Annotated in this window: 200 protein-coding genes and 1 other RNA gene (2 of these 201 cut by a window edge); 120 read left to right on the plus strand and 81 right to left on the minus strand. The window is 64.7% G+C overall.

Features of this window, described 5'->3' with window-relative positions; genetic code table 11:
* Positions 1–173, plus strand: the final stretch of a protein-coding gene (gene accD / locus ACI0FO_RS02520) for an acetyl-CoA carboxylase, carboxyltransferase subunit beta (RefSeq protein ID WP_105555115.1). 703 nt of this gene lie to the left of the window's left edge; 173 of the gene's 876 nt are visible here — the last part of the coding sequence; the start codon falls outside the window, past its left edge; its stop codon occupies positions 171–173.
* A 260-nt stretch (positions 174–433) separates the two neighbouring features.
* Positions 434–982, plus strand: coding sequence for an acyloxyacyl hydrolase (locus tag ACI0FO_RS02525; RefSeq protein ID WP_416023887.1), 549 nt, complete (start codon positions 434–436; stop codon positions 980–982).
* A gap of 141 nt (positions 983–1,123) precedes the next feature.
* Here ACI0FO_RS02525 and ACI0FO_RS02530 read toward each other — a convergent pair whose 3' ends face one another.
* Positions 1,124–4,270 (minus strand): Rne/Rng family ribonuclease, encoded by a 3,147-nt coding sequence (locus ACI0FO_RS02530; protein WP_416023889.1) that lies wholly within the window; start codon positions 4,268–4,270, stop codon positions 1,124–1,126.
* Between the two features lie 525 nt (positions 4,271–4,795).
* Between ACI0FO_RS02530 and ACI0FO_RS02535 the strand changes: the two genes are divergently transcribed.
* From ACI0FO_RS02535 to msrQ, 4 genes are all read left to right on the plus strand, one after another.
* Positions 4,796–5,758 (plus strand): RluA family pseudouridine synthase, encoded by a 963-nt coding sequence (locus ACI0FO_RS02535; RefSeq protein WP_416023890.1) that lies wholly within the window; start codon positions 4,796–4,798, stop codon positions 5,756–5,758.
* 2 nt (positions 5,759–5,760) lie between these two features.
* Complete coding sequence (locus ACI0FO_RS02540; protein WP_416023892.1) at positions 5,761–6,426, plus strand: HAD family hydrolase; 666 nt, start codon at positions 5,761–5,763, stop codon at positions 6,424–6,426.
* A 158-nt stretch (positions 6,427–6,584) separates the two neighbouring features.
* Positions 6,585–7,547, plus strand: a complete 963-nt coding sequence (msrP, locus tag ACI0FO_RS02545; protein WP_416023894.1) for a protein-methionine-sulfoxide reductase catalytic subunit MsrP — start codon at positions 6,585–6,587, stop codon at positions 7,545–7,547.
* Between the two features lie 9 nt (positions 7,548–7,556).
* Entirely contained in the window at positions 7,557–8,207 is a 651-nt protein-coding gene (gene msrQ, locus ACI0FO_RS02550; protein ID WP_416023896.1) for a protein-methionine-sulfoxide reductase heme-binding subunit MsrQ, read from the plus strand.
* 66 nt (positions 8,208–8,273) lie between these two features.
* Here msrQ and ACI0FO_RS02555 read toward each other — a convergent pair whose 3' ends face one another.
* From ACI0FO_RS02555 to ACI0FO_RS02565, 3 genes are read right to left on the minus strand one after another with little or no spacing between them, the layout of a single operon-like run.
* On the minus strand, positions 8,274–9,059 hold the full coding sequence (locus ACI0FO_RS02555; protein WP_416023898.1) for an N-acetylmuramoyl-L-alanine amidase: 786 nt from the start codon (positions 9,057–9,059) through the stop codon (positions 8,274–8,276).
* A 5-nt stretch (positions 9,060–9,064) separates the two neighbouring features.
* A complete protein-coding gene (locus tag ACI0FO_RS02560) occupies positions 9,065–9,775 on the minus strand; it encodes an SAM-dependent methyltransferase (RefSeq protein ID WP_416023899.1) in 711 nt (236 codons plus the stop codon).
* Entirely contained in the window at positions 9,772–10,374 is a 603-nt protein-coding gene (locus ACI0FO_RS02565) for a Maf-like protein (protein ID WP_416023900.1), read from the minus strand. Before ACI0FO_RS02565 ends, ACI0FO_RS02560 begins: the two co-directional genes overlap by 4 nt.
* Positions 10,375–10,591: 217 nt before the next feature.
* Here ACI0FO_RS02565 and ACI0FO_RS02570 point away from each other — a divergent pair, with 217 nt between their 5' ends.
* From ACI0FO_RS02570 to ACI0FO_RS02655, 18 genes are all read left to right on the plus strand, one after another.
* Positions 10,592–11,188, plus strand: coding sequence for a YceD family protein (locus ACI0FO_RS02570; RefSeq protein ID WP_416023901.1), 597 nt, complete (start codon positions 10,592–10,594; stop codon positions 11,186–11,188).
* Between the two features lie 52 nt (positions 11,189–11,240).
* Positions 11,241–11,423, plus strand: coding sequence for a 50S ribosomal protein L32 (rpmF, locus tag ACI0FO_RS02575; RefSeq protein WP_006218037.1), 183 nt, complete (start codon positions 11,241–11,243; stop codon positions 11,421–11,423).
* 59 nt (positions 11,424–11,482) lie between these two features.
* Positions 11,483–12,550 carry a phosphate acyltransferase PlsX gene (plsX, locus tag ACI0FO_RS02580; RefSeq protein WP_416023904.1) on the plus strand — a complete coding sequence of 356 codons (1,068 nt, stop codon included), beginning with the start codon at positions 11,483–11,485 and terminating at the stop codon, positions 12,548–12,550.
* Positions 12,550–13,536 (plus strand): beta-ketoacyl-ACP synthase III, encoded by a 987-nt coding sequence (locus tag ACI0FO_RS02585; RefSeq protein WP_416023905.1) that lies wholly within the window; start codon positions 12,550–12,552, stop codon positions 13,534–13,536. The genes plsX and ACI0FO_RS02585 overlap by 1 nt, the downstream gene beginning before the upstream one ends.
* A 90-nt stretch (positions 13,537–13,626) precedes the next feature.
* The gene (gene fabD / locus ACI0FO_RS02590) at positions 13,627–14,562 is read left to right on the plus strand and encodes an ACP S-malonyltransferase (protein WP_416023907.1); all 936 of its coding nucleotides are present in this window, start codon (positions 13,627–13,629) and stop codon (positions 14,560–14,562) included.
* 4 nt (positions 14,563–14,566) lie between these two features.
* Entirely contained in the window at positions 14,567–15,316 is a 750-nt protein-coding gene (fabG, locus tag ACI0FO_RS02595; RefSeq protein ID WP_006223826.1) for a 3-oxoacyl-ACP reductase FabG, read from the plus strand.
* A 214-nt stretch (positions 15,317–15,530) separates the two neighbouring features.
* Entirely contained in the window at positions 15,531–15,770 is a 240-nt protein-coding gene (gene acpP, locus ACI0FO_RS02600) for an acyl carrier protein (protein WP_003813816.1), read from the plus strand.
* Positions 15,771–15,955: 185 nt separating this feature from the next.
* The gene (gene fabF / locus ACI0FO_RS02605; RefSeq protein ID WP_416023909.1) at positions 15,956–17,185 is read left to right on the plus strand and encodes a beta-ketoacyl-ACP synthase II; all 1,230 of its coding nucleotides are present in this window, start codon (positions 15,956–15,958) and stop codon (positions 17,183–17,185) included.
* A 492-nt stretch (positions 17,186–17,677) separates the two neighbouring features.
* A complete protein-coding gene (gene rpoE, locus ACI0FO_RS02610) occupies positions 17,678–18,277 on the plus strand; it encodes an RNA polymerase sigma factor RpoE (protein WP_416023910.1) in 600 nt (199 codons plus the stop codon).
* A gap of 12 nt (positions 18,278–18,289) precedes the next feature.
* Positions 18,290–18,796: a sigma-E factor negative regulatory protein gene (locus ACI0FO_RS02615; RefSeq protein WP_416023912.1), complete on the plus strand. Its 507-nt coding sequence runs from the start codon at positions 18,290–18,292 to the stop codon at positions 18,794–18,796.
* Positions 18,796–19,875: a MucB/RseB C-terminal domain-containing protein gene (locus ACI0FO_RS02620; protein ID WP_416023914.1), complete on the plus strand. Its 1,080-nt coding sequence runs from the start codon at positions 18,796–18,798 to the stop codon at positions 19,873–19,875. The genes ACI0FO_RS02615 and ACI0FO_RS02620 overlap by 1 nt, the downstream gene beginning before the upstream one ends.
* A gap of 41 nt (positions 19,876–19,916) precedes the next feature.
* Positions 19,917–21,398, plus strand: coding sequence for a DegQ family serine endoprotease (locus ACI0FO_RS02625; protein WP_416023915.1), 1,482 nt, complete (start codon positions 19,917–19,919; stop codon positions 21,396–21,398).
* Between the two features lie 230 nt (positions 21,399–21,628).
* Positions 21,629–23,422 (plus strand): translation elongation factor 4, encoded by a 1,794-nt coding sequence (gene lepA, locus ACI0FO_RS02630; protein WP_057284786.1) that lies wholly within the window; start codon positions 21,629–21,631, stop codon positions 23,420–23,422.
* 23 nt (positions 23,423–23,445) lie between these two features.
* Positions 23,446–24,330: a signal peptidase I gene (gene lepB, locus ACI0FO_RS02635; protein ID WP_416023917.1), complete on the plus strand. Its 885-nt coding sequence runs from the start codon at positions 23,446–23,448 to the stop codon at positions 24,328–24,330.
* A gap of 2 nt (positions 24,331–24,332) precedes the next feature.
* Positions 24,333–25,094, plus strand: a complete 762-nt coding sequence (gene rnc / locus ACI0FO_RS02640) for a ribonuclease III (protein ID WP_105555094.1) — start codon at positions 24,333–24,335, stop codon at positions 25,092–25,094.
* Positions 25,091–25,981: a GTPase Era gene (gene era / locus ACI0FO_RS02645; RefSeq protein ID WP_105555093.1), complete on the plus strand. Its 891-nt coding sequence runs from the start codon at positions 25,091–25,093 to the stop codon at positions 25,979–25,981. Before rnc ends, era begins: the two co-directional genes overlap by 4 nt.
* Positions 25,974–26,561: a DNA repair protein RecO gene (gene recO, locus ACI0FO_RS02650; protein ID WP_310032924.1), complete on the plus strand. Its 588-nt coding sequence runs from the start codon at positions 25,974–25,976 to the stop codon at positions 26,559–26,561. The genes era and recO overlap by 8 nt, the downstream gene beginning before the upstream one ends.
* A gap of 18 nt (positions 26,562–26,579) precedes the next feature.
* Positions 26,580–27,488: a LysR family transcriptional regulator gene (locus ACI0FO_RS02655; protein WP_416023921.1), complete on the plus strand. Its 909-nt coding sequence runs from the start codon at positions 26,580–26,582 to the stop codon at positions 27,486–27,488.
* Positions 27,489–27,511: 23 nt separating this feature from the next.
* On the opposite strand, the gene ACI0FO_RS02660 is transcribed toward ACI0FO_RS02655, so the two are convergent.
* The 9 genes from ACI0FO_RS02660 to ACI0FO_RS02700 form a co-directional block, all read right to left on the minus strand.
* On the minus strand, positions 27,512–28,612 hold the full coding sequence (locus ACI0FO_RS02660; RefSeq protein ID WP_416023922.1) for a pyridoxal-phosphate dependent enzyme: 1,101 nt from the start codon (positions 28,610–28,612) through the stop codon (positions 27,512–27,514).
* Between the two features lie 3 nt (positions 28,613–28,615).
* Positions 28,616–29,596, minus strand: a complete 981-nt coding sequence (locus tag ACI0FO_RS02665; protein WP_416023924.1) for a succinylglutamate desuccinylase/aspartoacylase family protein — start codon at positions 29,594–29,596, stop codon at positions 28,616–28,618.
* A 31-nt stretch (positions 29,597–29,627) separates the two neighbouring features.
* Positions 29,628–30,584: a Bug family tripartite tricarboxylate transporter substrate binding protein gene (locus tag ACI0FO_RS02670; protein ID WP_416023925.1), complete on the minus strand. Its 957-nt coding sequence runs from the start codon at positions 30,582–30,584 to the stop codon at positions 29,628–29,630.
* A 90-nt stretch (positions 30,585–30,674) separates the two neighbouring features.
* The gene (locus tag ACI0FO_RS02675) at positions 30,675–31,964 is read right to left on the minus strand and encodes an NTP/NDP exchange transporter (RefSeq protein ID WP_416023927.1); all 1,290 of its coding nucleotides are present in this window, start codon (positions 31,962–31,964) and stop codon (positions 30,675–30,677) included.
* Between the two features lie 4 nt (positions 31,965–31,968).
* Entirely contained in the window at positions 31,969–32,886 is a 918-nt protein-coding gene (locus ACI0FO_RS02680) for an aldo/keto reductase (protein ID WP_416023929.1), read from the minus strand.
* Between the two features lie 74 nt (positions 32,887–32,960).
* A complete protein-coding gene (locus ACI0FO_RS02685) occupies positions 32,961–33,671 on the minus strand; it encodes a Bax inhibitor-1/YccA family protein (RefSeq protein ID WP_105555085.1) in 711 nt (236 codons plus the stop codon).
* 132 nt (positions 33,672–33,803) lie between these two features.
* Entirely contained in the window at positions 33,804–34,202 is a 399-nt protein-coding gene (locus ACI0FO_RS02690; RefSeq protein WP_416023930.1) for a hypothetical protein, read from the minus strand.
* A gap of 58 nt (positions 34,203–34,260) precedes the next feature.
* The gene (locus tag ACI0FO_RS02695) at positions 34,261–34,731 is read right to left on the minus strand and encodes a DNA polymerase III subunit chi (protein WP_416023932.1); all 471 of its coding nucleotides are present in this window, start codon (positions 34,729–34,731) and stop codon (positions 34,261–34,263) included.
* Between the two features lie 22 nt (positions 34,732–34,753).
* Entirely contained in the window at positions 34,754–36,265 is a 1,512-nt protein-coding gene (locus tag ACI0FO_RS02700; RefSeq protein WP_416023934.1) for a leucyl aminopeptidase, read from the minus strand.
* 57 nt (positions 36,266–36,322) lie between these two features.
* Here ACI0FO_RS02700 and lptF point away from each other — a divergent pair, with 57 nt between their 5' ends.
* Positions 36,323–37,432, plus strand: a complete 1,110-nt coding sequence (gene lptF / locus ACI0FO_RS02705; protein ID WP_416023935.1) for an LPS export ABC transporter permease LptF — start codon at positions 36,323–36,325, stop codon at positions 37,430–37,432.
* A 41-nt stretch (positions 37,433–37,473) separates the two neighbouring features.
* Here the strand turns inward: lptF and ACI0FO_RS02710 are convergent, their stop codons facing one another.
* Positions 37,474–38,394, minus strand: a complete 921-nt coding sequence (locus ACI0FO_RS02710) for a LysR family transcriptional regulator (RefSeq protein WP_105555080.1) — start codon at positions 38,392–38,394, stop codon at positions 37,474–37,476.
* Between the two features lie 213 nt (positions 38,395–38,607).
* Here ACI0FO_RS02710 and ACI0FO_RS02715 point away from each other — a divergent pair, with 213 nt between their 5' ends.
* The 4 genes from ACI0FO_RS02715 (at position 38,608) to ACI0FO_RS02730 (ending at position 43,030) form a co-directional block, all read left to right on the plus strand.
* Positions 38,608–39,825, plus strand: a complete 1,218-nt coding sequence (locus tag ACI0FO_RS02715; protein ID WP_416023937.1) for an ABC transporter substrate-binding protein — start codon at positions 38,608–38,610, stop codon at positions 39,823–39,825.
* 99 nt (positions 39,826–39,924) lie between these two features.
* Entirely contained in the window at positions 39,925–41,418 is a 1,494-nt protein-coding gene (locus tag ACI0FO_RS02720) for a CoA-acylating methylmalonate-semialdehyde dehydrogenase (protein ID WP_416023939.1), read from the plus strand.
* 95 nt (positions 41,419–41,513) lie between these two features.
* A complete protein-coding gene (locus ACI0FO_RS02725; RefSeq protein WP_105555077.1) occupies positions 41,514–42,458 on the plus strand; it encodes a CysB family HTH-type transcriptional regulator in 945 nt (314 codons plus the stop codon).
* A gap of 248 nt (positions 42,459–42,706) precedes the next feature.
* A complete protein-coding gene (locus ACI0FO_RS02730; protein ID WP_035212827.1) occupies positions 42,707–43,030 on the plus strand; it encodes a DUF2325 domain-containing protein in 324 nt (107 codons plus the stop codon).
* A 196-nt stretch (positions 43,031–43,226) separates the two neighbouring features.
* On the opposite strand, the gene ACI0FO_RS02735 is transcribed toward ACI0FO_RS02730, so the two are convergent.
* Entirely contained in the window at positions 43,227–43,892 is a 666-nt protein-coding gene (locus ACI0FO_RS02735) for a C40 family peptidase (protein WP_416023942.1), read from the minus strand.
* A 285-nt stretch (positions 43,893–44,177) separates the two neighbouring features.
* On the opposite strand from ACI0FO_RS02735, the gene ACI0FO_RS02740 reads away from it, so the two are divergent.
* From ACI0FO_RS02740 to ltaE, 6 genes are all read left to right on the plus strand, one after another.
* Positions 44,178–46,067, plus strand: a complete 1,890-nt coding sequence (locus tag ACI0FO_RS02740; protein WP_416023944.1) for a propionate--CoA ligase — start codon at positions 44,178–44,180, stop codon at positions 46,065–46,067.
* Positions 46,064–46,471, plus strand: coding sequence for a GlcG/HbpS family heme-binding protein (locus ACI0FO_RS02745; RefSeq protein ID WP_105555074.1), 408 nt, complete (start codon positions 46,064–46,066; stop codon positions 46,469–46,471). Before ACI0FO_RS02740 ends, ACI0FO_RS02745 begins: the two co-directional genes overlap by 4 nt.
* A gap of 38 nt (positions 46,472–46,509) precedes the next feature.
* On the plus strand, positions 46,510–47,811 hold the full coding sequence (locus ACI0FO_RS02750) for an MFS transporter (protein ID WP_416023947.1): 1,302 nt from the start codon (positions 46,510–46,512) through the stop codon (positions 47,809–47,811).
* 339 nt (positions 47,812–48,150) lie between these two features.
* Complete coding sequence (gene acs, locus ACI0FO_RS02755; protein WP_416023949.1) at positions 48,151–50,130, plus strand: acetate--CoA ligase; 1,980 nt, start codon at positions 48,151–48,153, stop codon at positions 50,128–50,130.
* Between the two features lie 141 nt (positions 50,131–50,271).
* Positions 50,272–51,159: a DMT family transporter gene (locus ACI0FO_RS02760; protein WP_416023951.1), complete on the plus strand. Its 888-nt coding sequence runs from the start codon at positions 50,272–50,274 to the stop codon at positions 51,157–51,159.
* A gap of 63 nt (positions 51,160–51,222) precedes the next feature.
* Positions 51,223–52,233, plus strand: coding sequence for a low-specificity L-threonine aldolase (gene ltaE / locus ACI0FO_RS02765; protein WP_416023953.1), 1,011 nt, complete (start codon positions 51,223–51,225; stop codon positions 52,231–52,233).
* 17 nt (positions 52,234–52,250) lie between these two features.
* Here the strand turns inward: ltaE and ACI0FO_RS02770 are convergent, their stop codons facing one another.
* From ACI0FO_RS02770 to ACI0FO_RS02795, 6 genes are all read right to left on the minus strand, one after another.
* Positions 52,251–53,576 carry an aspartate aminotransferase family protein gene (locus ACI0FO_RS02770; protein WP_416023955.1) on the minus strand — a complete coding sequence of 442 codons (1,326 nt, stop codon included), beginning with the start codon at positions 53,574–53,576 and terminating at the stop codon, positions 52,251–52,253.
* Positions 53,577–53,767: 191 nt separating this feature from the next.
* Positions 53,768–54,649 carry a GntR family transcriptional regulator gene (locus ACI0FO_RS02775; protein ID WP_416023957.1) on the minus strand — a complete coding sequence of 294 codons (882 nt, stop codon included), beginning with the start codon at positions 54,647–54,649 and terminating at the stop codon, positions 53,768–53,770.
* A 132-nt stretch (positions 54,650–54,781) separates the two neighbouring features.
* Positions 54,782–55,126, minus strand: coding sequence for an antibiotic biosynthesis monooxygenase family protein (locus ACI0FO_RS02780; protein ID WP_416023958.1), 345 nt, complete (start codon positions 55,124–55,126; stop codon positions 54,782–54,784).
* A complete protein-coding gene (locus ACI0FO_RS02785) occupies positions 55,123–56,241 on the minus strand; it encodes a cytochrome (protein ID WP_416023959.1) in 1,119 nt (372 codons plus the stop codon). Before ACI0FO_RS02785 ends, ACI0FO_RS02780 begins: the two co-directional genes overlap by 4 nt.
* Before the next feature lie 71 nt (positions 56,242–56,312).
* A complete protein-coding gene (locus ACI0FO_RS02790; protein WP_416023960.1) occupies positions 56,313–57,179 on the minus strand; it encodes an NAD-dependent epimerase/dehydratase family protein in 867 nt (288 codons plus the stop codon).
* A gap of 67 nt (positions 57,180–57,246) precedes the next feature.
* The gene (locus tag ACI0FO_RS02795) at positions 57,247–58,893 is read right to left on the minus strand and encodes an electron transfer flavoprotein-ubiquinone oxidoreductase (protein WP_416023961.1); all 1,647 of its coding nucleotides are present in this window, start codon (positions 58,891–58,893) and stop codon (positions 57,247–57,249) included.
* A 113-nt stretch (positions 58,894–59,006) separates the two neighbouring features.
* Between ACI0FO_RS02795 and ACI0FO_RS02800 the strand changes: the two genes are divergently transcribed.
* From ACI0FO_RS02800 to ACI0FO_RS02810, 3 genes are all read left to right on the plus strand, one after another.
* The gene (locus ACI0FO_RS02800; RefSeq protein ID WP_416023963.1) at positions 59,007–59,456 is read left to right on the plus strand and encodes an acyl-CoA thioesterase; all 450 of its coding nucleotides are present in this window, start codon (positions 59,007–59,009) and stop codon (positions 59,454–59,456) included.
* A 287-nt stretch (positions 59,457–59,743) separates the two neighbouring features.
* Positions 59,744–60,442 carry a CoA transferase subunit A gene (locus tag ACI0FO_RS02805; RefSeq protein WP_054423951.1) on the plus strand — a complete coding sequence of 233 codons (699 nt, stop codon included), beginning with the start codon at positions 59,744–59,746 and terminating at the stop codon, positions 60,440–60,442.
* Positions 60,443–60,454: 12 nt separating this feature from the next.
* The gene (locus ACI0FO_RS02810; RefSeq protein ID WP_046802634.1) at positions 60,455–61,108 is read left to right on the plus strand and encodes a CoA transferase subunit B; all 654 of its coding nucleotides are present in this window, start codon (positions 60,455–60,457) and stop codon (positions 61,106–61,108) included.
* A gap of 81 nt (positions 61,109–61,189) precedes the next feature.
* Here ACI0FO_RS02810 and ACI0FO_RS02815 read toward each other — a convergent pair whose 3' ends face one another.
* Positions 61,190–61,648 carry a GNAT family N-acetyltransferase gene (locus tag ACI0FO_RS02815; protein WP_416023965.1) on the minus strand — a complete coding sequence of 153 codons (459 nt, stop codon included), beginning with the start codon at positions 61,646–61,648 and terminating at the stop codon, positions 61,190–61,192.
* A 199-nt stretch (positions 61,649–61,847) separates the two neighbouring features.
* On the opposite strand from ACI0FO_RS02815, the gene ACI0FO_RS02820 reads away from it, so the two are divergent.
* The 9 genes from ACI0FO_RS02820 to ACI0FO_RS02860 all read left to right on the plus strand — a co-directional run bounded on the left by ACI0FO_RS02820 (position 61,848) and on the right by ACI0FO_RS02860 (position 73,018).
* Entirely contained in the window at positions 61,848–62,723 is an 876-nt protein-coding gene (locus ACI0FO_RS02820; protein WP_105555064.1) for a MurR/RpiR family transcriptional regulator, read from the plus strand.
* A complete protein-coding gene (locus ACI0FO_RS02825) occupies positions 62,720–63,700 on the plus strand; it encodes an isoaspartyl peptidase/L-asparaginase family protein (protein WP_416023968.1) in 981 nt (326 codons plus the stop codon). The genes ACI0FO_RS02820 and ACI0FO_RS02825 overlap by 4 nt, the downstream gene beginning before the upstream one ends.
* Before the next feature lie 39 nt (positions 63,701–63,739).
* Positions 63,740–65,626, plus strand: a complete 1,887-nt coding sequence (locus tag ACI0FO_RS02830) for a dipeptide ABC transporter ATP-binding protein (RefSeq protein ID WP_416023969.1) — start codon at positions 63,740–63,742, stop codon at positions 65,624–65,626.
* 66 nt (positions 65,627–65,692) lie between these two features.
* Positions 65,693–67,246: a glutathione ABC transporter substrate-binding protein GsiB gene (gene gsiB / locus ACI0FO_RS02835; protein WP_416023971.1), complete on the plus strand. Its 1,554-nt coding sequence runs from the start codon at positions 65,693–65,695 to the stop codon at positions 67,244–67,246.
* Positions 67,247–67,335: 89 nt separating this feature from the next.
* On the plus strand, positions 67,336–68,256 hold the full coding sequence (gene gsiC, locus ACI0FO_RS02840) for a glutathione ABC transporter permease GsiC (RefSeq protein ID WP_416023972.1): 921 nt from the start codon (positions 67,336–67,338) through the stop codon (positions 68,254–68,256).
* A 7-nt stretch (positions 68,257–68,263) separates the two neighbouring features.
* Complete coding sequence (gsiD, locus tag ACI0FO_RS02845; RefSeq protein WP_105555060.1) at positions 68,264–69,163, plus strand: glutathione ABC transporter permease GsiD; 900 nt, start codon at positions 68,264–68,266, stop codon at positions 69,161–69,163.
* Between the two features lie 110 nt (positions 69,164–69,273).
* Positions 69,274–70,368, plus strand: coding sequence for a P1 family peptidase (locus ACI0FO_RS02850; RefSeq protein ID WP_416023974.1), 1,095 nt, complete (start codon positions 69,274–69,276; stop codon positions 70,366–70,368).
* 20 nt (positions 70,369–70,388) lie between these two features.
* Positions 70,389–71,213 carry a M55 family metallopeptidase gene (locus tag ACI0FO_RS02855; RefSeq protein WP_416023976.1) on the plus strand — a complete coding sequence of 275 codons (825 nt, stop codon included), beginning with the start codon at positions 70,389–70,391 and terminating at the stop codon, positions 71,211–71,213.
* 14 nt (positions 71,214–71,227) lie between these two features.
* Positions 71,228–73,018, plus strand: a complete 1,791-nt coding sequence (locus tag ACI0FO_RS02860) for an aminopeptidase P family protein (protein WP_416023978.1) — start codon at positions 71,228–71,230, stop codon at positions 73,016–73,018.
* A 238-nt stretch (positions 73,019–73,256) separates the two neighbouring features.
* On the opposite strand, the gene ACI0FO_RS02865 is transcribed toward ACI0FO_RS02860, so the two are convergent.
* Positions 73,257–74,234, minus strand: coding sequence for a hypothetical protein (locus ACI0FO_RS02865; protein ID WP_416023979.1), 978 nt, complete (start codon positions 74,232–74,234; stop codon positions 73,257–73,259).
* 221 nt (positions 74,235–74,455) lie between these two features.
* Between ACI0FO_RS02865 and ACI0FO_RS02870 the strand changes: the two genes are divergently transcribed.
* The 4 genes from ACI0FO_RS02870 (at position 74,456) to ftsB (ending at position 78,402) form a co-directional block, all read left to right on the plus strand.
* Positions 74,456–76,108, plus strand: coding sequence for a CTP synthase (locus ACI0FO_RS02870; RefSeq protein WP_310032874.1), 1,653 nt, complete (start codon positions 74,456–74,458; stop codon positions 76,106–76,108).
* A 203-nt stretch (positions 76,109–76,311) separates the two neighbouring features.
* Positions 76,312–76,596: a DUF1330 domain-containing protein gene (locus ACI0FO_RS02875; protein WP_006223888.1), complete on the plus strand. Its 285-nt coding sequence runs from the start codon at positions 76,312–76,314 to the stop codon at positions 76,594–76,596.
* A 4-nt stretch (positions 76,597–76,600) separates the two neighbouring features.
* Positions 76,601–77,887 (plus strand): phosphopyruvate hydratase, encoded by a 1,287-nt coding sequence (gene eno, locus ACI0FO_RS02880; protein WP_006218107.1) that lies wholly within the window; start codon positions 76,601–76,603, stop codon positions 77,885–77,887.
* A gap of 71 nt (positions 77,888–77,958) precedes the next feature.
* The gene (ftsB, locus tag ACI0FO_RS02885; protein WP_416023982.1) at positions 77,959–78,402 is read left to right on the plus strand and encodes a cell division protein FtsB; all 444 of its coding nucleotides are present in this window, start codon (positions 77,959–77,961) and stop codon (positions 78,400–78,402) included.
* Positions 78,403–78,410: 8 nt separating this feature from the next.
* On the opposite strand, the gene ACI0FO_RS02890 is transcribed toward ftsB, so the two are convergent.
* The 14 genes from ACI0FO_RS02890 to ACI0FO_RS02955 all read right to left on the minus strand — a co-directional run bounded on the left by ACI0FO_RS02890 (position 78,411) and on the right by ACI0FO_RS02955 (position 93,257).
* Entirely contained in the window at positions 78,411–79,151 is a 741-nt protein-coding gene (locus tag ACI0FO_RS02890) for a TadE/TadG family type IV pilus assembly protein (RefSeq protein WP_416023983.1), read from the minus strand.
* 89 nt (positions 79,152–79,240) lie between these two features.
* Positions 79,241–80,170, minus strand: a complete 930-nt coding sequence (gene hslO, locus ACI0FO_RS02895; protein WP_416023985.1) for an Hsp33 family molecular chaperone HslO — start codon at positions 80,168–80,170, stop codon at positions 79,241–79,243.
* Positions 80,171–80,243: 73 nt separating this feature from the next.
* Entirely contained in the window at positions 80,244–80,765 is a 522-nt protein-coding gene (locus ACI0FO_RS02900) for a gamma carbonic anhydrase family protein (protein ID WP_416023987.1), read from the minus strand.
* A 4-nt stretch (positions 80,766–80,769) separates the two neighbouring features.
* Positions 80,770–82,515 carry an acyl-CoA synthetase gene (locus ACI0FO_RS02905; RefSeq protein ID WP_416023989.1) on the minus strand — a complete coding sequence of 582 codons (1,746 nt, stop codon included), beginning with the start codon at positions 82,513–82,515 and terminating at the stop codon, positions 80,770–80,772.
* Between the two features lie 129 nt (positions 82,516–82,644).
* Positions 82,645–83,517 (minus strand): UDP-2,3-diacylglucosamine diphosphatase, encoded by an 873-nt coding sequence (locus ACI0FO_RS02910; RefSeq protein WP_105555049.1) that lies wholly within the window; start codon positions 83,515–83,517, stop codon positions 82,645–82,647.
* Positions 83,518–83,621: 104 nt separating this feature from the next.
* Positions 83,622–84,530 carry a DUF2167 domain-containing protein gene (locus ACI0FO_RS02915; RefSeq protein WP_416023991.1) on the minus strand — a complete coding sequence of 303 codons (909 nt, stop codon included), beginning with the start codon at positions 84,528–84,530 and terminating at the stop codon, positions 83,622–83,624.
* Between the two features lie 165 nt (positions 84,531–84,695).
* Positions 84,696–85,211, minus strand: a complete 516-nt coding sequence (locus tag ACI0FO_RS02920; protein WP_105555047.1) for an RDD family protein — start codon at positions 85,209–85,211, stop codon at positions 84,696–84,698.
* A gap of 263 nt (positions 85,212–85,474) precedes the next feature.
* Entirely contained in the window at positions 85,475–85,663 is a 189-nt protein-coding gene (locus ACI0FO_RS02925; protein ID WP_035212795.1) for a hypothetical protein, read from the minus strand.
* Positions 85,664–85,922: 259 nt separating this feature from the next.
* A complete protein-coding gene (locus ACI0FO_RS02930) occupies positions 85,923–87,296 on the minus strand; it encodes a THUMP domain-containing class I SAM-dependent RNA methyltransferase (protein ID WP_416024543.1) in 1,374 nt (457 codons plus the stop codon).
* A 577-nt stretch (positions 87,297–87,873) separates the two neighbouring features.
* Positions 87,874–88,302, minus strand: a complete 429-nt coding sequence (locus ACI0FO_RS02935; RefSeq protein ID WP_175216749.1) for a CopD family protein — start codon at positions 88,300–88,302, stop codon at positions 87,874–87,876.
* A gap of 75 nt (positions 88,303–88,377) precedes the next feature.
* Positions 88,378–89,829 carry a bifunctional 2-methylcitrate dehydratase/aconitate hydratase gene (locus tag ACI0FO_RS02940; protein ID WP_416023994.1) on the minus strand — a complete coding sequence of 484 codons (1,452 nt, stop codon included), beginning with the start codon at positions 89,827–89,829 and terminating at the stop codon, positions 88,378–88,380.
* A gap of 72 nt (positions 89,830–89,901) precedes the next feature.
* Positions 89,902–91,095, minus strand: coding sequence for a bifunctional 2-methylcitrate synthase/citrate synthase (gene prpC, locus ACI0FO_RS02945; RefSeq protein ID WP_416023996.1), 1,194 nt, complete (start codon positions 91,093–91,095; stop codon positions 89,902–89,904).
* A 94-nt stretch (positions 91,096–91,189) separates the two neighbouring features.
* The gene (gene prpB, locus ACI0FO_RS02950) at positions 91,190–92,080 is read right to left on the minus strand and encodes a methylisocitrate lyase (protein ID WP_006218121.1); all 891 of its coding nucleotides are present in this window, start codon (positions 92,078–92,080) and stop codon (positions 91,190–91,192) included.
* A 187-nt stretch (positions 92,081–92,267) separates the two neighbouring features.
* Entirely contained in the window at positions 92,268–93,257 is a 990-nt protein-coding gene (locus ACI0FO_RS02955; RefSeq protein WP_105555043.1) for a malate dehydrogenase, read from the minus strand.
* Positions 93,258–93,592: 335 nt separating this feature from the next.
* Here ACI0FO_RS02955 and ACI0FO_RS02960 point away from each other — a divergent pair, with 335 nt between their 5' ends.
* From ACI0FO_RS02960 to ACI0FO_RS03000, 9 genes are all read left to right on the plus strand, one after another.
* Positions 93,593–94,372, plus strand: a complete 780-nt coding sequence (locus tag ACI0FO_RS02960; RefSeq protein WP_006223903.1) for a GntR family transcriptional regulator — start codon at positions 93,593–93,595, stop codon at positions 94,370–94,372.
* 121 nt (positions 94,373–94,493) lie between these two features.
* Positions 94,494–94,910 carry a succinate dehydrogenase, cytochrome b556 subunit gene (sdhC, locus tag ACI0FO_RS02965; protein WP_006223904.1) on the plus strand — a complete coding sequence of 139 codons (417 nt, stop codon included), beginning with the start codon at positions 94,494–94,496 and terminating at the stop codon, positions 94,908–94,910.
* Positions 94,911–95,294, plus strand: coding sequence for a succinate dehydrogenase, hydrophobic membrane anchor protein (gene sdhD / locus ACI0FO_RS02970; protein ID WP_006223905.1), 384 nt, complete (start codon positions 94,911–94,913; stop codon positions 95,292–95,294).
* A gap of 3 nt (positions 95,295–95,297) precedes the next feature.
* Positions 95,298–97,076, plus strand: coding sequence for a succinate dehydrogenase flavoprotein subunit (gene sdhA / locus ACI0FO_RS02975; RefSeq protein ID WP_046802660.1), 1,779 nt, complete (start codon positions 95,298–95,300; stop codon positions 97,074–97,076).
* A gap of 18 nt (positions 97,077–97,094) precedes the next feature.
* Positions 97,095–97,811: a succinate dehydrogenase iron-sulfur subunit gene (locus ACI0FO_RS02980; protein ID WP_105555041.1), complete on the plus strand. Its 717-nt coding sequence runs from the start codon at positions 97,095–97,097 to the stop codon at positions 97,809–97,811.
* Positions 97,812–97,848: 37 nt separating this feature from the next.
* The gene (locus tag ACI0FO_RS02985; protein ID WP_046802661.1) at positions 97,849–98,109 is read left to right on the plus strand and encodes a succinate dehydrogenase assembly factor 2; all 261 of its coding nucleotides are present in this window, start codon (positions 97,849–97,851) and stop codon (positions 98,107–98,109) included.
* A gap of 20 nt (positions 98,110–98,129) precedes the next feature.
* Positions 98,130–99,440, plus strand: a complete 1,311-nt coding sequence (locus ACI0FO_RS02990; protein WP_025141293.1) for a citrate synthase — start codon at positions 98,130–98,132, stop codon at positions 99,438–99,440.
* 67 nt (positions 99,441–99,507) lie between these two features.
* A complete protein-coding gene (locus ACI0FO_RS02995) occupies positions 99,508–100,629 on the plus strand; it encodes a hypothetical protein (RefSeq protein ID WP_416024000.1) in 1,122 nt (373 codons plus the stop codon).
* Positions 100,630–100,777: 148 nt separating this feature from the next.
* A complete protein-coding gene (locus ACI0FO_RS03000) occupies positions 100,778–101,674 on the plus strand; it encodes a LysR family transcriptional regulator (protein ID WP_416024544.1) in 897 nt (298 codons plus the stop codon).
* On the opposite strand, the gene ACI0FO_RS03005 is transcribed toward ACI0FO_RS03000, so the two are convergent.
* The 3 genes from ACI0FO_RS03005 to mdeB all read right to left on the minus strand — a co-directional run bounded on the left by ACI0FO_RS03005 (position 101,664) and on the right by mdeB (position 107,489).
* The gene (locus ACI0FO_RS03005; RefSeq protein WP_416024001.1) at positions 101,664–102,116 is read right to left on the minus strand and encodes a DUF2214 family protein; all 453 of its coding nucleotides are present in this window, start codon (positions 102,114–102,116) and stop codon (positions 101,664–101,666) included. The genes ACI0FO_RS03000 and ACI0FO_RS03005 overlap by 11 nt on opposite strands.
* A gap of 143 nt (positions 102,117–102,259) precedes the next feature.
* Positions 102,260–104,557 carry an NADP-dependent malic enzyme gene (locus tag ACI0FO_RS03010; protein WP_416024002.1) on the minus strand — a complete coding sequence of 766 codons (2,298 nt, stop codon included), beginning with the start codon at positions 104,555–104,557 and terminating at the stop codon, positions 102,260–102,262.
* A gap of 244 nt (positions 104,558–104,801) precedes the next feature.
* On the minus strand, positions 104,802–107,489 hold the full coding sequence (gene mdeB, locus ACI0FO_RS03015; RefSeq protein WP_416024003.1) for an alpha-ketoglutarate dehydrogenase: 2,688 nt from the start codon (positions 107,487–107,489) through the stop codon (positions 104,802–104,804).
* Between the two features lie 220 nt (positions 107,490–107,709).
* Here mdeB and ACI0FO_RS03020 point away from each other — a divergent pair, with 220 nt between their 5' ends.
* On the plus strand, positions 107,710–109,773 hold the full coding sequence (locus tag ACI0FO_RS03020; protein ID WP_416024005.1) for an OPT family oligopeptide transporter: 2,064 nt from the start codon (positions 107,710–107,712) through the stop codon (positions 109,771–109,773).
* A 69-nt stretch (positions 109,774–109,842) separates the two neighbouring features.
* Here the strand turns inward: ACI0FO_RS03020 and ACI0FO_RS03025 are convergent, their stop codons facing one another.
* The 4 genes from ACI0FO_RS03025 to puuE all read right to left on the minus strand — a co-directional run bounded on the left by ACI0FO_RS03025 (position 109,843) and on the right by puuE (position 115,542).
* Positions 109,843–111,348 carry a nucleobase:cation symporter-2 family protein gene (locus tag ACI0FO_RS03025; protein WP_416024007.1) on the minus strand — a complete coding sequence of 502 codons (1,506 nt, stop codon included), beginning with the start codon at positions 111,346–111,348 and terminating at the stop codon, positions 109,843–109,845.
* Between the two features lie 225 nt (positions 111,349–111,573).
* Complete coding sequence (locus ACI0FO_RS03030) at positions 111,574–112,803, minus strand: M20 family metallopeptidase (protein ID WP_416024009.1); 1,230 nt, start codon at positions 112,801–112,803, stop codon at positions 111,574–111,576.
* A 4-nt stretch (positions 112,804–112,807) separates the two neighbouring features.
* Positions 112,808–114,586: a 2-oxo-4-hydroxy-4-carboxy-5-ureidoimidazoline decarboxylase gene (gene uraD, locus ACI0FO_RS03035; protein ID WP_416024011.1), complete on the minus strand. Its 1,779-nt coding sequence runs from the start codon at positions 114,584–114,586 to the stop codon at positions 112,808–112,810.
* Positions 114,587–114,597: 11 nt separating this feature from the next.
* The gene (gene puuE / locus ACI0FO_RS03040) at positions 114,598–115,542 is read right to left on the minus strand and encodes an allantoinase PuuE (RefSeq protein ID WP_416024013.1); all 945 of its coding nucleotides are present in this window, start codon (positions 115,540–115,542) and stop codon (positions 114,598–114,600) included.
* A 145-nt stretch (positions 115,543–115,687) separates the two neighbouring features.
* Here puuE and uraH point away from each other — a divergent pair, with 145 nt between their 5' ends.
* Positions 115,688–116,038: a hydroxyisourate hydrolase gene (uraH, locus tag ACI0FO_RS03045; protein WP_416024015.1), complete on the plus strand. Its 351-nt coding sequence runs from the start codon at positions 115,688–115,690 to the stop codon at positions 116,036–116,038.
* A 212-nt stretch (positions 116,039–116,250) separates the two neighbouring features.
* Entirely contained in the window at positions 116,251–117,465 is a 1,215-nt protein-coding gene (locus ACI0FO_RS03050) for a urate hydroxylase PuuD (protein WP_416024017.1), read from the plus strand.
* Positions 117,466–117,549: 84 nt separating this feature from the next.
* Here the strand turns inward: ACI0FO_RS03050 and ACI0FO_RS03055 are convergent, their stop codons facing one another.
* Positions 117,550–118,566, minus strand: a complete 1,017-nt coding sequence (locus ACI0FO_RS03055; protein ID WP_310032823.1) for a 1-aminocyclopropane-1-carboxylate deaminase — start codon at positions 118,564–118,566, stop codon at positions 117,550–117,552.
* Positions 118,567–118,757: 191 nt separating this feature from the next.
* Here ACI0FO_RS03055 and ACI0FO_RS03060 point away from each other — a divergent pair, with 191 nt between their 5' ends.
* The 8 genes from ACI0FO_RS03060 to ACI0FO_RS03095 all read left to right on the plus strand — a co-directional run bounded on the left by ACI0FO_RS03060 (position 118,758) and on the right by ACI0FO_RS03095 (position 130,753).
* The gene (locus ACI0FO_RS03060; RefSeq protein ID WP_416024020.1) at positions 118,758–119,228 is read left to right on the plus strand and encodes an Lrp/AsnC family transcriptional regulator; all 471 of its coding nucleotides are present in this window, start codon (positions 118,758–118,760) and stop codon (positions 119,226–119,228) included.
* 327 nt (positions 119,229–119,555) lie between these two features.
* Positions 119,556–122,423, plus strand: coding sequence for a 2-oxoglutarate dehydrogenase E1 component (locus tag ACI0FO_RS03065; protein ID WP_416024022.1), 2,868 nt, complete (start codon positions 119,556–119,558; stop codon positions 122,421–122,423).
* Positions 122,424–122,525: 102 nt separating this feature from the next.
* Positions 122,526–123,755: a 2-oxoglutarate dehydrogenase complex dihydrolipoyllysine-residue succinyltransferase gene (gene odhB, locus ACI0FO_RS03070; protein WP_416024024.1), complete on the plus strand. Its 1,230-nt coding sequence runs from the start codon at positions 122,526–122,528 to the stop codon at positions 123,753–123,755.
* A 132-nt stretch (positions 123,756–123,887) separates the two neighbouring features.
* Positions 123,888–125,315, plus strand: coding sequence for a dihydrolipoyl dehydrogenase (gene lpdA, locus ACI0FO_RS03075; RefSeq protein WP_105555026.1), 1,428 nt, complete (start codon positions 123,888–123,890; stop codon positions 125,313–125,315).
* A 150-nt stretch (positions 125,316–125,465) separates the two neighbouring features.
* Entirely contained in the window at positions 125,466–126,557 is a 1,092-nt protein-coding gene (gene zapE, locus ACI0FO_RS03080; RefSeq protein ID WP_416024546.1) for a cell division protein ZapE, read from the plus strand.
* A gap of 111 nt (positions 126,558–126,668) precedes the next feature.
* A complete protein-coding gene (locus ACI0FO_RS03085) occupies positions 126,669–127,202 on the plus strand; it encodes a sigma-70 family RNA polymerase sigma factor (protein WP_416024026.1) in 534 nt (177 codons plus the stop codon).
* Positions 127,195–128,154: a FecR domain-containing protein gene (locus ACI0FO_RS03090; RefSeq protein ID WP_416024028.1), complete on the plus strand. Its 960-nt coding sequence runs from the start codon at positions 127,195–127,197 to the stop codon at positions 128,152–128,154. Before ACI0FO_RS03085 ends, ACI0FO_RS03090 begins: the two co-directional genes overlap by 8 nt.
* Before the next feature lie 139 nt (positions 128,155–128,293).
* Complete coding sequence (locus tag ACI0FO_RS03095) at positions 128,294–130,753, plus strand: TonB-dependent siderophore receptor (RefSeq protein ID WP_416024548.1); 2,460 nt, start codon at positions 128,294–128,296, stop codon at positions 130,751–130,753.
* Positions 130,754–130,823: 70 nt separating this feature from the next.
* Here the strand turns inward: ACI0FO_RS03095 and ACI0FO_RS03100 are convergent, their stop codons facing one another.
* From ACI0FO_RS03100 to ACI0FO_RS03135, 8 genes are all read right to left on the minus strand, one after another.
* Complete coding sequence (locus ACI0FO_RS03100; RefSeq protein WP_416024030.1) at positions 130,824–131,843, minus strand: extracellular solute-binding protein; 1,020 nt, start codon at positions 131,841–131,843, stop codon at positions 130,824–130,826.
* A gap of 37 nt (positions 131,844–131,880) precedes the next feature.
* Complete coding sequence (locus ACI0FO_RS03105) at positions 131,881–133,533, minus strand: ABC transporter permease (RefSeq protein WP_416024032.1); 1,653 nt, start codon at positions 133,531–133,533, stop codon at positions 131,881–131,883.
* Positions 133,530–134,579 carry an ABC transporter ATP-binding protein gene (locus ACI0FO_RS03110; protein WP_416024035.1) on the minus strand — a complete coding sequence of 350 codons (1,050 nt, stop codon included), beginning with the start codon at positions 134,577–134,579 and terminating at the stop codon, positions 133,530–133,532. The genes ACI0FO_RS03105 and ACI0FO_RS03110 overlap by 4 nt, the downstream gene beginning before the upstream one ends.
* A gap of 74 nt (positions 134,580–134,653) precedes the next feature.
* On the minus strand, positions 134,654–135,442 hold the full coding sequence (locus ACI0FO_RS03115; RefSeq protein ID WP_416024036.1) for an inositol monophosphatase family protein: 789 nt from the start codon (positions 135,440–135,442) through the stop codon (positions 134,654–134,656).
* 9 nt (positions 135,443–135,451) lie between these two features.
* On the minus strand, positions 135,452–137,071 hold the full coding sequence (locus ACI0FO_RS03120) for an FAD-dependent oxidoreductase (protein WP_416024038.1): 1,620 nt from the start codon (positions 137,069–137,071) through the stop codon (positions 135,452–135,454).
* Entirely contained in the window at positions 137,068–138,195 is a 1,128-nt protein-coding gene (locus tag ACI0FO_RS03125; RefSeq protein ID WP_416024040.1) for an NAD(P)/FAD-dependent oxidoreductase, read from the minus strand. The genes ACI0FO_RS03120 and ACI0FO_RS03125 overlap by 4 nt, the downstream gene beginning before the upstream one ends.
* A 19-nt stretch (positions 138,196–138,214) precedes the next feature.
* Entirely contained in the window at positions 138,215–139,147 is a 933-nt protein-coding gene (locus tag ACI0FO_RS03130) for a 4-hydroxyproline epimerase (protein WP_416024042.1), read from the minus strand.
* Positions 139,148–139,353: 206 nt separating this feature from the next.
* Positions 139,354–140,268, minus strand: coding sequence for a dihydrodipicolinate synthase family protein (locus tag ACI0FO_RS03135; RefSeq protein ID WP_416024044.1), 915 nt, complete (start codon positions 140,266–140,268; stop codon positions 139,354–139,356).
* Positions 140,269–140,498: 230 nt separating this feature from the next.
* Here ACI0FO_RS03135 and ACI0FO_RS03140 point away from each other — a divergent pair, with 230 nt between their 5' ends.
* The 5 genes from ACI0FO_RS03140 (at position 140,499) to ACI0FO_RS03160 (ending at position 144,893) form a co-directional block, all read left to right on the plus strand.
* Positions 140,499–141,131, plus strand: a complete 633-nt coding sequence (locus tag ACI0FO_RS03140) for a DUF4198 domain-containing protein (protein ID WP_416024046.1) — start codon at positions 140,499–140,501, stop codon at positions 141,129–141,131.
* Positions 141,132–141,154: 23 nt separating this feature from the next.
* Complete coding sequence (locus tag ACI0FO_RS03145) at positions 141,155–141,436, plus strand: DUF3649 domain-containing protein (protein WP_416024048.1); 282 nt, start codon at positions 141,155–141,157, stop codon at positions 141,434–141,436.
* A complete protein-coding gene (locus ACI0FO_RS03150; protein WP_416024050.1) occupies positions 141,433–143,124 on the plus strand; it encodes a PepSY-associated TM helix domain-containing protein in 1,692 nt (563 codons plus the stop codon). The genes ACI0FO_RS03145 and ACI0FO_RS03150 overlap by 4 nt, the downstream gene beginning before the upstream one ends.
* On the plus strand, positions 143,121–143,444 hold the full coding sequence (locus tag ACI0FO_RS03155; protein WP_416024052.1) for a DUF3325 domain-containing protein: 324 nt from the start codon (positions 143,121–143,123) through the stop codon (positions 143,442–143,444). The genes ACI0FO_RS03150 and ACI0FO_RS03155 overlap by 4 nt, the downstream gene beginning before the upstream one ends.
* A 96-nt stretch (positions 143,445–143,540) precedes the next feature.
* Positions 143,541–144,893, plus strand: coding sequence for a tryptophan--tRNA ligase (locus ACI0FO_RS03160; RefSeq protein WP_416024054.1), 1,353 nt, complete (start codon positions 143,541–143,543; stop codon positions 144,891–144,893).
* A gap of 86 nt (positions 144,894–144,979) precedes the next feature.
* On the opposite strand, the gene ACI0FO_RS03165 is transcribed toward ACI0FO_RS03160, so the two are convergent.
* Both ACI0FO_RS03165 and tex read right to left on the minus strand, forming a co-directional pair.
* A complete protein-coding gene (locus tag ACI0FO_RS03165; RefSeq protein ID WP_416024056.1) occupies positions 144,980–145,486 on the minus strand; it encodes a hypothetical protein in 507 nt (168 codons plus the stop codon).
* A 288-nt stretch (positions 145,487–145,774) separates the two neighbouring features.
* Positions 145,775–148,147, minus strand: coding sequence for an RNA-binding transcriptional accessory protein Tex (tex, locus tag ACI0FO_RS03170; RefSeq protein ID WP_416024058.1), 2,373 nt, complete (start codon positions 148,145–148,147; stop codon positions 145,775–145,777).
* 213 nt (positions 148,148–148,360) lie between these two features.
* Here tex and ACI0FO_RS03175 point away from each other — a divergent pair, with 213 nt between their 5' ends.
* On the plus strand, positions 148,361–150,466 hold the full coding sequence (locus tag ACI0FO_RS03175; RefSeq protein ID WP_416024060.1) for an ATP-dependent DNA helicase: 2,106 nt from the start codon (positions 148,361–148,363) through the stop codon (positions 150,464–150,466).
* Between the two features lie 137 nt (positions 150,467–150,603).
* On the opposite strand, the gene ACI0FO_RS03180 is transcribed toward ACI0FO_RS03175, so the two are convergent.
* Positions 150,604–151,392: an outer membrane protein assembly factor BamD gene (locus tag ACI0FO_RS03180; protein WP_416024550.1), complete on the minus strand. Its 789-nt coding sequence runs from the start codon at positions 151,390–151,392 to the stop codon at positions 150,604–150,606.
* Between the two features lie 107 nt (positions 151,393–151,499).
* Here ACI0FO_RS03180 and ACI0FO_RS03185 point away from each other — a divergent pair, with 107 nt between their 5' ends.
* From ACI0FO_RS03185 to ACI0FO_RS03230, 10 genes are all read left to right on the plus strand, one after another.
* On the plus strand, positions 151,500–152,531 hold the full coding sequence (locus tag ACI0FO_RS03185; protein WP_416024061.1) for an RluA family pseudouridine synthase: 1,032 nt from the start codon (positions 151,500–151,502) through the stop codon (positions 152,529–152,531).
* Positions 152,519–153,283: a peptidoglycan editing factor PgeF gene (pgeF, locus tag ACI0FO_RS03190; RefSeq protein ID WP_416024063.1), complete on the plus strand. Its 765-nt coding sequence runs from the start codon at positions 152,519–152,521 to the stop codon at positions 153,281–153,283. Before ACI0FO_RS03185 ends, pgeF begins: the two co-directional genes overlap by 13 nt.
* A gap of 123 nt (positions 153,284–153,406) precedes the next feature.
* Positions 153,407–155,044: a class I poly(R)-hydroxyalkanoic acid synthase gene (gene phaC, locus ACI0FO_RS03195; RefSeq protein WP_416024065.1), complete on the plus strand. Its 1,638-nt coding sequence runs from the start codon at positions 153,407–153,409 to the stop codon at positions 155,042–155,044.
* Between the two features lie 77 nt (positions 155,045–155,121).
* Positions 155,122–155,859: an acetoacetyl-CoA reductase gene (phbB, locus tag ACI0FO_RS03200; RefSeq protein ID WP_105555001.1), complete on the plus strand. Its 738-nt coding sequence runs from the start codon at positions 155,122–155,124 to the stop codon at positions 155,857–155,859.
* A gap of 120 nt (positions 155,860–155,979) precedes the next feature.
* The gene (gene phaR, locus ACI0FO_RS03205) at positions 155,980–156,549 is read left to right on the plus strand and encodes a polyhydroxyalkanoate synthesis repressor PhaR (RefSeq protein ID WP_006222902.1); all 570 of its coding nucleotides are present in this window, start codon (positions 155,980–155,982) and stop codon (positions 156,547–156,549) included.
* 242 nt (positions 156,550–156,791) lie between these two features.
* On the plus strand, positions 156,792–157,328 hold the full coding sequence (locus ACI0FO_RS03210; RefSeq protein WP_416024068.1) for an iron transporter: 537 nt from the start codon (positions 156,792–156,794) through the stop codon (positions 157,326–157,328).
* Positions 157,329–157,330: 2 nt separating this feature from the next.
* Entirely contained in the window at positions 157,331–157,684 is a 354-nt protein-coding gene (locus tag ACI0FO_RS03215) for a cupredoxin domain-containing protein (RefSeq protein ID WP_416024070.1), read from the plus strand.
* Between the two features lie 13 nt (positions 157,685–157,697).
* A complete protein-coding gene (locus tag ACI0FO_RS03220; protein ID WP_416024071.1) occupies positions 157,698–158,549 on the plus strand; it encodes an FTR1 family iron permease in 852 nt (283 codons plus the stop codon).
* Positions 158,550–158,588: 39 nt separating this feature from the next.
* Positions 158,589–159,986: a 4Fe-4S binding protein gene (locus ACI0FO_RS03225; protein ID WP_416024073.1), complete on the plus strand. Its 1,398-nt coding sequence runs from the start codon at positions 158,589–158,591 to the stop codon at positions 159,984–159,986.
* 86 nt (positions 159,987–160,072) lie between these two features.
* A complete protein-coding gene (locus ACI0FO_RS03230) occupies positions 160,073–160,945 on the plus strand; it encodes a PhzF family phenazine biosynthesis protein (protein WP_416024075.1) in 873 nt (290 codons plus the stop codon).
* Between the two features lie 164 nt (positions 160,946–161,109).
* Here the strand turns inward: ACI0FO_RS03230 and ACI0FO_RS03235 are convergent, their stop codons facing one another.
* The 5 genes from ACI0FO_RS03235 to cphA (ACI0FO_RS03255) all read right to left on the minus strand — a co-directional run bounded on the left by ACI0FO_RS03235 (position 161,110) and on the right by cphA (ACI0FO_RS03255) (position 167,802).
* Positions 161,110–161,448 (minus strand): BON domain-containing protein, encoded by a 339-nt coding sequence (locus ACI0FO_RS03235; RefSeq protein ID WP_105554996.1) that lies wholly within the window; start codon positions 161,446–161,448, stop codon positions 161,110–161,112.
* A gap of 98 nt (positions 161,449–161,546) precedes the next feature.
* Entirely contained in the window at positions 161,547–161,711 is a 165-nt protein-coding gene (locus ACI0FO_RS03240; RefSeq protein ID WP_006222909.1) for a DUF1328 domain-containing protein, read from the minus strand.
* Positions 161,712–161,756: 45 nt separating this feature from the next.
* The gene (locus ACI0FO_RS03245) at positions 161,757–161,957 is read right to left on the minus strand and encodes a CsbD family protein (RefSeq protein ID WP_008161759.1); all 201 of its coding nucleotides are present in this window, start codon (positions 161,955–161,957) and stop codon (positions 161,757–161,759) included.
* Between the two features lie 644 nt (positions 161,958–162,601).
* Positions 162,602–165,172, minus strand: a complete 2,571-nt coding sequence (gene cphA / locus ACI0FO_RS03250; RefSeq protein ID WP_416024077.1) for a cyanophycin synthetase — start codon at positions 165,170–165,172, stop codon at positions 162,602–162,604.
* 14 nt (positions 165,173–165,186) lie between these two features.
* Positions 165,187–167,802, minus strand: coding sequence for a cyanophycin synthetase (gene cphA / locus ACI0FO_RS03255; RefSeq protein WP_416024079.1), 2,616 nt, complete (start codon positions 167,800–167,802; stop codon positions 165,187–165,189).
* Between the two features lie 269 nt (positions 167,803–168,071).
* Between cphA (ACI0FO_RS03255) and ACI0FO_RS03260 the strand changes: the two genes are divergently transcribed.
* A complete protein-coding gene (locus ACI0FO_RS03260) occupies positions 168,072–170,357 on the plus strand; it encodes an ABC transporter ATP-binding protein (protein ID WP_416024080.1) in 2,286 nt (761 codons plus the stop codon).
* A gap of 21 nt (positions 170,358–170,378) precedes the next feature.
* Positions 170,379–170,849 (plus strand): DUF1854 domain-containing protein, encoded by a 471-nt coding sequence (locus ACI0FO_RS03265; RefSeq protein ID WP_416024082.1) that lies wholly within the window; start codon positions 170,379–170,381, stop codon positions 170,847–170,849.
* A 53-nt stretch (positions 170,850–170,902) separates the two neighbouring features.
* On the opposite strand, the gene ACI0FO_RS03270 is transcribed toward ACI0FO_RS03265, so the two are convergent.
* Entirely contained in the window at positions 170,903–172,033 is a 1,131-nt protein-coding gene (locus ACI0FO_RS03270) for a GNAT family N-acetyltransferase (protein ID WP_416024084.1), read from the minus strand.
* A 97-nt stretch (positions 172,034–172,130) separates the two neighbouring features.
* On the opposite strand from ACI0FO_RS03270, the gene ACI0FO_RS03275 reads away from it, so the two are divergent.
* The 4 genes from ACI0FO_RS03275 to ACI0FO_RS03290 all read left to right on the plus strand — a co-directional run bounded on the left by ACI0FO_RS03275 (position 172,131) and on the right by ACI0FO_RS03290 (position 175,758).
* Entirely contained in the window at positions 172,131–172,955 is an 825-nt protein-coding gene (locus ACI0FO_RS03275) for a ferritin-like domain-containing protein (protein WP_416024087.1), read from the plus strand.
* A 52-nt stretch (positions 172,956–173,007) separates the two neighbouring features.
* Positions 173,008–174,222, plus strand: coding sequence for a lytic murein transglycosylase (locus tag ACI0FO_RS03280; RefSeq protein WP_416024089.1), 1,215 nt, complete (start codon positions 173,008–173,010; stop codon positions 174,220–174,222).
* A 112-nt stretch (positions 174,223–174,334) separates the two neighbouring features.
* A complete protein-coding gene (locus ACI0FO_RS03285; protein WP_416024091.1) occupies positions 174,335–174,748 on the plus strand; it encodes a YidB family protein in 414 nt (137 codons plus the stop codon).
* A gap of 77 nt (positions 174,749–174,825) precedes the next feature.
* A complete protein-coding gene (locus ACI0FO_RS03290) occupies positions 174,826–175,758 on the plus strand; it encodes a DUF4434 domain-containing protein (protein ID WP_416024092.1) in 933 nt (310 codons plus the stop codon).
* Positions 175,759–175,765: 7 nt separating this feature from the next.
* Here the strand turns inward: ACI0FO_RS03290 and ACI0FO_RS03295 are convergent, their stop codons facing one another.
* From ACI0FO_RS03295 to ompA, 16 genes are all read right to left on the minus strand, one after another.
* A complete protein-coding gene (locus ACI0FO_RS03295; RefSeq protein ID WP_416024093.1) occupies positions 175,766–176,896 on the minus strand; it encodes an acyl-CoA dehydrogenase family protein in 1,131 nt (376 codons plus the stop codon).
* A 9-nt stretch (positions 176,897–176,905) separates the two neighbouring features.
* Positions 176,906–177,580, minus strand: coding sequence for an alginate O-acetyltransferase AlgF (locus ACI0FO_RS03300; RefSeq protein WP_416024094.1), 675 nt, complete (start codon positions 177,578–177,580; stop codon positions 176,906–176,908).
* Positions 177,581–177,583: 3 nt separating this feature from the next.
* Positions 177,584–179,053: an AMP-binding protein gene (locus ACI0FO_RS03305; protein ID WP_416024096.1), complete on the minus strand. Its 1,470-nt coding sequence runs from the start codon at positions 179,051–179,053 to the stop codon at positions 177,584–177,586.
* 31 nt (positions 179,054–179,084) lie between these two features.
* On the minus strand, positions 179,085–179,324 hold the full coding sequence (locus ACI0FO_RS03310; RefSeq protein ID WP_105554984.1) for an acyl carrier protein: 240 nt from the start codon (positions 179,322–179,324) through the stop codon (positions 179,085–179,087).
* A 25-nt stretch (positions 179,325–179,349) separates the two neighbouring features.
* Positions 179,350–180,930: an MBOAT family O-acyltransferase gene (locus ACI0FO_RS03315; protein WP_416024098.1), complete on the minus strand. Its 1,581-nt coding sequence runs from the start codon at positions 180,928–180,930 to the stop codon at positions 179,350–179,352.
* Between the two features lie 9 nt (positions 180,931–180,939).
* Complete coding sequence (locus tag ACI0FO_RS03320) at positions 180,940–182,034, minus strand: alginate O-acetyltransferase AlgX-related protein (protein WP_416024100.1); 1,095 nt, start codon at positions 182,032–182,034, stop codon at positions 180,940–180,942.
* 4 nt (positions 182,035–182,038) lie between these two features.
* The gene (locus ACI0FO_RS03325) at positions 182,039–183,019 is read right to left on the minus strand and encodes an alginate O-acetyltransferase AlgX-related protein (protein WP_416024102.1); all 981 of its coding nucleotides are present in this window, start codon (positions 183,017–183,019) and stop codon (positions 182,039–182,041) included.
* 30 nt (positions 183,020–183,049) lie between these two features.
* On the minus strand, positions 183,050–185,833 hold the full coding sequence (locus ACI0FO_RS03330; RefSeq protein WP_416024104.1) for an NfrA family protein: 2,784 nt from the start codon (positions 185,831–185,833) through the stop codon (positions 183,050–183,052).
* The gene (locus tag ACI0FO_RS03335) at positions 185,830–187,527 is read right to left on the minus strand and encodes a glycosyl transferase family protein (protein ID WP_416024106.1); all 1,698 of its coding nucleotides are present in this window, start codon (positions 187,525–187,527) and stop codon (positions 185,830–185,832) included. The genes ACI0FO_RS03330 and ACI0FO_RS03335 overlap by 4 nt, the downstream gene beginning before the upstream one ends.
* A 12-nt stretch (positions 187,528–187,539) precedes the next feature.
* A complete protein-coding gene (locus tag ACI0FO_RS03340; protein WP_416024107.1) occupies positions 187,540–189,756 on the minus strand; it encodes a hypothetical protein in 2,217 nt (738 codons plus the stop codon).
* 34 nt (positions 189,757–189,790) lie between these two features.
* Positions 189,791–190,951: a non-hydrolyzing UDP-N-acetylglucosamine 2-epimerase gene (wecB, locus tag ACI0FO_RS03345; RefSeq protein WP_416024109.1), complete on the minus strand. Its 1,161-nt coding sequence runs from the start codon at positions 190,949–190,951 to the stop codon at positions 189,791–189,793.
* A gap of 305 nt (positions 190,952–191,256) precedes the next feature.
* Positions 191,257–191,646: a transfer-messenger RNA gene (ssrA, locus tag ACI0FO_RS03350) on the minus strand.
* 91 nt (positions 191,647–191,737) lie between these two features.
* Positions 191,738–192,913 carry an MFS transporter gene (locus tag ACI0FO_RS03355; protein WP_416024110.1) on the minus strand — a complete coding sequence of 392 codons (1,176 nt, stop codon included), beginning with the start codon at positions 192,911–192,913 and terminating at the stop codon, positions 191,738–191,740.
* 434 nt (positions 192,914–193,347) lie between these two features.
* Positions 193,348–194,022 carry a phosphoglycolate phosphatase gene (gene gph, locus ACI0FO_RS03360; protein ID WP_416024111.1) on the minus strand — a complete coding sequence of 225 codons (675 nt, stop codon included), beginning with the start codon at positions 194,020–194,022 and terminating at the stop codon, positions 193,348–193,350.
* Positions 194,019–194,747, minus strand: coding sequence for a bifunctional 2-polyprenyl-6-hydroxyphenol methylase/3-demethylubiquinol 3-O-methyltransferase UbiG (gene ubiG, locus ACI0FO_RS03365; RefSeq protein ID WP_416024113.1), 729 nt, complete (start codon positions 194,745–194,747; stop codon positions 194,019–194,021). The genes gph and ubiG overlap by 4 nt, the downstream gene beginning before the upstream one ends.
* A 148-nt stretch (positions 194,748–194,895) precedes the next feature.
* Entirely contained in the window at positions 194,896–195,477 is a 582-nt protein-coding gene (gene ompA / locus ACI0FO_RS03370) for an outer membrane protein OmpA (RefSeq protein ID WP_006225153.1), read from the minus strand.
* A 425-nt stretch (positions 195,478–195,902) separates the two neighbouring features.
* Between ompA and gyrA the strand changes: the two genes are divergently transcribed.
* From gyrA to cysM, 15 genes are all read left to right on the plus strand, one after another.
* The gene (gene gyrA, locus ACI0FO_RS03375; protein WP_416024114.1) at positions 195,903–198,572 is read left to right on the plus strand and encodes a DNA gyrase subunit A; all 2,670 of its coding nucleotides are present in this window, start codon (positions 195,903–195,905) and stop codon (positions 198,570–198,572) included.
* Positions 198,572–199,702, plus strand: coding sequence for a 3-phosphoserine/phosphohydroxythreonine transaminase (gene serC / locus ACI0FO_RS03380; protein WP_416024116.1), 1,131 nt, complete (start codon positions 198,572–198,574; stop codon positions 199,700–199,702). The genes gyrA and serC overlap by 1 nt, the downstream gene beginning before the upstream one ends.
* Entirely contained in the window at positions 199,695–200,780 is a 1,086-nt protein-coding gene (gene pheA, locus ACI0FO_RS03385; RefSeq protein ID WP_105554971.1) for a prephenate dehydratase, read from the plus strand. The genes serC and pheA overlap by 8 nt, the downstream gene beginning before the upstream one ends.
* Positions 200,781–200,791: 11 nt before the next feature.
* Complete coding sequence (gene hisC, locus ACI0FO_RS03390) at positions 200,792–201,913, plus strand: histidinol-phosphate transaminase (RefSeq protein ID WP_332008024.1); 1,122 nt, start codon at positions 200,792–200,794, stop codon at positions 201,911–201,913.
* On the plus strand, positions 201,910–202,812 hold the full coding sequence (locus ACI0FO_RS03395) for a prephenate dehydrogenase (protein ID WP_416024119.1): 903 nt from the start codon (positions 201,910–201,912) through the stop codon (positions 202,810–202,812). The genes hisC and ACI0FO_RS03395 overlap by 4 nt, the downstream gene beginning before the upstream one ends.
* Before the next feature lie 5 nt (positions 202,813–202,817).
* Complete coding sequence (gene aroA / locus ACI0FO_RS03400) at positions 202,818–204,140, plus strand: 3-phosphoshikimate 1-carboxyvinyltransferase (RefSeq protein WP_416024120.1); 1,323 nt, start codon at positions 202,818–202,820, stop codon at positions 204,138–204,140.
* A 13-nt stretch (positions 204,141–204,153) separates the two neighbouring features.
* Positions 204,154–204,849 carry a (d)CMP kinase gene (gene cmk / locus ACI0FO_RS03405; protein WP_416024122.1) on the plus strand — a complete coding sequence of 232 codons (696 nt, stop codon included), beginning with the start codon at positions 204,154–204,156 and terminating at the stop codon, positions 204,847–204,849.
* 216 nt (positions 204,850–205,065) lie between these two features.
* A complete protein-coding gene (gene rpsA, locus ACI0FO_RS03410; protein WP_006225145.1) occupies positions 205,066–206,778 on the plus strand; it encodes a 30S ribosomal protein S1 in 1,713 nt (570 codons plus the stop codon).
* Positions 206,779–206,781: 3 nt separating this feature from the next.
* On the plus strand, positions 206,782–207,141 hold the full coding sequence (locus ACI0FO_RS03415; RefSeq protein ID WP_049072346.1) for an integration host factor subunit beta: 360 nt from the start codon (positions 206,782–206,784) through the stop codon (positions 207,139–207,141).
* A gap of 180 nt (positions 207,142–207,321) precedes the next feature.
* Positions 207,322–207,636: a LapA family protein gene (locus ACI0FO_RS03420; RefSeq protein WP_006225143.1), complete on the plus strand. Its 315-nt coding sequence runs from the start codon at positions 207,322–207,324 to the stop codon at positions 207,634–207,636.
* Between the two features lie 60 nt (positions 207,637–207,696).
* Positions 207,697–208,914: a lipopolysaccharide assembly protein LapB gene (lapB, locus tag ACI0FO_RS03425; RefSeq protein ID WP_416024125.1), complete on the plus strand. Its 1,218-nt coding sequence runs from the start codon at positions 207,697–207,699 to the stop codon at positions 208,912–208,914.
* Positions 208,911–209,852, plus strand: a complete 942-nt coding sequence (gene rfaE1 / locus ACI0FO_RS03430; RefSeq protein WP_416024126.1) for a D-glycero-beta-D-manno-heptose-7-phosphate kinase — start codon at positions 208,911–208,913, stop codon at positions 209,850–209,852. Before lapB ends, rfaE1 begins: the two co-directional genes overlap by 4 nt.
* Entirely contained in the window at positions 209,849–210,838 is a 990-nt protein-coding gene (gene rfaD / locus ACI0FO_RS03435) for an ADP-glyceromanno-heptose 6-epimerase (RefSeq protein ID WP_416024128.1), read from the plus strand. Before rfaE1 ends, rfaD begins: the two co-directional genes overlap by 4 nt.
* Positions 210,839–211,034: 196 nt before the next feature.
* Complete coding sequence (locus ACI0FO_RS03440; RefSeq protein WP_416024130.1) at positions 211,035–211,589, plus strand: ComEA family DNA-binding protein; 555 nt, start codon at positions 211,035–211,037, stop codon at positions 211,587–211,589.
* A 98-nt stretch (positions 211,590–211,687) separates the two neighbouring features.
* Positions 211,688–212,596: a cysteine synthase CysM gene (gene cysM, locus ACI0FO_RS03445; protein ID WP_416024132.1), complete on the plus strand. Its 909-nt coding sequence runs from the start codon at positions 211,688–211,690 to the stop codon at positions 212,594–212,596.
* A 130-nt stretch (positions 212,597–212,726) separates the two neighbouring features.
* Here the strand turns inward: cysM and ACI0FO_RS03450 are convergent, their stop codons facing one another.
* Complete coding sequence (locus ACI0FO_RS03450; protein WP_416024134.1) at positions 212,727–213,707, minus strand: Bug family tripartite tricarboxylate transporter substrate binding protein; 981 nt, start codon at positions 213,705–213,707, stop codon at positions 212,727–212,729.
* Positions 213,704–214,480 carry an IclR family transcriptional regulator gene (locus ACI0FO_RS03455; protein ID WP_416024135.1) on the minus strand — a complete coding sequence of 259 codons (777 nt, stop codon included), beginning with the start codon at positions 214,478–214,480 and terminating at the stop codon, positions 213,704–213,706. The genes ACI0FO_RS03450 and ACI0FO_RS03455 overlap by 4 nt, the downstream gene beginning before the upstream one ends.
* Positions 214,481–214,546: 66 nt before the next feature.
* Here ACI0FO_RS03455 and ACI0FO_RS03460 point away from each other — a divergent pair, with 66 nt between their 5' ends.
* Entirely contained in the window at positions 214,547–215,596 is a 1,050-nt protein-coding gene (locus ACI0FO_RS03460; RefSeq protein ID WP_416024137.1) for a cyclase family protein, read from the plus strand.
* Between the two features lie 107 nt (positions 215,597–215,703).
* Here ACI0FO_RS03460 and mltB read toward each other — a convergent pair whose 3' ends face one another.
* Positions 215,704–216,858 carry a lytic murein transglycosylase B gene (gene mltB, locus ACI0FO_RS03465; RefSeq protein WP_416024138.1) on the minus strand — a complete coding sequence of 385 codons (1,155 nt, stop codon included), beginning with the start codon at positions 216,856–216,858 and terminating at the stop codon, positions 215,704–215,706.
* Positions 216,859–216,868: 10 nt separating this feature from the next.
* On the opposite strand from mltB, the gene ACI0FO_RS03470 reads away from it, so the two are divergent.
* The 11 genes from ACI0FO_RS03470 to cysW form a co-directional block, all read left to right on the plus strand.
* Complete coding sequence (locus ACI0FO_RS03470) at positions 216,869–217,792, plus strand: histone deacetylase family protein (protein ID WP_416024139.1); 924 nt, start codon at positions 216,869–216,871, stop codon at positions 217,790–217,792.
* A 71-nt stretch (positions 217,793–217,863) separates the two neighbouring features.
* Complete coding sequence (locus tag ACI0FO_RS03475; protein WP_013392406.1) at positions 217,864–218,613, plus strand: electron transfer flavoprotein subunit beta/FixA family protein; 750 nt, start codon at positions 217,864–217,866, stop codon at positions 218,611–218,613.
* 2 nt (positions 218,614–218,615) lie between these two features.
* Complete coding sequence (locus ACI0FO_RS03480) at positions 218,616–219,545, plus strand: electron transfer flavoprotein subunit alpha/FixB family protein (protein WP_416024141.1); 930 nt, start codon at positions 218,616–218,618, stop codon at positions 219,543–219,545.
* A gap of 192 nt (positions 219,546–219,737) precedes the next feature.
* The gene (gene aspT, locus ACI0FO_RS03485) at positions 219,738–221,429 is read left to right on the plus strand and encodes an aspartate-alanine antiporter (protein WP_416024142.1); all 1,692 of its coding nucleotides are present in this window, start codon (positions 219,738–219,740) and stop codon (positions 221,427–221,429) included.
* A 113-nt stretch (positions 221,430–221,542) separates the two neighbouring features.
* Entirely contained in the window at positions 221,543–223,363 is a 1,821-nt protein-coding gene (locus ACI0FO_RS03490) for a bifunctional aspartate transaminase/aspartate 4-decarboxylase (protein WP_416024143.1), read from the plus strand.
* A 25-nt stretch (positions 223,364–223,388) separates the two neighbouring features.
* On the plus strand, positions 223,389–225,089 hold the full coding sequence (gene aspT / locus ACI0FO_RS03495) for an aspartate-alanine antiporter (protein WP_416024144.1): 1,701 nt from the start codon (positions 223,389–223,391) through the stop codon (positions 225,087–225,089).
* A 133-nt stretch (positions 225,090–225,222) separates the two neighbouring features.
* Positions 225,223–227,049, plus strand: coding sequence for an acyl-CoA dehydrogenase (locus ACI0FO_RS03500; RefSeq protein ID WP_416024145.1), 1,827 nt, complete (start codon positions 225,223–225,225; stop codon positions 227,047–227,049).
* Positions 227,050–227,193: 144 nt separating this feature from the next.
* Positions 227,194–227,835 carry a peroxiredoxin gene (locus ACI0FO_RS03505; RefSeq protein WP_105554951.1) on the plus strand — a complete coding sequence of 214 codons (642 nt, stop codon included), beginning with the start codon at positions 227,194–227,196 and terminating at the stop codon, positions 227,833–227,835.
* Between the two features lie 212 nt (positions 227,836–228,047).
* Positions 228,048–229,076 carry a sulfate ABC transporter substrate-binding protein gene (locus ACI0FO_RS03510; RefSeq protein WP_416024146.1) on the plus strand — a complete coding sequence of 343 codons (1,029 nt, stop codon included), beginning with the start codon at positions 228,048–228,050 and terminating at the stop codon, positions 229,074–229,076.
* A gap of 24 nt (positions 229,077–229,100) precedes the next feature.
* Positions 229,101–229,991, plus strand: coding sequence for a sulfate ABC transporter permease subunit CysT (cysT, locus tag ACI0FO_RS03515; protein WP_416024147.1), 891 nt, complete (start codon positions 229,101–229,103; stop codon positions 229,989–229,991).
* Positions 229,988–230,686: the 5' portion of a sulfate ABC transporter permease subunit CysW gene (cysW, locus tag ACI0FO_RS03520; RefSeq protein ID WP_416024148.1), read on the plus strand. It continues 204 nt past the right edge of the window; 699 of the gene's 903 nt are visible here — the first part of the coding sequence; it begins with the start codon at positions 229,988–229,990; its stop codon lies off the right edge, out of view. Before cysT ends, cysW begins: the two co-directional genes overlap by 4 nt.

A 230,686-nucleotide genomic window follows, 5' to 3' on the forward strand; every position in this document is an offset into this window, starting at 1 on the left:
GCGTGATCGAACAGACCGTTCGCGAAAAACTGCCCGAAGGCTTCCAGCGCGCCGAGTTCCTGTTGCAGAAGGGCGCGATCGATATGGTTATCGACCGCCGTCAGCTGCGCGAGGAAATCGCCCGCCTGTTGGCGTTGCTGACCAACCAGCCAGCGGACGTCGTTACCGCCTGATCGTCGGGTTTTGGACGCGTTTCGGCGCGTCTTCCGAACCCCCGAAGAATGCCGCCGTGGACCCTCGTCTTCGACGGCATTTTCATTGGTTTGTCAGCAAGATCCGTACCGCCCTGGCGCTCGGGCTGTATCGAATGCGAGTGTCGATTTCGGAACAGTGTTTTCCACTGGGAATTGTTGCCATATTGCGACAATCGTCAAGCCATGCGGCCCGGATTTTGCTATGTTCCCGGTTAGACCAGAAATCCTTGGAGTTACCTATGCTGTCCACTAAGAAGAAACTGCTTACCTGCCTTGTCGGTGTGGCTCTTGCGGGCGCGGCTCCCTTAGCCAGCGCGCAATCCTCCGAGGGCACGCAAGGCGGCGTCAGCATGCATTACGGCATTGGCGACCACTATCAGCGCATCACCCTGAACTACGAAACCCCGTCCGTCTGGACGTATCAGTTCGGTGGCAATTGGGGCCGTCTGGACCTGACGCCTGAAATCGGCGCGTCCTACTGGTGGGCAGACGGTTCGCGTTCACCGGGCCATGTCTGGCAATTGAACGCCATCCCGATGTTCCGCTGGTGGACAGGCGAACGTTTCTACCTTGAAGCAGGTATCGGCGCCACGGTGTTCTCCAGCACGCGCTTCGCCAACGAGAACATCAGCACGGCCTTCCAATTCGGCGACCACATCGGCATGGGTTTCCTGCTGACCCCGAACAACCGTATCGGCGTGCGCTATTCGCACTTTTCCAACGCCAGCATCAAGCGTCCGAATCCGGGCCTGGACGTGGTCCAGCTGACGTACACGTACCAGTTCTGACGGCAAGCGCTCCAGAATCTAAAAGCCCTCGATGCCGAGGGCTTTTTTTATCCTGATCGTGGTGCCGACAAGTCAGCCCTTGACGCAGGCACGCAAAAAAAAGCCCCCATCAAGATGGGGGCTTTTTGTCGCACGGGCAGCTTAGGAGCGCGTTTCGACTTGAACCAGCGGTTCGTTCGAGACAGCCGCAACCGGCTTGCGTTCGCGGCCCAGGCGGGTCGGCGTATGTGCGGCGGCAATGCGCAACTGGGTCTGGGCGTGGCGGTCCGGATCGGTTTCCACCCACTTCAGGCCCGCGGCATTGACCACGTCGTGCAAGGCTTGCGCCTTGGCCGTGGGCGCCGTTGCCGGCACCACGATCGGCTGCTGCGAGGTCGTCGGAGCGGCGGCCGGCGCGGGAGCGGCAGGGGCCGCTTCAACGACCGGCGCAGGTGCCGTCACGACGGGTTCCACGACCGCGGCTTCCACAGGCTCTTCCACCGGGGCGGCGGGCGCAGACACTTGGCTGGCCGGCTCTACCGCGATGGGCGGCGTCACCTGCGTGGCGGCCGTTTGCACGGGTTGGGCGACGGCGGGTTCGGCAGCCTGCACCGGTTCGACCTTCGAGGGTTCGATCGGCTGGGCTTCAACCTGAGCGGCCGGTTGGGCAACTACGTCAGCAGCCGCTTCGGTTGCTTCCTGGACCCGTGCCGGCGTGGCTTCGATCACCTGGGCTTCCGTCACCTTGGTCTGGACGGCTTGCGCCGGGACCGGGGTGGCTTCTGCGGCGGTGGGCTGGGCTGCTTCAGCGGCCTGGGCCGGCGTGGTGTCAGCAGCTTGGGCTGCGGCAACCGGAGCCGCCGGAGCAGCTTGCGGCGCTACGCCTTCGGCTGGTTCGCCAGCGTCGTCGTCCGAACCATCTTCCATTTGCTCGTCGCTGCCGGCCAGACCTGCTTCGTCCTGGCTGCGGCGGCCACGGCGGCTGCGGCGGCGGCGGCGCTTGCGTTCCGGATCGGCGGCGCCTTCGGCGCCTTCCGCGGTCGGCATGCCATCAGCGGTCTGTTCGGCGGCGTCGTTGGCTTCCAGTGCCGCTTCAGCAGCCGGCTTGGTGTCGGGCAGAGCGGTTGCAACGGTCTGCGCCAGAGCCGCCACCATGCTTTCCTGTTCGCTCATCGGCGCGTCGGACTGGCCCTCTTCGCGGCGATTGCGGCCACGGCCACGGCGGCGATTGCGGCCAGCGCCGGTGTCGTCGCCATTGGCCTGGTCAGCCTGGTCGGGGCGGTTGGTGGCCAGGGCTGCTTGCGCGACCTGCTCGCCACGCGGCTCGTTGCGGTTGCCGCGATCGCCACGTTCCTGGCGCTCGCCGCGTTCGCCTTCAGGGCGACGGTTGCCACGGACGTGATGGCGGCCGCCTTCGCTGCCTTCAGCGCCTTCGCCACGCGATTCGCCACGGCGGTTGCGGTTGCGGTCCGAACCGTGGCGTTCGCCACGGCGTTCCTGGCCGTCATGGCCGCTGCGGCCCTTGCCGCCACGTCCGGACGCAGCGCGCTTGGCGCTGTCTTCCTGGGCCGTGGGAGCGGGTTTGGCGGAGTCGGCATTGCCGGTCAGCCAGCCAACCAGGCGCTTGAACAGGCCGCCCAGGCCACCGGCGGCGGCGGGGGCCGCAGGCGCGGCAACCGACGCGGCAGGCGTCGACACGGGCGCGGGCTGCGAGGGCGTGATGCCCTTGACCAGCGCTTCCGGACGGGCCTTGATCTCGCTTTCGCGCGGCTGCCAGGGGGCGTCCGTGGCCGGGGCTTCAACCAGTTCGAAGCTGGTCTTCAGTTCTTCCAGGCGCGGATCGTCGTGACGCAGGCGCTCGATGTGGTGGTGCGGCGTTTCCAGATGCTTGTTCGGGATCAGCATCAGGTTGACCTTCAGGCGGGCTTCCATCTTGGTGATGTCGGCGCGCTTTTCATTCAGAAGGTAGGTGGCCACATCGACCGGCACCTGGGCGTGGACCGCCGCGGTGTTTTCCTTCATCGCCTCTTCTTGCAGCAGGCGCAGAACGTGCAGGGCGCTGGATTCGGCGTCGCGGATCACGCCGGTGCCATTGCAGCGCGGGCAAGTGATGTGCGAGCCTTCGTTCAGGGCCGGACGCAGGCGCTGGCGCGACAGTTCCATCAGGCCGAAGCGCGAGATCTTGCCCATTTGCACGCGGGCGCGGTCGAAATGGAGGGCGTCACGCAGGCGCTGTTCAACGGCGCGCTGGTTCTTGCTGTCTTCCATGTCGATGAAGTCGATGACGATCAGACCGCCCAAGTCGCGCAAGCGCAATTGGCGGGCCACTTCGTCGGCCGCTTCGGAGTTCGTGCGCAGCGCGGTTTCTTCGATGTCGGCGCCGCGCGTGGAGCGGGCCGAGTTCACGTCGACGGAAACTAGTGCTTCGGTGTGGTCGATCACGATGGCGCCGCCCGAAGGCAGCGTCACGGTGCGCGAATACGCCGTTTCGATCTGGTGTTCGATCTGGAACCGCGAGAACAGCGGGATGTCGTCGCGGTAGCGCTTGACGCGCTGGACGTTGTCCGGCATCACCACGCTCATGAACGCGGTGGCCTGGTCGGCGATCTCGTCGGTATCGATCAGGATCTCGCCGATTTCGGGCGAGAAGTAATCGCGGATGGCCCGGATGACCAGGCTGGATTCGAGGTAGATCAGGATGGGCGCGGAGTTGTCGCGGGCGGCGCCATCGATGGCGGTCCACAGCTGCAACAGGTAGGACAAGTCCCACTGGAGCTCTTCGACATTGCGGCCGATACCGGCCGTGCGGGCGATGATGCTCATGCCCTGGGGCAGCTCAAGCTGCTCCATCGTGTCGCGCAGTTCCTGGCGGTCTTCGCCCTCGACACGGCGCGAAACACCGCCGCCACGGGGGTTGTTGGGCATCAGGACCAGGTAGCGGCCAGCCAGCGAGATGAACGTGGTCAGGGCGGCGCCCTTGTTGCCGCGCTCTTCCTTTTCAACCTGAACGATCAGTTCCTGGCCTTCGCGCAACGCGTCCTGGATGCGGGCGCTACGGACATCTACACCTTCCTTGAAGAAGCTGCGGGCAACTTCCTTGAAAGGCAGAAAGCCGTGACGGTCTTCACCGTAGTTGACGAAGCAAGCTTCCAGGCCGGGTTCGATCCGGGTAATGACACCTTTGTAGATGTTGCCTTTGCGTTGTTCGCGGCCGGCAGTCTCGATGTCGAGGTCGATGAGTTTTTGCCCATCAACGATTGCGACGCGTAATTCTTCCTGATGCGTCGCATTGAACAGCATGCGCTTCATGAGAGGGTTTCTCCGTTGTCATGACGCGCCGATATCGGCGCGTGACCTCGGGTCACTCGGGCTGCGGCTGAAGCGGGCAAGAAATGCGGACCGTACCTGGGCGGCGCCCAGGCGTATCCGCCGCGGGTCAGGCGGGCACGTCGTGCCGTGGGGCACGGGGTTCTGTCAGCAGGAGGGTCAGCTTCACTGAATGTGGTTTGACGGAAAAATTGCTGTGAACGGCAGTTGCGGTCGGATTGGTTGCCTACACGCAGCTGGTGCTTTAAATATGCGACGATTCTTGCAGTGCTTCAGAGCCGCTTGCGGCATGCAACGGACCTGCTGGGACAGCGGGCAAAGTGAATGCCACACCACTATCCGGCAGGGCGCGGTTGCGCCGGCGACCAAGAGACCCAGGGGTTGAATAAGCAGGCAGTACAATGGCGGCCCGCGCGCTCGACGGAGTTGCGTATTTAAATTGCATCTCTACGCCAGGCGGCTAGTTCAGCCCCTTAAGGCTGTCCCGATTATATGTCGCTTTCCGCAATGCGCAAAGAAACTTCCTCCCCCATATCCCCCTCTAAAGCCCCCCCCGCCGTCCGAATGGTGGAGGTCGATGCCGAGCATGCCGGCCAGCGTCTGGATAACTACCTGATGCGCCTTTGCAAGGGCGTCCCCAAAACCCATATCTACAAAGCCATCCGTGGCGGCGAAGTACGTGTGAATAAGGGACGTATTTCTGTCGACTATCGTATCGTCGAAGGCGATATCGTGCGCATTCCGCCCCTGCGGTTGCCGGATCCGGGCAAGCCCCGGCCGGTGCCTGGCGCCGAATTCCCGATCGTGTTCGAAGACGATGCGCTACTGGTCGTGGACAAGCCCGCCGGCGTGGCGGTACACGGCGGCAGCGGCGTGTCGTTCGGCGTGATCGAACAACTGCGCGCCGCGCGCCCCGACGCAAAGTTCCTGGAACTGGTGCACCGGCTGGACCGCGAGACCTCGGGTCTGCTCATGGTGGCCAAGAAGCGCAGCGCGTTGCTGGCCCTGCATGCCATGCTGCGGGAGGGCAAGGGCGACAAGCACTATCTGGCCCTGGTGGAAGGCGATTGGGTGAACGACCGCCAGCACATCAAGCTGGGTTTGTCCAAATGGACCACGCAGTCCGGCGAGCGCCGGGTCAAAGTGGACCCGGACGGGCAGACCGCGCACACCATCATTACGCTCAAGCAGCGTTTCGGCGGTTACAGCCTGGTCGATGCCGAGTTGCGCACGGGACGCACCCACCAGATCCGGGTGCACCTGGCCGCCAGTGGCTTCCCCATCGTAGGCGACGACAAATACGGTCATGATGACGTTCGGGCGGAATTCGCCCGTAAGGGCTTTGGCCGGATGTTTCTGCACGCGCACCAGCTCACCTTGGCGCATCCGACCACGGGCGAGCCCATGACCCTTACCGCCGAGCTGCCTCCCGCCTGCCGGCAACTACTGAAACAACTGGAGTCGGTCTGATTATGTCGTCGTATTCGCTGGTCGTTTTTGACTGGGATGGCACTTTGATGGATTCCACGCACAGCATCGTGGCGGCCATCCAGGGGGCTTGCCGCGACCTGGAACTGGCGGTGCCGTCGGCATCCGAAGCCAGTTGGGTCATTGGTCTGTCCCTGGAAAGCGCCTTGCGCCGCGCCGTGCCGGAACTGACGCAGGCAATGATGCCGCGCTTCCTGGAACGCTACCGTACCCACTACCTGCTGCGGGACCCCGAGCTGCGGCTTTTCGACGGTATCCCCGAATTGCTGACGGAACTTGCAGGGCAGAACGTGCGCCTGGCTGTCGCGACGGGCAAGAGCCGGGTCGGCCTGACCCGAGCGCTGGCCGCGACGGGCCTGGGGCCGTTGTTCGACGCCACCCGCACCGCCGATGAAACCTTCAGCAAGCCGCACCCGGCGATGCTGCAGGAGCTGATGCAGGAACTGGACGTCGATCCCGGGCGGGTCGTGATGATCGGCGACACCTCGCATGACCTGCAGATGGCGGCGAATGCCGGTGTCCACGGACTGGGTGTCACCTATGGCGCGCATACCCTGAAGGAACTGCAGGGTTGCGCGCCGCAAGCGGTGCTGGACAGCGTACCCCGGGTGCGTGACTGGCTTCTGCCGCGGGTGTCCGCAAGCCTCTGATCCAGCGGGGTGGAGCGGGAACGTTCGGCGCCGCGGCGAGTCAATCTGGGAATTCCCATCCGCGGCGCTGCCGTCGCGGAATATCATGGGATCGCGCAACGTCTATGGCTTGCGCAGGGCGCGTCCGTCATGGGCGGGGCGCCACACCGGAGACCAAGATGCTGATACGCAAGCCCGCCGATATTCTTCCGTCTGAAATCACCGACGAGGCCGTTTGGCGCTCGCGGCGCGAGCTGATGCTGCGCGCCGGGCTGACGGCCGCCGCCGTCGGTTTGCCGGGTTGGGCGGCGCGCAGCGCCTTCGCTCAGGGCGCCGGCACCCTGACAGGCAAGCCGAATGCGTCGTTGAGCGTCATGGACAAGCAGACTTCGCTGTCCGATGTCACGTCCTACAACAACTACTACGAGTTTGGCGTGGATAAGGGCGATCCCGCGGCGAATGCCGGCAAGTTGCAGACGCGCCCGTGGACGGTCAGTGTTGAAGGCGAGGTCGCCAAGCCGCGCACCTTCACCATCGAGGAATTGCTCAAACTGGCGCCGATGGAAGAGCGCGTCTATCGACTGCGCTGCGTCGAGGGCTGGTCCATGGTGATTCCGTGGGTGGGCTACTCGGTATCCGAACTGCTGAAACAGGTTGAACCCACGGGCAACGCCAAGTATGTGGAATTCGTGACGGCGGTGCAGCGCGAGAACATGCCAGGCGTGCGCGCCGCGATCCTCGAGTGGCCCTATGTCGAAGGCTTGCGGATCGACGAGGCCATGAACCCGCTGGCGATGTTGGTGTTCGGCGTGTACGGCAAGGTCTTGCCCAACCAGAACGGCGCCCCGCTGCGCCTGGCGGTGCCGTGGAAGTACGGCTTCAAGTCGGCGAAGTCGCTGGTCAAGATCCGGCTGGTGGAAAAGCTGCCGGTATCGTCCTGGATCAAAGCGGCGCCGCAGGAATACGGCTTCTACGCCAATGTGAATCCCAACGTCCCGCATCCGCGCTGGAGCCAGGCGACCGAGCGCCGCATTGGCGAGGACGGCTTGTTCACCCCCAAGCGCAAGACCTTGATGTTCAACGGATATGGCGAGCAAGTGGCGTCGCTCTACCAGGGCATGGACCTGAAAGCGAACTACTGAGGCGCACCCATGCCCGAAGGCACTTCACCGCCCGCCGCGACCGCTTCGCCGCGCAAGCCCCCGCTGTCCGCCCGCGAGGTGGGGCGGATCAAGCCTGTCCTGTTTCTGCTGGGCCTGGCGCCGTTCCTGCGCTGGATCTGGCTGGGCTTCAACAACGGGCTGACCGCCAATCCGGTCGAATTCCTGACGCGTTCGTCCGGCACATGGACGTTAGTCTGCCTGCTGGTGACACTGGCGATCACGCCGTTGCGCAGGTTGACCGGGCAGCCTGCGCTGGTCCGTGTGCGCCGGATGTGCGGGCTGTTCGCGTTTTTCTACGGGGCCATGCACTTCATGGCCTGGGTCTGGTGGGACCGCGGGCTGGATCCGGTGGCGATGCTGCAGGATATCGGTGAACGTCCCTTCATCACGGTGGGATTCGCCGCGTTCGTGCTGATGACGGCGCTGGCCGCTACCTCCACGCAGTGGGCCATGCGCCGGCTGGGCAAGCGCTGGCAGCAATTGCACCGCGCCGTCTATGCGATCGGCCTGCTGGCGGTGCTGCACTACTGGTGGCACAAAGCCGGCAAGAACGATCTGGCGCAACCGCTCCTGTATGGCTCCGTGCTGGCTTTGCTGCTTGGCTGGCGGATCGTGGCGTGGTGGCGACGCCGGGCGTGACGCTGGCGGGCGCTGGGCGGCGTCAAAGGCCTGGGCCGGGGCTGAGGCCGCTTAACGTGGGCCCGTTCAAGGCATCGCCAGCATGATGGCGGCGGTTTCCGCGTCCGGTTGGCCATCGTGCAGGGCAGGCCGGTAGTGCATCTGAAATGCCGCCAGCGTATTGATCGTGGCGCGGTCCAGGGTGCCGTCCTGCGGACAGGCGTAGCCCAGCCGCTGCAATTGTTTCTGGAACCAGGCAACGTCGGGCACGCCTTCGGTCTGCAGGCGCGCCAGGTGCGCGGCGGCGCCGGTCTCGTCGAACCAGCGGCCGATGCCCGCCGCAGCCAGCGCTTTCCATGGGAATAGCGGGCCGGGATCGACTTTGCGCTGTGGAGCGATGTCGCTGTGGCCCACCACGTTCTCGGGCGCGATGCCGTGGCGCTGGATGATGTCTCGCAGCAGCACGGTCAGTGCGCGCACCTGACGGTCGTTGTAGGCGTGCCACAGCGGCTTGCCGTCCGCGCCCTCGGTCCAGCCGGGGTTGACCACCTCGACTCCGATCGAGGTGCTGTTCATGGCGATGTTGCCGTACCAGGAGCTGGCGCCGGCATGCCAGGCGGCGCGGGTTTCGTCGACCAGGCGGTAGGCGCGGCCGTCCTCGTTGATCAAGTAGTGTGCGCTGACCTTGCCCTTGGACAGCAGTTTCATCGAGGTCGCATCGTCGACGGTCGTGTAGTGCAGGACGACGCTGCGGACGCGGCTGGCCTGGCTGACGGCGGTGATGGACGTGTCAAGGTCCAACCCGGCGGGGCCGCGCGCGGCGCAGCCGGCCAGGACCGCCGTGGCCAGCAGTGGGGTAATCAAGCGGCGCATACGGGTCAGCGGGCCAGGTACAGGAACAGCGTTGGCAGCTTGTCCAGCTGGGGCGCTGGCCGTTTTTTCCACTCCGCCACCGTGTGCGTCGCGATCCATTCGTCGGCGGTCGTGACCGAACGGGCCACGCACAGCTTGGTGTCACCCTTCAGGCTGGCCAGCAGGGTGGTGAACATGGCGGCGTTGCGATACGGCGTTTCGATCAACAACTGGGTCTGGTTGTGCTTGGCCGACTGCTGTTCCCAGGCTCGCAGCTGCTTGGCGCGCTCGGCGGGGTCCACGGGCGCATAGCCGTGGAAGGCGAAGCGCTGCCCATCCAGGCCGCTGGCCATCAGGCCCAGCAGGATGGAAGACGGGCCGACCCAGGGCTTGACCGCCAATCCCAGGCGGTGGGCCGCGTCTACGACCTTGGCGCCCGGATCGGCTACGGCGGGGCAGCCGGCTTCGGAAACCAGTCCGATTTCGGCGCCTTTTTTAATCGGGTCCAGCCATGCCTTGATCTGACCGTCGTCGATTTTGTCGGTCAGGGTGTGGATGGTGATTTCCTGCAGCGGCAGGGTGGTGCCGATAAGCTTCAGGAAGGCGCGCGCCGTCTTGGCGTTCTCGGCGATGTAGGTGTCCAGCCGCCCGGCCAGCGCGCGGACATCGGCAGGCAGCCAACGCTCGGGCGGTGCCTCGCCCAGGCCAACGGGGATGAGGTGCAGCGCGCCGCTCATGCGGGTGCTCCGGGGGCGTCCAGCGGGTCCAGTCCGAAGCGCGTCAGCATGCGCGTCAGCTCGATCAACGGCAGGCCGATAATCGCGGTCGGGTCGTCGCTCTGGATGCTCTCCATCAAAGCGATGCCCAGGCTTTCCGCCTTGGCGCTGCCTGCGGTATCGTAGGGCTCCTCGGCGTGCAGGTAGGCTTCGATGGCGTGGTCCGACAGTTGGCGGAAACGGCATCGCGTGATGATGTCGGCTTTTTCCACTCGTAGGCCATCCGTCACCGCCAAAGCGCTGTGGAATTCCACGATTTGCCCAGACAGGGCGCGCAATTGGGCTTGGGCGCGCGGAAAATCCCCCGGCTTGCCGATCGGCTGCCCGTCGATCGTGGCAACCTGGTCCGATCCGATCACGAGGCTGCCGGGGTGCTTGTCCGCCACGGCCATGGCCTTGGCAACCGACAGGCGCAGGGCCAGCGCCGCAGGCGTTTCACCCGGGTGTGGCGTTTCGTCTACATCGGGGGAAATGGCCGTAAAGGGCAGGCGCAGGCGCGACAGCAGTTCTTTGCGGTAACGCGAGCTGGACGCGAGGATCAGGCTAGGCTTGGAAGGCATGCGATATTTGACGTTAAGGCGTAAGTCGCAGTATTATCTAACGTTTTGCGGGATTTTTGCAGCGAACGCGGTGGCACGAAGCATGCGTGAGTGATCGGCATGAGTAATCGGCATGAGTGATCGGCATGAGCAAACGGTCTGAGTAATCAGCGTAAGCAATCAGCCTGGTTAATCGTTATCAGCGTGAGCAATCGCAAAGACCCGTGAATGCAAAGGATTGATCATTAAGCGCATCGATGCATTCGCATTTGCCCATAGCGGCAAGGAAGCGCATGGCACCATACCTCTTGTGCGGTTTTCGCGCGCGGTTGAAGGGTTACCCGAACAACCGCTGGGCGATGCCGGGCTTGTGACGTGGTCCGTGCGCGGTGAGGTGGGCAAGTCTGGTCTGTTGCTTGGCCGGCCCCTCTTGCACGTTCACGTGCAGGCGAACCCGGTGCTGGTGTGCCAGCGGTGCAATGCGCCGTTCGTGTATCCGGTCGATAGCGAAGTCCTTTTGCAGCTGGTCAAGTCAGAAGCCGATCTCGATGATGGCAATACCAACGGCGATTACTCCGATGGTCGTGCCGACGAGGACGATGAAGACGAAGAAGGAAATGGTTTTGTGTCCAACCAGCCTGAAAAGGTGGTCGGTTCGCATCATTTCGATCTGCTGGCCCAGATCGAAGATGAGCTCATTCTGAGCGTTCCGTATGTGCCCAAGCATGATGTATGCCCGGGCGCGCAGGCCAAAGTCAGCGAAGTTCTTGATGAGCCCGCTGTCAAGCGTCCGTCGCCGTTTGCGGTGCTGGAACAACTGAAGCACAAAGATTGAGATCAACATCGGGCCGCATCGCGTACAATGCGCCCCGTTTCTAGGAGTCATCATGGCCGTTCAACAAAACAAGAAGTCCCCCTCCAAGCGCGGTATGCACCGTTCGCACGATTTTCTGGTTGCCCCGTCGACCGCCATCGAGCCGAACACCGGCGAAACGCACCTGCGTCACCACATCAGCCCCAACGGCTTTTACCGTGGCCGCAAGGTCCTGAAGACCAAGGCCGACGAATAAGGCCCCCGGGCCGAACTCGTACTCGGACCAATTCGGCTGCGCGCTGATACCTGGCACCCGTGATACGCATCGCCATAGACTGTATGGGCGGAGACTTCGGTCTGCCCGTCACGATTCCGGCTGCGATCGAGTTCGCCCGGCAATTTCCGGATACCCGGCTATTGCTGGTCGGGCTTCCCGACGCTATCGAAGCGGCGCTCTCAGAGCACCGCGGCGTAGCGCGCGATCGCATGGAAATCGTGGCGGCATCCGAGGTCGTCACCATGGACGACCCGGTCGAGGTCGCCTTGCGCCGCAAAAAAGACTCCTCCATGCGCCTGGCCGCCCAGTCCGTCAAGGACGGGCGCGCTGACGCCTGCGTTTCCGCGGGCAACACCGGCGCATGGATGGCCATTTCACGCTACGTGCTCAAGACGCTGGACGGCATTGACCGCCCCGCGATCGCCACATCCATTCCAAACCAGACGGGCCGCGCCACCACGGTGCTGGACCTGGGTGCGAACGTGGATTGCTCGGCCGAGCACCTATTGCAATTCGCCATCATGGGCGCCGCGCTGTCGCAGGCGGTCGACCATCGTGAGAACCCCTCCGTGGGCTTGCTCAACATCGGCGAAGAAGTCATCAAGGGCAACGAAGTCGTCAAGGAAGCTGCAGAGCTCCTGCGCGGCAGCCCATTGAATTTCTACGGCAACGTGGAAGGCAATGACATCTTCAAGGGTACGGTCGACGTTGTCGTGTGCGACGGTTTCGTCGGCAACGTCGTGCTCAAGTCCGTCGAGGGGCTGGCGAAGATGCTGTCCAGCATCATTCGCGAAGAGTTCAAACGCAACATCGTCACCCTGCTGGCCGGCGCCATCGCCAGGCCAGTGCTCAATCGTCTGCGCAACCGCGTCGACAACCGGCGCTATAACGGCGCCGCGTTGCTGGGCTTGCGCGGCGTGGTCATCAAGAGCCATGGTTCCGCGGATGTCTATGCCTTCGGTTTTGCGTTGCAACGAGCTCGCGAAGCCGTAGTGAGTAAACTGCTGGAGCGCACCGCTCAGACGGTCGCGCAGATTACCAAGCGCGTTCAATCGGGCGAGGGCGTCGCAACGCCTTCGCGGAACGTGGCTGGGGACACCGCTTGATGGATACCGCAATGAAATATTCCGCAATCGCGGGCACCGGCAGCTTCTTGCCGGAACGCGTGGTTTCGAATGACGAATTGGCAGCGGAACTGGCGACGCGCGACATCGCCACGTCCGATGAATGGATCGTTGAGCGCACGGGCATCCGTCAGCGCCATCTCGCCGAACGCGGCGTCACGACCAGCCAACTTGCCACCGAGGCTTCGCGCCGCGCGCTGGCGGATGCCGGCGTCGACGCATCCGAGATTGATTTGATCATCGTGGCCACGTCCACGCCCGATTTCGTGTTCCCCAGCACGGCATGCCTGGTGCAGGCCAATCTGGGCACCAAGGGATCGGCGGCGTTCGACGTGCAGGCGGTGTGCAGCGGCTTCGTCTATGCCCTGACCACTGCCGACAGCTTCATCCGCGCGGGCCGTGCCCGCTGCGCGCTGGTGATCGGCGCGGAAGTGTTTTCGCGCATCCTGGACTGGAACGACCGCAGCACCTGCGTGCTGTTCGGCGACGGCGCTGGCGCCGTGGTGCTGAAGGGGTCTGACGAGCCGGGCATCCTGGCCGCGCAGTTGCATGCCGATGGCAGCCAGATGAAGATCCTGAGCGCCGCGGGCAACGTGGCCTATGGCGACGTGACGGGCGATCCGTTCCTGCGCATGGACGGCCAGGCTGTGTTCAAGCAGGCCGTGACCGTGCTGGACCGCTCGGCGCGCGACACCTGCGCGGAAGCCGGCATTGAACTCGCCGACGTCGATTGGTTGATCCCGCATCAGGCGAACGTCCGCATCCTGAATTTCCTGGCGCGCAAGCTTGCCGTGCCGGTCGAAAAAGTCGTCATTACCGTTGATAGCCACGCCAATACCTCCGCGGCAAGCGTGCCGCTGGCACTGGACGCCGCGCGCCGAGATGGCCGCGTCAAGCCGGGCCAGCTCATTCTGATGCAAGGCGTGGGCGGCGGATTCACCTGGGGCTCGGTACTCGCCCGCATGTAAGCGCGTGCTTGGGCAGGGCGGCGCATGCGCCCCTGCCCGGAGCGCGCCTGACATCCCACACAGACACTGAATCAATCCAACCGGTCAATCATGAAAATCGCATTTGTCTTCCCTGGCCAAGGTTCGCAAGCTGTCGGCATGCTGGATGCCTGGTCGGACGTTGCCGCGGTCACGGACACCGTGGCGCAGGCTTCGCAAGCCTTGGGCCAGGATCTGGGCGCGCTGATCGCCCAAGGCCCGGTGGAACAGCTCAACCTCACCACCAACACCCAGCCGGCGATGTTGACGGCCGGCGTGGCGTTCTACGCCGCCTGGTGCGCCGCCGGTGGCCGCAAGCCCGACGTCGTGGCGGGTCATAGCCTTGGCGAATACGCCGCGCTGACCGCCGCCGGTTCGCTATCGCTGGAAGATGCCGTGCGTTTGGTGCGCGTGCGCGCCGATGCGATGCAGGCCGCCGTGCCGGTCGGCACGGGCGGGATGGCCGCCATCCTCGGCCTGGACGACGATGCCGTGCGCGCCGCTTGCGCGCAGGCCGCCCAAGGCGAAATCGTCGAAGCCGTGAATTTCAATGCGCCTGCGCAGGTCGTGATCGCAGGGCACAAGGCCGCCGTCGAGCGTGCCTGCGAACTGGCCAAGGCCGCAGGCGCCAAGCGCGCGCTGCTGCTGCCGGTCTCGGCCCCGTTCCATTCCAGCCTGCTCAAGCCCGCCGCCGACGTGCTGGCCGGCGCGCTGGCTGGGGTTACGGTCTTGGCGCCGCAAATCCCTGTCATCAACAACGTCGATGTCGCCTCGCCCACTGAGGCCGGGGCAATCCGGGATGCGCTGGTGCGTCAGGCATGGCATCCTGTGCGCTGGGTGGAAACCCTGCGCGCGATGAAGGCGCAAGGCGTCACCCACGTCATCGAGTGCGGCCCCGGCAAAGTGCTGGCCGGCCTGACCAAGCGCATCGACCCCGAACTTACCGGCCTGGCCATTACCGATCCCGCTTCGCTTGAAGCCGCGTTGGCCGCCGTTAACGGAAATTAAACACATGGACAACTCGATCGAACTGCAGGGCAAAATCGCCCTCGTGACGGGCGCCACGCGCGGCATCGGCCGCGCCATCGCCCAAGAGCTGGCAGCGCGCGGCGCAACCGTCGTGGGTACGGCTACGTCCGAATCGGGCGCGGCCGCCATCACCGAAGCCCTGGCGCCGTCCGGCGGCCGTGGCGTGGTGCTGAACGTGACCGATGCCGAAGCCTGCGACGCACTGATTGACGCGTTGGGCAAGGAAGGCGGCGGTCCGCACATCCTCGTCAACAACGCCGGCATCACCCGCGATACGCTGGCGATGCGCATGAAGGACGACGATTGGTCGGCCGTCCTGGACACGAACCTCACGTCCGTGTTCCGTCTATCGCGCGCCGTGTTGCGCAGCATGATGAAGGCCCGTTGGGGACGCATCATCAACGTTACGTCCGTGGTGGGTTCCAGCGGCAACGCCGGTCAGGCCAACTATGCCGCCGCCAAGGCGGGCGTGTCGGGTATGTCGCGTGCGCTGGCCCGTGAGTTGGGTAGCCGCAACATCACCGTGAACTGCGTCGCGCCCGGCTTCATCGACACCGATATGACGCGTGCGCTGGCTGAAAGCCAGACCACGGCGCTGTTGCAGCAGATTCCGCTGGGCCGTTTGGGCTCGCCCGAGGACATCGCCCATGCGGTGGCCTTTTTGTCCGGGCCGCAAGCGGGTTACATTACCGGCACCACCCTGCACGTAAACGGCGGGATGTACATGCAATAAATCACGAATTGCGCGCGGGCGGCCCAGGCCGCCTTGCCGCCGCCGGGCAACCAGCGAGGCCGCGCGCAGTTCATCCGGAAACGCCGCATACCGGTATTCCTGCGTCCTTCTGGGCGACAGAACAAGTGCGCGGTGTTATTTTTGTCACGGCCAGGCGTTGCTTTCCTCTACGCTTGGCTATAATTCGCGGGATTTTTCCCAATTGGAGATCTGCATGGAAAGCATCGAACAGCGCGTCAAGAAGATCGTCGCTGAACAACTTGGCGTGAACGAAGCCGAGATCAAGAACGAATCCTCCTTCCTTGACGACCTCGGTGCCGATTCGCTCGACATGGTCGAACTGGTCATGGCGCTCGAAGACGAATTCGAGACCGAGATCCCCGACGAAGAGGCCGAAAAGATCACGACCGTGCAACAAGCGATTGACTACATCAATTCGCACGGTAAGCAGTAAGCTCAGCCTATATCCTTCCGGTTGCCCGACTGTCGGGTCTGACCGGGAAACGGGGCGGTTTCAGGAATTTGCCGTGTGGTCCACATGCGGGAAGGGCGTAATCATGCCCGACCCGCTTTCGCGTGGGCCACACGTGCAGCGCATCCCGAAAGCCGCCTTTCTTTTGTCTGTTTGAGGAGTCATCCGTGAAGCGACGTGTCGTCATCACCGGCCTTGGTATCGTTTCCCCTGTTGGGAACGACCTGACCACCGCTTGGGACAATATCGTCAACGGACGTTCTGGCATCAGCCGCATCACCCGTTTCGATCCCTCGGCCATCACCACGCACATTGCTGGCGAAGTCAAAGACTTCGATATCAGCACCTATGTCTCGTCCAAAGAAGCCCGCCAGATGGATACATTCATCCATTACGGCCTGGCAGCCGGGATGCAGGCATGGCGCGATTGCGGCCTGGAAGTCACCGAAGCCAATGCCGAGCGCATCGGCGTGATCGTGGGCTCCGGTATCGGCGGTTTGCCGCGCATCGAAGAAACCCAGGTCGAATACCTGGCCAAGGGTCCGCGACGGATCTCGCCGTTCTTCGTGCCGGGTTCGCTGATCAACCTGATCTCCGGTCATTTGTCCATTGCCTACGGCATGAAGGGTCCGAGCTACGCCGTCGTCTCGGCCTGCACCACCGGCCTGCATTGCATCGGCGACGCAGCGCGCCTGATCGAATACGGCGATGCGGACGTCATGGTGGCAGGCGGCGCCGAATCGACCGTGTCCCCGCTGGGCATTGGCGGTTTCGCCGCGATGCGCGCGCTGTCGACCCGTAACGATGACCCTCAGGCGGCCTCGCGCCCCTGGGACCGCGACCGCGACGGCTTCGTGCTGGGCGAGGGCGCCGGCGTCCTCGTGCTGGAAGAATACGAGCATGCCAAGAAGCGTGGCGCGCGCATCTATGGTGAGCTCGCAGGCTACGGCATGAGCTCCGACGCGCACCACATCACGGCCCCCGACAAAGACGGCCCGCGCCGCGGCGTGCTCAACGCGCTGCGCAACGGCGGCCTGAATGCGGATGACATCCAGTATGTCAACGCCCATGGCACGTCCACGCCGCTTGGCGACAAGAATGAAACCGACGCGCTGAAGCTGGCGTTCGGCGATCACGCCAAGAAGCTGGTGGTCAACTCGACCAAGTCCATGACCGGGCACTTGCTTGGCGCGGCGGGTGGCATCGAGGCCGTGTTCACCACGCTGGCCGTGTACAACCAGGTGTCGCCTCCCACGATCAACATCTTCAATCAAGATCCGGAATGCGATCTGGATTACTGCGCGAACGAAGCGCGGCAGATGAAGATCGAGGTGGGCCTGTCCAATTCGTTCGGCTTCGGCGGCACCAACGGCTCCATGGCCGTTCGCCGGGTCTGATTTGGAAGGCTCGGACGCAGGGCGCTGGTCGTTTCAGGTGCCTGCCGGGCAGCCGCCCGGCGTCCGTGCGCTTGGCGGCCTGGCAATCGCCGTGGCTGCGGCCTGCGCGCTGACGGCGGCTTCCTGGGGCGGCATGGCATGGGCGGCAAGCGCGCTGATTGCGCTGCTGCTTGTGCCGGCCGGACTGTTACACTCGCGACGAAGCAGCCTGTCCCCGGTATCGGCAATACGCACGGCGACCGGGACCGGGCGCTGGCAGGTGCGCCAGCCGCAAGGCTGGCAAGACGCGGAGCTGCTGAATCAGCAGCGCGGCCCCCGCTGGCTCACGCTCACTCTACAGCCCTTGCCCACCGGGAGTACGGCCTTTACAAATAGCACAATCACCCTCACCGTCTGGCAACGGACGCTGCGACCCGAGTCCTGGCGGCGCCTTTGCCTGCTGACGGGCACGGCGCGGCGCCTGCAGCCGGCGGCACGCCCGCAGGAGGCGTCATGAGCGAGCGCGAAGTCGACGCCGAGCTTGTCGCGCGCGTTCAACGGGGCGACAAGAAGGCCTTCGATCTGCTGGTGCTGAAGTACCAGCGCAAGATCTTGCGCCTGCTGGCCCGGATGATCCGCGACCCCTCCGAAATCGAGGACGTGGCCCAGGAAGCCTTCATCAAGGCCTATCGGGCCCTGCCCCAGTTCCGGGGCGACAGCGCCTTCTATACCTGGTTGTATCGTATCGCCATCAATACGGCACGCAATTGGCTGGCCTCGCAGGGCCGGCGGCCCAGCGCGCCAAATGCGATAGAAACGGAAGACGGTGAAACTTTTAACGAAACCGACAACCTAACCGATATAAGCACGCCGGAGTCCATGGTTGCCAGCCGCGAAATCGCCGAGACGGTGAACGCGGCCATCGAGGAATTGCCCGAAGAGTTGCGCACCGCAATTGTCCTGCGTGAAATCGAAGGTATGAGTTACGAAGACATCGCCAAGAGCATGGATTGCCCGATCGGTACGGTGCGCTCCCGCATTTTTCGTGCGCGCGAGGCCATCGCGACCAAATTGCGTCCATTGCTTGGCACCGATGCCGAGCGTCGCTGGTAAGGAGTGGCAGTCATGCAAACCGCAGCCAAGTCCGTTGAAATCGCCGAATCCTCCTGGGAGGAATCGGTCTCCGCCTGGATGGACGGAGAAGATTCCGACGATATTTTTCCCGGCCTGTTGTCCAAGGAAGGACGTCAGGCCTGGGACACCTATCATTTGATCGGTGATTCCCTCCGTAATTCCGATCTGGCATTGACGCCCAGCGCCGCGTTCCAGTCCCGGCTGGCACGGGCGTTGGACGCCGAATTGCCGATCGTCGCGGCGCCCCGGCGCCGTTCGCCCTTGCGCTATGGCTTGTCCGGCTTGGCGGTGGCCGCCGCCGTGGCGACTGTCGCCTGGGTGGCCCAGCCTTATCTGACGGGCACGCCGGCAACCGAAGTGCGCGTGCTGGCCGACGCCAGCGGCACGCCTGCCTCCGCGGATGACGCGGGCCTGCGCGACTACCTGGAGGCCCATCGTCAGATGGCGGGTCCCAGCGCGGTGCGGCAAGTCTCGTTCGACGTCGGGGCGGGACGTTGATGGCGCTGGTGTTACCGACACGTTGGCCGCGCGCAGCCTCCTGGCACGCGCACCGCGCTGGCTGGTTCGCCGCCACGCTTCTGACCGCGTTCCTGGCCGCGCATGAACCCGCGCGCGCCGGCGATGCCGCACCGGCGACCGACGACGTTGTCCAGTTGCTGTCGCGCATTCAGCAGGCCGCGCGCAAGCAGGACTACGCTGGCGTCTTCATGTATCAGCAGGGCGAAATGATCCAGTCTTCGCGCCTGGTACACGTGCTGGATGGCACTGGCGAACGGGAACGCCTGGAAATCCTGGATGGGCAGCCGCGCGAATACCTGCGGCACAACGAAAACGTGCAGTGCCTGATCCCCGAGCGCAAGACCGTGCTGGTCGAGCGCCGCCGCGGCGACCGTTTCCCCGGCCTGTTGCTGGGCGATCCCGCCAATCTGGCCGAGCACTACAAAATCAGCACCGAATCCAAGTTGCATCGGGTGGCGGGCCGCGAATGCCGGCTGATCACGATCGAGCCGCTGGACAAGCTGCGTTACGGCTACCGCCTGTGCGCTGATGTCGAAACCAATCTGCTGCTGAAGGCCCAGACCTTGAACGCCGCGCGCGGCGTGGTCGAGCAGGTCTCGTTCACGTCATTGCGCCTGGGGTCGGAAGTCGACCCCCAATTGTTGACGTCGCGCTGGAGCACCCGCGACTGGAAAGTGCTTGAGCCATCGATGGCACCCGTGGACCTGTCGGCCCAGGGGTGGCGCATCCCGGCGCCCAAGGGCTTCAAGGTGATCATGCAGGTGGCGCGCTCGATGGGGCGCGGGGCAACCGTCAGCCAGATGGTCCTGTCGGATGGCCTGGCGGCCATATCGGTCTTCATCGAACCCTATGACAGCCAGCGCGGCCATAACCCCCCCCATGGCGCTGCGCAGCGCGGGTCGATTACCGTCTACGGAACGCGCATTGCGGACTTCTGGCTGACGGCCGTGGGTGAAGTACCCGTGGCCACGCTGGAACAATTGGCGGAAGCGACAGAGTATGTGCCCGCCGCCCCTGCGGCGGCAGCGCCGACAACCGGGACAGCCGGGTCCAAGTGATCCGGGCCCCGGCGCGGCTAGCAGCAATTTCGGAGTAACTTATGAAAGCAATGACGGTGTCGAACGCTTTTTTCCGGCGCTTTCTGGCGGTTGTGGCGGCAAGTGTGGCGATGTCCGCCGCGTATGTTCCCGCTTCGGTGGCGCAGACGCCCACCGTGGCGTTGCCCGACTTCACGGGCATTGTTGAAAAGGCCGACCCCGCGGTCGTGAACATCCGCACCACGGCCACCGTGCCGGTGCGCGGGCCCGGCCCCGGCGGCGGTGGCGACCCCTACGAATTGTTCCGCTGGTTCTTCGGCCCCGAATTCCAGCCTCCGGGCCCGGGTGGGCAGGCGCCGACGCCGCGTCAGCGGCCGCAGCCTCCGCAACCTGAAGAGCGGACCGTGCCGCGCGGCGTGGGCTCGGGCTTCTTCATTTCCGAAGACGGCTACATCCTGACCAACAACCACGTGGTGGTCGACGCGACGGACATCTACGTCACGCTCACCGACGGCCGCGAATTCAAAGCCAAGGTCATCGGCACTGACGAGCGCACCGACGTTGCGCTGATCAAGATCGAAACCAAGGACATGGTCCCGCTGGTCATCGGCGATCCCAAGAAGCTGAAGAAGGGGCAGTGGGTGTTGGCTATCGGTTCGCCGTTTGGCCTGGATTCCACCGTGACGTCCGGCATCGTCAGCGCGATTGGCCGTGATACCGGCGAATATCTGCCGTTCATCCAGACCGACGTGGCCGTGAACCCCGGCAACTCGGGCGGCCCGCTGATCAACCTGGACGGCGAAGTCGTCGGCATCAATTCCCAGATCATTTCGCGCAGCGGCGGTTTCATGGGCATCTCGCTGGCCATCCCGATCGACGAAGCGATGCGAGTGGTGGATCAGTTGCGCGCTACCGGCAAGGTCACCCGCGGCCGGGTCGGCGTGCAGATCGGCGAAGTCGGCAAGGATGTTGCCGAAGCCATCGGGTTGCCGAAGGCCGAAGGCGCGCTGGTCAGCAGCGTAGAAGCCGAGGGCCCCGCCGAAGAAGCGGGCGTGCAGCCGGGTGACGTGATCCTGAAGTTCAACAACGAGCCGATCAAGCGTTGGTCGGATCTGCCGCGCATCGTGGGCGAAACCAAGCCGGGCACGCGCGCCGACATGGAAGTGTGGCGCAAGGGCAAGAGCATGACGCTGTCGGTCAAGGTGGGCGAAATCCCGACCGAAAAAGCCGCGGCGGCGGGCAAGAAGCCGGCGCCGGCCCCCGAGGTCACGAACGCGCTGGGCCTGGGTGTCGTGGACGTGCCCGCCGATCTGCAGAAGAAGCTGCGCATCAAGGGAGGCGTCCAGGTGAAGGTCGCCGAAGGTGCGGCCGCCAAGGCTGGGCTGCAGGAAGGCGACATTGTGTTGGCCTTGAACGACACTGACGTCACCGGCGCCAAGCAATTTGCCACGCTCGTGAGCAAGCTGGACAAGTCCCGCGCCGCAGGTTTGCTGGTGCGCCGGGGCGATCAGACGCAATGGGTGGCGGTTCCGGCCTCGAAGTAAGGGCCGACGCGCGTCGCTTTTTGCCCCGGGGCGGCCCGGCGGCAGAAAAAAAACTCCAAGACCAGCTAAAATGGCTGGTTGCCGCAAGAGGGGGCGCTTGGCGCCCCCTCGTTTTTGCCCGGGTATTGCCTACCAGCGGCCCGCCAGCGCCCCTCACGTCAGCCGTGCGTACTCCGGCGGCGGTGTCTTCCGGCCATGTGCCGAGTGTTCCGTCCCTTATAATTTCAAGCATGCAGCATATTCGCAACTTCTCCATCATTGCCCACATCGATCACGGTAAATCGACCCTGGCCGATCGCCTGATCCAGCGCTGCGGCGGATTGGCGGATCGCGAAATGTCGGCGCAGGTGCTCGATTCCATGGAAATCGAACGCGAGCGCGGCATCACCATCAAAGCGCAGACCGCCGCCTTGCATTACAAGGCGAAGGACGGCAAGACCTACAACCTGAACCTGATCGACACCCCGGGGCACGTGGACTTCTCGTATGAGGTCAGCCGTTCGCTGTCCGCATGCGAAGGCGCGCTGCTGGTGGTCGATGCGTCCCAGGGCGTGGAAGCCCAGACGGTCGCCAACTGCTACACCGCCATCGAGCTGGGCGTGGAGGTGGTGCCGGTCTTGAACAAGATGGATCTGCCGCAGGCCGATCCCGAAGGCGCGCGCCAGGAAGTCGAAGACGTGATCGGCATCGACGCCTCGGAAGCCGTGCTGGCCAGTGCCAAGACGGGCATGGGCATCGACGAGATTCTGGAAACCATCGTGGCGCGGGTGCCGGCGCCCAAAGGCGATCCCGACGCGCCGCTGCAAGCGCTGGTCATCGACTCCTGGTTCGACAACTACGTGGGCGTCGTGATGCTGGTGCGCATCATCAATGGTGTGCTCAAGCCCAAGGACAAGATTCTGCTGATGGCCTCCGGCGCCACTCACTTGTGCGAGCAGACCGGCGTATTCACGCCGAAGTCGCAGCAGCGTCCGCACCTGTCGGCAGGCGAAGTGGGCTTCATCATCGCTGGCATCAAGCAGCTGGAAGATGCCAAGGTGGGCGATACCGTCACGCTGGCCAACAAGCCCGCCGCCAGCGCGCTGCCGGGCTTCAAGGAAGTCAAGCCGCAGGTGTTCGCCGGCCTGTACCCGGTGGAAAGTTCCGAATACGACCAACTGCGCGATTCGCTCGATAAGCTGAAGCTGAACGACGCCGCGCTGATGTTCGAACCGGAAGTCTCGCAGGCGCTGGGCTTCGGTTTCCGCTGCGGCTTCCTGGGCCTTTTGCACATGGAAATCGTGCAAGAGCGCCTGGAGCGCGAGTTCGACATGGACATCATCACCACCGCGCCGTCGGTGGTGTACGAAGTCGAGCAGCGCGATGGCTCGGTGATCACTGTGGAAAGCCCATCCCGCATGCCGGAAGTGGGCAAGATCCAGGACATCCGCGAGCCCATCGTGAAGGTCACGCTGTTCATGCCGCAGGACTACGTCGGCCCGGTCATGACGCTGTGCAATAACAAGCGCGGTTCGCAGGTCAACATGAGCTATCACGGCCGCCAGGTCCATCTGGTGTACGAGATCCCGCTGGCCGAGATCGTGCTGGACTTCTTCGACAAGCTGAAGTCGGTATCTCGCGGCTATGCCTCGATGGACTACGAATTCCTGGAATACCGCTCGGCCGACGTGGTGCGCGTGGACCTGCTGATCAACAACGACCGCGTGGATGCGCTGGCCGTGATCGTCCACCGCAGCAACGCGCGCCATCGCGCCCGCGACGTCGTGACCCGCATGCGGGGCCTGATCCCGCGCCAGATGTTCGACGTGGTTATCCAGGCCGCCATTGGCGCGGAAATCATCGCGCGTGAAAACGTGAAGGCGCTGCGCAAGAACGTGCTGGCCAAGTGCTACGGCGGCGATATCTCGCGCAAGAAGAAGCTGCTGGAAAAGCAGAAGGCCGGTAAGAAGCGCATGAAGCAGGTGGGTAGCGTGGAAATTCCGCAGGAGGCGTTCTTGGCCATCCTGCAAGTGGAAGACAAGTAGAACCAAAAGAAGGCGGTTAGCTGATGAGTTGGAACTTTGCCCTGATCCTGTTTGTTCTGCTGGTCTTGACCGGCATTATCTGGGTGCTTGATCTTGCGGTGCTGCGACGTGGTCGCGAAGCCCGCGCCCAAGCGGCAATGGCGCAGTACGACGCGGCCCTGATCGGTGACGCTCAGGAAGCCGAGCGCCTGCGCCGCGAGGCCGGCGATGCCGCGCGGCGCGTGCCGTGGTGGATCGAGTACGCGGTCAGCTTTTTTCCCGTCATCCTGTTCGTCTTCATGCTGCGTTCGTTCGTGGTGGAGCCGTTCCGGATCCCGTCGGGTTCGATGCTGCCCACGCTACAGTCCGGCGACCTGATCCTGGTGAACAAGTTCAGCTATGGCTTGCGCCTGCCCGTGATCGACAAGAAGGTCGTGGAGATCGGCAAGCCCAAGCGCGGCGATGTATTCGTGTTCCGCTACCCGGTGGATCCGGATGTGGACTACATCAAGCGCGTGGTCGGGCTGCCAGGCGACGAGATCGCCTATCTGGACAAAAAACTGTACATAAACGGCGAATTGGTGCCGCATGTGCGTGACGGCGACTATTTTGAGCCGGATCGTGTCTCGTATATCGCACAATATAAAGAGAAGTTGGGCGACGTTGAGCACAAAATCCTGCTGGATGAGAACAAGCCGCAAGATTATTCGCCGATGTGGCAATTTCCCAACCGCGGAAACTGCCAATACAGCCGCAATGGGGTACGCTGCAAAGTACCTGAAGGCAGTTATTTCGCCATGGGCGATAATCGGGACAACAGCGCGGACAGCCGCTATTGGGGCTTTGTACCTGAAGCCAATATCGTCGGACGCGCGTTCTTCATCTGGATGAATTTCAGCGATCTCAGCCGCATCGGCCGGTTCAACTGATTATGTCGCTAGCCACGCTAGAAAATCGCCTGGATCATCACTTCGGTGATGCAGGCTTGTTGGAACAGGCACTGACGCATCGCAGTCACGGTGCGCGCCACAACGAGCGCTTGGAATTCCTTGGGGATTCGGTGTTGAATTTCGTTGTTGCGGCCATGCTGTTCGAGCGGTTTTCCAAAATCGACGAAGGCGATCTGTCGCGGCTGCGGGCGAACCTGGTCAAACAGGCGTCGCTGGCGGATATCGCGCAGCGTCTGGAACTGTCGCAATACCTGCGCCTGGGCGAAGGTGAATTGAAGAGCGGCGGGTTCCGCCGGCCATCCATTCTTGCGGATACCGTCGAGGCGCTGTTCGGCGCCGTCTTCCTGGACGCGGGCTTTGACGCCGCGCGCCGCGTGATCGTGCGCCAGTACCAGCCGGTGCTGGCGTCGGTCGACCCTAAAACGCTGGGCAAGGACGCCAAGACCTTGCTGCAGGAATTCCTGCAAGGCCGCAAGCTGGCGCTGCCGTTGTATACGGTGGTGGCCACCCATGGCGCGGCCCACAGCCAGCAGTTCGAAGTCGAGTGCGCCATCCCGGCGCTCGAGATCAAGGTTATGGCGCCCGGCGCCAGCCGCCGCGCCGCCGAGCAATCGGCGGCCAAGCTGGCGTTGGAGGCCGCGCTGGCCATCAGCCCGGCAACCAAGGCTGCCCGCAAGTCGGGCAAGGCGCGCAAAACCGCGCAATTGTCGCTGCCCGTGGCAGTGGCTCAAGAGACTAAATGAGCGATACCCCTTTTCGTACTGGCTTCGTTGCCATCGTTGGCCGTCCCAATGTGGGCAAGTCCACGCTGACGAACGCCCTGATCGGTTCCAAGATCTCCATCGTGTCGCGCAAGGCGCAGACCACGCGCCACCGCATCCATGGCGTGCTGACGCGCGAACACGAGCAGTTCGTGTTTGTCGACACCCCGGGATTCCAGACGCGCCACGGCGGTGCCATGAACCGCATGATGAACCGCGTCGTGACGCAGGCGTTGGCCGACGTCGACGTGGTGGTGCATGTGGTGGAGGCCGGCAAATGGTCGGAAGGCGACGCCAAGCTGTTGCCGCTGTTGCCCAACCCCGAGCGCACGATCCTGGTGGTGTCCAAGATCGACGCGCTGAAGAACCGCGACGACCTGTTCGCCTTCGTCGCCAAGATCATGGCGCTGCATCCGTTCGGCGCCGTGGTGCCTGTCAGCGCCACGAAGAACCACCAGCTGGACCAACTGTTGCAAGAGATCGCGACGCGCCTGCCGGAAGGCGAGGCGATGTTCGAAGAAGATACCCTGACCGACCGCCCCATGCGCTTCATCGCCGCCGAACTGGTGCGCGAGAAGATCTTCCGCCTGGTGGGCGACGAACTGCCCTATGGCTGTACCGTCGTCATCGAGCAATGGGAAGAGACCAGCAAGGGCGCCAGCATCAACGCCTGCGTCGTCGTCGAACGCGACAGCCACAAGCCCATCTTGTTGGGCACGGGCGGCATGCACATGAAGCGTATTGCCACGGAGGCGCGGCAGGACATCGCCAAGCTGCTGGACAAGCCGGTTCACCTTGAGGTGTATATCAAGGTGCGCAAGGGCTGGTCCGACCGCGAGAGTGCGCTCCGCGATTTGGGCTATGAGTAGACGGGCGCCTCGCGTCCAGGATCGCCCGGGGTTCATGTTGCATGCCACCGCGTGGCGTGAAACTTCCCTTATTGTTCAGACGTTCTCCCGCGATCATGGCTGCGTAGCCATGGTCGCCAAGGGCGCCAAGCGCCCTTATTCCGTCCTGCGTCCCGTGTTGTCGGCCTTTCAGCCCTTGCTGCTGTCCTGGACCGGCAACGGCGAAGTCAAGACCCTGACCCGCGCCGAGATCGCCGGCATCCGTCCGCTGACGGGCACGGCCCTGATGTCCGCCTGGTACATGAACGAACTGCTCTTGCGCCTGTTGCCGCGCGAGGACGCCCACCCCTTGCTGTTCGACGCCTATGACATGGCGCTGCAGCAACTGTCCAACGGCACCCGAGCCGCCGGCGCGCTGCGCCGCTTCGAATGGACCTTGCTGCGCGAAACCGGCTACGGCGTGGATGAAGACGCCCCGGACTTCGAAGACCCTGTGATCGAACCGGCGCTGCGCCGCGACCTGCGTGAACGCCTGGCCGAGATTCTGGCTGGCCGTCCGCTGTCCACCCGGCGCGTGCTGATGGACCTGCAACGCATCTAAGCGCGTCGCGCGCCGCCCATGACCTTCACGCTCAAACAGGTCGAAACCTTTCGCACCGTCTACGAGACGGAAAGCGTGACCGCGGCCGCTCGGCGGCTGGACGTGTCGCCCGCAACGGTTAGCGCGACCCTGGCCGCGCTGGAAGCCAGTATCGAATTGCGGTTGTTCGAGCGCGTGCGCCAGCGCATGCAGCGCACGCCCGAGGCCACGTTGCTGTATGAAGAAATCCGCCGTTTGAATGTCGGACTGGATAGCCTGGGCCGCAAGATCCGCGCGATTCGTGGCGCGGCGCAACCGCGTCTGCGCATCGGGTGCATTCATGCGTACAGCGGAGCCGTGGTCAGCGACGCGATTTCGCGTTTCCGCACGCGCTATCCGGACACGCCTCTGTATCTGCAGATCCGCGATTCCAATACCTTGCGCGACATGGTGGTATCTGGCGAACTGGACCTGGCCGTGGTGGCCGACGAGTCAGAGCTGGAAGGGCTGCGCGGCCATCGGCTGGCCAGCTTACGGGCGGTGGCGGTCTTTCCGACGGGGCACGCGCTGGCACGATTGGGTACCGTTGATTTTTCGCACTTGGCTGGTCTGGACGTGATCGCCCTGAATGCCGAGGACGGCTCCCGCAAGCGGCTGGATTCGCTGCTGAGCCAGGCGCAGCAGACCTTGAGGGTGGCGATCGAAACGCCGTATTCCAGCACCGTATGCCAATTGGCGCTGGCCGGGCATGGCGTCGGTATCGCCAACCCCGCGACGGCCGTCGGCATGGAGGCAGCGGGCCTGTGCTATCGCCCGCTGACGGCATCCGTGCATTTCGAATGCCACATGATCCTTCACGGAAGCCGGCCGCTGTCCGAAGCCGGCAAGTTCTGGGCGACGTGCCTGCGCGGCGCATTGGCCCCGCTGGTGGACCGCTTCGGCGTCTAGGGCGCCGAAGCGGCGCGCGGAGATCAGCCTCGGCGTCCGTCGGACGTTACGATCAGCACCACCGAGGATTCGGCATCCAGCACGCCGGAACGCCTGAGCCGGGACACGGCCGCCAGGGCTGCGGCGGAAGACAGTTCAGTGCTGATTCCCCTGCGTTCGAGCCGCTGCTGCGCTTGGGCCGCGGCAGCATCGGAAACCTCCACAGGCGTTCCGCCCGAGCGCGACAAGGCTTCCAGCGATTGCAGCGTGCAGGTGCCCCCCGCGATGGAGTACTGGTCCGTGACGCCCTCCCACAAGCCGCGCGCGTCGCCCGCCGCACGGGCCTGTGACAAGCGGGGATACGGCTCGACCGCGTGCAGGCGGGGCAGACGCGTGATGCGTCCGCGCTGCAGCAAGTGTTGCCAGCCCAGGAATATGCCCCACAGCAGGTCGCCCCGCGCCGTCGGCACGATGATGTCGGTGGGCGTGCCGCAGGCATCCAGGATTTCCTGGGCGATGGGTTTGTAGCCTTCCACGCCATAGGGATGCGTGCCGACCGGAGGATTCAGGTAGTTGGTGCCGGCGAATGCGCCATGGTTGCGGCACAGGTCCGACACGTAGGGCCAGCGGGCCAGGCTATCTTCGAAGGCGCTGAGCTTGGCGCCGAACCGTTGCATGGCCTCGCGCTGCAGCGGGGGGCAATTGCGGGTGATGGCGATATCGGCCTGCAGGCCGGCGGCCGCGCAGTAGGCGGCAAGCGAGACGCCGGCATTGCCGCTGGAGGCCGCCGCCACGCGGGTCGCGCCCGCCAGTCGGGCGCGCGACACCAACTGCGCCGCCATGCGGTCCTTGTGGCTGCCGGTGGGGTTGGCGCTTTCGTACTTGAGCCAAAGCTGGCCGATGCCTTCGGCGCGCGCCAGATCCGTGGCTTCCAGATGGGGCGTGGCCCCTTCGCCCAGTGTGATGGGGGCCAACACCGGCAAGGGAATGGTGCTGTCCGCGTCGCAGGCGTCGTAGCCGCATTCCAGGGTGGCGGGGTGTCCCGCCGCCAGGCAACTTGGGCAGCCTTCGGGGTAGTCGTCGGGCTGCCACAGGCTCGCGCAGCGGATGCAGCGCAGGCCGGACAATCTGGGGTTCATTTGCATGGGTCAATACTTCGAGGCAAGGGAGTCCAGGGGAAGGGCGGGGGCGACTTGCAGCAAGCAGTCGCCATCGTCGCTGCGGGCAATGGCGCGCAGGCAGACGACCGTGCCTGCTTGGGGGCTCTGCAGGTTCCGCAGGGGCGTGTCGGGGCGGGCCGGTTCGATCAGGCGGCCGATGAAATGGCCGGCCGTGATTGATTGTCCCAATTCAACGGCAGGCACGAATACACCGGCTTCGCGCGTGCGCAACGTGGCGGCAGGTGCGTCCAGATCATAGAGGCGAACTTCCGGGTCACGGGGCACCGGCAGGTCGGATAGCAGCCCAAGTTCCGCCAGGCATCCCAGCAAGCCGTCACGACACCGATCGGCAAGGCGGCCGCTGGTTTCCCTGCCGCCGCCGATCTCGGCGCTCAGGCGTAGCACGCCATGGCGGCTGGCTGCGGCGGGCAGGGAGCCCGCTTCGGTGCCCCGGAAGAACACGCAATGCGGCAGGCCGAAGGCACGCGCCAGGGCGGGAAGCCGCTCGTCGTAGGCATCGTCGCCGTAGCGGGTGATCACCGATGAGGGCAGGTAGCGCAGTGACGCACCGCCGCTATGCACATCGACCATGGCTTGTATGCGGGGCAGCAGCCGTGCCTCCAGCGCGGCCGCCACGCTTTCGGTGTAGCCGCGCGCCGGCGCGCCCAGGAAGGCGCGGTTCAAGTTGCCGCCGTCCGCCGGTGACAGACGCGTGCCGGCCAGCGAGGCTTCGGCGTTCACGGCGGGTAGCAGATAGACGGTGCCGCGTTCCAGAATGGCCGGCAGGTGGTGCCATAAATCGAGGATGGCCGCCTGGCCTTCCCATTCGTCGCCATGCACGCCGGCGATCAGGGCAACGGCAGGGCCGGGCCCCGCATCGATCCGCAGCACGGGGACGGTGATACGGCGGTAAGCGGATTCATTGGTTGCGGCGGCAACGGAGAAATCCTCGCGGGTTACGCGGACCATGCGGCGGCTCCGGTCTGGGCGGGCGCGCGCTTCAATCCAGCGTGGCGGCCTTGATGATGCTCTCCCATTTGGGCAGCTCCTTGCGAATCTGGGTTTGAACGTCCTGGGGCGTGCCGCCCAGGGGTTCCTGGGAACGGCTGCGCAGTTCCTTCTCGACATTCGGTGAACGCAGCGCCTGATTCAGCGCGGTGTTCAGGCGGGCGACGGCCGCAGGCGGCGTGCCCGCGGGCGCGATCAGCGCGCTCCAGGCCGACTGTTCGTAATCGGGATAGCCTTGTTCGGCCACCGTGGGCACATCGGGATTGGAGGCGGCGCGGGACTTGGTCGTGACGGCGAGCGCGCGCAGGCGCCCGTCTTTCAGGTTGCCGATCAAGGGCGGCAGATTTTCCATCATGGCGTCGACATGGCCGCCAAGCAGATCGGACAGCTGCGCGGCCGTCGCCTTATAGGGAATCTGGCGCACGGCGGCGCCGGTCTGGGCAATGAACAGCTTCACGCCGACTTCGCTGGTGGTGCCGGGGTCCGCCGACGTCATGGTCAGGCGATCAGGTTGGGCGCGGCTGGCGTCGATGAAGCTCTTCAGGTCCTGGTAGGGCGAGGCGGTGTTGACGACGATGACGTTCGGAGTTTCCGCTACCAGGCCGATGGGCGTCACGTCTCGGTCCAGGTCATAAAGCTGCTGCTTGAACAGGAACCGGTGCAGCACCAGCGTGCCAACATGGGCATAGCCGATGGTGTAGCCATCGGCCAGGGCGCGCACTACGGCTTGTGTGCCGATGCGGCCGCCCGCGCCGACACGGTTCTCGATCACCACGGGCTGGCCGAGCTGGCGGCTCATTTCCTGCCCGATCAGGCGCGCGGTGATATCCGCATTGCCGCCCGCGGCGGCCGGCACGATCAACGTGATGGCGCGCGCCGGATAGTCGGCGTGCGCGGATGCCGCGGCAAGGCAAAGCGACAGGGCGGCAAGGCAGGCAGTGCGTTTCATGGCGATTCCCAAGGCGGTGAGAGCTGCGCCATTGTGCGGCGGCAGTACCGGGAATCCGTTTGCCTTGATCAGATGGGTATTCGGAAAAACCTAACGGTCTTCGGTCTTGCGGGCGTCGGCCTGTTTCCCCAGGGCGTGGCCTACGGCCGCCGCGCCCAACGCGACCGCCGCGCCCAGCAGCGCGATCAGCGAGGCGCCATGCCCAAGCATGTCGACGCCCGCCTTGACCCAGCCGCTGGCCGCGTCGCCGCCGCGGTACACCACGGTGTCGATGACGCTCTTGGTCTTGTATTTGTCTTCGGGCGGGACCGCCGTGAACAGCATCTCGCGCCCCGGCCGGATCAGCGCATATTCGCCGGCCCGCCGCAGGATCATCGCGGCGGCCAGCACGCCGAAGACGGGAAACGCGGCCAGCGCCAGGAACGACACGCCCACGGCCAACGGCACCGCCGTCAACAGGAAGCGCAGGCCCAGGCGCGCGGCGACCCGGCCGGTGATGAAAACCTGGGACAACAGCGCCAGCGTCTGGACGGTGAAGTCCAGGGCGCTGAAGACGCGGATGCGCTGGGCGGTGTCGGGAAACGTATCGGCCACCAGGCGAGCCTGCTCCATGTACAGAAAGGTGTTCAACGTGGCCAGGAGGACGACCAGGAGCGAAATGCCCAGCAGGAACCGCGAGCGGAAGATGCGCGAGATGCCGGCCAGGACGGATCCCGCGATGGGACGCTGCATGTCTTCCGGGCCGGTGTCCGCCCGCGTGGCCGCGCGCCACCGCAGCAGCCACTGTTTAAGCGGCAGCGTCGCCGTCAGCATCAGGGCGGACAGCAGAAGCAGCCCGGCCGGACCCAGCGCGCCCGCCAGCAGGGCGCCTAGCAGCGGGCCGCAGAGTCCCCCCGCGCTGGCTCCGGCAGCGATCAGCGCAAACAGGCGCTTGGCTGACTCCATGCGGAACACGTCGGCCATCAGGCTCCAGGCGATGGAAACCACGAACAGATTGAACACCGACAGCCATACGTAAAACGCACGGGCGGCCCAGACGCTGTCGGGCCGTAAGTAGAGCAGGGTGGCGAACCCCACCATGGTCAGCGCGAACAGGCTGTAGACCCAGGTGAGCAGGGTGGCGCGCGGCACGCGGGCCGATAGCCAGCCGAACAGCGGCACCACGGCCAGCGTAGCGACGAAGGTGGCCGTGAACAGCCATTGCAGCTGATTCACGCCCGCCTGGATGCCCAGGGTTTCGCGGATCGGGCGCAGCATGAAATAGCCGCAGAACAGAAAGAAGAAAAAGGCGAAGCCGCAAGCGGCGGGCGCGATTTCCTCTTCGTGTATGCCCAGCGCCCGTGCCGCGCGTGCGCGCAGAGAGGTAGGGGCGGCGGCCATGGCGCTATGCCAGCAAGGCGGCAATGCGTTCGCGCAAGGCGGCATCCGGTTGCCGACCGAACCCGGCCAGCGCATTGTCGGCCATGTTGGCGGGTTTGGACGTGGCCGGGATGACGGCGGTGACGGCCGGATGACCGATGATGAACTTCAGGAAAATCTGTGCCCAGCTGGTGCAGCCGATGTCGGCGGCAAGTCCGGGCAGGGCACGGCCCTTCACCTGGCGGAACAGGGCGCCGTCCTGGAACGGACGGTTGATCAGCACGGCGACGCCGTTGGCCTGGCAGGCGGGTAGCAGTCGTTTTTCGGCATTGCGGGCGCCAACAGACAGATTGACCTGAAGGAAGTCGGGCTTTTCGCGTTCAACCAGTTCGGTCAATTCGTCGTGTGCATGGTCGGTGTAATGCGTGATGCCGATGTAGCGCGTGACGCCTTGCTGTTTCAGTTCGCGCAGTAACGCCAATTGGTTGCGGGTGTCGATCAGGTTATGCACCTGGATCAGGTCCAGCTTGTCGCTGCCCAGCTGCTTTTGCGATTGCCGCACCTGGTTCATGGCGGATTCGCGGCCTTGCGCGCCGATCTTGGTCGCCAGGAAGTACCGGTTACGCATGCCGTCTTGACGCGCCAGCAGCGTGCCGACAACGGCTTCCGCCTGGCCGTAGCTGGGGGCGGTATCGATCAGGAAACCGCCTTCTTTACTGAAGATCTCCAGCACCTGCGCCAGCGGCTCCATGGCGGCAGTGTCGCCAGGCGAGACGTTGAAGGTGTCCGCAGTGCCCAGGCCAATGACGGGAATCGGGTCGCCCGAAGCGGGGATGGCGCGGCTTAGCATGGCTTGTTTGACGCTGAGCGCACGCGCCGTCCCGGCGGATCCCAGCAATGCGGCGCAGGCGGCGGTCTGAAGAAAACGGCGGCGATCGTGCATGGCGAAGGGGCGCTCCAAAGAAAAAAGGCCTACACGCGAATGCAGGCCTTTTGCAGGGGTCTTTCGACCAGTGTTTACTCGCGGTTGCCGCCGAAGATGCCCAGCAGCATCAGCAGGTTCGAGAAGACGTTATAGACGTCCAGGTAGATGGCCAGCGTGGCGGACACGTAGTTGGTTTCGCCGCCGTTGACCACGCGTTGCAAGTCAACCAGCATGAAGGCCGAGAAGATCAGGATGGCCATGACCGAGATGGTCAGCATCAGCGCGGGCATCTGCAGGAAGATGTTGGCCAGGGCCGCCACCAGGATCACCACGGCGCCGATGAACAGGAACTTCTGCATCCCGGACAAATCGCGCTTGATGGTCGTGGCCAGCGTGGCCATCGTGCCGAACACGATCGCCGTGCCGCCGAAGGCGGTCATGACCAGCTGCGAGCCGTTGCTGAAGCCCATGACGAAGCCGAGCAGGCGCGACAGCATCACGCCCATGAAGAACGTGAAGGCCAGCAGCAGCACGACGCCCAGCGAGTTGTTCTTGTTCTTCTCGATGGCGAACATCAGGCCGAACGCGCCCACCAGGAACACGATGGCGGACAGGCCGGGGCTGGCGCCCATGACGCGGTTGATGCCGGTGTAGAGGCCGACGGCGGCGCCCAGGACCGTGGGGATCAGCGACAGCGCCAACAGCCAATAAGTGTTGCGCAGGACCTGGTTGCGAGCGACCTCGCCCGGCGCGCCGGCAACTGCGCCGGAACGGTTAAAAGGGGACGGACGATATTCGTTCATGGAGAACTCCTGTGTACGGCAAAAATAATGATTGCCTAGAAGGCTTAGATGGGAAGGATACCTTACAGTTCCCTGAAGAATCCAGTTTTTGGAAGATTTAGACCGGTCGCCGGATACCCGCCAGCGGCCGGTTCAACCCGGCCGAACATCCCTGAGCACACGGGTAACGATACCCGGTAATTCGGCGTCCATGCGGGTTTGGATGTGCGCAATCGCCTCGGCCAGCGCCTGGCGCATCAATTGCTCGACCTCGGCCTGCAGGCGGGCCGTCAGCACCGTGGCGTCGGGCAAGGCGGCGTGGGTGGCTTCGGCTTGCGCTTGCGCGTCGGCTTCGGCCTCCTGCGCGTGGGCGACCTCGGTCAGCAACGGAAATCCGTCGTCGGCAAATGCCGGCCCGGCGCCGTCGCCGTCGCCATCGGCGCGCTCCGTCAACAGGGGCGCATCCGCCTCGTCGGCGGCCGGCGGGTAGAGCGTGGGCTCGGCCCGCTGGGTCAGGGTAGGGATGCCGGGGTCGTTGGGGCGAGTAGGCATGGGGGCTTCCGAATATCGATGGGCGGGCGGCAAAGGCCCGCCGGGGCGGGTAGGGCGGTCAGTCGCCAGACGGCTGGCGGCTCAGGTCGTGGCTGACCGGCGTATGGCCGGCATTCTGGTAGACGCGCCAGCGTTGGCGCGCGGCCTGCTTGTCGTCGGGGTCTTCCGACACGATTTCAAGCAGGCGCTCGAAGGTGTCGAAGCCCGGCGGGCAGTCAGTGTCCAGATTCAGCAGCCACAGCGGTGGGGCGTCGCCGCCCGCCGCCGGCTGGGCCGCCTGCGCGGCTTGCTGCGGGTCGCCGGCCGTCAGCACCACCGGCGTCTCGGACGCCAGCGGGTCATTGGCCAGCACATGCGGCACGAATGACGTGTCGTCGAATGCCCATAGCATGCGGTCGAACGCCGCCAGGCGGGAGCCATCCCTACAGTACACCACCAGTCGTTGGCCTGCCAGGAAGCGCTTGCGCACCACCTGGCAAGCCATGCGCAGGCGGTCGGGCGCGCCGAAGGCGAAGTCGATCCGCGTCATGCCCGGTTCCGTTGCAGTCGTTTCAAGCCTGGTCCAGCAGGTACTGCATCAGCAGGGGGACGGGGCGGCCGGTGGCGCCCTTGTCCTTGCCGCCGCGCCAGGCGGTGCCGGCGATGTCCAGGTGGGCCCAGGGGTAGGCTTTGGCGAACCGCGACAGGAAGCAGGCCGCGGTAACGGCGCCAGCCGGGGGGCCGCCGATGTTGGCCAGGTCGGCGAAGTTGGACTTCAGCTGTTCCTGGTAGGCGTCGTCCATCGGCATGCGCCATGCGGTGTCCAGCGACTGGCGGCCGGCGGCGGCCAGCGCCTCGGCCAGGGCGTCATCCTTGGAGAACAGGCCGCTGTTGACGTTGCCCAGCGCCACGACGCAAGCGCCGGTCAGCGTGGCGATGTCGATGACGGCGGACGGCTTGAAGCGTTCAGCGTAGGTCAGGGCGTCGCACAGGACCAGGCGGCCCTCGGCGTCGGTGTTCAAGATCTCGATGGTCAGGCCGGCCATGCTGGTGACGACGTCGCCCGGCTTGTTGGCCGTGCCGCTAGGCAGGTTCTCGCAAGCCGGGATCAGGCCGACGACATCCAGCGGCAGTTCGAGTTCGGCCAGGGCGCGGAACGAACCCAGCACACTGGCGGCGCCGCACATGTCGTACTTCATTTCGTCCATGGTGGCGGCGGGCTTGAGCGAGATGCCGCCGGCGTCGAACGTGATGCCCTTGCCGACCAGCACGATCGGGCCCTGGGCGGACTTGGCGCCCTTCTTGGCCGAAGCCTTGGCGCCTGCGTGGCGCAGCACGATGAATCGCAGAGGTTCCGCGGAACCGCGGGCCACCGACAGGAACGAACCCATGCCCAGGGCCTCGACCTGCTTCTTGTCCAGCACTTCAACCTTTAGCGACTTGAATTCGCGGGCCAGGCGCTTGGCCGTGTCGGCCAGGTAGGTAGGGGTGCAAATATTGCCGGGCAGGTTGCCCAGCGTGCGGGTCAAGTCCATGCCGTTGGCAATGGCGCTGCCTTCGCGCAAGCCCTTCTGGGCCTGGGCCGCATCGGCGCGCTCGACGATCTGGACGATTTTCTTCAATTTGGGGCGGGCGTCGCGGTCGGGCTTGCCGAAGCTGGCGTCGTAGTGATACGTGGCGTTGCCGGCCGCGATGGCGGCGCTGCGGGCGCGGGCGATGACGGCCACGTCCGCGAGCGGGTTGGCGACCAGCGTGGACACGCCTTCGGCCAGTTGGGCGGCGACGCAGACCGACGCGAATGCCTGTTCGGCCGACGCGTGGGCGCGGGCCGAGTATTCGTCCTGTTTGCCCAGACCCACCAGCACCACGCGCTGCGCGGTCACGCCAGGCAGCGCGCGCAACGTCAGCGTGGAACCGGCGCGTCCGCGGAACTCGGTCTTGACCACCGCGCGCACGGCGCCATTGGAGGCGCGGTCGATGATGTCGGCGGCGGGGCTCAACACGCCATCCGCGTAGACGCCGACAGCCAGGGCGGCGGTTTTGACTTGGTGCAGGGAAGCAGTGGTCTGTGTGCTAAATTCCATGAGGGTTTCCCGTGTGCGTCTGTGTATGATGCGGTCGATTATCCCGCATATTCTCCCATGTCTCTATTTAAACGCTCTGTCGTCAGCGAGATCACCAGTCACGCTGGCGTTGTCTTTTCCACGTTGCTCGTCGTGTGGCTCAGCGTGCTTCTCGTGCGCCTGCTCGGTGAAGCGGCGGGCGGCAACATCGGAGCGGACGTCGTGCTGGTGCTGGCCGCACTGTCGACCATCACCGCCCTGCCGACCATTCTTGCCGTCTCCGTGTTCATCGCGGTCTTGACGACGGTGACGCGCAACTACCGCGAATCCGAAATGGTGGTGTGGTTTGCCAGCGGCCTGTCGCTGGCCGACTGGCTTCGGCCCGTGCTGCGGGTGGCCATCCCCATCGCCTTGGCGGTCGCGGGTCTGACGCTGGTTGCCGCGCCCTGGGCGTACCGCCAGATCGGCGAATACCACGAACGCTTCGAGCAGCGCTCGGACCTGTCCAAGGTCACGGCCGGACAGTTCGCGGAATCGTCCGGCGGCAACCGCGTGTTCTTTTCCGAAGACCCCGCCACGCCCTCCGACGAGCTTGGCAATGTGTTCGCGCGCGAAATCGGGCCTGAATGGCTGAGCGTGCTGACCGCCAGCAGCGCGCACAGCGAAACGCTGCCCAATGGCGACCGCTTCCTGGTGCTGGGCGAAGGCCATCGCTATGACCTGAAGCCGGGCACGCCCGAGATCCGGCTGGTGCACTTCGACAAGTACGGCCTGCGCCTGGAAAGCAAGGCCGGCGAAGACCCCATGGGCGAAGCGCGGGCCGCCGCCGAGCGTTCGGCCAAGGCCCGCACCACGATGCAATTGATGGCGGACAACACCGACAGCAGCTGGTCGCAGGTGATGTGGCGGGTGTCGCTGCCGCTGGCCGCGCTGAACCTGGCGCTGCTTGCCATTCCGCTGGGGGCGGTGAACCCGCGCCTGGGGCGTTCCGGCGACCTGCTGATCGCGGGCTTGGTCGGGCTGTTGTATATGAACCTGATCAACCTGTCGCGCGCCTGGATTTCCAACGGCAAGCTCAGCTTCGGGGTAGGGGTGTGGGCGATCCACGGGGCGGTGGCCCTGCTGACCGTGTTCCTGCTCATGCGGCGCCTTAAGGTGAAGGCGCCCAAGAACACCGCCCCGGCGTAACGCCAGGAGGGCCTTAGTGGCCCTCCGTTCAATTTGGGCCGTCAGGGCAGGTATTTCATCGTGCCGCGCTTGCCGGCCAACAGGTCGGCGTTTTTCAGCACCGACTTGCGGATGAACTCCCACAGCACCGTCACGCGCTTGAGCTTGCGCAGGTCTTCGTGGCAATACATCCAGAACGAACGCGTGATCTCCACCTCGTTCTCCAGCACCGGTTTCAATCGCGGATCCTGCGCGGCGATAAAGCAAGGCAGGATCGCCAGCGACTGGCCCTGCAGGGCCGCGTGATACTGCGCGACCACGCTGGTGCTGCGCAGCACCACCTTGCTGGCCGGCAACAGGTCCTCCAGATAGCGCAAGCGTTCGCTGAACAGCAGTTCGTCCACATAGCCGATGAAGGTATGGTCGGCCAAGTCGGCGCGGCTGGCGATGGGCGGGTGCCGGGCCAGATAGCCGGGGGTGCCGTACAGCCGCAGGGTGTAGTCGCACAGCTTGCTGCAGACGTATGGCCCGCGCTGGGGGCGTTCAATGGTGATGGCCAGGTCGGCCTCGCGCTTGGACAGGCTGACAAAGCGCGGCACCGGCAGGATGTCCAGCGTGATGTGCGGATAGCGGCGCTGGAAGTCGGCTGCCAGCGGCGTCAGCACGTAGCTGCCGAAACCCTCCGTGGCGCCGATGCGCAGGTGGCCCGACAAGGCCTGACCGATGCCGGACAGATTCTCGCGGGCGGTGTGCACCGTGCTTTCCATCTGCTCGGCATGGACGAACAGGCGCTGGCCGTCGTCGGTCAGCATGAAGCCCGCGCTGCGCGATTTTTCAAACAATAGCGTGTCCAGCTCGGTTTCCAGCGCGCGGATGCGGCGCGACACCGTGGTGTGTTCTACCCCGAGCTTCCGCGCCGCCGCGCTGACCCGCTGGGTCCGGGCCACTTCCAGAAAATATCGCAGGCTGTCCCAATCAAGCACTTTCGGCGCTCCCGGCCCCCGGGCGTCGGGACGCAGGGGGCAAAATCTCATTGTGCATCAATGCACAAGGAATGTGCATTTCTAGTGTTGCTTGTTGATTTTCACACATCTACACTGGGCTGGCAGGCCTTGGGGCATTGCCCTGGGAGCCGCAAGCCGCAAAGACGGCGCATAACGCTAAAAATCAGCGCATAACACTCAGGAGACAAATCCATGAAAGTGCACGCACGCGGGCTGGCCGCAGGCTTGTGTCTGGGCGCATTGTTGGTGAGCCAAGCGCAAGCGGCGGATAAGCCGCCAGTGAAAATCGGCATTCTGACGGACATGTCCGGCACCTATGCCGGCATGGGGGGCGCGGGGTCGGTGGCGGCGGCGCAGTTGGCCATTGACGACTGCCTGGCTGCGGAATGCAAGGGCATGAAGATCGAACTGGTGTCGGCCGACAACCAAAACAAGGCGGATGTGGGCGCGGCGAAAGCGCGCGAATGGTTCGACCGCGACGGCGTGACGGCGATTGCCGATCTGACCAACTCGGCCGTGGCGCTGGCCGTGCAAGGCATTGCGCGTGAAAAGAACAAGGTCGTGATGTTTTCCGGCCCGGCCACGACGGCGCTGACCAATAAGGAATGCTCGCCCGTCGGTTTCCACTGGATGTTCGATACCTATTCGCAGTCCGCCGGCGGCGCCAAGGCCACCGTGCGTGCGGGCGGCAAGTCCTGGTACTTCATTACCGTGGATTATGCCTTCGGGCACTCGTTGGAAGCGGATACGGTCAAGGCGGTGAAGGCGTTGGGCGGAACCGTGGCCGGCAATGTGCGCCATCCCCTGAACGCGCCCGATTTCGCGTCCTATCTGTTGCAGGCGCAAAGCTCCAAGGCGCAGGTCGTGGCGTTGGCCAACGGCGGGCAGGACACCGTCAACGCGGTCAAGCAGGCCCGCGAGTTCGGCATCGTGGCGGGCGGCCAGCGCCTGGTGTCGCTGTTGATCTTCCTGTCGGACCTGCGTGCCCTGGGGCTGGAAAGCGCCCAAGGCCTGTCGTATGTAGACGGTTTCTACTGGGATTACGACGATGCGTCGCGCCAATGGTCGTCGCGCTTCGAGAAGGCCTTCCGCGGCCTGAAGCCCACGATGACGCAGGCCGGCGTGTATTCCAGCGTGCTGCATTACTTGCGGTCGGCGGCGGCGGCCGGCAGCACCGACGGCAAGGTGGTGGCGGACAAGATGCGCGAGCTGCCCATCAAGGACCCGATCATGCGCAACGCATCGATCCGCCCGGATGGCCGTGTGATCCACGACATGTACCTGTATGAAGTGAAGAAGCCCGCGGAGTCCAAGGGCGGCTGGGACTATTCCAAGCTGGTGGCCACCATCCCGGCCGCCGAAGCGTTCCAGCCCCTGGCCGATTCGACCTGCTCGCTGGTGAAGAAATAACCCCTGGCGCGCCGGCCGGACCTTTGCCCGGCCGGCGCGCGGCAAGATCCATGAACGCGGATTCCATCCGCATCGACTACGCAGTGTGAGGAGCATCAAATGAGTGAAGTCCCCCGCGTTCCGCTATTGATCGGCGGCAAGCTTGTGCAGTCCAAAACCACCGAATGGCGAGACGTGATCAACCCCGCCACCCAGGAGGTCGTGGCCAAGGTGCCCTTCGCGACGCGTGAAGAACTGGACCTGGCCGTCTCCAACGCCAAAGAGGCCTTCAAGACCTGGCGCAACAGCGGGCAGGGCGCGCGCATGCGCGTCATGCTGAAGTTCCAGGAACTGCTGCGCGCCAACACCGGCAAGCTGGCCGAGATGATCACCCGCGAACACGGCAAGACCCTGCCGGACGCCGAGGGCGAAATCGGGCGCGGGCTGGAAGTAGTCGAGCATGCGTGCTCGATCGCCAACCTGCAACTGGGCGAGTACGCCGAGAATGCCGCCTCCGGCATCGACGTCTACACGCTGATCCAGCCGCTGGGCGTGTGCGCGGGCATCACCGCGTTCAATTTCCCGGTGATGCTGCCTTGCTTCATGTTCCCGATTGCCGTGGCCTGCGGCAACAGCTTCGTGCTCAAGCCGTCCGAGCAGGATCCGACCTCGTCGTTGTTCCTGGCCCAGCTGGCGCTGGAAGCCGGCCTGCCGCCGGGCGTGCTGAACGTCGTGCATGGCGGCCCGGATACCGCCAACGGCCTGTGCGAACACCCGGATATCAAAGCGGTGTCGTTCATTGGTTCGACTCGCGTGGGCACCGAGATCTACAACCGCGCATCGGCGGCCGGCAAGCGCTGCCAGTCGATGATGGGCGCCAAGAACCACTGCGTGATCCTGCCGGACGCCGATCCGGAAGTCGCGCTGAACCAACTGGTTGGCGCCGCCTTCGGGGCGGCAGGCCAGCGCTGCATGGCGTCGTCGGTGGCCGTGCTGGTGGGCGACGCCCGTAACTGGCTGCCCGACTTCGTCGAGCGCTCGAAGAAGCTGAAGGTCAATTCCGGCACCGACCGCGAGGCCGACCTGGGTCCGCTGGTGTCGCCCAACGCCAAGAAGCGCGTGGAAAGCCTGATCCAGAAAGGCGTGGACGAAGGCGCCAAGCTGCTGCTGGACGGCCGCAACCTGAAGGTGTCCGGCTTCGAGCAAGGCAATTTCGTGGGCCCGACGATTTTCGACGGCGTGAACGAAAACATGACCATCTACACCGAAGAGATTTTCGGACCGGTCCTGTGCTGCGTCGGCGTGGAAACGCTGGAGGACGCGGTAGCGTTCATCAACCGCAACCCCAACGGCAACGGCGTGGCGCTGTTCACCCAGGACGGCGGCGCGGCGCGCTACTTCCAGAACAACATCGACGTCGGCCAGGTAGGCATCAACGTGCCGATCCCCGTGCCGGTGGCGTGGTTCAGCTTCACGGGTTCGCGCGGCTCCAAGCTGGGCGATCTGGGTCCGAATGGCAAGCAGGCGGTCCAGTTCTGGACGCAGACCAAGACGGTCACTGCCCGCTGGTCGGCCCACGCCAAGACCGTGAACACCACGATCTCGATGCGCTGAAACAGGGACGCCTCGCGCCTAAGCTTATATAAATAAGTTATATAACAAGGCGTCCTTATTACTTATAATTGGCCCATCTATCAGGGGCCAATTGAATGAACCTCCAGCAATTTCGTTTCGTGCGTGAAACCATCCGGCGCGACTTCAATCTGACCGAAGCCGCCCGGATGCTCTATACCTCGCAGCCTGGAGTCTCCAAGGCCATCATCGAGTTCGAAGACGAACTTGGCATCAAGATCTTCGAACGCCACGGCAAGCGCATCAAGGGGTTGACCAAGCCCGGTCTGGCCGTGTCGCAGGTGATCGACCGCATCATGCGCGAAGTCGACAATCTGAAGAAAGTCAGCGATGAGTTCGCGCGTCGCGATGAAGGCGGCCTGGTGATCGCGTGCACGCACACGCAGGCCCGGTACCTGCTGCCGCGGGTGATCCCCGCGTTCCGCAAGCAATTCCCCAAAGTGCATTTGTCGCTGGCCGAAGGCAGCCCCGCGCAGTTGGCTGAAATGGTGCTGCACGAGCAGGCCGATCTGGCGCTGGCGACGGAATCGCTGGCGCTGACGCCGGGCTTGGCCACCTTGCCGGTATATGCCTGGGAGCACACCGTCGTGGTGCGCCCCGACCACCCGCTGGCGGAACTGACGTCCAGCGCCGCCAAGCGCCTGTCATTGCAGCAGTTGGCCGAATACCCCATCGTGACCTATGACCGCGCGTTCACGGGCCGCAGCACGATCGACGAAGTCTTTGCCAACCAGGGTATCCATCCGGACATCGTGCTGGAAGCCATCGACGCGGACGTGATCAAAACCTATGTGGATGTGGGCCTGGGTATCGGCATCATCGCCGGCGTTGCCTATGACCCGCGGCGCGATTCCAATCTGGTCGGCTTGCCCGTTGGCCACTTGTTCGGCACGCACACGACCCGCGTCGGCGTGAAGTCGGGCGTGTTCCTGCGCGACTACGTCTACACGTTCCTGGAAATGCTGGCCCCGTCGCTGACCCGCGCGGTGGTGACCGAAGCGGTGCAGGGCGCGCCAAAGTAGTCGGTCGGATCGGCCTTTGGCCACCCGCAAAAAAAGCGCGGCGTCTTCGGACGGCGCGCTTTTTTCTTGGGCGCCCCGACGACAACGACCCGCCGGAAAGCCGCGAGTTCCTTGGCTGATAGCAAATCTCGCTATCCCTTTCGGCAAGCTCATTAATATTATTAAATAAGAACCGATCTCATTTAAGTTGACTAAAAAATAGGAATCATTATCATTACATCCAGGCTCAACGACCAGTGAGGTTCATCATGACGGCAGGACTCAGTGCAGTAGTGGTTGGCGCAGATCGACTGGGCAATATCCCGGATCTGCTGAAAGGACACAATATTTCGATCACGCACCACATCAGTGGCCGCGATCCCTCACATCAGAAGAAAACGCTTCAACTCCCGTCGGGCACGCAGCTGGTCATCCTGCTGACGGATTTCCTGGGGCACAACGTCATGAAGACCTTCCGTAACGCCGCGCAGCGCGGCGGCATCCGGGTCGTGGCTTGTCGCCGTTCAGTCTGCAGCATGCAGCAGGCCCTGCAGCAATGCGGCCTGTGCCCGCGCGCAGGCACCGTGCACTGATTTTCCGCTTGCCGATGGAACACAAGAACTGGGGAGGCCGGAAACGGCCTGCGGCATGGGGCTTGAGTCCCTGAACCGCGAAGAGCAATGAAAAACGCCGTCAGACGATAGTCTGGCGGCGTTTTGCTTTTTGGGGGATGGTGTCCGGCAGCCGACTTATGCGAGGATGCCGGTAGCGAGGCTCAGTTCGCGGCGATCAATTCGCGGCGCGGGCGGATGCCATCAGGCTGTTGTCGAGGCGGCGGGCGCCGTTGTAGCGCTTGGACCAGTAGGCCATGGTCATGCTTTCGACGCGGACCACGCCGCCAGCGCTGGGGGAGTGCACGAAGCGGTCGTCGCCCAGATAGATGCCGACGTGGGAGTAGCGGCGGCCCATGGTGTTGAAGAAAACCAGGTCGCCGGCCTTGAGTTCGTTCTTGGCGACGGAGACGCCCTGTTGGGCCATTTCCGCGGCATTGCGGGGCAGCTTCAGGCCCAGCGAACGCTCGGCCGAGTAAGTGACCAGGCCGCTGCAATCGAATCCGGTATCGGGGGAACTGCCGCCGAAGCGGTAGCGGATACCCAGGTAGTTCAGGGCTTCGCTGACCATGGCGTTGTCGCTGCCCACGGCCGCGCTGGTGCGGTTCTGCTGGCGGTCGCGTTTGAATTTGTGGCTGACTAGCGTACCGATGGGATCATCGGAGGTGGCAACCCACTCCATTTCGTACGGATCAATCTCGGACGTTTGGGCGGTTGACTTCTGGCCAGTGCCAGCACAACCTGCCAAACCCGCCACACATGCCATCAACGCGAGCGTACGCAGACCCCGGTACGTTTGGCCAGTGGATGAATTGAATCGCGCGAGTATGGAGTGTCGATGCATTCGCCTGGGGATGACTTGCTGGATGACAGCGAAAACCACGGGATTAGCCGTGGATCGGGCCGAAATGTCAGCAAAATCAACAATTATCTACAACTTCGCGGGGATTCTACCAAACTTTCAAGACCGGTCGGTGACAGATCGGCTATTTATCCATGACGCTTGGATATTTGGTGGAATATTTTGACTTGTGGCAAGCCTCGTGCAAGGTTCGCCTACCAAAATGACCGAATGATTCGCAAGAAATCAATCCGCCTTAAGGCGTACGAACGATAACAGGAGACATAAATGCAAAAAACCCGGGATTTCCATTACAGATCATTGCATGACCGAGATGGCTTCTGGCGCGAAGAGGCGGGTCGCATCCACTGGGAGACGCCGTTTGAGTCTGTCCTGGATTTCTCGCGGCCGCCATTCGCCAAGTGGTTCGTAGGCGGGCAGACCAATCTTTGCTACAACGCCGTCGACCGGTGGTTGCCGACGCAGGCTGACAAGCCGGCGCTGATCTGGGTGTCCACCGAAGTGGAGCGCGAGCGCGTCTATACCCGCCAGGACGTCTATGAAGAGGTCAACGCGGCGGCCGCCATGCTGAAAGCGTTGGGGGTGGGGCGCGGCGACCGCGTGCTGTTGTACATGCCGATGGTGCCGGAAGCGGTGTTCACGATGCTGGCCTGCGCCCGGATCGGCGCGGTGCACTCGGTGGTGTTCGGCGGGTTTGCGTCGGTCAACCTGGCCCAACGCATCGACGACGCGGCGCCGAAAGTGGTGGTCTGCACCGACGGTGGTTCGCGCGGCGGCAAGATCGTGCCGTATAAGCCGCTGCTGGACCGGGCGCTGAGCCTGGCCAAGACGCCGCCGGCCTCGGTGGTGGTGTTCGACCGTGGATTGGCGCCGTTCGAACCCGTGGCCGGGCGCGACCTGGACTACGCGACGCTGCGCGAGCGCCATCGCGGCGAGCGCGTGCCGGTGCAATGGCTGGAATCGTCCGAACCCAGCTACATCCTTTATACCTCCGGCACCACCGGCAAGCCCAAGGGCGTGCAGCGCGATACCGGCGGCTATGCCGTGGCGCTTGCGTCATCAATGGAATACCTGTTTAACGGGCGCGCGGGCGACACATTTTTCTGCACCAGCGACATCGGCTGGGTCGTGGGGCATTCCTACATCATCTACGGCCCCCTGATTGGCGGGCAGGCGACGGTGCTGTACGAGGGCACGCCCGTGCGTCCCGATGGCGCGATCCTGTGGAAGCTGGTCGAGCAGTTCGGTGTGAACACCTTGTTTTCCGCGCCGACGGCGGTGCGCGTCCTGAAGCGCCAGGACCCGGCGCTCTTGAAGCGCCACGATCTTTCCAGCCTGCGGGCCGTCTACCTGGCGGGCGAGCCGTTGGACGAACCCACCGCCCAATGGATATCGGAAGGCCTGGGCAAGCCCATCATCGACAACTATTGGCAGACCGAATCCGGCTGGCCCATTCTGTCCGCCCAGCCTGGCGTGGAGCGCGTGCCGACTCGTTTCGGCAGCCCGTCCTTTCCGGTGTATGGGTTCGATGCGCGCATCGTCAGCGAATCCACGGGCGAAGACTTGGGGCCGGACGAAAAAGGGGTGGTGGCCATTGTGCCGCCGCTGCCGCCGGGCGCCATGTCCACCATCTGGGGGGACGACGCGCGGTTCGTCCAGACCTATTTCACCTCGATTCCCGGCCGCCAGGTGTATTCCACCTTTGATTGGGGGCGGGTGGACGCCGACGGCTACTGGTTCATCCTGGGCCGTACCGACGACGTGATCAATGTGGCGGGCCACCGCCTGGGCACGCGCGAGATCGAGGAATCGGTCAACAGCCACAGCGGCATCGCGGAATGCGCGGTGGTCGGCGTGGCCGATGCGCTGAAGGGGCAAGTGGCGATGGCCTTCGCGGTATTGAAGAATCCCGCCAGCGCCGATACGCCGGAAGGGGCAAAGCAGCTGGAAGGCGATATCATGCGGCTGGTGGAAGATCAGCTGGGAGCGGTGGCCAGGCCCGCCCGGATCCGGTTTGTGGGCGCTTTGCCCAAGACCCGGTCCGGCAAGGTGCTGCGCCGTGCGATCGTCGCGGTTTGCGAAGGACGCGACCCCGGAGACCTGACGACCATTGAAGATCCCAACGCCCTGGAACAGATCAAGGAGTCGCTGCAATGAATACCAAACCCGTGCTGAGCGCCGAAGACGTCAAGAAGATCCTCGCCGCGGCCGAAGCACACGCCGTGCAGAACAAATGGGCCGTGACCATTTCCGTGGTCGATGATGGTGGCCATCTGCTTGGCATGCTGCGCCTGGACGGCGCGGCCCCGATTTCGGCACACATCTCGCCCTCGAAGGCCAAGACCGCCGCGCTGGGCCGCCGCGAATCGCGCATCTACGAAGAGATGATCAACACCGGCCGCGTGTCGTTCCTGTCGGCGCCGCTGATCGACGGCATGCTGGAAGGCGGCGTGCCGATCACCGTCGACGGCCACGTGGTGGGCGCGGTTGGCGTGTCGGGCGTGAAGTCGACCGAAGACGTGCTGATCGCGCAAGCGGGCATCGCCGCGCTGGGCCTGTGAGCCAACCGCAGCAACCGGGACCGTCCGCCGACGGTCCCATGCCGAACGCCGGGGCAGGGGACGCAAGCCCGCTGAATCCCGGCGTGGCCAAACGCGAAGTCTGGGCCTGGGCCATGTACGACTTCGCGAATTCCGGCTACACCACCGTGATCCTCACGGCGGTGTTCAGCACCTATTTCGTCGGCGTGGTCGGCGGGCGCGCCCCGTGGGCCACGCTGGCCTGGACGGCGGCGCTGTCGCTGTCCTATCTGCTTATCATGCTGACCATGCCCACGCTGGGCGCCCGTGCGGACGCCAGCGGCAGCAAGCGCCGCCTGCTCTACACCAGCACCATCGGCTGCGTGGCCGCGACGCTGGTGCTGACGCAGGCCGGGCCGGGCGACGTCTGGCTGGCGCTGGCCGCCATCGTCGTGTCCAACTACTGCTACTGCGTGGGCGAGTCCATGGTGGCGGCGTTTCTGCCGGAACTGGCCAAGCCGGCTGCGCTGGGCCGCGTGTCGGGCTGGGGCTGGAGCTTCGGCTATTGCGGCGGCATGCTCACGCTGGGCCTGTCGCTGGTGGTCGTGACGCTGGCCGAAGGGCGCGGCATGACCGCCGAACACTTCGTGCCGTGGGTCATCGTCGTCACCGCCGCGGTGTTCGCGCTGGCGGCGCTGCCGTCCTTCTTTTTGCTGAAAGAGCGCACTCGCCCGCAGCAGGACAAGCCGCAGGCGCTGCATATGCTTAAGCGCCTGGCCTATGCCTGGCGCGAGACCGGCCTGCACTTTCCCGAATTCCGCCGGCTGCTGATGTGCATCGCTTGCTATCAGGCGGGCATTTCGGTGGTGATCACGCTGGCGGCCGTGTACGCGTCCGAAGTCATGGGCTTCACCACGCCCCAGATCATGCTGCTGGTCTTCACGGTGAACATCGGCGCGGCGCTGGGCGCGTTTTCGTTCGGCTATGTACAGGACCGCATCGGCCACAAGCCGGCGCTGGCCATCACGCTGTGCGGCTGGATCGTGATGGTGCTGGTTGCGTATGCGGCGACGACGGCGCCGGTGTTCTGGGTGGCGGCCACGCTGGCCGGCCTGTGCATGGGCACGACCCAAAGCGCCGGCCGTGCCATGACGGGGGCGCTGGCGCCCGCCGGCCGATTAGCCGAGTTCTTCTCGCTGTGGACCTTCGCCGTGCAACTGGCGGCGGTGATCGGGCCGCTGACCTACGGTCTGGTGACCTGGGTCACGCACGGCGACCACCGCCTGGCCATCCTGGTGACCGGCCTGTTTTTCGTGGGCGGCCTGGCCCTGTTGTCGCGCGTGGACATGAAACGCGGCCTTGCCCGCCGTCCCGCCGTCTGACCTTGCGCGGGCCCGCGCGGGTCTGCCGCGGCCGCCGCCCCGGCCAGGCTGCTATCCTTATGAACTGCCTTTGATGCGTCGCGCTCTGCGCGAGGCATCAAGCGGATTGCTTTGCACCGCTATGCAGGTGCGTTGTCAGCTTGTGCGTGCCGCTGGGGGCGACGCCGTTCCGGTGTTTCCCGCCCTGAGCCGGCGCTGTCAGGTCTCTGCGTTTACCTACGCATGCGGGCTCCGGCCCGCATTTTGCGTAAGGTGCCCGTAAGAGCGCGGCGATACGGTGGCGGGTGGGTCATAAAACAGCAGCACAAACAAACAGAATCACCGATTGGAGACAAGATCATGTCGAATGCCATTGAGTCCGTACTGGTAGAAACCCGCGTCTTTCCGCCGCCCGAGCGTGCGACCGAGGGCGCGGCGATTCCCAGCATGGACGCCTACAACGCGTTGTGCGCCCAGGTCGAAAACGATTTCGACGGCTTCTGGGCCGGCCAGGCCCGCGACAACCTGACGTGGACCAAGCCGTTCACGCAGGTGCTGGATGAGTCGGACGCCCCGTTCTACCGCTGGTTCGGCGACGGCGAACTCAACGTCTCGGCCAATTGCCTGGACGTGCATCTGACCAACGGCAACGCCGACAAGACCGCCATCATCTTCGAAGGCGACGACGGCACGGTAAACAAGGTCAGCTACCGCGAACTGCTGGCGCGCGTGTGCCGCTTCGCCAACGGCCTGACCGCACTGGGCTACAAGAAGGGCGACCGCGCCATCATCTACATGCCCATGTCGATCGAAGCCGTGGTGGCCATGCAGGCCTGCGCCCGCTTGGGCGTGACGCATTCGGTGGTGTTTGGCGGCTTCTCTGCCAAGAGCCTGCAAGAGCGCATCGTGGACGTGGGCGCATCGCTGGTCATCACCGCGGACGAGCAAGTGCGCGGCGGCAAGACCATTCCGCTGAAGCCGGCGGTGGAAGACGCCATCGCGATGGGCGGTTGCGAAGCCATTTCCAAGGTCATCGTGTACCGCCGCACGGGCGGCAAGGTGCAATGGGCCGAAGGCCGCGACCTGTGGATGCACGACGTCGAGGCCGGCCAGCCCGACACCTGCGAACCCGTGCCGGTCAACGCCGAGCATCCGCTTTTCATCCTGTACACGTCGGGTTCCACGGGCAAGCCCAAGGGCGTGCAGCACTCGTCGGCGGGCTACCTGCTGTGGGCGCTGCTGACCGTGAAGTGGACGTTCGACGCCCGCAAGGATGACGTCTATTGGTGCACGGCCGACGTGGGCTGGGTCACGGGTCATACCTACATCACCTACGGCCCGCTGGCCGCCGGCCTGACGCAAGTCGTGTTCGAAGGCGTGCCGACCTATCCGAATGCCGGCCGCTTCTGGGACATGATCGCGCGCCACAAGGTGACGACGTTCTACACGGCGCCCACCGCCATCCGTTCGTTGATCAAGGCGTCCGAGGCGACGCCCGAGGCGCATCCGAAAAACTACGATCTGGACAGCCTGCGCATCATCGGCACGGTGGGCGAGCCCATCAACCCCGAAGCCTGGATCTGGTATCACAAGAACATCGGCCGCGAACGTTGCCCGATCGTGGATACGTGGTGGCAGACCGAAACCGGCGGCCACATGATCACGCCGCTGCCGGGCGCCACGCCGACCAAGCCGGGTTCATGCACGCTGCCGCTGCCGGGCATCGCCGCGGCCATCGTGGATGAAACCGGCGGCGACGTCGAAAAGGGCAACGGCGGCTTCCTGGTCATCAAGCGCCCGTGGCCCGCGATGATCCGCAACATCTGGGGCGATCCGGAACGCTTCAAGAAAAGCTACTTCCCGTCGGAACTGCGCGGCTACTACCTGGCGGGAGACGGCGCGCAGCGGGACGCGGACGGCTACTTCTGGATCATGGGCCGGATCGACGATGTGCTCAACGTGTCGGGCCACCGCCTGGGCACGATGGAAGTCGAGTCGGCGCTGGTGGCGCACGAGCTGGTGGCGGAAGCCGCCGTGGTGGGCCGCCCGGACGATACGACGGGTGAAGCCGTGGTGGCGTTCGTGGTGCTGAAGCAGGCGCGTCCGGAAGGCGCCGAGGCGCAGGCCATCGCCAAACTGTTGCGCGACTGGGTGGCCAAGGAGATCGGTCCCATCGCCAAGCCCAAGGACATTCGCTTCGGCGACAACCTGCCCAAGACGCGTTCGGGCAAGATCATGCGCCGTCTGCTGCGCGTGGTGGCCAAGGGCGAGGAAGTCACGCAAGACGTTTCCACGCTGGAAAACCCGGCCATTCTTGAACAGTTGGCCAAGCCCCTGTAAGCCCCCCGGCCGCAAGCGGCGGCAAGCTTGCGGGAGGACGGGAGCATAATGTCAGACGCCCGCACCGGTAATCGCCGGTCCGGGCGTCTTTTCTTTGTCGACACCCGCTTTCCCACCCCTTACCTACACGGAGCCACGGACGTGAGCCGCAGCAGTTTCGATCGCGCAGGGCTAGCCCTGATGCTCAGCACCATTGTGGTGTGGGCGGGCAGTTGGATCGCGATGAAACTGATCGTGCCTTACATCGGCCCGTTCGACTTCGTGGCGCTGCGCTATGTGACGGGCAGCCTGGTGCTGTTCGCGTTGGCGATTGCCACGCGGCGGCCGCTGGCCATGCCGCCATGGAAGCTGACCTTGCTGATCGGGTTGACGCAGACGGCCGGGTTCCAGGGTTTCGTGCAAACGGCGCTGGTGTCGGGCGGCGTGGGCAAGGTCTCGTTGATGGCCTACACGATGCCGTTCTGGGTGGTGTTGTTCGCCTGGTGGTTGCTGGGCGAGCGCCCGTCGATCCGGCACGGGCTGGGTATTGGCCTGGCGGCGGTGGGCCTGGTCTGTTTCGTGGAGCCGTGGAACGGCCTGGGCGACATCCGCCCCGTGCTGCTGGGGTTGGGCAGCGGCCTGTGTTGGGGCGTGGGCACGGTGCTGTCCAAGCGGATGTTTGAACGCCATGCGCCCGATGTCATGACTTTTACCGCGTGGCAGATGCTGTTCGGCGGACTGGTCATGGTGCCGGTGGCCTATCTGGTGCCGCAGATGACCGCGCAGTGGGATTGGCCGCTATGGACCGGCATGGCCTACATCGTGCTGATCGCCACGGCGGCCGGCTGGTTGCTGTGGCTGCAGGTGGTGCGCCGCGTGCCCGCCTCGATCGCAGGATTGTCGAGCCTGGGCGTGCCCGTGGTGGCGATGCTGCTGGCGTGGGCAATCCTGTCCGAACGCCCCTCGCTGGGCGAAGTGGGCGGCATGGTCTTGATCCTGGCCGGCATCTTCATCGTCAGCCGTGCGGCGCCGACGTCGCGCGCGTCGTGATCCGCGCTTGCGCATGCCTTCCTGATTTCCGTTCTGGTTTCACTTTCTTTCCAAGGACTTCCCATGATCGATCTGCGTAGCGACACTGTCACCCGGCCTTCGGCTGGCATGTTGCAAGCGATGGTTTCCGCCCCGTTAGGCGATGACGTGATGGGCGACGATCCGACCGTGATCCAGCTGCAGGCGGCCGTGGCCGAGCGCGCGGGCAAGGCGGCGGGCCTGTTCTTCCCGTCCGGCACGCAAAGCAATCTGGCGGGGTTGATGGCGCATTGCGACCGGGGCGACGAATATCTGGTGGGGCAACTGGCCCACACCTACAAGTACGAAGGCGGCGGCGCGGCGGTGCTGGGCAGCATCCAGCCGCAACCCATCGAACATGCGGAAGACGGTTCGCTGCCGCTGGAAAAACTGGCGGCGGCGGTAAAGCCGCTGGGTGATCCGCACTTTGCGCGCACCCGCTTGCTGGCGTTGGAAAATACCTTTCATGGCAAGCTGATCCCGGCCGCCTACATCCAGGCCGCGACGGACTGGGCGCGCGGACAGGGCCTGGGCACGCACCTGGATGGCGCGCGCGTGTTCAACGCCGCCGTGGCCAGTGGCAAGCCCGTGGCCGACCTGTGCCGGCCGTTCGATTCGGTGTCCATCTGCTTTTCAAAGGGCCTGGGCGCGCCGGTAGGGTCTGTGTTGGTGGGCAGCCAGGAACTGATCGCCCGCGCGCGCCGTTGGCGCAAGATGCTGGGCGGCGGCTTGCGCCAGGCTGGCGTGCTGGCGGCCGCGTGCCTTTACGCGTTGGAGCACAACGTCGATCGGTTGGCGGACGATCACGAAAACGCCCGCGCGCTGGCGGAGGGTTTGCGCGCCATTCCCGGCGTCAAGGTCTTGAGCCAGGACACCAATATGCTGTTCGTGGAATTCGAGCCGTCGCGCTGCGATGCGCTGACCGCTGCGCTGGCCAAGGAAGAGATCCAGATGCGCGCCGTCTATGGCGGCCCGACGCGCCTGGTGACGCACCTGGACGTGTCCGCGGAGGATGTGCGGCGAGTTGTCCAGGCCGTGGCACGCCATCTGGCCTGAAGCGGCGCGGGCAGGGGTCAGGCGCTGGCGCGCAGCACGTCCGCCAGCACCGTGAACAGCTCGTCGATCTGGGCGCGCTCGATGATGAGAGGGGGCGACAGCAACATCGTGTCGCCCGCCGAACGGATCAGGCATCCGCGTTCCAGGCACGCGTTGTGCACCGCATAGGCGCGCTGGCCCGGCTGGCCCTCAAGCGGCGCCAGTTCAATCGCGGCCAACAGGCCGATATTGCGGATGTCGATCACATGCGGCAGCCCCTTCAAACTGTGCGCCGCGTCTTCCCAATAGCGGGCCAATTCCTGACTGCGTTGGAAAAGGCCTTCACGGCGGCAGATGTCCAGCGTGGCCAAGCCGGCCGCGCAGGCAACCGGATGGCCTGAATACGTGTAGCCGTGCGCCAGTTCGATGGCGTTTTCGGGCCCCTGCATGAATGCGTCGTACACGTGCCGCTGCACCAGCGTCGCGCCCATGGGTATCGCGCCGTTGGTCAGCCCCTTGGCGCTGGTGATGATGTCTGGCTTGACGCCGAAGTAGGACGACGCGAAGGCGCCGTCAATGCGCCCGAAGGCGCAGATCACCTCGTCGAATATCAAAAGGATGCCGTGTGCATCGCAGATCTCGCGCAGCCGCTGCAGATAACCCCGGGGCGGCACGATCACGCCGGTGGAGCCGGCCACCGGTTCGACGATGACGGCGGCGATGGTCGACGCGTCGTGCAGCGCGACGATGCGCTCGAGCGTGTCGGCCAGATGAGCGCCCCAATCCGGCTGACCGCGCGTATAGGCCATGTGCTGGCGGTCATAGGTATGCGGCAGGTGGTCCACGAAAGGAAGCAGATTGCCGAATGGCTTGCGATGGCCGCCGATGCCCGATACCGATAGGCCGCCGAAACCCACGCCGTGGTAGGAACGTTCACGCCCGATCAGCCGCACGCGCTGGCCCTGGCCGCGTGCCCGGTGATAGCCCAGGGCGATCTTCAAGGCTGTGTCGACCGCCTCGGATCCCGAGTTCGAAAAAAACACATTAGAGAAGCCTGCGGGCGCTTCGGCGCACAACGCATCGGCCAACTCGAACGCCAGGGGGTGCCCCATCTGAAACGAAGGCGCGTAGTCCAGTTCGTAAGCGGTGCGTGCGATGGCCTCTACGATTTCCGGACGGCGGTGGCCGGCGTTCACGCACCACAGGCCTGCGATGCCGTCCAGCACGCGGCGGCCGTCGGGGCGGATGTAGTGCATGCCTTCGGCGGCGCTGAACAGCACCGGATCCCGCTTGACGCGCCGGTTAGCGGTAAAGGGCATCCAATAGGCGTCGGGATTGGGAGCGGAAGAGGGGAGCGACGGCATGGGCGATCCTGCTGTGGGTAAGTTCAGGTTCGCTTATTTTGTATTAATTAAATCAAAAATACAATGTGAGCCTAAGGCCATGCAGCACGTCATGTCACACGCCGAGCCACGCTTATGCCAGGCCCCAAGCCCTGCGCCAGGTCACGCGCGGGGCGCCCTGGCGCGTGCCGCGCAACGCCAGGCCGGGCGCGTCAGGACGCTTGCAGCGAGGCTTTCAGGTGGCGGCGCATCAGTTGCGCCGCCCATTCCTGGTCGCCCGATTCCAGGGCTTCGATGATCTGCAGATGTTCGCTGCTGGAGTTGACGAAGCGCGCGTCTCGATAGAAGGCGGCGTGCTCTTCCAGCCGGCGCAACTGGTTCTGTTGCTGCACCGCTTGCAGGATGTAGCGGTTGCCCGAGAAGCGGGCCAGCAATTCATGGAAGGACGCGTTCAGCGCGAAGAAATCGGTGGCCGATATATCGGCATCGTTGCGGTGGATCAGCGCTTCGTGCGCGGCGCGCATGCGCGCCAGCGCGGGTCTGTCGAGGCGGAACGTGGGTTCCAGCAACCCGGCGCATTCGATGGTCATGCGGAAGCGGTAGCTTTCGCTGAGCGCTTCGGCGCTTTCAAGCGAGGGGGCGAATTGCCAGCCGTGCCCTTTGCGCTTTTCGATCAGCCCGTCGGCGGATAGCTGTAGAAGCGTCTTGGCCAACACGCTGCGTGGTGCGCCATAGCGCTGAAGCAGTTCGCGCTCCGTGAATGTTTCGGGCAGGCCGCGCGAGGCGCGGTCATCGATCAGCCGGCGGTAGAGTTCGTTTTGCGTGGGCCCTGCGCTTTCGATCAGGAGCGTGCCCGCCGCTGCGTTGTCGGCGACGGTGTAGCCGCTGTTGGGGCGATGCGTGATCAAGCCCTGGGCGGCCAGCAGGCGCAACGCGCCGCGCACCGGCGTGCGAGACACCTTGTAGGCCGCGGCCAGGGTTTCTTCAGACAGGTGGTCGCCCGGCAGGTAGCGCCGCGCCACGATGTCTTCCGCGACATGGCGCGCCAGATCGACTTGCAGCGGCGTGGGGCGAGCGGGGGCGGCGGTGGGCATGGCGCGTCGGCGTGGCGGAAAAAGGCGGCAAAGGGGGAATGGTACCGGAGAGCCGCCGGCCGTTGCAGAAGCGCATCGGCGCCATGGCATGGATTTTATGAAAAATTAATACAACCTTCGAGAGGCGGTTTTTCAGCCATGCCGGCTGCGGCTATCGGACGGCGCCTCGTCGCGTTCGGCCATGCCGTAGTCCCGCAGCACCTGCGCCACCCGCAGACGGTAGTTCTGAAACACGCCGCCGCGTCCGGCTTCCTGTGCGCGGCGGTGCGATTCCAGCGCACGCCACCGCTTTACCGCGTCTTCATCGCGCCAGAACGATAGCGACAGCAGCTTGCCGGGCTGGGTCAGGCTTTGGAAGCGTTCGACGGAAATGAACCCGTCAATGGCCTTGAGCTCATCAATCAAGCCGGCGGCGATTTGCAGGTAGGGGTCGGGATTGCCATTGGCGGGTTCGACTTCGAATATCACGGCGATCATGGGGTGGGTTCCTTTGAAAACGTAAACTGCGGCACACGCGCATTGGGCAGCGGCCGATAACGGAAACGGGATGCCAGGGCTGGTGCGTCGGCGCCGGCCCGCAGCACATGGGATAGCGCGTGGGCCGCGTGGCGGCGCGCCGGGCCTTGGCCGGGGCATGCGTGGCCGTGCGCCCCTGTGCCGGGCGCGCCGAATGTCCAGCCGGCGTCGGGCTGAATCGTCGCGGCGGCCGCCAGCACCAGCAACACGGTCTGGCCGGCCTCGATCCGCTGGCCGTTGATCGTGACCGTGTCCGCCAAAAAACGGCGCGTGTTGTGCAGCGGCGGATCGTGGCGAATGACATGCTCGATGATCGCGTCGGCGCGGGCGCAGGCGGCATCGGCGGACAAGCCCAGCCTGCCGGCATGGATCAGGGCGTTGCCCAGCAGCCCGGCGCCAGCCTCGCAAGACTGGAACAGCAGGCCCGCAAGGTTTGCCGCCAGTACGGCCACGGGGATCTCCGCGCGGGCCGCGCTTTCTCGCAGCTTGCGCAGCGCCGGGGCGGCGTCGCGTGCAAGTAGTAGCGCTTCCAGGCGAGTCTGTAACGTGTCGGCTGCCGCGTGCCCGGCGGCCACCTGGTTCGCATCCGCCGTGGCGGGCAAGGCAGAGAGAAACGCCGCGATCTGCGTTGCGCTATCGGCATGCAGCGCAGGGGCCAGCCCGAGGAAGGCCGCTTGCGCATGCACCGGCGCGGCGTTCAGATAGCGGTCCATGGCAACGGCGTCCACGACCGGCAGTGCGGGCCACTGCGGGATACAGGGCTGCGTGCCTTGTTCCTGGATGAATGCGGCCAGCAAGCCCTTCAGGCGCGTGTGCATGGCGCTGTCGTTCATGCGCACGAAGCGGCCGAACAGCTGGCCCGCAGGGCCGGGGCACAGACCGCGCGGCACGGGTTCCGACGGCGGGCGGACGCGCGCGGCGGGGTCGCGCATCACGGCCAGGATGGTGTCTGGATGGCTGGCGACCCATAGGTCCAGGGCATCGTCCCGGTACAGCGGTTTCTCGCGCGCCAGCGTCGCGTAATAGGGATAAGGGTCGGCGTGCGTGACGGCAAGCAGGGGATGGGCGGGAGGCATGGCGTGGCGGGTGGTGAATACGGCTGCCAGTATCCGCCGCCCGGCCGCGCAACGATTCGATGCCGGCCGAACTATGCCTGCGTCGCGCCGGGCGCCGAGGCGCCAGCATCCGCCAGCAGCGCGGCGTACCCAAGCCGGGAATCCGGCCATTGCAGCGTGAATCCGCTTGCGCGCAACCTGGCATTGCTGAGCTTCTTGCTGCCCACATTCGCCGGGGCGGGCGCGATGCGTGGCGCGGGGGCGTCGACCATCGCCGCCAGGTCGGCGTACAGCGCATGCAGCGGCAACGGCGTGTCGTCGCAACCGATGTAGACCGGGTCCACGCGGGGCAGCAGCGCCAGATGCACGACTGCCGCGGCGGCATCGTCGATATGGATGCGGTTGGCCCAATGTTCGGGTTGCACGGGGGCGCCTGCCGCGCCGCTGCGCAGACGTTCGATCAGTTGCAGGCGGCCCGGCCCGTACAGGCCTGCCAGCCGCAGCGACGTGGACGACAGGCCGCGCGCGGCCAGCGCGGCTTCGGCCTCCAGCAGCACTTGGCCGTTGAATCCTTGCGGCGCGGGCGGCGTGTCTTCGTTCACCCAGCCGCCCTGGTGTTCGCCGTAGACGGCGCTGGACGACACGAACACCACGCGCTGGAGCCGCGAGGCGTCCAGCGCGTCCAGCACTGCCTGCAGGCCATCGATGAAAACGCCCCGGTAAACCGACGCGTCGCGCGAACCGGGAGCGGGCAGGTGGATCAGCCGGGTAACGCCGGCGGGCAGCGAGGGCAGGCTGGCGGGCTGCGTGATGTCGCCTTGCACCCATCGGATGCCGCTGCCGTCGTCCGCAGGCGGATGGCGGCGAAGCGCATGGACTTCGTCGCCCCGCGCCAGGAAGCGCCGGGCGACACGCTGGCCCAGATCGCCACAGCCAATGAGAAGTATGCGTTCGGTCATGCAGGTCACCTGAAAAAAGAAAAAGCGCCCCAAGGGGCGCCTTGTGGCGGGACGGGGCCCGGCCGGATCACATGCCGCTGTACACCGGTCCTTCGCCGCCTTGAGGCGCCACCCAGACGATGTTCTGGGTCGGGTCCTTGATGTCGCACGTCTTGCAGTGCACGCAGTTCTGCGCGTTGATCTGCAAGCGGTCGTCGCCGTGGTCGTCCTTGATGAACTCGTACACGCCCGCGGGGCAGTAGCGCGATTCCGGGCCGCCGTATTTGGCCAGGTTGACGCTGACCGGCACCGACGGATCTTTCAAGGTCAGGTGGATGGGCTCGTTTTCTTCATGATTGGTGTTCGAGATGAACACCGAGCTGAGCTTGTCGAACGTGAGCTTGCCGTCGGGCTTGGGGTAGTCGATGCGGGCGCATTCCGATGCCGGTTGCAGACAGGCGTGGTCGGGCTTGCTGTGGCGCAGGGTCCACGGCATCTTGCCTTTGAGCAGCAACTGTTCGACACCGGTCATTACCGTGGCGATGGTGCGGCCCTTCTTGAACCACTGCTTGAAATTGCGCGCCTTGTTCAGTTCGGCGTGCAGCCAGGAGGCCTCGAACGCCTTCGGGTAGGCGGTCAGTTCGTCTTGGCGGCGATCGGCCACGAGCGCGTCGAACGCGGCTTCGGCGGCCAGCTTGCCGGACTTGATGGCGGCATGGCTGCCCTTGATGCGGGACGCGTTCAGGAAGCCGGCTTCGCAGCCGACCAGCGCGCCACCCGGGAAGGTCAGCTTGGGCAGCGACAGCAGGCCGCCCGCCGTGATGGCGCGAGCGCCGTAGGCGATGCGTTTGCCGCCTTCGAACGTGCCGCGAATGGCGGGGTGCGTCTTGTAGCGCTGGAATTCGTCGAATGGCGACAGCCAGGGGTTGGCGTAGTCCAGGCCGACGATCATGCCCACGGCCACCAGGTTGTTGTCCAGGTGATACAGGAACGAGCCGCCGTAGGTATCGGAATCCAGCGGCCAGCCGGCGGTGTGGATCACCAGGCCCGGCTTGGATTGCGCCGGGTCGACTTCCCACATTTCCTTGATGCCGATGCCATAGGCTTGCGGGTCGCGGCCGTCGTCGAGCTTGAAGCGTTCGATCAGTTGGCGGCCCAGTTGGCCGCGCGCGCCTTCGCCGAACACCGTATAGCGGGCATGCAGTTCCATGCCGGGCTGGTAGTGGTCGGTGTGCGAGCCGTCGCGGGCCACGCCCATATCGCCGGTGGCCACGCCGCGCACGGCGCCGTTTTCGTCGTACAGCACTTCAACGGCGGCAAAGCCGGGGAAAATGTCCACGCCCAGCGCTTCGGCCTGTTCGCCCATCCATTTGACGACGTCGCCCAGGCGGACGATGTAGTTGCCTTCGTTGTGGAAACAGGGCGGCAGCAGCCAGTTCGGCGTGGCGCGCGCGCCGGTCTGGGACAGGAACAAGAACTTGTCCTGCGTGACCGGCACGTTCAGCGGCGCGCCTTTTTCTTTCCAGTCGGGGATGAGCTCGGTCAGTGCCAGCGGGTCCATGACGGCGCCGGACAGGATGTGCGCACCCAGTTCCGCCCCTTTCTCAAGGACGCAGACGCCGATCTCTTGATTCTTTTCAGCGGCCAGCTGCTTTAGACGGATTGCGGTGGCCAAGCCGGCGGGTCCACCGCCAACCACGACCACGTCATATTCCATCGACTCGCGTTCAGACATTTGCAAAGCTCCCCGTATGTATTCCATATTTGGCTGGAAGTATTATCGGCGATTGTATTGCAGGCGGAGGCCATGTATGCCTTCGTATTTCTTTTAGCCTTCAGGAGTAATTGGTGAACCCGGACAATCTGTCTGCGCGGATTCTGGCGGTGGGCGATACCCATCAGGTGGAATTGCCTTTGCGGTGGGGCGACTCAGACGCCTTGAATCATCTGAACAACACGCTGTATTTCCGCCTGATGGAAGAGGCCCGGATGCAGATCCTGTACGACGCGGGCTTCGAGCTGCCCGCCGACAACGGTGCGATCCTGGCCCATGCCTCGTGCGATTTCCTGCGTCCGCTGACCTATCCGGCCACCGTCCGCGTCACGCACAAAGTGACCCGCATCGGCCGTTCCAGCGCGGAATTCGAGCTGCTGCTCGAGAAAACGGGCGACGACGCGGGCCCCTATGCCCGCGGACGCAACGTGCTAGTCTGGATGGACTACGTGGCCAATACGTCCGCGCCGTGGCCGCAGGAAGTGCTGGCGCAGATGGCCACGCAATTCAAGCCGGCCGCCTGAGGGCGGGCAATCCCGCAGGGGCTATCCACCGAAAGCCTGCGCGGAATTGACCGTCATGCCGTTAAAATCAAGCGCAAAATCAAAACAGAAATAAAGGGGCGCGCCACCCTCGGCGCCGCGACCCAGGGACATCGGGCAATGTCGCGATGCCGCCTGGGGCCGACGCCGGCAGCCGCGCTCCACGGAAAGACAGGGCCCTCCCCGAATTTCTTGACCCCCTCGCGGGATGGCCGCGCAAGCGGCGGGGCGGGCGCTCTTCAGTTCGACCTTAACTAGGAGTTGGAGCGATGGACAAGGTTTTTGCAAGCGCCCAGGAGGCGCTGGCAGGCATCGTCAAGGACGGTCAGATGATCGCCGTGGGCGGTTTCGGCCTGTGCGGTATTCCCGAGGCCCTGATCGCCGCGCTGCGCGATTCGGGCGTGAAAGACCTGACTTGCATCAGCAACAATGCGGGCGTCGACGGTTTCGGCTTGGGCCAGTTGCTCAATACGCGCCAAGTCCGCAAGATGATCGCGTCTTACGTGGGCGAGAACAAGGAATTCGAACGCCAGTTCCTGTCGGGCGAACTCGAGCTTGAATTCACCCCGCAGGGCACGTTGGCCGAGAAGCTGCGCGCCGGCGGCGCGGGCATCCCCGCCTTCTTCACGCGCACCGGCGTGGGCACCATCGTGGCCGATGGCAAGGAAATCCGCGAGTTCGATGGCCAGCAATACGTGATGGAGCGTTCGCTGGTGCCCGACGTGTCGCTGGTCAAGGCGCACATCGCCGACCGCAGCGGCAACCTGGTGTTCCGCAAGACGGCCCGCAACTTCAATCCGAACGTCGCGATGGCCGGCAAGTTCACGGTGGTCGAAGTCGAAGAGATCGTTGACACCGGCAGCCTGGATCCCGACCAGATCCACCTGCCCGGCATCTATGTGCAACGGATCGTGCTGAACACGACGCCGGAAAAGCGCATCGAACAACGCACCACTCGCCCGGCCTAAGGAGAAGACGACATGGCATGGTCCCGCGATGAAATGGCGGCTCGCGCCGCGCGCGAACTGCAAGATGGTTTTTATGTGAACCTGGGCATCGGCTTGCCGACCCTGGTGGCCAACCACGTGCCCAAGGGCGTGGAAGTGTGGCTGCAATCCGAAAACGGCCTGTTGGGTATCGGCCCGTTCCCCACCGACGATGAAGTCGACGCCGACTTGATCAATGCCGGCAAGCAGACGGTGACGACGTTGCCGGGCTCGTCGATCTTCTCGTCCGCCGACTCGTTTGCGATGATCCGCGGCGGCAAGATCAACCTGGCCATCCTGGGCGCGATGCAGGTGTCCGAAAAGGGCGACCTGGCCAACTGGATGATTCCGGGCAAGATGGTCAAGGGCATGGGCGGCGCGATGGACCTGGTGGCCGGCGTTGGCCGCGTCGTGGTCCTGATGGAACACGTGGCCAAGAAGAAAGACGGCACGGAAGACATCAAGCTGCTGCCGGAATGCAATCTGCCGCTGACTGGCGTGGGCGTGGTCGACCTGATCATCACCGACCTGGGCGTGATGGAAGTCACCGAAAACGGCTTGAAGCTGCTGGAAACGGCGCCGGGCGTGACGGTGGACGAAATCCAGTCCAAGACGCTGGCCAAGCTGGACGTGTCGTCGGTCAAATAAACCGGCTGCCGTCCCGCTTACGAAAACGCCCCGCAAGGGGCGTTTTTTTTTGGGGCGGAGGAAAGGGCGGCCCCGGGGGCGCTATGCCGCTTCGTCCAAGCGCATGCCCACGTGCGGGATGCCGTCTTCGATGTATTCCTCGGTGACCTGAACAAAGCCGTGTCCACCGTAGTAGTTGCGCAGGCGGGCCTGGGCGCCCAGGTACATGGCGCGGCCTGGCCAGCGCTGGCGCACTTCCTGCATGGCGTGGCGGATCAATTCGTGGCCCAGGCCCTGGCCGCGCGTCCAGGGTGCGGAGATCACGCGCCCGATCTCGATCTGGCCGTCTTTCAGCGACGGGTCCAGGATGCGGCAGTAGGCGGCAAGCTGGCCGTCTTGCCATCCCATCAGGTGCGTCGTCTGGCCGCTCAGGTCCTTGCCATCCATGTCCTGGAAGATGCACTGCTGTTCGATGACGAAGACTTCCGAGCGCAAGCGGAGGATCGCGTAGATCTCCGGCACGGTCAGGTCTTGGTGGGGTTTACAGATCCAATCGGGCATTGCGTCAATCCAAGGCAATAGGTCAAAAGCGGGCTGGAAAACAGGCGCGGATAGCGTACCTCAAACCGGCCCCGTTTCTTTTGATGCACTGTTACATAAATTCACGGGTATACCCTTACTATGAAAATGAATTTTCTTATCTAAAATTTGTGTGTAAACAGATTTACACGATCTCCCGCTAAGACCCTTCCCCGAATCGATGAACAAGGCCGCACTTACGATCGCTGATCGGATCGCCCGGGCCCAGCCCTCGCTGAGCCGGACGCAGCACAAGATGGCCGAATACGTGTTGGCGCACCAGTTCCGCGCCGCCACGATGACCATCGACGAGTTCGCGGCGGCGGTGGGGGTCTCGGTTGCCACGGCGAATCGCTTCGCGCGCGCCCTGGACCTGCCCGGCTACCCGCAATTTCGCGCCGAACTGGCGCGGGGGTTCGAAGCCGCGCTGGAACCGGTGGAAAAGCTGCGCACCGAACTGGCGCATTCCGCCAGCGCCGTGCAGATCTTCGCCGCCACGCTGGAAGAAGACATTCGCAACGCGCAGCGCAACCTGCAATCGCTGGATTCGGCTGCCTGTGAACAGGCGGTGGAAGCCATTCTGGCCGCCGACCGCGTGTTCATCATCGGTTTTGGCGCCAGCGGCTTCCTGGCCGGGCTGCTGCAACGCGGCCTGTGCATGCACCTGCATTCGGTCGAATCGCTGGCGGGCCCCGGCGGCGTGTCGCACGCCGCGCGCCAGATGTCGCGCATGACCGCCAAGGACCTGGTGATCGCAATCGGCTTTCCGCGCTACCTGGCCGACACCGTGACGCTGGCCGCCGCCGCCAAGCAGGCCGGCGTGCCGGTGCTGGTGCTGACCGACAAACCCACGTCTCCGCTGGCGCCGACGGCGTCCGTCGTGCTTTACGCGTTTTCCGCGCGCCAGCTGATTCCCAATTCCGAAACCGCCGCGCTGGGCCTGATCGAAGCGCTTTCCGCCGCGGTGGCCTATCGGGCCAAAAATTCCGTCGCGGCCGCGGCTGGGGTGACCCAGTCCGTGATGCCGTGGCTTATCCATGGAGTAGGTAAACGATGATCCAACCCGTGATCGCCATTCACGGTGGCGCCGGCGCGATGTCCCGCGCGGCCATGTCGCCCGAGAAAGAACAGGAATACCTGGCCGCCCTGGAGTCCATCCTGACCGCCGGCCAAGCCGTGCTGGCCCGCGGCGGCAGCGCCCTGGACGCCGTGACCGAAGCCGTCCGACTGCTGGAAGACTGCCCGCTGTTCAACGCCGGCCACGGCGCGGTGTTCACCAGCGCCGGCACCCACGAGCTGGACGCCGCCATCATGGACGGCGCCACGCTGCGTTCGGGCGCGATCGCCAATGTGAATTGCGTGCGCAATCCGATCTTCGCCGCGCGCCGCGTCATGGAAACCAGCAAGCACGTCTTTTTCGTGGGCGAGGGCGCCGAGACCTTTGCCCGCGATGCGGGCCTGGAAATCGTCGACCCGTCGTATTTCTCGACCGAGGCCCGCCGCGAGCAACTGCTGCGCGTGCAGCGCGAAACGCCTGACGCCGCCGTGCTGGACCACGACGGCCAGGCCATGGTTGCACGCGGCCAGCCCGCGCCGGCTGATCCGCTGGACGCCGACAAGAAGTTCGGCACGGTGGGCGCGGTGGCTGTCGACGCGCAAGGCAACGTGGCCGCGGCCACGTCCACCGGCGGCATCACCAACAAGCAGGTCGGCCGCGTGGGCGACGCGCCGTTGATCGGCGCCGGCACCTATGCCAGCAACAAGACCTGCGCCGTCTCCACGACCGGCACCGGCGAGATGTTCATCCGCATGGTCTCGGCCTATGACGTGGCGGCGCAGATGGAATATTGCGGTGCGTCGCTGCAAGCAGCGGCGGATCGCGTCGTGATGGAGAAACTGCCCACCATCGGCGGCAAGGGCGGCCTGGTGGCCGTCGACGCCCAGGGCAATGTGGCTTTGCCGTTCAACACGGAAGGCATGTATCGGGGTTACGCCCGCGTAGGCGAAAAGCCGGTCACCGCTATCTACCGATAAGCGTGACGGGTTCTGTTTTGATTTTGGGGATTAATAAAGATGGTTGATCGCGCAAACAGCCTGGCGCTGCCGGAAAACCGCGTGGTCCAGGTCGACGACCTGACGGTGCGCTTCGTGGGTTCCGAGCGCACGGTCGAAGCCGTGCGCAACCTGTCGTTCCATGTGGACCGGGGTGAAACCCTGGCCATCGTGGGCGAATCGGGTTCGGGCAAGTCGGTGACGTCCCTGGCGCTCATGCGTCTGGTGGAACATGGCGGCGGCCGCATCGCCCAGGGCAGCATGGCCCTGCGCCGGCGCAACGGTTCCGTGATCGATTTGGTCGGTTCCAGCCAACGCGTCATGCGCAATGTGCGCGGCGCCGACATGGCCATGATCTTCCAGGAGCCGATGACCTCCTTGAACCCAGTGTTCACGGCCGGCGACCAGATCGCCGAATCGATCCGCCAGCACCAGGGCAAAGACGCCGCGGCCGCACGCGCCGAGGCCCTGCGCATGCTGGAGCAGGTGCGCATTCCGGAAGCCAAGTCGGTGCTGGACCGTTACCCGCATCAGTTGTCGGGCGGCATGCGCCAGCGCGTGATGATCGCGATGGCGCTGGCCTGCAAGCCGGCGCTGCTGATCGCCGACGAACCCACCACCGCGCTGGACGTCACCATCCAGGCGCAGATCCTGCAACTGATCCGTCAGCTGCAGGACGAGATGCACATGGGCGTGGTGTTCATCACCCACGACATGGGCGTGGTGGCGGAAGTGGCCGACCGCGTGCTGGTCATGTATCGCGGCGACAAGGTTGAAGAAGGCCCGTCGGACCAGGTGTTCGCGGCGCCCAAGCACACCTACACCAAGGCGCTGCTGTCGGCGGTGCCGAAGCTGGGCGCCATGGAAGGCACCGACCTGCCCGCGCGCTTCCCGCTGCTGCAGGTGGAAGGCCAGGCGCAACCCGTGGCCGAGCCCGCCATCGCCAGCACGCAGGTCGTGCCCGGCCAGAAGCGCGAACCCATCCTGAGCGTGCGTAACCTGGTCACCCGCTTTGACCTGCGTGGCGGCATCCTCAGCCGCGTGCAGCGCCGCGTGCATGCCGTGGAACAGGTCAGCTTCGACCTGTACCCGGGCGAGACGCTGTCGCTGGTGGGCGAATCGGGTTGCGGTAAATCCACGACGGGCCGGTCGCTGCTGCGCCTGGTGGACAGCCAGGGCGGCGAGATCAAGTTTGGCGGCCGCGACATCGTCCGGCTGAAGAACAACGAACTGCAATCCTTGCGCCGCGACATCCAGTTTGTGTTCCAGGATCCGTTCGCCTCGCTGGATCCGCGCGTCACCGTCGGCTTTTCCATCATGGAGCCGCTGTTGGTGCACGGGGTGGCGAAGGGCCGCGACGCCGAGCGCCGCGTGGCCGATCTGCTGGAACGCGTGGGCCTGCCGCCGGAAATGGCGCAGCGCTACCCGCATGAATTTTCGGGCGGCCAGCGCCAGCGCATCTGCATCGCGCGCGCGCTTGCCCTGAACCCCAAGGTCGTGATCGCGGACGAATCGGTGTCGGCGCTGGACGTGTCGATCCAGGCCCAGATCGTGAACCTGCTGATCGACCTGCAGCGCGACATGGGCATTTCATTCCTGTTCATTTCGCACGACATGGCCGTTGTCGAACGCGTCAGCCATCGGGTTGCCGTGATGTACCTGGGCCAGATCGTCGAGATCGGCCCGCGCCGCGCCATTTTCGAGAACCCGCAGCACCCGTACACCAAGAAGCTGATGTCGGCGGTGCCGATCGCCGATCCGGCGCGCCGCCATCTGAAGCGCACCTTGTTGTCCGATGAAATTCCCAGCCCGATCCGCAAGCTCGGCGACGAGCCGGTGGTGCAGCCGCTGGTGCAGGTTGGAACCGATCACTTCGTTGCCCGCCATCCGGTCGGCGGCGCGTATTGATTCCGTTGTCGTACTTGTTTTTCTTCCAACAAACCCCCTAATTCCGTTTTGGAACCAGGAGTTGCAATGATGAAAGTTCTGCGCCCCACCAAGCTGATGGCCGCCGCCGCGGTGGCCTTCGGTGTGCTCACTTCGCCGTTGGCGTTTGCCGCCAAGGACGTGACGTTTGCCGTCTCCATCGCACTGGAAACGCTTGACCCGTACAACACCAACAGCACCCTGAACCAGGCGGCCGGCAAGGCCTACTACGAAGGCCTGTTCGAATTCGACAAGGACCTGAAGGTCCAGAAGGTCCTGGCGACCGACTACACCGTCAGCGAAGACGGCCTGGTCTACACGTTCAAGCTGCGTCCCGGTGTGAAGTTCCACGACGGCACCGACTTCAACGCCGAAGCGGTCAAGATCAACTTCGATCGTCCGGCCAACCCGGACAACCGCCTGTCGCGCTACATCCAGTTCAGCGTCATCGACAAGACCGAAGTGGTTGACCCGATGACCATCAAGATCACGCTGAAGAAGCCGTTCTCGGCCTTCATCAACGCGCTGGCCCACCCGGCCGCCATGATGATCTCGCCCGCCGCCCTGGCCAAGTACGGCAAGGAAATCGGCTTCCACCCGGTGGGCACCGGCCCGTTCGAATTCGTCGAATGGAAGCCGGCTGAATACCTCAAGGTCAAGAAGTTTGACGGCTACTGGAAGAAGGGCTATCCGAAGGTCGACACGCTGACCTTCCGTACCGTGACCGACAACAACACCCGCGCCGCCGTGGTGCAGACGGGCGAAGCCCAGTTCGCCTTCCCGGTGCCGTTCGAACAAGCCGCCGTGCTGAAGAAGAACGACAAGCTGGACGTGGTCGATCACCAGAACTCGATCATGGCCCGCTACCTGTCGATGAACACGCAGCAAAAGCCGTTCGACAACCCCAAGGTGCGCGAAGCCATCAACTACGCCATCAACAAGGAAGCGCTGGCCAAGGTCGCCTTCTCGGGTTACGCCACCATTGTGGACGGCGTCGTGCCCAAGGGCGTGGACTTTGCCCACAAGACCGGCCCGTGGCCCTACGACATCAAGAAGGCCAAGGCCCTGCTGGCCGAAGCCGGCTACCCCAACGGCTTTGAAAGCCAGCTGTGGTCCGCCTATAACGACGGTACCTCGGTGAAGGTGGTTCAGTTCCTGCAACAGCAGCTGGCGCAAGTCGGCATCAAGGTGCAGGTTGAAGTGCTGGAATCGGGTCAGCGCGTGCAGCGCGTTCAACAGGTGCAGAAGCCTGAAGACGCCAAGGTCCGCATGTACTACGCCGGCTGGTCGTCCTCGACCGGTGAAGCCGACTGGGGTCTGCGTCCGTTGCTGAGCACCGCCGCGTTCCCGCCGGTGCTGAACAACGTGTCGTACTACTCGAACAAGTCGGTCGATGACGGCATCCAGCTGGCGCTGGCCACCACCGATCGCGCCAAGAAGACGGAAATCTACAAGAATGTTCAGGAAACCATCTGGAAGGACGCCCCGTGGGCCTTCCTGGTGACCCAGAACAACCTGTACGTGAAGTCGAAGAACCTGTCGGGCGTGTACGTGGAACCGGACACCTCGTTCTGGTTCGGCGACATCGAACTGAAGCAGTAAACCTAGCAGTCACTCTCAGGGCCTTCGGGCCCTTGTAAGGCCACATACGGCGGGGGCGCGGTGTCCCCGCCGATGTTGCAGGAATTTCAATGCTGACCTACATCGTCAAACGTCTTTTGGGCATGATCCCCACGCTGCTGCTGGTAGCCGTGGTCGTGTTCCTGTTTGTGCACATGCTTCCGGGCGACCCGGCGCGACTGGCCGCGGGCCAGGAGGCCGACCAGCAAACGGTCGAGCTCGTGCGCAAGGAACTCGGGCTGGATCTGCCCCTGCCGCAGCAGTTCGTGCGCTATTTCAGCAATATGCTGCAAGGCGACCTGGGTACCTCGCTGCGTACCAAGCGCCCCGTCTCGACCGAGATTTCCGACCGCTTCATGCCCACCTTGTGGCTGACGATGGCCAGTATGGTGTGGTCAGTGACCTTCGGCATGATCATCGGGATCGTGTCGGCCGTCTGGCGCAACCGCTGGCCCGACCGCCTTGGCATGACGCTGGCGGTGTCGGGTATCTCGTTCCCAGCGTTCGCGCTGGGCATGATGCTGATGCAGGTGTTCTCCGTGAACCTGGGCTGGCTGCCAACCGTCGGCGCCTCCAGCTGGAAGCACTACATTCTTCCGTCAATTACGCTAGGCGCCGCGGTGGCCGCCGTGATGGCGCGCTTCACCCGTGCGTCTTTCGTGGAAGTCATCCAGGAAGACTTCGTGCGGACCGCCCGCGCCAAGGGCCTGACCGAACGCCGCGTCGTGATCAAACACGCGCTGCGCAACGCGCTGATTCCCGTCGTGACCATGATGGGCTTGCAGTTCGGCTTCCTGCTGGGCGGCTCGATCGTCGTCGAGACCGTGTTCAACTGGCCCGGCCTTGGCCGTCTGCTGGTGGACGCCGTGACCCAGCGCGACTATCCGGTGATTCAGGGCCTGGTGCTGCTGTTCTCGCTGGAATTCATCCTGATCAACCTGATTGTCGACGTGCTCTATGGCGTCATCAATCCCAGCATCCGTTACAAGTGAGGCGGCCATGAGCAATACGACACCCGCCACGACCATCGCCGCCGCTTCCAAGAACGACGTGCGCACGCCCGCCACCGAGTTCTGGCGCAAATTCAAGAAGCAGAAGCTGGGCGTGGGCGCCGGCATCTTCGTCCTGCTGCTTGTCGTGATCGCGGTCTTCGCGCCGTGGATCGTGCCGTTCGACGCCGAGAACTTCTTCGACTACGACGCGCTTAACGCCGGCCCGTCGCTGACCCACTGGCTGGGCGTGGATTCGCTGGGCCGCGACATCTTCAGCCGCATCGTCATGGGCGCGCGGATCTCGCTGGCCGCGGGCTTTCTGTCCGTGGCCATGGGCGCCATCGTCGGAACCTTCATGGGCTTGATGGCCGGTTACTACGAAGGCTGGTGGGAACGCATCACGATGCGGATCTCGGACGTGCTGCTGGCGTTTCCGGGCATGCTGCTGGCCATCGGCGTGGTGGCCATTCTGGGTTCCAGCATGGTCAACGTGATCGTGGCCGTGGCCGTGTTCAGCGTCCCGGCGTTCGCCCGCCTGGTGCGCGGCAACACACTGTCGATCAAGCAGATGACCTATGTCGAAGCGGTCAAGAGCGTGGGCGCGTCCGACTGGACCATCATCATGCGCCACATCCTGCCCGGCACGATCTCGCCGATCGTGGTGTACGGCACGATGCGCATCGGCACGTCGATCATCACCGCCGCCAGCCTGTCGTTCCTGGGCATGGGCGCATCGCCTCCGACGCCGGAGTGGGGCGCCATGCTGAACGAGGCGCGCGCCGACATGGTCATCGCCCCGCACGTGGCCATTTTCCCGGCCCTGGCGATCTTCCTGACGGTGCTGGCGTTCAACCTGCTGGGCGACGGCCTGCGCGACGCGCTCGATCCCAAGATCGATCGCAAGTAACGCGTCGCTTTTTCTCGCCGCCGCCCTCGTTCCACGCGCCTATCGAATCGGTTGCGCGTGAGTCGAACGAAGGGCGGCGGCGTTTTGCATTTAGGACCTTGGCGAAAACCATGTACAAACAAGCGCTGGACCTGCCTCGCATCGGCGTGCTGCCGTCGGGGCCCCTGGATTCGATTTGCGACGTGGGCGATGTGACGGTTGGGCACTGCACGCTGGCGGACGGCCCGCTGCAGACCGGCGTCACCGTCGTGCGCCCACATGCCGGCGACCCTTTTCTGGACAAGGTTCCCGCCGCGGCGACCGTGCTGAACGGCTTCGGCAAAAGCACCGGCCTGGTTCAGGTGCAAGAGCTAGGCGTGCTGGAAACCCCCATCGCGCTGACCAACACCTTTGGCGTGGGCACCGTCGCCAACGCGCAGATCCGCCAGGCCATCACGGCCAACCCCGAGATCGGGCGGCGCATGGCCACCGTGAACCCGCTGGTGTTCGAATGCAATGATGGGTATCTGAACGACATCCAGGCGCTGGCCGTAGAAGAAGCGCATTACGCGAACGCGTTCGCCAGCGCAGGCAAGCCGTTTGCGCAAGGTGCGGTAGGCGCCGGGCGCGGCATGTCTTGCTTTTCGTTCAAGGGCGGAATCGGCTCGGCGTCCCGCGTGGCGTCCATCCAGCCGGGCGTGCGCTACACCGTCGGTGCGCTGGTGCTGGCCAACTTCGGCCGCTTGCCCAACCTGACCGTGGCAGGCCGCCCGTTTGGCCGCCGGCTGGCGGACCAACTGGACCGGGGCCTGGCGCAGCAAGGCGAGAACGCCGTGATCGTGCCCGAAAAGGGTTCCATCATCCTGTTGCTGGCGACCGACGCACCGCTGGATTCCCGCCAGTTGCGGCGGCTGTCTCTGCGGGCCGGCGCGGGCCTGGCGCGCACCGGCTCGGTGTTCGGCCACGGCAGCGGCGACATCGCGCTGGCTTTTTCCACCGCCTACACTGTCCCGCAACTGGCCGAGCAGCCGATGCCCTCGATCGCGATGCTGCATGAAACGCGTATCGACCCCTTGTTCGAAGCCGCCGCCGAGGCCTGCGAACAAGCCATCATTTCCGCGCTCTGGCACGCCGACGGCGTGACCGGGCGCGACGGCCATCACCGTGCCGCGATCCGCGACGCGGCGCCGCAGTGGCGTCAATGGCTGTCCGACACCGCATTCTGAATTCCTTGAAGGCTGACCCCATGAAGATCCTGATTTCCACCGATATCGAAGGCGTCGCCGGCGTCTTCCACGCCGAACAAGTCCGCGCCGGCAATGGCGAATACGAGCGCGCGCGCGCCTGGATGACTGCCGAGGCCAACGCGGCCGTGCAAGGCGCGATTGCGGGCGGCGCCGAAGACATCCTGGTCAACGATTCGCACGGCGGCTTTCGCAACCTGCTGCCTGACGGCCTGGACGAGCGCGCCCGCCTAGTGCTGGGCAAGCCGCGCTACCTGGGCATGATGGGTGGGCTGGAAGAGGGCTGCGACGCCGTTTTCATGATCGGCTACCACTCGCGCTCGCAAGGGCGCGGCGTCCTGGCCCACACGATCAACAGCTTCGCGTTTTCGCGCGTGTTCATCAACGGCATGGAGCTGGGCGAAGCGGGCCTGTACGGCGCGCTGGCCGGTGAAATGGGCGTGCCCGTCATCCTGGCGACGGGCGACGACGTATTTATCACGGAAACCCGCGACACCTTCCCAGGCGCCGAGTGGGTGCAGACGAAGGTAGCCCATGGCCAGGGCAGCGGTATCACGCTGTCGCCGGCCGCATCGCGCCGCGCGATCGCCGCCGCAGCCGAAACCGCCGTGCGCAACCTCAAGAAGCAGGCTCCGGTTCCTTTCCGCATTCCCGCCCCTATAGAATGCCGGTTGCAGACGCAGAGCGCGGCGCTGGCCGACCTGTTCTGCATGTGGCCCACGCTGGAACGCGTGGACGGCGTCACCTTGCGATTCACCACGGATAGCATGCAGGCCGCTGTCCGCACGTTGAACAGCCTGGCCGCCATGTCTTTCATGTTGCGCTAAGGATCCCATCCCCCATGTCTAGCACCGACGCCCGTATTGCCCAATTGCGGCAGGCCATGAGCCGCCGCGGCCTTTCCGCCTATATCGTTCCGTCCTCGGACCCGCACCTGTCCGAGTATCTGCCGGCGCGCTGGCAAGGACGGCGCTGGCTGTCGGGCTTCACGGGGTCGGTGGGAACCCTTGTGGTCACGGCGGATTTCGCCGGCCTGTGGGTGGATAGCCGCTATTGGGTGCAGGCCGAGGCGCAACTGGCGGGCACCGGCGTGCAGCTGATGAAGATCGCGCTGGCGTCCACGCCCGGTCATGTCGACTGGCTGGCTGCCAACATGCGGGCGGGCGACGTCATCGGCGTGGACGGTCAGGTGCTGGGCCTGGGCGCCTTCCGCGCCTTGTCGGTGGCTGCGGCCAGCGCCGGCGCCACGCTTGAGATCCGGGCGGACCTGCTGGACGAGGTCTGGACCGACCGCGCCGGGCTGCCCGACGCAAAGATCTATGAGCACGTCGCGCCCGAGGCCTGCGTGGCCCGTGCCGACAAGCTGGCGCAGGTGCGCGACGCCATGCGCACGCACGGCGCCGATGTGCATTTCATCTGTACGGTGGACGATATCGCGTGGTTGCTGAACCTGCGCGGCGCCGACGTGGACTACAACCCGGTGTTCGTTGGCTACGCGCTGATCGGCCTGGACCACGCCACGCTGTTCGTGGCCGACGGCAAAATCGATGAGGCGCTGCGCGCCACGCTGGGCGCCGATGGCTTCGAGGTGGCGGACTACGCCCAAGCCGCCGATGCCTTGGCCTCGCTTGAACAGGACCAGAAGCTGCTGATTGATCCGGCGCGCGTGACCTGCGGCGTGTTCCACGCCATGGATCCGGCCGTGCCGCGCATCGAGGCGATCAACCCATCCACGTTGCTGAAGTCCCGCAAGACCGATGCCGAGCTGGCCCATGTGCGCCAGGCGATGGCACAGGACGGCGCGGCGCTCTGCGAATTCTTCGCGTGGTTCGAAGGCGCGCTGGGCAAGGAAACCATCACCGAGCTGACGATCGACGAGCAGATCACCGCCGCCCGCGCGCGCCGGCCGGCCTATGTCTGCCCCAGCTTCGCCACTATCGCCGGCTTCAACGCCAACGGCGCCATGCCGCATTACCGCGCCACGCCGGAATCGCACGCCACGATTGAAGGCGACGGCCTGTTGCTGATCGATTCGGGCGGCCAGTATCTGGGCGGCACCACCGACATCACGCGCGTGGTCGCGGTGGGCACGCCCAGCGCCGACCAGAAAGTGGATTTCACGCTGGTGCTCAAGGGCATGATCGCACTGTCGCGCGCGTCGTTCCCGCGCGGCACGCCGTCACCCATGCTGGACGCCATTGCCCGCGCGCCCATCTGGGAAGGCGGTGCGGAATACGGTCACGGCACCGGCCACGGCGTGGGGTATTTCCTGAACGTGCACGAAGGCCCGCAGGTGATCTCGTACCGCGCCATGCCGGGCCCGCACACGGCGATGGAGCCGGGCATGATCACGTCGAATGAACCGGGCATTTACCGTCCGGGCCGTTGGGGCGTGCGCATTGAAAACCTGGTGGCCAACCGCAGCTGGCTGACGTCCGAACTGGGCGAATTCCTGTGCTTCGAGACGCTGACCCTGTGCCCCATCGACACCCGTTGCATTGAACCGTCGCTGATGCGCGCCGACGAAACTGCTTGGCTCAACGACTATCACAAGACGGTATTCGAACGTCTGTCGCCGCTGGTCGAAGGCGAGGCGCTGGCCTGGCTTGAGCGCCGTACCGCGGCGATCTGACCGGTATCCGGGCCTGCCTTCGGGAGTCCGGTCGTAATCCGGGCCGGCCTTCGGGAGCCGGTCGTAGGATGGGTGGAGCGCGCGTGCTCTTAAGCAAGAACCCGGTTCTCGAACGCGCGAAACCCATCAGGCAGCGGTTGCATTGTGGCTGAGCCTGCCAGGAATCCGACGCCGCCTGATGGGTTTCGCGCGCTTGGCAGTCGCGTTCTGGCGCCCACTTTCCCGCGCTCCACCCATCCTACGGGCGATAGAGCGCGCGCCTGCCGATCAGGCAGCCCAAGGCCAAGAGCGCGCCGTAGGCCAGCAGCATTGCCACCGCCGTCCAAGACGATTGGGCGGCGCGGATGAGTTGCTCCCAGGTCATTGCCCGGATGGCCAGGTACCCCAGCCCGACGCCCAGCGCCTGGGCCAGCCAGAATGCCAGCGTGCCATGCGCCACCGCCCGCCCCAGCCGCGCCGTGCCGATTGTGCCGGGCAACAGGTTCAGGCAGAGCAGCACGCACATCGCCAACAGAATCGCGGGCAGGGCCAAATAGCCCAACATGAATGCTGTCCAGCCCGCATCGCGGGCTTGCATCAGCAGGAAACCGCCCAACGTGATCGAGACCCCCAGTTGCCAGATCAGCACGGTCAGCCCGGTGATCCAGGCCGCATGCCGACGGCCGTAGGGCGGGCTGCCGGCGGGGCCGGTGGGCTGCACGGTCCAGGCGGCAATGCGCACGACGAGGCAGATGCCGATGATCTCCAGCAAGATGGTCAGGACGCGGACAGCGATGCCCAACGTCAGGAATTGGCCGATCGTGCCAACGCCGGACCACGCCTCCAGCATGTCGCGGTGGGTCATGACGAACTGCATCAGCAGGTTATGCAGGAAGGCCATGCCGGCGGCCACGGCCAGCGTGTAGACCAGCTGCAGCGCGATGAAAGTGCCGAACAGCTTGCGGGGTTCGTCCACCGCCATGGTGTCGTGGCGCGCGAGCCAGCGGCGCATGGCGCCCCAGGTCGCCAAGCCGGCGATGACCGTCGCCATGACGATATGGGCCAGCAAGGGGGCCAGATACTCGGGCTGCGTGTGCAGCTCTCGCATTTGCTGGGTGTCGGGCAAGCCGATCAGCATGTAGCCCTGGACCAGGGCGTAGTAGGCCAGGCGCACGAAAACGGCGGTAAGCGCCAGCCGCCAGGCGAGCGAAGAGGGGGACCGGACGGAATCGATCATCGGCAAAGGCGAGAAATGTTGAGAAAAAACAGCAGTCGAAAAATTAGGGATCGAACATAGCACGATGCCACGCCGCGGCCTGCGGCGCGCTTGCCGTCAACGCGTTTCGAGTGCTGCCAAATGTTACGCGTCATCGCTAGGGGAAAACCCAAATAACCGTCGCCGCCCGGCTATAATCCAAATTTCCCGCACGCGCCCGCTCGTCCCGGGTGCTCATTACGATGACCAAATACGTATTTGTCACCGGCGGAGTGGTGTCTTCCCTGGGCAAGGGCATCGCCGCTGCGTCGCTTGCCGCCATTCTCGAGTCGCGTGGTTTGCAGGTCACCATGCTGAAGCTCGATCCGTACATCAACGTCGATCCGGGCACGATGAGCCCCTTCCAGCACGGTGAAGTGTTCGTCACGGAAGACGGCGCCGAAACCGATCTGGACCTGGGCCACTACGAGCGCTTCATCTCCGCCCGCATGCACAAGGTGAATAACTTCACCACGGGCCAGATCTACGAATCGGTGCTGCGCAAAGAGCGTCGTGGCGACTACCTGGGCAAGACTGTCCAGGTGATTCCGCACATCACCAACGAAATCCAGGACTTCATCGCCCGTGGCGCCGAGGCCGGCTGGAACGGCAACACGGACGTCGCCATCGTCGAGATCGGCGGCACCGTGGGCGACATCGAGTCCCTGCCTTTCCTGGAAGCCGCGCGCCAGATGAGCCTGCGCATGGGCCGCAACAACGCGGCCTTCGTGCACCTGACCCTGGTGCCCTTCATCGCCTCCGCCGGCGAACTGAAGACCAAGCCCACCCAGCACTCGGTGCAGAAGCTGCGCGAAATCGGCATCTACCCGAACGCGCTGCTGTGCCGCGCCGACCGTCCCATCCCGGACGACGAGCGCGCCAAGATCTCGATGTTCTCGAACGTGCCGCTGGATGCCGTCATTTCCGTCTGGGATGCCGATTCCATCTACAAGATCCCGGCCATGCTGCACAAGCAAGGCGTGGACAACATCGTCTGCGAAGCGCTGGGCCTGACCCCGCCGCCGGCCGATCTGTCCATGTGGGACAACCTGGTCGAAGCGCTTGAGCATCCCCAGCACCAGCTGACGATCGGCATGGTCGGCAAGTACGTCGACCTGACCGAATCGTACAAGTCGCTGACGGAAGCGCTGGTCCATGCCGGCATCCACACGCGTTCGAAGATCAACATCGAGTACATCGACTCGGAAGACATCGAGACCCGTGGCACCGACCAACTGAAGCACCTGGACGCCATTCTGGTGCCGGGCGGCTTCGGCAAGCGCGGCACCGAGGGCAAGATCGCCGCCATCCGCTACGCCCGTGAAAACGGCGTGCCGTATCTGGGCATCTGCCTGGGCATGCAGCTGGCCGTCATCGAGTTCGCGCGCCACGTCGCCGGCCTGGGCGGCGCCAACAGCACGGAATTCGATCCGTCCGCCCCGCACCCGGTGGTGGCCCTGATCACCGAATGGATGGACCGCGAAGGCAAGGTCGAAAAGCGCGACAACACGTCCGATCTGGGCGGCACCATGCGCAAGGGCGCGCAGCGCGTGCCGATCAAGGCCGGCACCCGCGCGCAGACCATCTACGGCGACGAAGTGAACGAGCGTCACCGTCACCGCTACGAGGTCAACAACGTCTACGTGCCGCGCCTGGAAGAGGCCGGCATGGTGATCAGCGCCCGCACGCCGACCGAGAACCTGCCGGAAATGATGGAATTGCCCGACCACCCGTGGTTCGTGGGCGTCCAGTTCCACCCGGAGTTCACGTCGACGCCGCGTGACGGCCACCCGTTGTTCTCCAGCTATATCCGCGCCGCCATCGAGCAAAAGGCTCGCCGCGGCCAGGGGGCGTAATGCGCGCCTGCGGTCTCGAGTTCCGTAAGCGGATCCTCGGGGCCGCGGGCCCGTCCCCCAGCGCCGCGCTATACGGCGGCGCTGCTTTCGGATACAACCAATTAGCATCGGATATGCGTCGCCAGGCCGGCTTGGGCCACACTGGCGGCGTTGTCGTATCCAAAATCAGATACCAACCCACGCAACTGCCCTGAAGGAACCCCATGAGTGCTTACCTCATCGCCGACGTCACGGTGACCAAGCCCGCGCAATACGAGGACTACAAGCGTCTGTCCACGCTCGCCATGCGCGCGTACGATGCCAAGATCCTGGTGCGAGGCGGAGAGTCCAAGCACCTTGAGGGCCGTGAGCCGGGCCGCACCGTCGTCATGGAGTTTCCCTCCATGGCGGCCGCCCAGGCCTTCTACGACTCCTGGCAGTACCGCCGTGCCCGCAACGCCCGCGAGGGCGCGGCTGTCATGAATATGTTTATCGTTCAGGGAATGTAAAGTCATGAGTGCAATCGTCGATATCATCGGCCGCGAAATTCTGGATTCGCGCGGCAACCCCACCGTGGAATGTGATGTGCTGCTGGAGTCCGGCGCCATGGGCCGCGCGGCCGTGCCGTCCGGCGCTTCCACGGGCGCCCGCGAAGCCATCGAGCTGCGCGACGGCGACAAAAGCCGTTATCTGGGCAAGGGCGTGCTGCGCGCCGTTGAAAACCTGAACACGGAAATCTCCGAAGCCCTGATGGGCCTGGACGCCCAGGAACAGACCTTCGTCGATCGCACGCTGATCGAGCTGGATGGCACCGAGTCCAAGGAACGCCTGGGCGCCAATGCGATCCTGGCCGCCAGCATGGCCGTGGCCCGCGCCGCCGCCGACGAGTCCGGCCTGTCGCTGTACCGCTATTTCGGCGGCAGCGGCCCCATGAGCATGCCCGTGCCGATGATGAACGTCATCAACGGCGGCGCGCACGCCAACAACACGCTCGACCTGCAAGAACTGATGATCCTGCCGGTCGGCGCAGGCAGCTTCCGCGAAGCCCTGCGTTGGGGCGCTGAAGTCTTCCACATGCTGAAGAAGCTGATCCACGGCCAGGGCATGTCCACGGCCGTCGGCGACGAAGGCGGCTTTGCCCCCAACGTGCCCAGCCACGAAGCGGCTATCCAGCTCATCCTGAAAGCCATCACCGAAGCCGGCTACGAGCCGGGCACGCAGATCGCCCTGGGCCTGGATTGCGCCAGCTCGGAGTTCTACCGCGACGGCAAGTACACGCTGGCCGGCGAAGGCGGCATCTCGCTGTCCTCGCAGGAATTCACCAACCTGCTGGCCACGTGGTGCGACAAGTACCCGATCATCTCCATCGAAGACGGCATGGCCGAAAACGATTGGGACGGCTGGAAGCTCTTGACCGACCAGTTGGGCAAGAAGGTGCAATTGGTAGGCGACGACCTGTTCGTCACCAACACCAAGATCCTGCGCGAAGGCATCCAGAAGGGCGTCGCCAACTCGATCCTGATCAAGATCAACCAGATCGGCACGCTGACCGAAACCTTTGCCGCCATCGAAATGGCCAAGCGCGCCGGCTACACCGCCGTCGTGTCGCATCGTTCGGGCGAAACCGAAGATTCGACCATTGCCGACATCGCCGTGGCGACCAACGCGATGCAGATCAAGACGGGTTCGCTGTCCCGTTCGGATCGCATGGCCAAGTACAACCAGCTCCTGCGCATTGAAGAAGAGCTGGCCGAAGTGGCGTCGTATCCTGGCCTGGAAGCTTTCTACAACCTGCGTTGATGGGAAGCGCGGTGGCGGCGCCTGGCGCCGCCACCGCATCCGCGCCACGACTGCTCTGAGGGTTCTCGCGTATGCGCCTGTTGTTCCTGGTGCTGTTCGTGCTGGTAGGCTTGATCCAATACCCGCTGTGGCTGGGTAAGGGCGGCTGGTTCAAGGTCTGGGATCTGCAACGCCAAGTGGCTGAGCAGCGCGAGACCAACGAAGGCCTGCGCGCGCGCAATGCCGCGCTGGAAGCTGAAGTGCGGGATCTTGAAGGCGGCTCTGGCGCCATCGAGGAGCGCGCCCGTGGCGAACTCGGCATGATGCGCGAGGGCGAAGTCTTTGTGCACATCCTGCCGCAAAACACGCAACCTCCCGCTGCCGGCGCCGCACTGACGGCCGACCCCGCAGCCAAGCCGGCCACGGCCACGCGCGCCAGCGCGCCGGCAGCCGCCAAACCGCCCGCCAACCGGGCGGCCGCTCCTGCCGCGCCCAAACCCGCCAATTCCGCGAATAGCGCCACGACCCGGCACTGAGGCATTCCTCAGCGGCAACGGGTGTCGTGGCACGCACCCACCACCATTCCCACCGGCCAGGGCGTCTTGTTCGTCCAATCGACCGGGTGCGAGTGCATTTCGATTTCCAGTTCTACCTTGATCGGCAGCAAACCGTGCGCGCGGGCCACGCCCGCGTAGCTGGCATCGTCGCGCCCCATGACGCCGAGCAGCGCGCGCACGGGCGGCAGCCAGGGGCGATGCAGGTAGGTCAAGCGCAGCTTCAGCGTGTTCGCCTCGAAGATGCTCATGCCGCCCGGCTGCGCAGGCCTGCGGGCATGTTGAAGGTCTTGGTAGTCGTTGTCGATCGCACGCATGCCCGGGGCCGCCGTCACCACCAGGCCGGCGCGGCCGTGTTCGCGGAACGCGCGGGCGTCGGGCTGCAGGATTTCAATGCGCCAAGGGGTCAGGCCGGACAGCGCCGCGATGCTGGCCTGGGCACGTTCCTGCCGGCGCCACGCCCTGGTCTTGCGGGCGTCGTCGTCCGCGCCGGCATGCAACGGCAGCAACGCGTGTTGAAACGCTAGGCGCATGCGGGCGGGGTCGCCGTGGGTGGTCGAGCCGGCGCGGGCGGCTTCAATCAGCGCCAGGTGCGCCATTTGCCGCACCGCTTGCCACCGGGCAACGTCGATGGCCAGCAGGCCCAGCAACAGCACGACCGTGCCGGCCACGGTGAATTCGATGGCGGCAGCGCCCCGCTGACGAGGGCTGGTAAAGAAAAAGGCGGTCATGGCTGCGCAGTGTGGCGCGGGCATGACCGCCTGTCGATACGGACAATCCGAAGGGATGAAACGGGCCCTGGTGGCGGGCCGGCCGGGAATCAATGCACGGTCGGGGGCGCGTCGTCGGCCGGCGGCTGGTTGGGCGCGAACAAGGTGGCGCAGTCGACGGCATCGAACTTGTAAGGCTTGCCGCAGAAGTCGCAGGACACGTCCACTTGGCCGCGTTCGGCCAGGACACTGTTGACTTCGTCTTCGCCCAGCGAACGCAGCATGCTTGCCACGCGTTCGCGGGTGCAGGGGCAGTGCCAGCGCACCGTCACGGGATCGAAGGCCAGCAGGGTGTCTTCCCAGAACAGGCGATGGATCAGTGTGTCGATCTCGGCTTCCAGCACCTCGTCGCGCTTGAGGGTGCTGGCCAGCGCGTTGGTGCGGTCCCAGGTTTCCGCGGCGGCCTGTTCGGTCAGCAGCGGCGCATCCGAGCCGCCGTGGTAAGGCAGACGCTGGATCAGCATGCCGGCGGCATGGTCGGCGTCGGCCGCCAGCCACAGGCGGGTGTCCAGTTGCTCGGAGGCCTTCATGTAGTGTTGCAGGGCTTCGGCCACGGTCTCGCCTTCCAGCGGCACGATGCCCTGGTAAGCCTGTTGGCCCGGCAGCTTGCGCTGCGGGTCCAGTACCACGATGAAGCGGCCATTGCCGCCCGGGTTCAGCAGAGTTTGCATCGTGCCGTCGGCGGGAACCTCGTGGCCTTCGCGCACTTTGACGGTGGCGCGCAGGCTCAGGTCGGAACGGCATTCCACCACGAGCAGCGCGATGGGGCCGTCGCCCTGAATTTGAAGCACCAGCGAGCCTTCGAACTTGATGTTGGCGGCAAGCAGGGTGGACGCCGCTACCAGTTCGCCCAGCAGATGGGTGATGGCGGGCGGGTAGTCGTGATTGGTTTGAACGGCCTTCCAGGTCGCGTCCAGGCGCACGGCCTGGATACGGACGCTGCGGTCTTCGGTAAGGTATTTTTTAAGCTGATCGGTCATAGCGGAATGTTAGCCGATCAGGGGCCAGATTCCCCCTGCTGGCAGCAGGGGGTTGGGCGGCTTCCCGGAGGAGTCAGGCCAGCCGTTTCAGCGCGGTCTTGTAGTGTTGGCCCCGCGCCACGTAATGGGCGGTATTTTTGTGCAGATTGGCGATTTCGTCTTCGGAAAGCTCGCGCACGATCTTGCCAATGCCGATCACCAGGGAATTGTCGGGAATGACCCGGTCTTCGGGGATGATCGCGCCTGCGCCGATCAGGCAATTGCGCCCGATGACCGCATTGTTCAGGACGATCGCCTGCATGCCCACCAGGGCGCCTTCGTGGATGGTGCATCCGTGCAGCATGGCCTGATGGCCCACCGTCACGTTGGGGCCGATCGTCATGGGACAGCCGCTGTCCACGTGCAGGACGCTGGATTCCTGGATATTGGTGCCGTGACGGATCAGGATGGCGTCGTTGTCGCCACGGATCGACACGTTCGACCAGATGCTGACGCCCGCCTCCAGCGTGACATTGCCGATGATGTCGGCACTATCGGCCACGTAGGCGCCGGGGTCGATGCGGGGAATCAGGTCGTCAAGCTGGTAAATCGGCATGGCTTCAGGTCTCGGGTTGCTTCTCGGGGGCGCCATGGGCCGCGTCGGCGTCAACGGCGGTTGCCGCCGGGGGCGTGGCGGCGGGGACCGGGGCGGCGGCCCGGGCGCGCTCTTCTTCGCGCAAGCGCAGGATGCGGCGCTGGATTTTTCCCGTCGTCGTCATGGGCAGTTCATCGACGAATTCGATCTCTTTCGGATACTCGTAGGGCGCCAGGCGTTCGCGCACGTGTTCCTGAAGGTTTTCGGTGATGTCGGCGCGGTCGCGGTGGGCGAATTCGGGCGTCAGCACGACGTATGCCTTGACCAGGGCGCCGCGCTCGGCGTCCGGCTTGGGCACCACGGCGGCGTTGGCCACCGCGGGATGCCCGATCAGGCAGCTTTCGATTTCGCCCGGGCCGATCCGGTAGCCCGACGACTTGAACACGTCGTCAGCGCGGCCGGCGTACCAGAGGTAGCCGTCGGCATCCAGGGTGGCAAGATCGCCGGTCAGGCACCAGTCGCCCTTGTATTTGGCCTGGGTGGCGGCTTCGTTGCGCCAATAGCCCAGGAACATCACCGGATCGGGATAGCCGTGGATGTCCAGGCGGTTGACGGCGATTTCACCGGTTTCCCCAGCGGCGACGGGCTTGCCGTCATCGTCCAGCACCGCGACCTGGTGCCCGGGGTAGGGCCGGCCCATGCTGCCTGGCCGGGCGGGCCAACGTTTCTGGCTGTTGCCCACCACATAGTTCATTTCAGTCTGGCCGAACATCTCGTTGGGCGTCACGCCCAGCGCCGACTGGCACCATTCAAAGACGGTTTCACCCACGCTTTCGCCCGCGCTCATGATGGAACGCAAGGCCAACTGGTAGTGATTGCGGGGTTCCGGCACCGCCTTCATCATCATCTTCAACGCAGTGGGGAAGAGGAAGGTGTTGGTGACCTGATAGCGTTCCATGAGCTCGAACGCGCGTTCAGCGGAAAACCGGCCGCGCGTGCCCACGATGGGATGTCCGAAGTACAGCGTGGGCAGCAGCGCATCCATCATGCCGCCCGTCCAGGCCCAGTCGGCCGGCGACCAGAACACGTCGGCGGGCTTGGGGAACCAGTCCTGCGAGGCCACGAAGCCCGGCAGGTTGCCGATCAGCACGCTGTGCGGCAGCAGGGCGCCCTTTGGCGCGCCGGTGGTGCCTGACGTGTAGAGCAGGATGGCGGGGTCGGACGACCGCGTCGGGATGGCCTTGAATTCGCTGGGCTGGCGGGCCAGCAGGCTGCGCCAAGGCAGCACGCGCTCGTCGGCGAAGCCGATGCCGATGATTTGCTGCAGGTTGGGGCAGTTGTCGCTGACGGCAAGCAGATTGGCGCTGGAAGCGTGGTCCACGATGGCGACCCGGGTTTCGGAGTCGCGCAGGCGGCTTTCCAGGGCTTCGGGGCCGAACAAGGCCGACAGGGGCAGCACGACGCCGCCAACCGTGTAGATGGCCATGTGGGCGACGACGGTTTCGGGGCGTTGCCCCAAAACGACACCGACCCGATCGCCGCGGCCCACGCCCATTTTCACCAGGCCATTGGCCAGTTGATTGACGGCCTCGGCCAGTCGAGCGTAGGTCCAGACCTCGCGGTTGCCGGACTCATCTTCGTAGTAGATGGCAATGCGCCGCGCATCCGGACTACTGGATGCCCAGCGGTGGCAGCACGCATCCGCAATGTTGAACTGGGTCGGTACCAGCCAGCGGAATGATTGGTAGAGCGCCTGATATTGGTCGTTCATGGCCCTATGTTGTAAGCATGTTGCAGCTGCGTGAACGGGCCAACTCGCCCGTTGCCTCAGATGCAAGCATGACCTAGAGGGCCGTGAACTGCAATATCCCCGTTGCGTAATGGGGACGCATACGGGTTATCACGGGTGTTTGCTTTGGCGGCGCAGTGCGGAGGGCAGGGCGGGCAGGGAGAGCGAACGCGGGGGGCGCACGGCCGGTTCCGCCTGCCTTTCCGCCTGGATGGCGGCCCAGTCCAGCAGTTGAAGCTGGCCGTCATGCGTTTCCGCCAACGCGGACAGGCTTTCCACCCAATCCCCATCGTTGCAGTACAGGATGCCGCCCACGTCCCGCAGTTCGGCCTTGTGGATGTGACCGCAGACCACGCCGTCCAAGCCGCGCCGGCGCGCCTCGCCTGCCAGCGCTTCCTCGAAATCCGTAATGAAAGAGACGGCGTTCTTGACCTTGTGCTTCAAATATTGCGACAGTGACCAGTAATGCAGGCCCAGGCGGTGGCGCAGCCGGTTGAAATGGTGGTTGATCCACAGCGCCAACTGGTAGAGGCCGTCGCCCAGGTGGGCCAGCCAGCGGCTGTGCTGGATCACGCCGTCGAACTGGTCGCCGTGCAGCACCAGCAGGCGCAGGCCCTTGGCCGTGACGTGCACGTCTTCGTCCAGGATTTCGATATCGCCGAACGCATAGCCGGCGAATTCGCGTGCGAATTCGTCATGGTTGCCGGGAATGAACACCACCCGCGTGCCGTTGCGCGCTTTGCGCAGGATGCGCTGGATCACGTCGTTGTGCGCCCGGGGCCAGTGCCAATGCTTGCGCAGTTGCCAGCCGTCCACGATATCGCCCACCAGATACAGCGTGTCCGAATCGTTGTGATCCAGGAAATCGAGCAGGAATTCCGCCTTGCACCCGGCAGTGCCCAGGTGAATATCGGAAATCCACAGAGCACGCCAGTGCGCGGGTCGGATTTCGTTCACGGTCGCTTCCATGTGGGCTGTCGTCATGCCTCAGGATCAGATCATCCGGCGATGACGGGCGTGTGAAGAATCCGTGACGCTGTTGTGACGGCGGGGTGGTCTTGCGTGGCGCCGCCGTCACGAGAGAATGCTCAAGGCTGCTGGGCGTCGGCCTTTTTGCCTCGCAGGCGCTTCCACAGCCCGCCGCCCAGCGCGGCGGCCGCCAGGATGCCGACCTTGGCGAACTTGGCCAGGAACGCGGCGATGACGGCGAAAAGCCCCAGCTTCTTCGCGGCCACGCCGGCCACCAGCGCGGCCAGCCCGTATTCGGCGACCTTGTCGGTCGAGGAATCAAAATCGGTGTAGCGCTTGCCGTCCACGTAGGTCAGGTTGTCCAGCAACGCCAGCACGGCGGTCTTGTCCTTGGGCACCAGGCTTTGCTGGGTGATCAGGTCCAGCGTGATGTAGCCGTCGCGGCCCAACGCATAGGTGTTGTAGTTCACCGTCGGGTCTTCGCCGGCGTCAGCGCCCTTGTGCTTGGCGGCCACCGACCAGACCAGCCGCTGCGTGTTGCCGTCGTACTTGGGGGCCTCGACCCAGCCGTCCACGGTCAGCTCGGGGAAGCCGCGTTTCTTGCGCTTTTCATTGGACTGCTCGGTCCCTTCGCGCAGGCTGTCCAGCAATTCGCCGACGTTCCAGTTCCGCGCGTCGTCGTCTTTGATGTAGCCTGCCTTGTCGAAATTGACGGTGACGACCCAGTCGTCCTCGTCGCTCTTGGGCATCACGACCCCCAACAGCGAGGGGTCCTTGCCGTTGCCGTAGGCCTGCATCAGGCGTTCGGCCTGCAAGCGCGGGACGAAGAACATGTTCTGAGGCAAGCGCACGACCGCCTGATCGCCCAGTTTCACGTCGGCCGGCCCTTGCTGGGCGGCGGCGAAAGCGGCTTTCGTGGCCGATTCGATCTCTTGCTGGGCCGACGCGTTTTGCGCCATGGCGCCAGCGGGCAGAAAGCACAGCGCGCTGGCGGCGGCCAGCGACAGTCGGGAAAGGAAAGCGCGCATGAGAGGTCCGGAAAGGCGTCTGTTTAACGGGGCCTCATTGTCTTTGCGGGCGACTTTCAATTTTCTGAAAGCATGCGATGAATTCGCCGCATGCTTTTGCTGTTTGTAATATTTTGTGTGCGCTGAAGGGCCGAACTGCTGAAGTGCTGACGTCTCGAAGCGCTGTTATCGCGATTTCTGGCGCTGCGGCGCGTTGCGCAGGCGTGTGCCCAGGATGCGGTCATGCAAGAACTGCCCGTCGGGATCGAACCAGGACCAGATGAAGATCGTGAAGGGCGCGGCCACGATAAACATGTCCATCGACGCCCAGCCGGTCAGGCTGGCGGCGCCCCACACCACGGCAGCCCCGGCCAGCACCAGCGGCCAGACCAACACGTAGCGCAGGATCAGCCGGAATGTCGGCGGCGTGTTGCCGTCGCGGTCGACCAGCCGGATGTTCCAGGTCTTCATCGGCAGGGTCTGGCCCCGCCGGCGCCAGCACAGCACGAAGTAGGCCCCTATCGCAACGAACAGCCAGGCTTGCCGGGCTGCCCGCAGCTCCAGTGCATTTTTGCTCTGGGTGAGCGTGTCCAGCAGGTAACCCGCCAGGAACACCACGCCAAACAGCAGCACGGCTTCATACATCATGCAGGCAAACCGGCGCAGCCGATTCGGGGTCTGGTCAAGGGCGTCTGTCGTCATGGGTGGGCATTATCCGATAAAGATGGCCCCCACGCTTCACACACTTCGTGTGTTCTCTGCCCCCCGAGGGGGCTTCCCCCCTTGGGGCGGCCCGGCGGGGGGAAGGGCCCCCACGCTTCACGCACTACGTGTGTTCTCTGCCCCCCAAGGAGGGAAGGCCCGACGAAAAAAAACCCGCCGGTAAGGGCGGGTCTATAAAAGGGGCTATGCAGCCCCCAAGGGGAAAATCTTTCGGGCCTTAGCGCTTAAGGCCCAGCCTGTCTTTAGGCAGCGGAGTGCGCGTTCTTGGCGCTCGTCTTGCCAGCCAGGGCCTTCACGCCGTGGGCCAGCTTACGCAGGCCGGCGGCCAACGCCCGCATCGGATGCGGACGGAATTGTTCTTCAATAGCCTGGAGCATCAGTTGGCGCTCGAGTTCGTCGGTCAGGCGGATGGTGTTGTTCGGGTTGATCACAATAGCCTCCACGGGCTTGCACAGTTGTTTGCTACTAGGGATAACCCGAATTATAGGGTTTACCCTGAAACTGTGCAAGGGGAAGGTGCAAGCAGGTGCAACTTGGCAACACCCTGGTGCTGATAATGCCCCAAAACCGCGCGGCGGGGCACCATAAGCAAAGATACGCGCACCATGTTGCGGCGCTTTTACAACGTGCCTTCGGTGCGGAAATGGGCTTGGCGGCCAGGGCGGTAAAGCCGCCTTGGCCGCCGCGCGATCAGGCGTCGCGGTAGCCTGCAGCGACCAGTTCGAAACCGAACAGGCGGCAGTCCAATGCGCCGTTATACAGCGGCACGCGGCGCTTGGGTTTTAAGCGCATCTGGTTGGGCAGCGTCATGTCGCTGGTGATGACATGCAATTGCCAGCCGGCGAAATTGCGCTTCAGGCAACTGGCCCAATCGCGCCACAGGTCGGCGTCCTGCTCGGTCAGCATGCGCTCGCCATAGGGCGGGTTGGTGACGATCCAGCCGTGGTCGGCGGGCGCCGCGATCTCGCGGGCGTCACCGACTTCGAAACGGATGGAATCGGCCGTCAGCCAGGCGCGTTCGGCATTGTTTTGGGCGAATTCAATGGCTTGCGGGTCCAGGTCGTAACCGACCAGGGGCGCGTCCAACTGCGGCAGGATGCGCGAGCGCGCATCGTCCTTCAGGTCGCGCCAGCGATAGGCGTCATGGTCGCGCAGGCGTTCGAAGCCGAACGGGCGTGAAATGCCCGGAGGCACGCCCAACGCGATCCAGGCGGCTTCGATCAGGATGGTGCCCGACCCGCAGAACGGGTCCAGCAGCGGCGCCGCCGGGTCCCACCCCGCCAGGGCCAGCATGCCGGCCGCCAGATTCTCGCGCAGCGGGGCTTCGCCCTTGTCCAGGCGCCAGCCGCGCTTGAACAGCGATTCGCCCGAGGTGTCCAGGTACAGGGTGGCGGTGTGGCCCGTCAGGAACAGGTGCACGCGTGCGTCCGGCCGCACCGTGTCGATACTGGGGCGTTCGCCTTCCAGTTCGCGCAGGCGGTCGCAGATGCCGTCCTTGGCGCGCAGATTGCAGTACTGCAGGCTTTGCACCGGGCTCTTGATGGCCGAAGTATCCACGCGCAGCGTCTGCTCGGCGCCGAACCAGCGTTCCCAGGGGGTGTCGCGGGCCAGGTCCAGGATATCGTCTTCGTGCGAGATCTCGGCGTGCGCGACCTGCACCAGGATGCGGGTCGCCAGGCGTGAATACAGGTTGGCGCGCTGCACGCCGGCCCAATCGGCCGTGAACGAGCAGCCGGCGCGGCCCGCCTTGGCGTCGTCGTAGCCCAGCGCCTGCATTTCCGCCGTCAGCGCCTCTTCAAGGCCTTGAGGGCAGGGGGCGAATACCGTGAACACTTCCGCCTGCCGAGGTTCGCGCGGGCGGCGGCTGCGAGTTTCGACAGTGGGGGCGCGGTCACGGAAATCGTCGCGCGCGTCGGTGAATTCCGGCTGGGCGTCCTGGCCTTGATCCGGCACGTGGCCGTGATCGGCCTCGGCGGCAAACTCAGGCGCGGGGCCGTCGTCTTCGAACGGATCGTAGAAGCGTCCCGCCGGCGTGGCGGGGGCGATGTATTGATCGTCGCGCAGGCGCGGCGCGCGCTGCTGCGGACGCGGCGGGCGCGAACTGGCGCTTGCGCCCGCGTCGCGGCGCGTGTCGTCGGAACGGCTGCGCGCGGCGGGTGCGCGGCCAGACGACGCTCGATCGGACGGCGCGCGATCAGACGAACCGCGGCTGGAGGCGCCTCGATCAGACGGGCTTCGGCCTGGGCCGCCGCGATCAGACGAACTCCGGCTGGGGCCGCTGCGTTCCGACGTACCTCGGGTGGGCGCGCCGCGATCATATTGACCGCGATCGGACTGGCCACCGCGCGGCGCCTGCCCGCGGGGAGCGGCGCCGCGGCCGCCCGCGGCCGGTTTGCGGGCGTAGCGGGCCTCTTCTTCCTGGCGGCGCTGATAGCCTTCGGGGTCTTTCTGGCGCTCGACGTTTTCGCGGGTGCGCTCGATCTGGGCAACCAGCCGGGCGCGGGCGCCCGTGCGGGTGCGCTTGGGCGCTTCTTCGGCGTGGGCGTCGCGCGCCGTTTTCTTGATCGTCAGCGTCTTGCGCGGACGGTCGTGTTCATCAGAGGACATACGAATCCTGGCGAATGTGCAAAGGTAGGGGGAATCAGAAGGGTTTGACGACGACCAGCGCCACCACCACCAAGAGCAGCAAGACGGGAACTTCGTTGAACCAGCGATAGAACTTGTGCGAACGGGTATTTTTGCCCTGTTCGAATTTACGTAGCATCAAGCCACAGGCGTGATGGTAGCCGATGACGAGCAGGACGAAAAAGAGTTTGGCGTGCATCCAGCCGTTGCCGGGGCCTACGCCAATGCGGTAGCCCAGGTACAGCCACATGCCGAACACGATGGCGACCACGGCAAGGATGGTCGTGAAGCGGTACAGCCGGCGGGCCATGCCCAGCAGCGTGGCCTGGACGGAGGCGTCCGTCTGCTGCGCCAGGTTCACGAAAATGCGCGGCAGGTAGAACAATCCGGCAAACCAGGAAGCGATAAAGACAATATGGAAGGTCTTGACCCAGAGCATGGCCATGGCGCGATCCGATCGAGGAAAGCCGCATTGTAAGGCCGGCGCCGCAGCGACCTTCCCGTGGGCCGGCGCGTGCACTCAGATGACGTACAGGTCCACGTATTCGTGCACTGGCATGGCCTCCAGCGCCTGCTGGTTCAACGAGACGTCCAGGATGCGGCGCTGCTGCCGGGCCGGGAACATGCGCGCCAGGTTGGTCCGGAACTTGGCTTCCAGGAGCGGAATGCCGTCTTGCCGGCGGCGCTTGTGGCCGATGGGGTACTCGCAGACGATCTCTTCAAACCGGGAGCCGTCGGTGAACTCGACTGTCAACGCGTTGGCGATCGAGCGCTTGTCGGGATCGTGGTAGTCGCGGGTATAGGCCGGGTCTTCCACGCAGACGATTTTGTCGCGCAAGGCGTCGATGCGCGGATCGCGGGCGACCTCGTCTTCGTAGTCGGCGGCCGTCAGGCGGCCGAACAGCACGGGCACGGCCACCATGTACTGGATGCAATGGTCGCGGTCGGCGGGATTGTTCAGCGGGCCCTTCTTGTCGATGATGCGGATGCAGGCCTCGTGCGTGCGGATCGTGATGGCCTTGATGTCTTCCGCGCGCTTGCCTTCGGCGCGCAGGCGATCGTGGATCTGCATGGCGCATTCCACCGCGGTCTGCGAATGGAACTCGGCGGGGAACGAGATCTTGAACAGCACGTTCTCCATCACGTAGCTGCCATAGGGCCGTTGGAACCTGAACGGCTGGCCCTTGAAGAGCACATCGTAAAAGCCCCAGGTCTTGGCCGTCAGCACGGACGGATAGCCCATTTCGCCGGTCTTGGCGATCAGCGCCAGGCGCACGGCGCGGCTGGTGGCGTCGCCGGCGGCCCAGCTTTTGCGGCTGCCGGTATTGGGCGCGTGGCGGTAGGTGCGCAGGCTTTGGCCGTCGACCCACGCCAGCGACACGGCATTGATCACTTCATCGCGGTCCAGTCCCAGCATCTGCGCCACGACGGCGGTTGACGCCACCTTGACCAGCACGACGTGGTCCAGCCCGACCTTGTTGAAGGCGTTTTCCAGCGCGATGCATCCCTGGATCTCGTGCGCCTTGATCATGCCGGTCAGGACGTCGCGCATGGTCAAGGGCGGTTTGCCGGCGGCGACCGCAGTGCGGGACAGCCAGTCGGCGGTGGCCAGGATGCCGCCCAGGTTATCTGACGGGTGGCCCCATTCGGCGGCCAGCCAGGTGTCGTTGAAATCCAGCCAGCGGATGATCGTGCCGATGTTGAACGCGGCCTGCACCGGGTCCAGCTGGAACGACGTGCCGGGCACTTTGGCGCCGTTGGGCACCACCGTGCCCGGCACGATCGGGCCCAGCAACTTCTTGCACGCGGGGTACTCCAGCGCTTCCAGGCCGCAGCCCAGCGTGTCGATCAGGCAATTGCGGGCGGTTTCATACGCCAGGCCGCTCTTGATGTCGTAGTTCAGAACGTAGTCCGCGATATCGACCAGTACCTGGTCGGGCTCGGGACGCACGTTGGAGATCGGGGCAGACATAGCGGTACCTCTCCATGGAATGAATACAGGTAGCCATGCTGCGCCCTTGCTCTCGTCTGGCTTGCGCCGGGCCTACTTGCGCTTGTCCAGCGGCACGAACTTCTGATCTTCCGGGCCCACGTAGTTGGCGGTGGGACGGATGATCTTGTTGTCGATGCGCTGCTCGATGATGTGAGCCGACCAGCCTGCGGTGCGCGCGATGACGAACAGCGGGGTGAACATGGCGGTGGGCACGCCCATCATGTGATAGCTGACGGCCGAGAACCAGTCCAGGTTGGGGAACATCTTCTTGATGTCCCACATGACCGTCTCAAGGCGTTCGGCGATGTCGAACATCTTGGTGCTGCCGGCTTTCTTGGACAGTTTCTTGGCCACGTCCTTGATGACCTTGTTGCGCGGGTCGGACACGGTGTAGACGGGGTGACCAAAGCCGATGATAACTTCCTTGGCCTCGACGCGGCGGCGGATGTCGGCTTCGGCCTCGTCCGGCGTTTCATAGCGCTTCTGCACGTCGAACGCGACTTCGTTGGCGCCGCCATGCTTCGGGCCGCGCAGCGCGCCGATGGCGCCGGCGATGGACGAGAACATGTCCGAACCGGTGCCGGCGATGACGCGCGCGGTGAACGTGGACGCGTTGAATTCGTGTTCGGCGTACAGGTTCAAGGAGATGTGCATCGCCTTGACCCATTCGTCGCTGGGCTTTTCGCCGTGCAGCAGGTGCAGGAAGTGGCCGCCGATGCTGTCGTCGTCCGTCTGCACGTCGATCATGTGGCCGTTGTGGCTGTAGTGATACCAGTACAGCAGGGCCGAACCCAGGTTGGCCATCAGGCGGTCGGCGATGTCGCGCGCGCCCGGGGTGTTGTGGTCGTCTTTCTCGGGCAGCACGCAGCCCAGCACGGACACGGCGGTGCGCATCACGTCCATCGGGTGGCTGGATGCGGGCAACGCTTCCAGCGCCACTTGCAGTTGCGCCGGCAGGCCGCGCAGGCTCTTCAGCTTTTGCTTGTACGCGGCCAGTTCGGCCTTGTTGGGCAGCTTGCCGTGGACCAGCAGGTGGGCGATTTCCTCGAATTCGCTGGTGTGCGCGATGTCCAGGATGTCATAGCCACGGTAGTGCAGGTCGTTGCCGCTGCGGCCCACGGTGCACAGCGCGGTATTGCCCGCGACCACGCCCGACAGGGCGACGGACTTCTTGGGTTTGAAACCGGCTTTCTCTTCCGGCTTGGCATCCGGTTTGGATTCTTGCTTCTTGGGAGCCGTGCTCATGTCTCTACTCCTTTCCTTTCGCGATTGACGATATGGGGGAAAAGCGTGGCGCCCCGGGATGGCCGTGGCGCCGGATACAAAAGGCGTTGCGGACTTACGCTTTGCCCTTTTGGAAGAGCGCATCCAGTCTGGATTCGAATTCGTGGTAGCCGATGCGGTCGTACAGCTCTTCGCGCGTTTGCATCAGGTCCACCACGTTTTTCTGGTGGCCGTCGCGGCGGATGGCGGTGTAGACGGCTTCGGCGGCCTTGTTCATGGCGCGGAAGGCGGACAGCGGATAGAGCACCATGCCCACGCCCACGCTTTTCAGTTCTTCGACGGTGAACAGCGGCGTCTTGCCGAATTCGGTGATGTTGGCCAGGACCGGCACCTTGACGGCTTTGACGAAGCGGTCGTAGGTGGGCAGGTCGTAGGCGGCTTCGGCGAAGATCGCGTCGGCGCCGGCTTCCACGCAGGCCAGCGCGCGTTCGATCGCGGCGTCCACGCCATGCGACGCGATGGCGTCGGTGCGGGCGATCAGGTAGAAGTCGCTGTCGGTGCGGGCGTCGGCGGCCGCCTTGACGCGATCGGCCATTTCTTCGGTGGTGACGATTTCCTTGCCCGGACGGTGGCCGCAGCGCTTGGCGCCGACCTGGTCTTCGATGTGGCATGCGGCCGCGCCGAACTTGATCAGGCTCTTGACGGTGCGGGCGATGTTGAACGCCGACGGACCGAAGCCGGTGTCGATATCCACCACCAGCGGCACGTCGCACACGTCGGTGATGCGGCGCACGTCGGTCAGCACGTCATCCATGGTGTTGATGCCCAGGTCGGGCAAGCCCAGCGACCCGGCGGCCACGCCGCCGCCGGACAGGTAGATGGCGCGGTACCCGGCGCGCTTGGCCAGCAGCGCGTGGTTTGCGTTGATGGCGCCAATGATCTGCAGCGGGCTTTCTTCGGCGAGGGCGCGGCGGAAGAGGGCGCCGGGCGATTCGGGTCTGGACATGGAGGTCTCCGTTCTTTCTTATGGCTAGCCCACGACCTTATCGCGGGTCCGGAATATAAATCTGTCCCCTCCGCGACAATCGCAGGCAGCGGGGCGAAGGGACAGGTTTATGCGCCGGTCTGGTGTTCCGGTCCTGCTTAGGAATTGGGCCCGCATCAACGGGCCCAATTCTTCATTCAAACGCTGCTTACTTCAGCAGGTCCTTGACGCCGTCGCGCTCTTCCAGGAGCTCTTTCAGCGTGAAGTCCAGGCGCTCGCGCGAGAAGGCGTCGATTTCCAGGCCTTCGACGCGCTTGTATTCGCCATTTTCGGTCGTGACCGGCACGCCGTAGATGATGCCTTCCGGGATGCCGTAGGAGCCGTCCGACGGGATGCCCATCGTGACCCACTTGCCGTTGCTGCCCAGGACCCAGTCGCGGACGTGGTCGATGGCGGCGTTGGCGGCCGAAGCGGCCGAGGACAGGCCACGGGCTTCGATGATGGCGGCGCCGCGCTTGCCGACGGTCGGGATGAACGTGTCGCGGTTCCAGGCGTCATCGTTGATGAGCTTGGTCAGCGACTCGCCGCCGACGGTGGCGAAACGGAAGTCGGGATACATCGTGGGCGAGTGGTTGCCCCAGACGATCAGGTTTTCGATATCGGCAACTGGCTTGCCCGACTTGGCCGACAACTGCGACAGCGCGCGGTTGTGGTCCAGGCGCAGCATGGCGGTGAAGTTCTTGGCCGGCAGGTCCGGGGCAGACTTCATGGCGATATAGGCGTTGGTGTTGGCGGGGTTGCCGACGACCAGGACCTTGACGTTGCGGCTGGCCACGTCGTTCAGGGCCTTGCCCTGCGCCGTGAAGATCTGGGCGTTGACGGACAGCAGGTCCTTGCGCTCCATGCCGGGGCCGCGCGGACGGGCGCCGACCAGCAGGGCCACGTCGGCGTCCTTGAAGGCGGTGCGCGGGTCGCTGTGGGCGGTCACTTCCTGCAGCAGCGGGAAGGCGCAGTCATCCAATTCCATGATGACGCCCTTCAGGGCCTTTTGCGCTTTCTCGTCGGGGATTTCCAGCAGTTGCAGGATGACGGGTTGATCTTTACCCAGCATTTCGCCGGAGGCGATGCGGAATAGCAGTGCGTAACCGATTTGGCCGGCGGCGCCGGTGACGGCGACACGCAAGGCAGGCTTGGACATGGACGTTCTCCGTAATGGTTTGGCGAGAAAAATCTCACCAATCAGTGTAATCGTTGAGGGGGCCAAAACAGCGCGTGCGGGCAAGCCGGCGCGGGCCCCTGACAGCCGTGAATCCTAGATCGATTTTACGGGTGCGTCAAACGCTCTTCTATCTTATATAAGACATAAGACGTTGGACAGCTTCCCGCCCGATATGCCACAATAGAGCGTTTATTCGAATGCGTTGCAGCACGGTCCGCTGTGCCCTTGCCGGCGCATTTTGGATATGGGTCTGCACCCTGTTTTTGAGCTGCCTTCCCATCATCCGGATGAACATGACACTTTCAAGAAGATCCATGGCAGAGCCTCGGCCCGAAACCTCCTTACGCACTCGCGCCGCCCGTTCAACGGGCGAGGGGGCCGCTTTCAGTCCGCTCTACCGCCAGATCAAGGATCTGCTCGTTCAAAGCCTTGAACGCGGCGAATGGAAGCCCGGTGAACTCATCCCCAGCGAAATCGATCTGGCCGCCCGTTTCCAGGTGAGCCAGGGCACGGTGCGCAAGGCGGTCGATGAGCTGGCGGCCGAGCACATGCTGCTGCGTCGCCAGGGCAAGGGCACCTTTGTCGCCACCCACCACGAAGCCCGCGTCCGTTACCGTTTCCTGCGCCTGGCCGCCGACGAAGAAGGAGAGCCCGGCCGCGCCGAAAGCCGCATCCTGGAATGCCGGCGCCTGAGAGCGCCCGCCGAGATCGCGCGCGCCCTGGACCTTCGGGCGGGCGAAACCGTCGTCATGATCCGCCGCCTGCTGTCCATGGGGCAGACGCCGACCGTCGTGGACGACATCTGGCTGCCTGGCACCATTTTCCGCGGACTGACCCTGGAACTGCTGACCGCCAACAAGGCGCCGCTCTATGGTTTGTTCGAATCCGAGTTCGGCGTGAGCATGGTGCGCGCGGACGAAAAGCTGCGCGCGGTGATCGCGCCGGCCGAAGTCTGTCCGCTGCTTAATGTTCCCGCCGGCACGCCGTTGTTGCAGGTGGATCGGGTGTCGTACACCTATGGTGACCGCCCCATGGAAATTCGCAGGGGGTTGTACTTGACCGATCGATACCACTACCGCAATAGTCTGAATTGATGAGCTTTTACACTACGATTTGATACCAACCCTATCTCTGGGCGAAAATACCGTGTTTGCCCGCAAGGGCCACGGCATTTCCGCCGTCACGATTCCCTAGTTCCGAAACACCGAGGCCGTCATGTCCGACACCGCTGCCAAGCCACGTCCGCAGTTTCGCAATATTGGGCTTGCCCAAGTTGCGTTCTCCTATCGCCTGCCCCTGGCCGGCAAGCTGTCCATCCTGCACCGCATCAGCGGCATTTTGCTGTTCCTCTGTTTGCCCTTGGTCATCGTGCCGCTGTTCGCAGCAAGCGTGGCCGCACCGCAGTCGTTCGCCTGGATCGCCTCCATCGCGGCCAACCCGATCGTCAAGCTTGTGTTCCTGGTCCTGATCTGGGGCTACCTGCACCACTTCTGTGCCGGCATCCGCTACCTGCTGCTGGACCTGCACATCGGTATCGACAAGCTGTCGGCCAAGAAAAGCGCCGGCGTGGTCTTCGGTGTCAGCCTGGCGCTGACGCTGGTGTTCGGTCTCAAACTGTTCGGAGTGCTGTAAATGGCCGCCGCTAAAAACTACGGACCCAAGCGCCTGGTCGTCGGCGCCCACTATGGGGTCATGGATTTCATCATCCAGCGCATCACCGCCGTCATCATGGCCGTGTACACGCTGGTGCTGCTTGTCGGCATCCTGACGATGCCCGCCTTCACGTATGAACATTGGGTCAAGCTGTTCAATTTCTACGTGGGCTTCATTCCGGTAGGCCAGATCCTGGCCTCCCTTGCATTCATTGCGTTGGCCTGGCATGCCTGGATTGGCGTGCGCGACATCTGGATGGATTACGTCAAGCCTGTGGGCCTGCGCCTGCTGCTGCAAGTGCTGACGATCCTCTGGTTGATCGGTACGGTCGTTTACTTCGCGCAAATCCTCTGGAGCATTTAAGCCGTGGTCTCTGTCATGAAATCCTTGCCGCGCCGCCAGTTTGATGTGGTGGTCGTTGGCGCCGGTGGAGCCGGCATGCGTTGTTCGCTGCAACTGTCCCAAGCGGGCCTGTCGGTTGCCGTGCTGTCCAAAGTGTTCCCCACGCGTTCGCACACCGTTGCCGCGCAAGGCGGCGTGAGCGCCTCGCTGGGCAACATGAGCGAAGACAACTGGTACTGGCACATGTACGACACCGTCAAGGGGTCGGATTGGCTGGGAGACCAGGACGCCATCGAATTCATGTGCCGTGAAGCGCCGAACGCCGTGTACGAGCTTGAACACTTCGGCATGCCGTTCGACCGCAACCCCGACGGCACGATCTACCAGCGTCCGTTCGGCGGCCACACCGCCAACTTCGGTGAAAAGCCGGTGCAGCGCGCCTGTGCCGCCGCCGACCGCACCGGCCACGCGCTGCTGCACACCCTCTACCAGCGCAACGTTGCCGCGCGCACCCAGTTCTTCGTCGAATGGATGGCGCTGGACCTGCTGCGCAACGAAGCCGGTGACGTCGTGGGCGTGACCGCCCTGGAAATGGAAACGGGCGAGATCTACATCCTGGAAGCCAAGACCACGGTGCTGGCCACCGGCGGCGCTGGCCGTATCTGGGCCGCGTCCACCAACGCCTTCATCAACACCGGTGACGGCCTGGGCATGGCGGCGCGCGCGGGCATCCCGCTGCAAGACATGGAATTCTGGCAGTTCCACCCGACCGGCGTCGCCGGCGCCGGCGTGCTGATCACGGAAGGCGTGCGCGGCGAAGGCGGCATCCTCTTGAACAAGGATGGCGAGCGCTTCATGGAGCGCTATGCGCCCACGCTGAAGGATCTGGCCCCGCGCGACTTCGTGTCCCGCTCGATGGACCAGGAAATCAAGGAAGGCCGCGGTTGCGGTCCGGACGGCAGCTACGTCGTCCTGAAGCTTGACCACCTGGGCGCCGACGTCATCAACAAGCGTCTGCCCTCGATCCGCGAAATCGCCATCAAGTTCGGCAACGTCGACCCGATCAAGGAACCGATCCCCGTCGTTCCGACCATCCACTACCAGATGGGCGGCATTCCGGCCAACTACCACGGCCAGGTGCTGTCGCGCGAAAACGGCGAGAACAAGGTCGTCAACGGCCTGTACGCCATCGGCGAATGCGCCGCGGTGTCGGTGCACGGCGCCAACCGCCTGGGCACCAACTCGCTGCTGGACCTGATCGTGTTCGGCCGCGCCACCGGCAACCACATTGTGAATTCGCACCCGGAGCGCCAGCGCGCGCACCAGGATCTGCCGAAGGAAGCCGTGGATTTCTCGCTGGACCGCGTGAACAAGCTGGAATCGCGCACGTCGGGCGAAAAGACGCAAGACATCGGCAACGCCATCCGCTTCTCGATGCAGCGCCACTGCGGCGTGTTCCGCACGCTGGAACTGCTGAACGAAGGCGTGACGCAGATCGAAGATCTGGCCAAGCAAGCCGACAGCATCTACTTCAAGGACAAGTCCAAGGTGTTCAACACCGCGCGCGTCGAAGCGCTGGAACTGGCCAACATGACCGAAGTGGCCCGCGCCACGATCAAGTCGGCCGCTGCCCGCACCGAAAGCCGCGGCGCGCACGCGCTGGACGACCACCCGACGCGCGACGACGAGAACTGGCTCAAGCACACGCTGTGGTATTCCGAAGGCAGCCGCCTGGATTACAAGCCCGTGCAGATGAAGCCTTTGACGGTTGAGTCCTTCCCGCCCAAGGCGCGTACCTTCTAAGTCCGGATAGAGCCCATTATGAGCACCAAGAGAATCGTCAAGTTCGAAATCTACCGCTACGATCCGGACAAGGACGAGCGCCCGTACATGCAAAAGCTGGACGTTGAACTCCAGCCGACCGACAAGATGCTGCTTGATGCGCTGGTGCGCATCAAGAACGACGTCGATGACAGCCTGGCCCTGCGCCGCTCGTGCCGTGAAGGCGTGTGCGGTTCGGACGCCATGAATATCAACGGCAAGAACGGCCTGGCCTGCACGACGAACCTTCGCGAACTGAAGGAACCCATCGTCCTGCGCCCGCTGCCGGGCCTGCCTGTCATCCGCGACCTGATCGTGGACATGACGCACTTCTTCAATCAGTACCACTCCGTTCGTCCGTACCTCATCAACGACGCGCCGCCGCCCGAAAAAGAGCGCCTGCAGTCGCCCGAGGCGCGCGAAGAGCTGGATGGACTGTACGAGTGCATCCTGTGCGCGTGCTGTTCCACTTCCTGCCCGTCGTTCTGGTGGAATCCGGACAAGTTCGTCGGCCCGGCCGGCCTGCTGCAAGCCTACCGCTTCATCGCCGACAGCCGCGACGAAGCCACGGGCGAGCGTCTGGACAACCTGGAAGATCCGTACCGCCTGTTCCGTTGCCACACCATCATGAATTGCGTCGACGTCTGTCCCAAGGGACTGAACCCGACCAAGGCGATCGGCAAGATCAAGGAACTGATGGTCCGCCGCACGGTCTAGTTTCTAGTGTGAAGACTTTTGTACTTATGGTGTAACGATGAGCAGGCTAACTGAACTGGAGCGGGCGCGTCTGCGTTGGCGGGCGCGCCGCGGCCTGCTCGAAAACGACTTGATCATCACTCGGTATCTTGACGCTTACGAGGCCGAACTTACCGATGATGATGTGGCCGCATTGACCCAGCTGTTCGAGATGGGAGACAACGATCTTCTCGACCTGCTGCTGGCCCGCAAGGAACTCGAAGGTGAACTGGATACTCCCAGGCTTCGGGGCATTATTGGCCAGATGCGCGCACTCTGATTAATGTGAGAGGAATAAACATGAACCTGTCTGACAAAAAAGCCACTCTATCCTTCTCGGATGGCAGCGCACCCATTGAGTTCCCTGTCTACAAGGGCACGGTCGGTCCGGATGTGATCGACATCCGCAAGCTGTATGGCCAGACGGGCATGTTTACGTTTGACCCGGGCTTCATGTCCACCGCGGCTTGCGAATCGGGCATTACGTACATCGACGGCGACAAGGGTGAACTGCTGTACCGCGGCTTCCCCATCGAGCAATTGGCCGTCAATTGCGACTTCATGGACATCTGCTACCTGATCCTGAACGGCGAACTGCCCAACCAGGAACAGAAGGCCGACTTCGACTCGCAAGTGACCCATCACACGATGGTGAACGAGCAGTTGCACTTCTTCCTGCGTGGCTTCCGCCGCGATGCGCACCCGATGGCCGTGTTGACGGGTCTGGTTGGCGCGTTGTCCGCGTTCTACCACGACTCCACCGACATCACGAACCCGCAGCATCGCCACATCTCGGCGATCCGCCTGATCGCCAAGATGCCGACGCTGGTCGCGATGGCGTACAAGTACTCGCAAGGCCAACCGTTCATCTATCCGCAGAACGACCTGTCCTACACGGGCAACTTCCTGCGCATGATGTTCGCCACGCCGTGCGAAGACTACAAGGTGAATGAAGTCGTCGAGCGCGCGCTGGACCGCATCTTCATCCTGCACGCCGATCACGAGCAAAACGCGTCGACGTCCACCGTCCGCCTGTGCGGTTCGTCGGGCACCAACCCGTTCGCCGCGATCTCGGCTGGCGTGGCTTGCCTGTGGGGCCCGGCTCACGGCGGCGCCAACGAAGCTTGCCTGCAAATGCTGGAAGAGCTGCAAGCCAATGGCGGCATCGCCAAGGTTGGCGAGTTCATGGAGAAGGTCAAGGACAAGAACTCGGGCGTTCGTCTGATGGGCTTTGGCCACCGCGTCTACAAGAACTACGATCCGCGCGCCAAGCTGATGCAAGAAACGTGCAAGGAAGTGCTCTCGGCCCTGGGCCTGGAAAACGACCCGCTGTTCAAGCTGGCCATGGAACTGGAACGCATCGCCCTGTCGGATCCGTACTTCGTGCAGCGCAAGCTGTACCCGAACGTGGACTTCTACTCGGGTATCGTCCAGCGCGCCATCGGCATCCCGACCTCGCTGTTCACGGCCATCTTCGCGCTGGCCCGCACGGTGGGCTGGATCGCCCAGTGGAACGAAATGCTGTCGGATCCCGACTACAAGATCGGCCGTCCGCGCCAGCTGTTCACGGGTTCGGTCACCCGCGACGTGCCCCCGATGGACAAGCGTTAATCTGCTTTTCCGCTTCGGCAAGAAACCGCCTTCGGGCGGTTTTTTTTGTGCCGAAGAAGCGGATATCATGCTTGCCATGATTCCCGTCGCGCTCCCCTCTGCCAACTTCTTGCTGCTGCTTTCCCTTGGCTTTCTTGCCGGCATCGTGCTTGTCGGCTGGGCCGCGATGTTCGCGGCAAGCGCGACGCACCGCCGGTTCGTCCGCAGGCATTGGAAGCTGTCGGCCGCGTTGTTCGTGGTGCTGGCGGTGCCGTTTGCGTTCTATGCGTGGGTCCAGGTCGTTATCTGGCAGATCGAGCGGGAAGGCGACCGCCGGGAAGCCGCGCGCCATGTCACGCTGGAACAAGCGGCAACGGTGGGCGGCACGCCCATGCCGGCCGGCACGCGGCTGACCCTGCAGGACGAAGGGCAGCTGGACACCTACCTGGAAGCCGACTTTCCACAGCCGGTGACGATGTTCGGCGTGCAGGCGATGCGCGTGCGGCGCTTTCTTGACAGCGACTACGACAAAGACACGTATGCGCTGACTGGCCGGTATCCGCGAACCGTCATCCTTAGCGGCCGGGGCGATCAGGCGGTGCTGGGTTGGCGGTGCGACGCGACCCGCGATATCGAATTCGACGTCACGCCCGACGGCGGCATGAAGGCGCTGAACCAGTGCCAACTGGGCAGCGGAAACCGGGTGGGGGAGTTGACCCTTGCGCCGGGCTCGACCCTGTACGGGTCGAGCGGCACCGTGTATACGGACGGCTCATCCGACCCGGACCGCTGGCGTGTGGATGTCAAGGACCCTATGGCGGTCAAGGTGTTCGGGCTGATGCTGAGCGATCCTCGCATCTACCTGGACGCCGACCGGCGCCTCTTGCGGGTCAGCGACACCGAACTGGCGTGCCAGCTGGACCTGGGCGGGTTCCACTATGAGCCTGGCACCAGGGTCAAGACCATCCGCCGGGCCCAGGGCGACGGGCGCGAACCGTTTCCGGGCGTTTTTGCCTTCAGCCCCGCGAATGGGCAAGCGGCCAAGCGCGATGGTCACGACGACGTGCCGGCAGGCATGGCGGTGATCCAGGCGTTCGACGGAACGTTGGCAGGCATCGAGAAGAACGAAGCGGTCGGCGTTTTTGAATTCGCAACCTTTGTCGTCGGCGATGACGCGCCGGCGCCAGCGGGGCGAGCGGCCTGCCCGTAGCCGCTGCCGGGCACCGTTGCCCGGAGGAGCCGCGTTAAGAAATTCTTAAAAGTCTCGTCCGACAATGCGGCTTGCCGGTGGCGTTTCACGCCGGCCGAACCGTAAGGGAGTGATTTCGGATGAGACCTCGGTGAAGCGCCTGCACAGCATGGAGCTGTTTGCAGAAGTGGCCAAAGCGCGCAGTTTCAGCCGCGCCGCTGTCGTGCTGGGGCTGCCGAAGTCGACGCTGTCGCGTCGCGTGGCGGAACTGGAACGTTCGGTCGGCCTGAGCCTGCTCAATCGCAGCACGCGCAAAGTCGAGCTGACAGGAGCGGGAGAGCTCTACCTGGAGCGCTGCCTGCGTATTGTCGAAGAAGCCCAGGTTGCGCACGAGGAATTGCAGGCCTTGACCGCGACGCCGTCCGGCTTGCTGCGCGTCAATATGCCAGCCACGTTCGCCACCGATGTGATGGCCGAGATCTTCCTGGGCTTTTCGCGTCGGCATCCAGATGTGGCCTTCCACATGAATCTGGCCAGTCTGGAACATGCGGACCGCGTGGCCGAGCCCTGCGACCTGACGATCAAGATCGGGGAGATGCCGGATTCCACGCGCATCGCACGATGCCTGGGGGCCGTGAACGTCCATCTGTACGCGTCGGAAAGCTATCTGGCTGCCCACGGGGCGCCCGTGCATCCGTCTGAGCTTGCCGCGCACGAGTGCATCGGTTTCCGGGCGGATGCGCATGGCGCGCCGACGCGGTGGCCGTTGATGCGGGGACAAGAGCAGATCAGCGTCATGCCGGGCAGCCGGTTTTCGGTAAACGAGGCGGGCATGGCCCGACGGCTGGCGGTGTTGGGCGCGGGCATTGCCCCGCTGGGCGGGGACCAAAGCGAGCTTGAGCGCTCAGGCGGCCTGCGCCGCGTCTTGCCGGGCTGGAGCCTGGGGCCGTTTCCCGTCCATGTCGTGACCGAAACGCGGCTGCTGCCGGCCCGGGCCAGGGCGTTCGTCGACTATCTGATGGCCTGCCTGGCCCAGGGTTGGCCAGCCCCCACGCCTACACGCTGATGTGCCGCGCCATCAGGACAGCGAACAAGGGCAGGAAGATGAAGAGGTGCGATTCGATCATCACCCAGCGCCGTACCCGCTTGATCTCGGGCAAGGCCGGCACGAAGCCCGGTTGCTGGCGGGATTGCCTGGCCCAGCGCAGCATGGCCAGCGTGGGCGGGATCGAACAGAGCGCGATGATGACAAAGAGCGTGATCTTGGCGTGGAACCAGGGCGTGCTCATGTAGAACGCGGCGCCCTTCGCGCCCAAGGTCAACCGCAGCACGCCGGTTGCCAATACCAGAATGGCGCTGACCCCATAGAGGCGATCGTAGATGATCAGGCGCTTCACTCCGTTGGCGGTGAGATCGGGGCGCAACAACACGGCTTCGGCGGTCAGGACCACCACCATTACGAAAATCGCCAGGTAATGGAACCAGGCGTACAGGGCATCGGCCAGCATGTCGTCTCCAAGGAAAAGGGCAAGCTTGGGTTGTACCATCCGGCCAATCATGCGGACTAGCGTGGCGGCCGGCGCCGCTTGTCGCGGCGCAAATAAAAACGGGTGCCCCGCAGGGCACCCGTTCCGTTACCGCAGGTTGGCGATCAACGACGCTTTCTGGCGGCCTCGGCGGCTTCCTGCTGCGCATCCACCACGGCCAGGGCCGTCATGTTGACGATGCGGCGCACGGTGGCGCTGGTCGTCAGGATGTGCACCGGGCGCGCGGCGCCCAGCAGGATCGGACCCATGGCGACGCCATTGCTGCCCGTCATCTTCAGCATGTTGTACGTGATGTTGCCGGTGTCCAGGTTCGGCATCACCAGCAGATTGGCGCGGCCCTTGAGCGTGCTGTCCGGATAGGCCAGCACACGGATCTTCTCGGACAGGGCGGCGTCAGCGTGCATTTCGCCATCCACTTCAAGGTCGGGTGCGCGTTCTTGCACCAGCTTGCTGGCGGCGGCCATCTTCTTCGACGATTCCGTCACGCGGCTGCCGAAGTTCGAGTGCGACAGCAGCGCAATCTTCGGCACCACGCCAAAGCGCAGCATTTCGTCGGCGGCCTGGATGGTGATGTTGGCCACTTCTTCCGACGTCGGGTTTTCGTTGACGTGGGTGTCGGTGACGAACAGCGTCTGGTCGGGCAGCATCAGGACGTTCAGGGCGGCGTATGTCTGGCCTTCCTTCTTGCCGATGATTTCGTCGATGTACTTGAGCTGGTTGTCGTACTTGCTGGCCACGCCGCAGAGCAGGGCGTCGGCGTCGCCGCGACGCAGCAGCATCGCGCCGATCAGCGTGTTGTGCTTGCGGATCATCGCCTTGGCGATGGCCGGCGTCACGCCTTCACGGCCCTTCAACTGGTAGTACGCGTTCCAGGTTTCGTTGAAGCGGTTGTCGTCTTCCGGATCCACGATCTCGAAGTGCTGGCCGGCGATCAGGCGCAGGCCGGCCTTCTGGATGCGCATTTCGATGACGGCCGGACGGCCGACCAGGATCGGGAACGCCAGCTTTTCGTCGGCCACGGTCTGCACGGCGCGCAGGACGCGTTCGTCTTCGCCGTCAGCGTAGATGACGCGCTTGGGCGCCTTCTTGGCCTGGGCGAACAACGGGCGCATCAGTTGGCCCGAGTGGTACACGAAGCCCATCAGCTTTTGGCGGTAGGCCTCGATGTCTTCGATGGGGCGGGCGGCCACGCCGGAGTCGGCGGCCGCCTGGGCCACGGCGGGCGCGATCTGGACGATCAGGCGCGGGTCGAACGGCTTCGGGATAATGTAGTCGGGGCCGAACGACAGTTCCTGGCCGGCGTAGGCGCGGGCCACTTCATCGTTTTGTTCGGCTTGCGCCAGTTCGGCGATGGCCTTCACGCAGGCCAGCTTCATTTCTTCGGTGATGCGCGACGCGCCAGCATCCATCGCACCGCGGAAGATGAAGGGGAAGCACAGCACGTTGTTGACCTGGTTCGGGTAGTCCGAACGGCCGGTGGCGATGATGCAATCCGGGCGGGCGGCCTTGGCGACTTCCGGGCGGATTTCCGGTTCCGGATTGGCCAGCGCCAGGATCAGCGGGCGGTCGGCCATGGTCTTGACCATGTCGCCCGTCAGCACGCCAGCGGTGGAGCAGCCCAGGAACACGTCGGCGCCGTTGACCACGTCGGCCAGCGTGCGCGCGTCGGTCTTCTGCGCGTAGCGCTTCTTGTTGGCTTCCATGTTTTCATCGCGGCCATCCCAGATCACGCCGCGGGAGTCCACCACGAAGATGTTCTCGCGCTTGACGCCCAGGTGGACCAGCAGGTCCAGGCAGGCGATGGCGGCGGCGCCGGCGCCCGAGCAGGCCAGCTTGACCGAGCCGATGTCCTTGTTCACGACCTTCAGGCCGTTCAGGATGGCAGCCGACGAGATGATCGCGGTGCCGTGCTGGTCGTCATGGAAGACGGGGATCTTCATGCGCTCGCGCAGCTTCTTTTCGATGTAGAAGCACTCGGGCGCCTTGATGTCTTCCAGGTTGACGCCGCCCAGCGTGGGCTCCAGCGCCGCGATGATGTCGACCAGTTTGTCAGGATCGTTTTCGGCCAGTTCGATGTCGAACACGTCGATGCCGGCGAATTTCTTGAACAGGCAGCCTTTGCCTTCCATGACCGGCTTGGCGGCCAGCGGGCCGATGTTGCCCAGACCCAGCACGGCGGTGCCGTTGGTGATCACGCCCACCAGGTTGCCGCGCGAGGTGTACTTCGAGGCGGCGTCATCGCCTTGGTCGAAGATGGCCATGCAAGCGGCGGCCACGCCGGGGGAGTAGGCCAGGGACAGGTCGTCCTGGTTGGCCAACGTCTTGGTCGGGACGACCGAGATTTTGCCGGGGGTGGGATAGGCGTGGTAATCCAACGCCATTTTGGTAAGAGTTTCGTCCATGGGATCGGGGCCTCGGAGGCACTAACTGAAAAGGAAAACGGGATGACAAACGGCGGGCTCGCGGCCCGCCGGTTTCTTCGCGAAATGCTTAGGGAACACCCGTATTTCACCAGAAAGCGCGGGCGCTTGGTTGTTGCAGTGCAGCGAGCGAACCGTTTTGATCAAAAAGCGGCGGGATATTTCGCCGCTTGCTACGGCAAGCATGAGCGGCGCGCAGACGCCCGGGTCGACGGGCGCGCTATGACTACAGTTCCCATGGCGGGGTTTGCCGCGCACGGGCGTTCAAGGTCTGGCGCAGCGTGTCCGCGTCCGCCTGCCGGCCCAGGCTGTCCAGCGCGTACAGCACGATCCAGTCGGCGCTGACTTCGAAGAAGTCGCGCAATTGTGCGCGGGTGTCGCTGCGGCCAAAACCGTCCGTGCCCAAGGTCCGGTACGGGGCGGGCACCCACGCGCGGATCTGTTCAGGCACGGCGCGCACGTAGTCGGTGGCGGCGATGACCGGCGCGTCGCTTGCGCCCAGGCAGGTGCGGACCCAGTCCGCGCCGTCCGCCGCGTCCAGCCCCAACACGCGGCCGCGCTCCGATTCGCGGCCGTCGCGGGCCAACTCGGAAAAGCTGGTGACGCTCCAGACCTCGGCGTCCACGCCGTGGCGCGCGCGCAGGCGTTCCGCCGCCATTTCGGCTTCGCGCAGCATCGGGCCCGCGCCCAAGAGTCGCACCTGGGCTTGCCCTTGGGCGGGGCGCAGCAGATACATCCCGCGCAGGATGCCGTCGCGCACGCCGGCGCCTGCGGGCATGTCGGGCTGCGCCAGGTTTTCGTTCGTGACCGTTAGATAGAAGAACTCGTCGCGTTGCTCGTCCAGCATGCGGCGCATGCCGTGTTCGACGATGATGGCGACTTCGAAGGCGTAGGCCGGATCGTATGCGCGGCAGTTGGGCACGGCGGCGGCCATGATGTGGCTGGAGCCGTCCTGGTGCTGCAGGCCTTCGCCGCCCAGTGTGGTGCGGCCGGACGTTGCGCCGATCAGGAAGCCCCGCGTGCGTTGGTCGGCGGCGGCCCAGATCAGGTCGCCGATGCGCTGGAAGCCGAACATCGAGTAATAGATATAGAAGGGCAGCATCGGCAGGCCGTTGACCGAATAGCTGGTGCCGGCCGCGGTCCAGGACGAGATCGCGCCGGCCTCAGTGATGCCTTCTTCCAGGATCTGGCCATCGCGCGCTTCGCGGTAGTACAGCACCGAGCCGATGTCTTCGGGCTCGTACAACTGGCCTTGCGCCGAATAAATACCGATCTGGCGGAACAGATTGGCCATGCCGAATGTGCGGGCCTCGTCCGCCACGATGGGCACGATGCGCGCGCCCACGGTGACGTCTTTCAGCAAGGCGGTCAGCATGCGCACGATGGCCATGGTCGACGACATTTCCTTGCCGTCGGCGGCCAGGGCGAAGCGTGCCCATTGCTCGGCATCGGGCGGTGTCAGCCGCGGGGCTTGCGTGCGGCGGCGGGGAATGTGGCCGCCCAGCGCCGCCCGGCGCGCTTGCAGGTGGCGCAATTCGGCGCTGTCTTCGGCGGGGCGGTAGAACTTGAGCGCCAGGCAGTCCGCGTCCGAGATCGGCAGCGCGAAGCGGTCGCGGAAGGCCAGCAGGGCCTCGTCGTCCAGCTTCTTTTGCTGGTGCGTCGTCATCTTGCCCTGGCCGGCCGACCCCATGCCGAAGCCCTTCTTGGTCTGCGCGAGGATTACGGTGGGCTGGCCGCGGTGCCGGGCCGCGCGGTGGTAGGCGGCATGGATTTTCACCATGTCGTGGCCGCCGCGATGCAGGCGATCGATGGCCTCGTCGGTCCAGTCGGCCACCAGCGCCGCCAGTTCGGGATTCTGATTGAAGAAATGAGCGCGGTTGAAGGCGCCGTCGTTGGCGGCGAAGGTCTGGAACTGACCATCTACCGTATTGGCGAAGGCGCGGGCCAGCGCGCCGCTGGTATCGCGCCGCAGCAGGGCGTCCCAGTCGCTGCCCCAGACCAGCTTGATCACGTTCCAGCCGGCGCCCGCGTATAACGTTTCCAGCTCGTCGATAATGCGGCCGTTGCCGCGCACCGGGCCATCCAGCCGCTGCAGATTACAGTTGACGACGAACACCAGGTTGTCCAGCTTTTCGCGGGCGGCCAGCGTCAGCGCCGCGATGGATTCCGGTTCGTCCATTTCGCCGTCGCCGAAAATGCCCCAGACCTTGCGGTCGCCGCCCGGCACCAGAGAGCGGTGTTCCAGGTAGCGCATGAAACGCGCCTGGTAGATGGCGTTGATGGGGCCGATGCCCATGGAACCCGTGGGGAACTGCCAGAAATCCGGCATCAGCCAAGGGTGGGGGTAGGACGACAGCCCACGCAGCCCGCGCGCGGTGGCGGTTATCTCTTGGCGGAAGTGGGCCAGATCGTCTTCGCCCAGGAAACCTTCCAAGTAGGCGCGGGCATAGACGCCGGGCGCTGAGTGGGGCTGCATGTAGACGAGATCGCCCGGGCCGTCGGCGGATTGCGCACGGAAGAAATGGTTAAAGCCCACTTCGAACAGGTCGGCGGCGGAGGCGTAGCTGGCGATGTGGCCGCCCAGTTCGCCGTGCGCCTGATTGGCGCGCACGACCATGGCCAGCGCGTTCCAGCGGTTGATGCGGGCGATGCGTTCTTCAACCGCCAAGTTGCCGGGGAAGGGCGGTTCCTGGTCGGCGGGTATCGTGTTCAGATAGGCGGTGCGGGTCTGGCTGTTGGCGCGCAACCCCAGCGACGCCGCGTGCCCCAGCAGGTTGTCCAGCACGTAGCCGGCGCGGCCGGCCCCGCCACTGTCGACCAGTGACTGCAGGGCGTCACGCCATTCGGCGGTTTCCGAGGGATCGGCGTCGTGCCGGTCGTCTTGCCCGGCAATGGGGTAGCTGGCGTCGCGCATGGTCGTGATGTCTCCTGTTATCGCTCAATGCTAGCCCTGTGTCGAAGGCATGAGTGATCAAATTCCAGGGTGAAAAGGCCCGCTTTCAGCATAATCTTTTGCAGACATTTCCAAAGCCGGCAGCATCTGCCGCCCAGCGGCGTTTACGCGTGGTGACCACTGGGTGGACGCCGAAGCGCTAGAATGCGCGGTTTAGCAAAATCCACAACGGGAGACTTCAATGACTCAACCCGTCAGCGTCCCGGCAAACGTCACCCTTCCGGAACTGACGTTCCGCGGCGTCTTGCTGGGTGCTTTGATCACCGTGATCTTCACTGCCTCCAATGTCTTCCTGGGGCTGAAGGTCGGCCTGACGTTTTCATCCGCCATTCCCGCGGCGGTGATCTCGATGTCGGTGTTGCGTCTGTTCAAGGACGCGAACATTCTTGAAAACAACATGGTGCAGACGCAGGCGTCGGCGGCTGGCACGCTGTCGTCGATCATCTTTATCCTGCCCGCGTTGGTCATGATGGGGCACTGGCAGGGCTTTCCGTTCTGGCAGACGCTGGGCATCTGCGCGGCCGGCGGCATGCTGGGCGTGATGTTCACCATCCCGCTGCGCCATGTGATGGTGGTCCAAAGCGATCTGCCCTATCCGGAAGGCGTGGCAGCCGCCGAGATTTTGCGGGTCGGTAGCGCCGAACGGGCGCAGGATGCGGCCGACGACGCCGGCCAGGCCAGCGGCCGGCCCGGCGCCAAGCCTGCCGCGACCGGGATGGGCGACATCGTGACGGGCGGCGTGGTGGCGGCCGTGGTCAGCTTTGCCGCCAGCGGCCTGCGCGTGCTGGGCGACAGCGTCAGCGGCTGGTTTGCCCTGGGCGGCGCGGTGTTCCGCCTGCCGATGGGCTTTTCCCTGGCGTTGCTGGGCGCGGGTTACCTGATCGGCATCGTCGCGGGCTTGGCCATGCTGACGGGCCTGATCATTTCCTGGGGCATTGCGGTGCCCGTCCTGACCGCCATGGGCGACATTCCCGCCGGGCAGACCTTGGCGAAATACGCGACCGGGCTGTGGTCGTCGCAGGTGCGCTTCATCGGCGCCGGCGTGATCGGCGTGGGCGCCATCTGGACGCTGGCGACTCTGTTCATGCCGATGGCGCGCGGGGTGAAGGCGTCGTTCTCGGCGCTGACCCAGGCGGGCGCGGCCCGGGCAGGGCAGGCGCCGCGCACCGAGCGCGACCTGTCCGCAGGCTGGATTTCCATCGTCACGCTGATCTTGGTGGCGATTCTGGTAATTACCTTCCAGGTGTTCCTGTCGGGCGCGCCGTTGTCGGCCGGCGCCATCTGGAAGCTGGTGGCCTACGCCGTGCTGTTCGCCTTTGTGTTCGGCTTCCTGGTGGCGGCGGCTTGCGGTTACATGGCGGGTCTGGTGGGGTCGTCGACCAGCCCGATTTCCGGCGTCGGCATCGTGGCCATCGTGTTGGTGTCGCTGCTGATGCTGGCCCTGGGCGGCGAATTGCTTGGCGTGCAGAACGGCGTGCAGATGGCGATCGCGTTGTCCATCTTCAGTACGTCGGCCGTGGTGGCCGTGGCGTCGATTTCGAACGACAACCTGCAAGACCTGAAGACGGGCTGGCTGGTGGGCGCCACGCCGTGGCGCCAGCAGGTGGCGCTGCTGATCGGCTGCGTGGTGGGCGCCGCGGTGATTTCGCCAGTGCTGGAGCTGCTGTACAACGCTTACGGTTTCGCCGATGCGATGCCGCGCGAAGGCATGGATCCGGCGCAGGCGCTGTCTGCCCCGCAGGCCACGCTGATGCTGGCGATCGCGCGCGGCATCTTCACCCACCAGTTGAACTGGACCATGATCCTGATCGGCATGGCCGTGGGCGTGGCGCTGATCGTGGTGGACGAGATCCTGAAGCGCACGTGCCGCGTGGCCCGCATCCCGGTGCTGGCGGTCGGGATCGGCATCTATCTGCCGCCGACGGTGGCCGCGCCCATCGTGGCCGGCGCGGTGCTGGCGTGGCTGCTGGAACGCGCCTTGCGGCGTCGCGCCTCGGCCGCCGGCAAGCCCTACGAACAGTACGCGGATGCGGCGAACCGCCGCGGCGTGCTGATCGCTTCCGGCCTGATCGTGGGTGAAAGCTTGGTGGGCGTGCTGATGGCGGCCATCATCGGCGCGGCGGGCACGGACGCACCGCTGGCCATCGCGGGCGAAGGCTTTGCGCCCATCGCGTCTTATCTGGGACTGGCGGTTTTCGTGATGGTCGCGGTGCTGTTCTGGCGCCGCGTGATGCGGCTGGGATAGCGGCAGGGGCGCTGGCCGCGACGCCGTGGCCGGGTCCGCGCCTGCCGCGGTCCGGCCACCGCGCCACGCTTAGTGTTCGTCGGCTTGCAGCGCCGCCGAGATGATGGCGCGCTTGTCATGCGTGGCGCCGTTCAGGAACAGGTTAAGCAGCACCGCCGACAGCGAGGCCAATAGAATTCCCGACTCGACCAGCGTGTGCAGCGAGTGCGGCATCCACTGCTTGAAGTTGGGCGCGATCAGCGGCACCATGCCGACCCCGATCGAAACGGCCACGATCATCGCGTTGTGGCGGTTGCCCTTGAAGTCCACGCCGGACAGGATGCGGATCCCCGTGGCGGTGACCATGCCGAACATGACGATGCCCGCGCCGCCCAGCACCACGGTGGGCAGCGATTCCACCAGGGCGGCCATCTTGGGCAGCAAGCCCAACACCAGCAGGACCAGGCCTCCCGCCACACAGACGTAGCGGCTTTTGACGCCTGTCACCGCGACCAGCCCGACGTTCTGCGAAAAGCTGGTGTACGGGAAGGTATTGAAGATGCCGCCCAGCAAGGTGCCCAGGCCGTCGGTGCGCAGACCGCGCGCCAGGTCTTCCTGCCGGACGTCCCGGCCGGTCATTTCGCCCAGCGCCAGGAACATGCCGGTGGATTCGATCATCACCACCACCATGATCAGCGACATGCTCAGGATCAGGATGGGGTCGAACTTCGGCATGCCGAAGTGGAACGGCAGCACGATGTCGAACCAGGCGGCCTGGCCGATCTTCTCGAAAGTCATGATGCCGGTCGCGGACGCGGCGACGGCGCCGATCACGATGCCCAGCAGCACCGAGATGTTGGCGACAAAGCCGCGCGTGTACTTGACGATCAACAGGATGGAGACGAGGACCAGCGCGGCGATGCCCAGGCCGGTCAGGTCGGCGTACCGGGGATTCGGCATCGACGGCATGATGGCGAACCCTTGCGGCACGGGCGGAATGGCGCTGCCCGGCGAGGTGACGTCGGCCAGCCACTTGGCGTAGAGCGGGTCCACGATGACGGGCGCGGTGGGGCCGAACGGATTGCCGAATATCCAGTTGATGCCCACGCGCATCAGCGTGATGCCGATGACGGCGATGATGGTGCCCGTCACGACGGGCGGAAAGAAGCGCAGCATCCGGCTGATCATCGGGGCGATCAGGATGGACACCGCGCCCGCGCCGATGATGGTGCCGAACAGCAATTGGGCTCCCGCCGTGCCGGGGTTGGCGTTCGCGATCGCCACCATGGGCGCGACCGACGCGAAGGTAACGCCCATCATCACCGGCAGCTTGATGCCGAACCACTGCGTCGCGCCCAGGGTCTGGATCAGCGTGACGATGCCGCAGCAGAACAGGTCCGCCGAAATCAGCATGGCGACTTCGTCCGGCGACAGGTTCAGGGCGCGGCCCACGATCAGCGGCACGGCCACCGCGCCGGCGTACATCACCAGCACGTGTTGCAGGCCCAACGCCGCGAGCTTGCCGGTGGGCAGGCGCTGGTCGACGGGGTGGAGGTCTTGCGGCGCGCGGGAGGGCGCGGACGATGCAGCCTGCATGGCGAAAGTCTCCTGGCGGAGTGGGATGTCGGTGGGAAAAGTCCTGAAAAAGCGTTCTTGTGTACGAGGAATGTATACAGACGACCCGGGTATTCGGAATAGAGGAAAACCCGAGTTAATTTGATATATTTAGTTACCTAATGAAGGATTTACCGCTGTTGGGCATGGCGTGCCGCTGTTGGGGCATGACGCGCGCCGACCGGCGCGCATCATGCCCTGGCGCGCTCAGGCGGGCTGCAGCAAATCGGCCAGCGTGCGGGCGATGACCTTGGTGGCGCGGCGCAGGTCTTCAAGCACGACCCGTTCGTCGCTGCGCTTGGCATGCGACTCCAGCACCGTGCGCGGGCCTGCGCCGTAGATCACGCCGGGAATGCCCGCTTCGCCGTACAGGCGCACGTCGGTGTAAAGCGGGGTGCCCATGGCGGGGATGGGTTCGCCAAAGATCTCCTCGCCGTGCTTCTGGATGGCGCTGACCAGCGGCTGGTTGCCGGGCAGGGGGCGCATCGAATTGGCCAGCAGCAGGCGCTTGATGTCGATGGTGATGCCGGGCGTGGCCGCCGCGGCCTCTTGGAGAACGCGACGGATATCGGCTTCGACTTCCGCGGCGTTTTCCTCCGGGATCATGCGGCGGTCCAGCTTGAAGCTGACCGTGCCCGGCACGACGTTGGTGTTGGTGCCGCCTTCGATGCGGCCGACATTCAGGTACGGGTGCGTAATGCCCGCGACGCCGGACGTCACCTGCTGGTAGCGCGCGTTCTGCGCATACAGCGCGTTCAGGATCTTGACCGCGCCTTGCAGCGCGTCGACGCCGGTAGAGGGAATGGCCGCGTGCGCCATCTTGCCGTGCACGGTCACTTCCATTTGCAGGCAGCCGTTGTGGGCCGTCACGACCTCATAGCTGAAGCCGGCGGCGATCATCAGGTCGGGCTTGGTCAGGCCCTGCGACAGCAGCCAGCCGGGTCCGAGCAGGCCGCCGAACTCTTCGTCGTAGGTGAAGTGCAGTTCAACGGCGCCGTGCGTGGGGCGGGCCACGGCTTCCAGCGCGCGCACGGCGAAGGTGAAGCTGGCGAAATCGCTCTTGCTGACCGCGGCGGCACGGCCGTACAGGCTGCCGTTGTCGATCTCGGCGCCGTAGGGGTCGTGCTGCCAGCCATCGCCGGGGGGGACAACGTCGCCGTGGGCGTTAAGCGCCACGCGGCGGCCTGGGCCGTATTCGCGCCGGACGATCAGGTTGGTGATGGACTCCAGGCCGTAATCCTTGACCTGCTGCGCGGGCACGGCATGGGCTTCGGCCTCGAAGCCGAAGTCCTGCAACAGTTCGGCGGTGCGGACGGCGTGGGGGGCGTTGTTGCCGGGGGGCGTATCCGTGGGCACGCGCACCAGTGCCTGCAGGAAGCGGACTTCCTCGTCAAAGTGGGCGTCTACCCAGGCGTCGAGTCGGGCGTAATCAGTCATGGTGTCAGCGGGTGATGTCGTTGGCAAGGTCGTCCAACAGGCGCTGCATGGCAAGCGCCGCAAGCTGGATGTCGTTGCTGGTGGTGGATTCGCGGGGGTTGTGGCTGATGCCGTAGTTCTGGCCGCGCACGAACAGCATGGCCTGGGGCATGACCTCGTGCAGCTTCATGGCGTCGTGGCCGGCGCCGCTGGGCATGCGGTGCACGGGCACGCCCAGCGCATCGACGGCGCGTTCCCAGCGTTGCTGCCAGGCGGGATCGCTGGGCGCGGCGGCGGCGCGCATGGTTTCCTCAAGGGCGTAACGCAGGCCGCGCCGCTGGCAGATGGCGGCCAGTTCGGCCAGCACGTCGTTCACCAGCGCGTCGCGCTGCGGGTCGCTGGGGGCGCGCAAGTCCAGGCTGAAGCGGCATTCGCCGGGCACCACGTTGATGGATCCGCTGGGCACTTCCAGCATGCCGATCGTGCCGACCGAATCGCCGTCGCGCGCCGCGCGCTGCTCCAGGTACAGGGCCAGTTCCGCCGTGGCGGTGGCGGCGTCGCGGCGCCGGTTCATCGGCGTGGTGCCGGCGTGGCATGCCATGCCGAAGATCTGTGCCTGGTATCGCACGCTGCCGTTGATCGACGTGACGATGCCCAGCGGCAGGCCCATTTCGAACAGCACGGGGCCTTGTTCGATATGTACTTCCACAAAACCCAGATAGCGGGCGGGATCGCGGCGCAGCTTGGGAATGTCGTCGATGCACAGCCCGGCGTGCAGCATGGCGTCGCGCATCGTGACGCCCTGGGCGTCTTTCTGGTCCAGCCATTCGGGCTTGAAGTCGCCGATCAACGCGCCGGACCCGAGGAACGTGGCGCGGTAGCGCTGGCCTTCTTCTTCGGCGAAGCCGATCACTTCCACGTGATAGGGCAGGCGCCGGCCTTGGCGATGCAGTTCGCGCACGCAGGCCATCGGCACGAAGATGCCCAGGCGGCCGTCGTACTTGCCGCCGTTGCGCACCGTGTCGTAATGGCTGCCCGTCATCAGCGTGGGGGCATCGGCGCGGTCGGCGCGGTAGCGGCCGACCACGTTGCCCACTGCGTCGATCTCGACCTCGTCGAAGCCGCAGTCGCGCATCCAGTGCGAGATACGTTGCGCGCAGGCCCGGTGGGCCTCGGTCAGATAGGTGACGGTCAACTGCCCCTTTTCGGCATAGCCGGGGTCGCTGTGGATGCTAAGGCGTTCCTGCCAGTCCCAGATGTCGTTGCCCAGCGCCAGGTCGGCGCCAAACTTGTCGGCCAGGCGGATTTCGGCGATGCGATGGATGTTGCGCACGGCCTCCTGGAGTTCGACGTCCGGCGGGTTGTCCAGCCGCCGCGCGAATTCGTCGATGATCTGCTGGCGGTTCAATCCCGTGCCGCGTGCGCCGCGCACGGCCAGGATGAAGGGGAAGCCGAAGCGCGCGCCGTAATCGGCGTTCAGTTGCTGCAGGCGCGACAGTTCTTCGGGCGAGCAATGGGTAAGGCCCGCCCGGTCCTGCTCGTTCGTGGATTCGGCGGTCAGGCCGTTCTGCTGCATGGCGCGGCCGGCCAGTTCCGGGTGGGCGCGGATCAGCGCCAGCCGGGCTTCGATATCGGCCGCATCCAGCGTGCGCCGCATCTGGTCCTGCAAATGCGCCAGCGACCGGAACGGCCGCGCGGCCAGCGCCTGCCGGGCGATCCAGGGCGAGTGCTCGTACAAGCCGTCGAGCATGGCCACGGCCTCGTCGGGCGTGGCGGCATTGAGTTGTTCCAGGGTGTAGGCCATGGTCGTCGCGCTTACCGGTTGGGAAGATAGGGATGGGTGGCTTTCCAGTGCCGGGCGATATCCAGCCGGCGGCACACCCAGACGCGGTCGTGGCTGGCGATGTGGTCCAGAAAGCGTTGCAGCGCAGTGATGCGCCCGGGGCGGCCCAGCAGCCGGCAATGCATGCCGATGCTGAGCATCTTGGGCGCGTCGTCGCCTTCGGCGTGGAGCACGTCGAAACTGTCTTTCAGGTACTGGAAGAACGGATCGGCGTGCGAATAGCCCTGGGGCAGGGCGAAGCGCATGTCGTTGCAGTCCAGCGTATAGGGCACGATCAGTTGCGGCACGACGGAGCCGTCGCTTTTCTGCACCTGCATCCAGAACGGCAGGTCGTCGCCGTAGTAGTCGCTGTCGTATTCAAAGCCGCCGTAGTCCGCCACCAGCCGGCGCGTGCGCGGGCTGTCGCGGCCGGTGTACCAACCCAGCGGCCGCGTGCCGGTCAGCTGTGTGATGGCGTCCATGCCCAGGCGCATGTGTTCGCGTTCGGTCGCTTCGTCCACGTTCTGGTAGTGCACCCAGCGCCAGCCGTGGCAGGCAATCTCGTGGCCCAGTTCGGTCAGTGCCGCCGTCAGGTCGGGATGACGCTGCAAGGCCATGCCTACGCCGAACACCGTCAGCGGCAACTGCCGCTTTTCGAATTCGCGCAGAATGCGCCAGACGCCCACGCGCGAGCCGTACTCATAAATGCCTTCCATGCTGAGATGGCGATCCGGGTAGCTGGCCGGATTGAACATCTCGGACAGGAACTGTTCGGATCCCGCGTCGCCGTGCAGCACGGAGTTTTCACCGCCTTCTTCGTAATTCAGCACGAATTGCACGGCGATGCGGGCGCGGTTCGGCCATTGCGCGTGGGGCGGATTGCGGCCATAGCCGATCAGGTCGCGGGGGTACGGAAGCGTGGAGTCGTAGGTGTTCATGAATGGGCGGGCGGGCACGGGTTGGCGGACGGTTTCATGATGGGCTAAACGATAGCTGGAAAGCAATAAGCTGTATACAATTTATGTACATCATTAAGGATAACCATGATAGCGCCCGGCCACCTGCGGGCATGAGGAGAGACGATTGGGCCTGACCACGCACGTACTGGATACCATGCACGGCTGCCCCGCGGCCGGCATGGACGTTGCGCTTTATGCCACCGGCGATGGCGGCGCCACGTTGCTGAACCAATTCACGCTCAACGCCGACGGCCGCAGTGCCAAACCGCTGTTCACCGACCAGGACCTGCGCACGGGCACGTATCGGCTGGTGTTCGATGTGGCGGGGTACTTCAAGGCGCGCGGCGTGGCCCTGCCCGAACCCAATTTCCTGAATCGGGTCAGCCTGGATTTCGGCGTGGCGCACCCAAACGAGCATTACCACGTGCCGCTGCTCGTCAGCCCCTGGAGTTACTCGACCTACCGCGGGTCCTGATGCTTGGTCGGGGGGCATCAGGGTATTCCTGATGCCGCGCGCGGCCACCGCCGATAGCCTTGTAGACAAAACGTGCATACAATTTTCTGCACTTGATCGCAGCGGTGCGGGGCCTGACGGCCTTGTGCGCGATCCGACTTCTGCCTACAGCGCCCGCGGTGGTAGGCAGTGCGGCGGAGCCTATGACAGGCCCGTCCACTGCGGGAGCGTGCATGGAAAGTTACTACCTGGATTGGGTCAATCTGCTGCTGCGCTGGGCCCATATCATCACCGGCATTGCGTGGATCGGCACGTCGTTCTACTTCGTGATGCTGGACAACAGCCTGGAAAAGCCCCGCGACGCGGAATCGGTTGCTAAAGGCGTGGGCGGCGAGCAATGGGCGGTGCACGGCGGCGGCTTCTACAACATGCAGAAGTACGCGGTGCAGCCCAAGACGCTGCCCGACCATCTGCACTGGTCGTTCTGGGAAAGCTACAGCACCTGGCTGACCGGTTTCGCGTTGTTCACCGTGTCTTACCTGTGGAATGCCAGCACCTATCTGATCGATCGGACGAAGATGGACTGGCAGCCCGGCACCGCGGTGGCGGTGGCGCTGGCGTTCTTCGTGGCGTTCTGGCTTGTCTACGACGGCATCTGCCGCTGGTTCGGCCGCGGCAAGCATGGCGACACCGTCGTCGGCGTGTTGTTGGCGGTGTTCATCGCGCTGGCCTCGTGGCTGGCCTGCCACTGGTTCGCGGGCCGGGCGGCCTTCCTGCTGGTGGGCGCCATGATGGCCACCACCATGAGCGCCAACGTGTTTTTCTGGATCATCCCGGGACAGCGCAAGAACGTGGCGGCGATGCGGGCCGGCAAACCGGTGGACCCGGCCAACGGCCAGCGCGGCAAGCAGCGCAGCGTGCACAACACGTACTTCACGCTGCCGGTGTTGTTCGCCATGATGAGCAACCACTACAGCTTCACCTACACGCATCCGTACAACTGGATCGTGCTGCTCTTGATCATGCTGGGCGGCGCGGCCATTCGGCAGTTCTTCGTGGTGCGTCACCGCTTCAAGCTGGGCAATGCACGCAATCCGCTGCCGTATGCGCTGCTGGGCGTGGCGGTGCTGGGCCTGTCCATCATTGGGATGCGGCCCGCGCCGGTGGCGGCGCCGGCCGTGGCCGCCGTGCCAGCCGTGCCCGAACCGGTGGCGTTCGCACAGGTGCGGCAGGTGTTCGACCAGCGCTGCCTGTCGTGCCATGGCGCGCAGGTGCAGATGAAAAACGTGCGGCTGGATTCCGCCGAGCAGATCGCCACCCACGCCCAGGCCGTCTACCAGCAGGTGGTGGTCGCGAAGATCATGCCGATGGCCAATTCCACCGGCATGACCGACGATGAGCGCGCGTTGATCAGCGCCTGGTTCCAGGCGGGCGCCAAGACGAAGTAGGCCGAAGTAGAGCGGCGGCCGGTTCAGCGCAGGTCGCCAGCCGGCCATCCCATCGATCCGAACCCGGCCGCGCCGAAGCCTTCGTTAGCCGTTGCGGTACAGAAAGCTGTAGGCGTTGATCGCCGGCACCCCTCCCAGGTGCGCATACAGGACTTTCGAGCCGGCGGGGATGTCGCCGCGGCGAATAAGATCCATCATGCCCTGCATGGATTTCCCTTCGTAGACCGGGTCGGTCATCATGCCTTCCAGGCGCGCGCAGGTGCGGATGGCGTCATTGGTTTCGGCCGACGGCAGGCCGTAGGCCGGATACGCGTAGCGCGTGTCCAGCACCACATCGCTGTCGGCGATGCCGGTCTCAAGCCCCACCAGGTCTGCCGTGCGTCGCGCGATCCGAAGAATCTGCGCACGGGTCTGTTCCGGCGTGGCCGACGCATCGATGCCGATGACGCGGTCGGCGCGCCCGTCGGCGGCAAAGCCCACCACCATTCCCGCCTGGGTGCTGCCGGTGACGGCGCACACGACGATGTAGTCGAACTTGAATCCCAGGTCGGCTTCCTGCCGGCGCACCTCTTCGGCGAACCCCACGTAGCCCAGCCCGCCCAATTCGTGGTCGGACGCGCCGGCGGGAATGGCATACGGCTTGCCGCCGCGTTTTTTCACGTCTTCCAGCGCCTCTTCCCAGCTGCGCCGGAAGCCGATGTCGAAGCCCTGGTCCACCAGCCGCACGTCGGCGCCCATCAGGCGGCTCATCATGATGTTGCCGACGCGGTCGTAGACCGCGTCCGAATAGTCCACCCAGTTTTCCTGGACCAGCACGCAGGCCAGGCCCAGCTTGGCGGCGACGGCGGCCACCATGCGGGTGTGGTTCGATTGGATGCCGCCGATCGTCACCAGCGTGTCGCAACCTTGTTCCAGCGCTTGCGGGATCAGGTATTCCAGTTTGCGTAGTTTATTGCCGCCGAAGGCCAGGCCGCTGTTGCAGTCTTCGCGTTTGGCGTAGATCTCGACCTTGCCGCCAAGGTGCGCGGACAGGCGGTCAAGCTTTTCGATAGGGGTGTCGCCGAAGGTCAGGCGATGGCGGGGGAATCGTTGCAGATCCATGCGGGCTCCTGAAGGAAAAGTCCGGGCCGGCCGGTTGGCGCGGATACGAAATCATAGGAATCGCCGGGATTTGCGGTCAATTGCGTTATTTATCCATTTTCCGTGCTTAAAGTTATTAATTGGCGTTGCTGGGAATTGGATATTTCGAATATAAAAGCATTAACGAAATTAAATTTTCAGGGGCGCATCAAATGACCGCCACGCCGGGCCTGGACCGCATCGACCGCCACATCCTGCGCGTGCTGCAGGACGACGCGCAGATCACGAACCTGGACCTGAGCGCGCGCGTCCACCTTAGCCCGGCCGCCTGCCTGCGACGGGTGGAAAAGCTGAAGGCGGAAGGCGTCATCAAGAAGACGGTCGCGCTACTGGAGCCGGGCGAGGTCGACATGGCCACGCTGGTCATCGTGGGCGTGGTGCTGGACCGTTCCACGCCCGAGTCCTTCACGGATTTCGAAGAAGCGGCGCGCGGTATCAGCGGCTGCCTGGAGTGCCATCTGGTGGCTGGCGAATTCGACTACTTCCTGATGCTGCGCATCCGCGATCTGGAACGCTTCAACAAGCTGCATGCGGGCGAGATCATCAAGCTGCCCGGCGTCCGTCAGATCCGCACCTTTTTTGTGTTGAAAGAGATCCTGTCCACGACCTCGCTGCCGGTATGACGCGGCTATTGCGCAACACTCTTGTTTGGAGTGCCTGAAAATGACGCGCTGCGGCATTTTCGATTGACGGAATTTGATGGCGCGTAGACGGCTGGATTGCAGGCGTTCGACGGACATTCCAAAGCCGCATGCAGGTATTCCGCACGGGCTTTTGCGTCACGCAAATGCCGCAAGACGCCCATAAACTCAAAGGGTTATACTTTCAAACATACGGCTATCAAGGCTTGTACGCGCCTTCTGCCCCTGCGATCCGCTTAACGGGAAGCCCGTGCTGCGGAAGGTTTTCCTGCATCGTGTCGAGTGAAGCACTCGTAAAGGTGAAGCGATATGTCTTCGGAAATAGAATCTCTATCCACGTCTTATCTCTTTGGGGGTAACGCCCCATATGTTGAGGAGCTTTACGAAGCCTACCTCGACAACCCCGGTTCGGTTCCTGACAATTGGCGTGAATATTTCGACCAGTTGCAGCACGCTCCCGCTACCGATGGCCAGGAATCCACCCGCGACCAGGCCCACGCTCCCATCGTCGAATCGTTTGCCCAGCGCGCCAAGGCCAATGCCTTCGTGCAACGCTCGGCCGAACCCGACCTGAGCGTCGCCAGCAAGCAAGTGTCGGTGCAGTCGCTGATTGCCGCCTACCGCTCGCTGGGCTCGCGCTGGGCCGACCTGGACCCGCTCAAGCGCCAGGAACGTCCCCCGATCCCGGAACTCGATCCCGCCTTCTACGGCCTGACCGAAGCCGATCTGGATCAGACCTACTCGGCCACCAACACCTACTTCACGACCGCCAGCACGATGACGCTGCGCGACATCCTGAAGGCGCTGCGCGACACGTATTGCCGCAGCATCGGTGCTGAATTCACGCACATCTCCGACCCCGCCGCCAAGCGCTGGATCCAGGAACGCCTGGAAACCACCTTGGGCGCACCCGCGTACTCGGTCGAAGAAAAGCGCCACATCCTGCAGCAACTGACCGAGTCCGAAGGGCTCGAGCGCTTCCTGCACACCAAGTACGTCGGCCAGAAGCGTTTCTCGCTGGAAGGCGGCGAAAGCTTCATCGCCTCGATGGACGAAGTGGTGAACCACGCCGGTGAAAACGGCGTTCAGGAAATCGTGGTCGGCATGGCCCACCGCGGCCGCCTGAACCTGCTCGTGAACATCATGGGCAAGATGCCCGGCGACTTGTTCGCCGAGTTCGAAGGCAAGCACGCCGAAGGCCTGACCGACGGCGACGTGAAATACCACAACGGCTTCTCTTCCGACCTGTCCACCCGTGGCGGCCCGGTCCACCTGTCGTTGGCGTTCAACCCGTCCCACCTTGAAATCGTCAACCCCGTGGTCGAAGGCAGCGTGCGCGCTCGCCAGGAACGCCGCGGCGACGCCGAAGGCAAGCAAGTGCTGCCGGTGCTGGTGCACGGCGACGCGGCTTTCGCCGGCCAGGGCGTGGTCATGGAAACGCTGAACCTGGCGCAAACCCGCGGCTACGGCACGGGCGGCACGCTGCACATCGTCATCAACAACCAGATCGGCTTCACGACGTCCGACCCGCGCGATTCGCGTTCGACGCTGTATTGCACCGACGTCGTCAAGATGATCGAAGCCCCGGTGTTCCACGTCAACGGCGACGACCCCGAAGCCGTGGTGTTCGTCACCAAGCTGGCGCTGGACTACCGCCTGCAGTTCCGTCACGACATCGTCGTGGACATCGTCTGCTTCCGCAAGCTGGGCCACAACGAGCAAGACACCCCGTCGCTGACGCAGCCCCTGATGTACAAGCGCATCGGCCATCACCCCGGCACGCGCAAGCTGTACGCCGACAAGCTGACCACGCAAGGCGTGCTGGCTGAAGGCGAAGCCGATCAACTGGTCAAGGACTACCGTCAGCTGATGGAAGACGGCCAGCGCACCATCGAACCGGTGCTGACCGACTACAAGAGCAAGTACGCCATCGACTGGTCGCCGTTCCTGGGCGCCAAGTGGACCGACCAGGCCGACACGGCCGTGCCGCTGGCTGAACTCAAGCGCATCGGCGAACGCATCACGACGGTTCCGGAAGGCTTCACGGTCCATCCGCTGGTGGCCAAGCTGCTGAACGATCGCCGCACGATGGCCAAGGGCGAAATGAACCTGGACTGGGGCATGGGCGAACACCTCGCCTTCGCAACCCTGGTGTCTTCGGGCTACGCCATCCGCATCACCGGCCAGGATTCGGGCCGTGGCACGTTCACGCACCGCCACGCCGTGCTGCACGACCAAAACCGCGAACGCTGGAACGACGGCACCTACATTCCGCTGCAGAACGTGTCGGAAGGCCAGGCCCCGTTCACCGTCATCGACTCCGTGCTGTCCGAAGAGGCGGTGCTGGGCTTTGAATACGGCTACTCCAGCGCCGAGCCGAACACGCTGACCATCTGGGAAGGCCAGTTTGGCGACTTCGTCAACGGCGCCCAGGTCGTGATCGACCAGTTCATCAGCTCCGGCGAAGCCAAGTGGGGCCGCCAGTCGGGCCTGACGCTGATGCTGCCGCACGGCTACGAAGGCCAGGGCCCCGAGCACTCCTCGGGCCGCATCGAGCGCTTCCTGCAACTGTGCGCCGACAACAACATGCAAGTGATCCAGCCGACCTCGGCTTCGCAGATCTTCCATGTGCTGCGTCGCCAGATGATCCGCCCGTTCCGCAAGCCGCTGGTGTTGTTCACGCCGAAGTCGCTGCTGCGCAACAAGGACGCAGGTTCGCCCCTGACCGATCTGGCCGGCGGCAGCTTCCGCCCGGTCATCGGCGAAGTGGACGACACGATCGACGCCGGCAAGGTCAAGCGCGTGCTGGCATGCTCGGGCAAGGTGTATTACGACCTGGTCAACGCCCGCCGCGAGCGTGGCGCCGACAATGTCGCGATCATCCGTGTCGAGCAGCTGTACCCGTTCGCCCACAAGGCGTTCGAAACCGAACTGCGCAAGTACCCGAAGGCAACCGAAGTGATCTGGGTTCAGGACGAACCGCAGAACCAAGGCGCCTGGTTCTACGTTCAGCATCACGTGTACGAGAACATGGTCGAAGGCCAGAAGCTGGGCTACGCTGGTCGTGCCGCGTCGGCATCGCCGGCCGTGGGCTACCTGGCCAAGCACCAAGAGCAGCAGAAGGCCCTGATCGAAACGGCTTTCGCGCCCAAGTTCAAGGTCATGTTGACGAAGTAACCCTGACTTGATGCACGCGCCGCGGGCGGCAAGCGTTTTGGAACCCCGTTTCGAACCTTGCCGCGCCGCGTGACCAGAACTCAACTTTACGGAATAAACAAAATGGCTATCACCGACGTCGTCGTTCCCCAACTTTCTGAATCCGTCTCCGAAGCGACGCTGCTGACCTGGAAGAAGCAGCCGGGCGCTGCCGTTGAAGCGGATGAAATCCTGATCGAAGTCGAAACCGACAAGGTCGTGCTGGAAGTGCCCGCACCCGCCTCGGGCGTGCTGGCTGAAATCGTCAAGGGCGATGGCAGCACCGTGACCTCGGGCGAAGTGCTGGCCCGCATCGACACCGCCGCCAAGGCCGCCGCCGCCGCGACCGCTCCGGCCGCTGCTGCCCCCGCCGCCGCCCAAGCCGCCGCCGCACCGGCACCCGCCGCCCCGGCTTCGTCGGCTGCTGCCGGCGTGGCATCGCCCGCCGCCGCCAAGATCCTGGCCGAGAAGGGCGTTGACGCCGCTTCCGTGGCCGGCACCGGCCGCGATGGCCGCGTGACCAAGGGCGACGCCCTGGCTGCCGGCGCTCCCGCCGCCAAGGCTGCTCCGGCCAAGGCCCCGGCCCCGGCCCCGACCACGCTGTCGCTGGACGGCCGTCCGGAACAGCGCGTGCCGATGAGCCGCCTGCGCGCCCGCATCGCCGAGCGCCTGCTGCAGTCGCAACAAGAAAACGCAATCCTGACCACGTTCAACGAAGTGAACATGCAAGCGGTCATCGATCTGCGCAGCAAGTACAAGGACAAGTTCGAAAAGGAACACGGCATCAAGCTGGGCTTCATGTCGTTCTTCGTCAAGGCCGCCGTGGCCGCGCTGAAGAAGTACCCGCTGATCAACGCCTCGATCGACGGCAAGGACATCATCTATCACGGCTACTTCGACATCGGTATCGCTGTCGGCAGCCCGCGTGGCCTGGTGGTGCCGATCCTGCGCAACGCCGACCAGCTGTCCATCGCTGAAATCGAAAAGACCATCGCCGACTTCGGCCGCCGCGCCGCTGACGGCAAGCTGGGCATTGAAGAAATGACCGGCGGTACGTTCTCGATCTCCAACGGCGGCGTGTTCGGTTCGATGCTGTCGACCCCGATCATCAACCCGCCGCAATCGGCCATCCTGGGCGTTCACGCCACCAAGGATCGCGCCGTTGTCGAAAACGGCCAGATCGTTATCCGCCCGATGAACTACCTGGCGCTGTCCTACGACCACCGCATCATCGACGGCCGCGAAGCCGTGCTGGGCCTGGTCGCCATGAAGGACGCCCTGGAAGATCCGCAGCGTCTGTTGCTGGACCTGTAATCTCGACGCTCCGCGCGCGGCGCCGCACCGGGCCTTCGGGCCTGCGGCGCCCCGGCCGGCCCTCCGCCGGCCTCCGGCGCCACCGCGTCGGGCGGGGCGAGTTCCACCCCACATCTCACACGCGAGAACACTATGTCCAAACAATTTGACGTCGTCGTGATTGGCGCTGGCCCTGGCGGCTACATCGCCGCCATCCGCGCCGCGCAACTCGGCATGTCGGTCGCTTGCATCGACGCCTGGCAGAACGGCCAAGGCGGCCCGGCGCCCGGCGGCACGTGCACCAACGTTGGCTGCATCCCGTCGAAGGCGCTGCTGCAATCGTCCGAGCACTTCGAACAAGCCAACCACCACTTCGCCGAGCACGGCATCGAAGTCAAGGGCGTGAGCCTGAAGCTCGACACGCTGATCGGCCGCAAGAACACGGTGGTCAAGCAGAACAACGACGGCATCCTGTACCTGTTCAAGAAGAACAAGGTCACGTTCTTCCACGGCATGGGCGCGTTCAGCGGCCAAGTGGAAGGCGGCTGGGCCATCAAGGTTACCGGCACCACCGAAGAAGACCTGGTTGCCAAGCACGTCGTGGTCGCGACCGGTTCGTCGGCGCGTGAACTGCCCGGCCTGCCGTTTGACGAAAAGGTCGTGCTGTCCAACGACGGCGCCCTGAACATCGGCGCCGTGCCGAAGACGCTGGGCGTGATTGGCGCTGGCGTGATCGGCCTGGAAATGGGCAGCGTCTGGCGCCGCCTGGGTTCCGAAGTCACCATCCTGGAAGCGATGCCGGAGTTCTTGGCCGCCGCTGACGGCCAAGTGGCCAAGGAAGCGCTGAAGGCCTTCACCAAGCAAGGCCTGAACATCCAGATGGGCGTGAAGATCGGCGAGATCAAGGCCACCGCCAAGTCGGTGACCGTGCCCTACGTCGACGCCAAGGGCGCCGAACAGAAGCTGGTGGTGGACAAGCTGATCGTCTCGATCGGCCGCGTGCCCTACACCGGTGGCCTGAACGCCGACGCCGTGGGCTTGAAGCTGGACGAACGCGGCTTCGTGGCCGTGGACGCCGACTGCAAGACGAACCTGCCGAACGTCTGGGCGGTGGGTGACGTCGTGCGCGGCCCGATGCTGGCGCACAAGGCCGAGGAAGAGGGCGTGGCAGTTGCCGAACGCATCTCCGGCCAGCATGGCCACGTCAACTTCGACACCGTGCCGTGGGTGATCTACACGTCGCCGGAAATTGCCTGGGTGGGCAAGACCGAACAGCAGCTCAAGGCCGAAGGCCGCGAGTACAAGGCTGGCAGCTTCCCGTTCCTGGCCAACGGCCGCGCTCGCGCGCTGGGCGACACGACGGGCTTCGCCAAGGTGATCGCCGACGCCAAGACCGACGAAGTCCTGGGCGTGCACATTGTGGGCCCGATGGCCTCGGAACTGATCTCGGAAGCCGTGACCATCATGGAATTCCGCGGCGCCGCCGAAGACATCGCCCGCATCTGCCACGCGCACCCGACGCTGTCGGAAGCCGTGAAAGAAGCCGCTCTGGCCGTGGACAAGCGCGCGCTGAACTTCTAAGCGACGCTTGACCTGAGCAAGACAGGGGGCGGGTTCCAGAACCCGCCCTTTTTTTTATCGCCGGGCCGCCCCAAGATAAAAACGCCCCTCGGGGCAGGCAGCATGCGACGCATGCGCATCGTGGGGCATCGTCAAGGTTATCTGATCCACATGAACGTCCGCGAATACTACGAACACGCCCTGGCCGAACGCGGCTACGAGCCCGATGCCGCCCAGAAGCTGGCGATCGACCGCCTGCAGCGCTATTACGATGAATGGCTGAAGTTCAAGTCGATGCGCTCGAACGCGTTGAAGAAGCTGCTGAACCGGCCCGACGTGCCGCGTGGCGTGTATCTGTGGGGCGGAGTGGGCCGTGGCAAGAGCTTCCTGATGGACGCGTTCTACGCCACGGTGCCCGTGGTGCGCAAGACGCGCCTGCACTTCCACGAGTTCATGCGTGGCGTGCACCGCGAGCTGGAAGAAGTGAAGGGCATGCAGGATCCGCTGGACGAAGTGGCCAAGCGGGTGGCCAAGCGCTACCGCCTGATCTGCTTTGACGAATTCCATGTGTCGGATGTGGCCGACGCAATGATCCTGCACCGCCTGCTGCTCAAGTTATTCGAATACGGCACGTCGTTCGTGATGACGTCCAACTATGAACCCTCGACGCTGTACACCGACGGCTTGCACCGCGACCGCGTGCTGCCCGCCATCGCGCTGATCCAGTCACGCATGGACGTGCTGAACGTGGACGCCGGCATCGATTACCGCCGCCGTTCGCTGGAACAGGTGCAGTGCTATCACACGCCGCTGGACGACCACGCCCAAGCTGCGCTGCAGAAGGCGTTCGACAGCCTGGCCGACACGCCGCCGCAGGAACCGCTGCTGCACATCGAGCACCGCGAGATCCGCGCGTTGGCGCTGGCGGGCTCGGTGGTGTGGTTTGATTTCGCCACGCTCTGCGGCGGCCCCCGGTCGCAGAACGACTATCTGGAACTGGCCAACCGCTTCCATGCCGTGATCCTGTCCGGCGTGCCGAAGATGGGGCCGCGCCAGGCGTCCGAGGCGCGCCGTTTCACATGGCTGATCGATGTGTTCTATGACCATCGCGTCAAGCTCATCATGTCGGCCGAATGCGAGCCCGAAGAGATCTACACGGAAGGTGCGCTGGCCAACGAATTCCACCGCACGGTGTCACGCATTCTTGAAATGCAGTCGCGCGAATACCTGGAATCCGAGCGCCGATTGACGGTGACGTTGTAGTTATGCCGCATCCGGCCTCTATAGCAGGGGCCGAACCGATATAGGATTGGTAACGCTAGTCATTATCAATTAAGATTTTGAGACTTCTGGTCCCGCGCCGCCGTCTCAATCGTGTCCTCCCCATATCTTCCCGCATCGATCCCGTGCGCCGACACCGCTGTCGCGCCCATCGATGGCCTGTACCGCGACCATCGCCCCTGGCTGTTCGGCTGGTTGCGCCGCAAGCTGGGTTGCGAGCACCGCGCGGAGGACCTGGCGCAGGATGTCTTCGTCCGGGTGATCCAGGGCCGCAAGACGGTGCGCGTGAACGAGGCGCGCGCCCTGCTGACCACGATCGCCAAAGGGCTGGTGGTGGACCATCAGCGCCATGCCGCGCTGGAGTATTCCTATCTGGCTTATCTGGCCACGCTGCCCGAGGCCTATGCGCCGTCTCCCGAGACGCAGGCCGAGCAACTGCAATCGCTGATGCAACTGGACCGCCTGCTGGACGGGTTGCCGCCCAAGGCGCGTTCGGCCTTCCTGCTGTCGCAGCTGGACGGGTTGACCTATCCCGAAATCGCCCAGCGCCTGGGCGTGTCGCTCAGTTCCGTCCAACAGTACATGGTGCGCGCGATGTCCGCCTGCTATGCGGCCTTCTATGAGTGACGCCGTGCGCGGCATGCCGCCGGACCCGGTCGTGCGCCAAGCCATCGCCTGGTGGGCCAAGTTGCAGTCCGGCCTGGCCAGCGCGCACGACCGGGAGTCCTGTGCCGCGTGGCTTCAGGCGGACGCCTCGCACCAACAGGCCTGGGATCGCTTGCAGGTCATTGGCCGCGATGCGCGCCGGGTGCCCGCGGGGTTGGCGCACGCCGCGCTGAATGCGCCGCCGTCGCAAGGGCGTCGCGCGATGCTGCGCGGCCTGTTGGCGTTCACCGGCGTGGCCGCCACGGGATGGGCCGGCTACCAGCATGCGCCGTGGCAACGCCTGGCCGCCGACCTGAGCACGGGGGTGGGCGAGCGCCGCACGGCGGCGTTGGCTGATGGCTTGCACATCACGCTGAACAGCGACAGCGCGGTCCGCCTTCGCTTGAGCGGCAATGTGCGGGGCATCGATTTGCTGCGCGGCGAAATGCTGGTTAGCACGGACTCGCGCCCCGGCATCGACGCTTTGCGCGTGGACACCGGCTATGGAGAAATTCGCGCCGAACGTGCCCGGTTCGATGTGCGGCGCACGGGCGAGGGGTCGCGTCTGGGCGTATATGAAGGCAGCGTGGCGCTATGGCGCGACGGTGTGTGGACGCATGCCGCCGCGGGCGAACGCCTGGCCTTCGCGAACCGCGGCCTGATCGACCGCGATGCCGCGGACGCGGACCGTCTGGCCTGGGTGGACGGCCTCGTGGTGGCGAAGGACTGGCGCCTGGATTATTTCGCCCAGTACCTGGCGCGTCAGCGTGTGGGGGTGATCCGGGTGGATCCGGCGGTGGCGGCCCTGCGGTTGTCCGGTGTCTTCCCGCTGGACGATGCAGAACGCGCGCTCAAGGCGCTGGAACCTGCCTTGCCTATCGCGGTGACGCGGCACACGCAATATTGGCTGCGGGTTGGCCCGCGCCAAGCCTGATCGTTACATCTTTTTTTTCTGACGGCTTGCAGGTTTTTGATTCCCATACGGAAAGGCAGGGATAGACCACCGTACAGGGAGAGTTTCTGTGTCTGCTTCATCACACGCGCGCTTGCGCTCCACGCTGACCGCCGGCCGCATGGCCGTGCTGGCCGCGACTTGCGCGGGTGCGCTTGCCGCCGGCATGCCCGTGGCTTGGGCGCAATCCACCCCCGCCGCCGCCAATGCGCAGCGCAGCTACCAGATCCCCGCCGGCCAGTTGGCCGATGCGCTGACGCAATTCGCGCGCAGCGCGGGCGTGATCCTGTCGTTCGACCCCGCGCTGGTGCGCGGCCGCCAGTCGGACGGGCTGAACGGCGCGTATTCGGTGGGCGCGGGCTTTGCCCGCCTGTTGTCGGGTAGCGGTTTGCAGGCACGCGCGCAATCCGGCAACACCTGGACGGTGGCGCCCGCACCGGCCTCGTCCTCGGGCGATGCGCTCGTGCTGGCGCCGGTGACCGTGTCCGGCATGGCCGACAGCGCGTTGGCGCCCACGGTCGGGTATGTGGCCCGCGCCAGCGTCAGCGCGACGAAGACCGACACGCCGCTGATCGAGACGCCGCAATCGGTGTCCGTGGTGACGCGTGAACAGATTACGGAACAAGGCGCGCAGACGTTGAACCAGGTGCTGCGCTATACGGCAGGCGTGGCCACCGAATCGCGCGGGGCCACGGCCACGCGTCTGGACCAGTTCACGGTGCGCGGCTTTTCAGCATCGACCTATCTTGACGGCCTGCGGGTGTTCGGCGGACGCGACGCCTTGCCCCAAGTCGACGCCTACCGCCTTGAGCGCGTGGATGTCTTGAAAGGGCCGGCGTCGGTCATGTATGGCCAAGGCGGCCCGGGCGGCGTGGTGAACCAGGTCAGCAAGCGCCCATTGGAAGAGACCCTACGCGAAGTGGAAGTGCAAGTCGGCAACTATGACTACCGCCGCGCCAACTTCGATTTCGGCGGCCCCATCGACGAAGAGGGCAAGTACCTTTATCGCCTGGTCGGGTCGGGTTACCTGTCCGACGGCCAGGTCAAGGACACCAAGGAACGCCGCTATTTCGTGGCGCCGGCCTTCACCTGGAAGCCCAACGGCGACACCTCGCTGACCGTGCTGACGAATTTCCAGCGTGATCCCGATATGGGATCGTATGGCAGTTTGTCGTCGATGCGCACGCTGCAACGCGCGCCGGATGGCATCCGCTTGCCCGCGGACTACTACGACGGCGACGCCAATTTCGAAAAGAGCGACCGCAAGAGCTATTCGCTGGGTTACGTGCTGGACCACCGCTTCAACGACACGTTCAAGGCGACCCAGAGCCTGCGCTGGACGCGTTCCGAGGCCAAGTACCGCAGCGTCTATGGCGCATCCAATTCCAATTTCGGCTACCTGGATCGCAACTACCTGTATCAGCAGCGTGCCTCGATCGCGACCGATGTGGATGTTGGCGCCCTGACCATCGACAACAACATGCAAGCGCGCTTTAACACCGGCGCGTTCGGGCATACCGTACTGTTGGGTTTCGATTACCAGCACGTCAAGACGGACACCTTATCCGGCTTTGGCAGCGCGCCGCCCTTGTATGTGCTGAATCCGGATAACCATCAAAATATCCCGGTGCCGGCCTTTTCGACCGACGCGACGTCTACGCAGTATCAGACGGGCTTGTACTTCCAGGACCAGATCAAGATCGACCGATTGTCGGTATTGCTGGGTGGACGCTATGACTGGTCGCGCACGGTGGGCGAAACCACCACGATCGCGTCGGGCCGCGTCGCGCCGTCGTCACTGAACGCCGAGGCGTTCACGGGCCGGCTGGGCGTAATCTACAACTTCGACAATGGCGTGGCGCCATACTTCAGCTATTCCGAATCGTTCGAACCGCAATCGGGCACGGGTTGGCAGAACGTGCCCTTCAAACCCATTGAAGGCAATCAGTACGAAGTCGGCATCAAGTACCAGCCGCCGGGCAGCGCCACGATGCTGTCGTTCGCGGCCTTCGACATCCGCCGCGAAAACATGACGACGACCGATCCCGATCCGACGCATGTCTGCGGCACGGTGGGCGGCCGGTGCTCGATCCAGGCGGGCGAACTGCGCACGCAGGGGATCGAGCTGGAAGCCAAGACGGAACCGTTGCGCGGGCTGACCCTGGTGGCGGCGTATTCGTTGATGGACAACGAATACGCCAAAGCGAATCCCAGCGTGACCGGCCTGGATCTGAAAGGCAAGACGCCGGTGGGTGTGCCGTCGCAACAGGCGTCGGCGTGGGCGCGCTACCAATTGCAAGGCGGGCCGCTGGCGGGCATGGGCGTGGGGGGCGGGGTGCGTTACATCGGCTCTTCGTACGTCAACGACACCAACACGATGAAGGTACCGTCCGTTACTTTGTTCGATCTGATGCTGGATTACGACCTGGGTCGCGTGTCGCCGTCGTTGAAGGGCATGCAGGTGGCGCTGAATGTGCAGAACCTCTTCGACAAGGAATACATCGCCTCTTGCTCGGGCGATTCCTGGTGCTGGTACGGCTACCAGCGGTCGGTGAAGGCCAGCTTGCGGTATCGCTGGTAAGCCAAAGGGAAAGCGGTCTTCGGGCCGCTTTTTTTTGTCGACGCGCAGGCGGAGACTGACGCAGGGCGTGTCAGGCGGCGCGCGCGGCTGCCACGTGCGCCCGCCACCGGCGCAGGAAGGCATCGCGGCCGGCGGCGGCCTCGGCTTCGTTCACGGGCACGATTCGGATGTCCGCAAGCGGCGGCATGCCCAGATGCTTGCTGACGTCGATGTCGTTGCGGCTGGGCCGCCGGTAGGCGTTTTGCAACAGCGCCAACTGCATATCGCGTGATAGCAGCAGGTCATACATGCGGCGCGCTGTCGTCGGGTTTGGCCCGTTTTTTACCAGGGCCATGTTGTCGGTGACGGTGAAGGTGCCGTCTTCGGGGTACATGATGCCGATCTCTTTCTGGCCGCCGGCCACATAGGGGTAGGCCGTGGATTCGAAGGTGATGCCGATGGCGTATTCGCCCTGGCCGACACTGCGCACGACATGCGAGGCCGAGGTCGAGACGCTGACGTTGCGCGCCAGCGCCTTCAAGCCCACGTCTCCCAGGATGCGCTCGATGCCCCACAACGCGGTGTATGCGGTTGAGCTGTTGCCCGGGTCGCCAATGATGATCTTGCCTTTGAAGCGGGGGGCGGTCAGGTCGGCCCAGCTGGCCGGCGCGGCGCCAGGAAGCTGGCGCGTGTTGACCATCGCCACCACGATATGGATGTTGGCGGCCGTCCAGAGATTGTCGGGGCCATGCAGCGGGTCGGGGATCGCCGCGGCTTCCGGAGACCGATAGGGTTCGAACAGCGCCCGATAGTCGTTCATGATGTTGGCACTGGACGTCCAGAACAAATCGCTCTTGGGTTTGGCCGCTTCGGCCTCGATCCGCTTAAGCAACTGGCTGCTGCCGCCGACCACCGCGCTGGGCCGGACGCCGGGCATTTTTTCCCGGGCCATGTCGTTGGCCGTTTCCACCGATTGCGAATTCAGCGTGGTGTACAGCACGACCTGCTCGGCGCGTTCGGCCTGCGCGCGGCCGGGCAGGACGGCAGCGCCGCCGCTGGCGGCCAGTAGCTTGAGCACTTGGCGGCGGCTAAGCGAGGGAAGGTGAATCATGATGAGGCCTCTTGCGCTAGGGGTGAAAGCAGCCGGCTCAGGCGAAGAGCCGCAGCTTGAATATCCGGGTCGCCAGCAGCACGGGCGCCAGGATCACGGCGATCAGGACCAGGCCGTAGGCGGACGCCTGGGCCATGAGGCCGCTGTCGATCAGCCGGAAAATCTGAATGGGCAGGGTTTCGTGGCCGGGTGAATACACGATGACCGACGCGCTCAATTCCGACACGGTGGTGGTCCAGGTCAGCACGGCCGCGGCCGCGATGGCCGGCGCCATCAGCGGCAGCACGACTTTCAAGAATGACGCCAAGGGCGGCACGCCAAGACTGACGGAGGCCTCTTCGATGGAGTCAGGCAGGTTGAAGAGCGTGGACGAGGCATTGCGCACGCCGAACGGCAGGCGCCGCACGATGTAGGCCAGCACGATCAGCGCGGCGGTGCCTGAAAGATCGAATGCGCCGTGGCCGAAAGTCATCAGCAGGCCGATGCCGATGACGGTGCCGGACAGCGCCAGCGGAATCGAGCTGAGGTAATCCAGCCATGGTGTCAGCAGGTTGCGCTTTTTGACGATCAAATAGCTGGCCAGTGTGCTGAAGCCGATGGCGATCAGCGTGGCCACGCCTGCGTAGACGATGGAATTCAGGACGGGCGCCGGCGCGCTGATCAGCACGCGCTCAAGGTGGGCGGCCGTCCATTCGCCCCAACGCATCACAGGGCCGTTCGCGCGGGTGAAGGCGCCTGCTGCCAAGGTTCCCAGCGGCAGCATGGATAGGGCCATGACGCCCAGCGCGGCGCCCGCCATCGCCAGCGCACGCGGGCCGCGTAACGGCGTGGCAGGCGCGCCGCGCCCTTGCGTGATCTCGTATCGTCCGCGCGAGACGATCCAGCGTTGAAGAAAGAGCGCCAACATCACCAACGATATCGACGTGGTCGCCAATGTGCTTTGCATGACCGGGTCGCTGCCGGTCTCTGATACCGACGCCTGGTAGGTCAGCACGGACAGCAGTTCGACCTCGTGCCCCAGGATCATCGAGGTGGCGAAGTTGCCCACCACCATGGTGAACACCAGCAGGGCGCTGGCCAGGATGGCGGGCATCACGACTGGTGCCATGACCTTCAGCCGCGACACGGATGGCGATGTACCCAGGCTTTGCGCGGCCTCTTCCAATTGGGAATCGAAACCCCGGATCGCCGCCAGCGTGCCGATGTAGATGTAGGCGTAGTAGGTGAAGGTCATGACGATCAGCAGGCCGGGCCAGCCGTAGAACGAAGGAATGTCCAACCCTAGCCCGTCGCGCAGGGTGCGCGTCAGCACGCCGTTGTTGCCCAGGATCATCAACCAGGTCTGCGCGCCGATCACTTCGGGAATGACCAACGTGATCAGGGGCAGGATCGACACCAGCACTTTCCCGGGATAGCGGTGACGCGCGGTCAGGTAGGCCAGCGGCACGCCGATGCCGGCGGCCAGTACCGTCACGCCCACCCCGAGCATCAGGGTGTTGCCGATGGCGCGCAGGTAGCGCGGGTCGGACATCAGCAGGCGCCAGCCCGAATGGCCATCTTCGTTGCGAGCCAGCATGCTGGCCGACAAGATGTTCAGCACCGGCCACACCAGGAAGACGGCCAGCACGGCCAGCACCGCCAGCGACAGCCAGGTCCAGGGCGACCGCAATGAGGAGAGCAGCCGTTTCATGATGCCAGCACCAGGGTCTTGTTGGGATCGAACGCCAGGCTGACCGCCATGCCGCAGGCCAGCGGCGTTGCTTGGCCGCCATGCACATCCACATTCATGAGACGGCCACCGGGCAACTGAACGCGGTAGTTCATCTTGATGCCCAGGTACTGTTCCGCCAGGATGCACGCGGGCACGCCCGGCCCCGGGGACGCCGACAGTCGGATATCTTCGGGCCGCGCGACCAGCACGGCCGCGCCGTTCAAGGGCGCAGGCGCGTGCGCGGCGATAGCGTACCCGTCCAGGTCCAGTCGCACGGAGCCCGAAGCGGGGGTCACGCATTGCACGGGCAGCAAGTTCGCGGCGCCGATGAAGTCCGCGACATAGCCGCTGGCGGGATGCGCATAGACATCGCGCGGCGCCCCCAATTGCGCCACGCGGCCCTTTTGCATGACCGCGATCTGGTCAGACAGCGCTAGCGCCTCTTCCTGGTCATGGGTGACGAAGACGGTGGTGATGCCGGCCTCCCGTTGCAGGTCGAAGATGGTCTGCCGGACCTGGATGCGCAGCTTGGCGTCGAGGTTCGACAGGGGTTCATCCATCAGCAGCACCTGAGGCTGGATGACCAGCGCTCGGGCCAGCGCCACGCGCTGACGCTGTCCGCCGGAAAGTTCGGCGGGCAGCCGCTTACCGTATTCCGCCAGGCCCACGCGTTCCAGTGCGGCCGCGACTTTCTGCTTGATCAGGGCCGGCGCGACTTTTCGGGCGCGCAGGCCATACGCCGCATTGTCGAAGACGCTTCGATTGGGAAAGAGCGCGTAGTCCTGGAACACCATGCCGATATCGCGCTGGTGCGCGGGCAGGCGGGTGACGTCCTTGCCGCCGAACAGCAGGCGGCCCGATTCAACGGGAATAAAGCCCGCCAGCGTGCGCAGCAAGGTGGTCTTGCCGCAACCGCTGGGCCCGAGCAGCGTGAAGAAGCTGCCCGGCGCGATGTCTAGATTCAGCCCGTCGATGACGCGTTGCTGGTTGTACGAGATGCAAAGATTTTCAATGCGAATATCCATGGCAGGAGGCTCCTGGCCCAAGAGGGAACATGTCGGTGCGGGGAAACAGCCGGCGGTTGCGGCTAGCGGCAGAGTCAGGCCATGGCGTGGCGCACCAGGTCCAGCGCTTCGCGGTGGCGCCCGGGATCCCCTGCGGCAAGAATGCGCGGGCTGGGGTTGTCCAGGCTTAGGGCGTGGCCGTCCCAGTCGGTGATGACGCCGCCAGCGCCTTGGATGACCGGAATGAACGGCGCGTAGTCGTATAACGCCAGCCTGGCGTCGATGGCGACGTCCGTGCGGCCCGACGCCAACACGCCGTAGGCCAGGCAACAACCGCCATAGATGCGCCAGCGCGTGCGTTCGCGCAGGGCCTGGAAGGCGGGAAGCTCTTGCGGCGTATAGAAATCGGGGTTGCTGGTGGTGAGCATGGCGTCGCCCAGTTGGTCGCAAGCCCGTGTGCGGCAAGGTTGGCCCCGGTGCCGGGTAGGGCGGCCGGCTGCGCCGACCCAGCGGTCGCGGGTGGCGGGAAAATCCATCAGGCCCATGACGGGCACGCCGCGCCGCAGCAGCGCGATCAGCGTGCCGAACACGGGGATCCCGGCGATGAACGGGGCGGTACCGTCGATGGGGTCCAGTACCCAGACGTACTCGGCGTCCAGCCGGATGGTGCCGCCTTCTTCGCCATAAATGCCATGGCCGGGGAACGCGCTTTCAATGCGCAAGCGCAAATGCGCCTCGATGGCGTGGTCCAGCGCGGTGACGAGGCTGCGGTCCGGCTTGATGTCGGTGCGCGGCGCGGTGCTCAGGTAAGGCGCGTATAACTCGCGGGCCTCATCGGCCAGGCGCTCGGCGAAGGCGATGCTGTCGTCCAGGGTAGTCGTCATGGGGTCTCCTTATTGGGGGGATCCGCCGCGTGAGCGCAGCGTGTTGTCGTTGGGGGCATGGGCGTGGCCATCAAGGTGGCCAAAGCCGGCAAGGGTGTCGATGCGGGTGGGCGTCAGCAAATGCCGGGAAGGCATGGGCTGCCAGCCATACAACGCTTGCGTGGCGGCACCGCATACGCGGCCCTGGCAGGCGCCCATTCCGCAGCGAGTGTGTAGCTTGGCGTCGATCCAGCTGTCGCAGGTAGCCAAGGCGGATTGCGGCACGTCCTCGCAGCGGCAGACCAGCGTGTCGGGGCGGGCCAGCGCCAGCACCGCGGGGGCCAATGAAAAATGACGGCGCAGGGTGTTGGCGAAAGCCTGCCATCGCGCCAAGCCAGGCGCCAGGCGCGTGGCCCGTGCCAATTCGCCGATCGCCGCGTATCCGGCGATCGCGCCCTGGATGCCCGCCCGTTCGCTGCCTCCGACACCGGTGCATTCTCCGGCCGCATAGACGCCGGGCACGCCGGTCTGAAGCAGGTCGTCGACTTGCAGGCCACCGTGGGCGTTTAGCGCGCAACCCAGCATCTGGCCCAACTGCGTGTTGGGCACCAGGCCAAATCCGCAGGCCAGCCGGTGGCAGGCGAGTTGTTCTTCTTGGCGCCCGCGGCGCAGCCTGACGTGTTGCAGCCGGCCGTCGCCGCGGGCTTCAAGCACATGGCTGGCGCCGCGGTATTGGGGGTGCAACAGGGCGGCGGCTTGCAGGGCCTTGCCGGGCCAGCGGGCCAGGCCGCCGGAAAAGCGCAATAGCGCCGGCCACGCGGCTTGTTCCGCGATACGGACCACGGTCGCGCCGGCGTGGCGCGCGCTTCGTGCAGCCGCCAGCAGCAGCGGGCCGGAACCTGCGATCACGATGCGTTGGCCGCGCACCGGAACACCGCCTTTGATCAGCGCTTGCAGGCCCCCCGCGCCCGTCACGCCGGGCAACGTCCAGCCGGGAAACGGCAACAGCAGTTCCCGCGCGCCCGTACAGAGGATCAGTGAACCATAGTGCTGGACCCACCCCTGCCGTGCGTTTTCCAAAAGCAGCGCGGATGATCCGGGCTTCCCGGCCAGCCCCGCCACGCGCGTGCCGCAGAGCATCCGGATGTTGGTGTAGCGCGCCAGTTGGTCGCGTTGATGCCTGGCGGAGGCGGGCAGCGTTACCGCAGGGCCGTCGCGCCAAATCTGTCCGCCAGGGGCCGGGTTGTCGTCCACGACGACGATGGCTCGCCCGCTGGGAGCGGCCGCCAGCGCCGCGGCCATTCCGGCGGGACCCGCGCCGATGATGAGCAGGTCGCAGGTGTTGTCGTGACCTGCAAGCAAAGCCGCGGCGGGAGCGGCGCGCGTGCCGGCGTCCAGCACCGTTTCGATGTGCATGCCTTGTTGACAAGGCGTCTGGCAGGCCAGGCGTAATTGCCCATCGATCAGAACGCGGCATTCGTGGCAGACGCCCATGCCGCAGACGGCGGCCCGATTTTCTCCGGTGATCGAAATGCGCGAGTTGCCGGGTGCGCGGGCGGCCAGGGCGGCGGCGACGCTGCTGCCGGCGGCAACGTTCACGGGCCGGCCATCCAGCTGGATGCGCACGCGTGCAAGTGGGGCGGGCGTCATGTCGCGGCCTTGTAAATGGGGAAACGGATGGCCGAAAACGGCGCGGGGTTTAGCGGCGGCGGCGCGCCCGTAATTAAAGCGGTCAGCAGTTGCGCGGTGGCCGGGGCGGTCGTGACGCCCAGGCCTTCGTGGCCCACCGCTAACCACAGCCCCTTGCGCGCGGGATGCGAACCGATGATGGGCAGGCCGTCGGGGGTGGCGGCGCGCACGCCCGTCCAGGTGCGGATGATGTTGTGGCCGGACAGCGATGGGAGGTAGTCGATCGCAAGCTTGAGCATGCGCGACAGCACGGCGGGTTCAATGGCGGGGTCGGCTTCGCCCACTTGGCGTGATGATCCGATCAGCAGTTGGCCCGTGGGGCGCGGCTGCACGTTGAACGCGACGGCAGCGCCTTCGCGCTGCTGCGTGCTGGCCATGTAGCCCAGCTCGACCAGTTGGTGATGGATTGTGAAGGGGTAGCGGTCCGTGATGGCCAAGTGGCCTTTCTTGGGATGTAGGGGAAGGTCCGTGCATAGGCGGGCGGCCGGCATGCCGGCCGCCAAGACCACCGCGCTAGCGTTCCGCCGAGTGCCGTCGCTGATTACCGCGCCTTGCGCGTCGATCTCTTGGACCTCGACGGCCTCGAACGATAGCGTGGGGGGCGAATGCGCCAACAGCCAACGCGCGGCGTCGGGGGCGTAGACCAGGCCGTCGCCTGGCACTTGCAGCGCGCCGGCCAGGCCGGCGCGCAAGGCAGGTTCGGCCGCGGCGAGTTGACGCGCGTTCAATAGCGTGGCGGCAATGCCGCATGCACGCAGGCGTGCCTGCTTGCGTTCGGCCTCGGCCATTTCCTCGTCGCCGGTGGCGATCCACATTGTGCCGCAGCGGGTGTAGGCGCAGCCCGGCGCAGTGGCGTTCATGCGGGGCCCCCATTCCTTCCAGATTTCCAGCGACGCGCTGCTTAGCGCAAGTTCGGCCGCGTTGTCGTCCATGGCGACAAGGTGGCCCATGCCAGCCTGCGTGGCGCCGCCCACGCGGGCGTCGACGACATGCACTGAAAGGCCGGCCCGCGCCAGATCGTGGGCGCAGGCGGCGCCGACGATGCCGGCGCCGATCACCAGAACGTCCGTATGAGGGTGTGACATGAGAGGGCTTCTTTGGGGACTACAGACGGATGCCCCAGCCGAAAGGATCGTCCGGGTGGATCAGCAGGGTGGCGTCGGCGCAGACATGGGCACGCCCGCGGATGGTGGGCTGGATATGGTCCCCGACCTGCACATAGCTTGCTTCGAACATGCTTCCAATCACGCTGGCCTGACGCCAGACCTGGCCGGGGGCCAACTTGCCGTCAGCCGCCAGGCAGGCCAATTTGGCGCTGGTTCCGGTGCCGCAAGGTGAGCGGTCATAGGCTTTGCCGGGACATAGAACAAAATTTCGGCTGTCGGCGTCGGGATCAGGCGCGAACAGTTCGATATGGTCGACTTCCGCACCGTCGGCGCCCGTGATGCCTGCGCGTTGCAAGGCCTGGCGGACGGCCCAGGCATAGGCGGTCAGGGCGTCGAGGTTGTCGGGCGCGATGCGCTGGTCGTGGTTAGCCGCCAGGAAAAACCAGTTGCCGCCCCATGCCACGTCGCCGGTCACGTCGCCGTGGCCTGGCACATTCACGCGTACAGCGTGATGCAGTCGGTAGGCGGGCACGTTGCGCACGCTGACCGAACCGTCGTCGTGCAGGGTGGCCCGGACGGAGCCGACGGGCGTCTCGATGCCGTGTTCGCCGGGGGCAAGCTGGTTCAGATAGGCTAATGTGGCGACCACGCCGATGGTGCCGTGCCCGCACATGCCCAGATAGCCGGCGTTGTTGAAGAAGATCACGCCGGCGGCGTTGGCCGGGTCGGTGGGGGCGCACAGCAATGCGCCCACCATGACATCGCTGCCCCGGGGTTCCAGCACCGTGGCGGCGCGCCACGCGTCATGTTGATCGGCAAGCCGTCGTTGCCGCTCGGCCATGGTGCCGGCGCCCAGATCGGGAAAGCCCGAGATGACCAGCCGGGTGGGTTCGCCACCCGTGTGGGAATCGATGACACGGATCTGCTTCATGGAGCCGCCTTTGGTTCAACAGGGTTGGCCCTCAGCGCGAGGGAAGGGTGGTGCAGCCTTAGTCTAGGCAGGGATCGGGGTGATGTCGTGCTGTGGTCGACCGCAGCATCACCCCGCTGCGGAGACCGAAAACCCAGCGGGATAACCTTGGGTTATCTATGGGCGATCGCCGCCGGGTGCCGTCCCGTACTGCCGCGTGCCGGCGATCAGGGTACGGACTGGTATTTCGCCGGGCGCGTGGCCAGCGCCTTTGCCACCACGCGTTCGATCAGCGCACGCTCTTCGCCGATGACGGGCAGCCGCGGGCGGCGCACGTGTTCGGTGCCCACGCCGACCAGCACGTCAATCAGCTTCAGGTTCTGCACCAGCTTGGCCGAGACGTCCAGATGCAGCAGCGGCGTCATCCACTGGTAGAGCGCCAGGGCTTCGGCATGCTGGCCGGCTTTCATCAGCTCGTAGAGGGCAACGGTTTCGCGCGGGAAGGCGCACCCCACACCGGCGAGCAGGCCGTCGCAACCCAATGCCAGGCCTTCGTAGGCCAGGTCGTCCACGCCCAGGAAGATCTGGTAGCGGTCGCCCACGGCATTACGCAGGTCCGTGACGCGGCGCGTATCGCCCGAGCTGTCTTTCACGGCCGCGATCCATTTGCAATCTGCCAGTTCGGCCATGTGTTCCGGCTTCAAGTCGACGCGATAGGCCAGCGGATTGTTGTAGACCATGACGGGCTGCTGCGCGGCGTCAGCCATGGTGCGCACGTTCAGCATGGCTTCGCGCGCATCCGCCACGTAGATCAGGGATGGCATGAGCATGAACCCGGCCACGCCCAGTTTGTTGGCGCCTTCGATATAGCGCAGCGCTTCACGGGTGCTGGTTTCCGACACGTTCGCCAAAACGGGTACGCGGCCGTCAGCGGCGTCCAGGGCGATCTTGGCGACCTCCAGTTTTTCTTCCAGCGTCAGGGTGCTGGCCTCGCCCAGCGAGCCGCAGGTGACCATGCCATGGACGCCGTTGCGGATCTGGAAGTCGATGTGTTTGGCGGTGCCTTCGGCATCGATCCGTTCGTCGGCGTGGAACTTGGTGGTGATGGCGGGAAAAATGCCAGTCCAGCAGGGATGGGTCATGAGGACCTCCGGGTTGAAGAGCGGTTGAAGAGCGTTGATATGTGCTTAATATATTTAATCCAGGATTTAAAAGAATAGGGGTTAACCAGCGTGTCTTATCCATCCCTAGTTTTTTCACCCGAGTCGTAGTGAGAATGGTTATAATTTAGGCCCTGCCAAACAGGCATCGGCCGCGGGGCTTGCCTGATTGGGGTGTTGGACCGTTTTTCGGACTAAAGGAAAAAATCAAAATGAAATTCGCTAGGACTTTGGCCGCTATTGCCCTGCTGGGCAGCGCGGGCGCCGCGCAGGCGCACTTTGTTTGGCTGGAACGCAGCGCCGAAGGTCCGGCCAAGGCGTACTTCGGCGAATGGGCTGACGACGTGCGCGAAAAGCGCGACGGCCTGCTGGGCAAGGTTCTGGTGGCGCCGGTCGTGACCGGCGCGGACGGCAAGGCGCTGAAGGCGTCGGCCGAAGGCGCGGATTTCATTGCGTTTGGCGCGGCAGGCAAGGGCGATGTCCGTCTGGCCCAGCCGATCCAGTTCAAGGAAACGCTCGTCAAGTACAACGCCAAGGCTGGCCGGGCCGATACGCAAGGCAAGCTGGACCTGGAACTTGTGCCGACCGCCGCCGGCGCGAATACGTTTGTCCTGCAGTTCCAGGGCAAGCCGCTGGCCAAAACCGAAGTCACCGTGTTCGGCCCGCCCAAGTGGGAAAAGCGCTTCCATAGCGACGAAAACGGCCGCATCGAAATCACGACGCCGTGGCCGGGCCAGTATGTGCTGGAAGCCGCGCACGTCGAAGAGAAGGCGGGCGAGGCCGACGGCAAGTCCTACACCAAGGTCCGCTACGTATCCACCCTGACTTTCAACGTGTCCAAGTGAAAGCTCCCGCAGCCGGCGCAGGCATGATGCGCTACCGAATGGCCGTATTTTCCAGAATGGCTGCGGCCATCCTGGGCGGCTATGTCCTTGCCTCGGCGGCTGCGGCGTGCCTGGCCGTCTGGCTGCCGATGGGGCGGGCAGACGCCGTCACCACGGCGCAGATGCTGTCCTTCGTGTTCTATACCTGTGCCGTGATCTGGGTATTCGCCACGCGCAACGCCTGGCGCGCCTGGGCCGGCGTCCTGCTGCCGGCGGCCGTGCTGGGCGGGCTGTTCCTGGCCGGGCGAATGATGGGGGCGGCATGAAGGCAGCCAAAGTCAAAGCGCAGGGCGAAGAAGGCCTGCGCCAGTCCATGTCCTGGCTGCACACCTGGGCCGGGCTGATCTTCGGCTGGGTGCTCTTCGCGATGTTCCTGACGGGGTCGCTGGCGTTCTTCCGGCCCGAAATCACGCAGTGGATGCAACCCGAGATCGAGGCGAAGCCGGTACCCGCCGTGCAGGCGGTCGAAATCGGACAACGTTACCTGAGCGAACATGCGCCGGATGCCAAACGCTGGTTCATCACACCGCCTTCGGACCGTGAACCGCTGATCCAGATGCTGTATCAGGTGCCCAAGCCCAAACCGGGCGAACGCGGATTCGTGCGCGTGAAGCTGGATCCGGCGACCGGGCAGGCCGTGACTGGCCGCGAGACACGCGGCGGAGAGTTCTTCTACCGGTTCCACTTCGAGCTTGAAACCGCGTTCCCGTGGGGGCGCTGGCTGGCCAGCATTGCGGGCATGTTCATGCTGGTGGCCATCATCAGCGGCATCATCACGCATAAGAAAATATTCACCGACTTCTTTACCTTCCGTCCTGGAAAGGGCGGACAACGCGCCTGGATGGACGGGCACAACGTATTGTCCGTGTTGGGGCTGCCGTTCCACCTGATGATCACGTTCAGCGGCCTGGTGCTGTTCATGGTGATGCTGATGCCCGCGGGCATCCATGCCGTCTATGAAAGCCCGCGCCAATACACGGACGACGTCTTCAAACAGTTCAAGGTCACGCCGCCGCTGAACCAGCCCGCGCCGCTCGTCCAGATCGCGCCGCTGGTGGAACAAGCCCAGCAGCACTGGCAGGGCCGGGTCGGCCGCGTTACCGTCAACAACCCCGGGGATGCCGGCGCCACCGTCACGCTGGTGCGTGATGCCGCCGACGGCGTGTCGTATGGGCGCTTGGCGCCCTATATGCGCTTTAACGGCGTGACGGGCGAACTCCAGGAAAGCGAGGACGACCTGAGCGCCACGGTGAAAACCGCTGGCGTGATCACGGGCCTGCACCTGGGCTTGTTCGCGGAACCGCTGCTGCGCTGGTTCTATTTCCTCGTCAGCCTGGCGGGCACTGGCATGGTCGGCACCGGCCTGGTGCTGTGGATTGCCAAACGCCGTCAAAAGGCGCGGCCGGGCGACGCCCGTGAAGCGTTTTCCCTGCGACTGGTCGATGGCCTGAACGCCGGCACCATCGCGGGCGTGGTCTTTGGCGTAGCGGCCTTTTTCCTGGTCAACCGCCTGCTCCCTGCAGACATGCCGGGGCGCCAGGTCTGGGAAGTGCGTGCCTTCTTTTCGGCGTGGGCGCTGTCGCTGGTCTATGCCTTTTTGTTCCAGCGCCGCAAATGGCAAGACCTGTTGGCCGTGGCCGCTGCATCGTTGGCCCTGGTGCCGGTGGTCAACGCGTTCACCACGTCGCGCCATCTGGGCGTGTCCCTGCCGCAAGGCGATTGGGTCATGGCCGGATTCGACCTGACGTGCCTGGCCAGCGCGTTGCTGTTCGCGTGGATGGCCCGCAAGGCGGCGCGGGTACGCAAAGCCCCGGTGAAGGTCCGCGCGAAGGCCGTGGCCCAACCCCGCGCCGGCCAGCCTGCCGTTCAAACGGTTTCCGCCCAAGCCGCTGAGCCCGAGGCGCCGCGCGCCCCGAACCCCGTCGTCTATGAACCGCGAGGCGATACGCCATGACGCTTGCCGCATTTTGCCTGGCTTACGCCGGCTTTTCCGCCCTTTGCCTGGGCATGGACCGCCACTACGAAAACCTGTTCGACCGCGCCATGCCGCGGCGCCACCGCGTGCCGCTGCGGGCGTTCGGCTGGGGCGCACTGGCGTTGTCGCTGTGCGCCTCCGCGGCGGTCTGGGGCTGGAGCTACGGCACGGTCGAATGGATCGGCATCCTCAGCATCGCAGGCCTGCTGCTGATCTGGTTCCTGACGTTCCGCCCGCGCGCCGCGTTGACCACGGGTGGGATTTGCGCCTTGGCGGCGCCGCTGCTGGCCGTTTTGTAGCGCGGCGTTTCCGCCTTGGCCGGGGCGCCGTTCGGCGGTTCCGTGCCGCCGGCACGTTACACTGCTTGTTTCCCCTAGCAAACGCCTCTTCGCCCCATGAATACCCGCGTCCTTACCGGCATCACCACGACTGGAACCCCTCACCTTGGCAATTACGCAGGCGCGATCCGTCCCGCGGTCCAGGCCAGCACCCAGCCCGGCGTGGACGCATTCTTTTTCCTGGCGGATTACCACGCGCTGATCAAGTGTGATGATCCTGCCCGCGTCGCGCGATCCCGCCTGGAAATCGCGGCCACCTGGCTTGCGGTAGGGCTGGACCACGAACGCGTGACGTTCTACCGCCAATCCGACATTCCTGAAATCCCGGAACTCAGCTGGCTGTTGACCTGCGTCACGGCCAAGGGCCTGATGAATCGCGCGCACGCCTACAAGGCGTCGGTGGACCAGAACGTGGCTAAAAACGTGGACCCCGACGACGGGGTCACGATGGGGCTGTTCTCGTACCCGGTCCTGATGGCCGCCGACATCCTCATGTTCAACGCGAACAAGGTGCCGGTGGGCCGCGACCAGATTCAGCATCTGGAAATGGCGCGCGATATCGCCCAACGCTTCAACCACTTGTATGGCCGCGACTACTTCACGCTGCCGGAAGTGACGATCGAGGAAGACGTGGCGACGCTGCCCGGCCTGGACGGCCGCAAGATGTCCAAGAGCTACAACAACACGATCCCATTGTTCGAAGGCGGCGCGAATGCGCTGCGCGCGTCGGTGATGCGCATCGTGACGGATTCGCGCGCGCCGGGCGAAGCCAAGGACGCCGAAAGCTCGCACCTGTACACCCTGTACCGCGCGTTCGCGACGCAGGCCGAATCGGCCGTATTCCGCAAGCAGCTGGAAGAAGGGATGGGCTGGGGCGACGCCAAGCAGGCGCTGTACGAACACCTGGAAGCGCTGCTGGCGCCGATGCGTGAAAAGTACGTTGACCTGATTGCTAACCCCGGCCGCATCGAAGACATTCTGCAAGCCGGTGCCGCCCGCGCCCGCAAACTGGCCGTGCCGATGATGCAGGAGCTGCGCGAGGCCGTGGGCCTGCGCAACCTGGGCGCCGGCGTGGCGGCGGGCAAGGTGCAGGGCAAGAAGGAAAAGGGCAAGGGCGCCCGTTTTGTCAGCTTCCGCGACGAAGATGGCGGCTTCCGTTTCCGCCTGTTGGCGGCCGATGGCGAAGAGTTGCTGCTGTCGCAGCGCTTTGCGGATCCGAAAGAGGCCGGCGCCTTGATGCGCCGATTGCAGTCCGAACCGGCAGCCAGCGTGCTGCAGGCCAGCGCCGAGGGCTATGCGGCCGTGATCGATGGCGTGGCGGTCGCTGTGGCGCCGTCGGGCGCGCAGGCGGGGGCCGACGCTCAATTGGCGCGTGCGCGCGATGCCTTGGCGTCGTTGGCGCAGGAATAAGGTTTCAGCCGGCGGCGCATCGCGCCGCCGGCGGACCCCACCGCAATATCAGGAACGTTCCGGGCGTGGCCCGGAAACCCGTGCCGTCAGGCCAGACGGGCGCTGGCCACGATGCGGCCGTCGCGCACCTGGAAGCGCTGGGCATTGCCCTGGCCCGCGATTTCAAGCATGTCGCCTTCCGAATAGCCCGTGACGTTCGGGCAGTCCAGCCACTCCGGGTTGATGAAAGGGAAGTACTTCAGCGTGCCGCTGCCTTGGCTGGCAAAGTCGAAGGTGGTATTGGCGACGACTTCCGGATCCCATTGGCTGGCGTCGAAGACCAGCGCGCAGCCCACGCCGATGCGATAGACGATGCTGGCCCCCATGCTGGCGAAACCCAGCGCACCCACATGCAGCTGGGCGCCGTTGCGCAGTTCGATGATGCGGGTGCCCAGGCGTTCCAGCGTGATGTGCTTGAAGGTCACTTCAGCGCCATCAACGATCAGATGCGCGTACTGGCCCAGCGTCACTTCGTTGTAAGAGCCGCTATGGCCGGCTTCTTTTTCAGTAATGGTTGCCGCTTCATTGGCGGCAAGCGTAATGGTATTGCGCATGACGGATGGCTCTCCGGGGATCTCAGGGATAGGGCGCTGTTGTTGTTGTGCTTCGTGCCTGATAGACGGGTCGCGCCGCTGTTCGCCTGATCATGGAATTTGTGCCTGCCGGGTTCCCCTACGCCACCGGCTTTTATTATTTGGACACAATTAGATATTTTCACTCATTTTTGTAGTTTGATGATTGAGGGAGCGCAAGGAATAAGCCCATTTAAGGGAAAGTCCTAAGCTGAATAAAAAAAGCCCGGCGCGCAATGCACCGGGCTTTTGTCGTCTGACCGGGGAAGATCAGCGCTTGAGCTTGGCGAAGGCATCCGCCATCGCACTGTTGGCCGCGCCGCCGCCGGCATTGCCGCGCCCGCCATCGCCTTGGGGGCGGCGGGGCCGGTCGCCGCCCTTGGGCGCGTCGCCACTGCGGCGTGCCGGGGCCGCGGTATCGTTCAGGCGCATGGTCAGGGCGACGCGCTTGCGCGCGGCGTCCACTTCCAGCACCTTCACGCTGACTGTCTGGCCCACGCGCACCACATCGCGGGGATCCTTGACGAACTTCTCGGCCAGGGCCGAGATATGGACCAGGCCGTCCTGATGCACGCCGATATCGACAAACGCGCCGAAGTTGGCGACGTTGGTCACGACGCCTTCAAGCACCATGCCGGGATACAGGTCGTTCAGCGTTTCCACGCCTTCCTTGAACTGCGCCGTCTTGAACTCCGGGCGCGGGTCGCGGCCGGGTTTTTCCAGTTCGGCGAAGATGTCGCGTACCGTTGGCAGCCCAAAGCGCTCGTCGGTGAAGTCCGACGGCGATACGCCCTTCAAGGCATCGCGCTGGCCGATGATCTGCTTCACTTCGGCCTTGATCTTGGCGACGATACGCTCGACCACCGGATACGCTTCGGGGTGGACCGACGAGGCGTCCAGCGGGTTGTCACCGTTGGGGATGCGCAAAAAGCCCGCGGCTTGCTCGAAGGCCTTATCGCCGAAACGCGGCACCTTGCGCAGGATGTCGCGGGTGGGGAACGCGCCGTTCTCGTCGCGCCACGCCACGATGTTCTTGGCCAGCAGCGAATTCAAGCCCGATACGCGGGCCAGCAACGCGGCCGATGCGGTATTTACGTCCACGCCGACGGCGTTCACGCAATCCTCGACCACGGCGTCCAGCGAACGCGCGAGCTCGCGCTGGTTCACGTCGTGCTGGTATTGGCCCACGCCGATCGCCTTGGGATCGATCTTGACCAATTCGGCCAAGGGATCCTGCAGACGGCGCGCGATGGACACGGCGCCGCGCAGGGTTACGTCCAGGTCGGGGAATTCCAGCGCTGCGGTTTCCGATGCGGAATACACGGACGCACCGGCCTCGGAGACCACCACGCGGGTGACCTTCAGATCGGGGAAGCGTTCCATCATGTCGCCCACCAGCTTTTCGCTTTCGCGGGAAGCGGTGCCGTTGCCGATGGCGATCAGGTCGACTTTGTGGCGCGCGACCAGCGCGGCCAGCGTGTTGATCGTGCCTTCGCGGTCGCGACGCGGTTCGAACGGGTAGACGGTAGTGGTGTCGACGACCTTGCCGGTCTGGTCGATCACGGCGATCTTGCAACCCGTGCGGATGCCGGGGTCCAGGCCCAGCACGGCCTTGGGGCCGGCCGGCGCCGCCAGCAGCAGGTCCTTCAGGTTGGCGGCGAACACGCGGATGGCTTCGGCTTCGCCGCTTTCGCGCAGGCGGCCGATCAGTTCGCTTTCAAACGCGGTCAGCAGCTTCACGCGCCAAGTCCAGCGGCAGACTTCGCCCAGCCAGCGCGCGCGCGGCGTGGCGTCCAGCGCGAACAGGCCGTTGCCCAGCTTCAAGAAGTTGGCGATGCGCGCGACGCACGGATGCGGCAGTTGCGCTTCCAGCTCGGCTTCCAGGCCCAGGCGCAGTTCCAGCACGCCCTGCTGGCGCCCGCGTAGCAGCGCCAGAATGCGGTGCGAGGGCAGCGTGCGCAGCGGTTCGTTGAAATCGAACCAGTCGCGGAAGTTCGCGCCTTCGGTTTCCTTGCCGTCGACCACCTTGGAATAGATCAGGCCGGTGGACCACAGGTGCTCGCGCATGTCGGCCAGCAGGTCCGCGTTTTCGGCATAGCGCTCGGCCAGGATGTCCCGCGCGCCGTCCAGGGCGGCCTTGGCGTCGTTGATGGACGCCTCCGGGTTCAGGTATTGCGCGGCCAGCGCGGCGGGGTCGCAGGCCGGATCGGCCAGGATGGCGTCCGCCAGCGGTTCCAGGCCCGCTTCGCGGGCGATCTGGGCGCGGGTGCGGCGCTTGGGTTTGTACGGCGCGTACAAATCTTCCAGGCGCTGCTTGGTGTCGGCCGTTGCGATTTCCTGCTGCAGCTCGGGCGTGAGCTTGCCCTGTTGCGAGATGGATTCAAGGATGGAGCCGCGGCGCTCTTCGAGTTCGCGCAGATAGCCCAGGCGCACTTCCAGATTGCGCAGCACGGTATCGTCCAGGCCGCCGGTGGCTTCCTTGCGATAACGCGAGATGAAGGGCACGGTGGCGCCGTCATCCAGCAATTCCACCGCCGAGGCGATCTGGGAGGGGCGAGCGCCAAGCTCGGTGGCAAGCTGCGCGACGATGCGGGCGTTGTCGACGCCGGCGGCGACGTTCGTGATAGCGGAAGTTTCAGACATCTCTATACGACGACAAAAAGGAAAAACAAGGGGCGGATTGTGCCATAAGCCACTGTTACAGAACGTGCCAACCTGGACCGATCCGTCCCTGCGACGGCGCGAGACGGGCGCGGCAACGGGTATCATTTGGTCCTTTCCCACATCAGTGTCTGGCGGCCGAACCGTAACCGGTACCGGTTCACCATAGACTCCGACCGACACTAGGCTGCCGTAATGCTGGACCTGGATATTTCCGAATTTTTTGACGAGGACGGGCCCCTGGCTACGGCCATGCCCGGCTACAAGCCGCGCCCTTCGCAGGTGGAGCTGTCAAAGGCCATCGGCGACGCCATCCAGGACCGCGCCACGCTGGTGGCCGAAGCGGGCACCGGCATCGGCAAGACCTGGGCCTATCTTGTACCCGCCTTCATCCAGGGCGGCAAGGTGCTGATCTCTACCGGCACCCGCACGCTACAAGACCAGTTGTTCGCGCGCGATCTGCCGCGCGTGCGCGCCGCGCTGGCTGCGCCCGTGACCGCCGCGCTGCTCAAGGGCCGCGGCAATTACGTCTGCCATTATCACCTTGAGCGCCTGCAGGGCGACGAGCGCGCGCTGAAGTCGCGCACCGAGATCCAGCAACTGCGCCAAATCCAGGTCTTCGCGGGTATCACCAAGACGGGCGACCGCAGCGATCTTGCCCAGGTGCCCGAAGACGCCGACATCTGGCAACGCGTAACGTCCACGCGTGAGAACTGCCTGGGCCAGGAATGCCCGCGCATCCGCGACTGTTTCGTCGTCAAGGCGCGCCGCCAGGCCCAGGAGGCCGACGTGGTGGTGGTCAACCACGCGCTTTTCATGGCCGACCTGGTGCTGCGCGAAGAGGGTGTGACCGACCTGTTGCCCGAAGCCGATACGGTCATCTTCGACGAAGCCCATCAGTTGCCCGATACCGCTACCCGCTTCCTGGGCAGCAGCGTGTCCACGCACCAGTTGATGGACTTTGGCCGCGCGCTGGAAGTCGCGGGTCTGGCTTACGCGCGCGAAGCCGCCAAATGGAGCGACGTCAGCCGTCATCTGGAAACCGCCGCGCGCGAATTGCGGCTGGCCTGTGCGCCGCTGGATCGGATGCCTGGCCGCAAAGCCACGTTCGACGCGATCCCCAACCCGGAAGAATTCGACGAGGCGCTGGCCGCCCTGCGCGAGGCCGTGGACACGGCCACCAAAGCCTTGGGCGCGGTGGCTGAGAAACACCCCGACCTGATGGCCGCTGCGCGCAGCGGCGCCGAAATCTCCGTGCGTCTCAAACGCTGGGCCACGCCGGGCCGCGCCGATGCCGGCATGGCGGACGAAGGCTGGGGGCGCGACGATCAATCGCCCGACGCGTCCGACGCCGCTACCGACTTGGGCGACGGCCCCTCCACGCCGGCCTCCATCCTGGAAGGCGTGGCCGCGGCAGCCGTTCAATGGACGGGGCCCGCGGTGCGTTGGGTCGAACACGGTCAGCACCACGTGCGCCTGCACTCCGCGCCGCTGTCGGTGGCGCAGGCGTTCTCCAAATACCGCAAGCCGGGCCAAGCCTGGATCATGACGTCGGCCACGCTGTCGGTGAACGGCGAATTCACCCACTTCACGAGCCAGCTGGGGCTATCCAGTGCCCGCACGGGCAAGTGGGAATCGCCGTTCAACTATCCCGAACAGGCACTGCTTTTCGTGCCTCGCGGCATGCCTGAACCCCAATCGCCCCAGTTCCTGGATCGCTTCGTGCAAACGCTGTTGCCGCTGCTTGAAGCCAGCCCCGGTGGCACGCTGGTGCTGTGTACGACGCTGCGCGCGGTCGATAAGGTTGCGACCTTGCTCGCCGACGCCTTCGACGATGCCGGACACGACTGGCCGCTGCTTAAACAGGGCGAGGGCACGCGCCGCGATCTGTTGGACCGCTTTTGCAAGCTCAAGCATCCGGTGCTGGTGGGCAGCGCCAGCTTCTGGGAAGGGATTGACCTGCCCGGCGACGTGCTGACACTGGTTGCCATCGACAAACTGCCGTTCGCGCCGCCCGATGACCCCGTCATCGAAGCGCGCCTGCGGGCCTGCCGGGCCCAGGGCGGCAATCCGTTTTCGGAATACCAGTTGCCCGAGGCCGCAATCTCGCTCAAGCAGGGCGCGGGCCGCTTGATCCGAACCGAGTCGGACTGGGGCGTGTTGATGGTGGGGGATGCGCGCCTGGTCGAAAAGCCTTATGGCAAGCGCCTTTGGCGCGGCCTGCCGCCTTTCGCCCGGACGCGTGAACTGGAAGAGGTGCTGGCGTTCTATCGGCGCAAGCAAGAAGGCGCGGACGCGTAGCGCTGTAGGAATCGCGGTCGCAGCGGTTCCGGCGGACAAAAAGAAAGCCCCTCGAGGGGCTTTCTTTTTTTTCCCATGCGGTGACATTCCGCAGGCTGGCCAATCAAACGCGGGCTGGCCAGCCAGACGCGGGTCTATCAATCAAACGGGTTCCACCAGCTGCGGTCGGCTGTCAGGCCCTTGGTCTTGAAGTCGCTGTTGGGGAAGTTCTTGTCGTAGACGCGTTGCGCGTCGTTCTTCAGTTCCGTCATGCCCAGCTTGTCGTAGGACTCGACCATCAGGTAGAGCGCCTCTTCGGTGGCGGGGGCGCCTTCGAAGTCGGTGATCACGGTCTGCGCGCGGTTAGCCGCCGCCACGTAGGCGCCACGTTCGTAGTAGTAGCGGGCGACGTGGACTTCGTTCATGGCGATGGTGTTGACCAGCCATGCCACGCGCTTTTCGGCGTCCACCGTGTACTTGCTTTCCGGGTAGCGCTTGATCAGTTCATTGAACGCGTCATAGGACGCGCGTAGCCCCTTGGGATCGCGCTCGGCAGGGTCCTGGCCGGTGATATTGCTCATGAAGGCGCTGGCCGGCGTGAAGTTGATCAGGCCCTTCAGGTACAGGGCGTAGTCGGTGCCGGGGTGGTTGGGATACAGCTGCTGGAAGCGGTCGATCGCGGCCAGGGCTTGTTCGTTTTCGCCGTCTTTCCAGTTGACGTAGGCCAGTTCAAGCAGGGCTTGCTGGGCATAGACGCCGAAGGGGTAGCGGCTTTCGATGGCGGTCAGGCGTTCGCGTGCTTCCTTCCAGCCTCCGGAGGACATTTCGGCTTTGGCGTCGGCGTAGAGCTGTTCGGCGCTCCAGTTGGTGGTCTTGTCGTATTTGCTGTTGGTCGAGCCGCAACCGGCGATGACGATGACGGCAAATAGCGCGATAACCACGCGCAAAACCGGCCCGCTTCGGGATGCGGGGTTCGAGGGAGCTGCGGAGTGGTGAATCACGAGAATCGTATCCTTGGTGTTAGCATGGCAGGCTGATTATATGATTTGTCTCCATGTCTGATACAGCCGCCGGCACAGATCTCGTTTCCGACGATGAACTTCTGGGCCTTTCCGACGAAACCGGCGATGAAAACGCCGACGAAAACCCCAGTGGAAACCGGGGTGAATCGCAACTTGTAACCGTGCCTTCCACCGTGAAGGCCGACCGGCTGGACAAGGTGCTGGCCGGCTTGTTGCCCGACCATTCGCGCAGCCGCCTGCAAGGCTGGATCGAAGCCGGCAACGTACATGTCAATGGCGCGCCCGGCAAAATCCGTCAGACGGTCGGTCCGGGCGACGAGTTGCAAGTCTGGGCCCAGCCGGCGCCCGATGCGCGCGCCTTCACCCCTGAACCCGTTGAATTCGTCGTCGTGGCCGAAAGCCCCGAATGGATCGTGGTGAACAAGCCCGCTGGCCTGGTCACGCATCCCGGCGCGGGCAACTGGAGCGGCACGCTGCTTAACGGCTTGCTGTACCGCTTTCCGGAATTGGCGTCCGTGGCGCGTGCCGGCATCGTTCACAGACTGGACAAGGACACCTCCGGCCTGATGGTGGTCGCCCGCAACGAGCGCGCCCAGACGCATCTGGTGCGCCAGTTGCAGGCGCGCAGCATGGGCCGGGAATACGTGGCGCTGGCGCATGGCTGGGTCGCCGGCGCCGGCCGTGTCGAACGCGCCATTGGCCGCGATGCCCGCGTGCCGATCCGCATGAGCGTCGAGCGCCCGGTGGCCCCCAAGCCCGCCATTACCAATTACGCGCCCGCCCGCCGCGGGCAGGTGGATCCCGGCGGTCGTGTCACCGAAGTGGTGTGCCGCCTGGAAACCGGCCGCACCCACCAGATCCGCGTCCACATGGCCAGCCTGGGCCACCCGTTGCTGGCCGACACGATCTACGGCGGCAAGAATATCGCAGGCGCGCAGCGCCAGATGCTGCACGCCCGCGCGCTGCATTTCGACGACCCGGGCGGTAGCGGCGAGGTCCAGTTCGCCGCCGCGGTGCCCGAGGACATGACACAGGTCCAGGAAAACATCGCATGGAACGCGTGATCGCCAGCCTGCCTGTCGTCACGGGCCCGGAATGGGCTGGCGTGAGCTATTTCTGCACCACGCGCGCCGGTGGCGTGGGCGTGGCGCCGCACGACACCCTGAACCTGGGGCGCCGCGCGGGCGACGATCCCGACACCGTGGCCGAGAACCGGCGCCGGGTGCGCGCCGCCGTGCCGGCCGATCCGCTGTGGTTGCGCCAGGTGCATGGCAGCGACGTCGTGGACGCCGATGCCAACGCCGTGCCGGATGAACCCGCGGCAGACGCCAGCGTCACGTCGCAACCGGGCCGCGTGTTGGCCGTCATGGTGGCGGACTGCCTGCCGGTCGTCATCGCCGACGCCGACGGCAAGGTGCTGGGCGCGGCGCATGCCGGCTGGCGCGGTTTGTCAGGTGGCGTGCTTGAGCATACGTTGGCGGCCATGCGCGCCAAGGCGCCGGCGGCCACCGGCTGGCGCGCCTGGGTCGGCCCCGGCATCGGTCCGCAGGTTTTCGAAGTGGGGCAAGACGTGCTTGACGCCTTTACCCACGACGATCCCGCGACCGCCCGCTATTTCACGCCGCGCGCGGGCCTATCGGGAAAATGGCTGGCCGACCTCGCCGGATTGGCTGATTTCCGCTTGCGCCGCGCCGGCGTACAAGAGGTGTCCTTGAGCGGAATGTGCTCCGTGACCGAATCGGAACGCTTCTTTTCGTACCGGCGCGATGGTGAAACCGGACGCATGGCACTGCTGGCCTGGCTCCGCCCGGATTGATCTTGCGCAAGGGCTGTGCGCGGGCTTGCCGCCCGTCCCGATGGCCTCCTTGTATACCCGCATTGACAGTCCAGGACCCGGAATGCAACATCAATCGAGAAGTCTCGATAACAAGGTGTCGAAGTGAACGCCAATCTCTCCGCCGCAGGGCCCATACCGGTGAGCGTGGCACCGGAAATCCTGGCCGACATTCAGGCCGAATTCTCTCGCGAGTGGCAGCGCCTTTGTGACGACGCCCGACGCGGCGCGCTTGCGCCCTTGGACGACCGCCGTTTCGCCGGCGATGCCTGGGCCGCCAACGGTTCGCATCTGCTGCTGGCGCACACCTATTTGCTGTCGGCCCGCGCCATGCAACGCATGGTCGACGCGGCCCAGGTCAGCGAGCCCATGCGCGAGCGCCTGCGTTTCTCCATCATGCAATGGGTTGACGCGCTGTCGCCGTCGAACTTCCTGGCGCTGAACCCGGACGCCCAGCAGTCCATCGTGGAAAGCGCCGGACGCGCCTTGAACGAAGGGCTGGCCAACCTGCTGGGCGACGTCAAGAAAGGCCGCATCACCCAGACTGACGAATCGCAGTTCGAGATCGGCCGCAACGTGGCGGTGACGCCCGGCGAAGTGGTGTTCGAGAACACGCTGTTCCAACTGATCCAGTACGCGCCGTCGACTGCCACCGTGCACGAATTGCCTCTGGTGATCGTGCCGCCGAATATCAACAAGTTCTACATCCTGGATTTGCAGCCCGAGAATTCCTTCGTGCGCCATGCGGTCGAGCAGGGCTACACGGTATTCCTGGTTTCGTGGCGCAATCCCGTTGCCAGCGATACCGATGGCGTGGACCGCGCCACCTGGTCCGACTACCTGGACGACGCGGTGTTGCAGGCGCTGCGCGTGGCCAGCGACATCACCAAGCAGCCCAAGGTCAATGCCCTGGGCTTCTGCGTGGGCGGCACGATGCTGGCGTCCGCGCTGGCGTTGGCCGAGGCTCGCGGCGAACAGCCCGTGGCGTCGCTGACGCTGCTGACCTCGCTGCTGGATTTCCACGAAACCGGCATTTTGAAAGTCTTCGTCGACGAAGCGCATGCGCTGCTGCGCGACCACCAATTGGGTAACGGCGGGCTGATGCCCGGGCGCGACCTGGCCACCACGTTCTCGTTCCTGCGGCCCAACGAGCTGGTCTGGAACTATGTGGTGGGCAACTACCTGAAGGGCCAGAAGCCGCCAGCGTTCGATCTGCTCTTCTGGAATGGCGACAGCACCAATCTGCCCGGGCCGTTCTTCTCGTGGTACTTCCGCAATACCTACCTTGAGAACAATCTGAAAGTGCCGGGCCGCGCGCAAGCCGCCGGCCTGCCGCTGGACCTGACGCGCCTGACGATGCCGGCGTATATATTCGGTTCACGCGAAGACCACATCGTGCCTTGGGTGTCGGCCTATGCGTCCACGCAGTTGCTGCGCGGTCCGCAACGCTTTGTGCTTGGGGCCTCGGGCCACATCGCCGGCGTGGTGAACCCGCCCGCCAAGAAGCGCCGCAGCTACTGGGTGGCGGACACGCTGGGGCACACGGGACACGACATGCCCGGCGACCCTAACGCCTGGTTCGCGCAGGCCACTGAAAACGCGGGCAGCTGGTGGCCCGACTGGACGCAATGGCTGTCGGGACACGCGGGCAAGCAGGTCAAGGCGCGTACAAAATTAGGCAATGCCAAGTACCGGCCGATCGAGCCGGCGCCTGGCAGGTATGTAAAGGTCCGGGCTGCCTGAAGCCGCCATGCGCGGTTCACCCAGGCCAATAAGAAAGTTAATCAACGAGGCGTCCGTCGCACACAGGAGGAAGTCCAATGAGCGGAAAACTGGCTTACGTAACAGGCGGGATGGGCGGTATCGGCACCTCTATTTGCCAGCGCTTGGCCAAGGATGGCTTTCGCGTGGTGGCAGGTTGCGGCCCAAGCCGCAATTACCAGCAATGGCTGGATGAGCAGGCAGCGCAGGGCTACACGTTCTATGCCTCGGTGGGCAACGTGTCCGACTGGGAATCAACGGTAGCGGCCTTTGAGCGGGTCACGGCCGACATGGGGCCGGTCGATGTGCTGGTCAATAATGCGGGCATCACGCGCGACGGTCTGTTCCGCAAAATGACCGCGGACGATTGGCGCGCGGTCATCGATACCAACTTGAACAGTCTGTTCAATGTGACCAAACAGGTCATCGAAGGCATGGTCGAGCGTCAGTGGGGCCGCATCATCAACATCAGCTCGGTGAATGGGCAGAAGGGCCAGTTCGGCCAAACGAACTATTCCACGGCGAAGGCGGGCATTCACGGCTTCACCATGGCGTTGGCTCAGGAAGTCGCCAGCAAGGGCGTCACGGTCAACACGATTTCGCCGGGCTACATCGGCACGGACATGGTTCGCGCCATCCGCCCCGAAGTGCTCGAAAAAATCGTGGCCACCATTCCGGTTCGCCGCCTGGGCACGCCCGAGGAAATCGCGTCCATGACCTCGTGGCTGGCCTCGGACGAATCGGGCTTTTCGACCGGCGCGGATTTCTCGCTCAACGGCGGCCTCCACATGGGCTAATGTTGGGCAGCGGGCCGCCACCGGCGGCTCCAGGCGTCGGAAGGCCTCGGGGACAGGGCCTTCCGGCATTACACTCCACCTTATCCGAAGTCTTAGAGATCGCCCGATCCGGGGACACACATGACGCAAGCACAAACCGGCGCCAGCCTGCGCCTGATTAAAAAATACCCCAACCGTCGCCTATACGACACCCGGACCAGCACCTACATCACTCTGGCAGATGTCAAGCAACTGGTCCTGGCCAACGAAGAATTCCAGGTGGTCGACGCCAAGAGCGGCGAAGACCTGACGCGCAGCATCCTTCTGCAAATCATCCTGGAAGAGGAAAGCGGCGGCATGCCGATGTTCTCGTCGAACATGCTGTCGCAGATCATCCGTTTCTACGGCCACGCCATGCAGGGCATCATGGGTTCTTACCTTGAGAAGAACATCCAGGCCTTCATGGAAATCCAGACGCGCATGGCCGAGCAATCCAAAGGCCTGTACGGCAGTCAATTCGGGCCCGAAGCCTGGACCCAGTTCATGAACGTGCAGACGCCCATGCTGCAGAACATGATGAATAACTACATCGACCAGAGCAAGAACCTGTTCGTGCAGATGCAGGACCAAATGCAGGACCAGACGCGCGCGATGTTCTCGACATTCCCGTTCACGCCCGGCAGCACGCCGCCGGGTTCGGGCCGCAAGTAATCGCCGCAAGCGGGCGGGCCGAGGCCCTTACCCGTTGATCCAGAAGCCGGTAGGGCGTTAGCCTGACCGGCTTTTTTGTTGCCTGGGCTGGTCCTGGCGCCCTTTGACTGAACGCAATAATCCGCGCTTTTTCTGCCCCTGAGGTTCAGGGATATGTCAGTTTTTTTGGTTACATTAATGAAAACGGTTCTTGTTTAGTTTTATCGGAACCGCCATTCATTTGTGTCTCAAGGATTATGCACATGATCAAGAAAGCCTTGGCGCTGGCCATCGTCGCTCTGAGCGTGTCCGCCGCGCAAGCGGCCGAATACCCCATCGGCAAGCCGGTTGAGAAGGGCGGCATGGAAATCGGCGCGGTCTATCTGCAGCCGATCGAAATGGACCCGCCCGGGATGATGCGTCCCGCCAAGGATTCCGACGTGCACCTCGAGGCCGATATCCATGCCACCGCCGGCAACAAGACGGGCTTCCCCGAAGGCGAATGGGTGCCCTACCTGGTCGTGAATTTCGAGATCCAGAAGGTCGGCAGCCAGAACGTGCAGAAGGGCACCTTCATGCCCATGGTCGCTAACGACGGTCCCCACTATGGCGACAACGTCAAGCTGGAAGGGCCGGGCAAGTACAAGCTGAAGTACTCGATCCTGCCGCCGTCTGAAAACGAGATGGCCCACTTCGGCCGCCACGTCGACAAGGAAACCGGCGTGGGCCCGTGGTTCGAACCGTTCGAGCTGGAGTACGAATTCGTCTACGCCGGCACCGGCAAGAAAGGCGGATATTGATCGTGCGCCGCCTGCATCGCGTTGCTGCCGCCGTGCTGATCGGCCTGGCCGCATTTGCCGGCATGGCGCCCGCGCAGGCGGACGAACTGCCGACGTTCACGCTGCGGTTCAAGCCGGACGGCACCTTCGAGCCGGCGACGCTTGAAGTGCCCGCCGGCCGTTTCAAGATCGAGCTCATCAACGAGAGCAACGAGCCGGTGGAATTCGAGAGCATTCCGCTGCGCAAGGAAAAAGTGTTGGGCCCGGGGGTGAAATCCTTCGTGGTAATCACCATTTCCCGTCCCGGCGAGTATCCCTTCTTTGATGACTTTCACCAGAGCGTGAAAGGCACCCTGGTCGTCAAGCCCAAGGAATAAGCGGTAGCAAACCATGGAACAGGTCCTTTTTATCGTCTGGCGTGAAAGCGTCGAAGCCATGCTGGTGGTGGGCATTTTGTACACCTGGCTGCGCTCAACGCCCGAAGGCAAGCGTGGGCTGAACTATCTGTGGGGCGGCGTCGCGGCCGGCCTGGGGCTGGCCGTCGCGCTGGCGCTGGTGCTGCTGGGCGTGTCGTCCTGGCTTAGCGACGAGGGCCAGGAATGGTTCCAGGCCATCATGTCGCTGGCGGCCTGCGCGCTGGTCGTGCAGATGGTGGTGTGGATGAAGAAACATGGCCGCACGCTGAAAGGCGAATTGGAAAGCGGGGCGCGCAGTTCCGTCGCCAACGACAACTGGTGGGGGCTGTTCGTGCTGGTGGCCATCGCCGTGGCGCGTGAAGGCAGCGAAACCGTGGTGTTCCTGTACGGCACCGTGTCGGCGGGCGAAGGCGGCAGCGACATGCTGATGCTGGCGCTGGCTGGCGTCGCGGGCTTCGCGGTGGCCTTGCTGACGTTCTGGCTGCTGCAACTGGGCGGCAAGTTGATTACCTGGCGCCGCTTTTTCCGCGTCACCGAAATCCTGCTGCTGCTGTTGGCGGGTTCGCTGCTGGTCGGCGGCCTGGACCACTTGATTTCGCTGGATGTGCTGCCGACCATCGTCGACCCGGTCTGGGACAGCTCGTGGCTCTTGAGCGACAGCACCGGTTTTGGCAAGGTCCTGGCCGACTTCGCCGGCTACCGCGCGCTGCCGGCACTGATCTCGGTCTTGCTGTGGGTGGCTTACTGGATCGTGGTCTGGGCGCTGCTGCGCTGGGTGGGCAACAAGTCCGCTCGCGCCCCGGTGGCCGCCCCGCGCGCATCCTGATTCCGACGTGATGCCGGACTGAACAATGAAGGTGTGAACATGGCTGCTGTACTCGGGAGGGTGACCTCCCGGATCGCCGATTTTCTCCGTGACCATGCCCCGCTGTTGCGCAAGCTGCAGTGGGGCATTGTCGCGTTATACGCGTTTCTTCTGATCGTGCCCGCGATCCTGCCTTTGCCGGACAATACGGCATCGGTCTTCAACAACCTGACGATCGTCGCGCAGTTTGCCTTCTGGGGCGTCTGGTGGCCGTTCGTGCTGATCTCGATGCCTATCCTGGGCCGCGCCTGGTGTGGTTGGCTCTGCCCCGAAGGCATGCTGACCGAATGGGCCAGCGAACGCGGGCAGGGCCGCGCGATTCCCAAATGGATGCGCTGGGGCGGCTGGCCGTTCGTGGCCTTTGCCCTGACGACGGTCTACGGCCAGTTGGTCAGCGTGTACCAATATCCGCTGGCGGTGCTGGCCGTGCTGGGCGGGTCCACCGTCGCCGCCATGATCGTCGGCTGGCGCTATGGCCGCAGCAAGCGGGTGTGGTGCAAGTACCTGTGCCCCGTCAACGGCGTGTTCAACCTGCTGGCCAAGTTGGCGCCGTGGCACTTCAAGGTCGATGAAGAGAAGTGGCGCCATCCGGTCATCCGGATCGAACCCATCAACTGCGCGCCGCTGGTGCCGCTGCGCCATATGAAGGGCGCGGGCGATTGCCATGTTTGCGGACGCTGCAGCGGCTATCGCGGCGCGATCGCATTGACCCCGCGTTCGCCCGAAGAAGAAATCGTGCACGTCGCGGACGGCGACGCGTGGCAGACCGCGTTGTTGTGTTTCGGGTTGATGGGCATCGCGATCGGCGCGTTCCTCTGGAGCGCCAGCCCCTGGTACGTGACCGCCAAGCAATGGGCTGCCACCTGGCTGGTGGAACACGACATCATGTGGCCGCTGATGGACAACGCGCCCTGGTTCATCCTGACGCATTATCCGGACGTGAACGACAGCTTCTCGTGGCTGGATGGCGCGGGCATCTTGCTGTTCGTCGTCGGCGCCACGGTCATCGTCGGCGGCGCAAGTTTCCTGTCGCTCTGGATCGCCGACCGCCTGGCGCCCGCCGCGCAACAACCGGGGGCGCCCATCACGCGCTGGATCCGTCCCGGCGTGCACAAATTGGCGCAGGGCCTGATTCCGGCGGCTGGCATCGGCGTGTTCCTGGGGCTGTCCGCCACCACGGTCAACCTGCTCAAGCACGAAGGCGTGCAGGCTGCCTGGGCCGGTCCGGTGCGCTTTACGTTGCTGACCCTGGCGGTGTTGTGGACCTTGCGGCTGTTCGCGCGGTTGCTGACGCAGCGTCAGTCCCAAGGATGGCGCAAGGCCGCCGCGTGGCTCGTACTGGCGGCAGGCCTGGCGCCGTTCTGCATGGCGTGGGTGTTTTTCTTTGCGATCTGGTAAGAACGGCTTGATGGCCTGACGCGGGGCGCTGCGATACATTGGAAGCCCCGCCGGACCGGCCGGCAGCCTTCTTCCAGACGTTTTTCATGACTTCCTACGCGTTTCGCCTGCTTAACGTTTTCGCATCCACCACTTTCAGCGGCAACCCGCTTTGCGTGTTCGAAGACGCGCGCGGCATGGACGACGCCACCATGCTGAACCTGGCCGCGCAGTTCAATCTTTCCGAAACCACCTTCATTTTGCCGTCGGACCGCGCGGATGCGCGCGTGCGCATTTTCACGCCCGGCTACGAAATGAAGTTCGCCGGGCACCCTACCATCGGCACCTCGCAAGTGGTGCGCGACCTGCGTAACACCGGCGACGCGCTGACGCTTGAGTTCAAAGCCGGCGTCGTGCCGGTGCAAGCTCGCGGCGACGCCTGGACCTTCACCGCGCCATGCCCCGATGGCGTGCGCACGGCGCCGCCGGAACTGGACCGCGCCGAGATCGCCGGCCTGGTTGGCCTGGATGCCGATGACCTGCTGGGCGATCCGATCTGGGTAGATACCGGCGCGGACCAATTGCTGGTGCCGCTGGCTAGCGTCGAGGCCGTGCGCCGCGCGGCGCCCGACGCCTCGAAACTACACCGCTGGCAGACCAGCAGCCTGGGCCGCAAGACGCTGTATGTGTTCGCCTTCGACGAAGGCCGCGTGCAGGACGAGCGTCAGGTGGTGGTGGCCCGCTACTTCTTCGCCAAGGCGGGGGGCGGCGTGGACGAGGATGCGGGCACGGGGTCGGCTTGCGCCAACCTGGGCGGCTGGCTGGTCCACCAAAAACGCGCGCTGCCTGCCAGCATCCTGGTCGAGCAGGGCGACCAGATGGGCCGGCCGTGCCGATTGATGCTGGACGTGCTGGCCGATGGCCGCATCCAGGTCGGCGGCCGCGCGCTCGAGATCGGCCGGGGTTCGATCACCCTCTAAGGCTTGCGTGCCGAACACATGCGTGCCGAACTGGAGCCGGCGCGCCGATCCGGCATTCCGAACCGGACGACCCGTACAAAAACGCACGCCAAAACAAAAGCGGCGCCTGTGTCGTACACAGGCGCCGCAGGCTCTCTAGGTCTCAGTCGGAAACGATGTCGGCCTTACCGCTTGTTCTTGGCGGGGTCGACCTTGATGTTGTTCATGACCTGCTTGACGCCTTCCACTCCGCGCGTCACGGTGGCGGCATGGTCGGCCTCGGCGGACGTGCCTACCGTGCCGGTCAGCGTGGCGACGCCGTTATTGGTCTCCACCGCGATGTCCAGCGCGCTCAGTTGCTTGTCGGCGACGAAGGCGGCCTTGATCTTCGTGGTCACGGTGGCATCGGAAGCGTATTCGCCCACGGATTGCTTGGGCTTGCCATCGTCGGCCGCAAAAGCCATGGAAGTAAAGACAGCGCCTGTTCCCAGTGCGGCGGCGGCGATCAGCTTACGAATTTCCATAGTTGTGCTCCTTAAAACTGGGTGTTCGGCGCGTCGCCCCGGGGACGACGCGGCATTGCAGAACTCTTTCGGGTACGCGTTCTATCTATCAACGTGCCCTATTTTTTTCGCAGGGCGCCGCTCAGGATGGACAAGAGCGCCAGCACCAGGAAGACGAAGAACAGGACCTTGGCGATACCCGCGGCGCCAGCGGCAATGCCGCCGAAGCCGAGAACCGCCGCGATGATCGCGATGACGAAGAAAACAACGGCGTAGTGCAACATGTCAGCTTCTCCAGTAGTTTCGACCGATCAAGGCGGTGAGCGAATTCAGGGATTACGGTCGAAGAAATCCCGGACTTCCTTTTGCGCTTCTTCCTTGGTCTTGCCGTAACGTTCCTGGATCAGGCCAGCCAGGCGTTCGGCATTGCCTTCGGTACGGGTCAACTCGTCGTCGGTGAGTTCACCCCAGGCCGCTTTGGCCTTGCCGGTCAGTTGCTTCCACTTGCCGGCGATGATGTCGTTATTCATGGTGACCTCTCTTTATCTGCGTGCGACACAAGGCTTATGGCCTATAAGTCCTGCAATCGCGGTTGAGTTGGACACTGATCAGCTAGCCTTTACCCTACGAGTCCCGCCTTGGGGCTGTCAAACCCGGCTGTGGACAAATGTAACGGGGCAAGCCGCGAGATCCGGGCCATTCTCCGACGGGCAGAGAGCGCAGGCGCACTAGATGGGGTAGTTACATTTCCGCAATGTCTTGTCCCCTTTTGATCGGGGCTGGTAACGGGAGGTGCGGCCTGGCTCGGCGCGGCTGCGCTGGCTGTCGTGGACGTGCCCCGGTATAGTCGTGGCGGAACCCGCCGAGCGGTTCATCAACAGGAAAGGGAGAGGGGCACGCATGACGCAACGACTTTGCAGCGCTATCTTGCTGACGCTGGCCGCCATGGCAGCCGTGGGGTGCACCCACGTGACGGACAGGTACCAGGCGACGGCGCCTGTCGAGGCGTCCCGCGGCTGACGCGGCGGGGCTTGGCAAGGGCGGTCGGGCGGTCGCGCGGCGGGCACGACGGTCGCGCGAAGACGGCCAACCGCCGGGCAAGAAAACGGGGCGCCAGGGCGCCCCGTTTGTATGGCCGCAGGCATGGCCGCAATGGCCATGGATGCGGGGGCGATCAGCCCTCGGCGATGCGACGGGCGATGTGGTCCAGCGCCGCTTCCACTTGGTCGACCAGGATCAGGCACAGATCGCCGGCCGCCAAGCGTCCCAGCGCTGTATCAATCGCCAGGAACTCGCCGTGTATCTCTTCGATGTGCGTCGTGCGCGGCGCGCCGACCAGGCCTTCCTGCAGCAACGCCAGCACTTCCCCGTCGGCGCGGCCGCGTTGGCATTGGTCTTGATACAGCAGCACGTCGTCGAATGCGGCCCCCAGGATCTCGGTTTGCATACGGATGTCTTCATCGCGGCGGTCGCCCGCCCCGCTGATGACGACCGAGCGGCGCTTGGCGGGCATGGCGTCCACCGCGCGCACCAGCGCGAGGATCGCGTCGGGATTATGGCCATAGTCCGCGATCACCGTGGCGCCGCGGTGGTCGAACACATTGAAGCGTCCAGGCGCGGTCTGGGCATCGTTTACAAAGGTGGCCAGGCCGCGGCGGATGATGTCCCAGTCCAGATTCAGCGCCCAGGCGGCGGCAATCGACGCCATCGCGTTTTCAACCTGGAACGTGATCGTGCCGTTGCGCGTGAGGGGGATGTCGCATAGCGGCAGGCGGACCTCGTCGGCGCCGTGCGCCGCGACGATCGCATCGCCGTCGCGGTAGACCGCGCGCAGGCCCTGCGCACGGTGGGTGGCCAACACGGGGTGATTGCGGTCTTCGGCGAAATAGGTGATTGAACCCGGGCAGCTCGCGGCCATGTCGGCCACGATGGGGTCGGCGGCGTTCAGCACCGCCGTGCCCGATGGGTGCACGTGTTGCACGATCACGCGCTTGACCACGGCCAGGTCTTCCACCGTGCTGATGTAGCCCAGGCCCAGGTGATCGCCCATGCCGATGTTGGTGACGATGGCCACGTTGCAGCGGTCGAAAGCCAGGCCTTCGCGCAGAATGCCGCCCCGCGCCGTTTCGAACACGGCGGCGTCCACGTCGGGGTGCATGAGCACGCTGCGGGCGCTGCGCGGGCCGCTGCAGTCGCCAGTGTCGATGCGCAGGTTGTCCACGTAGACGCCGTCGGAATTGGTCATGCCGACGCGGTTGCCGGCCGCGCCCAGCAGGTGGGCGGTCAGGCGCACCGTGGTCGTCTTGCCGTTGGTGCCGGCAACGGCCACCACCGGGATGCGGCCGTCGTCGCCATCGGCGTACATGTTCGCGATGATGGCTTCGCCCACCGCACGGCCCTTGCCGAACGACGGGTTCAAGTGCATGCGCAGCCCGGGGGCGGCGTTCACTTCCACCACGCCGCCATGTTGTTCTTCCAAGGGGTACTGCACGCTCTCGGCCACGACGTCCACGCCGCAGATGTCCAGGCCGATCATGCGGGCCGCGGACACCGCGCGCGCCGCCATTTCGGGATGCACTTCATCGGTCACGTCGGTGGCCGATCCGCCGGTACTGAGGTTGGCGTTGTTGCGCAGGAAGATCAGCGTGCCCGGAGGCGGCACGGAATCGGCGTCGAACCCTTGCTTCTTCAGCGTTGCCAGCGCGATGTCGTCAAACCGGATCTTGGTCAGCGACGTGGCGTGGCCATCGCCGCGCAAGGGGTCGGCATTGACCTGTTCCACCAGTTCGCGGATGGTGTGCTGGCCGTCGCCCGTCACTTGGGGCGGATCGCGGCGCGATGCCGCGACCAGCGCGCCGCCCACCACCAGCAGGCGGAAATCGTGGCCGGGGATGTAGCGTTCGACAATTACTTCCGAGCTGATCTCTTCGGCCACTTCGAATGCCTGGATCACGCGCTCGCGCGTTTCGATGTTCACGGCCACGCCGCGCCCCTGGCTGCCGTCGCGCGGTTTGACGACCACGGGGCCGTCAAGCTCTTGTGCGGCGGCCCAGGCTTCTTCGGCGGATGTCACGGAACGGCCCATCGGCACCGGCACGCCGGCGGCGTCCAGCAGCATCTTGGTCAGGTCCTTGTCCTGCGCGATCGATTCGGAGATGGCGCTGGTCCGATCGGTTTCGGCGGCCTGGATGCGGCGTTGCTTGCTGCCCCAGCCGAACTGCACCATGCTGCCTTGGGTCAGGCGGCGGTAGGGAATGTTGCGGGCAACGGCGGCGTTCACGATGGAACCCGTGCTGGGTCCCAGGCGCACGTCTTCGTCCAGATCCCGCAGGCGCTTGAGCGCATCGGCGAAGTCGAACGGGGTGTCGTCCAGCGCGGCGCGGACCAGCGCTTGCGCCAGCTCCATTGCCAGCTTGCCGACTTCCTCTTCGCTGTATTCGACCACTACCTGGAACACGCCGGGTTCGATCGTGGAGGAGGTGCGGCCGAAGGTGACGGGGCAGCCGGCGTGCGCCTGCATCGTCAGTGCGACGATCTGCAAGACGTGGGCGATCGACACGGCATCTTGATGGCCCTCCGGGCGCATCAGGCCGGTCTGCGGCAGCCGCGCGCGCAGGCGGGCTTCGAACTCGGGCAGGTTGTCGATGGAGCACTCGGCGTCGGCGCAGGAAACGATGGCCTCGATCGCGGTGTTCTTGCTCCACAGATTGGGGCCGCGCAGAGCTCGGATACGGGAAACTTCCATGGCAGGTATTCCTGTCAGTATTGTTGAATCCAGCGGCGGACCAGATCGATGGTGGGGCCGGAGAATGCTTCGTCGGACTGCAGCAGGGCGAAGTCGCCAGCCGCAATGCCGTTCAGCACGCTCTCGATGGCCTTGCCATGGTCGGGCTCGTCCTGGATGTCTTTCACGCGGCTGCCTTGCGACAGGCCCTGGCGCAGCAGCGCGCGCGCCTGGCCCTCTGGGCGCTTGCTATTGACCGTCTTGTCGTCGTAGAGCACGACGCGGTCGAACGCGTCGCCCAGCAGGCGGCCCTGTTCGATCAGGTCTGCGTCGCGCCGGTCGGCGCCGGCGGAATAGACCACGGCGCGGGTCGCCGACGGGAACTGGTCGATGGCCTGGATCAGGGGGCGCAGCGCCGAGGCGTTGTGCACGTCGTCCACCACCACGGTGCCGCCGTTGCGTTCGAACAGCGTGAATTGCCACGGCGCGTCGGCCTGGTCGATGTCGAAGGTTTCGATGCCGGCGCGGATGAGTTCCACGGGGATGTCCAGCGCCCAGGCGGCGCCCACCGCGGCCAGCACGTTTTCAACCTGGAAGGCAACGCGGCCGCCATGCGTCAACGGGATCGCGGCCACGTCGGCCAGCCGTTCTTCGCGGGCGCCCAGGGCCAGGACGATGCTGCCGTCGCGGACGAACACCGCGCGGCCGTCCTGTTGCAAATGGGCGGCGATGGCGGGCAGGGCGGGGTCGATGCCGAAGAAGATCACGGCGCCGTCGCAGAGCTCGGCCATTTCCACCACGCGCGGGTCGCGTGCATTGAGCACCGCGGCGCCGGTGGGCAGTACCACGTCGACCTGCGTGCGGAACACATTGAACATGCGCTCCGTTTCATTGATGTCGAAGTCGCCCAGATGGTCGGCGTCGTCGATGTTGGTAACCACGCCGACCTGGCAGCGGTCATAGGCCAGGCCTTGGCCCAGGATGACGCCGCTGTCGTTTTCGATGACCGCGGCATCCACGTTGCGGTTCATCAGCAATCGGGTGCCCGACGTGAAGTCGGCGCGGTCGCCCTTTTGCACCAGACGGCGGTCCAGGTAGAGTCCTTCGCTGCAGGCCAGACCCGTGCGCTTGCCCGACAGGTGCAACAGGCGGGCCACCAGGCGCGCCACCACGGTCTTGCCGTTGGTGCCGGTGACGCCCACGATGGGGATGCGCCCGGCGTCGCCTTCGGGGAACAGGTGATCGACGATGGCGCGGCCCACCGGGCGCGGCGTGCCGTCGGCGGGTTTCAGGTGCATCAGCAAGCCCGGGCCGGCGTTGACTTCCACGATGGCGCCGCGCTGTTCCGCAAGCGGCCGGGAGATGTCTTCGGCCACCAGGTCGACGCCGGCGATGTCCAGGCCCACCACGCGGGCGGCCAGGGTCACGGTGGCGGCGATGCTGGGATGCACGCGGTCGGTCACGTCGAAGGCGACGTTGCCGCTGCGCTGCACCAGCACGCGCTGGCCCGCTTCGGGAACGCTGTCCTCGGACAAGCCCTGACGGGCAATTTCAAGGCGGGCGGCGGAATCCAGGCGCACCGGATTCAGGGGATGGTTTTCCGTGCGGCCGCGGCGGGGATCGGTGTTGATCTGGCTGTCGATCAGTTCGGTGATGGTGGACTTGCCGTCGCCCGTCACCCAGGCCAGTTCGCCAGCGGCGGCGGCCACCATGCGGTTGCCCACCACCAGCAGGCGGTGTTCGTTGCCCAGCACGAAGCGCTCTACGATGACGCCACTGCCTTCGTCCACCGCGACACGGTAGGCGGACACGACTTCGTCGCGGGTCGTCAGGTTGGTGAATACGCCGCGGCCATGGTTGCCGTCATAGGGCTTGACCACGACGGGCAGGCCGATGTCTTCGGCGGCTTCCCAGGCGTCGTCCTCGCTGCGTACCAGGCGGCCTTCCGGCACCGGCACGCCGCAGGTCGACAGCAGCTCTTTGGTCAGGTCCTTGTCGCGCGAGATCCCTTCGGCGATGGCGCTGGTGCGGTCGGTTTCGGCGGTCCAGATCCGGCGCTGGGCCGAACCGTAGCCGAACTGTACGAGGTTGCCCTCGAACAAGCGGATATAAGGGATGTCGCGGTCATCGGCGGCATCCACGATGCAGGCCGTACTGGGGCCCAGGCAATGCTTGTCCACCAGGCTGCGCAGGCGGGCAACGGTAGCGGGCACGTCGAACGGGCGGTCTTCGATGGCCGCCATGACCAGGTCGCGCGCCTCGTTCAGGGCGGTGCGGGTGACCTGCTCCTGCCAGGCGCGCACGACGACCTTGTAGACGCCGCGGGTCGAGGTTTCCCGGGCTTTGCCGAAACCGCCGCGCAATCCGGCCAGGTTTTGCAATTCCAGGGTGACATGTTCAAGAATGTGGCCGGGCCAGGTGCCTTCTTTCAGGCGGGCCAGGAAACCGCCGCGGACGCCGGGGCTGCAACGGTGCTCGATCAGGGTCGGCAGCCAGTTGGAGAGGCGCTCGTAAAACCCGGGAATGGTGTTGGACGGAAAGTCCTCCAGTTCACCAATATCCACCCATGCTTCCAGGACCGGGCGATACGTCCAAATGTTCGGGCCGCGCAAAGCCACGACATCGAGAAATTCAATGTCTTTCTTTTTCATGTTTTAATTTACTTGAGAAGCAGGTTGGCACGCGCGGACGCCCCTATGTAAGACCGCGAATTTATTGCGAATTTTTGGGGTTGCGCTGTAAGAATAATGCCAACGAGTGGGGGATCCCAGATATTCCTAATTAGAAAAATCGGCTGCTACTATACGACGCCTTCAAGGCGTGAACTCGTTGTGTTGTAAGGAAGGGACACGTTTGCCGCCGTGGGCGGTAAACCGGTTGCCGCCTAGTAGGGCAGAGTCCTGGCCCGGTATGCGTTCCAATGAAAAAACCACACCTGCTTTCCGGCCTTGCCGATGCCTTTCCTGCCCGCTGGCGGGACGAAATCCGCGCTGAACTGGCGGACGGCGAAAGCCTGCTGGCCTGGGTTGAAATAGACCTGGATCAGCGGCTGAAGTTCCAGCCTGGGTTGATCGCGGCCACCGACCGCCGCCTGTTGGCGCGCAATTCCGACGACAACGGCTGGGAATCGTGGGTCTATGGCCCCCAATTAACGCTAAATCTGTCCGATCACGCCGGCGCCGCCGTGCTGGAGTTGCACGACGATAGCGCCCGCCTGGCCGTCTGGCGGTTCACGCTGGCCCGCAATCCGGCCGCGTTGCGCCTGTTGGCCCAGTTCGAATCGCAGCAGGCGATCCGGCTTTCCGGCCTTCCCGAACAGGAACGGGCGGAACGGACCTGCACCAACTGTAATAACGTCATTCCCGCGGACGAGGAAGAATGCCCCGCCTGCCACCAGTCGCAGGCGGCGCCGTCCACCACCTGGGCGCTCCTGCGCCTGTGGCGTTTCGCCCGCCCGTACCGCGGCCCGTTGCTGGCCGGTTTCATCCTGACGCTGCTGGGCACGGCCGCCACCCTGGTGCCGCCGTACCTGACCATGCCGCTGATGGACGATGTGCTGATTCCGTTCCAGAACGGCGCGCCGATCGACTACAGCAAGGTCCGCCTGTATCTCAGCGGGCTGCTGGCGTCCGCCTTCCTGGCCTGGGGGCTGGGCTGGGCCCGAACCTACATCCTGGCCTGGGTCAGCGAACGCATCGGCGCCGACCTGCGCACAACCACCTATGAGCATTTGCAGCAGCTGTCGCTGGAGTATTTCGGCGGCAAGCGCACGGGCGACCTGATCTCGCGCATCGGCAGCGAAACCGATCGCATCTGCGTTTTCCTGTCGTTGCACCTGCTGGACTTCGCCAACGACATCCTGATGATCGTCATGACGGCGGTGATCCTGGTGTCGATCAACCCGTGGCTGGCGCTGGTCACGCTGGTGCCGCTGCCGTTCATCATCTGGATGATCCACGCGGTGCGCGACCGCCTGCGCCATGGCTTTGAAAAGGTCGATCGCATCTGGTCCGAGATCACCAACGTGCTGGCCGACACCATTCCGGGCATTCGCGTGGTGAAGGCCTTCGCCCAGGAAAAACGCGAAGTCGCGCGTTTCCGCGAAGCCAACAACCGCAACCTGGAAGTCAACGACCGCGTGAACACGACCTGGTCGCTGTTTTCGCCCACCGTCACGCTGCTGACCGAGGTCGGCCTGCTGGTCGTATGGATCTTCGGCATCTGGCAGGTCTCGCAAAAGCAGATCACCGTCGGCGTCCTGGCGGCGTTCCTGGCGTATATCGGGCGCTTCTACATGCGCCTGGATTCGATGAGCCGCATTGTCTCGGTCACGCAGAAAGCGGCGGCCGGCGCCAAGCGCATCTTCGATATCCTGGATCACGTGTCCAGCGTGCCGGAACCGCAGAATCCGGCCAAGCTGCCGCAGATCAACGGCCGCATCGAATTGCGCGACGTGGGTTTCCGCTACGGCAATCGCCAGGTCATCCGCGGGCTGGACCTGACCATCGCCCCGGGCGAAATGATTGGCCTGGTGGGTCACAGCGGTTCGGGCAAAAGCACGCTGATCAACCTGATCTGCCGCTTCTACGACGTGTCCGAAGGCGCCGTGCTGGTGGACGGCGCCGACATCCGCTCGGTGCGCGTGGCGGACTACCGCCGCAACATCGGGCTGGTGCTGCAAGAGCCGTTCCTGTTCTTTGGCACCATCGCCGAGAACATCGCCTACGGCAAACCCGACGCGACGCGCGACGAAATCGTGGCCGCGGCCCGCGCCGCCCATGCGCACGAGTTCATCCTGCGCTTGCCGCATGGGTACGACTCACTGGTGGGCGAACGCGGACAGGCCCTGTCCGGCGGCGAACGCCAACGCATCTCGATTGCCCGCGCGTTGCTGATCGACCCGCGCATCCTGATCCTGGACGAAGCGACGTCGTCGGTGGACACCACGACCGAGAAGGAAATCCAGAAGGCGCTGGACAATCTGGTGCGTGGCCGCACCACCATTGCCATCGCCCACCGCCTGAGCACGTTGCGCAAGGCCGACCGCTTGGTCGTGCTGGACCGTGGCCAGATCGTGGAGCAGGGGCCGCACGAAGAACTGATGGCCCGCGAGGGCGCCTACTATCGCCTCTACCAGGCGCAGGCGCGCCAGGCGGAAGCCGACGCGCAGGCGTCGGGCAGCGAAGACATGGCCGCCGTGGCCTGACGCGGAAACGGGATTATCGTCATGACGTTGCCGACCTTTCAGCTGCGCCGCAACGCCTTCGGGCGTCTGGAATATCAATCCGCCGACGGCGAAATGCACGAAGGCGTCATCCCTGTGCGCGCATTTCCGATCAGCGAAGCGGGCCGTGGCCTGTCGCTGGTCACCAGCGATGGCCACGAGCTGGTCTGGATCGAACACTTGTCCGATGTGCCCGACGGGCCGCGCGCGTTGATCGAAGAAGAACTGGCCGGCCGGGAGTTCATGCCCGAGATCCGCAAGTTGGCCAGCGTGTCCACGTATGCCACGCCCAGCACCTGGAAGGTGGAAACGGACCGCGGCCCCACCTCATTCATCTTGCGCGGCGAAGAAGACATCCGCCGGCTCAGCCCGCAGACGCTGCTGATCGCCGACAGCCACGGCATCTTCTATCTGGTGCGCGACATCCTGTCGTTGGACAAGCACAGCCGCAAGATGCTGGACCGCTTCCTCTGAAGCCGTAGCTGGGCCTTTCCCGGCAACAGCCCGGGGCCCCGGGTCGGCGCGGGCTATTCGCTGCGCTTGAACGGCGTGTGCCCTTCCAGTTCACCCAGGTAATCCGTTACGGCCGAGGTCTCTTCGTCCAGAAAGTTCTGGATCGCCTCGGCAAAACCGGGATGGGCGACCCAATGCGCCGACCACGTCGGCGTAGGCAGCAGCCCGCGCGCCATCTTGTGTTCACCCTGCGCACCGCCTTCGAAACGGGCGATGCCATGCGCGATGCAGTACGCGATCGACTGCATATAGCAGGTCTCGAAGTGCAGCCCCGGCACATATTCCGTCGCCCCCCAGTAGCGGCCGTAGAGCGCATCGCCCCCCGCCAGGTTCAGCGCCGCCGCGACCGGCTGGCCGCTGCGCTCGGCCAGGATCAACACGAAGGCGTCGGGCTGTTCACGGTGCGCACGCACGAAGAAATCGCGGTTCAGATAGGGCGGGTTGCCGTGCTGGAAGTAGGTACGGCAATAGCAGTCATAGAAAAAACCAAGTTCGGCGTCGCCGATTTCGCCGCCGCGCAGCCAGCGGTACGACAGACCGGCCGCCGCGACTTTCTTCCGGTCTTGCCGGATCTTCTTGCGCTTGTCGTGGCTCATCAGCGCCAGGAACGCGTCGAAATCCGCATAGCCGGCGTTGGTCCAATGGAATTGCACGCTTTCGCGGATCATGAAGCCGGCGTCGCGCAGCGCGCGCATGTCGGTGTCCGATGGGAACAGCACATGCAGCGACGACACCTTGACCTCTTCGGCAAAGGCGATCAGACCGCGCACGAGCGTGGCGCGGTCTTCGTCATTGGACGCCAGCAGGCGCGGCCCCGTCACCGGGGTGTAGGGGATGGCGGACAACAGCTTGGGGTAGTAGCGCATGCCGTGGCGCTGGAACGCGTCGGCCCAGGCATAGTCGAACACGTACTCGCCGCGCGAATGCGATTTCAGGTAGAGCGGCGTGGCCGCGGCCAGCGCATCGTCGCGCCACAGCGCCAGGTAGTGTGGCGCCCAGCCCGTGCCGGGGGACGCGCAGCCGGTCTCGTGCATGGCGCGCAGAAAGGCGTGCTGCAGAAAGGGCTGGTCGCCGGCCAGCGCGTCCCATTGCGGGGCGTCGATGCGGGACAGGTCGGTTTCGATGGTCAGGCGCAGGGAATCCATCCGTGAATGATAAAGTCATCGTCAACGCGCGGTACTGAAACCGTGGGTTTTGTCAGGGTTTGAAGCGGCGCCGCGCCGCGTGGGGTTTGCAATCATCATGGACAGCAACACGATGCCTTCCGGGCGGGAAGGGCCGCTACCCGCCTGCCTGCGCGGGCAGGCGCTGGCGGCCTTGGCCGCGTTGGAATGGCCCGAGAAAATGGCGGCGGTGCGCGCCATCGCCGACACCGCGACACTGGACCGCCAACGGGAATTCGCGGCGCCCGCCGGCTTGCCCGGCCGTCCGGCGCGGCCCCAACTGGTCGCGCCCGCGCAGGTCAAGCATCGCTCCATGGCCACGCAGGAAGGGCGCGCGGCACTGTTGCACGCGCTGGCCCACATCGAATTCAACGCGGTCAACCTGGCGCTGGATATCCTGTGGCGCTTCGCCGGCATGCCAGACGCCTTCTACCGGGATTGGCTGCGTGTTGCTCGCGAAGAGGCCTATCACTTCGACCTGCTGCGCCAGCGCCTGGCCGCGCTGGGTTTCGCCTATGGCGATTTCCCGGCGCACAACGGCCTGTGGGACATGGCCGAACGGACGCGCGGCGATCTGCTGGCCCGCCTGGCGCTGGTGCCGCGCACGCTGGAGGCGCGCGGCCTGGACGCGTCGCCCATGATCCGCAACAAACTGGCCGGGGCAGGCGACGCGGAAAGCGCGGCCATCGTCGACGTCATTTTGCGCGACGAAATCGGCCACGTCGCCATCGGCAACTACTGGTTCAAGTTGCTGTGCGCCGAAGCCGGGCAGGAACCCGTGGCGTGCTATGCCGAGTTGGCGCGGCGTTACGATGCGCCCCGGCTGCGCGGCCCGTTCAACCTGGAGGCGCGTCGCGCCGCGGGTTTCGACGACGATGAACTTGCCGCGTTGCAAGCCGGCTGACCGGTCTGGCGCAGCCGCTGGCCCACGCCGTCCATTCCAAGGAAAACCGAACATGAAATCCGTATTGACCGCCGCGCTTGCCGGCGCCGCTTTGAGCTTGCTGACGGGCGCCGCACAGGCGGCGGAGCCCTTTGCCGCGTGCCTGTCGCAGCTGCGCGGCCCCGCGCTCAAGGCGGGCGTGTCCGGCGCCACCTTCGATACGCACACGGCGGGCTTGACGCCCGACATGGCCGTGATCGGCCTGCTGGACGCCCAACCTGAGTTCAAGACACCGATCTGGGACTACATGGCCGGGCTGGTCGATGACGAACGCGTGTCGGACGGGCTGGCGGGCATGGCGCGCTGGCAGCCTGAGCTGGCGCGCGCGGCGTCGCGCTACGGCGTCGACCCGGCCACCATCGCGGCGGTATGGGGCGTGGAGAGCAATTTCGGCCGCACGCTTGGCGGCCGCCCGCTGCTGACGTCGCTGTCCACGCTGTCGTGCTTCGGCCGCCGCCAGGCGTATTTTCGCGGCGAGTTCTTCGCCACCCTGAAGATCATCCAGGACGAGCACATCGCGCCCGATCGGCTGGTCGGGTCCTGGGCCGGCGCGTTCGGGCAGACCCAGTTCATGCCGTCCACCTATCTGCGGCTGGCCGTGGATTTCGACGGCGATGGCCGCCGAGACCTGGTCGACAGCGTGCCGGACGCGCTGGCTTCGACCGCCAATTTCCTGAAGCGCGCGGGGTGGAATTCGTCGTTGCCCTGGGGTTACGAGGTCAGGCTGCCGGCCGGCACGGACACGGCGGGCGCGGGCCGCAAGAACAAGCGTCCGATGTCGTCATGGGCCAGGCAGGGCGTGACGCGGGCGGACGGGCAGCCCTTGCCCGGCGGCGACACGCCTGTCGGCCTGCTGTTGCCGGCGGGCCGCAATGGCCCCGCCTTCCTGGTGACGCGCAATTTCGACGCCCTGTATTCCTACAACGCGGCCGAGAGCTACGCGTTGGCCATCGCCCATTTGTCTGACCGGTTGCGCGGCGGCGGTCCGCTGGTGCAGGCTTGGCCGACGGATGACCCTGGTCTTTCGCGAGCGGAACGGCGCGAACTGCAACGGCTGCTTATTGCCAAAGGCTATGACGTCGGCGAGCCCGACGGCATGATCGGCGCCCGCACGCGCCAGGCCCTGCAGGCGGCGCAGCGGGAACTGGGTCTGCCGGCGGACGGCCGCGCCGGGCAGAAGGCACTCAAAGCGCTGAAAGCGTCGGCGACCGCCAAGGCGCCCGGCTGACCGCCCCGCGATTTACAAGTTTTGCAAAGATCCGGATTCAGGTAACGGGGCTGACATGCGTTGTGCGCGCGCCGGCCCTATACTGGTTTTCCGATTTTCCAGGAGCATGGCGATGAGTCTGTTGGATACTTTGGCCTCGATGGCCGGCGGCGGTCAGCAAGGAGGCTCGGCATCGCTGTTGCCCGCGCTGATCGAGCAATTGAACAAATACCCGGGCGGCCTGAGCGGCTTGATCGCCAGCTTCCAGCAGGGCGGCTTGAGCGAAATCGTCGCGTCCTGGGTGGGCACCGGGCACAACCTGCCCGTCAGTCCCGACCAGCTTGGTTCCGTGCTGGATCCTGGCGTCGTCAATGACCTAGCTGCCAAGACCGGCCAGGACACGGATTCCTTGCTGGGTTCCTTGTCTTCGCTGCTGCCGCAGTTGGTGGACAAGGCCACGCCGGAAGGCGCGGTGCAGCCGGGCCAGCCATTCAACCCGACCGACCTGCTGGCATCGCTGTCCGGCCTGTTCGGCAACCGCGGCTAAAGGCGGCACAGGATATTCTGCTGACACGCCGTCTGCCTGCATCCCCGTCCCGGCGGCGCCTGCTTCAGGCGCTGGCGGTGGGCGCCTTGGCGCCGCTGGCTGCCTGTACGCCGCCGCTGGCGCTGAACGCCACGTTCCTGCAATTGTGGCGCAGCCACCTGGACCTGAGCCCCGACGATTGGCGCGTGCGGCTGTCGGCTTATCGCCGACTGGGCTGCCGCGAGATCTTCCTGCAATGGGTGGGGCTGGAGGGCGGGCGTCCGGATGACTGGATGGCGCCCGATGCCGTGCTGGGCCGCATTTTCGACGAAGCCGAATATCAGGGGCTCGGCGTGCATGTCGGCCTGCCTTACGATCAGCGCTGGTGGGATGTGCTGGCGGGCAAGGACAAGGCGGCATTCACGGGCTTTCTGAACCAGACGCGCACGCGTGGGGTGGCCTATATGGAATCCGCCCCGTGGTCCAAGCGCCGCGCGTTCCGCGGCTGGTATCTGCCGTATGAACTGGAGCAATACAACTGGGCGTCCGCCGAGCGCCAGGCGCAGCTGATCCCCTGGCTGGACGCGTTCTCGCGCACGGCGCAGGCCACCAGCCGCGGCATTCCCTGCATGTCGACGTATCACAGCCGCCTGCCGGGTGACGGGTCGCTGATGATGCTGTGGCGCGGCATCCTCGACCAGGTGCGTATCCACCCGATGATCCAGGACGGCGTGGGCGTGGCCGGCTTGGCGAACTATCAGGCGCTGGATCCCTTGCACGACATGCTGCTTGCGCGCCAGGCCTCTTTCGACCTGGTCATGGAACTGTTCGAGGAACTGCCGTCGGGCAGTACCGACGGGTCCACCTTCAAAGCGCGTTCGGCGGATTTCAGCCGCGTCAAAGCGCAATGGGAAGTGGCGCGCGGCTACGGGGCAAAACGCGTCGTGGCGTTTGCGATAGACCCTTGGGTCATCGACGACACGCCGGAAGCGCGCGCGCTGATGCGCGCATGGCTGGCGGCGCGCGTCTAAGCGCGCGTCAGTTGAAACTGCGGCCGATGATCTCCAGCATGACTTCGCTGGTGCCGCCGAATATCCGCAATGCGCGTGCGTCGACCCAGGCGCGGCCGATGCCGTATTCCGCCATGTAGCCGTAGCCGCCATACATCTGCAGCAGGTCGTCCAGCACGCGGCCCTGGATTTCGGTGGCGTTCAGCTTGGCGATGGCGGCCGTCGTGGCGTCCAGCTCGCCCGCCATCTGGCGCGCCAGGCAGTCGTCCAGGAATACGCGCAGCATCGTGGTCTGCGCGCGCGCGTTGGCCAGCTTGAATCGCGTGTTCTGATAGTCGATCACGCGGCGGCTGAAGACCTTACGATCGCGGGTGTACTGCGCCGCTTCATCCAGCATGCCTTCGACCGAAGCGGCCGCACGCAAGGCGATCGCCAGCCGTTCGCGCGCCAGTTCGCGGGTCATATATTCGAAGGCGGCGTTTTCCTGGCCCAGCAGGCAATCCGCCGGCACCCGGACGTCGTCGAAGTAGAGTTCGCAGGTGTCCTGGCTGTGCTGGCCGATCTTGTCCAGCGCCGCGCCCTTGGTGTAGCCGGGCAGGTTTTCCTCGACGCAGAACAACGACAGGCCGCGCGCGCCCTGGTCCGGGTTGGTGCTGGCCAGCACGATGGCCAGGCCGGCATTGACGCCGTTGGTGATGAAAGTCTTTTGCCCGTTGAGTACATAGCTGTCGCCGTCGCGGCGCGCCCGCGTGCGGATGGCCTTGAGGTCGCTGCCGGCGCCAGGTTCGGTCAGGGCGATGGCGCCGATCACCTCGCCGCGCGTCATCGGGGGTAGCCAGCGTTCCTTCTGCGCATCGGTGCCGAAGTTCAATAGATAGGGCGCCACCATGTCGGAGTGGATAGAAAATCCGATGCCCAGGAAGTTGGCGTGAGCCAACGCTTCGATCACGACCGTGGCGTGGCCGAAGTCGCCGCCCAGGCCGTATGGGTCGGGCAGGGCGCAGTTGAGCAGACCTTCTTCGCCCGCGCGCCGCCAGAGCGAACGCGGCGTGACGCCGGCCTTTTCCCATTCGGCATAGTGGGGCGCGATTTCGTTGGCGACAAAGCGCCTTACCTGATCGCGGAACAGTTCGTGGTCATCCCGGAAAACGCGGCGCATGATGTCTCCTTAGCGACGGTAGGGATCCGTGGCGCTGACCTGGCCGCGCAGTATTGGCGCGGCCGCGGTCCCGGTCAGGAACAGGCTGTAGTGGTCGCCGGGCTGTAGCGCTGGCAGCGACATCGTGGGGGAGGCTGCCGCGCCGCAGCCTGCGGCCAGCGTGGCACTGACCGGGTTGATGGCGCGTGCCGCGGCCGCGCCCGGTTTCACGTCCTGGAACAGCACGGGTCCGGACGGGCTGACGCCCAACTGGCCGGCGGGGCAGTCGGCCGCCAGGTTGTAGAAGCGTAGCTCCGCCTTCAGCGCGTCCTGCGCGCCATTGCTGTCGTCGACAATGGCGAACGTCAGTTTGCCGTCCGCGCGCCGTGGAATCAGCGTGCTGAAGGTGTCGGGGGCCACTTGCAGGCTGGCCGCGGCCTTGCCGTCCACCCGCACGGTGAAGGCCTGGTTGCCTTTCACGATGGCGTAGGTGGTGGCGGGCTTGGCCGCGCCGGCCTCCTGCGCCGGCCCGTCGGCGATCTGCACGCGCAGCGGCGTGGCGTCCGGGTTCACGATGCGCACGAACGAGGATCCGGCCGGTGGCCGGGCGGCGTAGAGCTGCGCGAACGCGCCTTCGGCCGCCGCATGGCCGGCCATGGCGGCCAACGCGAAAGCAAGCGCTGCTTGGCGAAAAAGGGTGGACATGATTCAGGGCTCCGGTTTTTTGCTGAGACGGGCGTCCAGGTAAAGCTGCTGCAGCTGCTTGCGGTCCGCCTTGTCCGTGCTGGTCGTGGGAAAGCGATGGCAGGCAAGCAGCTCGGACGGGATCATGTAGGGCGGCAGACGGCGTGCCAGCACGGACTTCCAGTCATGCAGTTCAGGCGGCAGCGGCTGCAAGCCGTCGGGGCCGGCCACTGCGGGTTCGACAAAGCCGATCAGCCGGACGATGGCGCCGTCAGGGCGGCGCAGGGCGACGGCGGCGCCCGCGCGGGCGCCGGGCAGCGTGGCGATGGCCGCATCGATCTCGGCCAGTTCGATGCGGTAGCCGTGCAGTTTGATCTGGTCGTCGGCGCGGCCACGGAAGGTCACGAGGCCTTGCGCGTCGATCTCGCCCAGGTCGCCGCTGCGGTACCCACGCTTGCCGTTGCGCACGAACATGCGCGACGCGTTCAGTTCGGGGCGGTTCAGGTAGCCGCGCATGACGTGGTCGCCCGCGATGCTGATTTCACCGTTTTCGATGAAAACGTCCGCATACGGTTTGGCGCGGCCGATGGGAAACGGATTGGGCGCGGCCGCGCGCAGGTCCGCGTCGATCTCGACCCAGGTCGTCGAGCAGGTGGCTTCCGTCGGCCCGTAGGAATTGATGATGCGGACCTGCGGAAACCGCTGCCACAGGGCGTCAGTCAGGGAGGGCGTCAGGGATTCCGCGCCGAACACGAAGACGCGCAGGTCCGGCAGATGCGCGTGATCAAAGTCGGGGTTGAACAACTGTTGCCGCACGAACGACGGCGTCGAGGCCCAGACATTGATGCGCGAGTCGGCCAGATACCGTAGAAACGTGTCGCGTTCGGCGATGGTTTCGCGCGGGCACAGCACGCAGGTGCCGCCCAGTTCCAGCGCGCCGACCCAGTTGAACAACGAAAAGTCGAAACTGAACAGCATCTGGTCCATGAACGCCGGCGCGGGGCCCAGGCCCAGGCAATCGCGGATCCAGCCAGCGAAGAGCGTGACGCTTTCGCGGCCGATCTGCACGCCTTTGGGGTCGCCCGTGCTGCCCGACGTGAACATGATGTAGGCCAGCCCCGCTTCTGCCAATGGCGCCGGCGCGGCGCAGCCGGGCACGAAGACGCGGGCTTGGGCGTCATAGCGCAGGCCCGCCCGCACCAGTTCGCCAATGCGCGCGATGCGCTCGGGCGGATTGATGACGTCCACCGGCACGAAAGGCACGCCCAGCCGCAGGCATCCCAGTATGGCTACCAAGAAGGCGGTTTCCTTGTGGCCCGAGATCGCAAGCGGCACGCCCGCCGTGGCACCGGCCTGGCGGGCGGCCTGTTCCCACGCGTCGGTGGCGGCCTTCAACTCGCCCCATGTCGTGGCGCCTTGCGCGTCAACGACCGCCACGGCCGTGGCGCCGGCCGTGGCGTCGGCAAAATCATAGGTGTTGAAATCGAAACGCATGATGCCGTCCTCCAGGCTGCCGGCGTGCGCCTCAAGCGCGGGCGTTCTCCGCGATGAATGCGGCAAGCGTATGCACCGATTCCAGGTGCACGTCGATCTCGGTCGGGGGGATCTTGCAGCCGAACTCGCGTTCCACGGCCAACGCCAGATCCACGGCGGCCAGCGAATCCACCAGGCCGGAGTCGATCAGCAGCGTGTCGGGGTCGACCTTGGTCAGGATGATGTTCTCGATGATGTCCGAAACCTTGGTCTCGATCGCCTTGATGTCCATAGGATGCTCCAGGACCGCGACGCGGTCAGAATTGGAAATAGAGGAACCGGGTTTCCTTGTGCAGGTTTACCAGGCAAAGAAAGAGCAACACCAGCATCGCGGCCAGCCAGGCCGTGTTGGGGCGCCACCGCATGAAGGCGCTAGGCGCTTCCTGTGTCTTGAAGAGCGCGGGCGAATAGCGGCCCAGGATCTGGTGCGCATTGGGCGTGAACCACGCGATGCCCAGCAGCACGATCGCGTAGACCAGCTGCAGGTGATGGCCCACGATGACGCGCCAGGCGTCGCCCCACGCCAGGCCGGCCACATGCGTGGACAGGTCCAGCGATTCCATGCCGCGCATGCCAACCATGCCCTGCATCAGCAGCATCGCGTCGCCTACGCCATGGGCGCGGAAGAACGCCTGCGCCACCAGCACCGCCACGAAGGTCAGCAGAATGCAAAGGCCGCGCTTGACGCCGCCTGCCTGGCGGGCGGCGGCCGGCTTGCGGCCCACGACGAAAATGCGCCACGCATGGTTTACCGACAGGTACATGGCGTGCAGCAGCCCGAAGACGATGAACTGCAAACCCGCGCCGTGCCACACGCCCGCCAGTGTCATTGTGAATAGCGTCGGGAACACGATGCTGCTGACGAATCCGCCTGGTGTGCGGATGCCCGCGGAGCCCACCGGCAGGTTGCGGTCGGTGCGCCATTTCGACACCGCCATCGCTACGGGGTAGTACAGGTAGGCGGTGATGTAGCGGGTCAGCGTCATGTGCCAGCGCGCCCAGAAGTCGATGATGCTGCTGGCCTTGTAGGGCGAATTGAAGTTCAACGGGAAGCGGATGCCGAACATCTTGGCCAGGCCCAACGCCATGTCCGAATAGCCCGAAAAGTCGAAATACAGTTGTAGCGCGTAGCAGACGCTGGCGCCCCACGAGCCCCAGAACAGCAGTTCGCCCGGCGCGGCGAAACCCGCATCCGCATAGGGCGCGATGCCATCGGCCAGCAGCACCTTCTTGGCCAGTCCAATCACGAACAGCATGGCGCCGACAGACAGGTTTTCAGCTTTGAAGCGATAGTTTTCGGGTTGTGCGAACTGCGGCATCATTTCTTTGTGATGCAGGATGGGGCCGGCGATCAAGTGCGGAAAGAACGTGACGAACAGCACATAGCTCAGCAGACTGCGCTCTTTCACCACGCCCGCCTTGCAATCCAGCAGGTAGCCGATCTGCGTGAACGTGAAGAACGAAATACCCAGCGGCAGGATGATGTCGTCCATCGTCGTTTGGGTCACTCCCAGGTCGGTCAGGAAGTTCAGCAGCGTGGCGAAGTACTTGTAATGGAACAGCAGCACCAGGTCGGCGCCCACGCCCAGTCCCACGATCAGCCCCTGCAGCCGGGGCCGTCCCGCGTTGTGCAGGATCCACTGGCTGACCACGTAGTTGAAGGCGATGGAGCCAGCCAGAAGCGCCACGAACTGCGGGTTCCACCAGCCGTAGAAGACCAGCGACGTCAGGCATAACCACAATGCCGCCAGGCGCACGTTCAGCGGCCCCAGCGCGTAATAGACGGCCAGCGTGACCGGCAGGAAGATCAGCAGGAACAGGTAAGAGTTAAATAGCATCTTGGTTCGCTACGGCAGGCGGGCCAGCACGGCCTGTTCGTCCGGGGTCAGCGGCAGGGACAAGGCGTTTTCCGAGAATTCCCAGATCAGTACCTTCAGGCTCTTGGGCCATTGATCGCGCTGGTTCAGCGCGATCTGCAACGCTCCCGAAAACTGCCCGCCGTCCAGGCTCATGTTCCAGATTTCACGGCCCAGGCCGATGCCCAGCCGTTCCGCGAACTGGCTGCGGCGGCCATTGGACGTGCCCGCCAGCAACACTTCCACGGGCGGCGCTTCGTCCAGCAGTCCGCCAGCGCGCACCGGTTCGATTTTCTGTTCCGATACCATTTCCAGCTTCGGGCGCCAGCCCGGCCGCGCGTGCTCCAGCCCTGCCAGCACGATCAGGTCGCCCATCCGCGTCGCGGCGGGTGTGGGCGCATCGGTCTTGAACGCTTGCGTGCCGGGCCCTTGCAGCAGGGGCAAGGCCGCCTCGGCCACGCGCTGCGCGGCCGCTTCCGCGCCCTGCGCGTTCATGTGCACGTCGGTGCGGAAGAAGCGGGGGGCGGGCGCGGCGCGCAACGCGTCGCGCAGGTCCACGAAAGGCACACCCTGCGCGCGCAGGGCATCCTGCCACGCGTCCAGCGTCTGGCGCATTGGCAGCGACACCGGCAGGCCGCAGAGCCGGTCAGCTTCGATGCGGGATTTATCGGGCACGGCGACGACCAGCACCTGCACCTGCTTCTTGCGCAGTTCATCCACCCAGTGCCGCATCAGGCGCACGCGTTCGTTGAAGACGTGGACGCCAGGCTGCGGGCGCAAGCCGTCGCGGTAGAACAGCCATTGCGGGCAGCCCATCGCGACCTGATCGCCCAGGTCGCCCAGCACGCGGTAGCGCACCGAGGCATTCCAGGTGTCCACATCCGCCTGCCAGGGCATATGCATGGCCTTGTTCAGCACGCCGCCCGCCGATCCGTCGGCCCAGGCCGATGGCGACACCTGCTCGGGGCCGATCTTGGCGTCGAACAGGCACCAGGCGCCCCAGCCCAGGCCCATCGCCAGCAGCAGGGCAACCACGCAGGCGCTTAACCGGTGGCTGGGCGCGGCGGATGTGTCAGCGGGCTCCACGGCGCTACTTGGCAAGGGCGGCCTTCATGCGGCTGCGCCAGGCGTCGACGCCCAGGATGGACGCGTTGTCCCATAAGCCCTTGGCGTCCGGCCCTTGCGCATAGGTCGGCTCGAACATCTGCCACACCAGCACCTGCGGCTTGTTCTGCTTGAACGCGGGCGACTCCAGGTACTCCAGCAGCATGATCCACTGGCCGACGTTGCCGGGCTTCCAATTGACGGAGACCGGGCGGTCCAGCACGTTGGACAGCTTCTGCGGAAAACCGAAATACGGCTGCACCATGCTGTGGCCGGTCACGTGCACGGGGGCGGGCGCGTCGTCCAGCAGGCTCTGGTTTTCGGCCTGGCGGCGCACGGTGTAGGTCTCGCGGCCGGCCTGCTTGCGCTGGTCCGGCGTCAGGAACAGTTCGGCCAGATCGCCATAGCGGCGCTCGTTGACCACGCTGCCCAGCGGCATGCCGGTGCCGGGCTTGCCGGCCAGCGTCTTCACGTCTTGCTTGATCTGCTGCGCCAGCGCTTCGGCGGTGGCGTCGGCCGCGGCCTGCGTCCAGTGCTGGTCGGTGCGGTAGAAGACGTCCTTGCCGCTGTCCTGCACGCGCTTCAGTACGGCTTCGTCGTCGAAGGTCGACACGCCGGCCTGCTTCAGCTTGTCCTGGATGGTCTGATAGCGCTTCTTCACGTCGGCGCTCAGCGATTTCCCGTCGGGCAGCTTGTCCTGATAGAACAGTGTCTTGTCCGGCAGCACCAGCACTTCCAGCTGGATGCCCTTGGCGGCCAAGGCGTCGCGGGTTTCGCGTACCAGCTGGGTCGAGGCGTCGATGCCGCGCATGTCCACCCGCGTCAGGCTGCCCCAACCGGGGAACAGCCAGTTGTCCTTGCCCTGGATCACGAGGGACGAGCCTTCCTGCGCATGCGCGGCAACGGCCACTAGCGCGGCGGACAAGCCAATCGCCAGGCGGCGGGAAAAGGGAGAAGGGGTTTTCATGAAGACGGACTCCTTGTTCGATGCGGGTCGTCAGTACGACAGGGTCAGGTTGATGAACAGGCCGCGGGCCCGGTCGGCCGCTCCGCCGCCGATGTTGAAACGGTATTGCGTCGTCCAGTCCAGGTAGGATCGGGGCGCGTTGTAATGGTCTTCGCGGAACCAGTAGCGGACATTGAAGCCGGGGCCGGCGCCCAAGGACCAGGACGAGCCGTTGCCCACCAGGTTGTAGGAATCGGTGCCGTTGATGTCCAGGCCGGATACACGATTCCGGTTCGACAACCAGTCCGCGCCGATCACGGCATACGGAAAAAACACCAGACGGTCGCTGATGGCGTCCATGCGGTAGCTGCGCCCCACGCGCAATTCACCCGCGCCAAAGGCCTGGTCGCGCTTCAGCCTGCCCGATGATTTCTCGCCATCGACGCCGGTCGCGTTGTTGCGCAGCCAGAATTTCGCGGGCATGTCCTGCCACGAATAGCCCGCCTGCACGTAACCTTCCATCGTGAACCAGTCGGGCCGGTCGATGCGCAGCGTCGTGCCTTCATACAGCCCGTAAGTCACATAGGCCAGCCAGCCGCCGCTACCGGCATTGGTTTCATAGTGCGCGGTCTCGTTGTCTCGGTTGAGCTGGCAGCGCAACGCCGACGGATCCGGGCTGAACGTGCCGCGCCGGGTCGCGGTGCCCAGGTTGAACTGGCGTTCCAGGCCAAACGTCAGCCCCACCTCGGTGGACGGCGTGAAGCGCAACCCCAACGAGCCCACCGTCGTGGGAATGCCGGCAAGCCCCTGGTTGCTGGTCTCGTTGACGTCGATGCTGCCGCCGCACGGGTCGGACACGGTCTGGCTCGTGGTCTTGCCGCCTTTGTCGTACAGCGTGTTGGATAGGCGGCCGTAAAGTTCGAAGACCTGCGTGGACGAATTCAGAAAGTCGGACGGACGCCAGAAGATCTCGGCGGTGCTGAATACGGCGTCGCCTGGCACGGTCACCGCCGCGCCGCCCAGGCCAGCCGAGGCGGGCCGCGCGCCCCGGTAGCCGGCGGAAAAATAGCCGCCCCATTCGCGGTCCAGCCCCGCAATGCCATTGCGGGTGTCGAAGCGCTGCTGCGGCGTCAGTTCCAGCCTGCCGGCATCGGCTTCGTCGATGGCTTCCTTCAGTTTGTCGACCGCGCCGCGTTTGTCGCCCACTCCGGACAGCGCATAGCCCTCGTCCAGGATGACGGTGGGGGGCGCTTTGCCGGTGGCGCGCGCCGCCTGGAAATCCTGGAGCGCCAGCTTCGGCTGTTTCAGGCGCTGGTGCAGGTAGCCGCGCTGCATCAGCAGCGTGGGATCGTCGGGTTGGGCCGCCAGCGCCTCGCTCATGCGCTGGTTCGCTTCCGTCAATTGCGCGCGATTACCGGCGGCCAGCGTGGTCGTTAGCAGGCGCTGGAACTCTTTGTTGGCGGGGTCTTGCGCAACCGCCTGGCGGGCTTGGGCAATGGCTTCCTGATAATCCTCGCGCGCATAGGCCGCGTAAGCCAGCGAGGCGGGGCCGCCGCTGCCGGCGGCGTCCGAAGGCAGCAGTTCACACGAGGTGCCGTAGGGCGTGTCGCGGCAATCCTGCACCGGGGCCGGGTAGTTGGCCAACGTCAAGGTCGCAGGCACTGCCGGCCGCGAGCGCGCGCGTTTGATGCGGGCCTCTGCCGCGTCGTCCTTGGCGCCAAGCGGTTGCAGCAAGGCCAGCGCGCGCGCATTTTCGCCGGCGGCCAGCGACGCGTCCGCAGCAATCAACCGGATATTCCGGCGCTGGTCGTCGTCCAGCCAATCCTGCTTCAGGGCGGCGTCGAAGTCCGCATCCGCCAGTTCGGTCTTGCCCTGACGTTGACGCAGATACGCCCGCATGACCAGCGCCACGGTGTTCTCGTCATCCTGCTTCATCGCGTCCGTCGCCGCGTCTTCGGCTGCCTGCAACTGGTTATCCAGCATCAGCGCGCTGATGAGCAGCAGGCGATGGCTGGCGGTATCGGGCGCCAGCGCGACGGCCTGACGCGCCAGCGGCACGGCGTCGCCCGGCCGGTTGGCGATCAGGGCCTGGTAGCCCGCCTCGGCCGGCTTGATCGCCATGCGCCGCTTCATCGTCTGCTGGCGGGCGGTCAGATCGTTCTTGTTCGGCGCGCCCAGCGCAATGGCCCGGGCGGCGGCGTCGTCGGCATCTTCATACTTGCCCTGGGCTTCCAGCGCGTCCAACCACAGCATGGCCCAGGCGCCTTGCTTTGGATCGATGCGGAACGCCTGTTCGGCCCCGCGCGCCGCGGCCGGGTAGTCGGCGCGGTTGTAGTCGGCGTAGGCGCGCGTGGCGATGGGAAAGCCGCGGCGGTAGGCGGAAGTCGTGGCCGGGCCCCCCGAGGCCCGGGCGGTCGTGCCGCCTGCCGGGCGCGGCGTGGCCTGCGGCTTGAGGTTGGCGCGGGCCTGCCGCAAGGCCGGCGTGTCCAGGCCGTTCTTGATGGCGTCGGCAGCGGCCTGGTCGGCCTCCTTCAGCTTGCCTTGCTTTTGCAGCGAATAGATCAGCAGCAAGCGCAGCCGTTCCACGTCCGGACGCAGGGCGATGGCGGATTCCGCCTGCTGCTGGGCAAGCTCATACTTGCCCGCGTCGTAGTTCTTGTAGCCTTCATCGGCAAACTGCCAAGCGGCGCCTTCCAGCGGCGCTTCCGTCTTGGCTGGCGTCTGGCTGGAGGTTTGCCCCGAGGTCTGGCCAGAGGTCTCGGCGGCGGCAGGCGTGGCCGCCCACACGCAAGCCAGCGCGGCGGACAAGATGAGCGAACGGGGCGGCAGGGTCATGTCGTCGCGGGTTTGTCTTGGGCGTGCGGAGGCGGCGGCGCCTCCTGTCCCGCTTGTTGGAAATCGATGGCCTCGTTGAGCGTGCGCTCATCCAGCCAGCCTTGCTCCATCAGAATCTTGCCCAATGGTTTCTTCTCGCGCGCCTGGATCTCAAGCGCGCGCGACAGCGTGTCCTGGTCGATGGCCTGCCAGGACAGCAGCAGTTCACCCAGCCGTTTGCGCTGCTGCGACAGTTGGTCGGTGCTTGGGAAGTCGTGCATGGTCTTGTCCCATGCCAGGCGCTTGCCGGTGATCAGGTGCATGATGAACAACCGCCAGGCCCGCGCGGCCGCCATCGCATTGATGAAGTTGCCGACGATCATCCGGGGGATCGACAGCATGGCGTGCTCCCAGCCATACATGTGGCCCACGAAGTATGCCCGCTGCACCACGCGCAGCAACAGCGCCACCGCGTTGATCCACATCAGCGTCACCAGCCACCCGCCGGGCCGGAAATACGACGGGTAATACACCGTCCACCAGCCAAACTTGTCCGCCAGGAAAAACACGAAAAAGTTGGCCAGCAGCACATACGCCAGAATCGCAATGAACGACGTGACCAGCCCCTTGCGGTCGCGAAACAGCAGGTATCGGGTGGCCAGCGATCCCGTCCAACCCACTTGCTGCCAGCCTTGCAGGCCAATTCCCAGGGTCCAGCGCGCCTTCTGCCGGTAAGCCGTGCGAAAGGTGTTGGGAAAATACTCGCGCACGCCCAGCGGCATCTTGATGGTCGATATCTTCTCAGGACCAAGCCCGAACCACGACCGCCGCCGCGTCACGTATTCCACGCGGAATTTGCCGAAGATCTGCTTCATGCCGCGCTGGGCCAGCCGCGCGCCGATGTCATAGTCTTCGGTGAGCGTGTCGGTGTTGAAGGGCTGGTTATTGGTTTCGGCGGCTAGCTCCACCAGCGCATGCCGCGAAAAGCAGGTGCCCACGCCGGCGGACGGCACCATCTTGGACAGGCTTTCGCGCACCACCAGGTCCTTGGTGTGCCACTCCGCGAATTCGTCCATGTAGGTGCCCGCGACCAATTCATACCAATGGCGCTCCAGCGACGTCACCGGCAGCTGGATGAAATCGATGCGCGGCAGCAAGTAGTTGTAGTACTTGAGCTCCAGCGGATGCAGCACATCCTCGCTGTCGTGCAGAATGACGCCAGCAAATGGCACCGGCTGCTTCTCGTCCTGCGCGAAGATGGCTTGCACGATCCAGTTCAGGCAATCGGCCTTGCAGGTGGGGCCGTCGTGGGGCACCTCCACGCGGATCAGTTGCCGATAACGCCGGCGCATGCGCTCGACTTCGTCGATCGTCCGCTGGTCGTTCTGATACGTGCCGGCGAAGATCATGTAGTTCTTATATTCCAGCGTCGCCACCATCGTCTCAAGCATCGACGAGATCACGTCATACTCGAGCCACGCAGGCACCATGATCGCCAGCGGCTGTTCCTCCTTGGCGCGCAGCTGTTCGGCCGAAAGCGGGGTGTAGCGGCGCTTGACCGTCAGCGAACGCTTCAGCTCGCGCAGCCAGAACCAGGCGTCGATGAACAGGTCGTCCAGGCTCGAAAGAAGGATGACCACGCCCACGATCGCGGTCACGACTTCCAGCCCGCGGTAGTAATCCGCGATGAGGTAGGGCCAGTAAAGCGAGGACATGGCGCTTCCGGTTTACTTGTTTTCCTTGTGCTTCCTGCGGCTCACGCGTAGCGCGACGATCAGGATAAGGATCAATATCAGCATGCTGATACTGATGGCGGGCACGCTCCACGAGATATAGCGGCGCCATTCGAAGAAAGCGCTTTCGCCCGCGCCTGGCGGATGGCTGGCGTCGGGGTTGCCGCTATCGATCCAGGCCACCGGGCCCGTTGCGCCGATGATGACGACGTTGCCGCGGTTCAGCACGAACGGCGCATCCAGCATGCCCGGACGCTCGCCCAAGGTGTGCCAGAGCAAACCGTCCTGGCCGCCGCCGCTGACGACTTCCGCGGTGCTTATGTGGTCCAGGCCCGAAATGTCCAGCCACGTCGCGTTCTTGCCGTCCACCTTCAATTGCTTGCGGTCGGTCACCTGGACCATGGGCTTGGCCCCGTCCACCGTGACTTCCATCGCCAGGAACGGCCGGGCGGGCTTGACCGCCTGGCCTGCGGGCGCCACCGTCAGTTCCGCGCGCGTTGCAGACATGCCGCTGGCGGAGGCGATACCGATGACGCGCTTGATGTTGTCGGGCGCATCCGCCAGATAGCTGTCTGGAATGATCAGTTGCGGGCTGCCGGCCAGTAGCGGCAGCAGTCCCACGAAGGTCCCGTCGGGTTGCGCCTTGCCCGGTTTCACGTAGCTCGTCGGCAGCACGTTCACGGGATAGCCTTGCGGGATTTCGTTGCAGTCCACCGATACCGGCTGACGCTGGAAAGAGACGCGCACCGCATTGGTGACGCCCAGCGCATAGCCGGGCACGCGGGCGATCAAGCGTTCGGGCCGCCCATCGGCGTCCAACTGCTTGGCAGCCAGCAAAATGCCATTCCAGAAGACCGAGGCCACCGGGCGTGTCGTCGACGCGCCGGGCGCCGCGGCCAGGTCCACGACCAGTTCGTCCGGCATCCGGCCATCCGCGGACACCGATGCCAACGGAAAGGTCGCATTCCAGTCGCCGCGCGCCACCACGTCGAAACTGTCCGGCGAACCGCCCAGGGTGGTCAGGCGCAGGCCCCCGTCCGCGAAAGTCTGGGGCGGCGTCGCAGTCTTCACATTGACCTGGCGGGTTGCCAGGATGCGCCGCCATGCCGCATCGAAGGCGCCGGCGCCCTGAGCGCCGGCATCGGCGGCCACGGCGATCACGGCTTGGCGCCCCAACGACAGCAGCCGGATATTCTTGGCGGGCAGGTCCGCGCTGGCAAGCGGCATGCGTTGCTGGCGCCAGGCCTTGAACGCGTCGGCGGCGTCGGCGTCGGAAGCCAGCTGTGCCTGCAAAGCGTCCAGCGCAGTGTTATAGCGGGCCCGCAGCGAAGCATCGACGATGACCACGTCGCCGCTGACGGCGGGGGCGCCCAAGACCAGCAAGGCGCCGATCTCCGCGGGGCTGGCCAACTTGTGCTTGGCATTGTCCGCCACGGCGGCGAACGCCGGGATCTGCTCCAGGCCGGCGGGCGTCTGCAGGCCGCGCGTGTCGACCTCGTCGCCCACCGATGGGAACGCCTTGACCGCCACGCGCTTACCCGCGCGCTCCATCGCCACGCCAATGCGCCAGGCACTGTCGAAAATCTGCGGATCCACTTTGGCGCCAGGCACCATCAATACGGGTTTGCCGGGCAAGGTGCCCCAAGCGTCGTCAAGGTTGCCGATGGCGGACGCGTCGTAGCGGTAGCTCAGGGAGGTCTGTGGCGAGATCCTCAGCGCATTGGCCGTCGCGCGATTGCTCTCGCAATGGCGCGGCGCAATTTCCGACTGCCAGTCGATGCCCAGCCGCAGGAATCCGGTCTCGCGGCTGCGGTGTTCCACGGATAGTTTGCGGGTCAAGGACCCGTCGCCGTCGGCGATCCGCTGCGCGGTCTGCGGCACACCATCCACCCATAGCACCATGCTCGTGCGCCCCGGTTCACCCTTGGTGTATTTCGCGTCGAAGTTCAGCGTTGCCTCGGAAATCGGCACGCCGCGCGGCACTGGCAGATAGAAGTCGTGGCGCGCGTCGCTGTTGCTCAGGACGACCGGCTCCGTGATGCCCAAATCTTGCAGCGTGGTGTTCCGCGTGACCCAGTCATCGCTCTGCAAGCGCCGCAAGGCGTCGCCGGCGGGGCTGGCCATCGCGGCCAGGGGAAATAGCAGGCCGGCTGCCATCAGGGCGCGGCAAAGCGTTCGGATAGCGGGGGTGGTCAGGGCAGGGGAAGGCATGGGGGCTCCGGGCAGGGAACACGTCGCGAGGGCGTCAGGCGCCAGCCGCGGCCGCAGTTCCGTAGGGGTCGAATTCCGATACGGCGCGGCCGCACAAGGCGTCCACGATGCGTTGGCTGGCTTGACTGTCTCCATAGGGGTTGATGCGCCGCGAGAAAGACGCATGCAGACCGGGGTCGTCCAGCAGCCGGGTCACTTCGGCCACGATGCGCCGCGTGTCGGTGCCCACCAGCGCCACCGTTCCCGCCTGCACGGCCTCGGGGCGCTCGGTCACGTCGCGCATCACCAGCACCGGTTTCCCCAGGTAAGGGGCTTCTTCCTGAACGCCGCCGGAATCGGTCAGAATCAGATACGACCGTTGCATGAACCAGACGAAGTCGAGGTAGTCCAGGGGATCGATCAGATGCACATGCGACAGCCCCGCCAATTCCGTCATCACCACATTGCGGACTTGCGGGTTCAGATGCACGGGATAAACGATCTGCAGGTCGTCGCGCCGGGCCAATTCGGCTAGCGCCGCGCAGATATTCTTGAAACCACCCCCGAAGCTCTCGCGCCGATGGCCGGTCACCAGCAGCAGCCGGCGGGACGGATCCAGCCAGTCGTAGCGGGCCTCCAATTCACGCGTCAACGGGTGTTGCGGATCAAGCTTTGCGCAAGTCATCGCCAGCGCGTCGATCACCGTGTTGCCGGTGACGGTAATGTGGCCTGCCAGATTCTCGCGCAGCAGATTGCCGCGCGACTCGGCCGTCGGTGCGAATAGCCAATCGCCGACCGCATCGACGACGCGGCGGTTCATTTCTTCGGGAAAGGGCATCGCCAGATTGCCCGTGCGCAATCCGGCCTCGACATGGCCAATACGGACACGGCGGTGGAACGACGCCAATGCGCAGGCCGAGGCGGTGCTGGTGTCGCCATGCACCAGGACGCAATCGGGCTGCTCCGCCTCCAGCACGCTATCCACCCGGCTGATCAACCGCGCATAGAGTCCGTTCAGGGTCTGGTTGGGGACCATGATATCCAGGTCGTGCTGGGCGCGCAGGTCGAACAGCGCCAAGACCTGATCCAGCATTTCCCGGTGCTGGCCTGTCACGCAAACCACGCTCTGGATCCGCGGCTCCCGCTGCAGCGCGGTGACAAGCGGGGCCATCTTGATGGCCTCGGGACGCGTGCCGAATATGGAAAGGACTTTCATCGCAAGAATGACCTCACAGACGTGGTGGCATTTCCTTGCGTTTATTATGTCTTGAAAGTATTGGTAATATGTGACGGATTATTTCCACCCCAGCCAATGTTGGGGACATATTTGGTAAAAGTGTGGCGCGTTGGCCTGCCGCCACGCTACCGCAGTCGTGCTGGCGCGCGTGTGGGCCATATCCGGGATACAGAAGGGCGCGCGGCAGATACCGGCCCGTGCGTGTGGGCGGTCTGCATACGCCAAAAAAAAAGGCCAACTTTAAGGGTTGGCCTTTTCTAAGTGCTTGATAGCACTGGAGTGTTTGGTGGAGCCGGGGGGAATTGAACCCCCGTCCGCAAGCCCTCTGCAATCAGTTCTACATGCGTAGTCGATTTATTTAGTTTTAACTCTGGACTTAGCCAACCGACAGGCCGGACCAAAGCGATTCACGTAATTTAAATCTGAGCCGTGTGACCCCAGCGCAGACCGATTCCTTGTGAATGTCGCTGCTGTGGTTCGAGGGTTACCCCCCTAGGAAGTTGCCTTCCTCCACCTGACCCAAGGACAGATCAGTGCAGCGGCTCACCGCTTAAGCGGCGAGAGCGAAACGCTCGTCGTTGGCGTTTGTAGTGTTTCCAGTGGTTTAACGAGCGAACTGGTGCTCGGCATGCCCTGAGTTGTTTCGCGACCCACGTCGAATCCGGATCGGCCCCAAGAACTTCTATTGTACTGGTAAACGCAATAGCCTGCTGCATTCTCCGTGCCCGCACACACAGGCGTGGCGCGGGGGATACAAGTGCAGGTTCAGGCGGCGTTGGCGCACTCGGGTTTGGCCTGCCGCGGCCGCGATGCGGCCATCAGCGCCAAGGCCAGGGCGACGGAAACCGCCACGATGACCGATGCCGCCCAGCCCAGCGACGCCAGGCCGTAGTGGTCGATGACATGGCCGCCCACCACCGCGCCCAGGCCGATGCCGATGTTGGCGCCCGAGATGTTCAGCGACGCCGCGAAGGCGGGCGCTTCGGGGGCGGCTTTCATCAGGCGCACGTGGCAAACGATGAACAGCGCGGCCTGCGCAATGCCCCAGATGCCCAGGGCCACGGCCAGCAGGCCGTGCGATTGGATCACGGGCGCCACGAACGCCAGTCCTGCCGCCATCATTGAGGAAAACAGGGCGGTCGCGCCCAGCGGGCTGCGGTCCACCATCCGGCCGCCCAGCGTGTTGCCGATCAGCCCTACGCCGCCGAAGGCCATCATGGTCCAGCCGACGATTTGCCCGTTGAATCCGGCCAGCCGCTCCAGCATGTCGGCCAGGTAGGTGTAGGCGGTGAACATGCCCGTGAATACCAGCAGCGACAGCATCACGTGGCCCAGCACGATCGGATTGCGCAAGATGCGCAACTGCGTGACCAGTTTGACGCTGTCGGCGCGGATGCGGGTGCTGGGGAATGCCAGCAACAGCAGCAGCGCCTTGGCGAAGGCGACGCCCGACAAGACCCAGAAGGCCGCGCGCCAGCCAAATGCGTCCGAGATCAGCACGCCAATCGGGATGCCGAACACGGTGGCTGCCACGATGCCGAAGGCCACCATCGAGATGGCGCGGCCGGCGCGCGCCGGTCCGACCAGTTCCACGGCGGTGGCGCTGGCCAGCGACCAGAACACAGGCAGGGCCAGCGCAGGCACGAAGCGCGCCACGGCCATGACCCAGATGTTCGGGGCCACCGCCGCCACGGCGTTGGACACGCCGAACAGCAGCAGCACGCCGATGAACAGGCGCTTGCGTTCGACGTTGGCCATCAGCGCGGTCAGCAGGGGGCCGGTGGCCGCCACCGTGAAGGCGAACAGCGAAACCAGCAAACCGGCTTGCGACACCGTGACGTTCAGGTCGCGGGCCAGTCCGGGCAGCAGGCCGACGATCAGGAATTCGGTGGTCAGGATCGTGAAACCGGCGGCGGAAAGTAACAGGATAGGCAAAAGCATAGGCATTCCTCTGGCGCGATGCCGTCAGGCGGCGCGCGGGGCAGGGCGTTATCGGTATACGAAAAGGTCTAAGGGGCGCGGCGGCAAAGGGCCGGGCGCTGCGCGGTGGCAGAAAGCCGTCGGCGCGTAGGGCTGTGATTGCGGAGGGGAACGGCCGCAATCCCGGCGTCAGCCGGAATGGCAATCGGGAGGCACCCGAATGCCTTGCATGAGTGACACTTTAAGGGACTTTGGAATCCGGATAAAGTGCCACGCTTCGGATAAATTGTTCGATCAAGTCAACTAATGCGCGCGAACAGCGCGAGGGAATCCGTCGAGGGCGAGCCGGCTGAAGCCGGCCCCCGGCGCTGGACGCGTTGCCGTAAGCCGTCGGGCACTGGCGCCCTGCGCCTGGATGCACCCAGTGCAGCCGCGGGGCGGCAGGGCCAAGCGTGTCAGCGCAGGTCGCGGGGCAACAGCGGTTGGATGGCGGACCAGAGTTCCGCCGGGGTATTCGCGCAGGTTTCGGCTTCCCAGGTGCTGATGTTGTCTTCTTCGCCCACATAGCCGTAAGCGGCCGCCACGGCGGGCATGCCCGCCGCGTGCGCAGCCTGGATGTCGCGCAGGTCGTCGCCGACATAGACGCAGCGGTCGACGGCAAAGCCGGCTTCGCGCGCGGCGTGTTGCAGCGGCAGCGGATGCGGTTTGGCGTGTGCGGTCGTGTCGCCGCAGACCAACACCGCGCTGTCGCGCGTCAGGTCCAGGAATTCGACGATCGGCAGGGTCAGGTAGGTCACCTTGTTGGTGACGATGCCCCATGACAGGCCGCGGCGGCGGATGTCGGCCAGCATCGCTTCGATGCCGGGGAACAGTTTGCTGTGCACGGTCGAACTGGCCGCGTAATCCTCCAGGAACTGCAAACGCGTCGGTTCGTAGTCGGGGTCGCCAGCCTTCAAGTCCAGCGCCACGCGCAACAGACCGCGCGCGCCTTGGGACGCCACGGGGCGCAGGGCTTCGTAGGGCAGGGGTGCAAGCCCGCGGCGGGTACGTTGCCGGTTGGCGGCAGCGGCCAGGTCAGGGGCTGTGTCGGCCAGGGTGCCGTCGAAGTCGAACAGGATCAGGGCGCTCATTTGCGGGTAGCCATCAGGTAGTTGACCGAAGTGTCGGCCGACAGCGAGTAGATCTGGGTGATCGGGTTGTATTCCATGCCGCGCATGCTGACCGGCTCCAGGCTGGCGGCGCGGGCTGCCGCCGACAGTTCGCTGGGTTTGATGAACTGGTCATAGCTATGGGTGCCGCGCGGCAGCAGGCGCAAGACATATTCGGCGCCGACGATAGCAAACAGGAACGCCTTGGCGTTGCGGTTCAGCGTGGAAAAGAATACCCAGCCGCTTGGTTTGACGAGCGTCGAGCAGGCACGCACGATGGATGCCGGGTCCGGCACGTGTTCCAGCATCTCCATGCAGGTGACCACGTCGTACTGCCCGGGCTGTTCCGCCGCCAGTTCTTCCACCGGCACTTTGCGGTATTCGACCTTCACGCCCGACTCCAGGCCGTGCAGCCGGGCGACCTTCAGCGACTTGTCGGCCAGGTCGATGCCGGTGACGTCCGCGCCACCCCGGGCCATCGCTTCCGACAGGATGCCGCCGCCGCAACCCACATCCAGCACTTTCTTGCCGGCCAGGCTGCCGGCGCACTCCTGAATCCATTCCAAACGCAGCGGATTGATGGCGTGCAGGGGCTTGAACTCGCTTTCGGGATCCCACCAGCGGCTGGCCAGGGCGCTGAACTTGTCCAGTTCGGCCTGGTCGGCGTTAACGGCGGGGCGGGCGGAGTCGTGAATTTGCGTGGTCATGGGCGGTCCAGCGAAAAGCGACGCTATATATAGAGGGGTCCGTCGCGCGAAGGCGGGAGGGAAACACGCCATTGCACCACATTGGTGCAAGACGGACGAAAAAAAGGGCCTCGCTATGCGAGGCCCTTTATTGTAGCTAGTCCGGCAATTACTTGCGGCTACCCACGATTTCGATTTCAACGCGACGGTTTTGGGCACGGCCCTCTTTCGTCTTGTTGGAAGCGATCGGGTTCGACTCGCCCTTGCCTTCCGTGTAGATACGGTTGGGGTCGATACCCTTGCTGACCAGGTACGTCTTGACCGAAGCGGCGCGGCGCTCGGACAACTTCTGGTTGTAGGCGTCAGTACCGATGGAATCGGTGTGGCCAACAGCAATGATGGTTTCCAGCTCGATACCGCGAGCTTGCTGGGCGACTTGATCCAGCAGCTGACGGCCTTCGGGCTTCAGGGTCGACTTGTCGAAGTCGAAGAACGTGTCAGCATTGAACACGACCTTTGCCGCCATCGGGGCCGGCTTCGCCTTCTGTTGTGCAACCGGGACACCGTCGCAACCGGGGATACCGGTGGCAGGGGTCCAGAAAGCATCGCGCCAGCACAGTTCGTTCGTACCGTTTTTCCAAACGTTACCGAACGGGTTGCGCCAGTTGTCCACGGTTTGCGCGGAAGCTACACCAGAGGCCGTGACGGCGGCGAAGGCGAGCGCCAGAGCGAATTTGGAGGGTTTGTTCATGTTTCTCCTCGTTGAGCTTGAAGCTGGATAAGTGACTCGCAGCGAACCCCCGCCGCATATCAGGAAAACGGGGCCAGTATAGCAACGCCAAGAGCTGGTTCAAAGGATTAGCTACTGGGTTTCCTGCGTGCTGGAAACAATCTTAAGGCATTTGGGGGCCTTTGGCTTCCCTGGACAGGCGCATTAACGCTGGATACGGCGTTTTCGGCGCTCCATCGGTTTTCCATGTTGGTTTTTGACAACAGGGGCCATCGGACGCAGCCCGGCAGCGGGCCGCGCCATCCCCATTGTATCGGGAGGGTTATCCGCGAAGGCCGCTCATTGGCCACTTCCCGCAGCCCTGCCCGACGGGATCGGAATCGAATGATAGAATTTCCTGTTTACCCGGCCCGGGTTCCTCCTTACACGATTCTGTCGTTATATATATGGATTCCTTTGCCAAGGAGACGCTTCCGGTTTCGCTGGAAGAAGAGATGCGCCGCAGTTACCTCGATTACGCGATGAGCGTGATCGTTGGGCGGGCGCTACCGGATGTGCGGGACGGGCTGAAACCCGTCCACCGGCGCGTGCTCTACGCGATGCATGAGCTGAACAACGATTGGAATCGCGCCTACAAGAAGTCGGCGCGTATCGTCGGGGACGTCATCGGTAAGTACCACCCCCACGGCGACCAATCCGTCTACGACACCATCGTCCGCATGGCGCAGGATTTCTCCATGCGCTACATGCTGGTCGACGGCCAGGGCAACTTCGGCTCGATCGACGGCGATAACGCCGCGGCGATGCGCTACACCGAAATTCGCCTGGCCAAGATTGCCCACGAACTGCTGGCCGATATCGACCAGGAAACCGTGGACTTCGGCCCCAACTACGACGGCAGCGAGCAAGAGCCGCTGCTGTTGCCGTCGCGCCTGCCCAACCTGCTGGTCAACGGCAGCTCGGGCATCGCGGTGGGCATGGCCACCAACATTCCGCCACACAACCTCCAGGAAGTGGTGGACGGGTGCCTGTACTGCCTGCGCAATCCGGCCTGCACGGTCGATGAGCTCATCGAGCTCATCCCGGCGCCTGATTTCCCCACGGGCGGCATCATCTACGGCATGTCCGGCGTGCGAGAAGGCTATCGCACCGGTCGCGGCCGCGTCATCATGCGCGCCAAGACCCACTTTGAAGACATGGAGAAGGGCAATCGCCAAGCGATCGTGATCGACGCGATTCCCTACCAGGTCAACAAGAAGACGTTGCAGGAACGCATCGCCGAACTCGTCAACGACAAGAAGATCGAAGGCATCTCCGATATTCGCGACGAGTCCGACAAGGACGGCATGCGCCTGGTCATCGAGCTCAAGCGCGGCGAGGTTCCCGAGGTTGTCCTGAACAACCTGTACAAGAACACGCAGCTGCAAGACACCTTCGGGATGAACCTGGTGGCGCTGGTCGACGGCCAGCCTCGCCTGCTCAACCTGAAGCAGATGATCGACTACTTCCTGCAGCACCGCCGCGAAGTGGTCACGCGCCGCACGGTGTTCCAACTGCGCAAGGCCCGCGAACGCGGCCATGTGCTGGAAGGCCTGGCCGTCGCACTGGCCAACATTGACGATTTCATCACGATCATCAAGGCGGCGCCGACGCCTCCCGTCGCCCGCCAGGAATTGATGGCCAAGTCGTGGGATTCGTCGCTGGTGCGCGAAATGCTGTCGCGCGCCGACGGCGATACGCCGGGAGGCCGTTCGGCCTTCCGTCCGGACGACCTGGACGCCGAATTCGGCCTTCAGGGCGACGGCATGTACCGCCTGAGCGATACGCAGGCTCAGGAAATCCTGAACATGCGCCTGCAACGCCTGACCGGGCTGGAGCAGGACAAGATCGTCGGCGAATACAAGGACATCATGTCCACCATCGCCGATTTGCTCGACATCCTGGCCCGCCCCGAGCGCATTACGACGATCATCTCCGACGAACTGCAAGCCATCAAGGCCGAGTTCTCGACCGGCGTGAAGGACACGCGCCGTTCGGAAATCGAGATGAACGCGACCGAGCTCGACACCGAAGACCTGATCACGCCCACCGACATGGTCGTGACCCTGTCGCACGGCGGCTACATCAAGAGCCAGCCTTTGTCCGAATACCGCGCGCAAAAGCGCGGCGGACGCGGCAAGCAGGCGACGGCGATGAAGGAAAACGACTGGATCGACCAGTTGTTCATCGCCAACACGCACGACTTCCTGTTGTGCTTCTCGAACCGCGGCCGCGTGTATTGGCTGAAGGTCTGGGAAGTGCCCCAAGGCACGCGCAACTCGCGCGGAAAGCCCATCGTCAACATGTTCCCGCTGGCTGACGGCGAGAAGGTCACGGTGGTCCTGCCGGTCAAGGAATTCAGCGAAGACCACTACGTCTTCATGGCGACCTCGCGCGGCACGGTCAAGAAGACGCCGCTGTCCGACTTCTCCAACCCGCGCAAGGCCGGCATCATCGCCGTCGACCTTGACGATGGCGACTACCTGATTGGCGCCGACCTGACCGACGGCAAGCATGACGTCATGCTGTTCTCGGATTCGGGCAAGGCGGTCCGCTTCGACGAGAACGACGTGCGTCCGATGGGCCGCAACGCCCGCGGCGTGCGCGGCATGATGCTCGAGGAAACGCAGACCGTCATCGCGCTGCTGGTGGCTGGCGACGAAACGCAGACCGTGCTGACCGCCACCGAAAACGGCTATGGCAAGCGCACCCCGATCGGCGAATACACGCGCCACGGCCGTGGCACCAAGGGCATGATCGCGATCCAGACCAGTTCGCGCAACGGCAAGGTCGTGGGCGCGGTGCTGGTCAATCCGACCGACGAAATCATGCTGATCACCACCGGTGGCGTGCTGGTGCGCACCCGTGTCGCGGAAATCCGCGAAATGGGCCGCGCGACGCAAGGCGTCACGCTGATCAACGTTGACGACGGCAGCACGCTGTCCGGCGTGCGCCGTGTCGTGGAAAGCGATGCGGACGACGACGGCGACCTGGGCGAAGAGAGCCAGGACGAAGGCGGCGACGACAGCAACGGTGACGCGCAAGCGACGGATTCGACGGAACCTACGGAGCAATAATGGCCCGCCCCTGGAACTTCTCGGCAGGCCCCTCGGCCTTGCCCGAGGTGGTATTGCAGCAAGCAGCAGCTGAGATGCTGGATTGGCACGGAAGCGGCATGTCCGTGATGGAAATGAGCCATCGCGGCAAGCATTTCGTGCAGATCTGCGACGAAGCAGAATCGGATCTGCGTGATCTGCTGGGCTTGCCGGCCGACTACGCCGTCATGTTCATGCAAGGCGGTGGTTCCGGGGAAAACGCCATCGTTCCCATGAATCTCATGGGGCGTCGCGGCACGCCGGCCGCCGACTTCGTCGTGACGGGTCATTGGTCCAAGCGTTCGTACAAGGAAGCGGCCCGCTATGGCAGCACCCATGTTGCGGCAAGCAGCGAGCAGTCCATCCAGTTGGATGGCCGCGAGCAGGCGCCGCTGACCTGGGTGCCGCCGGTCGATACCTGGAAGGTGCGTCCGGAGTCGGCCTACCTGCACTTGTGCAGCAACGAAACCATCGGCGGCGTCGAGTTCATGGACTGGCCCGACACCGCCGCGCTGGGTGCGCCCGATGTGCCGCTGGTCGTCGACGCATCGTCGCATTTCCTGTCGCGTCCCATGGACGTGACGCGCTGCGGCATGATGTATGCCGGCGCGCAGAAAAACGCGGGACCGGCAGGCGTGACCATGGCCATCGTCCGTCGCGACCTGATCGGTCATGCCTTGCCGATCTGCCCGTCGGCCTTCGACTACGCTAACGTGGCGGCGGAGCATTCCCGCTACAACACGCCGCCGACGTTCGCGATCTACGTTGCCGGGCTGGTGTTCAAGTGGGTCAAGGCCAACGGCGGCGTGGCGGGCATGGAAGCCGCCAACAAAGCCAAGGCCGATCTGCTGTACGGCTACCTGGACAGCAGCGAGTTCTACCGCAACCCCATCCATGCACCCGTGCGTTCGCGCATGAACGTGCCCTTCGTGCTGCGCGATGAATCGCTCAACGACGCCTTCCTGCAAGGCGCGGATGCGGCTGGCTTGACGCAGTTGAAGGGCCACAAGAGCGTGGGCGGCATGCGCGCCTCCATCTACAACGCCGTGCCCCTTGCTGGGGTGGCGGCGTTGGTCGAGTACCTGAAGGAATTCGAGCGCCGCTATGGATGAAGACCTGCAGCGCAAGCTGCGTCCCTTGCGCGAACGCATTGATGCGTTGGACGCGCAGATACTCGACCTGCTGTCACAGCGCGCGCGCGCTGCGCTGGAAGTGGGCGAGGCCAAGCACGCCGCGCAAGCCGACGGCCCGGTATTGCGCCCCGAGCGCGAAGCCGAAGTCATCCGCCGCTTGCAGCAGCTCAACCCTGGCCCGTTCCCGAACGCGGGCGTGGCGTCGGTCTGGACCGAGATCATCTCGGCCTGCCGTGGCCTGGAGCGCGGCATGACCGTGGCGTACCTGGGACCGCAGGGGTCGTTCTCGGAGCAGGCCGCGCTTGAGCATTTCGGCCACGCCGTGCAGAAGTTGCCGTGCGTCTCCTTCGACGAAGTCTTCCGCGCGGTCGAAGGCGGTCAGGCGGACGTGGGCATGGTGCCGGTGGAGAACTCCACGGAAGGCGCCGTCAACCGCAGCCTGGACCTGCTGCTGAACACGCCGCTGACGATCCTGGGCGAACGGTCGCTGGTGATCCGTCATTGTCTGATGACGCAATCGGGCGGCATGGACGGTATCAAGACCATTTCCGCGCATCCGCAGGCGCTGGCCCAGTGCCAGGGCTGGCTGACGCGCAACTATCCCGACCTTGAGCGCGTGGCCGCCTCCAGCAATTCCGAGGCCGCGCGGGCTGCGGCTGGCGATCCGGCCATCGCGGCGATCGCAGGCGAAGTGGCCGCGCCCGCCTGGAACCTGCAGGTCGTCGCGGCCGGCATCCAGGACGATCCGCACAACCGTACCCGTTTCCTGGCCATCGGAAACATCCAGCCGCTGGTCAGCGGCAAGGACAAGACCAGCCTGATTTTGGCGGTGCCGAACCGCGCGGGCGCCGTTTATGAAATGCTGGCTCCGCTGGCAGCCAACGGCGTGTCGATGACGCGCTTCGAGTCGCGCCCCGCGCGCACCGGGCAATGGGAATACTATTTCTACGTTGACGTTCTGGGGCACCGCAATGACCCGAACGTCGAACGCGCGCTTGCCGCCTTGCAGGCGCAGGTCGCCTACCTGAAGGTGCTGGGTTCCTACCCGGCGCCGTGAGCCTCCACACCATGACCACCGCATCCAAGCCCCTCGTTGCACCCGCGCACGTCAGCGCCATCGCGCCTTACCAGGCGGGTAAGCCCATTGAAGAACTGGCCCGCGAGTTCGGGCTGGATCCGGCCGGCATCGTCAAGCTGGCGTCAAACGAAAACCCGTTGGGCATGCCCAAGTCGGCGCGCGCGGCCATGCTGGCGGCGGCCGAGTCGCTGGCCCGCTATCCCGATCCCAACGGTTTCGACCTGAAAGCGGCGCTGGCGGAACGCTACGGCGTGCCGATGAGCTGGATCACGCTGGGTAACGGCTCGAACGACATTCTGGAAATCGCCGCGCTGGCCTTGCTGGAACCGGGTGCCTCGGCAGTGTATGCGCAGCATTCGTTCGCGGTGTATCGCCTTGCCACGCAAGCGCGCGGCGCGCGCCACATCGTGGTGCCGGCGCAAGACTACGGCCATGATCTGGACGCGATGTTCGACGCAATCGCTGACGACACGCGCCTGCTGTTCATCGCCAACCCCAACAATCCCACGGGCACCTTCGTGCCGGGCGACAAGGTCGCCTCGTTCCTGGAACGCGTGCAGGCCGCGCACGGCGACCGCGTCACCGTGGTGCTGGACGAGGCCTACAACGAGTACCTGGACCCGGAACACCGTTTCGACAGCACTGCGCTGGCCCGCCGGTTCCCGAACCTGATCATCTCGCGCACCTTCTCCAAGGCCTATGGCCTGGCGGGCCTGCGCGTGGGTTTCTCGGTGGCGCAGCCGCCGTTGACCGACCTGCTGAATCGCGTGCGCCAGCCGTTCAACGTGAACACACTGGCTCAGGCCGCGGCGATTGCCGCGCTGGGCGACGCGGCTTACCTGGAAGAGGCATATGCCTCGAACAAGTCGGGCAAAGCGCAATTGTGCGAGGCGTTCGACCGACTGAAGCTGCGCTACGTGCCCAGCTACGGGAATTTTGTGCTGGTGCATGTGGGTGATGCGCCGCGCATCAACCTGGAATTGCTCAAGCGGGGCGTGATCGTGCGCCCGGTGGCCGGCGATGGCCTGCCTGAATGGCTGCGCGTGTCTATCGGTTTGCCGCAAGAGAACGCCCGCTTCATCGATGCCCTGACCGCCATCCTGTCCGCATGAACGACGCGTTACCTTCTACCGATCAGGGGGCCGCGGGCCCCCTTATTCCTGTATTGGCAGTCGTGGGCGTGGGCTTGATCGGCGGATCTTTCGCCGGGGCGTTGCGCCGGGCAGGGCAGGTGGGCCGGGTGCTGGGCGTGGGGCGCAGCGCGTCTTCGCTGGCGCGCGCGGTCGAACTGGGCTTGATCGATGAGGCCGTCAGCGCGGAAGACGCGGCGGCCCGTGCCGACCTGATTCTGCTGTCCACGCCTGTTGGCGGCTTGAAGAACGTGCTGTCGCGGATGCTGCCGCATCTGGGCGCCACGACGGTGTTGACCGATGCGGGCAGCACCAAGGCCGAAGTCGTTGAGGCCGCGCGCGAAGCGCTTGGCGGCAGCGTCGGGCGCTTTGTGCCCGGGCATCCCATCGCGGGCGCTGAACGTACCGGGCCGGACGCCGCCGATCCCACGCTGTACCGTGATCGCACCGTTATCCTGACGCCGCTTGCCGAAAATAGCGCGGCGTCGGCCGATCTGGTGCGCCGAGCCTGGCAGGCCTGCGGCGCCAGCGTGATCGACATGGACGCGGGCGCGCACGATCGTCTGCTGGCGTCGGTCAGCCATCTGCCGCATCTGCTGTCGGCGGTCTACATGGAACAGGTGGCCACGGCCGCCGATGCCGGTACGCGCCTGGATCTGGCAGGCAGCGGTTTTCGTGATTTCACGCGCATCGCGGCGGGCTCGCCGGAGATGTGGCGCGATATCTTTCTATCTAATCGCGATGCGATGCTGGCCGAGCTTGCCGACGTGCGCGCCGTCCTGGATCGCGCCGAGCGCGCGATTCAGAACGGCGACGACGCGGCGCTGCTGGCGCTGCTGGAAACCGCGGCCCAGGCGCGCCGCAATTGGCGCAAGGAGTAGCTGACATGGGCGCTTTGCCTTATCTGGACCTGCCGCGCGTGCGGCAAGCGCAGGGCGTCATCGCCTTGCCGGGTTCCAAGAGTATTTCCAACCGTGTGCTGCTGCTGTCGGCGATCGCCGAGGGCACGACGGTCATCACCGGCTTGCTGGATTCCGACGATACGCGCGTCATGCTGGCCGCGCTGCGCCAGTTGGGCGTGCTGGTGTCGGACCTTGAAGCGGGCTGCGTCACCGTTGAAGGCGTGCGCCGGTTTCCGGTGGAAAGCGCGGATCTCTTCATGGGCAACGCGGGCACCGCGATTCGCCCCTTGACGGCCGCGCTGGCCCTTATGGGCGGCGACTACCGCTTGTCCGGCGTGCCGCGCATGCACGAGCGGCCCATCGGCGACCTGGCGGACGCCTTGAACGCGCTGGGTGCGCGCGTGGATTATCTGGGTCAGGCCGGCTATCCGCCGTTGCATATCGGCCGCGGCGAAATCGCCGCCGATGCCGTGACCCGCGTGCAGGGTTCCGTGTCCAGCCAATTCCTGACAGCCTTGCTGCTGGCCGCGCCCCTGCAGGCCGGCCGCAGCGGCAAGCCCGTCACGATCGAAGTGGTGGGCGAGCTGATCTCCAAGCCCTATATTGAAATCACGCTGAACCTGATGGCGCGATTTGGGGTACAGGTGCGGCGCGATGGCTGGAGCCGCTTCGTGATCGACGGTGGCGCGGGTTATCGCAGTCCGGACCGGATCGCGGTGGAAGGCGATGCCTCCACGGCATCTTATTTTCTAGCGTTAGGCGCGATCGGCGGCGGCCCCTTGCGCGTGACCGGCGTGGGCGCGGACAGCATCCAGGGCGATGTCGCTTTCGCCGACACGCTGGCGCACATGGGCGCCAAGGTGGCCTACGGGCCGGATTGGATTGAGGTGACCGGGGTTCGGGTGGCCGATGGCGCGCGCCTGAAGGCATTCGACACCGATTTCAATCTGATTCCCGACGCGGCCATGACGGCGGCGGCACTGGCCCTGTATGCCGACGGGCCCTGCCGCCTGCGTAACATCGGCAGTTGGCGCGTAAAAGAAACCGACCGGATCCACGCCATGCAGACCGAGCTGGAAAAACTGGGTGCCCAAGTGGAATCGGGGCCGGATTGGTTGCGTGTCATCCCGCCGGCGCAGGACGCGTGGCGCGACGCGCACATCGGTACCTGGGACGACCACCGCATGGCCATGTGCTTTTCGTTGGCGGCCTTTGGCCCGGCCGCGGTCCGAATCCTGGATCCAGGTTGCGTCAGCAAGACGTTCCCGGGTTACTTTGATGTTTACGCGGGCCTGGTATCGGCCTAGCGCGAAAAAGCACATGACTTTGACTTCTACGACTGCTTCCCCTCTGGCCGACGTCATCACGATCGACGGCCCCACCGCTTCGGGTAAGGGCACCGTGGCGCATCGCGTCGCCAAGGCGTTGGGCTGGGACGTCCTGGATAGCGGCGCGCTGTACCGGCTGACCGCCCTGGCCGCCATCAAGCAAGGCGTGGCCGCCGACGACGAACCGGGCGTGGCCCGCGTGGCCGAAACCCTGGATGTGCGCTTCGACGGCCCCCATGTGTATCTGGAAGGCGCCGACGTCGGCCATGACATCCGCCGCGAGGAAGTGGGTAATTTCGCCTCCCGCGTGGCGGCCTTCCCGGGTGTGCGCCGGGCGTTGCTCGAGCGCCAGCGCGCGTTCCGCGTGCCGCCTGGCCTGGTGGCGGACGGCCGCGACATGGGCACTGTCGTGTTCCCGGATGCGTCCCTGAAGGTCTTCCTGGTCGCCGACGTGGTCGCCCGGGCGGAGAGGCGCCGTAAGCAGTTGATCGAAAAGGGAATTTCTGCTAATCTAGATGACCTTCTGCGAGACATGCGCGAACGGGACGCCCGCGATACCGAACGGGCGACTGCGCCGTTGGCTCCTGCAGCAGACGCACACGTGCTGGATTCGTCTGATTTGACGATTGCAGAGACGGTGCAGGCAATACTGGATTTTTGGCAGCAAGCACAAGCCAAGCACGGATAAGGGCCGCAAGCCCCAATCTGATGCGATGTGCCAGGCCTGCGATGAGCCAAGCCAATCCACTTTGATTTTTTGATTAGGCCCTGTCCTAGCCAGGCGCAACCCCCACGGGACACCCCGCAGGGCAAACCGGCAGGCAGGTATTTTGACTCCACTGTGGCGGGCAATCCGCTGCGGTGTGTTCTTAACGGCCATTTTGGCCCAATGGATTTCAACCCCATGTCTTCCGTTTCCACTACCGCCACCGGCGGCGAAAGTTTCGCCGACCTTTTCGCACAAAGCCTCAAGAGCCAGGACATGAAGTCCGGCGAGGTCATCAGCGCCGAAGTCGTGCGCGTCGACCATAATTTCGTCGTCGTCAACGCCGGCCTGAAGTCCGAAGCGCTGATCCCCCTGGAAGAGTTCCTGAACGACCAGGGCGAGCTCGAAGTGCAACCCGGCGATTTCGTCTCGGTGGCCATCGATTCCCTGGAAAACGGCTACGGCGACACCATCCTGTCGCGTGACCGCGCCAAGCGCCTGTCGGCCTGGCTGCAACTGGAAAAGGCCCTGGAAAACGGCGAGCTGGTTACCGGCACCATCACCGGCAAGGTGAAGGGCGGCCTGACCGTCATGACCAACGGCATCCGCGCGTTCCTGCCGGGTTCGCTGGTGGATCTGCGTCCGGTCAAGGACACCACCCCGTACGAAGGCAAGACCCTCGAATTCAAGGTCATCAAGCTCGACCGCAAGCGCAACAACGTTGTGCTGTCGCGTCGCCAAGTGCTGGAAGCCAGCATGGGCGAAGAGCGTCAAAAGCTGCTCGAAACCCTGCACGAAGGTGCTGTGGTCAAGGGCGTGGTCAAGAACATCACCGACTACGGCGCGTTCGTTGACCTGGGCGGCATCGACGGCCTGCTGCACATCACCGACATGGCATGGCGTCGTGTGCGTCACCCGTCCGAAGTCCTGCAAGTGGGTCAAGAAGTCGAAGCCAAGGTCCTCAAGTTCGACCAGGAAAAGAGCCGCGTCTCGCTGGGCGTCAAGCAGCTGGGCGAAGATCCGTGGGTGGGCCTGGCTCGCCGCTACCCGCAAGGCACCCGCCTGTTCGGTAAGGTCACGAACCTGACCGACTACGGCGCGTTCGTCGAAGTCGAAGCCGGCATCGAAGGCCTGGTTCACGTCTCCGAAATGGACTGGACCAACAAGAACGTCGACCCGCGCAAGGTTGTTACCCTGGGCGAAGAAGTCGAAGTCATGGTCCTGGAAATCGACGAAGACCGTCGTCGTATCTCGCTGGGCATGAAGCAGTGCCGTCAGAACCCGTGGGAAGAGTTCGCCACGAACTTCAAGCGCGGCGACAAGGTCCGCGGCGCCATCAAGTCGATCACCGACTTCGGCGTGTTCGTCGGTCTGCCTGGCGGCATCGATGGCCTGGTTCACCTGTCCGACCTGTCCTGGACGGAAACGGGCGAAGAAGCCGTGCGCAACTTCAAGAAGGGCGACGAGATCGAAGCCGTGGTTCTGGGCATCGATACCGACAAGGAACGCATCTCGCTGGGCATCAAGCAGCTGGAAGGCGACCCCTTCAACAACTTCGTCGCCACGTTTGACAAGGGCGCCGTTGTTCCGGGCACCATCAAGTCCGTCGAAGCCAAGGGCGCTGTTGTGACGCTGTCCGTGGACGTTGAAGGCTACCTGCGCGCTTCCGAGATCTCCTCGGGCCGCGTTGAAGATGCCACCACCGTTCTGAACGCCGGCGAAAACATCGAAGCCATGATCGTCAACATCGACCGCAAGACGCGTTCGATCCAACTGTCGATCAAGGCCCGCGACAACGCCGAGACCGCCGACACGATCCAGCGCATGTCCGACGCCAGCGCTTCTTCCGGCACCACCAACCTCGGCGCGCTGCTGAAGGCCAAGCTGGACCAACAGCGCAACGACGGTTAATTCGTGACCAAGTCGGAGCTGATCGCCGCCTTGGCGGCCCGCTATCCTCAGCTGGCCGCCCGCGACACCGATTACGCGGTCAAGACCGTGCTGGATGCAATGACCCAGGCCCTGGCCTCGGGTCAGCGCATCGAGATCCGCGGTTTTGGCAGCTTCTCGTTGTCGCAGCGGTCTCCCCGAATCGGTCGCAATCCGAAATCCGGCGAACAAGTGCTGGTGCCTGGTAAACAGGTGCCGCACTTCAAGGCGGGCAAGGAGCTGCGCGAGCGGGTAGACCTGGTCGGCGGCAATGACGAGGACGCTCAATCCTCTGGATCGAGTGAACCGATGCCGTCCATGGCAAGCTTGCACGCCATGCATTGACGGCTCGGCGTAAAGGCTGCCTACGGGCAGATCGGACCGAGAACAGGCCCCTTGAGAAATCAAGGGGCTTTGTTTTTTCCGACCGCAATGCGCCGGTCGGGCGCCGCGCGGGATTTTTTTTCTTGCTGCTTTGCGGCGTCGCTTACAATTGACAGTCTTGAATTCTCTGGAGCATGCGTCATGCGCTATCTCGTCTGGGCCCTGCGATTGCTCGTGTTTATTGCGGTATTGATGTTCGCCTTGAAGAACACCGATCCGGTCGCCGTGAAGTTCTACGCCGACTACGTCGTGCAAGATGTGCCGTTGATCGTCGTGATGCTGGTTGTATTCGTTGCCGGTGCGTTGTTCGGCCTGTTGCTGACCGTGCCCGCCGCCATGCGCCGCCGCCGCGAAGCCATGCGCTTGCGCCGCGAACTGGACCGCGTCCAGGCCGCCGTCAATGGCACCACCCCTGTCGTGCCGCCGGAAGCCGTGGCGCCGATGTCGCCGCTGTGACGGCGCGCCGTCCGTCGCACGTTCCCCTTTTCGCACTGAATTACCGCAAGAGCCCGAATAGTGGATTTTGAACCTTGGTGGTTGATTTTCGTGCCGGTACTGTTTGCGCTAGGCTGGCTGGCCGCGCGCTTCGATATCCGGCAGATGCTTCGGGAAACCCGCAGCCTGCCCGACTCGTATTTTCGGGGGCTGAACTTCCTGCTGAACGAACAGCCGGACCGCGCGATCGACGCGTTCGTCGAAGTCGCCAAACTGGACCCCGAAACGACCGAGCTCCACTTCGCGCTGGGCAGCCTTTTTCGCCGCCGCGGCGAAATGGAGCGCGCCATCCGCGTGCATCAAAGTCTGCTGAGCCGGTCCGACCTGCCGGCCGCCGAGCGCGAACACGCGCAGCACGAGCTGGCGCAGGACTTCCTCAAGGCGGGCATGCTGGACCGCGCCGAAAGCGGATTCGAACAGCTGAAAGACACCCGCTATGCGCTGCCGGCGCTGCGTTCGCTGATTCGCATCTTTGAATCCGAACACGATTGGCCGCGTGCTATCGAAGCCGTCAAGACGCTGCAAGGCCTGGTTGACGAGCCGGTGCCGCAGATCGTGCATTACTACTGCGAGCAGGCGCAAACGGCCCTGACCGCCAAGCCTGCCGACGTGGATGCCGCGCACAAGGCGCTTGACGCCGCCGATCACGCCCTTTCGATGACCGACGCGTCGCTGAGCAAGGGCGCGATGGTGCGCACGGCCATGCTGCGCGCCCGCCTGGCCCTGATGGAACAGGATCCCAAGCGCGAACGGCTGTATCTGGAGTCGGTCATGACCGACGCGCCGGAGTACGCTGGCTTGGTGGCCGAACAGTTGCTGGCGAATTATCGCGCGGCCGGTCAGGTCGAAGCTGGGCTGGAATTCCTGCAAAAGCAATATCAGCGCCACGCGTCGCTGGACCTGTTCAATGTGGTGTTCCGCGAACTGCGCGTCCAGCAGGGCTCGGCCGTCGCCTGGACGTTCGCGCGTGGCGCGTTGCGCAGCCATCCGTCCCTGTTGGGCCTGGATCGCCTGCTGGAAGCCGAATTGGCCAGCCCGGAAACCGGCGTCACCGAACAGGGGCCGGTGCCCGGCGCCGACCTGACGCTGCTGCGCAGCCTTATCCACAAGCATACGCAACGGCTGGACCGCTATGCGTGCCGCAGTTGCGGTTTTCAAGCGCGTCGCTTTTACTGGCAATGTCCCGGCTGCAATGCCTGGGAAACCTATGCGCCGCGCCGTTTGGAAGAACTTGAATGAAGCCTTTCCCCGCCGAAGCTATTTCGCGTAGCCGCGTTCTTGTGGTTGGCGACGTGATGCTGGACCGTTATTGGTTCGGTGAAGTCGAACGTATTTCACCGGAAGCGCCGGTGCCGGTAGTGCGCGTCGCGCGCCGCGAAGACCGCTTGGGCGGTGCCGCCAACGTGGCCCGCAACGTCGCGGCGCTGGGCGGCCAGGTGACGCTGGTCGGCGTGCTGGGCGAAGACGAGGCGGGCGACAGCATCCGCCGCCTGTCGGCCGAGGCCGGCATTCATGCCGACTTGATCGCTGACCCGTCGCTGCACACCACGCTGAAAATGCGGGTGCTGGGCCGCCAGCAGCAACTGCTGCGCGTGGATTTCGAACAGCACCCGGAGCAGGCCGCGCTGGACCGCGTGGACGCCGCGTTGGCCCGCCATCTGGCCAACCACGACATCGTGGTGCTGTCGGACTATGCCAAAGGCGTGCTGACCCGCGTAGAGTCGCTATTGGGCATGGCGCGCCATGCCGGCATACCGGTGCTGGTGGATCCCAAAGGCGACGACTATGCACGCTATCGTGGCGCAACGCTGGTCACGCCGAACCGCGCGGAAATGCAGCAGGCCGTGGGCCGCTGGAATTCCGAAGCCGAACTGACCGATCGGGCGCAACGCTTGCGTGCCGACCTGGACCTGGAAGCCTTGCTTGTGACGCGTTCCGAGCAGGGTATGACGTTGTTTACCGACACGGGACGAGACCATATCGATGCGCAAGCGCACGAAGTGTTCGACGTGTCCGGCGCGGGCGACACCGTGCTGGCGACGTTGGCGGTTTCGCGCGCCATCGGCTTGCCGTGGGCCGAGGCGATGGGCTGGGCCAACAAGGCCGGCGGCATCGCCGTGGGCAAGCTTGGCACGTCCGTCGTCACCGCAGCCGAATTGGCAGGAGAACCCTCATGATCGTCGTAACCGGAGCCGCAGGCTTCATTGGCAGCAACCTGGTGCGCGGGCTGAACCGCCGCGGCATCCAGGACATCATCGCGGTGGATGATCTGACCGAAGGCGACAAGTTCGTCAACCTGGTCGATTGCCAGATCGCCGATTACCTGGACAAGGACGATTTCCGCCGCCGGGTGGCCGACGGCAGCCTGCCCGAGGTGCGCGCCGTGCTGCATCAGGGCGCGTGCTCGGACACGACCGAGCGCAACGGCCGCTACATGATGGACAACAACTACCGCGTCACGCTGGAGTTGTTTGAGTTCTGCCAGGCGCGGCGCATTCCGTTCCTGTATGCCTCGTCGGCGGCCGTGTACGGCGGCTCTTCCATCTACGTCGAGCATCCCGATAACGAAGGCCCCTTGAATGTCTACGGGTATTCCAAGCTGCTGTTCGACCAGGTGTTGCGCAAGCGCATGGACAGCCTGACGGCCCAGGTCGTGGGGCTGCGCTATTTCAACGTCTATGGGCCGCACGAGCAGCACAAGGGGCGTATGGCCTCGGTGGCGTTCCACAACATGAACCAGTTCCTGGAGCATGGCCATGTGCGCCTGTTCGCGGGCTGGGACGGCTATGTGGACGGCGGGCAAAGCCGCGACTTCATCTCGGTTGAAGACGTGGTGGCAGTCAACCTGCACTTCCTGGATCACCCGGAACAGTCGGGCATTTTCAATTGCGGTACAGGGCGAGCCCAGCCGTTCAACGACGTGGCGGCGGCGGTGGTGAATACCCTGCGCGCCGAGCGCGGCGAAGCGGAGCTGACGCTGGCTCAGTTGGTGGAACTGGATCTTATCCGCTATATCCCGTTCCCCGATGACCTCAAAGGCCGCTACCAGAGCTACACGCAGGCGGATGTGACGCAGCTGCGCGCGGCCGGTTTCTCCGCGCCGATGCGCGACGTGCAGACCGGCGTGGCGGAATACGTGCGCTATTGGCGCGCGCGCGGCTAAGAACGGGCATTGCGCGGCGCGCGGGTGCGCCGTATCCCATCCCCCATTGAAAAACCACCGTCCCGGTGGTTTTTTTTGTTCTCCGTATTTGCCGGGGTGGATCTTTCCGTTCACCGAGCCCCCAGGCCCGGGGCGGGGTCGCCATGATTCAAGGGTGGCGCGACAGTCGTTGCGTCCGTCCCATCAGGAGACCCATATGAATCCACTGTATCCGTCCACGCCCGCGGCGAATGGCGCCTGCCCGGCACGGCGCCTGCCTTGCCGGCCATTGCGGTCCGCGTTTCCTCGTCGCGTCCCGCGCGGGCTGCGCCGGACGTTGGGCGCGCTGCTGGTGACGATTGGGCTTGGCGTGGCCGCCGCGCCCGCCCACGCGCTGGATGTCAACCAAGCCAGTGCGCAACAACTTGAAGGCATTCGGGGCATCGGCCCTCGCACCGCCGAGATCATCGTGGGCGAACGGGACCGCGGCGGCAAGTTCGATTCGTTTGAAGACTTGGCGGAGCGCGTGCGGGGCATCGGGCTGAAAAAGGCGCAGGCGCTGGAGTCGGCCGGCTTGCAGATTGGACCCGGCGGCCCGGACGGGGCGGCAGCGCCATCCGCCAAGCCGGGAGCCAAGCCGTTGGCGGTGCCAGCCAATAGAGCAGGCGCTGCATCGGCTGCCGCGACGGCCGCCGCTTCCGGCGCTAAACCGGCAGCCAAGCCCGCATCCGGCGCGGCCGCCTTGAAGGCGAAGGCGGCGCCCCGGCCCTGAACGGCCGTAGTCTGGCGGGGAACCCCTGGCGGAGGAACCCCTGGCGGGAGCGCGGCTTTTGGCCGCGTCCGCCGCCGGGCGGAGTTATTATCGTCCGCATGACTACTACCTACCCCACTATCGAGCAGACCGTCGGCAATACGCCGCTGGTGCGTTTGCAGCGCATTCCCGGTGCTGCGGGCGACGCGCGTGGCAACGTCATCCTGGCCAAGCTGGAAGGCAATAATCCCGCTGGTTCCGTGAAGGACCGTCCGGCCTTGGCGATGATCAAGCATGCGGAAGCGCGCGGCGACATCAAACCGGGCGATACCCTGATTGAAGCCACCAGCGGCAATACCGGCATCGCGCTGGCCATGGCCGCCGCGATGAAGGGCTACCGCATGATCCTGATCATGCCGGACAACCTGTCGGTGGAGCGCCGGGCGGCCATGGCCGCCTATGGCGCCGAATTGATCCTGACGCCCGCCGACAAGGGCGGCATGGAATACGCCCGCGACCTCGCCACCGAGATGCAGGCGGATGGCAGAGGCGTGGTGCTGGACCAGTTCGCCAACCCCGACAACCCCCGCGCGCACGTCGAAACCACGGGTCCCGAACTCTGGGACCAGACCGATGGCCGCATCACGCACTTCGTCAGCGCGATGGGCACGACGGGCACCATCATGGGCGTGTCGACGTATCTCAAGTCGCGCAACCCGGCCGTGCAGGTGGTGGGTGCGCAGCCAGCCGAAGGCTCGCAGATTCCCGGCATCCGGAAGTGGCCCGAAGCCTATCTGCCGAAGATCTTTGACCGCAGCCGCGTGGACGCTTACGAGTCCATCGAGCAGTCGGAAGCCGAAGTCATGGCGCGCCGCCTGGCGGCGGAAGAGGGCATCTTTGGCGGCATTTCGTCCGCCGGCGCCCTGGTTGCCGCCTTGCGCGTGGCCGAGCGCGTCAACGACGCCACCATCGTTTTCATCGTGTGCGACCGCGGCGACCGCTACTTGTCCACTGGCGTGTTTAACTGATATCTGGTTTTTTCGGCGTCTGACGGGCTGCCGAAGCAAACAGCCCGGCCCAGGAAAGGCTATTCCTGGGCCGGGCTGTTTCTATTGCGGGACTGCCATGCGGCCGCAAGCGGCGCGTGGTGGCCCGGCGTTATTCAGGCTGAATATTGGCGTCTTTCATGACCTTGATCCAGCGTACGCTTTCCGCAAGATTGAAGGCTTCGGCTTCCTGGTAGCCCATCGTGCTGGGCAGCGTACCCTGCGCTTTCAAGGCTTCGACGACCTTCGATGATTTCGATGCCTCGACCATGGCCTTGTTGAGTTTGGCGATGATGGGCTCGGGCGTATCCTTGGGCACCCACATGCCGTACCACGTAACGATATCGAAGTCAGGCAGCACGGTTTCGGCGATGGTGGGCACGTTGGGAAGATCGGCCAGCCGCGTTTTGGTGGTGACGGCGAGCGGGACGACCTTGCCGCTCTGGATCAGCGGAAGCGCAGGCGCCAGCGGGGCGTACATCAGATCGACATGGCCGCCTGCGACATCGGTCAGGGCCGGGCTGCTGCCGCGGTATCCAACGTGCGAGATGGAGACCTTGGTGGACGTATTGATCAGTTCTCCGGCCAGGTGCGGCAGCGTGGCGACCCCAGGGGAGGCGAAGGTCAGTGTGCCCGGCTGCGCGCGGGCTTGCTGGATCAGGTCGGCAAAGGTCTTGAACTTGGAGGTAGGCGGGACGACGGCCACCATCGGCACCGTGCCCAACACGCCTACCATCCTGAAGTCCTTGATCGGGTCAAAACTCAGGTTCTTGAACTGGGCGGGGTAGATGCCCTGAACGGACGGATTCATCAACAGCGTGTAGCCGTCGGCCGGGGCCCGGGCGACCTGTGCCGCGCCGATCGTGCCACTGGCGCCCGCGCGGGTTTCAATGACTAGCGGCTGGCCCAGGATTTCCCCCATCTGCACGGCGACCACACGGCCCACCACATCGGTCGGACCGCCCGCCGCCCACGGCATGATGACGCGTATCGGTTTGTCCGGATAGGCGCCTTGCGCTTGCGCGCCGGCCAGTGGGAGCCCGGCGGCGGTAATCATCGTGCAAGCGGCGGCAAGAAAGCTGCGTTTGTTCATCTACTGTCTTCTCCAACAAAGGTGAGGTTGGCGGAGGGCAGGGCCGCATGTAGCAGCGCCTTGACCTCTTCCAGTTGTTTTCCAGTGGTGGCTTCGTTTTTGAGCATGCGGCCCAGGGGGCCGGCCACCACAATGGCAAAGGGTTGTTCATAGGCCCGGAACCCGAGCGATACGGACATCACGTCTTCGACGTTCTCGCCGACCGAACGCTGCCAGCCCCGCTCGACCCCTGCTTGCAGGTCGCGATCAAAGGCATCGCGGGCGGTGATAGTGCTGTCCGTGAACGCGGTGAATCCGCTATAGGCGTTGAACCATTTTTGGCGTTCTTCCGGCGGCAGTACGGACAACAGCGCCTTGCCCGAACTGGTGGCGTGGACCGCTTTGAATCCGCCGGGCTGGTGGGAGAAGCGGATCGTCTGCTTGGATTCAGCCACGATCAGGTAGACGACCTTGTCGTCCGCCAGCTTGGCCAGCAGGGCGGTTTCCCCAGTCAGGTCGCGGACGCGTTCCAGCACGGGTTCGATGACCGCATTCAAGGGGTCGCTGCGGCAAATCAGCGTGGCGACGTGGATCAGCTTTTGGGTCGGGTAATAACCGTGCTTCTTGCCGATTTCATAGAGATAGCCGCGGGCCACCATGGTCTTGAGCAAGCCATGGCAGCTGGACAGCGGGATCTGCATCTGGGTGGCGATTTCGCTGTACAGCAATGGCTTCTGCTCCTCGGCAAAGAGGTTCAGTACATCCAGAACTCGGGCAGCTGTTTTCACATCCATGATGTTAGTATCCTATACGTGATAAATTTATGTCAATCCGCTTTCAACGCCAAGGAGTTGCGACGCATGAGATGGAAGAACCGTCCCGAAGGATCGAACTGGGGAGACTTCGGGCCTGACGATCAGCGAGGTTGCCTGAATTACATCACTCCCGAGAACGTGATGATGGGCATAGGCGAAGTTCGCATGGGCCTGAGTTTCTGCCTGTCGCTGCCGCTGGACTATCCCGGCGGCAATGGCGTGAATGTCAGGCGTCTTCCGCCCAAGCTGCGTCCAACGGAACGAGACGGTGACCAGTACATGAATTTCCCGCTGGGGCGCCTGCGTCCGGGCTGTGTAGACGTGCTGAGCGACGATATCGTTGAAATGAGCCTGCAGTATTCGACGCAGTGGGATTCCCTGGCGCACGTAGGCGCGTTGTTCGATGCGAATGGCGATGGCCTGCCTGAACGCGTCTACTACAACGGCTACCGGCCCAACGATCACGTGGTCGGCCCGGTGGACTACGACGTAGACAACGGTTTTGCCAAGACCGATCTGGGGCAGGGCGTGGCGTCAAACGCCAAGAAGCTGGACATCACGCAGTTGGCTGAATCCTGCTTGCAAAGCCGCGGGGTGATGGTCGACTTGGCCAAGCATTACGGCCGGGCGCAGAAATCCGTCGGCTATGACGATCTGATGCGTATTCTGGAAAGCGACCGGATCGAGATCGAGCGGGGCGATATCGTCCTGTTCCACACCGAGTTCGGCGACGCCTTGCTTGAGAAGAACCGCCAGCCGGATGCGCATACGCTGCACGAGATCTGCGCGGGCCTGGATGGCAGCGATGAGAAGCTGCTGCAATGGATTTCGGATTCGAAAGTGGCGGCGATGGCATCCGACAATCATGCGCTGGAGATCTACCCCACGCAAAAGCCCAACCTCTGCTGTGCCGCGTTGCCGCTGCATCATCATTGCATCTTCAAGCTGGGCATGCCGATTGGCGAGATGTGGTATTTAGGCCCGCTTGCGCGCTGGTTGAACGCCAATGGCCGCAGCCGCTTTTTGCTGACAGCGCCGCCTCTGAATCTGCCGGGCGCGGTGGGCTCGCCCGTCACGCCGGTGGCCACCGTGTGAGGCCGTTGGCCAACATCAGCGGGGCTTGAGGCGTTCGGTGGTGTTCATAAACAAGCGGCGCCCGGACGTCAGTCACGTCCGGGCGCCGCTTGGTTATGACAAGAAGATCAGCGGTTCACGCGGGCTTCGATCTCGTTGGCAAGATCCGCGACGGACGTGGCGTAGAAGTAGCTGCGGTTGTACTTGGTCAGGGCGAAGAAATTGGGCGTGCCGACGCGGTACTGGGCGGTGCCCCGGGCTTCTTCCACCAGATCGACCACGCCCAGGGGCTGGCTGCCCCAGCCGGTGGCGGACGCGCCGGGCTGCAGGCGCGCCCCGGCGGCGCTTAGCGTGCTCCAGCTTTGCTTGGGTTCCAGGCCGCCATCAACAAGCGCCGTCGGATCGGCCGGCAGCACCACCGGCGCGAATACGGGCAGGCCGCGTTGCCAGCCGTGCTGCGCCAGGAAGCTGCCCACGGACATGATGGCGTCCTGGGTGTTGTTGGTCAGGTCGATGTGGCCGTTGTCGTCGCCGTCCACCGCGTAATGCATGACGCTGGTGGGCATGAATTGCGGCATGCCGATGGCGCCCGCATACGAGCCGCGCGTTTCCAGGTCAAGCTTGTCTTTCATGACCAGCGTCAGGAAATCCGCCAACTGGCCTCGGAACATCGTGGCGCGTTCGGGCTTGTTGGGGTCGGGATAATCGAAGGCCAGCGTCGCCAGTGCATCCAGAACCCGGAAATTGCCCATGTTGCGGCCATACAGCGTTTCGACGCCGATAATCGACGCGATGATGGGCGCCGGCACCCCGAAGCGCTGCGCGGCCTGATTAAGCAGATCGCGGTTCTCGTTGTAGAAGTCCACGCCCCAACCAATGCGCTTGGGTTCGACAAAGCGCGACCGATACGTCAGCCAACTGCGCCAGATCTTCTTGCCGGGAGGCGCGGGCGCGATCAGGCGCGACACGGTGGCGTTGTAGCGCGACCCTTCCAGTGCTTTGACCATCGGATTCAGCGGCAGTTGGCGTTCCGCGGCCAGTGCTTCCACAAAACTGCGCACTTCCGGACGCAGCGCGCCAGTGGCGGTCAGCGTGGCGGGCGCATCGTCGGGAAGTTCGGAACCCGGTGTCGGCGTACTGGGTCCGATGCGGATCGGGGTATTGCCGGTAGCGGCCGCAGGTTGGGCGGCAAGTGTGTTTGGAGCGGTGGGAGCGGTGGTGGAGCAGCCCGCAAGCAGGGCGGAAAGTACTCCGAGTTGCAGTAATCGCCGACAGATGAACATAATCTTCCTTATGGAGACCATGTATCTTACCCACCCGGCATGCCGCTTGCATGAAATGGGCAGTTGGCATCCCGAAAGCCCGCAGAGGCTGGACGCCATTTCCGACCAGTTGCTGGCAAGCGGATTGATGTCTTATCTGGATGACAGGCAAGCGCCTCAAGCCTCGCGCCATGACCTGTTGCGGGTCCACACTGTCCAGTACCTGGACAGTTTGCGCGAACACACGCCGGACCAAGGGTATTACCCGATAGATCCCGACACGCTGATGAATCCCCACACCTACGAGGCCGCGCTGTATGCGGCTGGCGCGGGCGTGGCGGCGGTGGATGCGGTGATGGGCGGCGAGGCCCGCACGGCCTTCTGCGCCGTGCGTCCGCCGGGGCACCATGCCTGCCGTTCGCAAGCGATGGGATTCTGCTTTCTGAACAACGTGGCGATCGCGGCGCGCCATGCGCTGGATTTCCACGGGTTGTCCCGCGTAGCCATCGTGGACTTCGACGTGCATCACGGCAATGGCACCGAAGACGTGTTCGCGGGCGATGAACGCGTGCTGATGTGCAGCTTTTTCCAGCACCCTTTCTTTCCGAACAGCGGCACGGAACACCCGGCCGCCAACATGTTGAACGTGCCGGTGGCCGCGTACACGACGGGCGCCGCGGTCAAGGCGATCGTGACGGACACGTGGTTGCCCCGGCTGGAGGCGCATCGTCCGGAACTGATCCTGGTGTCGGCCGGGTTCGACGCGCACCGGGAAGACGATATGGGCCAGATGGGACTGGTCGAGGCGGACTACGCCTGGATGACCGAGCGGCTTGTGGACGTGGCGGAACGCCACTGCCAGGGACGGATCGTCAGCACGCTTGAGGGCGGTTACAACTTGTCGGCCTTGGGCCGCAGCGTGGTTGCGCATATACGAGCGCTGGCGAAGCTGTAGAATCAGGAAAAAATTGTGCAATGCGATCCCGGCGCATCGCCGGGTCATTATTTCCATTTGGAGGCAGCGGGATGAAGGTGTTGGTACCTGTCAAGCGCGTCGTTGACTACAACGTCAAGGTGCGAGTCAAGTCGGATCAGACTGGCGTGGATATCGCCAATGTGAAGATGTCCATGAACCCCTTTGACGAAATCGCCGTCGAAGAAGCGACCCGCCTGAAGGAAAAGGGTGCCGTCGCTGAAGTCGTGGCGGTTTCTTGCGGCGTTGCGCAATGCCAGGAGACGCTGCGCACCGCCATGGCCATTGGCGCCGACCGCGGCGTGCTGGTCCAGACCGACGCCGAGCTGCAGCCCCTGGCCGTCGCCAAGCTGCTGAAGGCGCTGGTCGACAAGGAACAGCCGCAACTGGTGATCCTGGGCAAGCAAGCCATCGACGACGACGCCAACCAGACCGGCCAGATGTTGGCTGCGCTGCTGGACTGGCCGCAAGCCACGTTCGCCAGCAAGGTCGAACTGGCCGACGGCAAGGTTACGGTCACGCGCGAAGTGGACGGCGGCCTGGAAACGCTGACGCTGAAGCTGCCGGCCATCGTCACCACCGACTTGCGCCTGAACGAGCCGCGCTACGTCACGCTGCCGAACATCATGAAGGCCAAGAAAAAGCAGTTGGACACCGTCACGCCCGAAGAATTGGGCGTTGATGCCGCGCCGCGCCTGAAGACGCTGAAAGTCAGCGAACCGCCCGCCCGCAAGGCTGGCATCAAGGTGGCGGACGTTGCAGCCCTGGTGGACAAACTCAAGAACGAAGCGAAGGTGGTCTGAACATGACGACGCTGGTTATTGCCGAACACGATAACGCCCAGTTGAAGGGCGCAACCCTGAACGCCGTCGCCGCCGCCGCCAAGATCGGAGGCGACGTGCACGTGCTGGTCGCTGGCGCCAATGCGCGCGCCGTGGCCGACCAAGCCGCCGCCGCCGCAGGCGTGGCCAAGGTCTTGCTGGCCGACGCGCCGCAACTGGCCGACGGTCTGGCGGAAAACGTCGCGGCGCAGGTCCTGGCCGTGGCTTCCAACTACAGCCATATCCTGTTCCCCGCTACCGCCTCGGGCAAGAACGTGGCGCCGCGCGTCGCCGCCAAGCTCGACGTGGCGCAGATATCGGACATCATCGGCGTGGAATCCGCCGATACGTTCCAGCGCCCGATCTACGCGGGCAACGCCATTGCCACCGTGCAATCGGCCGACGCCGTGAAGGTCATCACCGTGCGCACGACGGGCTTTGATGCCGTGGCGGCGCAAGGTGGCTCGGCCGCCGTGGAAGCCATCGACGCCGTGGCCGATTCGGGCCTGTCGACGTTCGTGGGCCGCGAAGTCGCCAAGAGCGATCGCCCCGAACTGGCTGGCGCTCGCGTGGTGGTGTCGGGCGGCCGTGGGTTGGGCAGCGCCGAGAACTTCAAGATCCTGGATCCGCTGGCCGACAAGCTGGGCGCGGCATTGGGTGCGTCGCGTGCCGCCGTCGATGCCGGTTATGCCCCGAACGACTGGCAGGTTGGCCAGACGGGCAAGATTGTTGCGCCGCAGCTTTACGTGGCGGTTGGTATCTCGGGCGCCATCCAGCACTTGGCCGGCATGAAGGATTCCAAGGTTATCGTCGCTATCAATAAAGACGCCGAAGCGCCTATTTTTGGCGTGGCGGATTATGGCCTGGTGGGCGATTTGTTCCAGGTCGTGCCTGAATTGACCAGCGCGCTGTAAACCAGCCGGTCATGCAGTATCAAAAGCCGCAGGCATCCGCCTGCGGTTTTTTTTATCCCGGATAGTCTGCATCCCTTTGTCAGCATCCTAGTATTTCTTTTGATTTTCTGAAAGATTCTGATAATGTGTTCCGCGCGCAGCAGGATTGTTTGCGCACGTGCTCGACCCTGTACAGAACGAAGGAGATTCGGGATGGAATGGTTCTTTGACACATTGCGGAAGTACCCAGAATTAGCGGTCTTCCTGACCCTGGGGTTGGGTTATTGGATCGGCGCCAAGAAAATCTTCGGTTTTAATTTAGGCGCGGTAACGGGTACTTTGCTGGTGGGCGTGCTGGTCGGCCAACTCGACATCACCATTGCCCCAATTCTCAAGCAGGTGTTCTTCCTGCTCTTTCTCTTCGGTCTAGGCTACGGCGTCGGACCACAATTCTTCCGCGGCATGAAAAGCGATGGCCTTCCTCAGGTCATATTCGCCGTCGTCATTTGCGTAATCTGCCTGCTGGTTACTTGGGCGACCGCAGTGGGCTTCGGCTTTGATGCCGGCACCGGCGCAGGCCTTCTGTCGGGCGCGCAGACGATTTCGGCGGTGATGGGCGTGGCCACGGACACGATCAATGGCCTGAGCGTGGATGCGGCGACCAAGAAGCAATGGATCGACAGCATCCCGGTCGCCTATGCCGTCTGCTACATCTTCGGCACGGTGGGCAGCGCGTGGCTGCTGGCCTCGCTGGGCCCGAAGCTGATGGGCGTGGACATCGTCAAAGAGTGCAAGGAATACGAAGCCAAGATGTCCGGGGCGTCGGATTCCATGGAATTGTCCGGCTACCGCAAGTTCACGGCCCGCGCCTATCGCCTGGACCATACCGAGCATGTCGGCAAGACAGTCGGCGACCTGGAATCGAAGTTCGTCGAAGCCCGCGTCTTCATCGAGCGCATCCGCCGCGGCGACCAGATACTGGACAACGAATCGACCACCGTGCTGGAAGCGGGCGACGTGTTGTGCGTGACTGGCAGGCACGATGCGCTGGTGTTGCAGGCGTCCGGCATTATCGGCACCGAAGTCGAAGATCGCGATCTGCTCAGCCTGCCCGCCGAGATCGTCGAAGTGGTGCTGACGAATAAGAACGTGGCTGGCAAGACGCTTAAGGAACTGGCCGAAAACGAGACCGTGCGCCAATTGGGCCGTGGCGTGTTCTTGCGCAAAGTCGTGCGTGGCGGCCACGAGATGCCTGTCAATTGGGGCCTGAAGCTGGATCGGGGCGACCGTCTTTTCGTGCTGGGCGCCAAGCGCGACGTCGAACGGGTGGTGGACAAGCTGGGTTACGTCGACCGCGCCACCAATCAGACCGACATGGTGTTCGTGGGCTTCGGCATCTTGCTGGGCGGGTTGTTTGGCACCCTGGTGCTGACGGTCAGCGGGATTCCCATTACGCTGTCGACTTCGGGCGGGGCGCTGATCTCCGGCCTGATCTTCGGCTATCTGCGATCGGTGCATCCCACGTTCGGCCGCGTGCCGGAGCCTGTGCACTGGTTCCTGACATCCGTCGGGCTGACCGCCTTCGTCGCGGTGGTGGGCATCACGTCGGGGCCAGGCTTCGTGCAGGGGTTCCAGCAGCTTGGGGCCAAACTGTTCGTGGCCGGCATCATCGCAACCAGCGTGCCGATGATCCTGGGCGTGTATATCGCCCGCTACGTATTCAAGTTCCATCCTGCCATCGTGCTGGGCGTCTGCGCAGGCGCCCGCACCACGACGGCCGCGATCGGCCAAATCACCGAAACGGCGAAAAGCCAGGTGCCCGCCCTGGGCTACACGGTGCCTTATGCGATTGGCAATACCCTGCTCATCATCTGGGGGATTGTCATTGTCTTGCTCATGACCTAGTGGGACGCCCCGCAAGCCGCATGGCTTGCGGGCAGCACATCGGGGCAACGGGCGTGCCCGCCCGCGCCACCCCGGCAAGCGCTTGTCAAAACGCAAATCAGGAGTACTGAATAATGGCTTCCACCACGCCCCTTACCGTCAGCCTGGCCTCGGCCCTGAAAACGACGCGATCGCGCCAGCGCGATCTGGAACAGCTGTCGCCCTTCGAATTGAAGGATTATCTGATCACGCTGGCTAAGGAAAACCAGCAGACCGCCGCGCTGACCATGTTGAACGCCGGCCGGGGCAACCCCAACTGGATTGCCACTGAACCGCGCGACGCCTTCTTCCTGTTGGGCCAATTCGCCATGAAGGAAGCGCGCCGCGTGCGCGACGACGCCATTCTGGCGGGCATGCCGGCCAAGAAGGGCTGCGCCGACCGCCTGCGCAAATTCCTGTCCAAGCACAAGGGCGAGGAAGGCTACGACTTCCTGGTCGGCGTGCTTGAGTACGGTGTGAAGATCAAGAGTTTCGATCCCGATGAGTGGATCCACGAATTGACCGACAGCATCATCGGCGACAACTATCCCGTGCCGCCGCGCGCGCTGGTCCACATCGAACAGATCGTGCACGACTACCTGATCAAGGAAATGTGCGACGGCCGGCCGCCCAAGGGCAAGTTCGATTTGTTCCCGGTCGAGGGTGGCACGGCCGCCATGTGCTACATCTTTGACTCGCTGATGCAGAACGGCCTGCTCAAGCAGGGCGATACCATTGCGTTGTTCCTGCCGACCTTCACGCCTTATATCGAGATCGCGCACCTGGAGCGCTTCCAGTTCAAGATCGTCGCCATCAACGCCAGCAGCTTGCGCGCCGACGGCACGCATGACTGGCACTATCCGGCGTCCGAAATCGCCAAGCTGGAGAACCCGAAGATCAAGCTGGCGGTTACGGTGAACCCCAGTAATCCGCCCTCCGTCGCGTTCAGCCCGGTCGAGATGAAGCAGATCGTGCGTTTGATCCGCAAGAATCCGGACCTGGTGCTGGTGACCGATGACGTCTACGGCACCTTCGTGCCGAATTTCCGGTCGCTAATGGCCGAGGTGCCGCACAACACCATCTGCGTGTATTCCTTCTCGAAGAACTTCGGTTGCACGGGCTGGCGCCTGGGCGTGATCGCCACGCATGAGAAGAATACGATGGACCGCCGCATCGCCGAACTGCCGGCATCGTGGAAGCAGCGCCTGAACAAGCGCTACGGGGCGATGACGATGGAGCCCGAAAAGCTGAAGTTCATCGACCGCATGGTGGCCGACAGCCGCAATGTGGCGCTGAACCACACGGCGGGCTTGTCCTTGCCGCAGCAAGTGCAGATGGGCTTCTTTGCGTTGTCGCACCTGTTGGACCTGAAAGACGCCTACAAGCATCTGACCATGGAGATCGTGCGGGGGCGGCGCGATTCGCTCTGGAGCGGGCTGGGTATTCCGCTGCCGCCGGAAGATCCGATGCGCGGTTGGTACTACGTGGAACTGGACTTCATGGTCTGGGCCAAGATCATGTATGGCGACGCCTTCTGCAAGTACATGACCAGTAACTACGAGCCGGTGGACTTCCTGTTCCGCCTGGCCGAGAAGTCCGGCGTCGTGCTGATGGACGGCGGCGGATTCGGCGGGCCGCCGTGGTCTATCCGCATTTCGCTGGCCAACCTGGACGACGGCGATTACGCCAAGATCGGCAAGTACATGGTCGAGTGCGCGACCGAATACGTCGAAGCGTGGAAGGCGTCCGAGCTGGTGCGCTCCGGTCCGATGGCTGGCAAGGGCCAAACGGTGAAGGCTGGCGCGGCCAAGCGCGTGGCCAAGACGGCCGCGAAGAAGGGGGCCAAGACGGCGGTCAAGAAGGCAGTGAAACAAGCGGACTCGGCCGCCAAGTCGGCCAAGAAGTCTACGAAGTAGGCAAACCACAGGGCGACATGACCTTATGACATGCTCAGTCGGGTTTTTCAACAGCGTCCCCATCGCGGTCTTGTTCGTCACGGTGGGCTTGGGATACCTGATCGGCAAACTCAAGGTCGGGCCGATCCAGCTGGGCGGGGTGTGCGGAACGCTCATCGTCGCCCTGCTGATCGGCCAGACAGGTTGCCAGATGCGCGGCGACCTGAAAGAGGTTGCGTTCGCCCTGTTCATTTTTGCCATGGGCTACTCCGGTGGCCCGCAGTTCTTCGCCAACCTCAACCGGTCCAGCCTGCGCTATATCGTGCTGCCGATCATCGAGGCTCTGCTGGTGTTGACCATCGTGCTGGCGGCCGTGCCGTTGTTCGGCCTGGACGCGGGCACGGCGGCTGGCCTGGCGGCGGGAGCGGCCACGGAATCAGCGGTGGTGGGCACGGCAGCCGAGGCGCTTAAGCACCTGGGTCTGCCGGACGCCGAGGTGCAGCGCATGGAGGCCAACATCGCCACGGCCTACACGCTGACCTATCTGGTGGGACTGATCAGCATCGTCTTCTTCACCAGCCAGGTCGCGCCAGCGCTGTTGCGCATCAATCTGCGCGAGGCGTCCAAGGCTTTGGAAGAGAAGCTGGGCGTGGCATCGGGCGATGAGGAAGACGTCAATCTGCCCACGTTGCCGCGGCTGGTGGGGCGTGCCCATGTGGTGAAGGACGCCGACGGCATGAACGTGGCCGACGTCGAGGCGCAATTGGGTGGGCGCACGGTGATCAGCCGCATCCTGCGCAATGGTGAGGCGGTCGACGCCACGCCGGAAGACACCCTGGCCACGGGCGACATCGTCGTGGTGCTGGGCCTGCGCCGCTTCGCGTTGCGCGCCGGTTCAGTGGTTGGCCCTGAAATCCAGTTGCCCGAAGCGCACGCGGAGGACCTGCAACTGAGCGAGCTGGCCATCATCGTCAGCAAGAAAGCGATCAACGGGCACACCTTGGCCGAATTGGGCAAACGGCCCGGCGCCCGGCGCGCGCGCGGCGTGTTCGTTCAATCCATCGTGCGGTCCGGCCATGTGCTGCCCCTGACGCCGGCCACCGTCGTCCAGTACGGCGATCTGGTGACCTTGGTGGGCACCGAACCAGAGCTGTCACAAGCCGGCGCCGCATTGGGCAACGAATTGCGCCGCAGCGGCGTGACCGATCTGGTGTTTCTGGCGTTCGGCATCCTGGTCGGCCTGATGATCGGCGCCCTGAGCGCGCGCTTGTGGGGCATTCCGGTGTCCTTGGGCAGCGGGGGCGGCGCGCTGGTCAGCGGCCTGGTCTGCGGCTGGATCAACGCCAAGCGGCCCGCCATCGGCCATATGCCTGAACACGCGGTGCAATTGCTGAAAGACCTGGGCCTGGCGGTGTTCGTGGCGTGCGTGGGCTTGTCCGCGGGGCCCGAGGCGATATCGCTGATCCGCGAACACGGCGCCGTGCTTCCCCTGATCGGGCTGCTGGTGTCGTTGGGACCCGCCTGCCTGTCGCTGTGGGTGGGCCACAAGATCCTGAAGATAGAGGGGCCGTTGCTGGTGGGCGCCATCGCCGGGCAGCACGTCAGCACGCCCGCGATCAGCGCCATTCTGGGGTCCAGCGGCAGCTCCGTGCCGCTATTGGGTTACACCGTGACCTACGCCATCGCCAATGTGCTGCTGCCGGTGCTGGGGCCGATCATTGTGTCATTGGCGTACCATCTGAGTTAGCGCCCGTCCGGCTATCCGCCGGATGACGCGGCGCTTGACGCATCCCGACGCGCGCAACCAGACGCGCGTATCAAGAAACGCATCCGACCCCGAGGCGCTCCGCGCCTTGGGGTCCGTTGCACACGGAGACACCATGCCTTACGTAACCCCGCTGCAGGACTTCCGATTCGCCCTGAAAGAACTGGCCGGACTGGACGATATCCTGAAACTGCCCGAATTCGGCGACGTCACCTCCGACCTGGTGGACGCCATCCTCGAAGAGAACGGACGCTTCGTCGAGCAGGCGGTGGCCCCTTTGAACGTGCCGGGCGACACGCAACCGCCGGTCTGGAAGGATGGGCGGGTGACGACCACGCCGGGCTACGCCCAGGGGTTCAAAGACTATGCGGCGGGGGGCTGGCAGGGCTTGCAGCATCCGCAGGCATGGGGCGGGCAGGGCCTGCCCAAACTGGTCGCGGCGGCGCCCGGAGAGAACATCCAGGCGGCCAGCCTGGCGTTCTCTTTATGTCCGATGCTGACCGACGGCGTGATCGAAGCGGTGCTGACCGTGGGGTCGGAGGCGCAGCGCAAGCAATACGTCCCCAACCTGATCAGCGGCAAGTGGACCGGCACCATGAACCTGACCGAGCCGCAGGCCGGTTCGGACCTGGCCCAAGTTGCGACGCGCGCCGTCCGCCAGGACGACGGCAGCTTCCGCCTGTCGGGCCAGAAGATTTTCATTACCTATGGCGAACACGACCTGGCCGAGAACATCATTCATCTGGTCCTGGCCCGCACCCCGGACGCGCCAGCGGGGGTGAAAGGAATTTCGCTGTTCATCGTGCCCAAGTTCCTGATCGAGGACGACGGCGGCCTGGGCAAGCGTAATGACGTCTGGTGCGCCTCGCTAGAGCACAAATTGGGCATCCACGGCAGCCCCACGGCGGTGCTGCTGTACGGCGCCGGCAAAGGCGAAGTGGGCGAGGGCGCCGTGGGCTATCTGGTCGGCGAATTGAACCGCGGCCTGGAATACATGTTCATCATGATGAACGCCGCGCGCTATGCCGTGGGGCAGCAGGGCATCGGCGTGTCCGAACGCGCCTACCAGCATGCGCTGGCCTATGCGCGCGAACGCGTGCAGGGACGCGCGGTGGAAGGGTCGGCAGGGCCGGTGGCGATTGTGCGGCATCCCGATGTGCAGCGCATGCTGCTCACCATGAAATCGCTGACAGAGGCCGCCCGCGCCGTGTCCTACGTGACGGCGGCGGCGCACGACAAGGGCACGCACCATCCTGATCCTGAACAGCGTTCGCGCAACCGCGCGTTCTACGAATACATGGTGCCCATCGTCAAGGGCTTCTCGACTGAAACCGCGGTAGAGGTCGCGTCACTGGGCATCCAGGTGCATGGCGGCATGGGTTTCATCGAGGAAACCGGGGCGGCGCAGTTCTACCGCGACGCCCGCATCTTGCCGATCTATGAAGGCACCACCGCGATCCAGGCCAACGATCTGGTCAGCCGCAAGACGCAGCGCGACGGCGGCGCTACCGCCTATGCCGCTATCGCGGCCATGCGCGAAACGCTGCGCGCCGTGGAAGCGGAGTCCACGCGCGCCGCCGCAGCGGAACGCGATGCGCTGCGGCTGCTGCGCGACAATCTGGACGGTGCCATCCAGGCCTACGAGGCGGGTGTGGGTTTCATCCTGGAGCAGTCGGCCGCCAACATCCGGGCGGTCTACTCCAGCAGCGTTCCGTATCTGATGCTGGCCGGCGTGGTGCATGGCGGCTGGCAGATGGCGCGCGCGGTGCTGGTGTGCCGCAAGCATCTGGCTGCGGGGTCCACGGACCCGTTCCACAAATCGAAAATCGCGACCGGATTGTTCTACGCCGCGCACATCCTGCCACGCGCGTTGTCGCTGTCCGCGGCGGTGCGCGCCGGGGTGGTCGCGGAGGCGTGCGGGGCCGCTGCAGATATTGCATAAGGTTATATGGCTTGCGTATTTCCCCAGCCAAAGGTTTGATGGAAGAATCGTTTTACCCGCGGTAATCTCCGCATGGAACGACCTTCCCGGTGGCAGCGGTCACGCGCCGCCGGTCCCCCACTGAATCCGCATACAGGAGACACCATGAGTCATCTACGTCTGGGCGATACCGCCCCTGATTTCGAACAGGAATCCTCGGCTGGCCCTATCCGCTTCCACGAGTATCTGGGCAACAGCTGGGGGGTGCTCTTTTCGCATCCGGCCGACTTCACGCCCGTGTGCACGACCGAACTCGGCTACACCGCCAAGCTGGCGGACGAATTCGCCAAGCGCAACGTGAAGGTGCTGGCATTGTCGGTGGACGGCGCCGATTCCCACTCCAAGTGGATCGAGGACATCAACGACACGCAATCGACCAAGGTCAACTTCCCGATCCTGGCCGACAAGGACCGCAAGGTTTCCGAGCTGTACGACATGATCCACCCGAACGCCAACGCCACGCTGACGGTGCGTTCGGTGTTCATCGTCGATCCCAACAAAAAGGTGCGCCTGATCATCACGTATCCGGCCAGCACCGGCCGCAACTTCAATGAGATTCTGCGCGTTATTGACTCGCTGCAGTTGACCGACAGCCACAGCGTGGCCACCCCGGTCAACTGGGAAGACGGCGACGATGTGATCATCGTGCCGTCCTTGCAAGACGAGGCCGTGATCAAGCAGAAATTCCCGAAGGGCTACAAGGCCGTGCGTCCGTACCTGCGCATTACGCCTCAGCCGAATAAGTAAATTCGAATTCCGGGGGGTAGCCTCCGCATTCCGCAGGCGTTCTGCCGCCGCCCGAACCGCCGCCTTTCCATAGGGAAACGCGGCGGTTTTTCATTGTTGGGACACGGATCCTATATGTCTGGGAGCGATGAGCAATCAAAAAATGATTCGTTCCGTTCAGAATGCACAGCCAGCACACTTGCTTCCAGATTGCCAAATACAGGGAGCAAGGGATGTCTTTCGGGAAAGCCGGTTGGTTGGCCGCTTTGGCGGCGGTGACAGTTTCGCTGGCGGCGGTGGCGCCGGCGCAGGCTCAGCAAAAGCAGACGCTGCTGAACGTCTCGTATGACCCGACGCGCGAGCTGTACCGCGCCATCGATGACGCCTTCATCAAGCAATACAAGGACAAAGCCAACGTCGACCTGACGATCCGCCAATCGCACGGCGGATCCGGCCGCCAGGCGCGCTCGGTCATCGACGGCCTGGAAGCCGACGTAGTGACCCTGGCGCTGGCGTATGACATCGACGCCATCGCCGATCGCGGCCTGCTGCCCGCGAACTGGCAGAGCCGCCTGCCGCAAAACAGCTCGCCCTATACGTCCACCATCGTCTTCCTGGTGCGCAAGGGCAACCCCAAGGCCATCAAGGACTGGGACGACCTGGTGAAGGACGGCGTCCAAGTCATTACCCCGAACCCGAAGACGTCGGGCGGCGCGCGCTGGAACTACCTGGCCGCCTGGGCCTATGCGCTGGAAAAAAACGGCGGCAGTGAAGAGAAGGCTCGCGCGTTCGTCGGCGATCTGCTCAAGCACGTGCCGGTGCTGGACACGGGCGCCCGCGGCGCCACCACCACCTTCGTCGAGCGTGGCGTTGGCGATGTGCTGCTGGCCTGGGAGAACGAAGCGTTCCTGGCGCTTGAAGAACTGGGGCCGGACAAGTTCGACATCGTGGTGCCGTCGCTGTCCATCCTGGCCGAGCCGCCGATCGCGATCGTGGACAAGATCGTGGACAAGAAGGGAACCCGCGCCGCGGCGCAGGCCTACCTGGAATTTCTGTACACCCCCGCCGCGCAAGAGATCATCGCGAAGAACTACTACCGCCCCATCGACAAGGCGGTGGCCGCCAAGTACGAAAACAAGTTTCCCAAGGTCAAGCTCGTCACCATCGACGACAAAATATTCGGCGGCTGGCGCAAGGCGCAGAAGGACCACTTCAGCGACGGCGGCACGTTCGATCAGATCTACCTGCCGCAGAAGAAATAAACGGACAACGATCGGACGATGGCCATGACCACTGCCTCGAACCCGGCGGCAAACGGCGCACAAGCGCCTTTTGCCGTTCGGCGCAACAGCCCGGGCGTGCTGCCCGGATTCGGCATTTCCATGGGATACGCGGTGCTGTACCTGAGCGTACTCGTGTTGATCCCCCTTGCCGCGCTGCCTCTGAAAAGCGCCGAGCTGGGGTGGCAGGGCTTCTGGGACACGGTGACGGCGCCTCGGGTGCTGGCGTCGTATCAGCTGACCTTCGGCGCGTCATTCCTTGCCGCGCTGGTGAACCTGGTGTTCGGCACCGTGGTGGCGTGGGTGCTGGTGCGGTACCGCTTCCCCGGCAAGAAGATCCTGGACGCGCTGGTCGACCTGCCGTTCGCCCTGCCGACGGCGGTGGCCGGCATTGCGCTGACCGCGCTGTATTCCGAAAAGGGCTGGCTGGGCGCGCCGTTGTCCAAATGGTTCGACTTGAAAGTGGCGTTCACGCCGCTGGGCATCGTGATCGCGCTTATCTTCATTGGCGTGCCGTTCGTGGTGCGCACCGTGCAGCCTGTGCTGGAAGACGTCGAGCGCGAGATCGAAGAGGCCGCCGCCAGTTTGGGCGCCAGCCGCTGGCAAACCATCCGCCGCGTGCTGCTGCCGACTCTCCTGCCTGCCCTGATGACCGGCTTCGCCTTGGCGTTCGCCCGCGCGGTGGGCGAATACGGATCGGTGGTTTTCATCGCGGGCAACATGCCCATGGTGTCCGAGATCACGCCGCTGCTGATCATTTCCAAACTCGAGCAGTTCGACTACGCCGGCGCCGCGGCCATCGCGACGGTGATGCTCGTGCTGTCGTTCGCGTTGCTGTTCATTATCAATCTGCTGCAAGGCTGGCAGGCCCGCCGCAACCAGGGGAGGCTCGCATGAGCGCATCGGACCGTCCGCCGCATCTGACCGAACCGCGCTGGGTGCGCGGCGTGTTGCTGTTTATCGCGCTGGCATTCCTGACGCTGTTTCTGCTGGTGCCGCTGGCGGCGGTGTTCGCCGAGGCGTTCAAGAAAGGCTGGGAGTTGTACCTGGCGGCCATCGTCGAACCCGATGCGCTGTCGGCCATCTGGCTGACCTTGCTGGTGGCGGCGATCGCGCTGCCGGTGAACCTGGTGTTCGGGGTAGCCGCTGCCTGGGCCATCACGAAGTTCCAGTTCCGGGGCAAGCAGTTCCTGATCACGTTGATCGATCTGCCGTTTTCGGTGTCGCCTGTCGTGGCCGGCCTGGTGTTCATCCTGCTGTTTGGCACGCAGGGCTGGCTGGGCGGCTGGCTACAAGACCACGACGTCAAGATCGTATACGCCGTGCCCGGCATCATCCTGGCCACGCTCTTCGTGACCTTTCCGTTCGTGGCGCGCGAACTGATCCCGCTGATGCAGGCGCAAGGCAGCGAGGAAGAGCAGGCCGCGCTGACGCTTGGCGCCAATGGCTGGCAGATCTTCTGGCGTGTCACGCTGCCCAACATCAAGTGGGGCCTGCTGTACGGCGCCATCCTGTGCAACGCGCGGGCCATGGGCGAATTCGGGGCGGTGTCGGTGGTGTCCGGGCAGATACGGGGCCTGACCAACACGATG

This window comes from Achromobacter marplatensis (assembly GCF_049060505.1).
GTDB lineage: Bacteria > Pseudomonadota > Gammaproteobacteria > Burkholderiales > Burkholderiaceae_B > Achromobacter > Achromobacter marplatensis_A.

Coding starts and splice junctions, on each gene's coding strand:
- ubiG (WP_416024113.1), bottom strand. CDS start 194,747: ATGACCACGCAAATTCACGACTCCGCCCGCCCCGCCGTTAACGCCGAC.
- fabD (WP_416023907.1), top strand. CDS start 13,627: ATGAAAATCGCATTTGTCTTCCCTGGCCAAGGTTCGCAAGCTGTCGGC.
- ACI0FO_RS03105 (WP_416024032.1), bottom strand. CDS start 133,533: ATGAAACGGCTGCTCTCCTCATTGCGGTCGCCCTGGACCTGGCTGTCG.
- ACI0FO_RS02900 (WP_416023987.1), bottom strand. CDS start 80,765: ATGCCGATTTACCAGCTTGACGACCTGATTCCCCGCATCGACCCCGGC.
- ACI0FO_RS03335 (WP_416024106.1), bottom strand. CDS start 187,527: ATGTCCTCGCTTTACTGGCCCTACCTCATCGCGGATTACTACCGCGGG.
- rfaE1 (WP_416024126.1), top strand. CDS start 208,911: ATGAAGCCTTTCCCCGCCGAAGCTATTTCGCGTAGCCGCGTTCTTGTG.
- ACI0FO_RS02560 (WP_416023899.1), bottom strand. CDS start 9,775: ATGAGCGGCGCGCTGCACCTCATCCCCGTTGGCCTGGGCGAGGCACCG.
- rpoE (WP_416023910.1), top strand. CDS start 17,678: ATGAGCGAGCGCGAAGTCGACGCCGAGCTTGTCGCGCGCGTTCAACGG.
- ACI0FO_RS02750 (WP_416023947.1), top strand. CDS start 46,510: ATGCCGAACGCCGGGGCAGGGGACGCAAGCCCGCTGAATCCCGGCGTG.
- gsiB (WP_416023971.1), top strand. CDS start 65,693: ATGATGAAAGTTCTGCGCCCCACCAAGCTGATGGCCGCCGCCGCGGTG.
- ACI0FO_RS02555 (WP_416023898.1), bottom strand. CDS start 9,059: ATGCGCCGCTTGATTACCCCACTGCTGGCCACGGCGGTCCTGGCCGGC.
- ACI0FO_RS03050 (WP_416024017.1), top strand. CDS start 116,251: ATGGAAAGTTACTACCTGGATTGGGTCAATCTGCTGCTGCGCTGGGCC.
- ACI0FO_RS03315 (WP_416024098.1), bottom strand. CDS start 180,930: ATGCTATTTAACTCTTACCTGTTCCTGCTGATCTTCCTGCCGGTCACG.
- ACI0FO_RS03270 (WP_416024084.1), bottom strand. CDS start 172,033: ATGGATTCCCTGCGCCTGACCATCGAAACCGACCTGTCCCGCATCGAC.
- hslO (WP_416023985.1), bottom strand. CDS start 80,170: ATGACCGATCAGCTTAAAAAATACCTTACCGAAGACCGCAGCGTCCGT.
- ACI0FO_RS03235 (WP_105554996.1), bottom strand. CDS start 161,448: ATGGAAATTCGTAAGCTGATCGCCGCCGCCGCACTGGGAACAGGCGCT.
- lpdA (WP_105555026.1), top strand. CDS start 123,888: ATGTCCAAACAATTTGACGTCGTCGTGATTGGCGCTGGCCCTGGCGGC.
- cysM (WP_416024132.1), top strand. CDS start 211,688: ATGACTACTACCTACCCCACTATCGAGCAGACCGTCGGCAATACGCCG.
- ACI0FO_RS03095 (WP_416024548.1), top strand. CDS start 128,294: ATGGCCGTGCTGGCCGCGACTTGCGCGGGTGCGCTTGCCGCCGGCATG.
- ACI0FO_RS02870 (WP_310032874.1), top strand. CDS start 74,456: ATGACCAAATACGTATTTGTCACCGGCGGAGTGGTGTCTTCCCTGGGC.
- cphA (WP_416024079.1), bottom strand. CDS start 167,802: ATGAAAAAGAAAGACATTGAATTTCTCGATGTCGTGGCTTTGCGCGGC.
- ACI0FO_RS02865 (WP_416023979.1), bottom strand. CDS start 74,234: ATGATCGATTCCGTCCGGTCCCCCTCTTCGCTCGCCTGGCGGCTGGCG.
- ACI0FO_RS02620 (WP_416023914.1), top strand. CDS start 18,796: ATGGCGCTGGTGTTACCGACACGTTGGCCGCGCGCAGCCTCCTGGCAC.
- acpP (WP_003813816.1), top strand. CDS start 15,531: ATGGAAAGCATCGAACAGCGCGTCAAGAAGATCGTCGCTGAACAACTT.
- ftsB (WP_416023982.1), top strand. CDS start 77,959: ATGCGCCTGTTGTTCCTGGTGCTGTTCGTGCTGGTAGGCTTGATCCAA.
- lptF (WP_416023935.1), top strand. CDS start 36,323: ATGTCTCTATTTAAACGCTCTGTCGTCAGCGAGATCACCAGTCACGCT.
- ACI0FO_RS03030 (WP_416024009.1), bottom strand. CDS start 112,803: ATGACTGATTACGCCCGACTCGACGCCTGGGTAGACGCCCACTTTGAC.
- ACI0FO_RS02995 (WP_416024000.1), top strand. CDS start 99,508: ATGCTTGCCATGATTCCCGTCGCGCTCCCCTCTGCCAACTTCTTGCTG.
- ACI0FO_RS02820 (WP_105555064.1), top strand. CDS start 61,848: ATGAACAAGGCCGCACTTACGATCGCTGATCGGATCGCCCGGGCCCAG.
- ACI0FO_RS03490 (WP_416024143.1), top strand. CDS start 221,543: ATGGCTTCCACCACGCCCCTTACCGTCAGCCTGGCCTCGGCCCTGAAA.
- eno (WP_006218107.1), top strand. CDS start 76,601: ATGAGTGCAATCGTCGATATCATCGGCCGCGAAATTCTGGATTCGCGC.
- ACI0FO_RS03500 (WP_416024145.1), top strand. CDS start 225,223: ATGCCTTACGTAACCCCGCTGCAGGACTTCCGATTCGCCCTGAAAGAA.
- ACI0FO_RS03060 (WP_416024020.1), top strand. CDS start 118,758: ATGACCGCCACGCCGGGCCTGGACCGCATCGACCGCCACATCCTGCGC.
- ACI0FO_RS03125 (WP_416024040.1), bottom strand. CDS start 138,195: ATGTCACACCCTCATACGGACGTTCTGGTGATCGGCGCCGGCATCGTC.
- ACI0FO_RS02730 (WP_035212827.1), top strand. CDS start 42,707: ATGACGGCAGGACTCAGTGCAGTAGTGGTTGGCGCAGATCGACTGGGC.
- wecB (WP_416024109.1), bottom strand. CDS start 190,951: ATGAAAGTCCTTTCCATATTCGGCACGCGTCCCGAGGCCATCAAGATG.
- sdhC (WP_006223904.1), top strand. CDS start 94,494: ATGTCCGACACCGCTGCCAAGCCACGTCCGCAGTTTCGCAATATTGGG.
- ACI0FO_RS03010 (WP_416024002.1), bottom strand. CDS start 104,557: ATGGACGAAACTCTTACCAAAATGGCGTTGGATTACCACGCCTATCCC.
- msrQ (WP_416023896.1), top strand. CDS start 7,557: ATGCCCGAAGGCACTTCACCGCCCGCCGCGACCGCTTCGCCGCGCAAG.
- puuE (WP_416024013.1), bottom strand. CDS start 115,542: ATGAACACCTACGACTCCACGCTTCCGTACCCCCGCGACCTGATCGGC.
- ACI0FO_RS03065 (WP_416024022.1), top strand. CDS start 119,556: ATGTCTTCGGAAATAGAATCTCTATCCACGTCTTATCTCTTTGGGGGT.
- ACI0FO_RS03305 (WP_416024096.1), bottom strand. CDS start 179,053: ATGCGTTTCGATTTCAACACCTATGATTTTGCCGACGCCACGGCCGGC.
- rpmF (WP_006218037.1), top strand. CDS start 11,241: ATGGCCGTTCAACAAAACAAGAAGTCCCCCTCCAAGCGCGGTATGCAC.
- ACI0FO_RS02625 (WP_416023915.1), top strand. CDS start 19,917: ATGAAAGCAATGACGGTGTCGAACGCTTTTTTCCGGCGCTTTCTGGCG.
- ACI0FO_RS02815 (WP_416023965.1), bottom strand. CDS start 61,648: ATGCCCGATTGGATCTGTAAACCCCACCAAGACCTGACCGTGCCGGAG.
- ACI0FO_RS03115 (WP_416024036.1), bottom strand. CDS start 135,442: ATGACGACTACCCTGGACGACAGCATCGCCTTCGCCGAGCGCCTGGCC.
- gsiC (WP_416023972.1), top strand. CDS start 67,336: ATGCTGACCTACATCGTCAAACGTCTTTTGGGCATGATCCCCACGCTG.
- prpB (WP_006218121.1), bottom strand. CDS start 92,080: ATGTCCAGACCCGAATCGCCCGGCGCCCTCTTCCGCCGCGCCCTCGCC.
- ACI0FO_RS02955 (WP_105555043.1), bottom strand. CDS start 93,257: ATGTCCAAGCCTGCCTTGCGTGTCGCCGTCACCGGCGCCGCCGGCCAA.
- ACI0FO_RS02985 (WP_046802661.1), top strand. CDS start 97,849: ATGAGCAGGCTAACTGAACTGGAGCGGGCGCGTCTGCGTTGGCGGGCG.
- ACI0FO_RS03330 (WP_416024104.1), bottom strand. CDS start 185,833: ATGACCCTGCCGCCCCGTTCGCTCATCTTGTCCGCCGCGCTGGCTTGC.
- hisC (WP_332008024.1), top strand. CDS start 200,792: ATGACCACCGCATCCAAGCCCCTCGTTGCACCCGCGCACGTCAGCGCC.
- ACI0FO_RS02680 (WP_416023929.1), bottom strand. CDS start 32,886: ATGCACGATCGCCGCCGTTTTCTTCAGACCGCCGCCTGCGCCGCATTG.
- ACI0FO_RS03165 (WP_416024056.1), bottom strand. CDS start 145,486: ATGCGCAATACCATTACGCTTGCCGCCAATGAAGCGGCAACCATTACT.
- ACI0FO_RS02785 (WP_416023959.1), bottom strand. CDS start 56,241: ATGCCTCCCGCCCATCCCCTGCTTGCCGTCACGCACGCCGACCCTTAT.
- ACI0FO_RS02825 (WP_416023968.1), top strand. CDS start 62,720: ATGATCCAACCCGTGATCGCCATTCACGGTGGCGCCGGCGCGATGTCC.
- ACI0FO_RS02565 (WP_416023900.1), bottom strand. CDS start 10,374: ATGCCTTCCAAGCCTAGCCTGATCCTCGCGTCCAGCTCGCGTTACCGC.
- ACI0FO_RS03325 (WP_416024102.1), bottom strand. CDS start 183,019: ATGAAAACCCCTTCTCCCTTTTCCCGCCGCCTGGCGATTGGCTTGTCC.
- cphA (WP_416024077.1), bottom strand. CDS start 165,172: ATGGAAGTTTCCCGTATCCGAGCTCTGCGCGGCCCCAATCTGTGGAGC.
- ACI0FO_RS02775 (WP_416023957.1), bottom strand. CDS start 54,649: ATGCCCACCGCCGCCCCCGCTCGCCCCACGCCGCTGCAAGTCGATCTG.
- serC (WP_416024116.1), top strand. CDS start 198,572: ATGGCCCGCCCCTGGAACTTCTCGGCAGGCCCCTCGGCCTTGCCCGAG.
- ACI0FO_RS03340 (WP_416024107.1), bottom strand. CDS start 189,756: ATGCCTTCCCCTGCCCTGACCACCCCCGCTATCCGAACGCTTTGCCGC.
- acs (WP_416023949.1), top strand. CDS start 48,151: ATGTCGAATGCCATTGAGTCCGTACTGGTAGAAACCCGCGTCTTTCCG.
- ltaE (WP_416023953.1), top strand. CDS start 51,223: ATGATCGATCTGCGTAGCGACACTGTCACCCGGCCTTCGGCTGGCATG.
- phbB (WP_105555001.1), top strand. CDS start 155,122: ATGAGCGGAAAACTGGCTTACGTAACAGGCGGGATGGGCGGTATCGGC.
- ACI0FO_RS03020 (WP_416024005.1), top strand. CDS start 107,710: ATGACTCAACCCGTCAGCGTCCCGGCAAACGTCACCCTTCCGGAACTG.
- ACI0FO_RS02725 (WP_105555077.1), top strand. CDS start 41,514: ATGAACCTCCAGCAATTTCGTTTCGTGCGTGAAACCATCCGGCGCGAC.
- aspT (WP_416024142.1), top strand. CDS start 219,738: ATGGAATGGTTCTTTGACACATTGCGGAAGTACCCAGAATTAGCGGTC.
- ACI0FO_RS02905 (WP_416023989.1), bottom strand. CDS start 82,515: ATGAACGACCAATATCAGGCGCTCTACCAATCATTCCGCTGGCTGGTA.
- ACI0FO_RS03355 (WP_416024110.1), bottom strand. CDS start 192,913: ATGCTTTTGCCTATCCTGTTACTTTCCGCCGCCGGTTTCACGATCCTG.
- ACI0FO_RS02695 (WP_416023932.1), bottom strand. CDS start 34,731: ATGACGCGGATCGACTTCGCCTTCGGCGCGCCCGACCGCCTGCGCATG.
- ACI0FO_RS03160 (WP_416024054.1), top strand. CDS start 143,541: ATGAATACCCGCGTCCTTACCGGCATCACCACGACTGGAACCCCTCAC.
- aroA (WP_416024120.1), top strand. CDS start 202,818: ATGGGCGCTTTGCCTTATCTGGACCTGCCGCGCGTGCGGCAAGCGCAG.
- ACI0FO_RS03455 (WP_416024135.1), bottom strand. CDS start 214,480: ATGGATGTGAAAACAGCTGCCCGAGTTCTGGATGTACTGAACCTCTTT.
- gsiD (WP_105555060.1), top strand. CDS start 68,264: ATGAGCAATACGACACCCGCCACGACCATCGCCGCCGCTTCCAAGAAC.
- ACI0FO_RS02780 (WP_416023958.1), bottom strand. CDS start 55,126: ATGATCGCCGTGATATTCGAAGTCGAACCCGCCAATGGCAATCCCGAC.
- ACI0FO_RS02685 (WP_105555085.1), bottom strand. CDS start 33,671: ATGAACGAATATCGTCCGTCCCCTTTTAACCGTTCCGGCGCAGTTGCC.
- ACI0FO_RS03140 (WP_416024046.1), top strand. CDS start 140,499: ATGAAATTCGCTAGGACTTTGGCCGCTATTGCCCTGCTGGGCAGCGCG.
- cysT (WP_416024147.1), top strand. CDS start 229,101: ATGACCACTGCCTCGAACCCGGCGGCAAACGGCGCACAAGCGCCTTTT.
- ACI0FO_RS03285 (WP_416024091.1), top strand. CDS start 174,335: ATGAGTCTGTTGGATACTTTGGCCTCGATGGCCGGCGGCGGTCAGCAA.
- ACI0FO_RS03475 (WP_013392406.1), top strand. CDS start 217,864: ATGAAGGTGTTGGTACCTGTCAAGCGCGTCGTTGACTACAACGTCAAG.
- ACI0FO_RS02805 (WP_054423951.1), top strand. CDS start 59,744: ATGGACAAGGTTTTTGCAAGCGCCCAGGAGGCGCTGGCAGGCATCGTC.
- ACI0FO_RS02720 (WP_416023939.1), top strand. CDS start 39,925: ATGAGTGAAGTCCCCCGCGTTCCGCTATTGATCGGCGGCAAGCTTGTG.
- ACI0FO_RS03505 (WP_105554951.1), top strand. CDS start 227,194: ATGAGTCATCTACGTCTGGGCGATACCGCCCCTGATTTCGAACAGGAA.
- ACI0FO_RS03110 (WP_416024035.1), bottom strand. CDS start 134,579: ATGGATATTCGCATTGAAAATCTTTGCATCTCGTACAACCAGCAACGC.
- ACI0FO_RS03295 (WP_416024093.1), bottom strand. CDS start 176,896: ATGCGCCGCGTTTTCCGGGATGACCACGAACTGTTCCGCGATCAGGTA.
- ACI0FO_RS03460 (WP_416024137.1), top strand. CDS start 214,547: ATGAGATGGAAGAACCGTCCCGAAGGATCGAACTGGGGAGACTTCGGG.
- ACI0FO_RS02535 (WP_416023890.1), top strand. CDS start 4,796: ATGCGCAAAGAAACTTCCTCCCCCATATCCCCCTCTAAAGCCCCCCCC.
- ACI0FO_RS02665 (WP_416023924.1), bottom strand. CDS start 29,596: ATGGTCCGCGTAACCCGCGAGGATTTCTCCGTTGCCGCCGCAACCAAT.
- cmk (WP_416024122.1), top strand. CDS start 204,154: ATGACTTTGACTTCTACGACTGCTTCCCCTCTGGCCGACGTCATCACG.
- ACI0FO_RS02875 (WP_006223888.1), top strand. CDS start 76,312: ATGAGTGCTTACCTCATCGCCGACGTCACGGTGACCAAGCCCGCGCAA.
- era (WP_105555093.1), top strand. CDS start 25,091: ATGAGCGATACCCCTTTTCGTACTGGCTTCGTTGCCATCGTTGGCCGT.
- ACI0FO_RS03225 (WP_416024073.1), top strand. CDS start 158,589: ATGGCTGCTGTACTCGGGAGGGTGACCTCCCGGATCGCCGATTTTCTC.
- ACI0FO_RS03310 (WP_105554984.1), bottom strand. CDS start 179,324: ATGGACATCAAGGCGATCGAGACCAAGGTTTCGGACATCATCGAGAAC.
- recO (WP_310032924.1), top strand. CDS start 25,974: ATGAGTAGACGGGCGCCTCGCGTCCAGGATCGCCCGGGGTTCATGTTG.
- ACI0FO_RS02920 (WP_105555047.1), bottom strand. CDS start 85,211: ATGACGACAGACGCCCTTGACCAGACCCCGAATCGGCTGCGCCGGTTT.
- pgeF (WP_416024063.1), top strand. CDS start 152,519: ATGGAACGCGTGATCGCCAGCCTGCCTGTCGTCACGGGCCCGGAATGG.
- ACI0FO_RS02935 (WP_175216749.1), bottom strand. CDS start 88,302: ATGGCCATGCTCTGGGTCAAGACCTTCCATATTGTCTTTATCGCTTCC.
- fabG (WP_006223826.1), top strand. CDS start 14,567: ATGGACAACTCGATCGAACTGCAGGGCAAAATCGCCCTCGTGACGGGC.
- ACI0FO_RS02890 (WP_416023983.1), bottom strand. CDS start 79,151: ATGACCGCCTTTTTCTTTACCAGCCCTCGTCAGCGGGGCGCTGCCGCC.
- ACI0FO_RS02790 (WP_416023960.1), bottom strand. CDS start 57,179: ATGACCGAACGCATACTTCTCATTGGCTGTGGCGATCTGGGCCAGCGT.
- ACI0FO_RS03150 (WP_416024050.1), top strand. CDS start 141,433: ATGAAGGCAGCCAAAGTCAAAGCGCAGGGCGAAGAAGGCCTGCGCCAG.
- ACI0FO_RS03420 (WP_006225143.1), top strand. CDS start 207,322: ATGCGCTATCTCGTCTGGGCCCTGCGATTGCTCGTGTTTATTGCGGTA.
- ACI0FO_RS02655 (WP_416023921.1), top strand. CDS start 26,580: ATGACCTTCACGCTCAAACAGGTCGAAACCTTTCGCACCGTCTACGAG.
- ACI0FO_RS02540 (WP_416023892.1), top strand. CDS start 5,761: ATGTCGTCGTATTCGCTGGTCGTTTTTGACTGGGATGGCACTTTGATG.
- ACI0FO_RS02860 (WP_416023978.1), top strand. CDS start 71,228: ATGTCTAGCACCGACGCCCGTATTGCCCAATTGCGGCAGGCCATGAGC.
- ACI0FO_RS02530 (WP_416023889.1), bottom strand. CDS start 4,270: ATGAAGCGCATGCTGTTCAATGCGACGCATCAGGAAGAATTACGCGTC.
- ACI0FO_RS03275 (WP_416024087.1), top strand. CDS start 172,131: ATGGACAGCAACACGATGCCTTCCGGGCGGGAAGGGCCGCTACCCGCC.
- ACI0FO_RS02910 (WP_105555049.1), bottom strand. CDS start 83,517: ATGACGACAGCCCACATGGAAGCGACCGTGAACGAAATCCGACCCGCG.
- ACI0FO_RS02670 (WP_416023925.1), bottom strand. CDS start 30,584: ATGAAACGCACTGCCTGCCTTGCCGCCCTGTCGCTTTGCCTTGCCGCG.
- uraD (WP_416024011.1), bottom strand. CDS start 114,586: ATGGCCTACACCCTGGAACAACTCAATGCCGCCACGCCCGACGAGGCC.
- ACI0FO_RS02690 (WP_416023930.1), bottom strand. CDS start 34,202: ATGCCTACTCGCCCCAACGACCCCGGCATCCCTACCCTGACCCAGCGG.
- ACI0FO_RS02850 (WP_416023974.1), top strand. CDS start 69,274: ATGTACAAACAAGCGCTGGACCTGCCTCGCATCGGCGTGCTGCCGTCG.
- ACI0FO_RS03210 (WP_416024068.1), top strand. CDS start 156,792: ATGATCAAGAAAGCCTTGGCGCTGGCCATCGTCGCTCTGAGCGTGTCC.
- ACI0FO_RS02740 (WP_416023944.1), top strand. CDS start 44,178: ATGCAAAAAACCCGGGATTTCCATTACAGATCATTGCATGACCGAGAT.
- ACI0FO_RS02795 (WP_416023961.1), bottom strand. CDS start 58,893: ATGTCTGAACGCGAGTCGATGGAATATGACGTGGTCGTGGTTGGCGGT.
- ACI0FO_RS03260 (WP_416024080.1), top strand. CDS start 168,072: ATGAAAAAACCACACCTGCTTTCCGGCCTTGCCGATGCCTTTCCTGCC.
- ACI0FO_RS03220 (WP_416024071.1), top strand. CDS start 157,698: ATGGAACAGGTCCTTTTTATCGTCTGGCGTGAAAGCGTCGAAGCCATG.
- gyrA (WP_416024114.1), top strand. CDS start 195,903: ATGGATTCCTTTGCCAAGGAGACGCTTCCGGTTTCGCTGGAAGAAGAG.
- ACI0FO_RS03265 (WP_416024082.1), top strand. CDS start 170,379: ATGACGTTGCCGACCTTTCAGCTGCGCCGCAACGCCTTCGGGCGTCTG.
- ACI0FO_RS02585 (WP_416023905.1), top strand. CDS start 12,550: ATGGATACCGCAATGAAATATTCCGCAATCGCGGGCACCGGCAGCTTC.
- rpsA (WP_006225145.1), top strand. CDS start 205,066: ATGTCTTCCGTTTCCACTACCGCCACCGGCGGCGAAAGTTTCGCCGAC.
- phaR (WP_006222902.1), top strand. CDS start 155,980: ATGACGCAAGCACAAACCGGCGCCAGCCTGCGCCTGATTAAAAAATAC.
- gph (WP_416024111.1), bottom strand. CDS start 194,022: ATGAGCGCCCTGATCCTGTTCGACTTCGACGGCACCCTGGCCGACACA.
- rnc (WP_105555094.1), top strand. CDS start 24,333: ATGTCGCTAGCCACGCTAGAAAATCGCCTGGATCATCACTTCGGTGAT.
- ACI0FO_RS03245 (WP_008161759.1), bottom strand. CDS start 161,957: ATGAATAACGACATCATCGCCGGCAAGTGGAAGCAACTGACCGGCAAG.
- lepA (WP_057284786.1), top strand. CDS start 21,629: ATGCAGCATATTCGCAACTTCTCCATCATTGCCCACATCGATCACGGT.
- ACI0FO_RS02735 (WP_416023942.1), bottom strand. CDS start 43,892: ATGCATCGACACTCCATACTCGCGCGATTCAATTCATCCACTGGCCAA.
- ACI0FO_RS03155 (WP_416024052.1), top strand. CDS start 143,121: ATGACGCTTGCCGCATTTTGCCTGGCTTACGCCGGCTTTTCCGCCCTT.
- ACI0FO_RS03025 (WP_416024007.1), bottom strand. CDS start 111,348: ATGCAGGCTGCATCGTCCGCGCCCTCCCGCGCGCCGCAAGACCTCCAC.
- ACI0FO_RS03440 (WP_416024130.1), top strand. CDS start 211,035: ATGAATCCACTGTATCCGTCCACGCCCGCGGCGAATGGCGCCTGCCCG.
- ACI0FO_RS03510 (WP_416024146.1), top strand. CDS start 228,048: ATGTCTTTCGGGAAAGCCGGTTGGTTGGCCGCTTTGGCGGCGGTGACA.
- lepB (WP_416023917.1), top strand. CDS start 23,446: ATGAGTTGGAACTTTGCCCTGATCCTGTTTGTTCTGCTGGTCTTGACC.
- ACI0FO_RS03130 (WP_416024042.1), bottom strand. CDS start 139,147: ATGAAGCAGATCCGTGTCATCGATTCCCACACGGGTGGCGAACCCACC.
- ACI0FO_RS02980 (WP_105555041.1), top strand. CDS start 97,095: ATGAGCACCAAGAGAATCGTCAAGTTCGAAATCTACCGCTACGATCCG.
- ACI0FO_RS03480 (WP_416024141.1), top strand. CDS start 218,616: ATGACGACGCTGGTTATTGCCGAACACGATAACGCCCAGTTGAAGGGC.
- ACI0FO_RS03055 (WP_310032823.1), bottom strand. CDS start 118,566: ATGGATCTGCAACGATTCCCCCGCCATCGCCTGACCTTCGGCGACACC.
- ACI0FO_RS03185 (WP_416024061.1), top strand. CDS start 151,500: ATGTCTGATACAGCCGCCGGCACAGATCTCGTTTCCGACGATGAACTT.
- ACI0FO_RS02990 (WP_025141293.1), top strand. CDS start 98,130: ATGAACCTGTCTGACAAAAAAGCCACTCTATCCTTCTCGGATGGCAGC.
- msrP (WP_416023894.1), top strand. CDS start 6,585: ATGCTGATACGCAAGCCCGCCGATATTCTTCCGTCTGAAATCACCGAC.
- ACI0FO_RS02700 (WP_416023934.1), bottom strand. CDS start 36,265: ATGGAATTTAGCACACAGACCACTGCTTCCCTGCACCAAGTCAAAACC.
- ACI0FO_RS02660 (WP_416023922.1), bottom strand. CDS start 28,612: ATGCAAATGAACCCCAGATTGTCCGGCCTGCGCTGCATCCGCTGCGCG.
- ACI0FO_RS03000 (WP_416024544.1), top strand. CDS start 100,778: ATGGAGCTGTTTGCAGAAGTGGCCAAAGCGCGCAGTTTCAGCCGCGCC.
- sdhD (WP_006223905.1), top strand. CDS start 94,911: ATGGCCGCCGCTAAAAACTACGGACCCAAGCGCCTGGTCGTCGGCGCC.
- prpC (WP_416023996.1), bottom strand. CDS start 91,095: ATGAGCACGGCTCCCAAGAAGCAAGAATCCAAACCGGATGCCAAGCCG.
- rfaD (WP_416024128.1), top strand. CDS start 209,849: ATGATCGTCGTAACCGGAGCCGCAGGCTTCATTGGCAGCAACCTGGTG.
- ompA (WP_006225153.1), bottom strand. CDS start 195,477: ATGAACAAACCCTCCAAATTCGCTCTGGCGCTCGCCTTCGCCGCCGTC.
- ACI0FO_RS03145 (WP_416024048.1), top strand. CDS start 141,155: ATGATGCGCTACCGAATGGCCGTATTTTCCAGAATGGCTGCGGCCATC.
- ACI0FO_RS02715 (WP_416023937.1), top strand. CDS start 38,608: ATGAAAGTGCACGCACGCGGGCTGGCCGCAGGCTTGTGTCTGGGCGCA.
- ACI0FO_RS02855 (WP_416023976.1), top strand. CDS start 70,389: ATGAAGATCCTGATTTCCACCGATATCGAAGGCGTCGCCGGCGTCTTC.
- ACI0FO_RS03005 (WP_416024001.1), bottom strand. CDS start 102,116: ATGCTGGCCGATGCCCTGTACGCCTGGTTCCATTACCTGGCGATTTTC.
- ACI0FO_RS03280 (WP_416024089.1), top strand. CDS start 173,008: ATGAAATCCGTATTGACCGCCGCGCTTGCCGGCGCCGCTTTGAGCTTG.
- aspT (WP_416024144.1), top strand. CDS start 223,389: ATGACATGCTCAGTCGGGTTTTTCAACAGCGTCCCCATCGCGGTCTTG.
- ACI0FO_RS02675 (WP_416023927.1), bottom strand. CDS start 31,964: ATGGCCGCCGCCCCTACCTCTCTGCGCGCACGCGCGGCACGGGCGCTG.
- zapE (WP_416024546.1), top strand. CDS start 125,466: ATGAACGTCCGCGAATACTACGAACACGCCCTGGCCGAACGCGGCTAC.
- ACI0FO_RS03395 (WP_416024119.1), top strand. CDS start 201,910: ATGAACGACGCGTTACCTTCTACCGATCAGGGGGCCGCGGGCCCCCTT.
- ACI0FO_RS03450 (WP_416024134.1), bottom strand. CDS start 213,707: ATGAACAAACGCAGCTTTCTTGCCGCCGCTTGCACGATGATTACCGCC.
- ACI0FO_RS02810 (WP_046802634.1), top strand. CDS start 60,455: ATGGCATGGTCCCGCGATGAAATGGCGGCTCGCGCCGCGCGCGAACTG.
- ACI0FO_RS02615 (WP_416023912.1), top strand. CDS start 18,290: ATGCAAACCGCAGCCAAGTCCGTTGAAATCGCCGAATCCTCCTGGGAG.
- ACI0FO_RS02915 (WP_416023991.1), bottom strand. CDS start 84,530: ATGCGCGCTTTCCTTTCCCGACTGTCGCTGGCCGCCGCCAGCGCGCTG.
- pheA (WP_105554971.1), top strand. CDS start 199,695: ATGGATGAAGACCTGCAGCGCAAGCTGCGTCCCTTGCGCGAACGCATT.
- ACI0FO_RS03240 (WP_006222909.1), bottom strand. CDS start 161,711: ATGTTGCACTACGCCGTTGTTTTCTTCGTCATCGCGATCATCGCGGCG.
- ACI0FO_RS02770 (WP_416023955.1), bottom strand. CDS start 53,576: ATGCCGTCGCTCCCCTCTTCCGCTCCCAATCCCGACGCCTATTGGATG.
- ACI0FO_RS03230 (WP_416024075.1), top strand. CDS start 160,073: ATGACTTCCTACGCGTTTCGCCTGCTTAACGTTTTCGCATCCACCACT.
- tex (WP_416024058.1), bottom strand. CDS start 148,147: ATGTCTGAAACTTCCGCTATCACGAACGTCGCCGCCGGCGTCGACAAC.
- ACI0FO_RS03120 (WP_416024038.1), bottom strand. CDS start 137,071: ATGACGCCCGCCCCACTTGCACGCGTGCGCATCCAGCTGGATGGCCGG.
- ACI0FO_RS03175 (WP_416024060.1), top strand. CDS start 148,361: ATGCTGGACCTGGATATTTCCGAATTTTTTGACGAGGACGGGCCCCTG.
- ACI0FO_RS03100 (WP_416024030.1), bottom strand. CDS start 131,843: ATGATTCACCTTCCCTCGCTTAGCCGCCGCCAAGTGCTCAAGCTACTG.
- ACI0FO_RS02830 (WP_416023969.1), top strand. CDS start 63,740: ATGGTTGATCGCGCAAACAGCCTGGCGCTGCCGGAAAACCGCGTGGTC.
- ACI0FO_RS02525 (WP_416023887.1), top strand. CDS start 434: ATGCTGTCCACTAAGAAGAAACTGCTTACCTGCCTTGTCGGTGTGGCT.
- mltB (WP_416024138.1), bottom strand. CDS start 216,858: ATGTTCATCTGTCGGCGATTACTGCAACTCGGAGTACTTTCCGCCCTG.
- ACI0FO_RS03135 (WP_416024044.1), bottom strand. CDS start 140,268: ATGACCCATCCCTGCTGGACTGGCATTTTTCCCGCCATCACCACCAAG.
- odhB (WP_416024024.1), top strand. CDS start 122,526: ATGGCTATCACCGACGTCGTCGTTCCCCAACTTTCTGAATCCGTCTCC.
- ACI0FO_RS03300 (WP_416024094.1), bottom strand. CDS start 177,580: ATGTCCACCCTTTTTCGCCAAGCAGCGCTTGCTTTCGCGTTGGCCGCC.
- ACI0FO_RS02940 (WP_416023994.1), bottom strand. CDS start 89,829: ATGTCTGCCCCGATCTCCAACGTGCGTCCCGAGCCCGACCAGGTACTG.
- mdeB (WP_416024003.1), bottom strand. CDS start 107,489: ATGCGCGACGCCAGCTACCCCATTGCCGGGCAAGACGACCGGCACGAC.
- ACI0FO_RS02745 (WP_105555074.1), top strand. CDS start 46,064: ATGAATACCAAACCCGTGCTGAGCGCCGAAGACGTCAAGAAGATCCTC.
- ACI0FO_RS03090 (WP_416024028.1), top strand. CDS start 127,195: ATGAGTGACGCCGTGCGCGGCATGCCGCCGGACCCGGTCGTGCGCCAA.
- ACI0FO_RS03470 (WP_416024139.1), top strand. CDS start 216,869: ATGGAGACCATGTATCTTACCCACCCGGCATGCCGCTTGCATGAAATG.
- ACI0FO_RS02960 (WP_006223903.1), top strand. CDS start 93,593: ATGGCAGAGCCTCGGCCCGAAACCTCCTTACGCACTCGCGCCGCCCGT.